Genomic DNA, 202889 nt, shown 5'->3' with positions numbered 1-202889 from the left:
TCATAAGAAGAAAAGGTTTCTCGTTAGGCTAGCGCCTGCGGGAAACCTTTTTTTATTTCTTTTTTATGTGACCAAAACCACGATACACACATCGTTACTTAAACAACGTCCTCTGAATCGATCTGATGGCAGCAATTCACTTGCAAAATCTCCGGTGTAAGGGGAGAAATGCCTGTTCTATGGTTGTTGTACCCCTGCTTTCATGGTGAAATGTACGCAAAATTCCGAATTGTACCTATCCTGAGCATAATACATCCACTATTCTTTTCACGTAAGGAAAGCGCTATCATTATGGATTTGAATTCACTATTTCAGAGGGGGTAGGGATGATTTGAAGCGAATGGGTAAACGGATGGCGATGGTTTTTGTGGTGTTCATCTTTGCAGCAGTTCAGTTTGGTTTTACAGGGACCAAAGGTCGTGTGGTTGAAGCTGCTGCAGAGACAAAATTAGCTGAGAAACCTTACATGGGCTGGAGCAGTTACAGTATGCAGGTGTATGACCCTTCCGTAAAATGGACATCAGCGGAGAGCATCAAGAAGCAATCTGATGCCATGCGCGAGAAGTTACAGGCTCATGGCTATGAATATATCAATATTGATGCGGGATGGAACGGAGATAATGATGAATACGGAAGACCGATTCCTAACCAAGAGCTGTATCCGAACGGATTCCAGGAGGTGATCGACTATGTTCATAACAATGGTCAGAAGATCGGGATCTATCTGATTCCCGGATTGTCCATAGATGCATACAATAAAAACCTTGAAATCTATGGGACGGGCGGAGCTTGCCGGATGCAGGATATTGCTTATCAGCCGCTTACCGTGATGGATGCTTGGAATGCGTATACCTACAAGATTGATTTTTCGAATCCATGTGCTCAGAAATACATCGATTCTATCGCAGATCTACTGGGCGAGTGGGGCATTAACTTTGTCAAATTCGACAGCGTGACTCCAGGATCAGGCATTAACAATCTGAGCCGGGATGCACGAGGAGATGTGGAGGCCTGGTCCAAAGCTTTGGCAAGGCATAATATCTGGTTCGAGCTTTCATGGGCACTGGACCATAACTACGTGGATTTCTGGAAAAAACACGCTAATGGCTGGCGTATCGATTGGGATGTGGAAGCATACGACAGCAATGTGGGATTAACGCAGTGGGCTAATATTGCACGATTGTTTCCAATCGCTGCGCTTTGGTGGCGTGATGCAGGCCCTGGCGGGTGGAATGATTTTGACTCCTTAAACGTGGGCAATGGATCCATGGATGGGCTCACCAAGGATGAACGGAAGACAGCCATGACATTCTGGGCGATCTCGTCTGCACCGTTGTATACAGGGAATGACATGACCAGGCTGGACAGCTATGGACTTGAACTTCTTACCAATGATGAAGTGATCGCTGTCAATCAGGCTGGACGTCCGGCTCATCCGGTATCGATGGATACCCAGCAGCAGGTATGGTATGCCAATAACGGAGACGGAACATACAGTGTGGCTCTGTTTAATCTGGGGAACCGGAGCGCTGAGGTTAAGGTCAATTGGAGTGATATTGGTCTGGAAGGACCTGCATCGGTCCGTGACCTGTGGAGCCATTCCGAACTGGGTACCTTTAACGAGGGATTTAACAGCGGTTTATTGGAGCCACATGCTTCACGAATGCTGAAAGTCAAGGCACTGAGCGGAACATCGACGGTGAATGACGATGATACAGGCATGCGTTATACCGGAGATTGGAAGCGAAATGGAGGCAAGGAACAATTAGAGGGTTCACAGGATCTGACTATAGCGATTCAGGATTCCACAGGCAATAAGAGAACGAATGCGGGTACAGCAGGAGACTCCAATGTAGCAGATGAACCTGCTGCTGAACCATCCGTTGTGGGAGACGATACCACGGTTACCGAGGTGGTCTACGTTAACGATGACGATAGTGAGATACATTACACAGGTTCATGGAATACGAATACCGGCAGAGGTTTCGGGGACTTCAATGACGATGTGCATTATACGGAAAAAGACGGAGATTATTTTGAATACACGTTCACAGGTACAGGCATCGAGCTGTTGACAGAGAAGCATCAAGAGCAAGGGGACATGAGTATTATTCTTGATAATGGAGAGGCAGAAAAGGTAAGCGCCTATACCGATGGAGAAAGGGAAGCCCAGCAGGTCCTGTTCAGCAAAACAGATCTGCCAAGTGGAACACATACCCTGAAGGTCGTTAAGGCATCGGGCCAATACATGCTTCTGGATGCGCTCAAGGTAATCAGGGAAAAAGAGTCTGGTGGGCAGAACAGTGCAATAAGCCCAACCGCTGCAGACTTTGATAAGGCAGTGGATCAGCAGGCGGATGTGAAAATTACGTTAAACCTGAACGGTAATACGTTAACTGGTGTGAAATACGACGGGGGCGATCTCGGCGAAGATGACTATGATGTCATTGACAATACGTTAACGATCAAGAAACAATACCTCACCCAGCTGCCCGTCGGCACAACGAAGTTTAACGTGTTATTTAGCGCGGGGGATCCGCAGACGCTGACGATTAAGGTTATTGACACCTCAGGAATCCGATTCGCGATGATTAACAATGACGATCCCGCAATTAAGTATAGCGGCAACTGGTCACGCAGCACGGGAAGAGCATTTGGCGACTATAAGGATGATGTGCATTACGCCGAGCAGAACGGCGATTATTTTGAGTATGAATTCAGGGGAACGGGTATTCAGTTTTTTACGGAAGTGGATCCGTCCCAGGGCGACATGGATATTTACGTGGATGGCGAGTTTAAGGAAACGGTAAGTGCTTACCGTGACGGACGTTTGGCGCAGCAAAAGGTCTATAGTGTCTCAGGGCTGCCAGATGGGCTGCACACACTTAAAGCCGTGAAAAAGTCGGGACGGTTCATGCTGCTTGACTTCCTCAAGGTGGAAATCCCCAATATCATTCAGCCGGTGAGTGCTGTTTTTGACAAAGCTGAATCTGCGCAAGCCGATATTGAAGTGACACTTCTGCAGGAATCGGAAAGTTTCAAGAAGATTATGAATGGCTCACTTGAGCTGGTAAAGGGAACTGATTATGAGATAACTGGGGATAAGGTGACGCTTAGAAAATCCTACCTTGCTGCGCAGCCTCTCGGCACGTTGAACCTCCGTTTTGTTTTTGGCGGCGATTATCTCAACGATGTTCATTATTCGGCGGTAAATGGTGATTCCTTTGAGTATGTCTTCAAAGGTACCGGCATCCGTATGATTACTCCGACTGGGCCTCAGCAGGGTGAGGTGGAGATCTACATCGACGGAAATCTGGTGCAAACCGTAGATACGTATAGTGATGGACGTAAAAATAGGCAGGAGATCTACAGCATAACAAACCTGACAAGTGGAGTGCATACGCTGAAGGCTGTCAAAAAGTCGGGTGAGCTCATGCTCACGGATCAATTGAAATTTACGATATCTGCTGGGGACAGCGGGCCAACAAACCCAACAAACCCAACAAACCCAACAAATCCGAGCAATCCATCAGGACCTTCCAATCCGAGTGGACCTTCAACCCCTGTTGTACAGCCTCCAGTTACTCCGGTTCCGGAAACAGAAGCGGGAGAGGAATCTTCCGGGAATACTCAGACGACTCGGCATGAGGCGTATATTAACGGTTATAAGGATGGACTGTTTAGACCGAATAACAAAATCACTCGCGCAGAGATGGCAACCATGCTCGCCAAAGTCGTTGAAAAAGACGCAGCATCATCAGATTTGACGTTCAGTGATGTGAGTTCTTCCCATTGGGCAGCAGCAGCTATAGAGAAAGTTGCAAAAATGGGACTGATGCAAGGCTACAAGGATGGCACATTTAAACCGAATCAGTCCTTGACCCGTGCAGAGATGGCAAGTTTGGCTGAGAGTCTGGCTCCGGATACGACCAAACCAGGCAGTGGGTTCTCTGATATTGGCAGTCATTGGGCTAAGGAAGCAATTCAAAAAGCCCAAGGCCTGGGAATCCTGACAGGTTACAAGGACGGCACCTTCCGGCCGAATGCTGAGCTGACAAGAGCAGAAGCCGTTGTTATCATTAACCGGTCGCTGGGAAGAGGACCACTTAAGGGAGTTTCACAGCCTCAGTGGAAGGATGTATCACCTTCCCATTGGGCTTTTGGAGATATTGAAGAAGCGTCGGTTAATCATGGTTCGAAGCCTGCTGCAAGTGGCGGAGAGCAATGGGTGGAATAGATCTGAAAATAGTGTGACTGAGAAGGGGACCGTATAGGTCCCCTTCTTTCTGAATCATTTTAATAAAGAGTGGGCTGCATCAGTAAAGTGTAATGAATGAGCTGCTGCACAAGCAAGAAAACAATTGACTAAGCCAAAAAATGATATAATCTTTGATTATGATAGCGCTACCAACAACTCGGAGATGGAGGGGCTGCCCATTCGAAATTCCAGTGTTTTTCGGAAATTTCTCATTTCGTATGTCATCATTTTGGTCATACCCAGCATAGGTGGCTACATGTCTTATCTGACTTCGATTTCCGTAACGCAGTCCATTTCCATTGAGACTGGGGTTACTCAGCTTGAGAAGGGCCAAGAAATATTGGAACGGCGCATGGCTGAAGTTGAAGGCTTTACCAGACAGCTTGCCGTGAATCAGGAACTGAACGTCCTAATGAATGAAAGGGATAACGAAACGAATGTATATGGCATATGGCGAGCCATGGAGAATGTGCTGACGTTTGGACAGACGAATGATTTCCTGCAGAATTATTATATTTATTTAGCCAATTATAATCTAATTCTTACCCCGGGTTCCTCCTACAGGCCGAATCATTATTATGCCGATTTTCATTATACAGATCTATCCCTGGAGGAATGGATGAATCAAGTATTAAAACAAACGCATCGTAGTGAAATTAAGCCGCTCAGTTCCTATGTCAGCAGAGGCCAGCAAACTTCGGTCATTACATATATGCAATCTCTGCCTTTGGACAGCTTCAACGATTCCTCGCCAGCGGTAGCTGTCGTCGTCATTGATGAGAAGATGATCGTAGGACTGCTGTCCAGTATGACGGACCGATATGGCGGCTGGGTTCACATTAGCGATGCGGAAGGGAGAACCATTGCGCTGAAGGGCAGCGGAGAACCTGAGATGGCCAAGATGATCGATGATCCGAAATTCGATCCGAACAAGGTTAGTCAGTTCTATGAGGATGATCTGGTAATCACTACGCAATCGGATTCTAACGGCTGGGTATATCAGGCCGGGATTCCGCGTGACCTCCTTCTGGAAAATGCAAACAAGATCAAGAAGATGAGCATGCTCATTACAGGTGGAACACTACTGATTGGACTGCTCGTAGGGCTGGTGCTTGCTTATCGTCATAGCGCTCCAATTAATCGACTGCTAAGTGTGATGAAGGAACAATTCGGACGAGATGACGGGACTTCCAGGAATGAGTTTGATTTTCTAAGCGGAAACATCTCGGATATGATCACCAAGAACAAGCTGCTCGAGACAGAATTGAATCGCCAGCTGCCACTCGTAAGAGATGCTTTTTTGAAGCGCCTGATCTCCGGTGAATTCAAATCACGGGACGAGATTTGGTCTGCTGCCGAGCAGGCGGATATTCATTTGCATCAGGGAGCAGGATATGCGGGTCTCGTTCAAATCAAAGGTTATGGCAGCATGGATAACGTGGATATCCTGAATGAGCTAAATGCTTCTCGGCTGCTGTTGAAGCAGGCGCTGAGCGAGCTTGGCGCTAATGTACAGATGACCGATTGGGGATCGGATAAGGTGGCCACGTTGTTTTTCTCCAAGGATGAGGAAGCTGATACACAACGCACTGTAGAAGATATTACGCAGATCATGGATGATTTGGCACAGGTTGTGTTTAATGATTACCGGATCACCATCCAGTCGGGATTCGGCAACCATTTCTCGTCCGTGACGGAGGTCAGTGATTCCTTCGACCAAGCCAATCAAGCTCTTGAATATGCCATCTACATGAACGAAAGGGGCATGGTGTGGAGCAGTGAAACACAGACCGAAAATACGACCTATTATTATCCGCTCGACTCCGAGCAGCGACTGATTACAACAATCCGGGCCGGAGAACTTGAGGAAGCCAAGCGGATTGTCGAAGCCATCATGGTACAGAACATGGAGCAGCGTGAGCTATCCATGGAAATGAAGCATCAACTGATTGGCGAGATGAAGGGAACCTTTATCAAGCTGCTTGATCAAAAGGCATTTACGGAATACGATTCCATCGAAAACGTCAAAAGGCGAGTCATCGATATTGGGTCCGCGGAGCCACTGGAGACCGTTAAGTCTGAATTGTACGAAATCATGGAAGAGCTGTGCGGACTGATTGCAAACAAGAAGAAGGATACTCATAGTCAAATCGTTAAACAGATCAAAGCGTATACCGCAGAGATGTATTCGGATGCCGAGCTAACCCTATATCGCGTTGCTGAACATGTTGAGCGGCCTGAAAAATACATTTCCCAACTGTTCAAGGAGTATACGGGGGTTAATTTTTCTGATCATCTGATCAAAGTGCGAATGGATCAGGCGATGATCCTGTTAAGGGACAGTAATTATACCGTGGACGAAATAGCAGCAAGAGTGGGGTACAACAGTTCACATTCCTTCCGGCGTGCCTTTAAACGATTGAATGGTATTTCTCCAAGCGTGTATAGACAGACTCCCTACGAATGAATTCAATCAGGTCTTATGGCCGTGTTGTCCCAAGAGGACGATGCGGTCTTTTTGGTGCAATCTAGCGGTTTATATGGAGAAATGGCCGTTCTGTTGCAGGTTTGTGCCCTCGAAAAGGGATAACTGTACGCTCTACATCTCAATTGTACCTGTTAAGAATACATCCCAATCCACTATGATCAACGTGTAGTAAGCGCTATCACCATTGAACATCACAGGCTGAAGTCAGGGGGGGTTGTTCTGGAAAAGGAAGTCGTTGTGAATCACAGGTCATTGCCACAGAGAAATGAAACGAGCTTATGGAGCAATGCCCGCAGGAAAATGAGGAAGCACTGGCAATTGCATCTGCTGGTGATTCCACCCTTGCTGTTTTTTCTTATTTTCAAGTATTACCCAATGATTAATGCAGTCCTTGCCTTTAAGGACTATAACGTCATTAAAGGCATTTGGGGAAGTCCCTGGGTGGGGATGCAAAACTTCCGTCTGTTCTTCGAAAATCCGTTATTTTGGACACTGGTGAAGAACACGATCATATTGAGTGGATATTTGCTGCTGGCGGGATTCCCGATTCCAATTATCTTAGCCCTTATGATTAATGAGGTGCGGAGCACGAAGTTTAAAAAGTTCGTACAGCTCGTATCGTTTGCGCCCTATTTCATCTCAACCGTCGTAATGGTATCCATTATCATGCTGTTTCTGGCACCGCGGCTTGGCTTTGCCAACATTGCCCTGAATTTTTTCGGGCTTGAATCGGTCAATTTTCTCGGTGAACCCGGGATGTTCCGATCCATCTATGTCTGGTCGGATATATGGCAAACAGCAGGATACAGTGCAGTGATCTATTTGGCAGCTCTCGCCGGAATTGATCCGACGCTTTATGAAGCGGCCAAAGTCGATGGAGCTTCACGGTTCCAAAAGATCAGACACGTCGACCTCCCAGGTCTTGTGCCGACCATCGTCATTATTTTGATTCTCAATGTTGGGAATGTCATGGCCATTGGCTTCGAAAAGGTCTACCTGCTGCAGAATCCGCTTAACCTAGCCAACTCTGAAATTATTGCAACCTACGTTTACAGCATTGGCCTGTTGAATGCCAACTATAGCTTTGCGACCGCGGTCGGACTTTTCAACTCGCTGATTAATCTCGTTTTGCTGGTTACCGTGAACGGTTTGGCGAAACGAGTGACCAACAATAGTATCTGGTAGGAAAGGAGGGTCCTCAAGTGGCAGCAACGGTACCAAAAAAGATTAGGGAATCTGCCGCCGACAGAGCGTTTCTGATTACGATCTATATTGTGCTCAGTCTTGTTGTACTGGCGGTGATCTATCCTCTGATTTTTATTATCAGCAGCTCGTTAAGCAGTCCGGCAGCCGTCACTTCTGGCCGTGTATGGCTCTGGCCTGTAGATATTTCATTCAGTGGTTACAAGGCACTATTCAACACACCCGAGATTTTAAAAGGGTACGGTAATTCCATCTTCTATACGGTGGTAGGTACGCTTATTAGTGTGGTCCTGACCATCATGATTGCCTATCCGCTATCACGCAGAAGCTTTTTTGGCCGAAATGCCTTAATGATGATCATCACCTTTACGATGATTTTCAGCGGCGGATTAATTCCGACGTATATGGTTGTGAAGCAGCTTCATCTGATCGACACACGCTGGGCGCTGCTGATTCCGAATGCCATTTGGGTATGGCAAGTCATCATTGCCCGTTCTTTCTTCAAATCCTCCATTCCCGAGGAATTGCTGGAAGCCAGCGAGATGGACGGCTGCAGTGACATGCGCTTCATCTGGAGTATCGTTCTCCCTCTATCCAAGCCCATTATCGCTGTGCTGGTGCTCATGTATGCGGTTGGGCAATGGAATGCTTATTTTGATGCTCTTATTTATCTTAAATCGGCTGATCTGTTCCCGTTACAGCTCATTCTACGCAGCATCATTATTCAGAACAACAGTGCAGGAGCGATGGATGCGGCGAAAATGGTGGAGAGACAGCAGCTTGCCGAGCTGTTAAAATATTCCTTGATTGTGGTGGCTACGTTGCCTGTGCTGGTGATCTATCCGTTTGTACAGCGTCATTTTGTACAGGGAATGCTGGTTGGTTCCATTAAGGGTTAACTCACAGCTTGAGTTAGGGAATCATTTTCTTCACCGGTAAATTACTATAGGGAGTGATCCATTTTGAAGAAAAGTCTGACAATCATACTCATGCTGCTCATGGCGTTCACGATTGTAATGAGCGGATGCTCGAGTGACAACTCGTCAAGCCCTGAATCAGGAGAGCCGGCTGCAGGAGACGGTCCGGTGAACATCAGTGTATTTTCCGTACAGGAATCGGGGATCGATATCCCGACCAACCAATTCACCAAATTCGTGGAAGACAAGTTCAACATCAAATTCAACTGGCAGATCAATCCGTCGGACGGAGCCAAGGAGAAGCGCCAGATCTCACTGGCAAGTGGCGACTATCCCGATGCCTACCTGCTTACTCATTACATTGACCAATTCTCCCAAGCCGATCTTTTGAAATATGGCAAACAGGGCGTTCTCGTTCCACTCAACGATCTGATTGATCAATATGCTCCCAACATCAAAGCAGCGATGGAAAGCAACTCAAATTTGAAAACGCTTAACACAGCACCGGATGGCAACATTTATGGCCTTGTTGCCTATACGGAATGTTTCCACTGCTCCTATCCGAGCAAGATGTGGATGAATACGGAGTGGCTCAAAAAGCTCAATCTGGAGATGCCAACCACGACGGAGGAATTCAAAAATGTGCTGCAGGCGTTCAAAACGCAGGACCCGAATGGAAATGGCAAAGCGGATGAAGTACCTCTTAGCGGTTCCATCGAGGAATTTGGTGTGCGCATCATTCCATTCCTCATGAATGCCTTTGTGTACGATGATGACCGCAACTACCTGCAAATGGACGGAGGAAAGGTTCAATCCGCAGCCATTACGCCGGAGTGGAAGGAAGGATTGACCTATATCAAATCGTTGTACGATGCAGGTCTCATTGATCCAGGAGCTTTTACACAGAACGCTGAAGCCTTTAAGAAAATTGGGGAAAATGCAGATGCGGAAATTCTCGGCGTCGGGGCAGGAATGCATCCCGCAATCTTCGTAAACATTGATCCTGGCAATACACGCTCGGCACACTATAACCCTGTACCTCCGATTTCCGGACCGGGAGGCGTGTCGTACGCAACGCATGATGGGGGCGGCGTATCTCCGGGAGCCAAATTTGTCATCACCAACAAGGCAAGCGAAGAAGCGCAGATTGCTCTAATTAAAATGGTGGACTATATGTTCACTGCCGAAGGTCAAACGAACGGGGCGAGTGGTCTGAAAGGAATCGATTGGACCGATCCGGGAGAAGGCGACGTGGCACTCGGCAAGGATTCCAAGCCGATGGTTAAACAGATTCCGATGGCTGAGGGAGAGGCGCCGCGCAATGCGGGCTGGAGCGGAATGGCTCATTTTTATATGCCTAAGGAGTATCGGGATACCTTTGTTCAAGGCACGGATATCTATGCTTCCGACGGTTATGAGCGCAGACTGTATGATGCTACGCTGCTGTATGAAGGACACGAGCCAGAAGAGCTGTTCCCGATCTGGTCTGTATGGATTGATCCTTCCGAAATTGATGAAGCAAGCTTGCTGCAAACCAATATCCGAAACTACATTGAGCAGAACCAGCTTCAATTCATTACGGGCAACAAGGATCTGAACAAGGATTGGGATGCGTATGTTAAAGGTCTGGAAAACCTGAAGCTGGACCGTTATCTCGAAATTTTGCAAAAGGCCTACGAGGCGTCCAAATAGCAGGTGAAGATTCGAACATCAGGGCCTGAGTTGGACTAGGCACCTGATGTTTGTTGCATTCACAGCATAAGGATGATGAGAGTAGTCTTCGTTCAATGACTAACAAGAAAGGGTGGATAATCATTCATCGGTCGAAACAAGCTGCAGAGGCTGCACCTGTGATTATTCGATTAACGGATTATGGGGCTCAGCCGGATTCGGAGCAGGATACTCAACCTGCCATGACTCGTGCCATTCGGGCAGCCTCTCAAATCTCCGGACCAGTGGTTCTGGACTGTGCTCATGGGAGGTATCATTTTTATCCGCATGAAGCCATTCAGGCTCCTTATTACATTTCAAATACGGCCAGTGAGGAAGAGAACCCGGATATCACCAAGACGATTGGCTTGCTGTTGAAAGGTCTGAATGGACTGAAACTGGAAGGCAACGACTCATTGTTTATTTTCCACGGGAAGCAGACGATGCTGGTTCTGGACGGTTGCACCAATGTGGAGATATGCAATCTGCGTACTGACTATGACCGGCCAACGGTGACCGAGATGACGATTGTAGACAGGGGAAGCAGCTATTTCGATGCCAGGGTTCATCCGGATTCCCGGTATGAGATCCTTAACGGACAACTGGCCTGGGTCGGAGAGGATTGGAGCTTTATGAACGGGCCGATGCAGACCTATGATCCCCTGCACAATACAACATGGAGAATGGACAACTGGCTGGAGCAGGCAATAAAAGTTGAGGAGATCGAGCCGAGGCTGCTTCGTTTTCATTTTGATTTCTCCCCTAATGTTGGCCTTGGTCATGTCCTGCAAAACCGGGATGGGCTTCGTGACCAGGTGGGTGTATTTATCACCGAATGCTCAGACGTCACCTTTGCAAATGTCAGTCTGCATTTCATGCATGGACTTGGTGTTGTGGGCCAATTCAGTCGTAATCTTACTTTTCGCCTAATGAATATGACTCCTCGTATCGAAACCCGAAGAACGGTTGCCGGCTTCGCCGATTTTCTTCATCTGTCCAGCTGTGGAGACAAGGTCGTGGTGGAGGGCAGCCGTTTTATAGGTTCACACGATGATTCCATTAATGTGCATGGGACCTATCTTCGTATCATCGAGCGAATGGGGGAGAATTTTGTAAAAGTCCGTTTCATGCATCCCCAGACGTATGGTCTTCCTGCGTTTTACCCAGGGGACGAGATCGAGTTTGTTCGTGCTGGCTCTCTTACCACCTATGCAGCGAACCAAGTGATGGGAGTCCAACGTCTGACTGCACGTGAGTTCATTTTGACCTTGGCCCATGGTCTCCCGGAAGATATAGGCAGCGAGGATGTGATTGAGAACATCACCTGGACACCTGAGGTAGAGATTGTGAATAACTATTTTGCCAGGGTCCCGACTCGGGGCATTCTGGTAACCACCCGGCGTAAAGTATGGATTGCTAACAATGTGTTCGAACGGATGCATATGAGTGCTATTTTAGTAGCGGCGGATGCCAAGTCATGGTATGAGTCAGGGAGGGTAGAAGATGTGACCATTACAGGCAATCATTTCATTGAATGCGGGAGCGAGAAATACCCGGTTATCTCCATTGTGCCGGAAAACGAAGAGATGGATGAGGGTTTACCCGTTCACAAGCAGGTGATTATTCAGAACAATCAATTCGAGACGTGCAGCAACGTTATGCTCTTATGTGCCAAGAATACCTCCGGATTAGTCTTCAGATCGAATGAAATCGTTCGTGCTGGCGGAGTGGATCTGCGGTCCTGCATTGAAGACTTCGTCCATATCACCGCTTGCACTGAAGTTGATATTCAAGGCAATACAGTCAGTAGCAATGCCAAAACGCAATGAGGGAGAGAACCTATGAAACTTCAATATGACAAACCTGCCAGTGTATGGACCGAGGGGCTTCCCATTGGTAATGGTCGTGTCGGTGGCATGATTTTTGGAGGAGTAGAGCAGGAGAAAATCAGTCTGAACGAGGACACTTTATGGTCGGGCTATCCTACGGACGGTAATAATCCGGGCGCGAAGGAGGTTTTGCCGAAGGTTCGCAAGCTGATACAGGAGAGACGCTACCAGGAGGCAGATACGCTGACGAGAGAGATGCAGGGACCCTATACGCAATCCTACTTGCCCTTCGGAGATTTGCTTCTTCGTTTTGAGCATGGGGGCATTCATCATTCCTACAAACGGACGCTGGATATAGAACAGGCACTGCACAGCGTTGAATACCAGGTTGGGAACGTTACCTACAAGCGTGAGATGTTTGCTTCGAATCCCCATCAGGTGATTGTGCTGCGTCTAACCACAAGTGTACAGGGGAAACTCCATGTGCATGCCGCTCTGGACAGCCCGCTTCGGCACACACTTCAAGTAAAGGAAGATCGCTTCGTATTATCAGGTACCGCTCCGGAACATGTGGATCCCAGCTATGTTTCAAGCGATAATCCCATAAGATACGGTGAACCGGGAGCCGGGAAGGGCATGGTTTTCGAAGGACAGCTGGCGGTGACAGCAGAGGATGGACAGGTGATTGTGGATAGTCAAGGAATACATCTATTGGGGGCAACGGCTGCCACCTTCTATTTCAGTGCAGCTACAAGTTTTAATGGCTATGCCAACATGCCGGAAGGGGAGAAAAGAGATGTCACAGCGATAAATGGGTCACGACTGAACATGGCAATAGCCCAGCCATATACAAGTCTGCGTGACGACCATATCTCGGATTATCGCTCCCTGTTTGACAGAGTGAAACTGCATCTAGGTACGCCGCTCGCTCCGGAAGACATGTCTACAAGCCAACGGATTACGACCTATGCGGCAGAAGATCCAGAACTTGTGGAGCTGCTCTTTCATTATGGACGCTACTTGCTGATCTCAAGTTCTCGCCCTGGTACACAGGCCGCCAATCTTCAGGGAATATGGAATGCACTTACCCGCCCGCCATGGAGCAGCAATTATACCTTGAACATTAACACGGAGATGAACTATTGGCCGGCTGAGGTCTGTAATTTGGCGGAGTGCCATATGCCTCTGCTGGATCTGATCGGTAATCTGGCAGAGAAAGGTACTGAGACTGCACAGGTTAACTATGGTACCCGTGGCTGGACGGCTCATCATAACTCGGATCTATGGGCGCATACAGCCCCGGTTGGAAATTACGGAGGTGGAGATCCAAGCTGGGCGTATTGGCCAATGGGGGGCGTATGGCTGACCCAGCATTTATGGGAGCATTATGCTTTTAGCGGAAATGAAACATATTTGAGGACAACCGCCTATCCTCTCATGAAGGAGGCGGCACTCTTTGTACTTGATTGGCTTATTGAAGATGGAAGCGGAAATTTGACTACAGCCCCATCCACTTCTCCAGAGCATAAATTTCGCACAGCAGAAGGTGTAGCAGCGGTCAGCTCGGGTTCAACGATGGATATTTCCTTGATCTGGGAGTTGTTCACCAATTGCATGGAAGCCGCGGAACGACTAGGAACAGACATGGAATTCAGGAAGGAGCTGGAGAGCGCCAGGGAACGCCTGCAACCGCTGCAAGTCGGTAAGTATGGTCAACTTCAGGAATGGTCGGAGGATTTCGAAGATGAGGATACATACCACCGGCATACTTCGCACCTTGTAGGTGTATATCCTGGACGGCAGTTGTCCGAGGAGGAAACGCCGGGATGGTTTGCCGCGGCAAGAACTTCACTGGAGCGACGCGGAGACGAAAGTACAGGCTGGAGCCTGGGCTGGCGTGTTGCGCTCTGGAGTCGGTTTCGGGATGGTAACCGTTCTTTGCGACTGCTCTCTAACATGCTCCGTCTGGTTCAGGACGGGGACACGGAGCAGTACAACCACGGCGGAGTATACGCCAATCTGCTTGGCGCGCATCCACCATTTCAGATTGACGGTAATTTCGCCGCATCCGCCGGCATCGCCGAGATGCTGGTGCAGTCTCACTTTTCGTATCTTGAATTGCTTCCGGCCCTACCGGATTCGTGGCAGAAGGGCTACGTATCCGGGCTGCGTGCCCGAGGCGGTTTTGAAGTTAGCATCTGGTGGGATAGGGGACAGCTCGCCGAAGCGCAGATCACCTCCATGCTGGGTACGGATTGTGTACTTCGTAGTGATGTCCCGCTCATCGTAATTTCGAATGGCACCCGGTTGGACGCGATCCGCATCAATCCCTCGACACTGAAATTTCCAACAGCAGCTGGTCAAACGTACAGTATTGCAGTGGAGGGTGACCAGTAAACATTTTGCCAGGAAGTGTGTTAAATCGCGATATGGATCGGAAGATCGGTGCATGGATTACGGTCTGTCCTGTCTTTATAATGAGGGCAGACTTGGGGGAGGGGATGACCGCTCCTGCCAACCAACCATGCAACATCGAGGAGGCATATGATGCTAACAAACGATACAGCCGTTGAAGTGCAGCAGAATGACACACGGATCCAAGTGAGCAACGGCCATGTAAATCTGGAGATTCATCTTGAGAATGGTGAGGCTTCGTGCTATGACAACCGCTCTTGTTTTGTTAACCATTTCCGCAGCGCTTTTCGCTGGCAAGGTCGGGAATATAGCACGGCACACTATGAGAGACATGAGCTGAAAAGCAAGGAAGCCATTGTCCGGGAAGGATTCGGCAAAGGAGTGCACTTGGTGATCCTGCACCAGTCGTCCAAGCTTCCCCAACTAGAACAGCATTTCTATGTATACGAGTCTGTACCGTTTGTGTTGGTACAGAGCACAATCCAAAGTGATAAAGAGATCAAGGTCAATCGCATCGCGGTCGTTCAATCCAAACAGGTAACGCTTAACGCAGGAAATCAACAGGAAGAGCTCAGCATCCTGCGGATTCCTTTTGATAACGACAAATGGGTTCGATACACGGTTGTCAAACCTCCAGTGGATGTCGAAAGCTATGAAGCTGCAGCCGTGTTCGAGCCGGATAGCCGCCGGGGGTTGATTCTGGGTTCACTCACGCATGAGGTATGGAAAACGGGCATCCGGTTTAAAAGCGAGAAGAGCGGCCACGTTGAAGAACTGGATCTCTATGGCGGAGCTGTCAGTGAGCTGACCCGCGATTCCCTGCCGCATGGATATGTGACTGGGAAAATCATTGAATCACCACTCGCATTCATCGGATTTTACGAAGATTATAGAGATGGACTCGAAGCTTATGGCCGTGCCAACACCTGGATGGAGGCCCCACTGCCATGGAAGGGCGGTGTTCCGGTCGGTTGGAACAGCTGGTCTGCAGCGATGAGTAAACTCGATTATGACTTGTATACGTCGACCAGTGATTTTTTGAAGAAGGAAGTGCAGCCTCTGGGTTTCCAGAACGAAGAGACCTTATACGTTAACTTTGATGCCTTCTGGGACAACTTTACACCTGAACAGATGAAAGATGCGCTGGACCGGGTACGGCAAAATGGACACAGGGCGGGTACCTACTGGACGCCATTTACATTCTGGGGGAGCCCCGAACAGTTCACCCAAGTCGTGGAAGGGACAGATGGCCAGTATACCTACGGGGATATTCTGCTTAGAGACATGGAGGGCGAGGTTTTGCCCGATGTAGATGGCGGTTTGGCTATAGACCCGACGCATCCCGGAAATCTGCTGAGAATGGACTGGTTTGCGAACAAATTCATCTCGGAAGGATTCGAGTATATTAAGCTGGACTTCCTTGCACATGGTGCCCTTGAAGGGCAGCATTACGACTCCGAGATCACAACAGGGATTGCAGCGTATCGCCACGGCATGTTTTATTTACAGCAAAAGCTCTCACCGGAGGCTACTGGCCGCCCGTTCTTCATCAACCTGTCCATTGCGCCGATCTTTCCGTATGCCTTCGCTCACAGTCGCCGCATTTCCTGCGATGTCTTCGGTACGCTTCAGGATACGGAATACCTGTTAAACTCATTGACCCATGGCTGGTGGATGAACAATACGCTGTACCGCTACAATGATCCGGACCATTCCGTGCTGTATAAGAGCTTCAACCAGGAAGCAACTGGCTGGCACGAAGGAAGAAGCCGCCTTACCGCCTCGGTGATTGCAGGTACGGTATTGCTGCTCGGAGATGATTTCCGTCAGGCAGAAGCTGCGGAGCGGGCAAAAGACTGGCTTGCCAACAAGGAAATCATGAACATTGCCCGGCTCGGCCGAACGTTCCGTCCGCTGGAAGGAGATTGTGGGAAGCAGGCATCAGACGTATTTGTACTGGAATCGGCTGACGAAAAGAGCTTTTATTTGGCCGTTTTTAATTTTGATGCTGCGAATGCCGCACATAGAACGGTTTCCCTGGAGAGAGCCGGACTGGATGCAAGTACGGTGTACAGTTATCAGGATTTATGGGAAGGGGGACAAGGGGAAGCCAGCGGCCATATGAGCGTAATGCTGGAACCAGCTGAGTCCAAAATTTTCAGATTAACAGTTTGAAGAAGCTGACAATCTGCATCAACCTAATAATAGGCGCGCTTTTGTTGGACACAGACAGCGCGCTTTATTTGGTTTTCGTCATTATAGATTCAGATAATCCATTTGAACAGGAGGACGTGAAATGGACGATTTTACATTGTGGTACTCCACCCCAGCAGTGAATTGGAATCAAGGATTGCCCCTAGGGAACGGAAGAATGGGAGCTGTGGTCATGGCTGCACCGAATCGTGAAGTGTGGAGCATGAGTGAGGTGACTTACTGGTCCGGTCAAGCAGATCCAGAGCCGGCTCTTACAGGAGGGAAGAGGGCACTGGAGGAGATGCGGCGTCAGTTCTATTCCGGCAATTATGATGAGGGAGATCGTCTTGCGAAGCAATATTTGCAGCCCGACAAGCAGAATTTCGGCACCAATTTGGGGTTGTGCAAGGTTGTCATACAATTTGCCGAGCAGGCCCCTGAAAGAACGCTAGAGGAAAGCTTCCGCCGTGAGCTGGACTTAAACCTTGCGCTGGCCAGGGCTGCCTGGAGGAACAAGGATGCAACTGTGTATCGTGAGGTTTTTGCATCACATGCTGGCGACCTAATTGTTTCCAGAGTTTGGAGTGATCGCTCTGGGGGCGTGTCCTTTTCGCTCCGTCTGGAGGGAGACACGGGATCGTTCCGCAGCACAATAATGGATGACTGTACATTGAAGTTTGAGGGCCAGGCTACCGAGAATGTTCATAGCAACGGCAACTGTGGTGTATCGGCCGAAGGGTATGTGAAGGTTGTTGTCGCTGGCGGTAAGGTTACCGGGAGTGACGGAATATTGACCGTCCAGGGAGCGGATGAGGCCTCCATTTACTTTGCTGTCAGTACCGATTATCGCAAAACGCGACCGGAGTGGAAACAGGAGAGCCGCGTAATACTCGATAAGGCAGTAGGCAAAGGATATTCCCTTCTGCGAACGGATCACATCGAGGATTACGCAGAGCAGTATAACAAGGTCGACATTCAGATTGGGACTGCAAGCAAAAGTAATCTGACGACAGATCAGCGCATCCGGCTGCTGGCTGGAGGTGGGGATGATGATCCCCAGCTTTTTGCGCTATTTCTGCAATATGGCCGGTATCTGACCATTGCTGGTTCGCGTGCCAATTCTCCGCTTCCCCTTCATCTTCAGGGAATATGGAATGACGGAGAAGCATGCCGTATGGGCTGGAGCTGTGATTATCACCTGGATATCAATACCCAGATGAATTATTATCCGGCAGAGATTACGAATTTGGGAGACAGCCATCTTCCGCTCATGAGGTATGTTGAAGACCTGGCAGCAGCCGGAAAGTCAACGGCACGTAACTTATATGGCAGTGAAGGCTGGGTTGCGCATGTCTTCTCTAACGTCTGGGGATTTACACTTCCCGGCTGGGATACATCGTGGGGGCTGAATGTTACCGGAGGACTGTGGCTCGCCACTCACTTAATGGAGCATTATGAATATAGCCAGGACCGTGCTTTTCTGGAAAATACGGCTTATCCTGTGCTCAAAGAAGCCGCAGTATTCTATCTCGACTATATGGACATTCATCCCGAATATGGTTGGCTGGTGACTGGGCCATCCAATTCTCCGGAGAATCATTTCTATCCGGGTACAGCTGGCGGTGCTGTGCACCAGCTCTCGATGGGAACGACATTAGACCAGATTCTGGTGCGTGAGCTGTTTGAATTTTGCCTGAAGTCGGTTGAACTACTGGATAGGGATGCGGAGTTCGGTGAACAACTGAGAGAAGCTGTTGATATGCTGCCACCGCTGCAGATTGGGGAAAAAGGACAGCTGCAGGAATGGCTGGAGGACTATGAGGAAGCACAGCCGGAGCATCGGCATCTGTCACATTTATTCGCACTGTATCCAGGGCATCAGGTCACGCCTGAGCGGACACCTGAGCTTAGTGCGGCAGCAAGAGTGACGATGCAAAACCGGATGCTGCAAGAGGAACTGGAGGATGTAGAATTTACGGCTGCCCTGTTTGGACTCGGTTTTGCGAGGCTGCATGATGGAGAAATGGCCTACAAACATGTCTCGCACCTGATTAGTGGACTGTGCTTCGATAATCTGTTTACGTATTCCAAATCAGGCATTGCCGGTGCTGAAACCAATATTTTCGTCATTGACGGAAATTTCGGAGGAACAGCGGTTATTGCGGAGATGCTGCTGCAAAGTTACGCAGGCGAAATTCATCTCTTGCCAGCACTGCCGCAGGCTTGGAGTAAGGGGAAGGTAACCGGGCTAAGAGCCAAAGGCAATGCCGAAGTAGATGCAGTTTGGGAGGATGGAGAGCTGACGTCCGCCACAATCCGTGCATTTACGTCTGGAACGTACACCGTATGCAGAGGAGAGCGGAGAACGACTTTTCATGCCGAAGCAGGAGGAAGTTACACATTTAATCGTGAGCTGGACTTGATTGACCGATGAATCATGCCAATAAGCAATTGTATCATAACCGATCTGGTCGAATGGGAGAGAAAACATATAATAGAGACAGAGATAGCTTAAATGGAGGGGACTTCAATGTACAGTATTTTTCTCGTAGACGACGAAGAGCTCGGGCTTGGGATGATGAGAGATTATATTCGCTGGGAAGAGATGGGGATCTACATTATTGGGACAGCGAGCAACGGCAGAGAGGCTTTGGAGAAGATTGAGGCCCTTCAGCCTGATATTGTACTTACCGATGTGCAGATGCCCATTATGAACGGAATTGACCTGGCTCGAAAAATACATGAGTTGTATGATTCCATTCAAGTGATGTTCCTGACGGGACATGATGAATTCCATTATGTGAAATCAGCGCTTCATGTCGGAGCGGTCGGATATTTGCTTAAACCCCTTGATTTGAATGAAATTGAAGGCGTTATTTCGAAAGTGAAACAGCGCTGTGAAGAAGTTGCAATCAAGAAACGTTCCACGGAGGCTGCTAAAGCCACGATTCTAAAGGAACTGTCCTATGAAAAAGACACGACTCGTGCTGTGGAGCTGGCATCCGATTATAGCAGGTTGACCCGTCTGCCCGTGACATCACGGTATGCCTTGGCCTTGTTCAGCATCGATCCCATTGAAGCCGAAGAAGAGCAGCAGAGTCTGGAAGAATGCACCACCAGGCTGGTGGCTTATCTGAATTACTATTTCCAGGCGAAGAATCTGAAGGCTACCTTTGTTGATTACAAGGAAGGTGAGACAGGACTGTTTATAGAAGCAGACCAACAGCCAGGGTATTACGCCTGGGAGGACTTGGCTGTGGCAATGCGAAGTGCACTCGATTTTACGGTGACTGCAGCGGTCGGAGCCGAAGCTGCCGAATTGTCCAATCTCCACTATTTATACGAGCAAATGCGTGTGATCCTGAATGAGCGTTTCTACGAAGGAACCGGAACGATGATCCATGCAGAAGCCGTAACGAATCAATTGTACAGCGAACATATGCCGCCTTTTGAGAAGAAAGAATGGTTTGAAGCGATACATCAACTGGATTTTGAGTGGGCAGCACAGAAGCTGCATCAATATATTGAAGCCCTGGCTGCCATGCGAATCAAGAAGAAGATGATATGTGACTGGTCCATCGATCTCGTCGATGAACTGCTGGAACAGGTGCAGGAGCATTTATCGAAGGGGGTTCAACGAGCCGAGCTGTATCACTCCATTTATAATGCATCGACGTTGCATGAGATAGAGGGGCTGATTCTGGATGCGGCAGGTCACGCCGTGAATCTGCTGGGAGAGCGATTTATGGATAAAAATGAAAAACTGATTCATAAGGTACGCACCCTCATTGATCAAAATTACAATCACCCGGTTACGATTAACAGCCTGTCTGAACAGGTTTATCTGTCACCTAACTATTTGCGGTCCATTTTCAAGGAAAAGACAGGAATGACCATCCATGATTATTTGACGCGTATCCGGCTTGGCAAAGCAAGGGAGATGCTGGCAGATGGCTCGCTCAAGATTCATGATATTGCTCAGAGAGTAGGCTACGAGAGCACGTCCTACTTCATTTCTCTTTTTCTTAAGAATGAAGGAGTAACGCCGAATGAATACAGGAAAACGATCTGAACGTTTATAAATCGCCCGATTGTTTTGTAAAAGAGAGAAATTCAAATATGAATCGTAACATTGCGATATGGATCATTCCTGTCGCTCTTTTTACAATTAGGCATGTAACCAATATGCAGCGCTTATCCCTTATTACAACGAAAGAATAAAGGAGGATGAGAAACCAGATAATGAATTGAAAGCGATTACAACTGTGGTTCATTGCTTAATGATCCATGTGAAACGAACGTTTGCCTAATCATTGAAGTTGGAGGGATGTTATGTTAGAACGAGTCCTGCAAAAATCCTTTATATTCCTTTTGATCTTCTGTCTGGTGACAGGTATCGGTCCAACGGCAGCCATGGTAAGTGCCAGTGAACCTAACAGCTATGAAGCCGAAGCGGATGGGAATACGCTGAGCGGAAATGCGAGTGTATCAGATAGTCCATCTGCATCGGGGGGCAAAAAGGTCGGAGGTATGTACCAAGGCAGTTCGCTGCAATTCAATAACGTGATCGTAAACGAGTCGGGAAACTATAAAGTTGTCGTTTATTACATTTCGGGTGATCCCCGGCCGTTCAACATAAGTGCCAACGGCGGGGCAAAACAATTCGAAGAACCACCGAAGACTGCGGATTGGGATACCGTAGGCACATATGATGTAACGTTGCCCTTGAACGCAGGGAGCAACTCGATCCTGATCGATGACAACAACTGGTATTCACCTGATATCGACAAAATTGTCATTGCCGGATTGGATGATAGTGAGACAGAGCCCGGGAATCCCGGTGAAGAAGAAGACCTGGGCACACCAGGGGATACACACCAATATGGAACAATCTCGGTAACGGATTATACGTACGGATTTCTCGTGGCAAACGAACATTATGAAGTAACTTATAATACCCAGTCAGGATTGGTTGGTTACAGCTGGGCTAACGGGCAGAAGCTACGGGGCGTATACAGCAGCATGAAACTCGGTGATGAGTCTCTCGTGCAGAGCAAAGATTATGAGGAACATACCACTGCTGGCGCACCACTGGAATTGGAAGACGGATTCGGCAAAGGAATCGAGCTTTCATTTGTCCACACATCTGCTGGTAAACCGACGTTGAAGCAGGTGTATCGTTTCTATGAAGATAAGGCGTATTTTCTGACCGGTTTAAATGCTATTGGGGAAACGGAGATCCATACGAATTACATGTCCCCGATTACGGTGACCAATACAGGCGGGGTGGACATCGGTGATAGCTCGGACAATCGTGTACTCTCCGTGCCTTTTGACAATGATGCCTGGATTAGGTATAAATCTCAAACCGTGAATCGGACAGATACAAGTTATGAAATGACGGCCATCTTCAATAACGCAACACGTAACGGATTGGTGATTGGTTCGGTAACACATGATACTTGGAAAACAGGTATTGATTGGCAAGGATCTGTCAACCGAATTCATGAACTTTCCGTATATGGCGGAGCTGCCACTGATGTGACAAGAGACACCCAGCCGCATGGCAGTCTGACGGGAACGGAGCTGTCCTCGCCGTTGATTATGGTGGGAGGGTTCAGTGATTACCGGACAGGTCTTGAAGAATACGGTAAGGCCAATGCAGTCATCACGCCACCACTGGTTTTAAATCCGGAGCTTCCGCAAGGCGTTCCCTTTGGCTGGAATAGCTGGGGAGCGTATGGCAGTACACTGTCTTATCAGAACGTTGAGGATGTCTCCAACTATTTTAAGAACAACTTAGAGAATTTTAACAACGAGGGCAATGTATTTATCAACATGGATTCCTATTGGGATAACCTGAGCGATGAAGAACTTGCACAGGCTGTATCCGTTATAAAGGGCAACGGTCAGCATGCGGGTATCTATTGGGCACCATTCGTGTATTGGGGAAACAATATGAGCCAGTCGGTTGAAGGCACCAACAACCAATATACCTATGGTGATATCGTTCTTAAGGATTCTACCGGCAAACCGCTGCCTACCCTAGACGGGGCGTATCCCCTGGACGTGACACATCCCGGAGCCAAGATGCGGATGGATTATTTTCTGGATAAGTTCAAGAATCTTGGTTTTACCTACATCAAACTGGATTTTCTGACTCACGGTTCTCTGGAAGGGGAGCATTATGACCAGGAAGTAACCACCGGCATCCAGGCTTACAATCAAGGTATGCGTTATGTGGAAGAACGATTGGACGGAAAAATGTTCATTAGTGCATCCATTGCACCGATCTTTCCAAGCCAATATGCGCACAGCAGACGTATCTCATGTGATTCGTACGGCAGCATTAACGAGACAGAATACATGTTAAATTCGCTGACCTACGGCTTCTGGCAAAATGGAACCATATATTCCTATACCGACCCTGACCATCTGGTACTGGCCAAAGCATCAAGTCTGGCCGAAGCTCGCAGTCGGGTGAACTCGGGTGTCATTGCGGGAACGGTCATGATGGCTTCCGATGATGTGAATAATTCCAAGGCTCAGGAGTACATGACTGCACTGTACAACAATAGGGATGTTCTAAATGTTGCGAGGAAAGGAAAAGTATTCAGGCCTCTTGAAGGCAACACCAACGCCAATGCTGCGGATACGTTTGTGTTGAAGGATGGGGATGATTATTATCTTGCCTTATTTAACTACAGCGCGACCAGTTCCGCTGAGCGGATGATCGACTTGGAACGTGCCGGATTGAATGCTGCCCAAACGTATTCGCTAAAAGACCTCTGGACAGGCGAAGTTTCGTCCGTATCGGGTTCATGGTCGGTTACGCTGGAAGCAGCTGAATCAAGACTGGTGAAATTGACGGAAATGAAAGATACTCCCGGCAATCCGAGCAACCCAGGTAATCCAGGGAACCCTGGCGTGCCAGGAAACTCAGGAAGTACTGACAATACTCATGGCAGCAGCCTAAATGAGAACAACGGGAGTCAAGAGAGTGTGACTACAATCCTGTCCATCACAGCAGATATGCTGAAAATGAACAAAGAGTCAGGTCAAGCCGTCGTGGAAATCAAGGCTGATACGCAGGAAGTGCAGTTATCCTCAGCTGTTGTCAAGCAGCTTGGAAACGACGCACTGGTGTTGAAATCGGGCAAGCTAAGCCTTCACATTCCTGCAGAAGTGCTTCAGCAGCTTATGAATAAGCTGCCAGAACAGCAGCAGGAAGGAAGCATCATCTCACTCAAGATGGTTCCACTTGGCAGTGAAGGGAACGAGATCATTGCCGCAGCACAGGTTATGACGCAAGCCAAGGTTTCATTGAAGAGTGAAATCTACGGAATCAGTATATCCATTGAGAGCAAATCAGGGTTAAACGAAACACTCTCCAAGTTTGATAAGCCCGTCGTGTTGAGTCTGCATGCGGTTGAAGGTTTCATTTCTTCTAAGGGTGGTATGTATGCGATTGGAGATAAAGGTAAGCTTGAATTTGTCCGAGGTGAATATGCAGCGAATGTGTTAACAGGGGAAATCAGTGAATTCGGCACATATGCTGTATTGGAGCTGGAGCGCTCTTTCACAGATGTCCCTGCTTACCACTGGGCGAGCCCTGTTATTCATGAGTTGGCGGCCAAGCTGATTGTCCAAGGTACACATGAAGGCCTGTTTGAACCAGGCCGTGAGGTCACAAGGGCAGAGTTCGCTTCAATGCTCGTACATTCTCTGGGACTGACCACAGCCGGGGAAATGGAGTTTCGCGATGTAGCTGCAGATCGCTGGTATGCTGCGCCTATCTCCATCGCGTACAAGGCCGGGATTGTTAGCGGCAAAAGTCGGGATGCCTTCGGACCAGATCTGCCGATTACTCGCGAGGAAATGGCAGTCATGGTAATGAAGGGCTATTCCTTGGGGAAGGATCAGGAGCCTGTTGATACCAACGATACCATATTCGGCGATATGAATCTGGTGTCACCATGGGCAGCTGATTCAGTAACTGAAGCAGCCAATCTGGGCCTGATTCAAGGAAACAGACATGCCAAGTTTGAGCCCAAAGGGATCGCATCCCGGGCAGAAGCGGCACAGGTCATCTACAATTTGATTCTGAAGTAGAACATCAAAGGGCTGCGGAGCAATTCCGCAGCCCTATTTCCGTATTTTTGTATAGAATAGTACGATGGCATTCATGAGTGTTATAAAAGGGCTTTTTGTGGAAGGATGATCTGCACAGTCGTCCCCGCACCCAATCTGCTGTATACGTGAACACCGTAATTCTCTCCGAACTTCAGCTTAATCCGCCGGTCCACATTGGAAATACCATATCCCCGTCCTGGTTTGTCTTCAAGTAGAGATAGAAGGGTTTCACGCGACATGCCCATCCCGTCATCCATGACGGATAGGATAATCGAGTCATTTTCGAAGACCCCTTTGATATGAATATTAAGCGGCCTCTCTTGATTCCAAACGGCATGAATAATCGCATTTTCAACAAATGGCTGGAGAGCAAGCTTAACCGTGGAGTAGGGTAAAATCGCCTGATCAATGGTATAAATGAAATTTAACTGCCCCTTGAATCGGATCAGCTGAATGGCGTTATAGCTTTGGGTTAATTTCAACTCCTCATTGATAGTCAGAACACTTTTTCCTTTGTTCAGCGATATCCGATAAAACTTGGCAAGATTTAATACCATCTCCTGAATTTGCGGATCCTGATGTTTAATCGCGAGAGAAGAGATCGAGCCCAGTGTGTTATACAGAAAATGAGGGTTAATCTGGGCCTGCAAAAGATCGAGCTCGGCTTCCTTGCTCTGCAGTTCTTTTTGATATACCTCGGTGATGAGACTTCTCAAACGGATCGTCATTTGCTGGAACGCGAAGTGAAGCTGTCCAATCTCATCACTGCCCAATTGTTCCTCATGTGTTGGTGTGAAGTCTCCGCGCTCAATCCGGCGAATCATACGGATTAAGGTCCGGATGCGTTTGCTGAACAGTGAAGCCGTAATATAAATGAGCAGCAGAGCCACACCTATAAAGGCAAGTGAAACTTTAATCATAAGCTGCGACAGTGATTTGGCATCTTTAATAATACTTTCATAAGGGAAGATGGAGACGGTCTTCCAGCCATTTTTGAGTGTGTTATAGACGGCTAGTGCTTTAACGCCATGATAGGTCGTGTCGAATCTGCCGGAAAGAGAGTCATCAAACTGCTCGTCAAGCAGTTCCGGCAACCGTGTATTGATTAATTTTTTGTCCGCAGAAGATAGAATAACACCTTGGTCATTCATGATAAAAATGTCTTTGCCTCCGGCTTCCTTCTCCATTAACGAATAGATAACCGACTCGGAAATTTGGAATACCAGCATCCCATACGGATATTGATTGCTATTATTATTCAGCAGTCTCGCAAGGGTAAACATGGCAGGTCCATCCGCCGTTTGCGGGGAGGAGAGGTGAATGATATTACCATACGACTGTTTCAGCTTCTGGACCAGCTCGGTCTCCTCAACTTCGGGTGTAATGGGCTTGATATAGTAGTTATCCTTAGGCAGAGACGGATTGTCCGAATAAATGAATGCGCTATCAAAATCAGGGTAGGCAGCCATAATGGTATCGATGCGATTGCCAATGTAATTATAAACATCCAGATAGGAAGGATCATCCTGATACTCTGTCGTCAGGTAATTGGCAAGTCGATTATCCAGATAAATGGAGGCTGAAATATGTTCATAGCTATCGAGTTTATTCTCCAGGTTTTTGGTGATCTGGGCGGTTGAATTCATCATGTTGATGTACAGCTGTTCCGTCAGCTTGGATTTGGTAAGTTCGAACGAGAAATAAACCAGCAGCATCATCGGGATAATGGTGACCAGGACAAAAACAAGAAAGAGTTTGGATCTGAAGCTTAAATCAACAAAAGGCATGTAAATGTATTTTCTGTAAAATGGACGCATCGAGCAGCCCTCTCTCAATTGAAAGTGATTTCATAGAGTTCATCATAGCAGACGAAATATGGAAAACCAATAACGCTTTTCACCGAAAACATCTTTAAAAAGCGGCATTTATCGGAGAATTGAAGTATGGAAAGCAAGCGCTATCAAAATTAAGATAAAAAGGTAATCAGCTGAATCTGAATCAGGCCAATCATGATGGTATAAAGAAAGGGGAGGGCATCTGATGCATAAGGTAAGCGCTATCAAAACAGTCAGGAGCAATAATCTGATCAGCAGACTAAAAGAACAAAAATGGTTATTCGTGCTTATGCTGCCTGCCTTCGTTGCAACTTTGCTGTTTTCCTATGGTCCCATGTTCGGACTGTATATGGCATTTACGAATTATCAGCCGGGAGGGGAGTCTTTTTTTAGGCAGTTTTTTCATGCAGAGTTTGTAGGCTTCCGGTGGTTCGAATATTTCTTCACAACAGGTGATTTCTATCGGGTTATGCGCAATACACTCGCAACGAGCTTGCTCACACTGTTGTTCGGGTTTCCTGCGCCAATCATCCTTGCGCTTGTCCTGAATGAAGCCAGACAGGGATTTTTCAAGCGCTTTGTACAGACGGTATCATATTTGCCCCACTTCATCTCGTGGGTTATTGCGGCCAATATTGTCATTACACTCCTGGCTTCAGACGGTATGCTCAATAATATTCTGGTGCTGCTGGGTATTGTGGATGATCCGATCGCGTTCCTGCAAAATGGACCTTTGTTTTGGTGGATTATTGCCTTGTCCAACATGTGGAAAGAGATGGGCTTCAGCGCAATTATGTATCTTGCGGCCATTTCCTCCATTAACCCTGAACTTTATGAAGCTGCGAGGGTAGATGGGGCGAGCAGATTTAAGCAAATGTGGCATATTACTCTGCCGGCTTTGCGTCCAACCATTGTCATACTGGCTATTCTTGCAGTCGGCGGAATTCTGAATGCAGGCTTTGAACAGCAGTATCTCCTGCAAAACAATACGGTACTTGAGTATTCGGAAGTCATCGATATTTATGCCTACAAATACGGCTTGCAGAACAGCATGTTTTCATACGGAGCTGCCGTTGGAATGTTCAAATCTGTCGTTGCTTTCATACTCGTTGTTATTGTGAACCGGATCTCAAGAAAGGTGAATGATCAGGCGTTGTTCTAACCAAGAAGGAAAGGAGTGCTCATCATGTTATTAAACCGATTCGGTGATCGGATATTTAAGTTCTTTGTATATCTCATTCTGGTCCTGGTTTTACTGGTTACATTTCTGCCTTTCTGGAATATACTTGTCCTTTCCTTGAATAGCGCGGAGGATACGGTTCGGGGCGGTGTCTACTTGTGGCCACGCGTGCCAACCTTGGAAAGCTACAGCCAGATTTTGAAAGACAGTGAAATTTTGAATGGGCTGTGGGTCACGGTCAAACGAACACTGATTGGTGCACCGCTCTCGGTGCTGGTTATCACGATGCTGGCGTATCCGCTGAGCCGGCGGAATTTGGTGGGGCGCAAGGGTTGGAATTTGTACTTCATATTCACGATGTATTTTGGCGGCGGATTAATTCCCTATTACATGGTACTCAAAGCGCTGAACATGATTGATACGTTCTCCGTCTTCATTCTGCCCAGTCTGATGAATGTGTTTTACATGATTATAGTACGAACGTTCATGGAGCAGCTTCCTCATGAGATTGAGGAATCAGCCAAGGTGGACGGAGCTAATGATCTTACGATTTTTTTCAGAATTGTCATGCCGCTGACCACGCCTGTACTCGCGACAGTTGGATTATTCCAAGCTATTGGACACTGGAACTCCTGGTTTGACTCTTATGCATTCACGTACAGCTCAGACTTGAAAACCCTGCAAGCCGTACTTGTCAAAATCCTGAGTCAGTTTCAGACCGGTGGAATGGTCTCGCAAACGCAGATGCTGGCCAATTCAGCCAAGCGGAATGCTGTTTCGAGTGACACCATACGAATGGCTGCGACGATGGTTGCTACGTTGCCGATCATTCTCGTCTATCCGTTTTTGCAGAAGTATTTTGTCAAAGGCATGACGCTCGGAGCAGTAAAAAGTTAATTATTGCTGGTCTGGCTGCCAGAGGAAGGCTTCTCGGCAGGCACTCCTTCACTCCTGAAAGGGGGTGGTACAGATTCGTTGGTTTGCTCCATAATACACGCAAGTCACTTCATTCATTGGGAGGAATTAGGGTGTCAATGAAAAAGACAAAAAAATGGATGGTTATGGGTATTACTGCTGCATTAGTCGTAGGTTTGCTTGCGGGATGTTCTTCGAGCGAGGGGACAGATAGTGCAGGTACAGGTGAAAAAGGAGCTGAACAAGGCCCGATCACGCTGACCTGGTTTGATGGCAATACCAAAGGTGAGCCATTCACTGATGCGGTTGCCCAGAAAATCACCGAAAAAACCGGAATAGAGATCTCCATACAGCAGCCGACGGGAAATCCGACGGAGAAGCTGAGCTTGATGCTGGCGAGTGGAGATTACCCCGATGTCGTGGTCATGAGCCGGGGAGATGCCTCACTGGACAAATATATTTCTAGCGGAGCCTTCATTCCGCTTGATGAGTTAATCGAGAAATATGGAGCAGATTTAAAGGAAATGTACGGGGACACCTTGACCAAGACACGTTATACGGACGGCAAAAACTATTATCTGGCAAACTGGTATGGACTCGACAGTGATCCAGTCTTCGGTATGCTGATGAGGCAAAGCCTGCTGGAAGAGCTTGCTCCTGAGAAAGCGGATGGCTCCGAGCCGCTCACGACAGACGAGTTTGAAGCACTGCTTAAACAGTTTAAACAGAAATACAGTACAATTGATGGTAAAGAATCGGTTCCCATGACGATGAATGGAGAGAATATGGGAGCGAATCTGGGTACCTTCAAGGGCATGTGGGGGTTAAAAACCTACTACGATAATAATGGCAGATTGCAATATGATGTCAAAGATCCGAAGTATCGTGAAATGCTTTTATATATGAACCGTCTATATCGAGAAGGATTGATCGAGAAGGAATTCGCCATTAGCAAAACACAAACATGGATACAGAAGCTCACAACAGGTGCGGTATTCTCCACACCAGGCGCGTACTGGGATCCTGGCAACGGCAATGCCGCATTGAAAAAGGATGGCGGTGAGAAGAATCAATTATTCGCATATAAAGTCGTAGCCCCTGGTGTGGACCCGGCCCAAACGACTTTTGGACCGAGAAGCTCGCTCGGATGGGATGCCATTGCCATAACCAAAAATAATAAACACCCGGAAGAAACGATGAAGCTGTTCAACTATTTGGCGAGTGATGAAGGACAGCACTTGCTCCTATGGGGTAAGGAAGGCGAACAATACACCATGGTGGATGGCAAACGTCAACCTGATCCTGCATTCCTGCAGAGCTTCAAGGATAACTGGGATGAAACGGTGAAAACAAGCGGGGTTCGTAAATGGCTGTGGTTTATCAAAAATGGGTTGGATCCAAACGGACAGCCGTACGACATGGCCGTCAAATATCAGCGCAGCGAAGTGGATGAACTGGCCATCAAAAGTCTTGGTGATTCGGTATGGGATACTGCTGAATATGATAACCTCAATCCGGATGGGGGAACACCCGAAGCTCTGACGGCACAAAAGGTCAAGGATATTATGGACCAAAGCATTACCAGAGCCATTATTGCCCCGACTGAAGCAGAAGCCAATGCGATATTTGACAAAATGCTAGAGGATATGAAAAAGGCAGGGGATGAGAAAGTGGAGGATATTATCAACCAGAAATACGCGCAGCGTATGGAGGTATGGGAAACCAAGTAAGCTGGACGGAATGGATTATATAGTGGAAGGCTCTCCTAAAAGGAGGGCTTTTTCATGTGCATGGAGCAGGCTTTTTTTGTCTAACATATTCCTTCTTCATTGTTCAAATAATGAGGGGAACGAACAAAGGAGGGAACGATGGATGAAAAAGGCCGAACGTAAAGTACGGTCCAGTACATGGACGGATCGAACTGTATGGTTGATGGTGAGTATGCTGTTTATTACTTATGGAGTGAACTCGTTTACCTGTAGTGCAGAATCACTGGTCACAGAACCTGCTCAGGCAGCGGTAATGAATCAACCCCAATCACAGCCCAAACGAATGGCGATCATTATTGATGATGCGGGCAACGATATGAAAGGCACGGCAGAAATTTTGGACATGCCAGTCAAGCTGACGCTTGCGGTCATGCCGTTTTTGTCCACCACCAAAAAAGACGCTATGGCTGCACATGAAAAAGGGATGGATGTAATCGTACACATGCCCATGGAACCCAAATCAGGAAGACCTGAATGGCTCGGTCCCGGTGCGATTACATCCAGTCTCACAGACGATGAAGTCCGCGAACGAGTGGAGAAAGCCATTGATGATGTTCCCTACGCCATCGGCATGAACAATCATATGGGCTCCAAAGTTACTTCAGACAAACGAATCATGTCAATTGTGCTTGATGTTTGCCGGGAACGAGGGCTGTTTTTTGTAGACAGTCGAACCAATTTCCGTTCGGTTGTGGGTGAAATCGCCGTTTCCAAAAACATGCCTCCGGTCGGCAACGATATTTTCCTGGACGACCAGAACTCTAAGCCGCATATTCGCCATCAGATGGAATTGGCAGCCAAGCGAGCTGTCGAAAAGAATATGTGCGTTGTCATTGGACATGTGGGTCAGACGGGACTAAACACATCCAGCGTTGTTCACGAATCCGTCACCAGGCTGAAGGGTGAGATCGAGTTTGTTGGCATCGGTGATCTGGTGCGTGAAGTTTGGCACTGGCATGCTGCCCCTACACTACCGACAAATAATAAATAATGCCGTCTGCAATGGACTGGGCAATGCGTTTCTGCTCTGCAGGATCATTCATCATGGCCCGGTCCTCTGCATTGCTCAGAAATCCGGTTTCAACGATAACGGCCGGCTGTTTAATCTGATTCAGCAGGTAGAAAGGCTTACCCCACACAACACCGCGCCGAGTGCCAAACAGGTGGTTTAGCTCGGTCTGGATGGAGTCTGCCAGAAGGTAGCTCCTGCCTTCATTCTGGTAAAGAACAACTGGCCCCCTTGTAGACGATTTGGGACTCCAGTTCCCATGGATGCTGACCACAATATCCGTGCTTACTTCTTCACTGAGACTCTTGCGCTGTGCCAGATCCCTGCGATGACGGGATCTGCTGTTCAGCCAGCGGTTTTCGTCACTAAGGGCGTAGTCTCCAAGCCGGTTGATGATGACAGCATATCCTTTGCTGCGAAGCAGGAGGTACACCTTTTGACTGATCGCCAGATTGATGTCTTTTTCAAGCACCCCATCTTCTGACGTACCCCCATCAATACCCCCGTGTCCCACATCCAGCAGGATGACAGGAGCTGCAAAAGCATGGTGCGTGGAACGATAACTGTCACCATCCGTTACAGGCAGCAGGGTAGGACTTACTGATTTTTGGTTGGGGTAGGATGACTCGATAACCGCGAAGGTTGCTTGCGCAGGTAACATTAGTATTGAATTGAACCCGATTAGCCATGCCACTAACGCAGATAGCAGCTTAACCATGTGTATGCACGCTCCTTTTTCTCATAGGAATCTCTTGCAATGGCGTATTAGGATGGATACCTTTGGCATTAGACTGTGCATTCTTGGTTATTTCATACTCTCAGCAGCAAAAAAAATGTTTATGCATGGACTGTTCTGCACACAATAGATGTATCGTAAGCTTGCGAATTACAATTGAGCATCTCGAATCATGCTCAGGTAAAGAAGGAGGCAGAGATGGATGGCCAAAAGTGATGAGCTGGTGAAGTATATTACACAGCGTGTTGTTCATTTTATGGATACACCGAAGGAAGAGCGGAAAGGTCGTTCCAAGGTAAAAGAGCCTTGGGCGATGAAATGGTTTGGCATGCTCCCCTTTGCCGTATCATTGTGGGTAGGGAAAAAGGAAAAAGCATTAGATCCTCGTGGGGAAATGCAGAAACGAAGCTCTTCTGGAAAGGGATAAATGGCTGTTAGACTCAACATAAAAAGACGCGTTCCTGATTATGAAATCAGAGGAAGGCGTCTTATTTGTGTTTGCTTGAGACTATACAAAACTCACGGCTTCACGGCTTGAAAGTATAAAAATGACCGTCGTTCATCAGCGTGTCGATCGGAACGAAACGTTTTACGGAAAAGTGTCCCCCAATCGCTACATATTCCATTTTCTCCGAACCGTCATTCATTCTCCAGACCTGATATCCGGTAACAGGAACAGGGCCTCCATATAATACATTGCGCTCATCTGCCGAAAAGACGATGGCCTGATGGTTTTTCCACTGCTGTATTAACGGCTGCAAGCTTGTTACAGGGACGGCTTCCGAAGTAATCCACAAGAGATTTTCGGCAGGATCAAAATCCGGTTGCACGTTGATCGGATCCGCTGAAAAGGATGAAACCTCGGGTAGTTCATCTGTTCCGGATTGAAGTTGTACAGACACGGATAGCGTTGGAGAAGGAGAGCGAGTATATTCAACCCGAGATTCACGCTCCATGGCCTTTACAGCACCATTCGGTAAAGTGTCACCGTTGGTTGCATCGATGTAGATGGTGCCAGCACCTGATTGCTCTACTTTCCAGTAGGCAAGAAGAGGGGAGGCATAACGTAACTGGATGTCCTCTGCATGTGACAATTCTTTCAGACTCAGATTATGTCGTTGAAGAGACTGCTTCAGCAGAGAGAGGTCATACGGATTGTGTTCTCCCTGTCCGTACTCGCTTAGCTGCAGTTTCCCTATGCGGTTAGCTGTGATAATCATATATCCAACAGGTGTTCCATCGATATGAGCGTTTACAAGCCAGCTGTGCGTTCCGGGACCAAGAGGCGTAAAGTCTAGCTGTGCCCGGTTCCAGCCCTGGTCCAACTGTTGGAAGGAGCCCAAGGCCTTGACCTGTTGAAGAGCAAACTGCTGAACAGCAGCAGGAGCAAACTTGTCAGATGCATGGGAAGCATCGCTTTTTGCCGTCGTTAACTGGTAGGAAAGTTCTGTGGTGGCTGCCTGCAAACCTAAGGCATCTTCTGCCTGCAATGTTGTGGACAAGGTAGTTAAACCCAAAAGACACATGACACCCACGCCTGCTGCCCGGCGGATGACAAGCCATGGCCTATGAAAGATTCGGTTCATAATTAACACCTTCTTTTTCTGGAGTACATTATGACGAACAGGGACGATTATTCGCTGCACGATCACTTCTAGGTTCATTCTAGTGGACAAGCGATGCAAAGGTTGCTGCAACCTGTCGGGTGGCTGCTCATGAATAAACACTACTTTTGCCGTCATTTGCTGGAAAAGTAGTGTCTGCGTCTATCTTAAATGAAACATGCCGCTGCTTATGGCCGTGACCTTCACTTTGGGCTCATACTGCCAGATCATTTCTGTCCGGCGGGTTTCGTATTGCAGTTTCATCGCCTCACGGTCCAGAACCGCCTGGCGTGCCTTCTCCTGCTCGGTATCCGTTTCCTCATCTAAGGGGACAGCCTGTTCAGCAGCAAGTTCGACATCCGAGTGTGTCTCCAATCCAGCCCTGCCTGCGGATATTCGATTCACAGGGGGGACATGGGAGTGATCCCCTTCAACAGTCTGAATTTTCATGGAATTAGTCCCGAGCTCTTGCCCGGTGGAAGCAGAATCACGACCAGCTCCTGTGGAATTGTCGTCTAACTCAACCTCAGGCGTATCCTCCCTAAGTACGGCTTCGTAATACGCATCAACCACAGCAAGTTCCAGGTCCAGTCGTGCCTTGGCTTGTTCAGCCCAACCATAATCCAGTTCCAGCAGACGCCTGGTAAGGTGTTTCTCGAGTGCTGCTCCAGCATCCGACAGCGATACCTTAGCTGTCTGGACATGCATGTTCTCAGCCAGCCTTGGGCTGAGGTCTCGCCGGTTCAGCTTGGAACCGAATTGTTCGATAATTTCACCTGTGCGAAGGGAGATGCCAAGAAAATGGAGCTCCTCCCGTTTCAAATCACAGGCGAATTCCACTTTGAAACATACACCAAGCCATGGTTCATATACAGCTGGGGCAGCAGCGCGCAGCTGACGTTTGGGTGCCTGCTCAAACAGGTTCACGAATGCGCCGCCTTCACGGGCTGCCTCGAAGATCTGCTGCAGTCTGCGACTGCCATAGACGACGTCTTCACGCAGGATGCGGCCGGGCCCGAGCTGCGGCAGAGCTGGAGTAATGCCAAAATAGCGGCCAAGAATGGTTTCTTTAGGTGCATCTGGTCCGGAGCCAGACCCTGCGCTGCCTGGGCCGACAGGTCCGCTCTGACTTGCAGAGAGCGAGGGAGATGCCTGAGCGGCTCTGGCTTCTGCTGCCTCGATGGCTTGCTGATGCGCTGCCGGATCAAATACGAACGTAAAGGACATCGTCTCCGCCGGAGCTCCAGTGCGCTCAACAAATCCCCAATAGTACGGACGGTTGGTTAGAGCCTTGTCGGCCTCTGGCGATAGTTTAACAGTTAGATGTGCAGGAGAACGCTCCATGATTTGGCATTCCATGGCTTCGAGATAGGTTGTTACATAGGCTTGAACTTCTTGGGGTGACATGGTCATGGTCAGTGTCCTCCTTTGCCCAGATCTAGAAGGGAGACGGATGGCACTTCATCGGCGACTTCACGCTGAATGGAATTAAGTGATTGTCCAAGCGAATCCACTTTCCGGCGAATGTCATCTTCGTTCTGGGATTCGAGCATGATCTTATAGAGACTCTTTTCGATGGATTCCTTTTTCTCCAGGCGTTCCAGAATAACGTCCAGTCCGCCGATGACCATCTCGAACATATTGATCTTTTCATGCAGCAGATTCAGGATGTGTTCCTCAATCGTGCCTGTCGTCGACAGATTGTAGATGTTGACGTCATTTTGTTGTCCGAGCCGATGTACCCTACCAATTCGCTGCTCTACGCGCATCGGATTCCAGGGCAAGTCGAAATTAATCATGTGATGGCAAAATTGAAGGTTAATGCCTTCGCCACCAGCTTCGGTTGCGATCATGGCCTGAACACGGCCTCGGAAAAGGTCCATCATCCAGTCCTTTTTCCCCCGGTTCATACCGCCACGATATGGAACAGCTGTGAGTCCGTTGTTGCGAAAATAATTCAGCAGATACTCCTGCGTGGCCCGGTATTCAGTGAAAATGATGACTTTCTCATTCATGTTTCGAATCAGTTCCATCGTTTTCTCGGCCTTCGTATTTTCCTTAATGGCCTTGATATGGGCAACCAGATCCCAAATTTTGTCCCGGAGCGGGGAGTCCAGCGGGAGCTTCTTGGACAGATTGACCAGCGTAACAAACACTGCATCCCGGCTGCTGCACACCTCCCGCTGCAGCGTAACAAGGGAGAGCATGCTGCTCAGGTTTCCACCAGCCTCCTGATATTGATCTTTAACAAAGGAAGTTACCCCATCATAGAGTGCCTGTTCTTCAGGAGATAGCTGCAAATTCACATTGGAAACATTCCGCTTGGTGAACTGTACTGGCCCTTCACCGCGGCGGTTCCGGATCATGACTTTGGACAATTCGTCCTTAAGCTGTTCCTGGTTTTTGGGGATTCGTTTATCCACGACAAAGTTCGCACTAAAGTCACCTTGACGACCGAGCTGGCCCGGCTTCAGCAAGTTTATTAGATTGAACAGCTCGCTCATGTCATTTTGTACAGGTGTCGCCGTCAGCAGCAGACAATATTTTTTTCGCAGTTTCAGCATGAATTGATAGTTGGTCGTTTTTTTATTTTTGAGTTTGTGCGCTTCGTCAATAATGATCATGTCATAGTCCGTACTCAGCAAGATGTCCTTATGCGGATCTCGCTTAGCCGTATCCATGGAAGCCACCACCACTTCATTTTGCCAGGAATAGACTTTTTTCTGTGCAACTGCGGGAATGCCAAACTTTGAATTCAGCTCTCGTACCCATTGAAGTACAAGGGATGCAGGCACGAGAATGAGGACCTTCGATACAAGACCACGGACCATATATTCTTTCAATATCAGACCGGCTTCTATGGTTTTTCCCAGACCCACCTCGTCGGCAAGAATGGCACGGCCTGACATTTCAAATAATACTTTGCGTGCAGTGTCCATCTGGTGCGGAAGCGGGGTCAGTCCCTGCAAATGCTTAAGACACTGTATTTCATCAAAATTGGGAATCAGATTGGTCTCTTCCGCTTGAATACCAAGCTGAAAGAGTCTGTAATCTCCCCAAGGACCGCCTTTATCGAGCCGTGACTCCAATTGGGTCAGCCAGCTGCGATCAAATTCGAGCGGAACGGGCAGTTCTGCTGCAGGTTGATTCATGTGAAGCGGATGTTTCCGGTTCATGGTGATGCCTCCCCTGCCATACATGATGACGTTTTATTCGTAGCTCATAGTATGGACGAATGAGAGGCAGTTCATAACCACCCTCCAAATAAGGTGCGAAATCGAACCTTTACGTCTAAAAAAATTCACAAATTTTGAATGAGAGAGTCTGATGGCGTAAGAGTGAGCTAGTCCAAGTACAGGGCGAATAGAAAGGCTGGCTGTGACTTAAGTCACATGGAAAATCAATATATGGTGTACTATACTGAATATGAATCACTATATGTGGTGTTTCGGCATATTTTAAACACATAATAGAAATGTAATGGGATTTTTGGGGAGGCTGTCAAACATAATGAATTCGAACAAACTGTCGCACAAGTTGGAAGGATTAAGTGAAAAAATATTTTTGGACCGTTATGCCTGGAAGGATGCTGATCCAAACCATGCCAAGGTAGGAGATGTTGTACTTGTTCTGACGAAAGATGACCCGAAGTTTCCGACAAAGGAAGTGGGGGAAATCGTGGAACGGCAGGGTCAGACGGTGAAAGTGAAAACTCGTAGTGGAGAAACGATCCAGACGGAAGTGGAGAAGCTGACACTTAATATAGAAAAAACACCGGAGGAGATGTGGGACCGGCTCGCGAGAGCGATGGCTTCTGTAGAATCCACTCCGGAAGAACAGCAAAAGTGGCAATCCAAGTTCCGGGCTGTCCTGGACGATTGGAAGCTGGTTCCGGGAGGCCGAATTGCTGCTGGTGCGGGTGCTAGCGATGAGCTGACCCTCTTTAACTGTTATGTCATTCCTTCTCCGCAGGACAGTCGGGGTGGCATCATGAAAACGTTGACTGAAATGACAGAGATTATGGCTCGCGGTGGCGGGGTTGGCATCAACCTGTCGTCACTCCGTCCACGTCGTGCAGTAGTTAAAGGGGTCAATGGATCTTCCAGCGGTTCGGTATCCTGGGGAGGATTGTTCAGTTATACCACTGGACTGATTGAACAGGGAGGCAGCCGCCGGGGAGCACTTATGCTGATGATGAACGACTGGCATCCGGATGTGATGGATTTTATTACCGTCAAACAAACGATGGGTCAGGTTACCAATGCCAATCTATCCGTATGCGTGAGCAACGCATTTATGGAAGCTGTCAAACAGGACGGGGACTGGGAACTTGTTTTTCCGGATACGAACGACCCCGAGTATGACAACGAGTGGAACGGGGATCTGCAGCAATGGAAGGAAGCCGGGCACCAGGTTATCCATTACCGTACAGTAAAGGCCCGGGATATATGGCGTACAATTATCGAATCGGCCTGGAAATCAGCAGAGCCGGGTGTTGTCTTTATGGAGTATTACAATCAGATGTCCAACAGCTGGTACTTTAATCCGATTATATGTACCAATCCATGCGGTGAACAAGGCCTGCCAGGATGGGGCGTCTGCAATCTATCGGCTATCAACTTATCCAAATTTTACGATGAAACCAGTCATGATGTAGCATGGCAGGAGCTGGCGGAGACGACACGAATTTCGGCGAGATTTTTGGACAATGTGATTGATGCAACACCTTATCATTTTGAGGAAAATCAGAAGAATCAGCAGCGGGAGCGCCGGGTTGGACTTGGCACGATGGGTCTCGCAGAGCTGATGATTAAGCTGCGCATCCGGTACGGCAGTCCGGAATCGCTTGAATTTCTGGATAAACTGTATGGCTTTATCGCAAAAGAAGCATACCTCGCATCAGCAGAGATTGCGGCCGAGAAGGGAGCGTTCCCTGCCTTTGAAGTGGAGCCGTACTTACAGAGTGGATTCATGAAAAATCTGGTCGGGACTTATCCGGAAGTGGGAGAGGCCATCCGGAAGCAAGGCATTCGTAATGTAACGCTTATCACGCAGGCCCCAACAGGAAGTACGGGAACGATGGTGGGTACGTCGACAGGAATCGAACCCTACTTTGCGTTTAAATATTTCCGTCAAAGCCGGCTCGGTTACGATGAGCAGTTTGTCCCCATTGCTCAGGAGTGGCTGGATGAACACCCCGGCGAGGAACTTCCTGACTATTATGTAACGGCGATGGATCTGTCCGCAGAAAATCATATTCGGGTACAGGCAGCGATTCAACAGTGGGTGGACAGCTCCATCTCGAAGACGGCCAACTGTCCGGCTGATTTTACGGTTGAAGATACGGCACAGTTGTATGAGCTTGCTTTTGATCTCGGTTGTAAGGGAGTAACGATCTACCGGGACGGCAGCCGCGATGTACAGGTCCTATCCACGACGAAGAAGGAAGAGGCGAAGAGCGAAGTAAGTGAACAAACAAGTGTGACAGATCCGGTAAAAGAAACAAGTGCTGTAAACGAAACGACAGCTTTCACGTCAGAACCTTCGGAGACAGAGAACGAGGGCAAAACAAGTGTGGCGGCTTCGCCTGCAGCCAAAGTACTGGATAAACAGTACAAGAGTCGTCCGCAGGTACTGCGGGGAGCAACGTACAAAATAAATACTCCGTTTGGCATGGCTTACATTACGATCAACGACCTGGGCGGCATTCCGGCGGAGATCTTCCTGAACGTGGGTAAAGCCGGTTCCGATGTATTCGCCATGGCAGAAGCGCTAGGAAGAGTGTGCTCCCTGTTCCTGCGATATGGTGACCACGGACATAAAGTCGAACTTCTTATCAAACATCTGAAAGGCATCGGTGGTTCGGGAGCGATTGGCTTTGGTGTAAACCGGGTAGAGTCCATTGCAGACGCAGTAGCGAAGGCGCTCGAAAGTCATGTACAGAGCACAGCTGAGGAGAATGCATCCTCTACTAATGAAGAGGCAGACCAGAGTGTGAATCGAATTTCTGAATCGGCGATTGTGGACGAACCATTAGCAACCTATACTGCATCGAGAGATTTGTGTCCTTCCTGTGGTTCAGCTTCATTGATCAATATTGAAGGCTGCAAGACTTGCAGCCAATGTGGATACAGCAAATGTAATTAGAGGATAGACATCATCCAGGTTCATGTGATGAGAAGAATACCGTTAAGGGTGACCAGCACTTTGGTCGCCCTTTTTGGACCTGACGTTGAATCAGCGGGCTTCAAAGGATGATTTCAACTAGAAGATTCCCGGAATAAAAGAGGATTCGTCCTTTTCACCTCCAGAGTCCTAGGCATCTAGAAGCATTTATGGGCAAAACTTTCAATCCGGCTGGGGATAGGTTTATAATGAATTGTGGCTGCTGAGGAAGTGGGCGGTCTTTTTGTATTGATATGGTAGTGAGGTAATATTACCCAGCCCAAGAAAAAGACTGTATTAAACGACAATTTTGGAGTATGATTTTACAGCTATATTAGCTGGCAGGAAAGGTTACATCGTTTCACCACTTTGTAACTACTGCTGTAATTTATCTCACTGCGCTTGAGCGTATAATGCTAAACGTGAGTGTTGATCGATATATTGGAAATGAATGACGAAAGGTGCAATACGTATGTTAATGACAACCAGAATCACGATGCGAAGCCAAGCTGATTTGCAACTGCCCCAGACATCCACGATGTGGGCCCGAAGCAACAAGGGGGGGCGCGAATGTCACAAACGTTGAACAACAGGCGGCATATGAACGGACTGGATGGTCTGCGGGCCATTGCCGTGCTTGCTGTGATTGGATATCATCTTAATCTGGGTTTTATTCCCGGTGGTTTGCTCGGTGTAGGCATTTTCTTTGTTTTATCAGGTTATCTGATTACAGATATTCTTGTGTCCCAATGGCAGGAACATGGACGCATATCACTCGGTGATTTTTGGGTGAGACGAATCAGACGTCTCGTGCCTGGCATGCTTACCATGACTGCAGTGGTCATGATTTGGCTTCTCTTCACAGATCCTTCCCGGCTTGCTTCCCTGCGTGGGGACGTTATATCGGGTGTATTATACATAAGCAATTGGTGGTATATCTTCCACCATGTATCCTATTTCGAGAGTTTCGGTCCTCCATCACCGTTCGGACATTTCTGGTCGCTTGCCGTGGAAGAGCAGTTTTACCTTGTGTGGCCGCTGCTCCTTATCCTTTCAATTAAGCTGTTCAAAAGAAAGGGATGGCTCGTTGTTTTTATTGTCGTTGCCGCTGAGTTATCTGCTGGAGCAATGGCTATTCTATACAATCCGAATCTGGATCCGAGCCGTGTATACTATGGTACGGACACGCGTGCTTTTGCCTTGCTAGCCGGGGCTGCACTGGCTGTTGTGTGGCCAAGCCGCAAACTGTCCTCCTCCCTTGCGAGCCTTAATCGAGCCGTGCTCGATGTATCGGGCTTGGCAGCGCTGGCCCTGCTGGTCTACATGATGCTGAACAGCAGTGAATATGAACCATCGCTCTACCAAGGGGGTATGGTACTTCAAGCCATAGCTACTACGCTTCTGGTCGCTGTGTTGGCTCATCCCTCTTCGATGCTGGGACGCCTGATTGGTGCAAAACCGCTGAGATGGATTGGGGAGCGTTCCTATGGGCTCTATCTCTGGCATTATCCTGTAATCATCCTGACAAGTCCTGTGGTTGATACTGGAGGTTTACATCCGGTTCGAATGATTTTGCAGGTGGCAGCAACGGTAGTGCTGGCTTCACTATCATTGAAGTTTATCGAAAATCCAATCCGTTATAACGGATTCCGTGATACCTGTTCCCGGCTATGGAGTAGAGGGCGAAACGGTATTAGTACGCATCAGATATGGTTGAAGCGGGGCGGAGTGGTGATGTCAGTTCTGTTTATGTGCTTCACCGTGTCACAGATGATGATTTCCTCTGCGGCGAACTCCGATTCACATTCTGTATCGATGTCTACCACATTGAACGGAGAACATGCTGTGCATGAAGAGATAGGACAGGATGTTCTTCCGGCTCCTGTTGATACTGCAGGTTCCGGCCAGAAGCCGGCACCGCAGAAGAATGACAAGCCTGCAGATGATGGTGGCAATCAGCAAGACAAGCCAGCAGAGCAGACGTCGAAGCCAGATACGCCTTCCAAAACGGAAGAACCGGCATCCGATGAAGGAGATGGAACGGCTGCTAACGAGCCGAACCAGACTGCTGCAGACGATGCTGGAAATAAGGATCATGCCGATGATAACGGGGCTGATACTGCGGGGAACCCGGATCAGCCAGGTGATGCTTTGCAAGAGGGTGGAGAAAAAGCTCCCCCTGCTGAAGACGGCAAGATCCACTATACCGTGATAGGGGATTCGGTCATTCTGGATGCCAAGCCTTATTTGGAACAACATATGTCCGGGGTACACGTGGACGGTCATGTTGGCCGTCAAATGTGGGAGGCAGCCGATGTCCTGGATGGGCTCAAACGAAACGACCAACTTGGCAATCAGGTTGTCCTGGAATTGGGAACCAACGGTTCATTCAATTCCAAAAGCCTGGATTCTGTTTTGGATTACCTCAAGGATGAGAATCATGTATATCTGGTTACTGTCCGGGTCCCGCGTCCTTGGGAACGAACGGTTAACAGAGCATTGAACGAAGCAGCCTCATCCTACAGTAACGTTTCCCTCATTGATTGGAACAGTGCAAGCGAAGGGCACGATGAGTACTTTGAAAAAGATGGCGTACATTTAACAAAGGAAGGCTCGGAAGCTTTTGCAGCACTTATCAAAAGCAGCATGAAATAAATTGAACTTATTCTTTTTCATACGAAATAGATTGTTTGTTTAAAGAGCTCTCACATCGAGAGCTCTTTTTGTTCTAATTACAAGTAACACGCTATTGGGTGTGGCATCCGATATTTTTCACCCCACCATCCGTGGATCGTCACCTTACGTTATGATAGCGTTACCATTTACAATGAGGGTATTCAAACAGCCAAGGGGGAGTATAGAGATGTTAAAAAGATGGCTTTCGGGTTTTGTGGCAATTGCCTTGTTTTCGATGGTACTCGCTGCCTGCAGTGGTGGTGATGCTTCGGAGGGAACGGGCAGCAGCGATAAAGTCACGGTTACGCTGTGGCATAACTGGACCGGACAGGATGCCAAGGCAGTAGCCATGCGTAAAATTATTGAGGATTTCCGGGCAGCACATCCAGATATTGAAGTGGTGGATGAGGGCTTGCCGACAGACGGCCTGAAAACAAGACTCCGTACTGTAGCTGCTGCAAACGAAATGCCGGATTTGTTTGTGATGTGGCCGGATGCCATGACGAAAGAGTTTGTAAAAGGCGACCTGCTTCAGCCCATTAACACAGAGCTGGATGCGAAGCCGGAGTGGAAGGACAACTTTATCCCGAACGCACTGGATGGATATACGGTTGACGGAAACATCTACTCCGTGCCGATGAATCTGGCGCCAAGTTCCTTCATTTATTACAACGAAGCACTGTTTAAACAGTATAACGTCAAAGTTCCTGAAACGTGGGCTGAATTGGAACAGGCCATTGCAACGTTTAATGAGAACAAGGTTATTCCAATGGCCCTGGGGAACAAGGCAAACTGGGTTGCACAATCAACGATCTTCAGTACATTGGCAGACCGGATTACGGGTACAGATTGGTTTCTGAAAGCAGCAGCCCAGGAGGGTGCCAGCTTTACGGATCCGCAGTTTATCGAGGCGTTAAACAAAATGCAGGAGCTTGGTAACAGCAAGGCATTTCAGGATGGGTTCAACAGCATTGACGAAACCCAGATGATGCAGCTGTATTTTCAGGGGAAAGCAGCCATGGTCATGAATGGTGGATGGGCCCTGGCGAACCTGGTGAACAACGCACCTGCGGAGGTATTGGACAACACGCATATTACTATTCTTCCCCCGGTAGATGGTGGTGAAGGAGAGCCAAGAACGACATCAGGCGTGGTAGGTACCGGTTTGGGTGTAAGCAAAAAGCTGAGCGGTGCCCAAAAAGAGGCAGCCATGGAGCTGTTCTATGCCCTGGCAGGACCTGACGGTCAAAAGGCTACGCTGGACAGCAGTACACTCGTTAGCTACAACATTGAGCTGGACAAATCCAAGGCACATCCTTTGTTCATTGAATTGTACGACTTGATGCAGGAAGTGAAGATTAATCCGGTTTACGATTCCAAGCTGGGGTCTGCAACGGTTGAAGTTATTAATAATGGATTGCAGGAACTGTTGATGGGCGGCAAAGCGGAAGATATCGCTGCCAAAATTCAGGCTGCACAGGCCAATGCCGCTAGCAACTAACAGAATGGATAAGGAATAGGTTGTAGATTGAAAACGCTCGGTGATTCGTACTTCATGAGATTAACTGAGCAGTATAGCCCCTTCCCGGCAGGGGAGGGGTTTTCCGTTTTATTTGCAGGCTTCAATGTGTGAAGGAGATATGTAAGGTATTAAAGAAGGGAAGTGAAGGAATGAATGCACTGCGCAGTCGTCGCTTTATTATGCTGGGGCTTGCTCCGGCAGTCATCATATATGCATTGTTTGTATTTGTTCCGGTTGTATGGTCAGCCTATTACGGCTTCTTCAACTGGTCCGGCATCGGGGAGTCCAAATATATCGGTCTGAATAACTATGTCGAGATCTGGCATGACCCGGTATTCTGGCGGGCACTGAAAAATAACGTCATTTTTGTACTTGCCTCCGTGTTCGGTCAGATTCCGTTAGCACTGATGCTCGCGGTCATTTTACACAAAAGCAATCCGCTGCAGCGCTTCCTGCGCTCTGCTGTCTTCCTGCCCATGGTCTTGTCTACCGTCGTTATCGGCATGATCTGGCAGTATATCTATCATCCGCAGATCGGGATCCTGAACTTCCTGCTGGATGCGCTCGGTCTGGAGAGCTGGAAGCTGCAATGGCTGTCTGACGACAAAATTGCCATCTTCTCTCTCGTACCGCCACTGCTGTGGAGCTTCGTTGGTTTGTACCTGATTATTTTCATCTCTGCGCTGCAAAACATTCCTGGTGAAATTCATGATGCTGCCAAAATTGACGGCGCTTCGGGCATACGTAAGCTGGTATCGATCTCACTGCCCATGATCTGGGGAACCGTGCAGGTTGCGATCATTCTGTGTATTTCGGGTAGTCTGAAATCGTTTGATCTGGTGTACATCATGACCAAAGGTGGTCCGGCTCATGCAACCGAGCTGCTCGCTACGTATATGTATAATTCAACCTTTACAACCTACCGTTATGGTTTCGGTAGTGCAATCTCGACAACCATCGTATTGATCTCCTTGCTGCTTATCGGAACAAGCCAGTGGGTGACCAGTCGCAAAAGAAAAGAGAATTAGAAGAGAGGGGGAACTGCAATGAGTACGACACCTGTAACGATGCCATCACCAGGAAGAGCTTCAGGTCATCCGGTTCGCCGGCTGCGCAGCGGAATTGTTTGGACGCTGCTGACGGTGTATGGTATTTTAACATTGTATCCGTTTTACTGGCTTGTGATCAGTGCGTTCAAAACGAATGAAGATTTCTACAGCAGGCCATTTGGTTTGCCGGCCCAATGGAATGTAGCCAATTTCAGCAATGCGTGGGAAAGTTCCAAATTGGGTACGGCATTTGGCAACTCACTGGTGGTATCATTAGGATCATTGATTTTGACTTTGTTTATTGCAGCTCTAGCTTCATTCATACTGGCACGATTCCAGTTCCGCTGGAAAGGGCTGGTCATGACCTTTTTCGTTGTAGGCATGCTGATTCCCATTCATAGTACACTGGTTCCTTTGTTCATTCTGATGAAGCAGATGTCTCTATTGAATACGTATTGGGCATTAATCCTGCCGTATACGGCCTTTGCATTGCCAACTGCTATCTTTGTACTGACGGCATATCTTACAAGTGTACCACGTGATATTGAAGAGGCAGCGTTTATCGATGGAACAGGTCTGTGGGGACTGTTTACCCGGATCATGCTGCCGATGTCAGTGCCTGCCTTGTCCACCGTTACAATTCTGAGTTTTTTGCATGCTTGGAATGACTTTTCGTTCGCACTTGTATTCATTAACAAGACAGGATTGAAAACGTTACCGCTTGCGATTGCGAACTTCGCAGACGGATACCAGACGGATTATGGATTAACGCTGGCCGCCATGACATTGTCGGTTATCCCGACCATTATTCTATATCTTGTTTTTCAGGAACAGGTTATGAAAGGCATGACGGCTGGAGCGGTTAAGGGTTAAACGAAGGCGCATCCAGAGGAGGAAAAGCATTGGGAAGCTGGCTCACATCATCGCTGCAGAGGAAGCTCTCGGTTGTCGTAACTGCCTCCATGATCGTGCCGCTGCTGGCGCTGGGTCTGTTCGCATTTCTGATCTCTTCCCGCATTACCGAGCAGAAGACGAAGTTGTCCGGTATGGACACGTTGAAACAAGTGGAAGCCAATCTTCGCTATATGCTGCAGGATGCCGAGAATATTTCGATTTTCCTGATTGGAGAGCGCGATGTTCAGCAGTATCTGAGCCGAAATGAAGATCACGAGCTGGACCGCGTGGATATTGTCGGCAGGATGACCAATCTGGCGGCGTCTAAAAAGTATATTGCGAATATAGCGATATATCCGGATCGGTTTGATGCTGTCCTGACAACGGCTACCTGGTATGAACCGGGTACTTCCGATCCTCCAGCTCCTGCTGGCGATGCGGTTAAAATGTGGACCGGCGTCTACCCGGTTCGCAACTATGCAGGCATACAAAATGTGATTACGTTGGTGCGTCCCATCCGCAGCATTCATGATTATCGACCCATCGGATGGCTCGCGATCAGCCTGGATGAAAAGGCCATTTCCAAAGACTGGGCTGCGCTCGGACTTGGCAGAGGTGAAGGGCGTCTGGAGCTGGTCGGACAATCCGGAGAGATCCTGTCCTCCATGGATAAATCTCGGCTTGGGCAGACTCTGGAGCAGGTCGAACCTGAATTGCAGACGCTGATTCGGCAGAGTGAGAGCGGGACGACTACGTATGGCAGTGGAGAAAACAAACGGACGCTGCTCTATTACCCGGAACAGCTGACTGGATGGACGTTGACTGGAACAGTTCCTTACGACCAATACAAGTCGGAGAATGGTTATATTCTGATTCTTACGGCTGTAGCCGTGGTCGCTTCTGCGGTAATCTGTGCAGGGCTGGTCTGGTTTACCGTCCGCCGCGTAACAAGGCCGCTCCGTGTGCTTACCAGGCACCTGTCCCGAATTGACCCGGACCGGCCGCTGCCCTTGTTTCGATCTGAGAGTGATGATGAGATCGGCAGACTGGGAGAGAGCTACAATCTGCTCGGAGCACATATCGAGAGCCTGAAGGAAGAGGTTATACAAGGTGAAGCCCGTAAGAAAGAAGCTGATCTCAGGGCACTTCAGGCACAGATCAATCCCCACTTTCTGTATAATACCCTTTCGTCCATTCACTGGATTGCCCTGATGTCAAAAGAGAGCCGGATTGCGGATATGGTCGAAGGTTTAAGTGATTTCCTGCGCATCAGCCTGAATAACGGCAAGGATTTCTGTCCTGTTGGGCAGGAGATTGCCCATATCCAGCATTATGTACGGGTGCAGTCCATCCGCTTCCCTGATAAATTTTCGGTGCACTATATTGTGGATCCTGCCTTGGAGCAGCGGATGATGCTGAAGCTTCTGCTACAGCCGCTCGTTGAGAATGCCATGGTACATGGTATTCAGCCCAAGAATGGTCCGGGAACGATCACCATCATGATTCGTCAAGATCCGGATGAAGCACGAATGAACGTACTGGTGCTGGATGATGGTGTCGGCATGGAGCAGGAGAGGCTGGAACAGCTGAAGGAAAGACTGCCGGAAGTGAATCCCACTGCTGGTGGCTACGGGATCCACAACGTTAATGAGAGATTGCTGCTCCATTATGGGGCTGCTTCTCAACTTGAGATGGACAGCCGTGTCGGTGGAGGGACCCGTATTTCATTTTCCATACCCTTTCTGGAGGAATCGCCATGAGACTACTGATTGTCGATGATGAAGTGATCATTCGTACCGGACTTGCCAGTGTTATTGCCTGGGGCGAGCTGGGGATCGATCTCCTTACACCAGCAGCCTCGGCTGAAGAAGCGTTGTCCCGGTTGGCTGAGGAGCGTCCGCACATTCTGATGACTGACATCCGCATGACTGGCAAGACAGGGCTTGAACTTGCAAATGAAGGACTGCAATTGCTGCCTGAGATGGAAGTCATTATTTTGTCAGGCTACGATGACTTCTCTTATGCTCAGCAGGCGATTCGGCAGGGTGTGACGGATTATCTGTTAAAAACGAGCAAACCGGAAGAAATTATCAAAACGGTTCTCCAGGCCAAGCAAAGAGTTATGGACCGCTGGACAGAAAAGTCCAAGGAAGGGCGACTTTTACAGGAGAATAAACAGCGGTTATTTGAACGATGGGTTATTGAAGGTGATGTGATCACAGGTTCGTGTCCAGCATTTTTGAAGCCGGGCGCGGCGGAGTATGCTGGTGTATCATTGGACGGCCGTCAGGTCTACAAGCAGATTGTATTCGTTATTCGTGCGCAAGGATGGAGCCGCTCTTCTGCTGCACTTCTGAGATTTGCCGTGCAAAATATGCTGGAGGATATGCTGCCTGGCGCAGCTACTCATATTCACAAGGAACAGATTATTGGTGTAATGCAGGTAACGAGCAGGCAGCAGGAATTACTGAACACGCTGGGAACGGTAGTTAATCATATGGAGCAGCTCCTGAAATGTACGCTGCGTGCAGCTGTAGGCCATCCGGTTTGTGGCGAGGTACATCTTCACGAAAGCTATTTAACGGCATCCCAAGCGTATCAATACATGAGTCTGCTTGACGATAAAATTTGGAGCATCGAGCATGTAAAACACCGCAAGGGTGGTAAAACATTACTTACGCATGAAGAGGAAACCGTGCTGGGGACCCTTTTGCTCGATAATGACCCTGTCACGCTCACCACATGGACACGGGAGCTTGTAAAAGAACTCATGTTGGACCCGGAGGTAACGCCAGAATCGTTCAACGCCTGTTTGCATTCTGCGGTCATTGCAGGACAACGCTGGCTGGTTCGCACGATGCGTGCAATAGGAAGAGAAGAGCCTGTACGATATGATCCATGGGTGCCGGAACCTGAAGCAGATGCTGCGGACCTTCAGGATATGCTGTTTCACCATTTATATGGTCTGATGCATACATATTACAGCCAAATGGGCCAAGGGCAGGCTTCGCATGTGCAAAAGGCCATTGCCTACATGGAATCCGGATTGGCACAAGAAATCAGTCTACAGCAGGTGGCTGGCCAAATCCATTTGCACCCTGGACATCTCAGCGAACTGTTCAAGAAAGAGACAGGTACAACGTTTGGGGATTTTGTAACGAATATGCGTATTCGGCGGGCGATGGAGATGCTGGCAGTCTCTCCTGCAAAAGTCAGTGAAGTGGCTGCCATGAGTGGGTATGAAGACGTAAAATACTTTAGCAGGCTGTTCAAAAAACATACAGGCAAGACCCCGAGTGAATTTCGCGAAGAGGCGTATGCATTCAAGCCTTCAGGAAGTTAGCAGACACGATCGGTTGTACTTGTTTCTGCAAACGTTTTCGATAATGTGGAATGATTCAGGGATCTGGGAAGCGAGGCATATGATGAAGAAGAGTGATTCAATTCAGGATCTGTCAGGTCAATGGAAGATCCAGCATTTTGAAGTCGGGGAAAAACGGACGATGGACATCGCAGCTGCTGCACTGGATGACCGTTTCTGGATCGGGGCGGAAGTGCCAGGGGATGTTCATTCGGCCTTGGTGGCGAGGAGCATAATTGATCCACCATACTACGGGCATAACGATACCAAGAGCCGTTGGATCGAGCAAAAGGAATGGTGGTATCGTACCAACTTTAACCTGGTGAAGGCGGAAGAGGATCAGGAACATTTTGAACTTGTCTTCGAAGGTTTGGATACGTTTGCATCGGTCTATGTGAACGGACATGAGGTGGGGAAAACAGCCAATATGCTCATGTCCCATACCTTCGATGTTACGACACTGGTCCGCCATGGGTGGAACGCCATTGCAGTTCGATTCGATCCGCTGTCTCTGCACAACCGGGACAAAGAGACATTCGACTGGTCATCCTATACGAAGGAACGGCCTTGGCTGCGCAAGGCAGCGATGAACTTCGGCTGGGACTGGGGACCGCGCATGGTTACTGTCGGCATCTGGGGTGCAGTCCGGTTAGAGAGACACAAGATAGCGAAGCTGGATAGTGTGTTTGCACGGACCAAGTCTGTCAGCCAAGAACAGGCGGTGATCGATGTTACGGCAAAAGTGAAATCGGTGATGTCCTTCCGAAGCAGACAGCAGCTGAAGCAAGCTGTAGTCACGACATGTGATATCCGCTTGTTGGATGCGAGCGGTGAGGAAGTGACTCAAGCTGCTGCGCTGACTGTCCAAGATGGACAGGCGGATACAACACTGGCTGTGCCTTCACCGCGATTGTGGTGGACGCATGATCTGGGTGAACCATATCTGTATACACTGGAGGTAGTCCTGTACGCCGATGGAATTGAAGTAGACCGTTATCGCGAGACCTATGGGATACGAACCATTGAACTTGCCCTCCACAATGAACAGGGAGAAGACGCATTTACTTTTATACTGAACGGAACCAAAATGTATGCCAAGGGGGCCAACTGGATACCCGCTGATCACCTAATTGGTGCTATTCCCGACTCGAGATATCGGGAGCTCATTGAGCTGGCTGTCGAAGGAAACATGAATATGCTGCGAGTGTGGGCAGGCGGCATCTATGAGAAGAATGTCTTTTATGATGAGTGCGATCGGCTAGGGGTGTTGGTGTGGCAGGATTTTGCCTTTGCTAATGCATTATTTCCTGACTTCAATCAAGATTTTATGGAGAATGTCAGATGCGAAGTGGAAAATAATGTGATCAGGCTGCGGAACCGGGCATCACTTGCCCTCTGGTGCGGCAATAACGAGATTGACTGGCTTTACGATATGAAATCTGCCAGCGGAGACATCACTAGTCCGTTCTATGGGGAGCTGATCTATCATGAGCTGATTCCTGAGGCTCTGGAACGTCTGGATCCGTCCCGTCCGTATTGGCCGTCTTCACCGTTTGGAGACAAGGATGGCAATGATGCCAATGATCCGGATGTTGGTGACCGTCACAACTGGCAGGTTTGGCATGGGTCTGTTTATCCAAGAAAACACGGTGAACCGCCGCTGCTTGACTACAGCATTGAGGGCGTAACATTTAAAAATTTTAAAAAGGATTATGCCTTGTTCAGCAGTGAATTCGGCATGCATGCTTCGGCCAACCGTTATACGCTGGAGAAAAATATGCCTGAAGGGCAGTTCTACTGGGGAAGTCCTGAGATGGCCTATCGCAACAAGGATACCAATCACCAAAAGGGCATTCTTCTGATGGAAGGCTACACCGGCATTCCACAAACGATTGAAGAATACATGAATTATTCGATGCTGACTCAAGCGGAAGGCTTACGGTACGGAATCGAGCATTTCCGGAGGATCAATCATCGGAATAGTGGTGCGCTTGTGTGGCAGCTGAACGACAGCTGGCCGGGAACGAGCTGGTCCATGATCGATTATGAGCTGCTGCCCAAGGCATCCTTTTATTATGGGAAGACCTTCTTCCATCCGGTTCTACTGTCACTAGAGCATGAGCCAGGCGATCCGCTTGCTTTGTGGGTCGTGAACGATAAACTTGAGGGGTTACAGGGACATCTTCGAATTAATGTATATCAATTGAATGGGGAGAAAGTATACTCGGATACACTGCAGGTGGAGGTTGAAGCCCAATCTTCTTCAAAGGTTGGAGTATTAAGTGAAGCAGCAGTGCTGCAGGGCAGACGTCCCGAAGAAGTCATGATTGAACTTGTATCGGAAGGATTTGCTGCCCCGCTTAACCGATATTTCCTGCGTGATCCGAAGGACATCGCGCTGCCGTTGTCTCAGCTGAGTGTGCATGTGAATGAGGAGGAGCAGTCTGTTACCGTTACAGCTAGCGGTGCCATCGCAAGAATGGTTAAAATGGAGCTTCCGCTGGGACGTGTGCGGTTCAGTGACAACTATTTCGACTTGCTTCCAGGGGAAAGTCGAACGGTGTATTTGCGCCATCCAGAGATGGAGTCGCTGCCCCTGAATGAGCTTCGGGTAAGTGCAATGAACGGTCGCGAAATATAATTGCAAAATGAAGCAAAACATGCCGATGGCCTCTGAACAGAAGCCATCGGCATGTTTAATTTGAATTAAATACGATTGATTTCGAGCGGTTGCTAGCGCAGGGATTCGTAACGCTGTTGAAAGGAGGATTCCATCTCCACCTGACGAGCAAGCTGTTGTTTCACTTTGCTGCTGCGAATCACCTGAAGCTGCTTCAATAGATCCACCGATTGAAATTGATCAGAGGCCATCCGAATGATGATCTCGGCAAGTGCATCGGCATCTTCCAGCGCTGCATTGAGCCCAAAGGCTCCTGTAGGCGTCATGGTATGTGCCGCATCGCCGAGCAGAACCACATTGTCTTGAGTCCATGACTCGCTGTAACTGCTCTCTACGGATAACAGTACAAAATCGCTCCAGGTCTGAATATGTGCAGCGACCGATTCCGCGAGACACGGGAAGGCTTCCACGAGTTTCTCCACAAAAGGGGCAAAGGGCTGCTCACGCAGCTTGGAGAAGGAACCCTGCGGGATATTCCAGCCAATCTGTACATACCCGCCGTATTGGGAGAACAGCGCCAGCTGCTGACCGTTCATGCTCGCCATACGAACGGCTGGTTCCCAGCCTACAGGCGCGGGAATTCGGGCCCATAACAGATCATACCCATGCTTGCGTATATCCGGGGTGAGGCCAGCGTATTTTCGTACCGCAGAAAATCTCCCGTCCGCTCCGACAATAATGGCTGCTTCTATAGAAGCGGGAACACCATTATGCCGAACATTGATGCCTACTGTTTTTCCTGTCTTATCTCTAAGCAGTCCGGTCATCACCGTATTAAATAGTACCGTCTCGTGATTGTGCGGCAGGGCCTGTGATTGTGACACGATAAAATCCAGCAGGTGATCCTGCGGAACATGTATGCCCACATGCGATTCTCCCTCACCAGGGTAAATCGTGTGGATAATCTGTCCGTTCTCCCAATATTGAATCTGTTCTAAAGGCATGGCTCCGAGCTGTGCTACACCCGAATAGAGTCCATGCTTGCTCAGCACAGCTTCACCGTCCTGGTTAAGCAGTTCACCGCGAAATGATTTGTGCAGATGAGGCTGACGCTCAATTAGTGCTGTTGATATTCCTTGGCGGTTCAACAAGTAAGACAGGAGGGCACCGCCTGGTCCGGCTCCCACAATACAGACATCTACTTGTAATGGATTATTGTCATTCATATATAAAATTCCCTTGCTATGTTATTATATTACTTTCTGACAACAAATTTCTAAAAATTATTAAGTAACTAAAAGTAACTTTAAGATACTAGTTATTATAAACAAACACGCTTCAATTTTGCAATAGGTAGTTGCGACTTTACTTAGAAGTGGACTCAAGCCTGCGCTGTCTTCCCGCTTCTTGAAGGGAGGGCAGGCTTGAGAACAAAATGTAAAAAACATCTGCCCGAATGATACACGGTCTAGCTGATCAGACGATTGGTGATCCGGGCGACACGTTCTCCAAGGGCTTTGCCAAGAGCAATTCCTTGATCGCTTAACAGAACGTCACTATCCACTGGACAGGTAACCCCGACACCATAATAGGAACCGTATAATGCGTTGTCAGCAAAGTTTCCTGGCAGCCCGGTAATAATCATTCCCTGATGCAGCATCGGGGTCAGCAGATGAAGTAATGCTGACTCGAGTCCTCCGTGTTCTGTGGCAATCGTACAGAAGACAGCACCTACTTTATCCACGAGTTTTCCTTCAGCCCATAGGTAACCCAGCTTGTCGATCCATTTTTTCAGACCGGAGCTGATGGAGCCGAAGTGACCTGGACATCCCCATATAATGGCATCCATTTCCACCAGTTTGTATACATCAGCTTCTTCGGTGGAGTGCAGATGAACGGTGGCCCCGTGCACACTGGCAGCCCCGGCGGCAATCGCCTCAGCCAGCGCCTGTGTATGACCGCCCTCGCTATCGAAAACAATATAAATATTCAAGTTTCATTACCTCCTCAAAATGCATCATTTATCATGCTATGAGGTAGCTTGTCACATGTATCGCAAAAATAAGCATGAACTTTACAAACAACAATGGATCCAAGGAGCAAGCGTATTTTTCACAAACAAAAAAGTACAAATATGTTACAATGTTAGGAAGGTTATGATGAAAGGCAGGAGGAACGTTTATGAGCCTGGATACGGAGCAAAACTCTCAATTGGCAAACATTGATCAATTGTTGGAGGCCTTCTTCAGATATAAAAATAAGGTATTGGACCAGCAGCAGAAAACAGAAACAAACTGCAAACTGAATCCGACTAAGAGTCATATATTGGGCATGCTTTTAAGGGAACAGCGCTGTATGGCTGTCGATGTGGCGAGGCAGCTCAGCTTATCATCCGGCGCTACCACCATTGTATTGAATCAGCTGGAGAGTGAAGGGTTGATTCAGCGGGTACGCAGTGAAGAGGATCGAAGAATTGTGTGGTTATCCCTGACGGAAGATGGAGAGCAGCTGGCCAAATCCCTGACTGCAAACCGTGGACGTATGACATGGGAACTGTTACAAGCGCTTACGGAAGAAGAACAGCAGCAGATGATAGGCATGCTTAAGAAAATTGAACTGAAGCTGCTCGAAAAAATGAAGGTTTTGGAACAAACACATCGTTAAAATGGAATTGAAGCGTCAGTCTTCAAGGTTCGCCCCGGGTTGGGACGAATGTTGAAGGCTGACGTTTTTTCATGTTTTAAGCTGATTATTACAGATGGAATCGTTCAATGTGGTCTATTAGGCCAATTTCAATCAGAACTTCTTTTTGCTTCTGTCCAAGCAGGTCAAAATGGGGAAAAGGCTGACGTCGATGGATATAGCGCGGATCAAGACCATGTTCCAGACACCATTGTTCAAGGCGTTCCAGATTCGAGCAGCCTACTTTGGTTACGCTTGTAATGCCCGGAAAACGCGGGTCTATCCAAAAATGAGTAAGATAAGCAAGTTCGCCGCGTGATACACGGTCTTTCCATTCTGACAACTCCTGCCGATTAATTCCAAATGCCATAGATACCAAGTTCCTTTCCAAACGGGTATTGTCCTGAGCATATTGTAACATCTTATAAACAAATCCAAACTGAATTGTTACTCTGAGCTACCTATCTTCGCTATCGGGGGAATGGATATGACAACATTTTTATAACAAAAACGGATATATGTTAAAATAAGACTACTCCAATTGGATTTATTACTTCATTTAGGGAAAGGGATTACCATCATGGAATTGTTTATTGCGGTACTTGTATTGCTGGTACTCATCGGTTTATCGAACATCCTGAACCGGTTTGTACCTTTTATCCCGGTTCCGCTCATTCAGATTGTCCTCGGGGTAGCCATTGCGCTTCTTCCTGCAGGGGTACATCTGCCATTGAATCCGGAACTGTTTTTTGTACTTTTTATCGCGCCATTGTTATACAACGATGGGAAACGAACACCAAGGCATGAACTGTGGAATTTAAGGGCTCCCATTCTGCTGCTGGCACTCGGTTTGGTCTTTGTTACCGTAGTTGTGGCTGGTTATGCCATTCACTGGCTGATTCCAACTATCCCGCTGCCTGCTGCTTTTGCTCTTGCGGCCATCCTGTCCCCGACCGATGCGGTTGCCGTTGGCGCCATGGCAGGGCGTGTACATCTGCCCAAAAGCATACATAGACTCCTCGAAGGCGAAGCATTGATGAATGATGCATCCGGCCTGGTTGCATTTAAATTTGCCATAGCAGCAACGGTTACAGGCGTTTTCTCGTTAGCGGAGGCTTCATTCAGCTTTCTCATCATTGCCATTGGTGGTCTGCTGGTAGGTGCGCTATTATCCTTCCTGCTCATTCGGCTCGGTGTATGGATCCGGCGTTTGGGTATGGAGGACGTCACTGTGCATATGCTGCTGCAGATCCTTACGCCATTCGTTATTTATCTGGTGAGTGAAGAAATTGGGGTCTCAGGCATTTTGGCCGTTGTGGCGGGAGGTATTATCCATGCCATTGAACGTGACCGAACGGAATCGGTTCAGTTGAAGATGCAGGTGGTCTCTGCAAGCACATGGTCCGTTATTTTATTTATTTTGAATGGTTTGGTGTTTGTGATTCTGGGTGTCCAGATTCCGGATGTGCTGAATACAATCTTTAAGAATGTAACCTTTAACAATTTGCAAGTTCTGGGGTATGTAGGATTAATATCCGTGTTGTTGTTACTGCTTCGTTTTGTCTGGATCTATCTGTTCTGGCAGGGGAATGAGTGGTTCCGCAAGAAGTCCCCGATTGGAAAACCAAGGTTAAAAGAGATGACCATTATCTCTCTGTCGGGTGTGAGAGGCGCGGTAACCCTTGCGGGTGCATTCTCCATCCCGTATGTGCTTCAGGACGGTTCCCCTTTCCCGGAACGGGATTTGATCATATTTCTGGCAGCCGGAGTTATTCTGTTTACGTTAATCGCTGCAAGCGTGTTTCTGCCAGTACTCGCCAAGAATGATGAAAAGGCTGCTGCTGGCTCTCAGCAAACGACAGAACGAAAGGCACAGGACATCATGCTTAATGCGGCCATTCGGGCAGTCAAGTCCGAGATGACCGACGAGAACAAAGCTGCTGCACTTGCTGTAGTCTCTGATTTATCGAAATACATCAGGCAGGCTGCAGGACAGATGACAGCGGGCAAACGCAAGGACATCATGAAGCAGGAAACGGCCATTAACCTGATTGGCACGCGTGCGGAGCGCAAGGAAATTGAAAGTATGATGGATGAGAACGTCATTGCATCCGAAGCGGCGTTTAAATGTAACAGCTGGCTGGACCGTAAGGAAATGATGCTGGCTAACCGCACCAACACGCAGATGATGTTCTCCATTAGTGAGATCGGACGCGTGCTCGGTCATCTGTTTACGAATCGTTCGGAGAAGCCCGAGCAGCCGTTCATGTTAGAAAATGCAGATCAGTTTCGTCAGGTTAAGCTTCGTACTTCGGAAGCGGCTATCAAAGCCATACGGGCTCATATGAACGATGGCAATCGGCCTGTGGCTCTGTCCGTGATTGCCAAGTATGAGCGAGTGATCGCCAGACTCAGAAGCTGGAATCAGGGGAAGACCGAAGATCCGTTCAATCAGGAGAAGCTTGAGCTGCAAATGGTAGCCATTCAAGAGCAGCGGAACACGGTACAACAGTTGTATGAGAATGGAGAGATCAATCGAGACGTGGCTGCGAAGCTGCGCCGATTTATCAATGATGTTGAAGCGACCGTACTGAAAAATAGCTAATCCGATAAATCCGATATTTTAAATGTAAATATGACTCTGATATAATGGATTCACCGCAGGAAGAACTACTTATGATAACCATTTAGCCAACGCTCAGGAAAAGGAGATGGATGAATTATGGCACAGCAACAGACTCGCTTGGGGAAAACCGAATTGCTCGTTAACCCGATTGGACTCGGGGCAAATGCAGTAGGGGGACATAATATCTACCCGGATATGCTGAACGATGAGACGGGCAAGGAAGTGGTTCGTACAGCGCTGAAACAGGGGATTAACTTTGTGGATACGGCTTTCATCTATGGACCTGAACATTCAGAGCGTTTAATTGGAGAGGTGCTTAAGGAAACGGGGCAGCGTCAAGAAACCATTATCGCCACCAAGGCAGCCCACAAATTCGTGGATGGCAACGTGGTGATGGATAACTCTCCTGCTTTTCTGAAAGCCTCGGTGGATGAAGCCTTGAAACGTCTTCAGACAGATTACATTGACTTGTTCTATATCCATTTTCCGGACGAGCAGACACCAAAGGATGAAGCAGTAGGTGCATTAAAACAACTGAAAGACGATGGCAAAATCCGCGCGATCGGTGTATCCAACTTCTCCATCGAACAGCTGCGTGAAGCGAACCGGGATGGTTATGTGGATGTGCTGCAATCCGAATACAATTTGTTCAAACGAGAGGCTGAGAAAGATCTGCTTCCGTACACGGCTGAGCATGAAATTTCTTTTGTTCCGTACTTTCCGCTGGCAGCCGGACTGCTGGGTGGTAAATATAATCGGGATACGACATTCCAGGATGGCCGGGCCAAAAATCCGCTGTTCACGGGTGAAAACTTTATCCGCAATTTGGACAAAGTGGAACAGCTCCGCAGCATTGCCGAATCCAAAAATGCCGAAGTTGCACATCTCGTGCTGGCCTGGTATCTGACTCAGCCTTCGATTGATGTACTTATTCCAGGGGCGAAGAAACCAGAGCAGGTCATCAACAATCTGAAAACCTTGGATGTAACGTTGTCTGCCGAGGAGATCGCAGTGATTGACCAGATTTTCCGTTAAATAGTTCCGGCATTTCGGGAAATGCTAACAGGGAGTTTACGTTTGACGATAAAGAGAGGACTTAAACATGAACCTGAAGGCAGCCCGAACGATCGGATTGTTCACCCTGATTCTCATGCTAGGCACCAGTTCTGCCTATGAGAAGCCGGTACAGAAGAATCGTCAATATTACGAGGAACGAGGAGAGATTGTCTGGGAGGTCCCTACCCATGACAAGCTCATTGCGTTGACCTTTGATGATGGTCCTGACCCGGTACAGACCCCGCAGATTCTGGCCTTGCTTAAGCAGTACCAAGCTAAAGGCACTTTTTTCGTACTGGGTAAATGGGCGGAAAAGTATCCTGAGCTGGTCATGCAGGAACAGCATGAAGGACATGAAGTGGCCAATCATACTTATGCACACACTTATGCGGTTAAATCCACTGCTAAGGACAAGTTTACGCAGGATATGGTGGCTGCCGAGCAATCCATTATGGATGCTGGTGTCCCACGTCCGCTGCTGTTCCGACCACCCGGAGGATTTTACAATGACATGGTCATTGATGTTGCAAAACAAAAAGGTTATACCATTGTGTTATGGTCATGGCATCAGGACACCCGGGATTGGGCTTCTCCTGGGGTAGCGGCCATTACGAACAAGGTGCTGAAAAACGCACGCAATGGGGATATTGTTCTGTTTCATGACAAGGTGGATGGAAGGAATCAGACCGTTGCTGCGCTCAAAACAATTCTTCCCAAGCTTCAGCAAGAGGGATACCGTTTCGTCACTGTATCGGAACTGCTTGCGATGAAGGCAAAAGAAGCAGGCAAGGATGGCGTTTCCTTTAAATAGTGCTCCTAATACAATAGTAAAAGCCGCCGGTTTTCTCTTAGGAGAGACCGGCGGCATTTGTTATGTTTCCGAATAAGATTATTGTTCTGTCTTCACCGCACGAGGGCGGGCTCTTGCCCGCCGCAGAAACAGCGACAGGAGCAAACCAATAATGGAAATCCAGGTGGCAACAATAAAGGCATCGTTAATGCCTTCAATCGTCGAGGTCTGAACTGCGATACCGTATAGCTGCTGTAACGCCAGTGTAGAACCCTGTTCAGCCGGCACGCCTGTTACGGCAGCCATCTGCGAACCCAGGAGCCCGACTTGTTCAGTCAGGGGCACATTGGTTGTCGTGACCGTATTGCTGTAGTCAGCCAAATGAATGCCTGAACGTGTAGCCATAACGGTAATCAGCAGGGCTGTTCCAATCGAGCCAGCTACCTGCCTTATCGTGTTGGACATGGCTGTACCGTGACTGGTCAGATGAGGGGGTAACTGGTTTAGGCCTTCGGTCTGTACGGACATCATCAGCATGGACATGCCGAAGCTCCGAAGAGTATACAGCATCATAATGTGACCATAAGGCGTTTCCCCGGTCAATTTGCTGAATTCATAGGTAGAGAATGCCGTGATCAGCAAGCCTACAATGGCTAGTGGGCGGGAGCCGATCCGGTCGAATAGCGCTCCTGATATGGGTGACATAACCCCCATCAGCAGTGCACCTGGCAGCAGCAAGAGTCCCGATTGCAGAGGGGAAAATCCTCTTATATTTTGCAGATAGATGGGTAACAGAAGCATCCCCCCGAAAAGTGCCATGTTGATGGTAGCACTGACCAGTGTGGAGATGGTGAAAATATCGTATTTAAACACACGAAACTCCAGCAGGGGATGTTTCATTGCTGTTTCCCTGAGAACAAAGAACGTGATGAACAGAATACCGATGATCAAGGTCAACAGTACAATTGCACTGCTCCATCCCTTGTCGCCGGCAGAGCTGAATCCATACAGCAGAAATCCGAATCCGATCGTTGAAAAGAGCGCGCCATACGCATCGAATTTGGGAGAACTGAGCTTGGAAACATTTCGCAGCCAGAGAAAAGCAAACAGGATATCGAGCAAAGCCAGCGGGATAACCATGTAGAACAGAATGCGCCATGTGTAGTGCTCCACGATCCAGCCTGACAAGGTAGGACCAATAGCTGGAGCAAACATCATGGCGATCCCCATGGTTCCCATCGCTGTTCCCCGTTTTTCGGGAGGAAATACGGTTAAAAATACGTTCATGACCAGCGGCATGATAATGCCGGCACCACTGGCCTGTACAATACGTCCAATCAGCATGACCGTAAATCCCGGACTGATTGCGCAGATGGCAGAGCCAACGGTGAACAGCAGCATCGCTGTGGTGAACAGTTTACGTGTCCCGAATGACTCAATCAGATAGGCTGTTATGGGGATGAGCACCCCATTCACGAGCAAATAGGCAGTCGATAGCCATTGCACTGTTGTTGCCGAGACGTTGAAATCATTCATCAGATGGGGGATCGCCACATTAAGCAGAGTCTGATTCAGAATGGCGATAAAGGCGCCGAGCAGCAGGACGGCAATGGTTCTTCCGAGCGGCAATTGATTATCCATCGGCAGACCTTATATATGAACGCGCACAGTGGCGCTCATGCCTGGGACAACACCCAAACCTTTGTAACCCTCAATCGTAATGGTAATCGGGATAACCTGCGTAACTTTGGTGTAATTGGCATTGGTATTGGACGACGGCAGTAGGGAAAAAGAGGAAGCCGTAGCAAGCCCAATCTGATCTACTTTACCTGTTAGTGTGGTATCTGGAAATGCATCAATGTATACGTCAACGATTTGTCCGCTTTTGATTTTGTCGATGACGGTTTCTTCCACATTCGCGGTCACATACAAGTTATTAAAATCATAGGCTCTAGCCAGTGGATTACCGGCAGAAACCAATGAGTTCTCCACTGCGGTCGCCTGGACAACGGTGCCGGCAACAGGCATGGTAATTGGAGTTGATTTACCGCCTGCAGAGACGGTCCCGATCGTATCCCCTTGATTGTACGAGGTACCTACTTTGCCTTTCCACGTTTGGAGTTCGCCGCTAACGGTGGAAGCAATGGATATGGGCTGACCCGTGACTAACGCATTATCCGTCTTGACGTAGCTGGTGGATTGGTTGTAGTAGTATATGCCTGCGGCACCTGCCCCCAAAATCACCAGAATGACAATGATATTGATCAATATGGCACGAGAGTTCATGTGGATCATTCCTCCTAATATGTTCTTCTGCTGACAATCCTGTTTGGAGCATTCCCGGTACTCTGCTGCTCTATACGAAACAACATGAAATATAATTCGCAGATTGGGGAACCAATATATTGATAAGTTGCCACAGGCGATGACAAGGAGGATGCTCAGATGTTGATTATATTGGCCGTAATTGTTGTACTAGGGATTATTTTTCTCATGATCTTTAACTCAAGATCGACCCGCAGAGCTGCAGAAGCCAGGGCTGCCCAAACGGCTGAGACAGAACGAGAGCCTGTCCTTCTGCAGGGGGACGATCAGACAGAGGAAAAATTGCTGGATTCGTCAGACCCGGTGGATTATACGGAAACGGATGGACCAAGAGAGACGAAGACGGAAACGGAATTACGGGAAAACAAGATTGAAGTGAGCCACCAAGCCAAGAAGCAGGAAACTCAAACAAAAGGAATCGATAGTGAGTACCGTCAAGCTCTGCTTCATTTTCGCAAACCAACTGAACCCCAAGAGGAACCAGTCGAGTCCACCTCTAATGAAATAGAAAAGAGTGCGGATGAGGTCTACCGGTCCGCTCTGCGGGACATGAAGAGCAAATCCTCCCCTCCGGACTCAGATCCGAAATAAGGATCTGCACGTTTCCATGCAGCGGGCATGGCTTTTGTTTTAAATCCAAAAGATTTACAATAGATGAAGCTTTGCTCTAACATAGCTGAATGGATTGACGTTGCAAGAGGAAGGAGAGGAATGAATTATGAACGGACAACAACGAGTGAACATTAAACCTGGGCTGGAAGTGGATATCGTACTGAAGCAAGATCAGCCTACAGGTAAACTGACAAGGGGAATCGTCAAGGATTTGCTGACCAAATCACCCACGCATCCCCATGGCATCAAGGTTCGTCTGACAAGTGGGCAAGTTGGTCGTGTAAAACAGGTGATTACAGGAGCAGCAGAATGATTTCGGCTGCCTCAGAATTCATGAAGACAACTGCTGAGGTTTTGGCACATCTGGCATCCGGGAACGAACGGCAGCGGGATGCTTACCGGGTGCTTCTTCAAAGTGATTTGTTCTCCATTTTGGAGACATATACCCCTTATCCGGCAGGAACCGTACCCATTGATATAGACATTCCTGGCAGTGATCTTGATATATTGTGTGAAGCTCCTGATCTGAACGCGTTCGAGATGGTAGTGACTCAGCATTTTAGCGGAATGGGGCGTTTTTCGTGTGAACGCGGAACGGGGCTAGGTATGGATATACCTAGTGCCTACCTGACTTGTTCTTTTCAGATTGAGGGTTGGCCATTGGAGATTTACGCCCAATCGTTGCCGGTCAATAAACAAAATGCCTACCTTCATATGTTAGTCGAATGGGAGCTGCTGCAGCTCTGGGGTGCCGAAGGTCATGCCGAGATCCGCAGACTGAAATCGGTTGGATTGAAGACAGAGCCAGCCTTTGCCGCAGTGCTCGGATTACAGGGTGACCCTTATGTGGAGCTGCTGCATCTAGCCGATTGGAGCAGGCACAAGCTATGGCTCTGGGCAAGGCAGCGTACTTCTTTTCAAAATACGTAAAAAGATTACACGAATTATAGTAAGAAGATGGCGACGATCGTCGTGGCCGTTAAACCAAGCAGTACCGGCTTCAGGTTGCGACGCGCCAGTTCAAATGGACTGACTCCGCAGATAGCAGCAGCTGGAATCAAAGCCCAAGGGATTAAGGTGCCACCGCCAACCCAGATGGCAGCAACCTGACCGAGTGCTGTTAATACGGGGGCTGAATCTGCTGTGCCGGCAAACATCGAAGCGATGGACCCCACCAGGGATATCCCTGAAAACCCCGAACCATCCATTCCCGTAACGGCTCCAATCAAGGTCATTGTGATCGCACCTACCGTATCATTCAAGGGAACCAGCCCCACAAGAGCAACACCAAGATCATTGACTATACCATGTGATCCATCGGGTAGAGGGTTACTAAACAATTCGGTGATGGCTGCGTCCCCCAGATAAAAGAAAGCTGCGATAGGGATAACGGGACCGAATACTTTGAAGCCGAACTGAAAGCCTTCAATTAAATAATTTGTTGTCTCTTCAGGGCCTTCATGCCGATGTGCTGCGAGAGTGACCGTGATGAGGATAAGTACGGCGGTACCTCCGATTAAGGCTGTAGCGTCCCCGCCCTGAAGCTTAAGAACAAACATCAGAATCACATCCACTGTGAATAACAATGGAATAAGTATGGCGAATGCCTTTTGTAATCGGATCGGTATCGATTGACGTTGTTGTTCAGGTACGACCCCGGCACCCGGTAAGGTTTCGGAAGGAGAAGAAGCCTCAATTAGAGGTTCACCTGGGACAGGAGAATGCATCTGAGTGCTGACGCCACTTTTCATCTCATTTCGTAACATCCAAAAGGCCGTTAGTGTGGATACTGCGCCCATCACGAGGACCAGCGGTATGCTTGCCGTCATGACGGAAGTAACCGGAAGGCCAGCTGCATCTGCCGTAAGTTTGGGAGCTCCTTGAATGATATAGTCCCCCGAGAGGGCGATTCCATGTCCGAAAAGATTCATTGCGATGGCAGCACCAATGGGTGGAAGTCCTACACGAACGGCGACGGGAAGCAAAACTGCCCCGACCAGGGCTACCGCTGGCGAAGGCCAGAAAAACAGGGAGACCGTCATCATGATCAGCCCAATTCCCCAATAGGCCACCTGAGGAGAACGAATGAACCTGGTTAGTGGAGCAACCATGACTTCATTAATACCTGTGCGAATCAGTACCCGGCTCATGGCGACAATGATCGAGATGATAAAGATCGTGCTGAGCAGCTCTTTGGCAGCATATACAAAACTATTAAAGATTCCTGACACCGCACCGCTTAACGTCTCTGTTGCCAGTAATCCAATCGTCATAATCCCGGCAACACAGATAATCATCGTATCCCGGCGCCGTATCATGACAGCCACAATGAGCACGATAAAAGCCAGATATACATAATGTAACGGTACCAATTGAATATTCACACCGCATACCTCCTTCCACCTTAGTCCTAAGGCGTGATATATCGTATGCATGTCAGGACCGGGCGTTCATGGAGAAGAGGAGGGCAGGAAGGCTTTATTTTTTGTGTAAAACGTGTGAGTGTGACAACCAGCAGGAATTTTTTTGAAAATGGAGAATTGATTAGACGGTACATATCGAATGACGACGTGATCAGGTCACCAGAGCTGACAGAGAAAAGTCACTTCATCATATATACAACACGTAATAAGCATGATTACAATGAACATGCCGCCGTTAAGGAAGAAATATGGAAATTTAACAGCAGATCGGAATAGAAACAGAATAGTAAGTTGTTTATTTTTGATAACGTTTACAGTGTGAATGGTCATATAAAAACATTGAGAATAAGAGGGCGGGAATCCATGAACTTTATCCGTTCACTGCGCTTCAAATTCATGGTTGGCTTGACGCTGATCATGCTGCCGCTGTTTCTGCTGTTGTATTACAACAATATCTATGCAATTCGAGTCGTCAGGGACAAAGTATCCCTAACCAACATGAATCATCTGGCGAAGAGTGTGGAGCAGAATGAGCGAGTGCTGCAGGAGACTAATCGGTACTTATACAGTCTGGGCGAGCGGGACCCGGATATTATTTCGCTTTTTTTCCTGAAATACGGCAGCGGGGACTATATCATTGCGAAACAGCGAATCATGAACAAATTCATGACTGATATCGGATTCTACAATCTGATTGATTCCTTCTTTCTGTATGATGCGGTAAATGATGATCTGCTGCTGGCGACTTCGGGCAGTTATGACGTCAAAATGTCACTCGTCCGGGAGAGCATGCCTGCACAGATGACGCAATTGAATGATGAGACTCAGCGGCCAGAATGGAGCATTGTTCACGGTGGTGGATGGAATGCACTGGTCAAAACGGTCCGAATTAATCAGCAGTTCTACGCTGGTGCGCTTGTGGATATGAATGCACTGAACCATCCCGAACAATTCACTGAATCCGGTGAACGGGGAGGTGCCGTTATCGTGGATGACAATGGGGGAGCGCTGTCCGGTTCGGCCCTCAGCTCGGCGCAGATCAAGCTGGCTGCAGCACATCTCTCCGGCCTGGAGAATCCCTACCAGGTCATATCGGAGGTTACATCCAAGGGGGATGAACAGCAGTACCTGATGCTCGGCTTGCCTTCGGCAATGTCCGACATGAACTATATTGTCCTGTTGCCGGAAGAGGATATGCTGCGCAACCTGCCGTTCTTTCAACAGATTATCCGCCTGCTGCCTATTGGTGCAGCGGTCATTTTGATCACGGCCCTGATTTTCCTGCGTCAGTTGCTGTTTCGACCTATGAATACTTTAATCAAAGGGATGAGACGGGTCAGTCGTGGAGAGCTCGACGTGAGACTTGATCCGCCGACTTCATCGGAATTAGAGTTCGTCACTCACAGCTTCAATCAGATGACCAGCCAGATTCAGCATCTGAAAATCGATGTCTATGAAGAACAGCTGCGTACCAGAGAGGCCGAATTCAAGCAGCTTCAGATGCAGATCAACCCTCACTTTTATCTGAATTCCCTGAACATTATTCATAGCCTGGCTTCACTGCAAAAACATGAACTAGTCCAGCAGATGGCCGGACATCTGGCCGATTATTTCCGGTTTAGTCTCCGGGCAGGCAAACGCGTTATCCGGCTGGATGAAGAACTCGAGCACATTCATCACTATCTGGAGATTCAAAAGCTCAGATTCCCGAACAAATTGGATTTTTCTCTGGACGTGGATGAAGGTCTTGGTCATTTTGTACTGCCGCCTTTAACCCTCCAGCCTTTTGTGGAAAATGCCATTATTCATGGATTTAGGCGGCGTACGGAACCATTTGTCATACGCATCTCAGCCAACTTAACGAAAACGTTATCCAGTCCACATTCTGAGGTTGAAGATATACAGCACAACACTATATTAAGGGTTTCGGTAGAGGATAACGGTGTCGGCTTCGAACAAGACATGCTTGCGCGTCTCCAGCGGGGGAAGTATGCCGAAGACCCAAGTGGACAGCACATCGGGATTTGGAACGTTGCTCACCGTTTGCTAGTGAAATATGATGAATCAGCCAAATTGGAGTTCCAAAACCTGAATGCTGGCGGAGCGGCAGTGATCCTGTATCTGCCCGCCCAAACGGAAGAGGAAGAAGGGGGAGCTTGAACTGATGCGAAATCTATTAATCGTGGACGATGAGGTTTATGCTCTTCAGGCCATGGTAGAAGGGATTGATTGGCGTTTGGCCGGCATCGATCGGGTATTTAGTGCGGGTGATGCGGAAGAGGCACGAATGGTGCTTCAGAGCCAGTCTATCTCGATCATGATCTCTGATATTGAAATGCCGGGAGAGACGGGTCTGGATCTGCAGAGCTGGGTATTGAAGCATGCTCCGGGCATCCTGACGATCTTTCTGACAGGTCATGCCCTGTTTGACTACGCCCAAACAGCGCTCAAGTTAAACAGCTTCGATTATGTGCTAAAACCTGCCCAGGCTGATCAACTTCTTAAGGTGGTTACGCAGGCCGTAGATAAACTCAAGGCTGGAGAGCAGCGTTCGCGTACCAATGAAATATATGAGTCGGTATACAAGCGCTGGCAAACCCACAAACCACTGCTGACGGAGCGGTTCTGGAAAGATGCCATTTCCCAGCGCGTCACTCTAACCAGGCCACGACTGAAAGAGCTGGCCGAAGTCTATGGTGCGGAGATCGACCCGCACGCCCGCATTCTGCCGATTGTCATTTCGGTAGAGGAGTGGGTCAGGGAATTCGATCTGCGTGATGAGGAGGTACTGGAATATGCTCTTCGGAATGCAGCGAGGGAGATGATCCTTGGGGATCGGCCAGGAGAAGTATTTCAGGACCATAGCGGTCTGAATATTGTACTTGCGTATGAAAAGGATGGGGTCGTACCTGCTGCTAGCCAGGTGGCACAGAATTGTCAGCTTTATATTCGGGAATGTGGGACTTATTTCTACTGCCGCTTGTCCTGTTACGTAGGTGCACCCGTGGCTATAACCGAATTGCAGGGTTTGCTGAATGAACTGATGGATATGGAGCGACGCAATATCAGGGAGCTTGAGGGAGTATTCGTATATGATGAGCAGGGAAAGAAACCGGAGGACCGATTTCTGCCAATTCCCTGGTTTTCGGAGTTGTCAATTTTGTTTGAAACCGGCAAAGTGGATGATCTTCGTGAACGCGTTGAAGAAATATTTGAGCTGCTGGCTGCCCAGGAACAGTTATCTCCTGAGATTCTGCGCCTGTTCTATCATGCCATGCTGCATGTGGTCTATCCCCTGCTTCATCAGAAAAATGTATCCGTACGCAGTCTGTATCCTGGTGAACGTGAGCCTGAAGAAAGTATGGTTACACGCTCCTTGCCGCAATTAAAACTTTGGTCCCTAGATCTGATTGACCGTGTCATTCCGATCCTGTATCCGGATGATCACAGTCCGATGACGATTGTGGACCAACTATGCATTTATATCGAGAATCATATTGGTGAAGATCTGATGCGTGAGGAACTGGCATCGTTTGCCGGCTTCAATCCAGCATATCTGTCCCGGCTGTTTCGGAAGGAGAAGGGAATGTCTCTCTCTGAATTTATCCTGCAGCGGCGGGTAGACAAAGCCAAAACCTTGTTGTCTGAATCCACCGTAAAGGTCACCGATATTGCCGGCAAAGTAGGTTACTATAACTACTCCCATTTCACGAAAATGTTCAAAAAGTGCACGGGCATTACGCCGCAGGAGTTCCGTAAACAGTCCAGAACGGTCTAGCGTTGACGCAGCATGCTGCGTCTTTTATTTTGTTTTTATTTTATTTGGTATCATGCCAATGTCATCATTTGATAAGTGAAAAGGTCACCACAGCCGATATTGGGCCAGAGTTCCCCGCGGTTATACTTGAACCACAGGATACACAGCGGTGCTTCATCCTGAGGAAGGAAATCAAGAGGAGTGAGGGAGAAGAGGTTATGAAGACACAACCCCAGGCGGGCAAGGGTGTACGGGTAGCGGATATACCGGATAGATCAGTCCGCAAGCGAAAGTCTGTTTTGTACAATCTTGGTAAGTTCAAAGTCTTGTATCTCATGTTTTTGCCAGGGATTCTGTTTCTGCTGGTGAACAACTATATGCCGATGTTCGGCGTCCTGATTGCATTCAAAAATGTGAATTACGCCGACGGAATTTGGGGCAGTCCCTGGAGCGGTTGGGATAACTTCAAGTACCTGTTTTCCACGAGTGATGCTTGGGAGATCACACGCAACACACTTGCGTATAACACGGTATTTATTGCGCTGAATCTGTTTGTGGGGGTAGGGCTTGCGATCCTGCTGAATGAAGTAAAGAACAAAGCGATGTCCAAGCTATATCAATCCTTGATGCTCCTGCCTTACTTCTTGTCCATGATCGTGGTTAGCTATCTGGTTCTGGCGTTTCTCGGCAAGGATTCGGGTTTTATGAACTCGACGATCCTGCAGCTCTTTGGCGGGCAGCCCATTGACTGGTACTCGGAGCCGAAGTATTGGCCGTACATTTTGCCAATTGTGAACACCTGGAAAAACATCGGATACTATGCCGTCATTTATCTCGCAGCTGTCGTAGGTATTGATGAGGAGTACTACGAAGCCGCCGTGCTGGACGGAGCAAGCAAGTGGCATCAGATCCGGTTTATCACGGTTCCGTTTCTCGTTCCGCTCATTGTCATCATGACCTTGCTCCAGATCGGCCGAATCTTCTATGCGGACTTTAGTCTGTTCTATCAGGTTCCATTGGAATCGGGGGCATTGTTCCCTGTAACGAACGTTTTGGATACCTATGTCTATCGCACATTCCTCATTGGCGGCGACATTGGGATGTCTTCTGCGGCTGGACTGTATCAAGCTGTTGTCGGATTTGTACTTGTGCTTGTATCCAATACGATCGTCCGAAGAATGGATAAAGATAATGCATTATTTTAGAAAGGAGGCAAGTCTGCTGTGAAATCTCGTGACCCACTTGCTGTATCGCGGCGTTCCGCGTCCATTATACACGCAATGTTTATTTTCTATGCCATAGCCTGCATCGTTCCGATTTTGCTTGTCTTCGCCATTTCCTTCTCGGACGAGACAACCGTCATTGCGAACGGATACAAGCTGATCCCCGAGAAGTTTAGCCTCACCGCCTATGAGTTTCTGTTCAAGGATATGGATCAGATTATCCATTCCTACGGCATTTCCATCATCGTGACGGTGGTAGGTACCATTACCAGCGTGGCGTTGACTGCACTGTATGCCTACCCGCTTTCCAGAAGGGATTTGCCCTACCGCGGATGGTTTGCCTTCTTTATTTTCTTCACAATGCTGTTCAACGGGGGGCTCGTTCCCTGGTATCTCGTATACGTCAATGTCCTGGATCTGAAAAATTCCATTCTGGCCTTGATATTGCCGTTATTGTTATCACCGTTCTTCGTTCTGGTGATGCGGACATTTTTCGCCAATTCCATTCCGGTATCCATTCTTGAATCGGCTCGGATTGATGGCGCAGGTGAGCTCCGAACGTTTACACGGATCGTTCTACCGCTCTCCTTACCGGTTATGGCCACCGTGGCATTGTTCAGCACACTGAACTACTGGAATGATTGGTACCTCAGTATGATTTTTATCTCTGATAACCGGACGATCAGTCTTCAGTACCTCATGTACCGAACACTGCTCGATATTCAATATTTAACATCCAACTCCAATGTTTCTTCACAGATTTCATCACAGGGCGGATTGTTGAATCTTCCTAACAAAACGCTGCAAATGGCGATGGCTGTCGTGGGCATCGGTCCGATTGTGCTGGCCTATCCGTTCTTCCAAAGGTACTTCATTAAAGGTCTGACGGTGGGTGCTGTGAAGGGTTAACTCCGTCCCGGTCAGCGGGGTAGTGGATGATCCCAAGATAGAATGAAAGGGCATATATACAATGCAGTGAAGGATCTGAGTTAGATCCGGGTTACATGCGAATTGGGGAAATCGTGTGCGCAAAAGTTCAACATTATTGGGAGGGGTTCAGTTGATCAAATCAATGAAGGTATGGACGCGACTTACGGCAGCCGTGATGGCATTCAGCCTGGTGATTGCCGGATGTTCATCAGACCAAGGCGGAACAACGCAAGGGGCACAAAACGGAGGTTCAGGGGAAAATGCAGCCAAACCATATGAGGTAACGCTGTACTACCCGGGGACACCACAGAAAGACGTGGCACTGGTGGAAGCTGAGATTAATAAAAAAATGGAGCCCAAGATCGGAGCTACGCTCAAGATTAACGCAATCGACTGGGGACAGTGGGATAACAAGCTCAACCTGATGATCTCTTCCGGAGAAAAATCGGATATTATTTTCACGGCGGCATGGCAGAACTATACCGTCAACGTGGCCAAAGGTGCATTCTTGCCCCTGAATGACCTGCTTGATCAATATGGGCAGGATATCAAAAAAAATCTGGACCCTGCTTTCCTGGAAGGTTCCCAGGTTGATGGTGTAAACTACGGCGTTCCGACAAACAAGGAATTGGCAGCAACACGTGGTGTTCTGGTGCGCCAGGATCTCGCAGATAAATACAAACTTGACCTGACCACGGTAAAAACGTGGACCGATCTGGAGCCTCTGCTGAAAACAATCAAGGAAAACGAACCAGCCGTTACTCCATTCTATATGTCGAACACCAATGGTAACGGACTGCTGGAGAATCTGGATTGGGATTACCTCGGTGATGCATCCGTACCTGGAGTCATCTCCAAGACAGCTGGCACAACAACCGTGCTGAACGAAGTGGAGACACCTGAATTCAAGGAGGCTGCTGCACTGGCACGCAAATGGTATCAAGCGGGATACATCAATAGCGATGCGGCAACTTCCAACGTCTTCCCGAAAGATCAGGCGAAGGCAGGCAAGGCGTTTATGTGGACGGACGGCATGAAACCGGGGAAGGACAAGGAAGAAGAAGGGTACGTCGGATACCCGCTGACTCAGATTGAAATGACAGAGCCGACCATCACAACCGGTGATGCTTCCGGTGCCATGCTGGCAATCTCACGTTCTTCCGAGCAGCCGGAAAAAGCGATGCAGGTCATCAACTTGCTCCACTCGGATAAGGAAATCAATAATCTGTTGAATTTCGGAATCGAAGGCAAGCATTATGTGAAAAAGGATGGTCAGGACAATATTATCACGCTGCCTGAAGGCGTGGATGCGAACAGCCGCACGTATAATCCTGGTGCCCAATGGCAGCTTGGTAACCAGTTCCTGAACTTCCTCTGGGATAATGAAGATCCTCAGAAGTGGGAGAAGTTCAAGGAGTTTAATGCCAAGGGAGTCAAGTCTCCTGCACTTGGTTTTACCTTCAACAGCCAGTCCGTCAAAAACGAAATAGCAGCGGTTAATAACGTAAACAAACAGTTCAAACCAGGCATGACATCCGGAGCAGTGGATCCAAACGAAATGATTCCCAAGTATCTGGAGAAGCTGAAGGCCGCAGGTATCGATAAAATCATTGCAGCCAAACAGGAACAGCTCGACGCATTCCTGGCCAAGTAACGATACTTCTTTTATGTCAAGGTGTTTTCGGCAATAGTCGAAGATGCCTTGATTTATTTTTTTGATATGGATTGTACACCATAATTAGGAAAATTATGATATAATCAGGTGGCTAAATAGGGGGTGTTCCTGTGTCGAGGACGAAATTAGCGTTCTCTGCGATTTTGCTGCTTTTTGCAATCATTTTTACGTTTAATCACCACCTCGGTTACTCGGTAGGAGATCGGATGTTATCCAAAATAGGATTATCCCCCTATACCACGGCGTACATGAGCGGTGTACATATTACGTTATTTATAGGACTAGGTATATTAGGATGCAGTTTTTATCTAACCCGCAAAGAAATAAAGTCTTCGTATCCTCGGCTCGCAAGGCAGCTCTGGCTGATCGTTGTGGTCATTATTTTAAGTTATTCCTACATAACAGATAAGGTGATGTATGTCGCCAAATGGGGTTCCACAGGCATCCATAGTTTATCTTATCTTCAGAATGGTAGCTCCTGCATGTACGAAGTGGCTCTGAATGGAAATACAAGAGTAAGCTGTGATCTCACACTTAAAAATTATAGCAGGCAGCCCGTCGCAGCTGTACTTTTACCCGACTTGGCGAGAAGTTACAGACAGAAGGATGATCCTTTATACGAAGCTCTGAAGTCCGTTGAACTCCAGCCGGTCCATCTCGAGATCATGCCTCATGGCACGTTCACCGGCAAAATTGCATTTTCAGGTTCTGCACAGTCACCGCTTCAAGTAAGGGGAAAACTTAGGGATATTGTGCTGGATGTAGAGGTAGAAGGTCAGAACATTGTATTTGATTATGCCATACCATAAGTTTCAGCAAGGAACACATACATATAGAATCAGATTCCAAGAAGCATGCAATAGCGATGTTATCCGCGAAGAGCTGGCCAATAGGCTGGCTTTTTTGTGTTGTGGAAGTTGCAATTAGTGCAGAAATATTGGTTTTATGACCTTTATCCTCAATATGGTAACGCTTACGCTATAAATGAGCCGGTTTGATTGAGTCTGGTGAATGGGCAAAGGCAGAGAACTGCGTGGATAAAAAAAGTGATTGTTTTTACCGTTTACATCATTACAATTAATGTCACGACAATTTTAGACAAGGTGAGATGAATAATGTCATACCGGACCAATCTGTTTTCCAAAATGGTGATCTTGATCCTGATTATGCTGATCCCCGTTGTATTGCTCTATTGGTATTCGAATCACAAAACGACGGCTGTACTCAGGGATGAATTGAATCGTTCGAATAGCAACCAGCTTGAGTTTTTTCAAAATCAGGTGAATACGCACATTGAGCTGTTATCGTCCTGGCCTAATCTTCTTATCCATGATCCGGATATTGCGAGCTTCCGCCGGATTTATACCGATAGTCGGTATTTTGACCTTGATGCAATCAATCTGGTCAAGCGGATCCAGAACAAGCTGAGTATTCAGGAAAGTTCGTCGAACTGGACAACGAAATTATATTTATATTCCCCTTCCATGGGCAGGGTTGTCTCCGAACGGGATGCCCGTTTTTATGACAAGCAGGCACTTAGGGAAAGTATGGTTTCGGGCTGGGATGTCCGCAAGATTGTGGACGGGAAAGATGAGAAATTCATGTTCAGCTGGATTACTGCTTCTCCGTATGGGATTAAGGACCCCGCTGTGAATGCAGAGACCATTATCAAGTTGGAATTCGACAGTGATAACATTCGGGATATGTTGGACAAGTTCAAGGACGATGGAAGACATGATCCCTTCTATTATCGAGAGGAATCCGGTGTCATCTATAACCGAACCTCGGATCGTGAGCTGACCAATCGGCTGATGGACCAGCTGGCGATTCATACACTTCAGGATGTGGACAATCGAACGGTGGTCATTGACAACGAACCTTACATGGTGAATACGGTCAAATCCAGCACGACAGGCTGGTATCTGGTGGATTATATGCCGTTATCCGATATATTGAAACCCATTCATCAATCGAATGTGCTTTTTTATTCCTCAATGATATGTTTGCTCGGCATGAGTTTCCTGGCCGCCTATCTGTTGTACGTTCAGGTACAGGTACCTGTGAAGCAGCTTATTCGCGGATTCCAGCGATTGAAGCAGGAAGATTATTCGGTACGAATTAAGCCCAAGGGCCGGAATGAATTCAGCTTTTTGTCCGAGCGATTCAACTCCATGGTGGAACAGATTCAGCAGCTGTTTGAGCATGTGTATCTGGAACAGATTCACGTACGTGAAGCCAGGTTGAAGCAATTGCAATCCCAGATTAACCCGCACTTTTTCTATAACTGTTTCTCTTTTATCACAAGTATGGCGAAATTGAAACGTGTGGATGCCGTAGTAGCCATGTCACACAATTTATCCAGATACTATCGCTATACAACCAGACAGGAACGTGATGTTGTGCCGCTGAACGAGGAAATCGAATTCGTGAACTGTTACCTCGAAATCCAGCAGATGCGCATGAATCGGATTCGTTATCGCATTGATCTGCCAGACAGCATGATGAGGCAGGAGGTTCCACCCCTTATCGTGCAGCCTTTGGTTGAAAATGCGGTCATTCACGGCATTGAAGCTGATGCAGATGCTGGAGAGATCAGGGTATCCGGAGAAAAGCAGAATGGTGTCATGATTCTAAAGGTCGAAGATGACGGACAGGGCATGGCCAGCGAGGAGCGGGATAAGCTGCTGGACAAGCTCAGGGGCACGATGGATCAGGATATGGGTTGTGGTCTGTGGAATGTGAATCAACGATTGCAGCTGCGGTATGGAGAACAGGCAGGCATTCACATAACCGAATCTCCACTGGGGGGTCTCTGTGTCGCCTTGTCATGGCCAGCAGAAGATGAAATAGATGAGGAAGAAGTAAGTGCCGATGCAGAGTGATTAACAACCATTGATTGCTTTTTGAGAGTGAAAATATATTGCACATGTAGCAGACAGGGAGTGACGAACGTTGATTGATATACTGCTGGTGGATGACGAAACGTATGTAACGGAGAGTCTGGAAATGACCATTCCGTGGGGAGAACTCGGAGTAACGACGGTGCTTCGTGCAGCGTCCGGTAAGGAAGCGCTCGAGGTCATGGAGGAAAATGCGGTAGATATCGTCGTTACCGATATTCGTATGCCCGGTATGAGCGGATTGGACCTGATTGAAGAGGTGAGCAGCAGATGGTCTCATATCCGCTGTATTCTGCTGACCGGGCATAGTGATTTTGATTATGCCAAAAAGGCAATTCAACTGCAGGCATCCGATTATATTCTGAAACCCGTGAATGATGAGGAATTTATGGCTTCGGTCTCTGCTGCGATCACGTCTCTTCGCGGGGAGTGGGATGAGTTTGATAAATATCATAGGCTCCTGTACAGCCGGAAATCGGATTATAAAATTTTGCGTGAAAATCTGATGCATGATCTGCTGCTTGGTCGTGAAATTACAACGCGTGCGCTTCGCGAACAGCTGCAGCAATATGAGATTGGACTTGAGCCCGAAGAACCGGTGGTCATGCTCCTTATTCGTCTTACAGGTCGATTCTCTTCCATGGATCAGCAATCGCTGGACCTGATGGACTTCGCGGTAGGCAACATAGCAGAGGAAGTTCTCGGAGACCAATTCAGAGTCTGGTTTGGACGAGGGCCGCATGAATGTCTGGTCATGTTTCTACAGCATCAGGTTCGGGTGGAGGAAGCATCCATGAGCCAGGAGACATTGACCGGACCCGTGAATACTTTCCGGGAGCATGTCATTCGTTACCTGCAGGGCGATCTGTCCATGGTGGTTACACCGCCATTCCCGTTTAAAGAAATGACCGCGGCCTACCGCCGAAGTCTGGGATCACTTGTCCTTTCTGGACCGGAAGAGAACAAGATCATTTTCATGGATAATGATAGGTCCCAACGGATGGAAAACGATGCAGCCCAAGCGCTGGAAGAACTCTATAAACCTCCTGTTTTGCCCCAGTTGCTCGAAACGAAGCAGTGGGAAGCTGCAGCGAGCAAGCTTAATGCTGTATTTGACGCGGCAGAGCGGGTGTGTTTGTCCAGAGAGCACGTGTATGAAATGTATTTGTCTGTGACCAATGCGTTCATGTATATCGCACACAAGCAGGGTCATCTGGTGCACGAGATCGATCACGCAGGCTTTGACCTGCTGCTGGCACATCAGTTGATCCAATCTCCCGAACGGCTGCGACGCTGGGCTACGGAAATGCTTGCGAAGCTGCAGGAAGAGCTATCTGATCAGGCGGGAACCCAGAGCCGCAGACATGTCATCAAGCAGGTTCAGGAGATGGTTACCCGAGATACGGGTCAGGATCTGTCCGTGAAGATGATTGCCGACAAGGTATACCTGCATCCCGTGTATCTGTCGAAGATTTACAAAGCCGAAACCGGCGAAGGACTTGGGGACTACATGATTCGCATGCGAATGGAACGCGCGCTGTATCTGCTGAAGAACAGCAACAAGAAGATTTACGAGATTACGAGTGAACTTGGATATCAAAATCCGCAATATTTCAGCAAAATGTTCAAAAAGCACTACGGCATGACGCCGAATGAATTCCGTGACCAGGCATAATTTCATCCTCCATTCCAATATATAGGTTGTCAAAGGTGCAGAAATCTTGTTTTCGTGACATAGGCTGAAAGGCCTGGCAGGCCTATAATGAAAGGGTAACCAAAACGATTGATTGAGGGGGAACAACAATGAGAGCGAAATCTACAAAAAAGAGATGGCTGCCGCTCCTGGCTACGACAACGTGTTTGGCTGTCATTCTTGCTGCATGCGGTGGAGGCAGTGGCGGTGAGAGTGCGAGCTCCAGCTCGTCTGCCATTGAAAACGAATACAAAGAAAAATATGATCCGGAAGTGACCATTACGACAGCATGGGGGATTGACCCGGAACTGAAGTTCAAAAATGGAGAATCGATGGAAAACAACGTGGCAACCAAGTGGGCCAAAGAGAAGTTTGGTATTAATATCAAATCCCTGTGGTCCGTTACGGACACAAATGGTGCGTTTGCAACGAAGCTTCGTCTGGCGATGTCTTCCGGTCAAGAGATGCCTGACGTGGTAACGGTAGGGGATAACCTGCTGGCTCAGGATTTGATTGATTCCGGCATGTATCAGGAAGTCGGTCCACTTTTCGATAAATACGCATCCGATACTTGGAAGAAAGCAATGGAGCAGGACCCGAACGTATGGAACCAGTACAGCCGTGATGGCAAAAGAATGGGTATACCGGTGCTCGACTATGCCTACAACAATGACTACCTGCTCTGGATTCGTCAGGACTGGCTGGACAAGCTGAACATGAAAGCGCCAAAAACGATTGACGAACTGGAAACCGTAATGGAGGCGTTCAAAAACAAAAACCCGGATGGTTTGGCCCCCGACAAGGTCACTCCACTGAGCATCGGTTTCAAAACATCCATGAACACTTGGATGGGTGATCCCTCCTGGATCTTCGGTGCATACGGTACATTGCCGTTCCAATGGAATCTGGGTGCAGATGGCAAGCTGGAGTATGGCTCCATCAACCCTGGCATGAAACAAGGTTTGGCCAAATTGAGTGAGTGGCTCAAAAAGGGATATATTCCACAGGAAGCAGCTTTGTGGGATGAGAACAAAACGGCAGAGCCTGCTGTGGCAGGAACGGCCGGTATTATTCCAGGCCCTTACTGGATGAGCGGATGGCCGCTGCTGGATACAGTGAAAAATGTGCCAAGTGCCGTTTGGAAGCCAATCGAAATCCCAGTAGGACCTGAAGGTAAAGCCATGCGTCATGGTACACAATTTGTAAATGGTGTCATCCTGATTAAGAAAGACATGGAGCATCCTGAAGCCTTCTTTACTTATGAAAACTACCTGTTCGACAACTATGCAGATCCTGCACCAGGAAGCCCGTATGATAATGGTCTGTTTGAAAAGTATGACTATCAATTGGATGCCAATGGCAAACAAATGCCGATAGATGATATCGAGGGCGGTTATGTCAACGTTGTCCGTTACCTGCTTGTGCGTGATGGTGCCCGTATTCCAGATGCACAGATGAAAGCACTCTTGAACCTGGCAGACGGCAAAGAGCCTGAAACGAAGCTGGAGAAGGATGTTGCCGTCAACTACGGTAAGGAAACGCCAGCTGCAGCGAAAGTACTGCTTGGTCAGGAAGAGATCTCGTTCAAGAACATGTTCACAGGTCCGACGACGACAACGATGAAGTCCAAGCTCGACTATCTGAACAAAATCGAGAATCAGGCATTTAATGAAATCATTTATGGCAAAAATCCTGTAGATGCGTTTGATACCTTCGTTCAAACGTGGAAATCAGGCGGTGGCGATCAGATCACACAAGAGGTCAATGAATGGTATGACAGTGTGAAAAAATAATGATTTTTGGCGCACAGACAGTATAAGTCTGTGCGCTTTTTTGTCGTTGTGACTATCCATTTTGCTTGATAGGGGTGCTGGTCCAAGAGGGAGGAATGGCTGTAAATGCAGCTGGTCCAAAGTGGTTGCTTTTGTGCCATTTATATTGCTTTTATGTGCTGTTTGACCTATGCAAACGGTTGATATAATCGCAGTATAAGCCACTCAGGAAGCCTTGAGTAGGAAGAATTACAGGGGGAGCAATCATGAGAACTTTGAAACGAACTTGGCCATTTCACGTAATGCTGCTGCCAGCCATCATCTTTCTGATCATATTCAGTTATATTCCTATGGGCGGCATTGTCATGGCATTTCAGAACTATAAGCCTTGGCTTGGCATAAGCGGCTCGGAATGGGTCGGGCTGGATAACTTTCGATTCTTGTTTGAACGTCAAGACAGCCTGCAGGTGATATGGAATACATTGATCATTGCTGTACTTAAACTGATATTTAATTTATTTGTACCCTTTGTTTTTGCCATTTTGCTGAATGAGATTCGTAAGATGGCTATACAACGAACCATACAGACACTGGTGTATCTGCCTCACTTTTTGTCCTGGGTTATCCTGGGTGGGATTTTGATCGATCTGCTGTCAACAGGAGGCTTGGTAAACCGGGTTTTGGGAAGCTTCGGACTCGGTCCATACTTTTTCCTTGGTGATAACAGCTGGTTCCGTACGACGGTCATTCTGACGGATGTGTGGAAGGAATTTGGCTATAACATGATCGTGTTTCTGGCTGCTCTTGCCGGGATTAATCCCGCGCTCTACGAAGCAGCAGAAATTGATGGAGCTGGAAGATGGAAACAAACGCTGCATATCACGGTGCCTTCACTCGTGCCGATGCTGATGGTCGTTGGAACACTGGCACTCGGAAATGTACTTAATGCCGGATTTGACCAAATTTTCAACCTGTATAATCCGCTCGTCTATCAAACAGGTGACATCATTGATACATTCGTATATCGTTCAGCCATGCAAAATGGCGAGATGGGCTTCGCTACGGCAATCGGATTGTTCAAGTCGGTAATCAGCATGATACTAATCCTTGTATCCTACAGCTTAGCCAAAAAATACGCCGGATATCGCATATTCTAATCGAATGAACAAAAGAAAGAAGGGACCACGATGTATCACAAATCAATGCCTTATCGCGTGTTCAATATAATCAATACCTGCTTTCTGATTCTGGTTGCCATCATGTGTATTGTACCGATGATTCATGTTCTGGCGGTGTCCTTCAGCTCGAAGGCAGCCGCCGATGCCAATCTGGTCAATCTCTGGCCAGTCGGCTTCTCGCTTGAGGCCTACAAAAAAACGATGAATAACCCCATCTTCCTAAACTCACTTTGGATCTCCCTGCTTCGTACCGTCATTGGTACAGCGATTACCCTGCTGATTACCTTTTTGGCAGCATATCCGTTATCCAAAGAAAATAGTGAATTTAAAGGAAGAACGATATATTCATGGATTTTCGTTTTTAGTATGATCTTTAATGGGGGACTGGTGCCGTTCTATATGGTTATCCAGAAGATCGGCTTGATGGATTCCTTCTGGGTACTGGTACTCCCGGGAGCAGTAAACACCTTCCTGGTCATTCTCATGTTGAACTTCTTCCGCGGTATTCCAAAAGAGCTGGAAGAAGCAGCACTGATGGATGGAGCCAACCATTTCAGAACTCTGTTCACGATCTTCCTGCCCATTTCAATGCCGTCCATTGCTACCATTGCCTTGTTTAGCATGGTGTTTCACTGGAATTCCTGGTTTGACGGTCTGTTATACATGAATAACGCCAAGGATTATCCACTGGCTACTTTTATGCAAACGGTCATTATCGGACGGGATATGAGCAGTATGAGCATGAATCCCAAAGAAATGGAGGCTCTCTCGCAAACCACGGTAAGAGCTGCACAGATCTTTATCGGAAGCGCCCCAATTTTGATTGTGTATCCGTTCCTGCAGCGTTTCTTTGTTAAAGGCATGACACTGGGTTCAGTTAAAGGCTGAGCCTGGTTGCTAAATTTAATCCAATGGAGGTTGAACAAGTGAGCAACTTGGAGAATAAGCCATTCATTCTTGGGATGGATGTGTCTTTTATGGATGAAATTGAACAGCATGGAGGGAGCTACAGCGACACGGACGGCAAGGAACAGGACCTGCTGTCCATCCTGAAGCTGAACGGTGCCAATGCGATTCGGCTGCGGATCTGGAACGATCCTGTCGGAGGATTCTGCAATCTGGAGCGAACCGTTACGATTGCCAAGCGGATCAAAGAACAAGGGCTGCAATTTCTGCTCGACTTCCATTACTCGGATCGCTGGGCTGATCCCGCCAACCAGTGGAAGCCCAAAGCGTGGGAGAATCTGTCTTATGAGGAGCTTCAGCGGGCGGTGTGCACGTACACAGCAGATGTGCTTCACACGTTAAAAGAACATGACGCGCTGCCTGACATGGTACAGGTCGGGAATGAAATTACCCCTGGCATGCTGTGGGACGAAGGAAGAGTGAGCGGTGAAGAGCACGACACCGACGAACAGTGGGAACGTTTTGCAGGCCTGGTGAAGTACGGTATTGCTGCTGTTAAATCCGTTGATTCCAATATCAACATCATGATCCATATCGATCGTGGCGGGGATAACGTGGAAAGCCGAAAGTTTTACGATCGTTTTGAAGCACTTGGCGTGGAGTTCGATACGATTGGACTCTCGTATTATCCGTGGTGGCATGGGACGTTGGACGCGCTGCGTGACAATTTGCATGACCTGGCCGCCAGATACGGCAAGCCCATTAACGTGGTTGAAACCGCTTATCCCTGGACACTGGAACAGCCTGAAGATCACGAGTGGATTCTGAATCAGGAAGATCTGCTGCTGCCAGGTTATCCGGCAAGTGTGGAAGGCCAAGCGCGCTACCTGCAGGACTTACTCCAGATTATTCGTGAGGTACCGGGAGGATTGGGTCAAGGTTTTTACTACTGGGAGCCTGCATGGATCCCGAGTAAGCCGGAATGGTCTGTTGGACATCCGAACAACTGGGGAAATTTGACGATGTTTGATTTTAAAGGCCGCAAATTGGAATCGTTTACAGCTTTGAAGGCTGATGCAATTTCGGAAGAATCCAAAACGGATACGCCGAAGGGCTCGGCATTGATCAGATAGAGCTATTCAATATAAGGATAAGGAGACTCGAAATATGACATTTAAATATCCACCTGTAAGTACGAAGGTGCCGCACATGCTGCATGGTGCAGATTATAACCCGGAGCAATGGCTCAAATATCCTGAGGTGCTGGAAGAAGATATCCGTCTGATGAAGCTTGCCAAGTGCAACGTGATGTCCATTGGCATCTTCTCGTGGGTATCCCTTGAACCGGAGGAAGGTGTATACACCTTTGAATGGCTGGATCGTGTTTTGGATACGTTTGCAGCGAATGGAATTTACGCTTTTCTCGCGACGCCGAGCGGTGCAAGACCTGCCTGGATGTCCGCCAAGTACCCAGAAGTATTGCGTGTAGGAGCCAATCGGGTTCGCAATCTGCACGGTTTCCGTCATAATCACTGTTATACATCTCCTGTGTACCGGGAAAAGGTAACAGCTATCAATACCAAACTCGCCGAACGTTATTCGCAACATCCTGCGATTATCGGCTGGCATATTTCCAATGAATTTGGCGGCGACTGCCATTGTGACTATTGTCAGGAGGCTTTTCGCGGCTGGGTGAAAAATAAATACGGCACGCTGGATGAATTGAATCATTCCTGGTGGACTACGTTCTGGAGCCATACGGTTACAGACTGGAGTCAGGTGGAATCCCCTTCGCCGCATGGTGAGACACAGGTGCATGCCATGAATCTGGACTGGCGCCGGTTCGTTACGGATCAGACAGCAGACTTCATCGTGCATGAAACCAAGCCGCTCAAAGCAAGTAATCCAGATCTGCCCGTCACCACAAATTTGATGGAATTCTATGAAGGGTTGAACTACTGGAAGTTTGCCGATATTCTGGACTTCCTGTCCTGGGACAGCTACCCGACATGGCATGATGCGGATGAGGAAGATAAACAGGCCTCCAGAATAGCAATGATGCATGACATCGTTCGTTCGATCAAAGGCGGGCAGCCGTTCCTGCTGATGGAGAGTACGCCAAGTTCTACGAACTGGCAGGAGACCAGCAAGCTGAAACGTCCAGGCATGCATCTACTGTCTTCTCTTCAAGCGGTAGCGCATGGTTCGGATAGTGTGCAGTATTTCCAATGGAGAAAGAGCAGAGGCTCCAGCGAGAAACTGCATGGCGCTGTCGTGGATCATGTTGGACATGAAAACACACGTGTGTTCAAGGATGTGACGGACGTAGGCACGGCTCTTGAAGGAATGGAAGCGGTTGTAGGCACGTCTGTACCGGCAGAAGTGGCCATCATTTTCGATTGGGAGAACCGCTGGGCAGTGAAGGATTCCCAAGGACCACGTAATATTGGCGTGAAGTATGAGCAGACGGTAGAGTGGCATTATGATGCATTTTGGAAAAAAGGAGTACCTGTGGACGTGATCGATATGGAAGCGGATCTCTCCAAGTACAAATTGCTGATCGCCCCGATGCTCTACCTTGTGCGGGAAGGTGTAGGCGAACGGATTGAGCGATTTGTCGAAAATGGCGGTACATTCGTTGGAACCTATTGGTCAGGAATCGTCAATGAGAATGACCTATGCTTCCTGGGAGGTTTCCCCGGCCCGCTTCGCAAAACGCTTGGAATCTGGTCCGAAGAGATCGATGGGTTGCATGACCGGGATCAGAATGGGGCGATTCCTGTGAGTGGAAACGAGCTCGGTCTGCAAGCTGAATACGATGCCATCGAATTATGTGATCTCATCCATCTGGAAGGGGCGGAGACGCTGGCAACCTATCGTTCAGACTTTTATGCCGGCCGACCTGCATTGACTGTTAACCGATTGGGGTCCGGTAAAGCGTATTATATCGCAACGCGTTTCACTGCACCGTTCTATGATGATTTCTATGGCAAGCTCATTGCCGATCTGGGAATTGAACGTGCACTCGATACCAAACTTCCGGCAGGAGTCACTGCGCATCTGCGGACTGATGGTACATCCGATTATGTATTTGTGCAGAACTATACGCCGGAAACCAAGCAGCTTGAACTGGACAAGCAAACTTATACGGATCTGCTTTGTGGCGATGAAGTTCATGCCCATTTGGATCTGCAGCCGTATGACATTCGTGTCTTGAGAAGACCAGCTGCACGAAAATAGCATCAATGAGAAAGGCTGTCCTATACGTCAGATAGACGTAAGGGCGGTCTTTTTTTGTATAAAGTCATGTAGCAGTTGTCACTTTTTCTGGACAAGATAAAGGAAAAGAGTGCATGTACAGCGAAGAGAAACAGGTAACGTGCAACTCAAGACTTTCAGTCTGGGAGGAATTGGAATGAATCAGAGAAATCTGGACGGCAACAGCATTATTATTCGGCTGGAAATGACAACGAAAGATATCAAGTTTGGCGAAGTGGCCTCGGCCATCTCGGAAGCTGGGGGAGACATCATTGCCATCGACGTGATTTCGACCAATCAGGATGTGAGTGTGCGTGACTTGACAGTTGCGGTAACGGATGCGCAGGATAACAGCAAAATTATAGAAGCGGTACGCCAGCTCAAAGGTGTGTCCATTATTAACGTGTCTGACCGCACGTTTCTCCTGCACCTTGGCGGCAAAATCGAAGTCACTCCCAAAACGCCGATTCATAACCGGGAAGACTTGTCACGTGTTTATACACCCGATGTTGCTCGTGTATGTTCGGCGATTGCCGATGAACCGGGCAAGGCATTTTCGCTCACCATCAAGCGGAACACGGTTGCCGTTGTATCTGATGGCAGTGCCGTGCTCGGACTGGGGAACATTGGGCCTCGCGCAGCGATGCCGGTCATGGAAGGAAAGGCTATGCTGTTTAAGCAGTTTGCAGGTGTGGATGCATTCCCGATCTGCCTGGATACACAGGATACCGAGGAGATCATTCGTACGGTGAAAGCGATTTCACCCGCTTTTGGCGGTATTAATCTGGAGGATATCTCATCTCCGCGGTGCTTTGAAATCGAACGAAGGCTGAATGAGGAACTGGACATCCCCGTGTTTCATGATGACCAGCATGGTACGGCTGTAGTGTTATATGCAGGTCTGATTAATGCGCTCAAACTTGTCGGCAAATCCATTAACGATGTGAAGATCGTCGTCTGTGGTATTGGCGCCGCAGGGGTGGCCTGCAGCAATATTCTCCTGTCCGCTGGAGCAAGCCGGTTAATCGGTGTTGACCGCGAGGGAGCTATTGTACGGACACAAACCTATGAAAATGAGGTATGGAGTGATTATGCTTCACGAACCAATCCGGAGCTGGAGTCGGGTTCTTTGCGGGATGTCATTCGCGGAGCAGACGTGTTTATCGGATTATCCCGTGGCAATCTGTTAACTCGTGAAGATGTACAATCCATGGCGGAGGACCCTATCGTATTTGCGATGGCAAACCCGGTACCGGAGATTATGCCGGCTGTAGTGGAGGATATCGTGGCCGTCATGGCTACAGGCCGTTCGGATTATCCGAATCAGATTAATAACGTGCTTTGTTTCCCGGGGATGTTCAGAGCAGTTCTGGACTGCCGTGCGACAGAGATTAATGAAGAAATGAAACTCGCAGCCGCGAAGGCTATTGCTTCTGCCATCTCGGATGAGGAACGTACACGTTATTATATTATTCCAAGTGTATTCAACGAGAAGGTGGTCAAGTCCATCCGTAAGCGTGTAGTTGAAGCAGCAGTGAGAACTGGTGTTGCGCGGCGTGTGCCGCGTGAACAGGCCCGAGAAAGCGGGGAAGAGTAATCGTGGACGACAATTCCAGTCTGACAATGAATATATCCGGACATCCTGAGCATGTAGATGGTACATCTGCCCGAGAGGCCATCCTTGGCGCCGCCCGAGCCTTTGTCCAGGGGGATGCCGGGAAGCATACGGACGGTCATGATTGGCCGCATATTGAACGAGTTACTGCGCTTGCTGTTGAGCTAGCCCATCGAATGGGAGCAGACCCTTTTGTCTGTGAGCTGGCTGCACTGCTGCACGATGTGCCGGATGAGAAGCTGAACGAAAGCCTGGAAGCAGGGATGAAAAAGCTGAACGAATGGCTGGATCAGCAGCAGCTTGAGCCAGGCACCCGGGAAGCTGTGGTTAACATCATCAGTACAATCTCGTATGCGGGAGGACAGCGCCCTGCTGTATCTTCGCTGGAAGCGCAAGTTGTGCAGGATGCCGACCGATTGGATGCAATGGGGGCCATAGGTATCGCACGCACGTTTGCTTTTGCAGGTGCGCGAGGCCGTGAAATGTATGATCCATCCCTTCCGCCGCGGGAACAGATGACCCGGGAGGAATATCGGAATGGACGGAGCACGACAATTAATCACTTTTACGAGAAGCTGTTTAAACTGAAGGATCTCATGAATACATCCTATGGCAAGGAACTGGCCGAGCAGCGCCATGCGTTTATGGCAGAGTTTGTGGAGCAGTTCAAGCGGGAGTGGGAAGGGACAGATCGTTAAGCAACCTTGTACATGGTGAGCGATAACCAAAGCAACATACTAGCAAACTTTTGATGGTGGTAATACCACATTTCAAAAGTTTGCTTTTTATTTGCAAGAAAACAGGTTATCTAATCTTGTGAAATAAACATTATGAGGAATCACATGGTAACCACAGAGCGTCCGTGGTAAAATAAGTCGTTCTGATAAAATTAATGTTGAAGTTACATGGCTATGGAACATTAAAAGGGGCTGCTGTTATCGTTAATGGATGAAAAAGTGAAGTATTGGATCAAAATAATTCAACAAAAAAAGAAATACGGGGTAATAATGATTATTAATGGTTTCGTTCAAAATGAGAGTACAGGTAAGGAGGGGTTACCGTGTCGTTTGGAGCACGCGTGCTTAAGACAGGAATTGCGGTAACGCTTGCTCTGTACCTGAGCATGTTCTTGAATCCGCAGTCACCGGTACCGGCTGCCATAGCTGCCATCTTCGCGATGCAGCCATCAATCTATCGTTCCTGGAAGTATTTCCTGGATCAATTGCAGACAACTACGCTTGGAGCCATTGTTGCCCTCTTGGGCGGTATGGTATTGTCCAATGAGCCAATCGCAGTGGGATTGATCATTGTGCTTGTTATTATGATCTGTCTTAAACTGAATATGGGTGAGACCGTAGGGCTGACTCTGGTTACCGTCGTTTCCATTATGGAAGCTTCAGGTGACTGGCACTTTGCATTGAACCGGTTCCTGCTGACACTTGTTGGTATTGTATCCGCGTTTCTCATTAATATCACGGTATTCCCGCCTAAGCCCAAGGTGCAGTTTGTGAAGCAGATCCAGAATGTGTTCAACAGCATGTCCCTGCTGTTACGCACGTCCATCTCGGATGAGATCAAGGAAGTCGTTTTCAGAGATGAGAAGGGCAGTCTGGGTGGTTCCATCAAATCGCTCTCGGATAAGTACAATTTGTTTGAGGAAGAACAGAAGAAAATGAAGCGTTCCAAATTCAGCGAGACCAGGCAGATGGTTGTATATAAACAAATGCTGCTGAGCCTGCAAAAAGGGTATGACGTGCTGGATTCCGTGGAGCGGCATTATTTTCAGGCACAGCGTACGCCGGAGATGGATCAGTTTTTTGATACACATCTCGAATTGGTCATTAAATTCCACGAGCACGCCCTGCTCAAATTTGAAGATAAGTTGAAGCCAAACGGAGAAGAGGCAGCACAGTTTATATTGGATAATGATCGGTTCATGGAACAAGCCATTTCCCAGTTTGATATCGATCAGGAAGGCATGCTTAGACTATCTATCGTTGCTGCAGCCATATATGATTACGGATATCAGCTGGAACGGCTCAACAGGCTCGCCGAACATGTGCATAGCTCCACGGAAGACAACGAGTCACAGGATAAGATCCTGAACTGGCTTAAGTGGCCTTAACAGCAATTGCACACAGGCTTCCCAATCAGATACAATAGAAATACAACGTGCAGCCCGGACAACTGTGTCCGGGTTGTTTTGTATACATAACTGATGGATAAAGATCATCTTAGTGAACCGAGGGAGAATAATATGAACGATAAACATCTTAATCCAGAATTTGTTGAATGGCTGAGTGGTGATCAATTGGAGGAGAAACAGCATGAGGCCATGCAGCTGCTAACCGTAGCAGAGGATGGGTGGCCTCATCAGGCCATGATTAGTGTGGGTGAGATTATTGCTATGGATCCGGAAACACTTAGACTCGCATTATGGCCAGGGACACAAACAAGTATGAATATGAACAGAACAGGCAAGGCTACCTTGATTGCCGTACATGAGCATAAATTGCTGTATGTGCGCTTGGAGATCAGAGCACTTCCTCCGTTAAAGGAAGCCATTCATCCAAGAGACCGGTATGAGGCTCAAGTAGCGGACGTACGCGTAGATCATGCTCCATATGCCGAAATCACGACAGGAATCACGTTTCAACTAAAAGACAAAGCAGCATCCATATCAAGATGGAAAGAGACGATTGCAGAATTGCGTCAATAGAAGACAAACCATATATTCATCCATTTCGAGGGTAATAATAAAGAGGACTATTGGAACGATGTCCTTGTTATAAAGGTTAGTATTTAAGGGTAGAAACAACAAAAAACGCCTCCGCTTGCATCGGGACGCTGTCACTGGTACAATAAAAAATGGTTTTCAGAAAATTAGAACTAATTAACATAAAATTAAAATGTTTACTTTCTAATTAATTATACCATAGCCTTTTCGGGCTTGTCAAATGGACTTTTGAGGACACAATCCGGGGAAAGAGGGGCGTATTAACATATGAGTACTGACCAGCAATGGAGCGAGGAGCAGCGGCGAGTAGACATCGTAACCGATCAGATCGAGCGGAAAATAACCGACCTTGAAAAGGAGGTAGGTTCCTTCCGGGATGAAGTTGTGGAGATGAGAAAGGACTTCTGGGATGAAGTCACCATGAACTTCAGTGAGGCGGATGATGTTGGGGAAACATCCACCAGCATGCGGCAGCAATCGCAGGTCCTGTCTGATCGGGAGCGCAGTCATCTGAATACGGCAGCAGCGCTGGACAAAATGAAACGACTGCATCACTCGCCCTATTTTGGACGTATCGATTTTAAGGAAGACGGTTATCCGCATGCAGAGCGGATTTATCTGGGTATTGCCTCACTGCTGGATGAGAAGGAAGAATCCTTCCTGGTCTACGACTGGCGAGCGCCGATATCCAATCTGTACTACGATGGTGCCCCCGGACCAATTACTTACCATACACCAAGCGGGGAAATCAGTGGCGATATCGAAATGAAACGACAGTTTGTCATTCGGGATGGGCGTATCCGTTTTATGTTCGATACCGGGGTTACCATTGGTGATGAGCTTCTTCAGGCGGTGCTGAGCCGGACATCGGATGCACAGATGAAAAGCATTGTGGCGACCATTCAAAAGGAACAAAACCGAATTATCCGCAATGACCGTACACGCATGCTGATTGTACAGGGAGCAGCCGGCAGTGGCAAAACATCAGCTGCACTGCAGCGTGTAGCCTATCTTCTATACAAGTATCGCGAGCATTTGCAGGCCGATCAGATGGTACTTTTTTCGCCGAACCCGATGTTCAACAGTTACGTATCCACAGTACTGCCTGAGCTTGGGGAAGAAAACATGCTGCAAACGACGTTTCAGGAGTACCTGGAACGTAGGCTTGGCCGTGAATATCAGCTGGAAGATCCATTCATTCAGCTTGAATACGTCCTCTCCAATATGGAGGATCCAGGATACACGGCACGCATGTCAGGCATCCGCTTCAAGTCTTCCGAATCCTTCCTGAAAGTGATTACGCGATTCAAGGACAGCCTGATGTCGGAAGGCATGAAATTCAAACCGGTGCGGTTCCAGGGACAGGCGGTTGTAACAGCGGAGGCGATGGCTGAGAAATTCTACAGCTTCGGGTCATCCGTGAAGCTGGTGAATCGTCTGGAAATGCTGCGGGACTGGATGCTGAAGGAGTTGTCGGCCTTTGGCAAAAGTGAATTGGAAGCACCATGGGTTGATCAGCAGCTGGATCTGATGGAACCGGAAGATCTGCAGCGTGCTTATCAACGGCTGAAGCGCAAACAAAAGGGGAAAGTGGATACATTCGATGATTTTGCACAGGAACGGGAGATCCTGGCCCGCATGGTGGTTAGTGATCGGCTCAAGCCATTGCGAAAGTGGATCAAATCGCTGCGATTCGTGGATATTCGCCAGTTGTATGCACACCTGTTCCAGGACCAGGCACAGATGATTCGACTGCTGGAAGGCGAGGCACTGCCCGCCCACTGGGATGAAATCTGCAGCATGACCCTTCGCCGAATGAAAGTACAGGAACTGGCGTATGAGGATATTACCCCTTATCTGTATTTGCGGGAGCTGCTGCTTGGATTCCATATCAACTCGAATATAAGACATGTGATTATTGACGAGGCCCAGGATTATTCTGCGTTTCAGCTGGCTTTCATGAAAAGACTGTTTCCACGAGCGAAAATAACGGCCTTGGGTGATTTTAATCAGGCGATCTATGCCCATTCTTCAGTACTTCGTGGTACTGGACCACTTACAAACCTGTATGGACCAGAGAATACGGAAGTGATCGAACTCACGCGGAGCTACCGTTCAACACAGGAGATTGTGGAGTTTACAAGAGGGATGGTTCCCGGTGGGGAAGAGATCATTCCGTTCAATCGCAGCGGCGAGAAGCCGGCAGTCATTGTGTCATCCAATACGGAGGAGCATATGAAGAAGATTGCAGCGGATCTTAGCCATCTCATTCAGGAAGAGTATGAATCGGTTGCGGTAATCTGTAAGACGGCGGAAGAGAGCAAGGAAGTGCATGAGGCGTTAAGCCGCGTACTGCCTGCTGCACCGAAATTGATTAAGAAGACGACACTTGCCTTCGAACGGGGTGTGCATGTCATACCGGCATACCTTGCAAAAGGGGTGGAGTTTGATGCGGTGCTCATCTATGACGGTTCAGCAGAACAATATGTGCAGGAGCACGAACGCAAACTGTTCTATACGGCGTGTACCCGAGCGATGCACCTGCTTCATGTGTACAGCCTTGGTAAACCAAGTCCGTTCATAACCTCGCAGCCGCAGCAATTATATGCTATTGACCATGTATCTGCGGCTCAAACAGATTAAACAAGGTGATCCTCTTATATGAGAAGACTTCCGTTCCCTCGAACGGGAGTCTTTCTATGTAGTGTAAGGTTTCGACTATAATAAACGGAATGGAAGAGCTGGGCTGGATAACTATTCCTGACATAAGAATGAATGGGTTTAGTTCGGTGGATAATTATCGAGCTTGAATTTGTACTCATGCACAATTGGTGGGAATTTTCTTTACACATGCCGTGCGGACTCATATAATCGTAACAATATATTTTTTGGATCGTTAATGAATGAAGGAGGCAGTGGCATGAACAAATCATCTTTTGAACGGCCATTAATGGCAGATTGTGTACCTGATCTGGTAGCAACCGCGCGAGGAGATATGAAGGCAACATTAGTCATTCGGGGAGGGACGCTGGTAAATGTCATCTCGGGTGAAATTTTGCCGGATATGTCCGTTGCGGTGCAGGGAGCTCGGATTGCCTATGTTGGCAAAGATGTGAGTCATACCATCGGAGAACATACACGCATTATTGAAGCAGAAGGGAAATACATTGCTCCAGGATTACTGGACGGACATTGCCACATTGAGAGCACGCAGATGAAGGTGACGGAGTTTGCGAGAGCGGTACTGCCTTCCGGTACAACCGGTGGTTTTTTTGACCCGCATGAGATTTCCAACGTACTTGGTCTCAAGGGTCTGCGGCTTATGCTGGATGAAGCGAGAACCACGCCGCTCGCAGCCTATATGCAGGTGGCTTCCTGTGTGCCTTCAACACATCCTGGTTTGGAGACGACAGGAGCTTACATCGGACCTGAGGAAGTGGCTGAGGCTCTCTCCTGGGGCCCTGACATGATTGGGCTTGGTGAGGTCATGAACTTCCCGGGTGTCGTATACGGGGATGAAACGATGATTGGAGAAATCCAGGCTACGCTGCGGGCCGGCAAGGTGGCGGACGGTCACTTTACCTGGGAAGCGGATGACTGGCGTTTACCTGTTTATGCGGCAAGCGGTGTGACTGGAGATCATGAATGTGTGACGAAGGAAGATGTCGTGGAGCGTCTGAGACTTGGCATGTATGCCAAAATGCGTCAGGGATCAGCCTGGCATGACGTGGCCGAAACCATCAAAGCCTGTACCGAACTCGGGCTGGATACCCGCCGAATGATGCTGGTGACCGATGACCGAAGTTCCGAATCGCTGCTCAAAGAAGGACACATGGACTTCGTCGTCCGACTGGCCATCTCGCAGGGGGTCAAACCCGTAACTGCCTTCCAAATGGCAACGATAAACACAGCTGAACGTTTCGGTGTGGCACGTGATATTGGGGCTGTTATCCCTGGTAATATAGCTGATATTATCTTACTGGATGGCCGACTGGCAGATGTGCGTGTTGGCATGACGATTGCTGCCGGGCATGTTGTCGCAGAGAAGGGGAAAATGACGGCTGTCTGGGATAGCTTCACTTATCCGGAAGAAGCGTTGAATACGGTGAAGCTGGAAGCCAATATTCAGCCAAAAGATATGGAACTGCCAGCACCGATTGCCGAGGGAGCCATTGGGGCCAAAATCATTCATGTGACCGAAAACCATGTGGATACCAAAGAGAAGCATGTTCCTGTAACTGTGCAAAACGGTAAGGTAGCTGTGTCCACGACGGGGGATATCTGCAAAATTGCGGTGCTGGAACGGCATAAGCAAACCGGAAACAAGGCAGTTGCACTTGTCGGCGGCATTGGATTCACACGCCCTGCAGCCATTGCCATGACCGTAGCTCATGACAGTCACAATCTTCTCATTATCGGTAACGATGATACCTTGATGGCGGAGGCAGGTAATCGGGTAATCCGCATGCAAGGTGGGGTTGCCGTGATTACGGATGAAGGTGTAACCGAGTTTCCGCTTCGGATCGCAGGATTAATGTCCACCGAGCCCTTTGAAGAAGTTGCTGCACAATCTGCTGTAATCAGTGAAGCACTGCAATCGGCAGGCTGTACTCTGAATAATGCCTTTATGACACTTTCCCTGCTTGCTCTGGTCGTTATTCCCGAGCTGCGTTTGTCCGATAAGGGGTTAGTACGGATCTCGGCAGAGGGAATTGAGCTGGTGTCGCTATTCGACGAGACAACGGAAAGCAGTCCGATTCCCCCTGCTGGAACATAACATGAGAGCGTGTTTTCTCATGCTAGCTGGTTTGTAAGAACGTGATGATCAGAAATGACCACATATAGATGGATGAATATTTCTGTGTAAGACGGAAGTCGCCTTTATGGCGGCTTTTTTTGTTTCTTTTATAGAAAACGCTTCCTAGGTCTTCTGTTGGTCATTCATATATGGCAATAACGACAGAAGTTGTAGAAATTTTCTGCGTAAATTAAAAATTTTTTAATAAATGAGACTTTAGAACTATGAATACAGAAGTGTGAATTCCCGAAATAATCTTATATGATCCTTTCGTCGTAAGTCTAGAAGATGATATTGCATATGAAAGCAAATGCATAAACGAATTGTTTATCAGATTCATAAAATGAAGGGTAAAACGACAAACATTCTTCCGGATTACGACGATGGAACGGTAAATTACAAGGGGAGTGTACAAATATGCAAAACAAGCGGGGGTTTCATTTTATTAAGATCATCAGCTGTTTGGTCCTAATTGCGGGTGTCACGTTCTCATCCAAGACTATTGCACAGGGTTCTGTAGAAAGTTATGAATCGATCCATGGAAACGTGGAAGGGCCGATTAGAGCGACCTGGGTATGGGATACCACTCAGATTGAAAAGAATCCGCAAGAGGTGCTGAAATTTGCCGTAGACCACGATATCAACACGATCTATCTGCAGATCAATCGCGATGTGAAGATACCTTACTATACAGATTTCATTCGTAAGGCCAGAGCTTACAATATCGCTGTCGATGTGATGGATGGAAGAGCGGCTTGGGGGCTAACCGAAAGCAGAGAGCAAATTGCAAGTTTCCTCGACTGGATTGAAGCCTATCAGGATTCCGTAGAACCTGACGAGAAATTTGCTGGGATTCATCTTGATATTGAACCGCATGTGCATCCGGAGTGGAAAACCAATCAGGCCAGCGTCATTACCCAGTGGCAAGGGAATGTTCAATACATCGTTGACCGCGCTGCCCTGATGAATATGCCTGTGGGAGCAGATTTGCCTTTCTGGCTGGATAACTACAAGATTCCGGGTTCAACAATGGCTGTGAGCAGCTGGATGATTCGCAAATTTGATTCGATCACGATTATGGCATACCGCGATACGGCTGCAGCAATCTATAACGTGGCCAAAGACGAGCTTGCAGAGGCTTCCCAGCTGGGCAAAACGATCTCAATTGCCGTAGAGACGAAGCAGAGCAAAGAAGGCGATTTCATTACATTTTATGAAGAAGGTTCAGTGTACATGGAATCTCAACTGAAGCAGGTGGAGAAATTGGCGGCAGAGCACTCCTCATTTAAGGGATTCTCTATTCATGAATACACTTCCTGGAAAACGTTGAAAGAATAATGCGCTACTAGGCATAGCAAAAAATTAAAAGGTGCTTGCAGCATAACCGCTGTAGGCACCTTTTATTGCTTCATATAAGAGCAGGCTCCATGGCCACCTTTTCATAAAACATTTTCCGATACTGCGAGGGGGTTGTATTTTTGTGTTTTTTGAATGTGGTGATGAAATAGCTCAGATGTTCAAAGCCAACATCCATGGCAATATCCACGATTTTGTGATCCGTGTTCTCGAGCTGGTAACAGGCTTGCTGCACACGGTAGTAGTTAATATAGTCGACAGGACTTTTCTGTACCATCTGCTTGAAAAAACGACAAAAGTGTCCTTCACTCATATTGGCCTCGTCGGCCAGCTCTTTCAGCTTCAACGGCTCAGGGTAGCGTTTGTGAATGTAGCCAAGGACGGATTTGAGCCGCTCCACTTTGTCATGGCTGCCTGTCGGGACGGTACCTTTCACAGGGGCAGGGCGCATGTGTTCGAACATACGAGCGAAAATGAGATACAGGTAGGCTTTGGTTGTCATCTCACAGGTTTCAGAACCGTTAGCATGATCCGCAAAAATATGCTGGAGATACAGCAGGATCTCACGGCCCCAGTCATCCTCCGGCTTTATGTGAAATGGAGGGATAAGTGTCTTATGAACGAGCGGTCTGATGAACTTCTCCTGCACGGCATCGAAGGTGCGGCTGCCCAGCAGCTCCGGACTGAACACGATAGAGGAAAAAACGCAGGGAAGGTCGCTTTTCAAATAGCCTGCATGAATTTCGCCCCGGTTCACAAAAATCGCCTCGCCCGCTTTCACCTCTACGGTATTCATGTCAATCTGGAACACGGCACTGCCTTGAGTAACCATCGTAAATTCCATCTCATCATGCCAGTGGCAATCCAGAATGCTGTCTCCATTAAGCTGTTCAATATCCGGATAAACACTGACGGGATACATAGCATTACCGTGTATTCGGTCCTCCCGTAATCGTTCGCGTTCCATAGAAGGTCCTCCTTTATGGTATCATTATTAATGTAATCGTTTCCATAGATTGGTGATCTTGCTTGAGAATCGGATATAAAATATCAAAATCGTGATATATTTGGTCAAAATATCGGAAGAAAACCATGTTTAATATCAATATTATTATAGTATAACCGAAGGGGGAAAGAAAACATGAAATTTACTGATGGATTCTGGATGACTCGTGAAGGATACCACATTCAAAACCCGACTGACATTCGTGATATTGTGCAAAAAGGGGATTCGTTGACCGTATATGCGGCAACTAAATATATTCGTACCAAAGGTGATACGCTGAACGGTACCTTGCTGAAAGCAACGTACAGCTCACCTATGCCTAACGTTATTCGTGTAACCTTGAATCACCATAAAGGAAGAGTGAAAAAGAGTCCTGAATTTGAACTCAACTATCAAGATGTGAATGTTGACATCACGCAAGATGAACAAGGCGCTGTTTTGAAAAGCGGCAATCTTGAAGTTCAAATCGACAAAACCAAAGGTTGGGACGTCAGCTTCCTGTATGAAGGAAAACGGATTACAGGCAGTGGTCAGAGAGCGGCTGGTTATATTACAGGTCCGAGTAAAGAAGCATACTTCCGCGAGCAGCTTGATCTTGGCGTTGGTGAATACGTTTACGGTCTGGGCGAGCGCTTCACACCATTTGTTAAGAATGGTCAAGTCGTTGACACATGGAATGAGGACGGCGGTACAAGCAGCGAGCAGTCCTACAAGAACATTCCTTTCTATTTGTCCAGCAAAGGTTATGGTGTATTCGTAAACCATCCTGAACGCGTATCATATGAAATTGCATCTGAAAATGTATCTAAAGTGCAGTTCAGCGTAGAAGGCGAGACTTTGGAATACTTCATTATCGGCGGTGACAATCCGAAGGATGTACTTGATAACTATACGAAATTAACAGGTAAACCAGCGCTTCCACCGGCATGGACGTTTGGTCTGTGGCTGACAACATCATTTACAACCGATTATGATGAAGCAACCGTTAACCATTTCGTGGACGGCATGGCTGAACGTGATCTTCCACTTTCCGTATTCCACTTTGACTGCTTCTGGATGAAGGAATATCAATGGTCTGATTTCGTATGGGATGAAGCGATGTTCCCGGATCCGGAAGGCATGATTCGCCGTTTGAAAGACAAAGGTCTTAAAATATGTGCTTGGATTAACCCATATATTGCAGAAAAATCCTACTTGTTTGATGAAGGTATGGAGAACGGTTATCTGGTAAAAACAGCTGATGGCAGCGTGTGGCAGTGGGATATGTGGCAAGCAGGTATGGCTCTGGTTGATTTCACGAATCCGGATGCTGTTAAATGGTATAAGAGTAAGCTGGAAGTACTGCTTGATCAAGGTGTAGATTCATTCAAGACGGACTTCGGCGAAAGAATTCCGACGGATGTTGTATACTTTGACGGCTCTGATCCGGTTAAAATGCATAACTACTATACACATCTCTATAACAAAGCTGTATTTGAATTGCTTGAAGAGAAAATTGGCAAGAACGAAGCTGCCCTGTTTGCCCGTTCGGCAACAGCAGGTGGTCAACAGTTCCCGGTTCACTGGGGCGGAGACTGCTCTTCTACTTATGAATCGATGGCTGAATCGCTTCGCGGCGGCCTGTCACTCGGACTTTCCGGTTTCGGCTTCTGGAGTCATGATATCAGTGGATTTGAAAATACAGCGACACCTGACGTATACAAACGCTGGGTACAATTCGGTCTGTTGTCTTCCCACAGCCGTCTTCACGGAAGTACCTCGTATCGTGTGCCTTGGCTGTTTGACGAAGAATCCGTGGACGTTGTTCGTGACTTCACCAAACTTAAAAACAGCCTGATGCCGTACCTCTATAATTCTGCTCAGGAATCGACTGTGAAAGGTATCCCGATGATGCGCGCCATGGTGCTGGACTTCCCAGAGGATCCTGCAACATACAGCCTGGATACGCAGTACATGTTCGGGGATTCGATTCTTGTAGCGCCGATCTTTAATAAGGAAGGCGATGTAACTTACTACTTGCCAGAAGGAACATGGACAAACTTCCTGACAGGCAGTAAAGTACAAGGCGGCCGTTTTGTACGTGAGAATCACAACTTCCGCACATTGCCAATGATGATCAAACCAAACAGTTTGATTGCAGTGGGTGCAACCAATAGCAAACCGGATTATGATTTTGCAAATGAAGTTTCCCTGCACTTGTTCGAGCTCGCTGATGGCAACACGGCGCAAGCGGTTGTTGTGAACCAACAGGCTGAGCAGGAACTGGTTGTAAACGTAACGCGTAATGGATCTGTTCTGGAGGTACGCGCTGAAGGTGCAGGCAAGCCATGGAATATGGTGCTTCGCGGCATCGAAAGTGTATCCAGTGTCGAGGGTGGATCCCAGGCAGCTGGTGAACAAGGAATCGTAGTAACTGCAGCAGCAGGCGTAAGCTCGCTCAAAATTCAATTGTAATTAGCAAGCATGACTTAAAGGACGGTACCGCAAGGTGCCGTTCTGTTTGTCTAGGGCGGAGACAGACAGAAGTAGCTGCAGCCAGCAAGTCATCGTATGATTGAGCTTACACCGGGCTATTCCAACCGAGATATTATACCAATTGGTGGAGAAGAATTTTGGAACCGCTACCAAAGTGGAAGAGTACTCCCTCTTGCAGGGCGGACTTTTCAATACAACTTACCGGGTAATGCTGGAGTATGCGCCGGCTGGCCTATAGAATATTGTCCTCTTATTTCAATGCTTACGTTCATGAATTTCAGGTCGATCAGCCGCATGACGGACAAAAGTTTCGTCAACGTACGTTGGACCTTATGGAACAATGGAAGATGATGATTGAACCATACCAATAACTAGGAGGAGTAAATATGAAGGAATATGAACAATACCCCATGTGGGATGCAGCTTTGCCACTCGAACAGAGACTCGATGATCTGATTAAACGTTTGACGATAGAAGAGAAGATTAGTCTGATTCCTACACGCGAAGCAGCAGTCCCGCGGCTGGGGATTCCTGCATACAACGTTGGAGGAGAAGCGGCCCATGGGGTGGCTTGGAAAGGGGAAGCAACTGTTTTTCCGCAGCCTCTCGGACTCTCAAGCACATGGAATACGGCACTCATGCGTGAAATTGGTTCAGTCATTGGGGATGAGGCGAGAGCCTACCACCATCGCGAACCTGAACGCCACGGCTTGACCCTGTGGGCACCAACCGTTGATCTGGAACGTGACCCGCGTTGGGGAAGAACCGAAGAAGGCTACGGTGAAGACCCTGTGCTCACAGGGGAGATGTCAGCAGCTCTCGTGCAAGGCATGCAGGGGAATCATTCATTTTATTTGAAAATGGTAGCTACGTTGAAACACTTTTTCGCCAACAATAACGAGAAGGACCGGCTGAATTGTTCATCCAGCATTGATCCGCGAAATTTGCGCGAGTACTATCTTAAGGCATTCGAGATACCGTTTGTTGAAGGTGGTGCCTTGTCCATGATGACAGCCTATAATTCCATCAACGGCACGCCTGCAATAGAAAGTCCTTATGTGAACGACGTGGTTAAGGGTGAGTGGGCTATGCCTGGTTTTATCGTCTGTGACGGGGGGGACCTCTCGCAAACCGTGAACTATCATGGATACCATGCGACGCATGCCGAATCTGCGGCAGGTGCCTTGAAGGCAGGCGTGGATTGTCTGACCGATGAAGTGGATCTGGTGGTAGCTGCATTGCAAGAAGCCCTTGATCGAGATTTTCTGAAGGAAGAGGATCTGGACCGGGCTATTCGCAATATTTTTGGTGTTCGCATGCGTCTTGGACAACTGGACCGCTCGGGTCTTAATCCATACGCGTCTATACCGGAGTCTGTCCTGTGTGCGCCGGAGCATGCCAAATTAAGTTATCGAGCTGCGGTAGAATCTATTGTATTGCTAAAAAATGACGGGTTGCTCCCATTAAAGTCGGATGCACTTCGCAAGGTGAGCGTCATTGGACCTCTCGCGGATGCAGTGTTCACCGATTGGTATAGCGGTACGCTGCCATATCGAATTACCGTATTAGATGGTTTACGGAACAGATTGACAGATGCAGAGATTCTCTATGAAGACGGGAATGACCGTATTAGCCTCCAGACACAGGAAGGGCAGGTATTATCGCTCGGAGATGAAGGCACCGTTGTAGCCGTTCCGGAAGGCAGTGCGGAGAAGGCTGTGTTCGTTCATCAGGATTGGGGATGGGGAAGTCACACGCTGAGAAGCGTAAACAATAATCGCTATATTACGTTAACCGAACAAGGAAAATATCAGGCGATCGCACCAGAGATCGGGGGATGGTTTGTTAAGGAAGTTGTGCAATTTGATCCCGAGATCGATAACAGCCACTTATTGCGGACGTGGAATGGTCTTCCTTTAGGACTTGCTGAACATCAGGGCAAACATGTTTTGGCACCCATTGCTGCAGATTCATTAGAAGATGGAGCGACAGCGTCGAAAGCAAATGACCTGGTGATTGGAGCGAAGGAGCCAGTACGACTGGTGAAGCATGTCGAGATGGATGGTATCAAGCGAGCAGCAGCTTCTGCAAAAGCCAGTGATCTAACTGTAGTCGTTGTTGGCAACAGTCCCTATATTAACGGCAAGGAAGAAATTGATCGGCCTGGTCTTACGCTCCCGTCTGAGCAGGTCCGTCTGGTCAAGGAGGTTTGCAAGGCAAATCCGAATACCGTAGTCGTCATTGTGGGGAGTTATCCATTTGCACTTCAGGAATTGAAGGACACAGCTCCAGCCATTGTATATTTGACCCATGCAGGACAAGAACTTGGTCATGCGGTTGCGGATGTGCTGCTTGGCACATATGCTCCGGCAGGCAGACTGAATATGACCTGGTATGAGGATGAGTCACAGCTTCCCGATATCATGGACTACGATATTATTAATAACGGTACGACATATATGTACCATGAAGGTCCCGTCCTATATCCATTTGGACATGGTTTGACTTATTCTCCATTCGAATACAATGCAATGGACGCTCAGCGGATTAATGGAGTATCCGGAGCTGATGTATTGAAAGTTGAAGTACAGGTTCGAAATGCGGGAGACGTTGCAAGTGATGAAGTAGTGCAGATCTATGGGCGTCCGCAGATATCCCGAGTGAAGCGGCCTTTGAAGCAATTAATTGGCTTTAAGCGGATCCATCTTACACCTGGCGAAGTGCAGACCATATCTTTTGAAATTCCTGTTCAAAAGCTTGCCTTCTGGGATGTCACACGTGACCGATATTGCCTAGAGACAGCGACCTGGTCCATCATGGCTGGACGCTCCTCGGAAGACATTCGCCAGACAGTCGATATGGAGATTGAAGGGGAGGTTATACCTGCCCGTCAATTGGACCTGCCAACATTTGCAGAGAATTTTGATGAGTATGCAGGTGTGCTCCTGGACGAGTGCTTGGAAGGACGATCAGCAGTTCGGGCGGTTGTTCCTGGAGAACCACTGTATAAGGTCGATCAGCTGTCCTGGGTTGCTTTCCTGAATAACGGAACACAAGGAGCACATACATTTGAAGCAAGGGTAGCTGCTTTTGGAAAAGGTGGCGAGCTGCAGATACGTTCTGGAGGGCCAGATGGGGCGCTTCTTGGAACATGTCCCGTGCCCATGAATGGTTCTGAATCCACACTGGGCCAAGATCGCTCTGACATCCAGTGGACAACAGTCCAATGTCCACTTCAACCAGAGCAGGAACTTGAACGTTTATATATTGTGTTCCAAGGTGGCGCTGCCATTCAGCAGTTCAGATTAAAATGTTAATCATTGCTGCGGAGTGAAAAAGATCTGTTCAACACAATGAATGATACATATGACCGTTCCGATTGCACAAACCGGAACGGTTTTTTATCATGCTGTAACTGAACTTTTTTACATATCCCGTATAATCAATTGGCGAACGAACCACACTAACATTGTTGTTTTCCGATCTTGTAAAGGTGGTTAAGGCATGAAAGATAAAAAGTGGGACCTCGTCGCACTTGCTTCCATCCCGGTGATTATGACGTTGGGTAACTCCATGCTGATTCCGATCCTTCCGCAAATTGAGCGTGAGCTGAAAGTTTCGTCCTTCAAGGTCAGCATGCTTATTACGGTATACGCAGTGGTTGCCATACTGCTTATCCCGATTGCAGGGTATCTGTCTGATCGGTTTGGACGTAAAGCGGTCATCATCCCCAGCCTTATCATTGCAGCAGCAGGGGGTGCGGTAGCAGGCGGAGCTGCGTTAATGCTAAACGGAAGCATAGCGTATTGGACCATCCTTGGCGGAAGGCTTCTGCAAGGAATAGGCGCTGCTGGAGCTTTTCCCATCGTCATACCCCTTGTTGGTGACATGTTTGACGACGAAAAGCAGGTCAGCAAAAGTTTGGGTATTATCGAAACATCCAATACGTTCGGTAAAGTCATAAGTCCCATCTTGGGTGCTGCGCTGGCCGTTTGGCTGTGGTACCTCCCGTTTATGGCCATACCGGTGCTCTGTTTGCTATCCCTGGTACTCGTTATTTTTCTGGTGAAAACGCCGAAGAAAAAAGAGAAGCCACCGACCTTCTCCGAGTTTGTCTCATCCGTTCGCTCAGTGCTAAAAGAAAAAGGCCGCTGGTTATATTCACTTTTTGCCATCGGTGGAATTTGCATGTTTGTTATTTTTGGCGTGCTGTTTTATTTGTCGGAGACGCTGGAGTCTGAGTATCAGCTTAAAGGTGTTCTTAAAGGTCTGGTGCTTGCGATTCCGCTGGCGGCTCTATGCTTGTCATCTTTCCTCGCAGGTAAATGGATTGGAAAGAGCAAGGTTCGCATGAAGTGGGTGGGTTTTACGGGACTTGTGATTCTGACCGGATCTTTGATCATTATGGGGCTCTGGGATAACATCTATCTGGTGGTGGGATTGTTCACTCTGGGTAGTGTAGGGATTGGTGCCACGCTTCCCTGTCTTGATGCACTCATTACTGAAGGCGTTGACAAAGCGCAGCGCGGTACGATTACAGCCTTGTTCAGCAGTATGCGTTTTATTGGCGTTTCTTTGGGGCCACCGGTAGTATCCCTTCTCATTGGTACATCGCATTTTATTCTTTTTATTGTAATCGCAGCTACCGGAGCGGTAGGTGGCCTGCTCACATTATTTGCTGTTAAGCCTGAAAAAGGAAAACAGCCCAGCTCGGGGGGAGCCCCTGACAAGTTGGAGCAGAATGCGGAGACGAATCATGTACCTAGAAGGGTACCCGTTAGGCGAAAGAAAAGTCCATTTTAAATGAACTGCGTTAATGCGTAGACACAAAAACGCGCTTGCTGGCGAGAACATCATTCTCAACCGGCAAACGCGTTTTTTATTTGACGAGAGTTTTTTATTTTTCAGCGGTTGTGGTTGAACTTGACTCTTTGGAGTCAGAATTCGTGCCGGATATATGTGTATGGGCAAGTAACGGATGGACGGTGACTGCGAAAGTTCCACTTCGTTTACCTTGGATAAGATAGATTAGCAAGAACACAATCATGAAGATGACAGAATACCGGTACATGTCCGTGTAGCTTGTCATGGAGGCGATCGCACCAAGCAGCAGAGCACCCGTAGCAATCCCCAAATCAAGTGTATTCAAGAACATGCCATTCGCCATCCCGCGCTGGGTTGGAGCTACAATCTGAATCATCCAGGTCTGCAGTGACGATTGCATGGAACCATACCCAATGCCGTATATAAATGCTGCGACAAATAAAATCGGCATGGACGTTGCAAAAGAAAGGATAGTCAGTCCGATCGCCACAAAAATCGCTCCAGGAATAAGCAGCGCTTTGGGTCCTTTGCTGTCATACAATCTGCCTGCAAATGGTCTGACTAACAGTACAGCTAACGCGTTAAACAAGAAAAATAAAGCAGGGTTGGCCAGATTGGCCTCTTTGCCATATAACACAATGAATCCGACAAGTCCACCATAGGTGATGGATAACAAGCAATTCAGCACACTGGGCAAGATCAATTTGCGATTAAAAGGAATTTTCTCTTTCGTTCCGGAAACGTTCGCTACCGGCCCAGCTGAAGTTTGAGGTGAACCAGCATGTGAACGTGATGCTTTCTTACGTGTTAACGAATAACTGAGTGGATAGATGACCACGATCACGGCCGCTGTACACAGCATAAGTGTTACAAATCCCGAACCCTGCAGCAGCGTAACCCCGATGATGGGACCCATGGACATGGCAAGACTGGTAGATAACCCGAAGTAGCCCATACCTTCTCCCATACGTTTAACCGGAATGATGTCAGAGGCCATGGTTGGGAAGGCGGTACTGCTCATTCCGAAACCAACACCAAAAATCATTCGCAGCAGCAGCAGAACAGCTATGCCGGCAGCAAAATAATACCCGAGTGTAGCAAGAAGGGCTACAGACAGGCCGATGTAGATCATGGCATTGCGGAGGCCTTTTTCGAGTGCTTTGGCTGAGTATAGGCGTGCTGCAATTGCACTAAGCGCAAACAGACAGGTGAATAAGCTGACTTCAAATGCATTCGCGTGGAATCGTTCCTGTACGTAGGAAGGAAGAGGAGAAACAATCATATGCAGCTGTAGGAAAAGCAGGAAGTTACAGAGCATGAGCAAAATAAAGTCGGTGGTCCAAAGTTTAACCTGTGTAGAACGGTCTTTCATATGAATTCATTCCCCCTTGAGATGTTCAGTTCTTTACAAGTTGCGATTGATGAGGGAAAGAGTATGTTTAAATGCTTCCATCTGGTCTTCGGGTATACCTTCAGCAAGTTCTTTATTCATTTCTCTTTCAATGGGAACCAGAATATCGATCAACGCTTTTCCTTCCGCAGTCAGATAGAGGAGATAAGCTCTGCGATCCTGTTCACTGGTCCGACGTTCAACCCATCCCTTTTTCTCGAGTAGATCAATAATGCGTGCAGTGGTGGGTTGATCCTTCAGAACGCGACTCGCAACTTCCTTTTGGTTCACGCCTTCTCCCTTATCGATATTGAATAGAACAGAGAATTGCTCTGTTGTAATATCGTAAGGTTTAAAACGGGTCGCAAGTAAAGCAGCGGCTTTGCGATATGTGAAGCCCAGCATAAATCCGACAGATTGCTCTAGCGAATAGTCCATACGAACGTCGTTCCTCACTTTCCTATAAATCATCTTCAAACGAATTACTTGTTATAACAACTATATGTGATGCAACTAATTTTGTCAAAGTAAATTAGATATAAACTACGTTCAAAATGGATTATGCGAAGTTAGAAAATCCTGATAGAATGGAAGTGAACTGCATAGGTGGAAAGTTAAGGATGTCATCTTGGAATACCGAAGGTTATTCTGCTCCATTCGATGTGGAGCTAACAAGGAGAGCTGAGTATGCTGAAAAACATTCCTGCAATAATTTCTCCAGAACTGCTTAAGATTATGTCCGAGATGGGGCACGGGGACGAATTGGTGCTCGCTGATGGCAATTTCCCTGCAGCCAGCCATGCCAGGCATCTCATCCGTTGTGATGCGCTGGGAACCGTAGAGTTACTGGAGGCCATTTTGAGTTTGTATCCACTTGATACGTATGCAGAACGGCCTGCAGCCGTCATGCAGGTTGTAGAGGGAGATCAGGTTGTTCCGATCATATGGGAGGATTACCGCAGGCTGATCTTGGAGCATGAAGGCATCACAGACGCCTTCGATCAAGAAGAACGATTTTCTTTCTATGAGAGGGCTTCTCGTGCCTATGCCATCGTTGCTACCGGTGAACGTGCCCAGTATGCCAATCTCATCTTGAAAAAAGGGGTCATTTTCCCTGATGTAAGTCCTGATCCACAAAGTCAACGTATGGAATTAAAGTGATTTCCAATAAAGTATTTAGTCCATGGCGACGGAGGCACTTACGCTCCTGTTCGCCTTTTTGTGTTATATCGGATTGTTCTCAGACAAGGGAAATCTGTACGTGTGAACTTATTTTGTTCCAAGGAACGAAATATATTGCAAACTTTGATGCAGATGATGAATGGTAGATGGTTGTAATTGCCTTAAAATAAATAGAGTATATGAAAAAAAACATTCGGGGTTAAGGGGGGAAGGAATAAATGGTGTACCGGGTTAGACGGGCAGGGCTTGTTGATGCGCAGCAGATAGGTGAATTATTCAACCAGTACAGAATGTTTTACAACCAGGTTTCTGATACGGAGAGGGCCGTAAAGTACATTCAGGAGCGTTTGAGCAAGGATGAATCTGTGATATGGATGGCAGAATCGGATTCCAAAACGGAGCCTGGACTTGGGAATATAGCCGGGTTTGTTCAGTTATATCCAAGCTTCAGTTCAGTGTCCATGGGGTCCATATGGGTCCTAAACGATTTATATGTACATAAGGATCACCGCAAGAAAGGTATAGCACGCAAGTTGATGCATGCTGCACAAACCTTCGCCAGCGAGACAGGGGCAATTCGAATAACCTTATCCACAGCGATTAACAATACAAAGGCACAGGCATTATATGAATCAGAGGGGTATGCGAAAGATGACCACTTCCTGTATTATGAACGTAATGTTGATTAACCTGGAATAGGTGTATTGGAAGTAGAGATAGATAGGGGAGGGATTAACGCAAAATGATGCAGTGGATCGCCATGATCACGATGTTGATTGATCACATAGGGGCTGTCTTTTATCCGCAGGTCGAGGAACTGAGGATCATTGGGCGGATTGCTTTTCCCATATATGCATTTGCTGTCTATATCGGATATAAGCATACACGTAATGTACAAAAATACATCTGGCGTCTTTTTTGGATCGCTGTGCTCTCCCAAGTCCCTTTCATGGCGGCATTTAATCACTTGTCATTAAACGTCGTATGGACCCTATGGTCGTCCCTGCTGGTTTTGCTGGTACTGGACAAACAGCCGAACCGATTACTGGGTATCCCGATTGTTATCGGGGCAGGTATAATTATGGAAGTAACGGCCATGGATTATGGCATGTATGGACTGCTGCTGGTACTGTTATTCCGGTACTTCCAGGGCCCCATACTTGTGCTGGGGCATGTTTTGTTAACGGCTCTTTATATCCAGCTGCACAGCAGTTCGGTGCAAATGTACAGCGTAGTGGCTACGTTAGGCATTGCGATTGCGCAGTATTATGGGGCAGGTTTTCGTCTGAAAGGGCCAAGGTGGATCTGGCGTTATTTTTACCCGGCTCATCTTGCGATTATTGCTATTATTCGCTGGACATAAAAACAAACAAGCCACCTTGCTGTCAGAAGTGACGGCCAGGTGGCTTGTTTGTTTTAAGATAAATGAATGGTCCTACTCCACAATATGAGGCGTGGAAGAGTCAAGCTGCGGCTGATTAGCAGCAGGGAAGTACCCAATGTTAACTGCATACTGCAGCATGCTGGAGATGAATGAGTCATCTGCTTTTGCACAGTGAATTCCGGCTGGCTCAACATACGCTGTTGTTACCGGGCAGGCATATACGTAAGCTGAATCCTTTGCACCGTCACCTTCCAATTGGGCAATGGCGAGCTGCAGGGCCTCTGGATCCTTGCTGATGGATGAATCGAATAACCAACTGGTATATTCATCAAAAGGCAGCGTTTCGACTTCATATCCCGCACGATTGATGGAAGCAATCAAACTATCGTAACGGATCGACTCGGGATTACAAATGTGGAATACCCGTCCAGCCGTGTCATCACGTAGAGCCAGATGCACGATAGCCTGGCTTGCATAATCGATCGGTGTGAAATCAACCAACCATTCGGCAGCTGGAGCTTTGCCGAGAAGGAGCATCGCTTTGATCATCCGGTAGAAGGCATTGCTGTCGATGTTGGACTGGAAGCGTCCTGTTTCCGAATGACATGTCAGGTTACCCGCACGGTAGATGCTAACTGGTACACCTTCCTCTGCTGCAAGCATCAATACTTTCTCCGCTTCAAGTTTGCTGTCAGAGTAGAGGTTCTCTACATGCAGATCTGCCGGGAAACGGTCATACTGAAGGGATGATTCCCATTGTCCGCTGAGTGCCAAATCTTCCGGTATGCCCATGGTCGAGACATGATGGAAGGAAGCACCGGGTTTGCTGCGAACCAGATTCAGCAGGGCTACCGTACCCTCAACATTGGTTTTGGCAAACTGTTCTGCATCTCCAAAGTGTCTTACGTCTGCCGCACAGTGAATTACACGATCAATCCGGGCTTGTACCTTACTGGTTTGTTCAGCGGTTAAACCGAGGTTAGGCTTCTCCAGATCTCCCTCGATAATCTCCACACGTGAAGCGAGAAGTCCACTGATCTCAGGGCCGAAATATCCCTCCATAACCTTGCTTAAACGCTGCATGGCTGTATTACCGTCAGACGGACGACGAACAAGCGTATGGATTGTCACATCCGAATGAAGAAGGAGCTGCTGCAGCACATGTGAACCAAGGTAACCTGTAGCGCCTGTTAGCAGAACATGCTCCGGATTAAGAATCTCGGGGTAGCCTAGTTGGGAAGCCAATTCGACCGGATGCTCTGCCAGTAGAGTCATTACGCCAGTTTGCTCACCGGATGGGGCAGTTTGCTCGGTAATCTCCGCAAGTGACTGTACCCGAAGTGCCAGGGAACGAATGGTTTTTTCTGCAAAGAAGTCAGCAATCTTCAGCTGCGGATAGTGCGGCTTCAGAATAACCAGGACATGGATTACTCGCAAGGAGTCGCCACCAATCGTAAAGAAGCTGTCTTCAATTCCAAAGTCGCTGTGTCCGAGAATTTCTTTCCATGCATTGAATATGATCGCCTCGGTCTCTGTCTCAGGCATGACCCGATCCGGCCGATTTTCATGTCTTTCCTCGTTTGGAAAGGATACCATCGCTTTGCGGTGAATTTTGCCGGTAGGTGCGATAGGCATTTCATCAAGCTGACAGATCCATTTCGGTACAAAATAGGATGGAAGCTTGTCTGCCAATTCAGCTTTAATCTGATCTACGGATAGAGTGGTGCCATCCTTGGAAGTGAAATATCCCACAAGCATGTTCTGACCGTCCGATTCCTTCTTGGGAATGACCACAACATCCTGAATCCCTTCAAGGCGAGCAAAATGATCCTCAATCTCACCAATTTCAATCCGATGACCACGGATCTTCAGCTGTGAATCACTACGTCCGACATATTCCAGCAAACCGGTATCAAGCAGCTTGGCAATATCACCGGATTTATAGATTTTCTCATCAATTGCAAAAGGGTTATCAATAAAGGCTTGCTCTGTACGTTCTGGTTGATTCAAGTACCCTTTCGCCAGTGCTGGGGTAGCAATATATACTTCACCAGGCACGCCTACAGGGCAGAGCTGCTGCTCTTCATTGACGATATACACTTTGTAGTTATGAATCGGTTTACCAATCGGAATGTTAGCCACATGATCCGGGACCTGTTCACTGATCCGGTGTGTCGTTGTCGCCACAGTACATTCGGTAGGCCCATACACATTGACGATGTCGATCTGGTTACCAAATTTGCGCTGGAAGGCGCGAACCTGTTCTCCGTAGAGGGCTTCGCCCGCAACGGTAATAATTTTAACCTTGGCCAGCTTGTGGAACCCTTCGTCTGACAGATAGGATGCAAGCTGGTTAAAGAAGATCGTAGGCAGGATCGTAATAATCGTTGTGCCTGTGCGCTCAATTGCCGTGGCGAACTCCTCTACAGATACACGTTCCTCGGCAGATAACAGATACAATTCTGCACCATAGAACAGTGCACCGATCGTATCCCAGACGGAAGCATCGAAGCTGTATGTAGCAAACTGAGTCAAAACGTCCCCGGCTTGAATGTCACAATCGCGCTGCACGACACTTCCAAGGTTGACAACCCCGCGATGGGCAACGAGTGCGCCTTTGGGTTTGCCAGTGGATCCGGAGGTGTAGATGATGTATGCGAGATCGTCTGCCTGAATATCCAGATTAGGATTACTTGCTGCAAACCCGGCCAGGCGTCCATCCACAGCCAGAATTTGACGTACGGTAGGAATACCCGAGAACAACCGTGAAGCTTCTGCTAGAGAGGACTCCTTGGTTAAAACAAAAGAAGAAGCCGTATCTTCCACGATATAACTATTGCGTTCCTGCGGATGTTCAGGATCAATCGGAACGTATACACCGCCTGCCTTCAAAATGCCGAGCAGGGAAATGATCGTTTCCAGACTGCGTTCCATGAAGATGCTGACGAACTCACCCTTTTGCAGTCCGTTGGATAACAGTACGCGTGCGACTTGATTGGCACGTTCGTTCAATTCTCTGTAGCTATACCGGCCAAATGGGGACGTGATAGCGGGCGAATCGGGATACTCGGCAGCCGTAGCTTCGAACCAGCCATGGATGGTCTGATGCTCAGGCTCAGACACACAGGTATCATTCATCTCGCGGTACAGCGTCCGGTCAGAGGCGGACAAAATATCCACGGAGCCAATGGTCACGTCTTCATCCCGAATCATCGAGAGAAGCAGAGTTTGATAGTACTCAGCATATCTCATCACGGTTGCTTCTTTCAGGAGGGATGCATCAAAGAACAAATCGAGTGTATATACATTCTGCTCCTCACGGATACTCCAATTGAGCACCTGCGGAGCCTGAGGAAGCTGAACACTATTAAACATAAACAAGGTTTCCGGGTAAGCACCCGGCTGCATCGAATCTTCATTTTCTTGCAAAAGGGTAACTTGACGAATTAGCTCACGGAAGCTCATCTTGCCATGTACCTGCAGCAGCAGAACTGATGCAGAACGATCCGGATCAAGCGTGCCAATGCCTAATTCCTGTTCTCCAGACAACCGGAACAACAAGGCAGCATATGCCGACAGGAGCGCGTTATAAATCGACGTTGAGCCATACTTCTGAGTGAGTTCACGGCTCTGTGTTGGCTGCAGCTGTATATGAGCTGATTCATACGAAAATGATTGTTGACGGCGCCCAAAATCCAGTGGAATCTGGAGAACTGGCAACTCAGATTCCACTGTCTGGGAAGATGAAGAGTGATGATCGATCACGTCTATTTTCCTCCTTAATTATAACGTTCGTTTTATTGTTTTTTAGGACTTGCTTACATTAAAGTGAGAGATCAATTCCTGTAATTCCTCGGACATGCTGGTCAAACGGGTGGAAGAATCAACAAGGGTCGACAGAGAAGCCTTCTGGTCATCGACGGAAGCGGCAATACGCTCACTGCTTTCTGCTGTTTTGCTAACGCTGGCAGACAAATCATCTGCGGTAGCAGTCATTTCCTCTGTACTTGCAGAGATTTCTTCTGTAGCACTGGAAACTTCCTGAATCTGATTCGATACTTTCTTCGCAGCTTCCAGAATATCTTCAAACAACTTTCCTGTCTGATCTGCAACGTCAAGTCCGGTATCGACTTCTGCCGTACCTTTTTCCATTGCGCGGACAGCTTGTTTGATCTCGGTTTGAATCTCGTCAATCAATACGGCGATCTGGCTTGTAGATTGTTCGGATTGTTCGGCGAGCTTACGAACTTCACCAGCAACAACTGCAAATCCTCGGCCCTCTTCACCAACACGAGCTGCCTCAATGGATGCGTTCAATGCAAGCAGGTTGGTTTGGCTGGAAATGCCGGTGATGATGTTCAGGATATCTCCGATTTCCTGTGAACGGCTCTCCAGAACCTGAATTGCTGAAGCCGTATTTTTCACGGATTCCGTAATTAGTGTCATTTGCTGAGACACTTGGCGTACAACCGTATTACCTTGCTGGGAACGGCGCTCCATTTCGTAAGCTTCATCAGCTACATTAGCGGAACTGCTGGCAATCGTTTGAATCACAGTCGCCATTTCGGCCATGGCACGGGCACTATCGATACTTGCCTGTTCCTGTCCACGGATGTTGGAGGTAATTTGCGTTACATTGCTGTTGATGGAATCTGCGTTCTCGCTATTTTTCTCAGATACCTCATACAGCTCTTTGGCTGATTGGTTAACCTCTTGAGAAGTGACTTGCACTTTAACGATTGTGTCATTGATTTTGCGAACCATCGTGTTGAACTTCTCGTTTACAAGTCCGAGGTCGTCTTTTCCTGTCGGAATGTTGACATTCAAATTACCCCGGCTAACGTCATCGATCCCTTTGATCAGGTGACGAATTGGGGATAGAGTATTTTTAACTACCAGGTATTGGATAATCAGGAACAACAGAAGGAAAGCAACCAGAATGATGATACCGTTTTTAAGCAGTGATTTCAGTCCGGCAGGTACTGCTGTTGCATCTGCATCGACTGCAAAATAAGAGAAGATTTTGCCGTTGCTGTCCTTGATCGGATAAGCGATGGTTGTCCATGTGCCAAAATCATCTGAATAGAAAGTCGTGAAGGTTGGACGGTCCGTATTCAGCATTTCTTTGAGGGCATTCGCCACAACAACAGGTTGTTCATACATGTCGCCAATATTAACATTATCGCTCTGGAATGCTTCTCTCAGATTGGTCGGCATAGCAACGAGAGAAGTTTCTCTTTTCGTATCTCCGCCTAGCTCTACACCGAAGATATAAGCTTGGGCGATATTCGGATAATATTCTTGCATTTCATCGAAATAAGCACGCAGCTGGGTTTGTACTTTTCCATCATAACTGCCTTCTGCAATAGCTGCCTCTACGTCGGCAGGTTTGATTCCCTCTGCCCACTTTTTAGTGATTTGTTCTACTTGTCCATGCAGCTGGTCTACGAGAACCGTCTTTTGGAAGTAATAGCTGCTCGCAATAAGTGCAACCCCGATAATAATGATGTTGGTGAATGAAAGTAATAAGTTTTTTGAGAAAAAGGACATGCTTTTCCAACTAAATGATTTCACTAAATTCCACTCCTGATCTTCTTGTAATTAACAAACCTTTATTTGCTTGCATGAATGCAGCCAATCAAGTCATTTGTTGATCCCCCTCCAGAGCTTATGTATGCGACCATGGTCTTGGGTTCGCAGTCTTAATGCAGAGACTTTTGTACCTCATAATCCATAGGTGTCTAATTATTAAAACACATCTATACTTAATATGTCGTATGAAATGTTGTTAAATTGAATAGTTTCGTTAAAACTTTTTTAATAATTTACATATTTGCGGACATAACACTTATTACATAGGTATTTAGAACTGTTTATTTGGAGAAATTTCCATTTTCTAGTCTCCATCTTTATTTTATAACAGGATGATACAAAAAACATCCTTAAACCTTAGAAATAAACCCAGGCTTGAAAGTTAATGTAATGAGGAGGAACGGCCTATTGTCTGAAAAGGAGAAGGTAGTATTCCAGATTTCTTATACCAATTTAACTAACGATAAACTTACATAGCAGGAAATGGCGAAAACCGGGATTTGTCGTTAGATCAAATTTCCTGCTGCATGGCATTCGGCATGGATATACATCGGAAGCGGTTTTATCTATAATAAAGACAGTGTGCATTTTTCAAATCATAAGCAGGCGGGGGTTTATTTTAGATGAATCTGAAAAAAATTGCAGCAGAGCGGGCGGCAGAATACATTCAGGATGGCATGAAGGTTGGACTCGGAACAGGCTCGACGGCATATTTTGCGATATGCAGACTGGGGGAGCGTGTGCGCGAGGGGCTGCAAATCCAGGCTGTGGCGACTTCGGAAGCTTCGGACAAGCTGGCTCGCGAGTGGGGAATTCCGATCATCCCGTTTGACCAGATTGGAAGGCTGGATATTACGATCGATGGTGCAGATGAGGTCGATCCTGATTTCAATCTGATCAAGGGCGGCGGCGGAGCTCTTTTGCGTGAAAAAATCGTGGCGGCTAACAGTGATAAACTCATCATAGTTGCTGATGGCAGCAAGGCGGTTCAACAATTGGGTCAGTTTCCACTGCCAGTGGAAGTGGTTCCTTTTGCATCGGAATGGACCTTCCAGGCGCTGGAGAAGCTGGGCTGTCGACCAGAATGGCGTATGAATGAAGATGAGCGCTACCTTACGGATAACGGAAACTTGATTGCCGATTGCCGGATGGAATCCATCGTCAACGTGGCTGAGCTCAATGTACAACTCAACATGCTGCCAGGCGTAGTCGATAACGGTTTGTTCGTTGACATGGCCGATACGGTGATTCTGGCTAAAGATGACGGTAGTATTGATGAGCGCCATCGTTCCTAAAATCGATCAGATGATCGAAGGATACATGTGCTTGGTTTATTGATTGTAATAACTTGTTTTGAGAAGTGCTGTGTGAGGGATGAAAACGCTGCTTGGCATCGAAACGCAGCCTGAATTTGCAAACAATTGACGGAGGATTATGGAAATGCCGAATACGGAGGACAATCGGGAACTATCGTTGCAATTATTCGTGGTTCTCGCCAGAGCTTACAATTCCGTTACATCAAGGTCCAATCGTGACATCCAGAGTCATGGACTGAATACGACAGAATTCGGGGTACTGGATTTGTTATATCATAAGGGCCCACAAGCCTTGCAAAAAATCGGAGAGAAAGTGCTAATGTCCAGCGGGAACATAACCTATGTAGTGGATAAGCTGCAAAACAAGGATTTGCTGTTTAGACGTGCATCCAAGGAAGACCGTCGTGTTATTTATGCGGAATTGACGGAAAAGGGAAGAAATCTATTCGCCCAAATATTCCCTGGACATCATCAGGTTATCATTGATGCAATGGAAGGTTTAGAGCCTTCGGAAAAAGCGGATGCCATTCGCCTACTGAAGAAACTAGGACTTGCTGCTGAAGGGAAAACCGACTTGCGTCCATAACGCAGGCCGGTTTTTTTGTGTGGAAAAAAGGGGCATGTACTAGCTATATGACTTGCAGGAATGCTCATAATGTAGGAAAATCGTTCTAATATGCAGCTCCATATGAAACGTTTCTCCTTGGGGTTCATGTATAATAATAAAAGCATTTCCCGATCAATAGCTGATTGAAATCGAATCGACTCTTATCGTGGATATTCCATCATGGTTGATACGATTGCACAGCAAGAGGAGGGATAACATAATGACCCATCAGGAAGCTGGGGAACGCTTGCTGAAAGCAGCAGGTGGGCTGGCTGATAAAATAACGGAGAAGCAGTATACGCTGCAACCTGATTTACTTGAACGTTTTGGTGAAAATGGCAGAATGCGCACTCAACAGGATTCGCAATATAGTTTGAATTATCTGGCTGAGAGCGTTCTAGTTAAGAGTCCTAACCTGTTTACTCATTATATATCTTGGCTCAAAACACTATTGGCAGGTTATCACGTTTCGGCGGATGATCTCGCCATTAATTTAAATCTAATCAAAGAGACGTTAGAAGAAGAGTTTGATGATGCATCCAAGTCACTTGTTCTAGATTATCTGGAAATGGGAATCTATCAAATCCAGCATCATGACGTAGCACAAGGATTCATCAACGAATCTTTGCCATACGGCCATGCTGCCAAATCTTATTTGCAGGCGCTTCTGGATAGCAGACGCCAAGAAGCGTTTGGCATTATTGAAGCCGAGCTGGAAAGCGGAGCAAGCATTCGTGATATTTATCGTTATATTTTTCAACCCACTCAATATGAAATAGGCCGCTTGTGGCAGCTTAGCCAGATTAGTGTCGCTCAGGAGCACTTTTGTACGGCAGCCACACAGGCTATTATCTCGCGGCTGTATCCCCGCTGGTTGATCCATGAGCCACAGCAGAAAAAGCTGGTTGCAGCCTGTGTAGGCAGTGAGCAGCATGAGATCGGTTTACGTATGCTTGCTGACGTGTTTGAGATGGAAGGTTGGGATACGTATTATTTGGGGGCAAATGTTCCGAATGGCAGCCTGCTTGAGGCGATCGAACGCCATCAGGGAGATGTGGTGGCTATTTCAGTAACGATGACATTTCATCTTCATCTTGCCAAAGAACTTATCCAAATGATTCGTAATCACCCGGCTACCTCGCATGTGAAAATCATGGTAGGAGGTTATCCATTCAACATTGATCCGGATTTATGGAGGACCGTTGGGGCAGATGGTTATGCTCCCGGAGCTGATGAGGCTGTTGCCGTTGCAGAAAGCCTGCTGGCTCAGCAATCTGCCAACTGCAACGTTGGTATGATTCGCGAATAGAGAGGAATGACGCAATGTCTAATGAAGCTGGCGAGATCGAAAAGCTGCGTAAAACGATTGAACATTTATCTGATCAGATTATTCGCAGTAAGGAACAGGAAGAGCGAATTCTTAGTGAATTCTCCGAAATGAACAATGAACTGGTGACGCTTCAGCGTCTGCTTGCTAAAAATAACGCAAGTCTGGATGCCGCTCGAAAAGAAGCAGTATCAGCAGGAGAATCCAAGAGTTCATTTATAGCTGTAATCAGCCATGATTTCCGTACACCCTTAAATGGAATATTAGGCATGGCTGAACTTTTGCAGCATTCTTCCTTGTCCGAAGAACAGCAGCATTCGGTTCAAGTGATTCAAGAAGCAGCGAGACTTCTGCTGAAGCTGATTCAGGACCTGCTGGACTTTTCCAAACTGGAAGCAGGTCAGATGCGTCTTGAAATGGGAGATGTCGAACTGAAGCCTACGTTTAACTACATCATTCGTTTGCTGGAGCCCAAAGTGATCCAAAATGGGAACAAACTGGACGTGGAATGTGATCCCCGAATCTCGGGGGTTCTTGAGGGAGACTCCACACGAATTACACAGGTTTTGATGAACCTGATTCAAAATGCCAACAAATTTACAAAAGAAGGGTCAATACGTATTCAAGTTGTCCTGGTTCGGGAAGATGAGAACTCACAATGGATCCGGTTTGAGGTAAAGGATACGGGAATTGGAATCGCCGAAGAAGATCAGGAAATCTTGTTCCAACCCTACGTTCAAACGGAAAAAGGCCGTTCCAAGGAATATGAAGGAACAGGCCTGGGGTTATCCATATGCCAGTCTCTTGTGAAGTTAATGGGCGGTCAGATTGGAGTCATTAGTCAAGAGGGCCAGGGCTCGACATTCTGGTTTGAAATTCCAATGGGACGCAAGACAGAACCGGTGAAGGCCATAGCCCCAACGGGACAAGATACATTGCATGACTCTGGCGCCTTACTACAGCAACCCTATTTTCGGCCAATCCTGCTGGCAGATGATAATCTGATTAACCGTCAGGTTGTTTTGATGCAGCTTAAGAAACTTGGGATCACCGAGGTCGATTCGGTTTCCAACGGAGAAGAGGCTGTTGCGGCCTTTCTTAGCAAGAGGTATGGAATCATTCTAATGGATAACATGATGCCGGTTATGGATGGACTCGAGGCAACACGCAAAATAAGAGCCATGGAGCAGGATGAAATGCGTCATGCCATTCCGATTATTGCGATGACAGGCAACGTCATGGATGGAGAGAAAGAAAAATGTCTTGAAGCTGGAATGAATGATTTCATTGGCAAGCCGTTCACACTGGAATCCTTAAAAAACATGATTCAAAAATGGCAGCATCCCTCTGAACCTCGGGAAGTGCTGAATATGAGCATAGTCAAAGAGATTGGCGAATTGAACAGCGACGGTGAACAATCGATACTTGAAATGCTGCTAGATATGTATCGTAACGAAACACCTGGCAAAATTGAAGTGCTTCGGAGATACGTTGTTTCCGGAGACCATATTGCAGCTGCGGAATGTGCCCATGATCTGAAATCCGGCAGCTTGAGTCTCGGAATAGAATATTGTTCGACGCTTTTTGCGAGGATTGAACAGCTTGCTAAAACAGGTCAGGTGAGGAAGGCTGAGCCATTGCTGGGTGAATTGATACCCGCATACCAGGAAGCCTGTGAAGCTTTGGAGAAGGTAATCATTTAAAGGGTTTGCTGTCTTAACGAAATAGGTTAGGGCAGCAAGCCTGTTTTTTCGCCTGAAAACGAGTGTACATAAGAACATGTATCCTTAAATGTGTTAGGGGTAGAAGATCTTGAGAGGGAGAGAGAAGCATACATGTTAATATACGGGATTACCGCACTTATTCTGGTCATTCTTATTTTGACTTGGTTCGGAGGACTATACTTTTTCAAAACAGCTATTCGCCGAGCGCCAAAACCATTTCTAATCGACAATCCGAATTTAATGCCTGAACCGGATAATGAATTGATCAGCAGTGCTTCAGACCTGGAGTGGTTGGACATGCAGGATGGCGAAAAGGTAAGCATCACGTCTCACGATGGGTTGAAATTGCAGGGAATATGGTTGGCTTCAACTGGGAAGTCGAGTCAGACGGTAATTCTGGCGCACGGGTATTCCGGGAGAGGCAGAGAAATGGCTGGTTTTGCAAGGTACTATGTAGAGAAAAGAGGCTATAACGTACTCATGCCTGATGATCGCGCTCATGGTCACAGTGAAGGAGACATCATCGGATTCGGCTGGCTGGATCGGAAGGATTATGTCGATTGGGTCCACTGGGTGATCAACAAGGTAGGCAACCAGACAGACATTGTGCTTCATGGCATCTCCATGGGCGGTGCAACGGTTCTTATGACAGGAGGGGAGTCTCTGCCGGAGCAGGTAAAAGCCATCGTGTCAGACTGCTCCTATACATCGGTGAAGGATGAGCTTACGTTTCAGCTTAAACAATTGTACAAATTACCGCCCTTTCCATTTATCCCTGTGACAAGTCTGATCTCCAGATGGAAAGCAGGGTATTCCTTCGGGGAGGCATCGGCTCTCAAACAGCTCGCCAAGGTGCAGGTTCCCGTTCTGTTTATTCATGGAGAGGCGGATACCTTTGTCCCAACAGAGATGGTGTATCGGCTTTATGAAGCTTGTCCTACGGAAAAAGAGCTGCTGACCATTCCCCGTGCAGGTCACGGTACAGCTTTTCAGGTGGATCGATTGCGTTATGTGGAAGTCCTTGATGCCTTCCTTAACAAGGTAATGATGCAGCGCGCGAAATAGATTTTAATATCGTGGATAGTTAAAAGTAGGTGCTTATAACAGGGAGGTGCAGCATGCCGCGTTCACGAAGAGTTTGTTCTTACTGTCAACAGGAAATGGGTGTAGACGAGTTCAAATGCAAAGCATGTGGCAATCTGGTTGAAATGAAGACCGTTCCTGCGGAGACAACACAAATGGGAGAATACGAGGAGGATGTATTGGATCGTTACTCCATAGGTCTGCTAATTCTAATTGCGATTTTTCTTCCACCGATAGCGATTGTTATTGGCGGGGTAATGTTATTTAATGACGATCCTTACAAAAGGGACACCGGGAAAATGCTTGTCACAGGTGCCCTGCTAGCGTTAGTTATTTGGGCCATCATTCTAATTTCCATCTCAGGAACGCTGACAATTCAATTCTAGATTATTACGGGGGTGCCATTCATGGGAAATGAACAATTCGAAGCAGCACGCAAAGCGGAGGCAGGTTACCATTCGAACTTTTATCAGAATAATGAGCTATTTGAAGCCGGAACGTGGATGGCGAGACCGATGCCAATGGTGATGGAGATGCTGGAGCGTTTGCTCGCACACCAATCGGAACTGCGAGTGCTTGATCTGGGATGCGGAGTAGGGCGACACACCATTCCAATTGCACAGCGTCTGCAGCAAACGAACAGTGAGGTTATCGGTGTGGATCTGCTGGACGAAGCAGTAGAAGGACTTCGGAAATATGCGAAGAAGTATCAGGTTGATCATATGGTAAAAGCCGTGAAAGCAGACGTGGAGCATTATGATATCAGGCCGAATAGTTTTGATTTTATTGCAGCTTGCTCCTGCTTGGAGCACGTATCGGGTGAAAATGCTTTTCTGGAAGCGCTAAGTCGTCTCCAGGCAGGGACACGCACAGGTGGAATTCATTGCATCACAATGAGTACAAGTGTAGAGGAGCAGGAGATTAGCACTGGACGGCGAATTGAGCCTTTGATCGAACTAAATCTGTCAACAGCCAAGGCCACCGAATTGCTTGAAGAGGCATATGCAGGATGGAATATCCTGCTTCAGGAACACGTAACTCAGACCATTGAAGAAGAAAAGTACGATGAACCAACACAGTTCCGCTGCGAATTGCTTCGTTTTGCCGTACAGAAGCAATAGCAGAACCTGCCGGGAAGTATGAAGTTATGCAGCCCGGCAGTTCTGTTTTCTATGACATAAGGAAACGTCGTTAATACAGTCTATTATCAGAGTATGGGGGATACAGATGAATACATATGTGATAGGCATAGATGGTGGGGGAAGTCATACAAGAGTGGCCGTAGCCGATGGATATGGACAGCTGTTGTCCTATGTGGAAAAGGGAGGTTGTAATCGTTATCACGATTCCAATGCTGAGCAGCATGTGCTCGGTGGCATAGCAGAAGCGCTGGAGCAGGCTGGCATTAAGGGAGAACAGGTGGCTGCGATTCAAGCCGGTATGGCAGGTCTGGACCGGGAAGAAGAATTCGCCTGGGCCGAGGGTGTTCTTGCCAAAACGGGCATCCTTGGGAGGAGAAGTGCGGTAAACGATACACATATTGCTCATACAGCTGCCTTTAATGGTAGGCCTGGAATCGTAGCAATTGGGGGCACCGGGTCTTTGATCCTTGGCAGGACGGAGCAGGAAATCTGGCTCCGAAACGACCAATTTGGGCACTATGCTCCGACGGCAGCGCGTTTTCTGTCATACGATACCGTGCATTCCGTTCTGGCAGGCCGATATGAGCCAGAGGATCATTCCTTAATCGAGCAGATTCTTGCATATTGGGATGTGCGTTCAGTGCCGGAGCTCGCAGCGCTTGGAGCGGCAGGGTTTGCTGATGATAAACAGGCGATGAACCGCAAATTCAGCCAAATGGCACCCTTGGTAACGGAAGCTGCCACTCAGCAAATTCCACTTGCGATGAGGGTATGTGACTCGGCAGCAGATACAGCTGTTGTGGGTATTCTTATCTTGGCAAGCTGTTTTCAATCTAAACAGGTCTCTTATACACTGACTGGAAGCTGCCTGACCTCATCTTATATGAAGGCTGCTGTTCAGAAAGGGTTAGGTCAAAACAATCCATCTACAGGAAAAGAGTTCGATTACATATCCAGCGAATTACCAGCCGTTGGCGGCGCAATATTGGATGCTTTTCAATTGGCTGGTATTCAGGTGAATCAGAGTACTCCCGCAGCGCTTCAGATTCAGTTGCAAGGGTATGGGACTTGAACTTTGACAGGCTAACGACTACAATACGATAACGGAATTAAGCAAGTCATAGGGGGAATATAAGAGTGTTGATTAATCTAAAATCACGCATACAGGAGCCGGAAGTGCAGGAATTGCTGTCCTACTCGGTTTTTCCGGACCCGGAGCAAGTTGGTCATGCGCTGCAACAATATGTGAATAAGGACGAGCTTCTGCTGGATGGATATGAGGATGAGGGACAGTTAGTCGGCTTGGTTGGGTATGAGAAAACGGGGACCAGCGAGATTACCATCCAACATATTGCGGTATTACCGGAGAACCGTTTCAAAAACTATGGCCGTGGCATGATTGCACAGCTGCTGGAGAAGTATAATCCGGACAAGCTCATCGCGGAAACGGACCAGGAAGCTGTGGAATTTTATCGTAATACTGGCTTTGTCGTATACAGCCTGGGTGAGTTATATCCAGGTGTCGAACGATTCCGTTGTGTACTGGAAAAAGACGAGGATGCAATCGAAGAATAGATGATGAATCACCTTAATCATGGTGACCTTCGTAATGTAACAAAACAAGAAACAGGGCGTGTGACTTGGCCGGGAGCTAAGCCTTACGCCCTGTTTTTTTGTCGTGAAAACACAAAATAACAGGAATAAAGTATTGCTTTGCATTATAGTTTCAATATAGAATAGTTTCATTGAAGAATAGTTCGGTAAGTGAACTATATGGACAAAAAGGTCAGAAAGGAGAATAAACATGAATACACCGGATGCCAAAAGTTTGGTGAACCGTTATCTGGATGCATCCTTCCTGGTATCCAAACAGTTTGATACGCGAATACGTGAAAAGGTGGGGCAGACCATGACAACAGACCAGTTCTGTGCTCTTCGTTTGATTGAGGAGAAACCGTCCTGCACACCATCCGATCTGTCAGAGCTCCTCTGCGTCGGGAAAAGCAGCATCACGGCATTGGTTAACAAGCTGGTTGATCGTGATCTGGTCCATCGGGCCGGAGATGAGCGGGATCGCAGAGTGGTCTATCTGACTTTGACAGATACCGGCCGTCAGGTATATCGCGAGACAGAACGGGAAATACAGCAGCTTCTTGAGCCGTACCTGGTCCACTTTAAGCCGGAAGAAGTACAGAATTTTATTGAATCCTTTGAGAAGTTGGCGACCTTGCTTACGAATGAGGGAGGACAGGAGAGCAAATGAGAACGATTCTGAAAGCAAGAAGGTGGTTGATGGGGTTATGGGTTGTTGTAGCCGCCGTATTGATGTTCACGGCCCCCAACATGAGTGAACTGATTCGGGAAAAAGGACAGTTTTCGGTCCCGGAAGGGTACTCATCCACCCAGGCAGCTGCCATCCTCGATGAAGCTGCTGCACAAAAAGGCGAACAGCAGGGCAGTCAGCTGGCACTTGTATTTTATAACCCCGATGGTTTGGGTACAACGGGCAAACAAGAGGCGGAAAAGGCTGTAAAGCAGCTGGAGTCGAAGAAAGAAGAACTCGGCATTTTGTCCATCTTGGAGCCCTTCTCCCAGCCAGAACTGTCAGACAAAATGATCTCTGCTGATGGAAAGACGATCCTGACGTCCCTTTCTATTGATCAGGGAGATCGTACCGTCAAGGAAATGCGTGAGGATCTGAATGAAACGCTGGACTCGGTCAATGTGGAACACTACATAACCGGTAAAGGATTAATCGATGAAGATACGGTAGAGAGTTCCCAGGAGGGACTCAAGAAATCGGAGTACATTACGGTTGTATTTATTTTGCTCATATTGTTCCTTGTATTCCGTTCATTTGTAGCTCCATTTGTCCCTCTGCTTACCGTGGGTATCAGTTATATTGTATCGCAGCAGATTGTTGCATTCCTGGTCGATGGGGTGGATTTCCCGATCTCGACCTTTACGCAGATTTTCATGGTTGCAGTCATGTTCGGGATTGGTACCGATTACTGTATCCTGCTCATCAGCCGATTCAAGGAAGAATTGGCCCATCATGAAACGACGTGGGAAGCGATTATTGCAACCTATCGGACAGCAGGCAAAACGGTATTCTTCTCTGCGCTTGCCGTGCTGGTTGGTTTTGTCGCCATCGGTTTTGCGCAGTTTATGCTGTACCGTTCCGCAGTGGCAGTCGCAGTCGGCATTGCCGTAATGATGCTCGCGCTGGTTACCATTGTTCCGTTCTTCATGGCGGTGCTGGGCAAGAAGCTGTTCTGGCCTTCCAAAGGTTCACTTGAACATGCGGAGAGCAAGATCTATGGAGCAGCGGGCCGCTTCTCTCTAAAACGTCCATGGGCTGCGCTGCTTATCGTTGCAGCTGTCTGTGTGCCGCTTCTGGCTACTTACGATGGTAAACTGTCGTTTAACAGCTTGGATGAGATTGGTGAGAAGTATGATTCGGTAAAAGCGTTCAACATTATCTCCGACAGCTTCGGTCCAGGGGAATCCCTGCCGGGTCAGATTGTTATTCAGAACGACGAAGCCATGGACAATGCCAAATATATGGCTGTAGCCGAGAAAATCAGTCGTGAAGTGGAGAAGGTTCCAGGAATCTCCGGGGTACGCAGCATGACAAGGCCGACTGGTGACGAGATCAAGGATTTCGAAGTGACCCAACAAGTGGGAACATTGTCGGACGGACTCGGGGAAGGGAAGACGGGTCTGGATAAAATTCGTGATGGTCTGAGCGAGGCGAGCAGTCAATTAAGCAAAAATGAACCCCAGCTCAAAGAAGCTGCAAATGGTGCGGGAGAACTGAGCAAAGGTACATCCCAGCTGCAATCGGGAATTAGCCAGTTGTCCGAAGGCCTTCAGCAGATTGAGCAAGGAATTCGTGACGGCTCGGCCGGTGCTGGTGATTTGCAAGCAGGGCTGCAGCAGGCGAAAACAAGTGCTGACCAGCTGGCTCAGGCGAGTAATCAATTGCTTGAAGCTTACCGGCAGGCTGGTGCAGGCGTCGCTGCGCTTGGTGAGGGTACCGGCGAAATTCAGCAGCAGCTGACAGGCATATCGACTGCGCTGACCAGTCTGAATGAATCATTTGCAGCGCTTGAAGAAAGATACCCTGAGCTGCTCCAGGACGCAGACTATCTGCGGGTCAAAGGTACACTTGGTGAAACGGGAACAGGCACAGCCCAGCTTGCCCAGGCACTGGGACAGATTCAAAGCAATCTGAGTCAAGCTGCTGCAGGGATCAACCAGGCTAACGAAGGCTTCGCTTCCGCTGCATCTGGACAACAGGCTCTAGCTAGTGGGCTGGGTCAGATTGTAACCGGAATAGGACAGCTTGAAGCTGGGCTCAAGCAGGCGGCGGATGGTCAAGGTAAAGTGATCAGCGAGATTCCTTCCATCCAGGATGGACTCAGCCAGCTTCAGGGTGGTCAGGAGAAAATGAGGCAAGGCTTCTCGGACCTGAGTGGTCAGCTGAACCAATTAACGGATGGTTTAAATCAGAGTGTGGATGGAATCGCGCAGGTGTCTGGAGGTCTCGACTCCGCACAGGATTATTTGACACAGCTGCAGGACTCACCGGATTCCGATCTGGCCGGCTGGTATGTACCTGAAGAAGCATTGAGCAACAAAGACTTCGCACAGGTATTCGATACGTATCTGTCCCAGGATCGGAAGACCATGACGATAGATGTTATTTTCGCTGAAAATCCGTATGGTATTGAAGCGATTGATCGCGTACCGGATATCGAAGCTGCGGTTCACCGTGCTGTACAGGGTAGTGCGCTGGAAAAAGCAGACATTGCTGTCGGCGGGGTAACCAGCACGTTCGCCGATTTACAGGAGATCTCCAACAACGACTACACACGCACGGTGATGCTCATGCTTGCAGGCACATTTATCGTTCTTGTCCTGCTTCTGAGATCCGTGATCATGCCGATATATTTGATCGTGTCCCTGTTGCTGGCCTATTTCACATCCATGGCTCTAACCGAGGCGATATTCGTGAATATCCTTGGTTTTGCGGGCATCAGCTGGGTTACGCCTTTCTTCGGATTCGTAATGCTGATTGCGCTTGGTGTGGATTACAGTATCTTCCTGATGGATCGATTCAATGAAAATAAAGGCATGAGAGTTCAGGATGCGATGCTGTATGCCATGAAAAACATGGGTACGGTCATTCTGTCGGCAGCCGTTATTCTGAGCGGAACTTTTGCTGCCATGTATCCATCCGGAGTTCTCTCCATGATGCAGATTGCTACCGTTGTTCTTAGTGGTTTGGTTCTGTATTCATTGTTGTTCCTGCCGTTCTTCGTGCCTGTCATGGTGAAGATGTTCGGCCGGGCCAACTGGTGGCCTTTCCCTAATAAGGATCAGAAGGATGCGGCGGATTCGGACCGTACGTTGAGCATGTAGTTGAAATCTTATAATGCCCCTACGAAATATGAATATTTTCGTAGGGGCTTTTCATTTTGAGGAAATATGTGCATGTCGTAAAAAATAAAGGTAAGCGCCTACGGACACCATCCCGCGCCTTGTCTTCGGTTCTTTCATATAGATATAGCAGTCAGTCATAAGTTAGCAGAGAGGGGCGACGGTGATGGTATATCGATATGCGGCCATTGGAGACTCGTTAACGGTAGGCACAGGCGCGCTGCTGGGCACCGGCTTTGTTCCTTTGTATCGCAGAATGGCAGAAATGAATGTTCGCACATTTGTCTCGATGGATAATATGGGGGTCAACGGATTAACTTCAGGTGAACTGATGCAAATGGTATCCTCCAACACGAGGGTAAGACAGTCTCTGCGCGAAGCAGACATCATTACAATATCCATTGGCGGAAATGATCTCATTCGCACATTCAAGGCGAGCGGAGCTATGCCAAGCGCAAGTAAAATGACACAGGTGCTTGGAGATACCCGCAGTAACGTTTCACAGATCATGAGACATATTCGTCAGTTAAAAGGTAACAGTGCCTATTTGGTCCGAACGATCGGATTGTACAACCCGTATCCTCAAGCCGCAGAGGCAGCGTATTGGGTTCGTCAGTATAATTCCTTTCTGAATGGTGCAGGGTCGGGGAACTACGCCTGTGCTCAAGTATACGACCGTTTTGAAGGGCATGAACGGGAATTGTTATTCTGGGATCGTGTTCATCCCAATGCAAGAGGGTATCGTGTTATTGCGGACCAACTGAATCGTATGGGGTATAGACCTTTTAACTGAAGAACTCATTAGGACATTACGATATGGCTGTGGGTATACCTGATTCGGACTGGACCCGCATATGGGCATACGTTAAGATGGGGAGAATAAGGGATTATATCTTGTCGATCCATATAGATATTACAGTTGAAGGAGTATTAATCGGTGCACAACATTCATTTACGTCCTCATGAGGATCTGGAACAGCAGCTGATAAAGGAAGTGATATCCGCAATTCTGCCTCAATCCTGCTGGGAAGCGGTACGCGGATACGGCGGGATGAACAACACAACGTATATGCTTAAACTGGATGGTGAGCGTTATGTTCTCAGAGTGTACGAAACACATACGGATCTTGTGAAAGTTGCTTTTGAGCACCATGTGTTATCGGCACTGAGAGAATCGGACTTCGGACTTATGGTACCAGCTCCAGTCAAAGCCATAAAGGGGGATGGGCACACGTTCCATTCCATTTACGATCCGAGGAATGAACAGTACAAAATCGCAGCCCTCTTTACGTATAATACGGGCAAGAATCCGGTGTGGAATAGGCCAGATCAGCTTGTTGAACTGGGACATGCGGCGGGTTTGCTGTCTGGTGCTATGTCAAGACTGGAAATATCACTTGAACCTGTATACCCGCCTTATTATCAAATTCAACTGGCGTATCCACTCTGTCCGCCGGAAAAATTAATACAGCTATGTATGTCTCCACCTAGCGAGCTCCAGGCGTGCGCAGAAGAAATGCAGGATCTGCTTCCTGTGCTTCCAGCTTTGTTCGAGGCTCTAAACGGGATGGAACGTCTGCCTCATCAACTGGTTCACGGAGATGTGAACGCATCAAACGTCTTGTCGGATGACGATGGCCGAATCTGTGCCATTCTGGATTTTGAATTTGCCACATGGGATCTGCGGGTCATGGAGCTGGCTGTTCCCATGTCGGACCTGCTAACTATGGACAAGAGTGATGAATGGATGTGGGAAGCGCTTGAAGGACTGATCCGAGGATTTCGGAAACAGGTGATTCTGGAGCCGGATGAACTGCTGGCTATTCCGCAGCTTATTCTGCTGCGCAGTCTCGATGTGGTTATGCATTTTATCAGCCGCATGTTCGAAGGAACGGATGAACCTGAAGTTGCCGTTAACCAGATCATTAAGCTACGCGAGCGGATCCTCTGGATGAATCACAATGAAGAGCGTTTACGCAAATTATTAATGTGAACGAGCGTCTTCCAGTCTTTGGCATCAAAAACAAAAGAACGCCGATTTCTGTTTTGAAACAGATCGGCGTTCTTTTAGTTATGGCATTTGACTCTACCTGAGCGTATGCCGAACACTTGTCGACATACCGGGTTGCCTACAATCCGCGCTTGCGGAACCAACTGCGGACAGCCCACCGGCGTTCCTGACGCTTCTTGTATTTTGGCAGGGAGCGGTAGACGTTCAGGGATTGCTCATAGGCATGCTTGGCATCTGCGGTACGTTCCAGCGAACGGTAGACGGAACCCAGCAAATAATAGGCTTCACTCGAGGATGAGTGGATATCCTGAAATTGATGTACATATGTCAATGCCTTGTCTCGATCTGACTCCTTAAAGGCATTGGCTAAGGTTAGATAGGGCTGACCATACTTAACTCTTGGATTGATGTCGAGAGCCTGCAGGATATGCCGCTCACCTGCTTCCATGTGACCAAGGTGAAGTTCTGTCGTTCCCAATGCCTCCCAGTATTCGGCAGATTGCTCATAGGGACGTTCAAGCTCCAAAAGCAATTCATAAGCTTCGTTATAACGTTTACGTTCGATCAGAAGTCTGGCCAGGTCAAGCTTGGAAGAGACTTCATTGGGACTCATCGCAATCTGCTGACGCAGCCGTGAGATCGTACGCATACGTTTGATCGGTTTCATGAAACTGGGGAACACCCCGACATAGCGACGATCCAGGAAATACAGAATAATGAGAAGAATCAGAACAGCCAAAAACGGATTGCCAACAATCCGCCATAGAAGGCCGAATATCAAAAATTTAATCAGCACAACAAGTTCAACTCCGTTTATGATGTTATCGCATTTCGAACACTCAAAATATATTTGGATTGATCCAGCGGATTCACACCCCTGCGCTTGCGCATCGGCTTCACATCCGGAGGGCAATCCTGATATCCGGCAAAAGAGGTGACAAGTACACCCCGTCCCCCGGTTTCAGAGCGGAGCTTCACCGGATAATCCATGGAAGAGGCTAGCGGAATCTGCCCTTCCACAATACATCTCCCGCCGCCAATAACAGGCGCTTCGAACGTTGCGCGCATATGCACAAGATCGCTTAGAGCCTTGCCTCCGTATTCTTCCGGTACCGTCAAGCGGAATTGCAGAAGCGGCTCCAGCAGTTTCGTTCCTGTACGAGCCAGCCCATCCATGATTCCCATCGGTGTAGCAACGACAAAGTCCAGCGGATGCGTATGCCAGACATGATGCTCTCCTTCGACAAGTGTTACTTTCAGATCGGTGACTTCCCAGCCGAACATGCCTTGAGACAGGGCCTCTGGTATACGGCGCTGTACTTCATTTTGATACCGCAGCAGCAGTTGGTCTGTTCGAACGGTGGATTCATAGATCAGACCGCTTCCGCGAGGCAGCGGCTCCATTTGGAAGCGAAGAATGGCCCAGCAGGGTTTAGGCATCGTATAAGCGATGAACCCTTCACCTGGAGCGTTTAACGTTTCTTTGTAAATGACAGAAGGCGGGTCAAAAACAACTTCCAGTCCAAAACGACTGCTTAACAAGCTCGACAGGATCTCAAGCTGAATGGTTCCCATGACTTTGAGGTGCAATTCCCGATCTTCTGGAAGCCATTGCAGGTCAAGCAGCGGGTCTTCATCGGTTAATTCTTGCAATGCAGCAACAAGGTCGGGGTAGCGTGCCGGATCCTGGCCGTGTACCTGTACTGTCAGCAAAGGGACCGCCATATGGGGCATGGGAGGAACGGCGTCTGGACTTCCTATAATGTCACCTACATGCGTCTCGCTCAGACCGTAAAGAGCGGCGATCTGCCCGCTGTGTACTGCTCCGGTATCTGACCATTTGCGACCATCCATCTGGCGGATTTGAGTCACTTTTTCTTCCAATCCCCTGGTCGTGTTATAGATCGTGTCCCGGTTGTGAATGCTGCCTCCGTACATGCGTACGTAAGCTGTTCGTCCCATTGTTTTGTTTCGTTCAATTTTGAATACAACCCCCGAGACCGCAGAATCTACTGTGATTGCAGGAGGTGGGAGGAACCAGGTAACCGAATCAAGCAGTTCGGATACCCCAATACCTTTCCCCGACGCACCAAAACAAACCGGGAATATCTCGCCTTGATGCACCAGCTTGCGGAATGTTGAATCAATCTGCTCTGATGGCAGAGGGACTTCATTAATGTAGGATTCCATGATCGCTTCATCCAGCTCTGCAATCATCTCGAAGAGTCCGGGAATCGTTTGCTGATGCGCCTGATCACGCCATAAGGAATGAACTCCGATGAATGAATCCTCATCCATGACGCAGGATTGTACCGGGCATGCGAATGGTGAGAACGTGGAGTGAATCTGTTCCATAATGGCTGCTGCTGATGCGCCAATCCGGTCCATTTTATTGATATAAATAATCGTGGGGATGCGAAGGGATCTCAGAGCGTGCCAGATGGTCTCACTCTGGGACTGAATCCCTTCCACAGCTGACAAAATGAGAATGGCACCGTCCATTACACGCAGGGAACGTTCCACTTCCGAGCTAAAATCGATATGTCCCGGCGTATCGACGAGGTCGATCACGGTATTGTTCCATGTAAGGGAGGTCATGGCTGCCTGTACGGAAATTCCGCGTTCTCTCTCAATGTCCAGGGAGTCCGTAGCTGCCGTACCGTCATCTACCCGGCCGGGGCTGCGAACAATGCCGCCATGATATAACATATGTTCTGTTGTGGTTGTTTTGCCTGCATCTACGTGAGCAAAGATACCGATATTTCGGCGATTGAATTCGTTATGCATGGGATCTAAAGCTCCTCTGACCGAAGAAACGTATCGTTTCTGACATTGTTATTCCGTATTATCATACCACAAGGGCCGTATGGAAGAATATGTTACACTTTTGCAAATCAACCATTCATCGTTCTGCGGTAAGCCGCAGGCGTGGTGCCTGTAATTTTTTTGAATTGCCGATAAAAATGGGGTAGGCTCTCAAAGCCGCAGGCATCCGCTACAGATGCCATGGTGTCATCGCTCCGAAGCAGATGCTCCTTCGCCATGATCACCCGGCGGGCTAGAGCGTAGTCGGTTAGGGTCATGCCAGTATACTTTTTGAACGCTCTGCTGAAATGAGCAGGAGAAACTGCAGCCTGCAGAGCGAGCTCGGACAGGGAAAGTCCGCTGCGCAATTTATCGTCAATATTGGACAGCGTGGCTGACAGCCAGCTCGGACCGGAATTGGAATGAACAGAGCGCGCAGGGCCGGCGTCCTCGAGACGCTCAAGAAATATGAGCAGCAATTGAAGCCGAAGCAGGGCTGCATGGGCGCTCAGCTGATTTTCCATCTGGAATTCGGCATGGATTTCTTCAATAAACGCAGTCACTTTGGCTTGTTCCTCCGGCGTCAGGTGTCTTTTATAAACCCTGCGTCTGCGGCATCGTTCGAACAGGGAGAGCAGGGCTGAAGCACTGCCTCCTGCAGCCGCAGTCAGTAATCCGGGACTGAAAAACAGAGCTGAAGAGGTTACAGGATTAATCTCGTCCGGCAAAGCCCGGTGTACTGTACTGCCAGGAATGATGAATAAATCCCCGGTCTGCATGTCTTCAAGACCCGTATCGATAAAAATGGTCCCTTGACCGCGATATACGTAAATGATTTCATGCCAATCATGCAGATGATCCGGCAGTTCATTGTGGGGAGCTTTCGTATCTGCATAGACCAGTCGAAAGGGAATGCCTGATTCTGACTGGATGGTTGTGCGAACGGGCGAGCGTGCCATAAGGACTCCTTTCTAAAGCTAATTCATACACGGGGGAACACGCCTGGTCATGAAAGAGTATATTTAACGCAATATAAGCAATTTAATTTCCTTTTTTTGATGATACAATGAATTTAAAGCGTTTTCAATTGATGAGTATAACAGATGAAATCGGATTCGGATGATCACAAATAAATGATGAGGTGAGTGTGCATGTCGGCGAGCACCAAACGACCAAGACTGAAGCTGAATCTGTTGGGAAACGACGGGCAGCGAAAGTGCAAGGAAATTATGGATCGTCCCGTAAAGGTTCTGCAGATTGGAGAAGGTAACTTTTTGCGGGGATTTGTGGACTGGATGCTTCATGAGAGTGCTAGACAAGGCAAATTCCATGGCAGTGTGGTGGTTACCCAGCCAAGGCCAGGGGGCAAGGCGAAGCTGGAGCAGATCCGGGATCAGGATGGATTGTATACCATGATTACCCGAGGTCTTTCTCAAGGTAAAGCCGTGGAGCGCACCGAGATGATTTCGATCTTTTCCCAGTGCATGAATCCTTATGAAGAATGGCAGGCCTTTTTGGAACTGGCCGAGCTTCCTTCACTGGAGTTTGTTATCTCCAATACGACGGAGTCGGGATTAAAATATATTCAGTCGGATTACGTGGAAGGAGAGCCTGTTTCTTCATTTCCAGGCAAGCTGACCGTGTTTCTCCATCAGCGTTATGTACGGTTTGAGGGTGATCCTTCGAGAGGATTGATTCATCTGCCATGTGAACTGCTCGAAGGGAATGGTGATGTACTGCGCAGCTGCGTATTGCGTCACAGTGAGGACTTTGGCTATTCGGATGCATTCCGTGATTGGATTAGAGACCATAACCTGTTCCTGAACAATTTGGTTGACCGGATTGTAACGGGTGCGCCAGCTGAGGAAGAAGCCGACACATTGGCAGGGCGCTGGGGTTATGAGGATCAACTGATTAACACGGCAGAGCCCTATCATTTCTGGGCCATCCAGGCTGATGAGGGACTGGACAAGAAACTGCCGCTGAAGCAGGCTGGACTCAATGTTCACTGGGTCAAAGATCTGAAGCCTTATCAGGTGCGAAAAGTTCGTATTTTGAATGGCGCACATACCTTGATGTCCTCTCTTGGCATTCTTCAAGGCAAGCAGTATGTGAGGGAAACGATGGAGGATCCCGAATTTGGACCATGGATCAGGGAAGCCGTGCATCAGGAAATTGTGCCTGCGCTGGATATGCCGGATCATCAACTTGACCAGTACGCTGAAGAGGTATTCGAACGATTCCTGAATCCCTATATCAATCATAAGCTTCAAGATATTGCGTTAAATACCATTGGCAAATTCAAGGTGCGTGTTCTGCCTACCTTATTGTCTTATGAACAAACTCAGAACAGCTGGCCGACACGCCTGGTTCGGGGATTTGCCGGACTGTTGTTATTGTACCGCCCGGTGAATACGTTAGACGGATACCATGGGCATCGTTTCAACGGTGAATCTGTTGTGCTGAAGGACGACCCGGATGTTCTTGCAGCCTTAACTGCACATTGGGAGAGCTATGATTCACTCCGTAGGGACCCGCAGCAGTTGAACGACAGGCTGGCTGCCGTATTGTCGGATTCAACCATTTGGGGAGAGAATCTGAATGAGCGAAGAGGACTGCGCGAAGCGCTTCTTGATGAGATCGTTCTACTGGAAGGTGAGACGGAATGAATATAACAAGTACAACGCATGACTGGATTGCCATACAGCCGCAGGATGATGTGATCATAGCTCTTCGTGATTACACAAAGGGAGAAACGGTCAACCTCCCTGACGGGGTTACATTTACACTGCTTGATGATGTTCCCAAAGGGCATAAGATCGCTGTACATGGAATTGAACCAGGTGATGATGTCCTGAAATATGGTTTCTCCATCGGTATTGCCAAGGAACGGATTGAACAAGGGAACTGGATTCATAGCCATAATCTGAAAACAGGGCTGCATGGCTTGCTGGAATATGAATATCAGCCTGGTGCATCCGTTCAAGCCGATATGCCCCCGGAACATTTACGGACATTTGAAGGCTATTTGCGCCCTAATGGAGAGGCAGGCATACGCAATGAAATATGGATCGTTAATACGGTAGGATGCATCAATAAGGTATGCGAGGCACTGGCACGTATGGGGCAATCACAGTTCGGCAGCAGGGTGGACGGCGTGTACCATTTCCCTCATCCATTCGGCTGCTCGCAGCTTGGCGATGATCTGAAGTATACCCAGCAGTTGCTGGCTTCCCTCGTCGAACATCCGAACGCAGGCGGTGTATTGGTTATCGGATTGGGCTGTGAAAATAATCAGGTCGACCAGTTCCGCGAATGCATCGCACCAGAGTATCAGGGGAAGGTCCGTTTTCTCAAGGCACAGGAAGCAGATGATGAACTTGAAGAGGGTTTGCGCTTGATGGAAGAGCTGGTGGAGATTGCCGAGCTGGAACAGCGCCAGCCGCTTCCGCTTAGCAAGCTCAAAATCGGATTGAAGTGTGGCGGTTCAGATGGTTTATCCGGCATCACTGCCAATCCGCTAGTGGGCTCCGTTGCCGATATGCTGGTAGCTGCAGGAGGGACGGCCATTCTGACCGAAGTGCCAGAGATGTTCGGGGCAGAAACCATTCTAATGAATCGGGCTGCAAATGAACAGGTTTTCGGTGATTTGGTGGATTTGATTAACGGATTCAAGCAGTACTTTGTAAACCATGGTCAGAACATATATGAGAATCCTTCCCCAGGTAACAAAGCTGGTGGCATAACGACACTTGAAGAGAAATCATTGGGTTGTACTCAAAAAGGCGGTCGTTCTTCCGTCGTTGATGTGCTTCGTTATGGAAAACGTGTAACCCAAACCGGCTTGAACATTGTAGAAGCGCCTGGTAATGACTTGGTGTCGGTCACGGCATTGTCAGCTGCGGGTGCTCACATTGTACTGTTTACTACAGGAAGGGGGACCCCATTCGGAGGTCCGGTACCTACGGTCAAGATTGCAACGCAATCGGATCTGGCGAATCGAAAAAAACACTGGATCGACTTCAACGCAGGTCAACTGCTCGAAGGACGTACTATGGATGACGTGAAAGTTCAGCTCTTCAGCCAGTTGATTGACATTGCCTCAGGACGTACTCAGACACTCAGTGAGCAGCATGGGTTTAGGGAAATTGCCATATTCAAAGATGGTGTAATCCTATAAGTTATACATTCCTTGATTTCCTCGGTATAGCATATCTAAATTAACTTATTAAAAATCCCGGTAGCCAATGGTGATTTGGCCTCCGGGGTTTTCGTTGTGTCCAGTTATGAATAATCGAAATTTTAAACGGCCTGTTTCTATTGTCGAAGTGTATCTTAAGTGCAAGATGTCGGTTTAAACGATGCCAAACGCCTTTTTGATTTTTACCAGTCCAGCCTCAGACGTGTGTTCAACGAGTTTGTCCAGTAAAAGGTCACGTGCTTCTGTGATGCTGCCGTTAAAAGGTTCGATACCCTGACGGCTCATCCAGTGACCTGCCGTCTCATAAGAAGAACTGTTCCAGGCCACCTTGCCGTCTGCGAGACCTTCCTTTTCCTTGGTCCCGCTAATGACAATGGCTGTACGGCTCTGAAGATCCAATAGCCCTTGATCGAATGCCTTCTTATCTTCTTTGGCGCCAAATCCAGCCTGTGCACGTAATGCCCGTCCATCAATGCCTTCCTGATCCTCGATTCGCTCATAGAGCTTGAATGCGTCACGTGAGAGCAGGCCGGCATCATATTGCTCCTGGATGGTTCTGCTGTCAGATAGCAACCTGTGCACCCAAGGGAAACATTCACGGGAGATGAGGATGGCTTTCTTTTTGACAAATTTGCCGTATGCAGCAGCGCCTTCTTCAGCCAGGCGTGAACGCCACAGCCATGGATCGAGAGGAGAATCGGTATGCCAATTTTCCGATGGCGTTAACGAAGACAGCGAAGGAAAGTCCGGAAATAACGGTGCGAGTGGAAGCAATCCCGCAGTGTGTATACGCTGGACAGCTTCCTCATAGGTTACAATCGGCTCGGTAATCATGGTTAAGGCATCTCCTTTTATGTAGTTGTACAGGAATTAGGGTTAGCACTCACATACAATCGGTACACGTCCTGGGCATGCTGCCTGATCTCGCTGCGGAGTTCCTCGGGTTCAATGACTTCGGCTTCACGGCCCAGACGATAAAAGAAACGAACAGCCCAATCCCATTGGTCTGCTGGACAGAGGAAAGAAAGTTCCCAGAGATCTGGGGCAATCTCTGTCAATTTCTCACCAATGTGCCTGTCTTGTTCTGCCTCGACCATGGCACTGTAATTTAAACGTGCTCTGATACGAACGGCAGGTTTTTCCAAAGGGCGAGGCTGGCTCAATTCGCGCTCGGCATCTATCGTTAACTGTTCGGTTTTGGAGGAGTCAATAGACTCAGCTTCCAGAATCCGGTCCACTCGAAACACACGCTGTTCCCCATGTTCCTCTGAATATGCATCACAGTACCAGAATCCTGCAGAAGCATAAATGCGAATCGGACGGATCTGGATCCAGCGCTGGCGTGCAGCCGAACGATACAGGATACGCAACCAACCGTGTTCAGGAATGCATGCAAGGAGCGGTTCCAGATGATGAAGAATATAGTTGCGCTCCGGGATACAGTGATTCAGCTGTTTGAGCATGGGATCAATTCGAGCCATGACGTCATCCGGAATAATGCCTTTGATTTTATCCATAACCGTCCAGCGTTTCTCTTGAAAAGGTGTATCTGCATATTGGCTAATTCCCTCAAGAGCGAATATGAGAGTTGCTGCTTCCACCGGATCCAGCTGCAGTGGAGGCAGCACATAACCCTCCATAAGCCGAAAGCCGCCGCCAGGGCCGGAAATAGCAATAATCGGCACGTTCATCTCGGAGAGGGACTGGATATCTCGCAAAATGGTACGACGGGACACTTCAAACTTGTCTGCCAGTGAATGTGCTGTTTCGAGTCCGTGCTGTAATGCCATGACGATGGCAGCAAGCCGATTTATTTTGTTCATGTCAGCCACTCCGTTTCGAGAGTTAGGCCGCCGGAAAGGTTGCCGGAGTGCTAAAGCCATTGTAACAGCCGATTAGTGACATCTTGGGTGTCACCAATCATATGTATGCCTTTAATTTTGCTGAGTAATGGTGAATGAGGGAGCGCTTTTCCGGCAGGGGCCCTTATAATATGTGTCTCGTCCAAATTCGCCCTATGGAGTAATATTTCCTTCTCACCAAAAATCCACAAATGTTGCCAAAAAACCGTATCCGGTTATACGGATACGGTTAGTAGCAGCTAGTATGATGAAAAGAAGATCACATCTAGCTTAATTGATTGAGAATTACGTAATTTTTAAGAAAAAGCATGAGTGTTAAGATTAATTCGTAACAAGTTGTATCGAATGGTTACCAATCGTTCTGTTTTTTGTCTTTTTCAACACGGATAGGATCACTGCATCTCGAACTCACTTCATCTCAAGCAGCTGAACACCGCGGCCCTCAATCTCCACACTACCCGAAAGTTCGCGATCCGTTAAGAGGTCCTGTGCCTTGCCATTTCCAAGTTCATACGACTGAGTGGTCGCATTGTGGTTCATGACGAAGAGGTACTGCTTGCCGTCTTTTGTACGTGCGCTTACTTCCACACCATCTGGTGTTTCGAGCAAAGGGTGGATGTTTTTGGCTGCCGCAAGCTGTCCCAGCAGGCCATCCAGGAAGCGTTCTTCCGGATCGGAAGCCACATACCATGCTTCACCCTGACCGAACGTGTTGCGGGTTACGACAGGCATGCCTTGATAGAAATCATCTCCATACTCGGCGATCACTTCAGCACCTTCACTGTGCAGCAGGTCACACAGCATGCCGCATTCATATTTGCCTTGAAGATCACCATACGTGTCTTTCAGCACGATGCTGTTCTTCTGTTCAGGAAGCAGAGCGTCAATCTCTTCGACCCAGATCCCAAGCAGCTTACGAAGTTCACCTGGGTAACCACCTGTAGTGACGAGGTCACTCTCATTGACAATGCCGCTGAAGAATGTGGTCAGGAACGTACCGCCGGCTTCAACAAACTTCTCCAGTTTGGCTGCAAATCCGGGTTTGACCATATAAAGTACCGGAGCAAGAACGATATCATACTTGCTAAGATCGGTATCCACGCTGACAATATCCACTTGGATATTGCGGCGGAAAAAGGCAGCGTAATATTTGTGAATCTGATCCACATAATTCAGGGCAACGGTAGGACCGCTGGATTTCTCAATGGCCCACCAGTTATCCCAGTCAAACACAATCGCCACTTTGGATTCCACCGTAGCATCCAGTGTTTTGTCACCGAGCAATTGCAGCTCCTTGCCAAGCTGGGCGACTTCTCGGAATACACGTGTATTCTCGTGTCCAACGTGCTCGATGACCGCGCCATGATACTTCTCGCATGCACCGATGGAGCGGCGAAGCTGGAAGAACATAACGGTGTCTGCGCCATGTGCGATCGTCTGATAGCTCCACAGTCGCATAACCCCAGGACGCTTCAGCGAGTTATACGGCTGCCAGTTTTGCTGGCTTGGTGTCTGTTCCATAAGCATGAATGGCTGACCATCTTTCAGCCCGCGCATCAGATCATGTGCCATGGCGGTGAAGCTGAATGGTGTGGCAAGGCCCGGATAGCTGTCCCAAGAGATGATATCCATATATTTGGCCCATTTGAAATAATCAAGCTGTTTGAAGAATCCCATCAGGTTAGTTGTTACGACCGAATCAGGGACATGCTTCTTAATCGCATCATATTCCAAACGGTAACAATCAAGCATGCTGTCGGAGTTGAAGCGGGAGTAATCAAGGGAAATACCTTGGAACGTTGAGTTGTTGTTACCCCAGTGCTCACTCAGATTGCTTGGCAGAACGATTTCGTCCCAGTCATAGAAGGTGTGGCCCCAGAAGTTGGTGTTCCATGCTTGATTGAGCTGATCGAGAGTCTTGTAACGCTCTTTCAGATACACACGGAAGGCTTTCTCGCAGTTGTCGCAATAGCAGTCTCCGCCATATTCGTTGGAGATGTGCCATACCAGGACAGCAGGATGATCTTTGTAGCGTTCCGCCAGTTTATCGGCAATTTTCTCCGAATATTTGCGATAGGTTGGGCTGTTTGGACAGGAATTATGGCGTCCGCCGAATTTGCGTTTGCGTCCATCAGCATCCACACGCAGTACATCCGGATATTTTTTGGCCATCCACGCAGGATGAGCAGCCGTGCTGGTAGCCAGACAAACGTAGACACCGTTTTCATAGAGACTGTTAATTAATTGATCCAATTCTTCAAATCTATAGGTTACCTCATCAGGCTGAATCAGAGCCCAGGAGAAAACGTTAATTGTGGCAATATCAATCCCTGCCAGTTTAAACATGCGCAGGTCTTCAAGATGGGTCTCGTGATCCCATTGTTCAGGGTTGTAGTCACCGCCATAGAACATTTTGGGTAATTTGCTGCTAATCAATATATTCACCTCTTGTATAAGAATAATTGTATATTATATGATTCAAATAGCTTTTAAAATATAAGAAAAGTAATGATTCATATAAGAATATGGAAATGAGAGAAGCAGCTGTGCATTGGCTGAACGCTTACACATCGAGAGGAGAACACCATGTTAATCTCACCAACACATCGAAGATATTTCATGACTCCGCGCGAAGAGCCGCTCCCGCTGTATATCGAAAGCATCGGTTATAACGGCAATCAGGAGAACGTCCTCCGACCTGCAGGCTATCCTTGTTATCACTGGCTTCAGACGGTGAAGGGAGCAGGGGAGTTCCATTTTGCTGGTTCAACTGTAGTCCTTGGTGAAGGCTCCGGAATTCTCCTGCCTCCGAATGAGCCGCATGAATATGTACCTTCATTAGGGGAATGGGAGACGCTCTATATTACGTTTGGCGGATCCCAGTGTCCGGCCATTACCGAGGCACTTGGACTTGGGGAGGCGGCACTTCATCAATGGGAAGCAGGAAGCCCGCTGGAGAACTACGGCAGGGAGGTGCTGGGTTCCATCGACAGTGACCAGGACTTGTCCGGACTGGAAGCTTCCGCCGATATGTACCGCTTTTTGATCCTGCTCAAAAAACACGGCATGACTGGCAGCCGGTCATCCATCTCGCATGCCGTGGAACGGCTAGCACCGCTCATTGCATTCATGGACCAGCATTATGCGGATCCCGATATCGGGCTTGAACAGATGGCTGCCGTGCCAGGAATTACACCAAGACATTTGAATACGTTGTTTAAACAATCATTCGGCATGACGGCCTACAGCTATTTTATTCTTCTGCGGATTCGCAAATCCAAGGAATGGATGACAGGGAACAGCAAATTGACTGTGAAGGAAACGGCTGCGCGCGTCGGTTTTCGCGATGCGAGCCATTTTGTAGCGACATTCCGGCGAATTGAAGGTGTAACACCTGAGCAGTTTCGAACGTTATATTTATAGCGAAGTAGGGAGGAGTACTGCTCTTAGATTACGGTATCTAACCGTGTTTTTCCGCCCGCGATGTGCCTATGAACTAAAGTGATGCCAGGAAGGTATTGATGCATGGGGGCAGTTGCCGTATGATGATATCGATTCCTTCAATTGGAAAACGAAAGCGGATGATCGTATCCGTTCTACTAAGAGAGGATGATAGAAGTTGACAACAACAACCATTCCATTATGGGATCACGCAGCACCTCATGCGGCTAAAGGGCATGAAGAAGAAATGCCACATCTCATACCTTTTATTCAGCCTGGTTCCGAGAGCGCTGTCATTGTATGTCCCGGCGGCGGTTACGGGTTTCTCGCAGATCACGAAGGAGCCCCAATTGCCGAATTGCTCAACCGTGCTGGTATTAGTGCATTTGTGCTGAAATACCGCGTAGCCCCGCATCAGCATCCGGCACCACTATCCGATGGTCAGCGTGCCATCCGATATGTACGCGCCCATGCCCATGAATTTGGTATCAATCCTTCCAAAATCGCTGTACTCGGCTTTTCTGCAGGCGGTCATCTTACAGCTACACTGGGTACCCTGTATGATAAGGGACAGCCGAATCACGAAGATCCGATTGAGCGTGAAAGCTCACGCCCGGATCGGGTTATTCTCTGTTATCCGGTTATAACGATGGAATCATACGGACATGCTGGTTCGCGCGAAAATCTGCTGGGCCCGAATGCCTCGCCTGAACAGATTAGAGCATTTAGCGCAGAGCAGCAGGTTAAAGCTGACGCACCTGAAGCATTTATCTGGCATACGAGCGATGATCAGGCGGTGCCTGTTGAAAATAGCCTGCGTTATGCACTTGCATTGGGTGCTCAAGGTATTCCTTATGATCTGCATGTATTCGAAAAAGGATCGCATGGTCTGGGCCTTGCTGAAGATGATCATGCCGTTCGGGCGTGGTCGGATCTGTTGCTGACTTGGCTCAAAAATCAAGGATGGTAACCGTTTACCCCTCATTTTAATGCGCTATAGGGCGAAGGAGATACGACTATGAAATTTCAAAAGAATGACAAGCTGCTCTTTATTGGCGATTCCATCACGGACTGTGGTCGTGAACATCCTGTAGGTGAAGGCAGTTCAGGACTTGGACATGGTTACGTTGCACAGGTATACGCACTTTTGCGTTCCATTTATCCGGAGTTGATGCTGCGTATTCAGAATGTGGGTAATAGTGGGAATACCATTCGCGATTTGAAGCAGCGCTGGGACCGTGATGTTATTGATCTGAAGCCCGATTGGTTGACGATCATGATTGGCATTAACGATGTATGGCGTCAGTTCGACCGTCCACTTTCGGCAGATTCGCATGTGTTTTTGAAAGAGTATGAATCCACTTTGAGAGAACTTGTGGCTTCTGTTCGCCCCAATCTAAAAGGACTTGTCTTGATGACCCCATATTACCTGGAGGCCAATCCAGAAGATCCTATGCGCGCGACAATGGATATCTATGGCGAAGCTGTGCGTAGGGTAGCGAATGAGTTTGATGCCATTTTGGTGGATACACAGGCAGCCTTTGTTCCGTTCTGGGATCATTTCTATACGTCAGTTCTGACTTATGACCGTGTTCATCCAGATGCAACAGGCCATATGATTTTGTCCAAAGCATTTTTGGATGCCATCGGTTTTGAATGGTCAGGCGGCGCCAAATCATAAAAGGATGTGATTGCTTGAGCAAGCTTAACATTGCAGTACATACCCCGGCACGGCTGGGGGAAGGTCCAAGCTGGGATGCAGAAAACAATCGTTTGTTATGGGTGGATATCGAAAGTTACAAGGTGCATGTCTATGATCCTCAAACAGGGCAGGATCAGGCTTACGACGTAGGTGAACATGTGGGTGCTGTTGTTCCCTATCGCGGCGATGAAGTTGTTGTGGCACTCCGAAGCGGGTTCCATACCTACCATCTGAGCACGGGAGAATTGAAGGCAATCGAGGATCCCGAGAGCGACAAAGCCACCAATCGATTCAATGATGGGAAATGTGATTCCCTTGGTCGGTTCTGGGCGGGTACAATGAGTTTGCATGATGAAAGTAAAGCAGGCTCACTGTATTGTCTCGAGGAAGGCAAACCGGTTCGAACCATGGTTCGAGATGTGTCTACCTCCAATGGACTTGGCTGGAGTCCGGATGAGCAAACGATGTACTATATCGATACCCCTACACGTTCCATTGACCGATTTGATTTTGATCTCGCAGCAGGTGAAATCACGAATCGGACAAGTGTTATTTCGGTACCGGAGGACTTTGGTTTCCCTGACGGAATGACGGTGGATAGCGAGGGCATGTTGTGGGTTGCTCATTGGGGCGGCGCAAGAGTGACACGGTGGAACCCGCACAACGGAGAATTACTGGAGCAGATTGAAGTGCCTGCAGACCAGGTAACCTCCTGTTGTTTCGGCGGACCTGACTTGGAGGATCTCTATATCACAACCGCTCGAATAGGCATCAGTGAGGAACGTTTGGTGGAAACGCCTGATGCCGGTTCTGTCTTTGTGGTTAGGCCCGGTGTTAGAGGGCAGAAGACCCATGCGTATGGCAGAGTGCATCAGGCTGACTAAATCACAGCAGGAATTTCAATGTACATGAAGAGTTTTGGTTTGTTCAAGTAATCATTGAACTTTAAGTAGATCGTAAGATATGATAAGAAGTCCTGGAACACCCATTGTCTTTAGGTGAACCATGGCTTCTTTTTTTGTCGAAAAATAGTGTAAAATGAATGAGTGGATTTTCTTTCAGGAATACGTCTGGCTTTCAATTTCCATTGATTTAACAACGATTTTGGGATATAAAGAGAGAACCAAACTTTAAAATTGTTGTAACCGCTAACACTGGGGACCCGTTATATCCGATATAAAAAAGGTATAACCTGTAGAGACATAGAGGAAAGATTAGACAAGGGGGTCGCGATCATGAACCGGTTGTGTAAGGTGCTGATTGTTGACGATGAGTTTCTGGTACGCCAGGGGATCAAGCATCATATGAATTGGGAATCGGAAGGATTCCAGATTGTTGGGGAAGCGTCCAATGGCGAAGAAGGCCTGGAACAGGTGCGTTTGCTGAAGCCTGACATCGTCATAACCGACATTGTGATGCCACTAATGGACGGTGAAGCGTTTGTACGAACGCTTAAAGCGAGCCAGCCGCAGATTGAAGTCATTGTGCTCAGCAGCTTCAGTGAATTCGAATATGTGCGTTCGACACTTCAGCACGGAGCTGCAGATTACATTTTGAAACCAAAGCTGGACACCGACGAGCTGCTGCAGGTACTTCAGCGAACGGCCGGGAAAATTCCTGAACTGCAGTATGAGCCTTCAAATGAAGGGTGGAAGCTGGGACAGTTTATGGAGAAGATGATATCCGGTTTTGCATTGGAAGATGAAAAAGATATGGCTATGGTCAGGGACACGTTTCCACATCATTGTTTTCGCCTCCTTGTTTCCGGGAAGCATTCGCACTTGAGTCAGAAGGATACCGAAAGCAAGCTGCTAAATTACCTTGCCGATGTGGAATGTGCCATGGTACCGGTGGAGAGTGAAATGCCTATATTCCTTTTGAATGTAGACCCTGCCAAAGAGGAGTGGATGGTCGGGCGGATCAAAGAGATGGCCATTGAAAATGGAGCAGGCATTAATGGTCCCAGCTGGGTCTTAAGTGACAGCTTTACATCATTTGATCAGATGGGTGAAGTGTACCGTAATCAACTTATTAAACTCATGGAATATCGTTTTTATTATGAGGACCGTTCAATTCTTGTCTTCAGCGAACTTCCACCACTGCATACGGCAGGTTACCAGTTTAATGTGAATATGTTTTTGCAGCACGTAAAGCGGAATCGTACCGAGTCAGCCAGGGAGTATTTGAAAGAGCATGCCCTTACCCTGGGACGTGACTACATTGCGGATGTGTTCGAAATCAAATCCTTTTTGGGCAATCTGATTTTCAACGTAACGATTACCCTTGCGGATTTGGACGTACAATCTTCGGCTCTGGAAGAGAGCAAGTATTCTTATTTCAAAAACGTGGACGGAGCTTCAAGCCTGAATGAAGCCATGCAGGTGCTTGATCAGTTCATGCTTGAAGTGCAGGAATGCACGGCAGGTGATGGAGGAAAACGCAGTGACCCCAATATGAAGATGCTGCTTGAATATATGCATGAGCATTTCGATCAACCGCTCGGTCTCGCTGAAGTCGCGAAGCATTTTCATTTTAATCCATCGTATCTATCGAGTTATTTTTCGTCACATAAAAAAGAAGGATTCAACGAATATCTGAACAAAATTCGCATTGAGAAGGCAGAAGAACTATTGCGATCGGATGATGTTACCATTTCCGAAATCAGCAGCATGGTAGGCTATTCGGATCACAGCTATTTCTGCAAAGTGTTCAAAAAATTTACCGGACTGTCACCAAGCCGATATCGTCGGAAATTCTGGGCATAAAGTCAGAAGGAATAGATCATGAAGAAATGGATGAACGGATTATCACGTCTCGGATTGTTTCCTAAGCTGTTTCTCGTCATGGTGATTAGCATCATTCTCGTTTCCGTACTTATTTTATGGACTACCGTCCATATGTCGACGAAGCTGTTTACCGAGACATTTAGCATCACTAACTCCAAGGTGCTTAGTCAGATTAAGACCACCTTCGAATCCTTTAATGATGCGATTGCGGCCGTCTCCAACAACGTAAGCCAAAGCGGGGCCATTCGCGGCTATCTGTCGGAGGGAGAAGGGGATTCTCTCACGATGGCCAAGTCCTATTATAATATGAGGGAATCGATGGACCGTATCCAGTCCATTATGGAATCCTATGAGGTTGGCATTACGATTAGCGGAATTAATGGGCGTACCTATTCTACGGACCGGTCCCACCTGAGGATGTCGCTGGAGGAGTTGAGAGAACTGCCGATTACGATCGACGCGGTGGAGACACCGAATCGGTTGATTTTTGACGATTACCGAACGGACACCGACGTTGGCACAGAGCAGATGATCTCCGCTACCAAAGCACTGGCGGATCGAACCCAGAGCCGGATTTACGGAACGCTTTATGTAACCATCAAAGAGAATGTGTTCCGTCAGTTCTACAGCAGTTTCACGAGCAGAGGCAACGATGTAGTCATCCTCAATGAAAATGGGGAAATTGTATCTTCCAACCGGGAGGAATGGATTGGTACGAAGCAGCTGGAGCTTTTATCTTACGCCAGACAAATGGCCACGAAAAGCGAAAATAATGGTATAAACGCAAAGGTAATGGAGCAGGACAGCGTAGTATTATCCGAATATCTGCCGTTTTACCGTTTCTATATTATTAATGTCGTTGATAAGAATCAGGCTGTGGGACAATTGCTTGATCTCAAAACCATTGCCTTGATTTGTGCAGCCATTGTGGCTGGGGCGCTTGTACTGGTGTTTCTAATCACCAACCAGATTACAAAGTCGCTGCGCAGGCTTGTGAAGCAAATGTCCAATATTACAAAAAGCGATCTCGATAACTACATTCCGGTTAGTGGAAGTTATGAGAGCAGGCAGCTTGGTCATGCGTACAATTACATGCTTGATGAGCTTCATGACTATGTGGATCAGCTCGTATTGACCCAGCGGGAACAGCGCAATGCAGAACTTGCGGCATTGCAAAGCCAGATTAATCCTCATTTTCTGTATAACACCCTGGCTTCGGTGAAGGTACTCGTGCAGCAGGGGAACAAGGATCGGGCAGCAGAGACGATTAATGCATTGATTGCCTTACTGCAAAATACGATCAGCGACGTAAGTGAAACGGTTATGGTAGAGCAGGAAGTGGAGAACCTGAAGAACTATGTCTTCATCAATCATGTCCGTTATGGTGGACGAATCAAAGCGGCCTTCTATGTAGCTCCCGACTGTAATCACTACCATGTACCCAAACTTGTCATTCAACCGTTTATTGAAAATGCCTTCTTCCACGCCTTTAACCGCAAAGAGACCGGAACCATTCATGTTCTTGTTTCTCGGGCAGGAGAAACACTGATATGTGAGATCATGGATAACGGAGATGGTATTGAAGGGTTCTCAATGGGCGAATCATTGCCTAATCCCAAAAATAATCGGCAGCTGTTTAGCGGCATTGGTATTCGTAATGTGCATGACCGGATTGAACTGCTGTATGGTGCCCCTTACGGTGTGACCATTATGAGTACGCCAGGCGAGGGAACAAGAGTAACGGTTACACTTCCGCTGATTACTAGCTGAAGAGTGGCACAGGTGAAAAATGAGTTTACATGCTAACCGGATCAAAAGTCTTTCTGTGGAGTGGTCTCCACACGAAGGGCTTTTTTTATTTTGATAAATGAAAGCGATGTTTTGCTTGAATGGTAAAATTTTTGGCTCGATCTACTCCAAAATCAAAAGGAATTACCAAAAGCCAAATTTAATGCAAACGGTTTCTGTAAAGGTTTTCATTGTGGCAATAAGATGACAAATCCGTACAAAATTATTACTAACGAATGCCGATTTGGGAATGATAAGATGAATACATCGAAAGCAACCGCTTTCAGAAAACGCAAACAAATTACACACAAAGAGGTTGAAGGGGAGTTGAATGATTTGAAAAAAATGTGGGTATTGATGCTCGTTACTGTCCTGCTGTTGTCCGCATGTTCTTCCGGAGGAGGAGGCAACACGGCTAGCGAGGGTGAAAAAGAATCCAATGAGATTACGATCTGGGCATGGGACCCGTCGTTCAACATTGCTGCATTGAATACAGCAAAAGAAGCTTACGCTAAAGATCATCCTGATGTAAAAATCAACGTTGTTGAATACGCACAAAATGATATTATCCAAAAACTTAACACAGGTCTGAACTCGGGAACAAGCAACGGTCTTCCAAACATCGTACTAATTGAAGACTACCGTGCACAAAGCTTCCTGAATGCTTACCCTGATGCCTTCAAGGATCTGTCTTCCAATTTCACGGCTTCTGACTTTGCCGATTACAAATTGGGACCGACAGCTTATGACGGCAAACAATATGGTGTTCCATTTGACTCCGGTGTAACAGGTCTCTACTACAGAACCGACCTGCTGGAGCAAGCTGGTTACAAAGCTGAAGATCTGCAAGATATTACGTGGGATGATTACATCCAAATTGGTAAAGATGTAAAAGCAAAAACAGGTAAAGATCTGATCACTCTGGATCCGAATGACCTGGGTCTGATTCGTATGATGATTCAATCCGCAGGTTCATGGTACTCCAAAGAAGATGGCAAAACACCAAACTTGGCTGGCAATGAAGCACTGAAAGAAGCATTTGTCACTTACAAAGCAATGATGGACGCCAATGTGGTTAAACTGAACTCCGACTGGAGCCAGTTCGTAGCAGCATTCAACAATGGTGACGTATCCACTATCCCAACAGGTAACTGGATTACACCATCCGTTCGTCAAGAAGCATCCCAATCCGGACAATGGGCGGTAGCTCCGCTTCCTAAAATGGCTGGTCAACCAAACTCTGTACATGCATCCAACCTTGGAGGAAGCTCCTGGTATGTCATGAACAATGTTCCTGGTGCAGATCAAGCTGCAGATTTCCTCGGCAGTACGTTTGGTTCTGACAAACAATTGTATCAAGACCTTCTGAACGGTATTGGCGCAATCGGAACATACAAACCGGCAACTGAAGGTGAAGCGTTTAACAAAGAAGATGAGTTCTTCGGTGGACAAAAAGTGTTTGCAGACTTCGCAAAATGGACTGAAGAAATCCCTAGCGTAAACTACGGTATCAACACATATGCAATTGAGGACATTCTGGTTGTTGAAATGCAAAACTTCCTGAACGGCAAAGCAATCGACGACGTTCTGGCTGATGCACAAAAACAAGCTGAAGCTCAACTAAACTAAGATGATCCACGGTAACTTATAGAACCCAAGGAAGCATCGGAGCCGTTCCACCGTCTGGCGAAGCACACTGCCGACCGGACATGGTGGAAGGCTCCATGGGTTCTATCCATGTTGCATGGAGAGAGAGGAGCCATACTGTGAAAGCCATGAATACAGGAGACAGTCTCCAAAAGAAAAATAATTTGACTGGATGGGCTTTTATTTCACTCGCTGTCATCGGGATTGTTGCATTTTACTTCTATCCGATGCTGCAGGCACTGCTCTTATCTTTCAAGTCTGGCGTGGGTGCCAATCTTGAATTTACGGGGCTCGATAACTATAAAAGGTTGTTTATTGATACAACATTCCGTACAGCCGTATCGAATACATTTTTGTATCTGATCATTCAAGTCCCTGTCATGATCATTCTCGGATTGTTCATTTCCGTTCTGTTGAATGACAGCACACTGCGCTTCCGCAGCTTTTTCCGTACTGCAATCTTTTTGCCTTGTGTAACCTCACTGGTTGCTTACTCTGTTGTATTTAAGTATTTGTTCTCTGCAGACGGAATGGTCAATCAATTCCTGATGAATCTGCATGTCATTGCTGAACCGATTCAATGGATCACCGACCCCTTCTGGGCTAAAATTACGATCATAATCGCTGTTACTTGGCGTTGGACCGGATATAACATGATTTTCTATCTGTCTTCCCTGCAAAATATTGATCAATCCATTTATGAAGCAGCACGTATTGATGGTGCAAATGCATTTACTCAATTTTTCAAAATTACAGTACCATTGCTCAAACCGATTATCCTGTTCACGTCCATTACATCAACGATTGGTACCTTGCAAATCTTTGATGAAATCATGAATATCACCAAGGGTGGACCGGGTAATGCAACGATGTCCATCTCGCAATACATCTATAACCTTTCGTTCAAATATTCACCGGACTTCGGTTATGCGGCAACCGTTTCGTATTCCATCGTGCTGATGATTATTGTATTGTCCATCATCCAGTTTAAAGTGGCAGGTGATAAAAATGGCTAAGAACAAAGTGAAACGCATTTTCACCTACGTATTCCTGTCCCTTGTGGCCTTCATATCGATCTTTCCATTTTTCTGGATGCTCGTCAGCTCCACGAATGCTTCGGTAGATGTCACCAAAGGCAGATTGTTACCCGGCTCGGCTTTCATAGATAACTTCACGAAGCTGCTGGATACGACCAATCTGGTACAGGCACTGGGCAACTCGGCCATTGTGTCCATTATTTCCACAGTGCTTGCATTGTTGATTGGTTCCATGGCTGGTTACGGTTTTGAAGTATACCGGACGAAATCACGTGACATCGTCTTCAACATCCTGCTCCTTTCCATGATGATTCCGTTCGCAGCCTTGATGGTACCGCTCTATCGGATGTTTGCAACCATCTCGGGAATTGCACCGTTTATGGGTATCAATACAATGGCGGCAGTCATTCTGCCAACGATCACAACGGCCTTCCTGATCTTCTTCTTCCGTCAGAACACCAAAATGTTCCCGAAAGAGATGCTTGAAGCAGGGCGGATCGATGGTCTTAGCGAACTGGGTATCTTCCTGAAGATCTACATGCCTACAATGAAAACAACATATGCGGCAGCTGCGATCATTACATTCATGAGCAGCTGGAATAACTACCTGTGGCCACTCGTTGTGCTGCAGACACCAGATCAACAAACGATCCCATTGCTGATCTCTAATCTCGGCTCCAGTTACTCGCCGGATTATGGGGTGATCATGACAGCGATTGTCATCGCCACGCTGCCTACAGCATTAGTGTTCTTCATTATGCAGAAACACTTTGTCGCTGGTATGGTTGGTTCTGTGAAATAAAGGAATAGTGGATGTCATCTGAAAAGACTGATGTAGAAAAAAACGCAGAGGACACCAGCAATGGTGTACCTCTGTCTTTCTGTTTGTTATTGGAAGAGGAAATACAGGTTTGAATCTTGAATAATTCATATTATACAATTCGCACTAGAGGGAGAGAGAGCCGATGAAAGCAACACAAGCAGATATCAACTGGCTGGGAAATGTAAGCGTTTTTGAGGTCAACCGTCTAAACGCTTACTCGGATCATCGTTATTACAGCACCATGGAGGAAGCTCAGGCTGCAGGAACCATGAAAATGCGTTATGACCTGAACGGAACCTGGAAATTCAATTATGCCATTCGTCCGGATTGTCGGCCGGAGCTGTTCTACCAATCGGATTACTCCAGTGAAGGCTGGGATGATATCGAAGTGCCTGGTCACATTCAGCTTCAAGGATATGGCCAAATTCAATATGTAAATACACAATACCCTTGGGATGGATTGAACGAACTGCGTCCGCCAGCACTGCCACAGGACAAAAATGCAGTTGGAAGCTACATTCGGACGTTCCACCTGCCATCAGGATGGCAGAACAATCCGGTATTTATTTCCTTTCAGGGAGTCGAATCAGCATTCTATGTGTGGCTTAATGGACAGTTCGTGGGATACGGTGAAGATAGCTTCACCCCATCGGATTTCGATCTGACACCGTTCCTTCAGGATGGAGAGAACAAACTGGCTGTGGAAGTTTATCAACGCAGCACGGGCAGCTGGCTGGAAGACCAGGATTTCTGGCGCTTTTCCGGCATTTTCAGAGACGTATATCTCTATACGGTACCGGCAGCGCATATCCGGGACCTGCGTGTGGTAACAGATCTGGACCCATCTTATACCAACGGTACGCTGAACCTCGATCTGAAGCTGGAAGGTAAAGCTGCTGCGGGAGCACGAGTTGAAGCTGAGCTGCGTGATGCTGAAGGGAACGCTTTGAGAACATTTGGTGGTGTGGAAGTTACGAATGGTCTGGTTAGTCTTCGGGAAGAGTTCGGCAAGGTAAACTTGTGGAGTGCGGAGATACCGTATTTGTATCGTTTATACATCCGTGTATATGATGCTGCAGGGCAGCTGGTTGAAGTGGTTCCTCAGTCCGTTGGTTTCCGCAAGTTCGAAATGATCGATAAAGTGATGCATATCAACGGTAAACGCATTGTATTCAAAGGAGTAAACCGTCACGAGTTCAACCCGCGTCGTGGCCGTGCCATTACCAAAGAGGACATGCTCTGGGATGTGCGTACCATCAAACAGAACAATATGAATGCGGTTCGTACATCACATTATCCGAATCAAAGCTTGTGGTATGAATTGTGTGATGAATACGGGTTGTATGTTATTGATGAGATGAACCTGGAGACACATGGTTCCTGGCAAAAGCTTGGCGCCGTTGAGCCTTCCTGGGTCATTCCTGGAGATAAACCAGAGTGGCATGACATTGTCATGGACCGGGCTGTATCCATGGTGGAGCGTGACAAAAACCATCCGTCCATTCTGATCTGGTCCTGTGGTAACGAGTCACACGGCGGCGAAGTCATCTACAAAGTATCCCAATACTTCAAATCAGCTGACCCAACTCGTCTGGTGCATTATGAGGGAGTCTTCCATGATCGTCGTTTCGATGAGACAAGTGATATGGAGAGTCGCATGTATGCCAAGCCAGCAGACATTGAGGAATTCCTGAATGCGAATCCAACCAAGCCTTACATCAGCTGTGAGTACATGCACGCCATGGGTAACTCCATCGGTGGCATGCACAAATATACGGAATTGGAAGACAAATACCCGATGTATCAGGGTGGATTCATCTGGGATTATATCGATCAATCCATTTACAAGAAAGACCGTTACGGCAAGGAATACCTCGCATACGGCGGCGATTTCGGCGATCGTCCTTCGGACTACTCGTTCTGTGGGAACGGCATCGTGCATGCGGATCGCAAAGTAACGGCCAAAATGCAGGAAGTGAAGTTCCTTTATCAAAATATCAAGTTGTTCCCGGATCGTGAAGGGGTCAAAATCGTTAATGGCAACCTGTTCGCAGATACATCAGCATTGGAACTGGTGTACAGTTTGGAACGTGAGGGACATGAAGTGCTGCGCGGAACGTTGGAAGTCAATGTACCTGCACAAAGCGAGAAAACAGTAAGTCTTCCGCTGGATGCAGATACTCTGGCTGGTGGCGAATATGCGGTTAATGCTGCGTTTGTTCTCAAAGAGGCTACCCTCTGGGCGGATAAAGGGGACGAAGTCGCGTTTGGTCAATTTATCTTCACACAAGATTCGGCTGCAACAGCTGCAGAGGATCTGAATCTGACAAATGATATTCAGGTGGTTGAAGGGGATGTGAATATTGGTGTCCGTGTAGGTCAAACTCACGTACTGTTCTCCAAAGCCTTCGGAACTTTGGTATCCCTCAAACTGTCAGGCCGTGAGACGATTGCTCAGCCTCCTGCGCCATTGTTCTGGCGGGCAACGACGGATAATGATAAAGGGACTGCCATGGGCTTTGAACTTGGTGCGTGGTATGCCGCTAGTCTGCTGCCAAGATGTGCCGAGTGGAAGGCAGAACAGAAACCGGATCAATATCGCATTGAATTCACGTACAAGCTCAACATTTCTGCAGATGTGCAGGTAAAAGTGACTTATACTGTGCGTGCAGATGGAAGCGTGCATGTTCATAACGCCTACAAAGGTACAGCAGGTTTGCCTGACCTTCCGATTCATGCCTTGTCTTTCAAAACGTCACCGGAATATGGCAACGTGGAATGGCTGGCCATGGGTCCGGAAGAAAACTATGCGGACCGTGCATTTGGAGCACGCTTAGGCATTCATGGCAGTAAAGTGGCGGATACGGTTGCGCCATACCTGGTACCACAGGAATCGGGCAACCGCACAGGAGTACGCTGGGCGAAACTAATGGATGATGCAGGACGCGGCTTCAAAATTGAAGCTTCTGCAGCTCCCGTTGAGCTAAATGTATCGCCGTATACGGCATTCGAACTGGAAAACGCGCAGCATGTATACGAGCTGCCGCCAGTGCACTATACAGTGGTTACTGTAGCTGGCAAACAGATGGGTGTTGGCGGTGATGATAGCTGGGGTGCGCCGGTTCATCCGGAATATCGCATTGCCTCGGACGGCGAACTGGAATTTGAATTTGTCATTCGTTCACTGTAAGAGTCATTTCAAATAAATACAGAACAGGGGTCCCCGTATATCGGAGGCCTCTGTTTTTTGTTGTTGGAAGAAAAGTGGAAAATTGCATTTCGTGAAACCGCTATCGAAGCTGTTTCGTACTGTACGAGACATGGATTGAAGGGGGGCAACATTATGAGTAGAAAGGCAAAAACGGGCGTATGGGTTACCGTCCTGGCTGTACTCGGTATCATTGTGGGGTGTTTCATCTGGTATTTCAATACGGCTTCGGGTGAACGGGCGCTGAAAACGATGAGATCCAACAACTCCGGGGGTCTGGAGCGGATTGTTAAGGTGTACAGTGACTCTGGTGAGTTGATTCAGACCTATGAAGGGAAAATCGATGTGCAGGATACGGAATATGGCAATAAAGTGTTATTTGATCTGAATGGAAAACGTGTTGTGATCTACAACGCAACGGTTATTACAGAAGAGAAGTAACATGGAAACGCAAAATATTTCTTGGAGTTTAACTTGAGACACACATTTTCTTATATGGTAAAATAAAGGAACTTAAGGTAAACAAATTTGGAGGTGAGAGGGGCATGTTCATGGAAATGTTAATTGCTCTAGTCGCAATCCTAGGTATGGGTGTGTTCTATGCTGTGCTTGTGTATTACCTCGTTCGTCTCATCTCCAAAAAAGCATTTAAGCATACGCTAACCAAGGTTGAGGCTATTGAAATACTGGTCTGGCTCGCGATTGTGTTCTTCGGTATTGTGATGATTATTAAGCAGAATTGGAATCTATTTTTACCGGTAGTTCTTCTGTTGTTCTCCATGGTTAACTTGCGGCGCTCCAATCGGAAATACCGGGAGATGGAGAACAATGAATAACTGGTAAATCAAGGAGGTGGGTTACTGTGAAAATGGGCAAAACATCCGATACGTCCGGGTTAACATACATCGCCTCCCTATCTGACGAGTTAGAGCCTGTTTTCGAACAAGCTGAAATGAAGTATCCGGCATGTGATATCGAGCTGTTCTTTGTTTTTCGCTGCCTGCCGGAAGAATATGAACGAAAGTCTACGGTCAGATATGCCAAAAAAGAGCAAGTGATTTATTTTGACATGACGGTAAGTGAGGACTGTTACAAAGAGTCCAGTAAACGAAGACAACGGGTTGAGTTAGGTCATTCCTTTTATGCTTTTTTAAGTGAGAAGATAAAGAAATACAAAATAGCGAATTTGGATCATGCAGCGTTTCTGAATGACATGGAAGTTTGGCTCAAAGAAATCGGTTGGTTGGAGCCGGAAGTAGATGTTGAAGTGGAAGAAGCCGTAACACCTTATTGAAGAAGGCATACAGTCTTAGCTAATCGTTTCCATACATATTTGAAAGCAAATAAAAACAGGCCCTCTTTCGAGGGCCTATTTTTCATGGGAGAGGAGAAACCGGACGAAGAGCTTATGGGGAAACGTAAGTCTTCTCCGCGGTTGTCTACGACACTTGTGATGTCGATAATTATAGAATGGCCGAAATGTTTCCTTTTTATACATATGCGTCAAAAACGGGTCAACAATTTTTTAAAATGAATGGAGACAGACTATTTTTCAAACTGAACCCGAGTGTGGTACGATAGCTGTATCAATAAACTTACATAGAGAGAAAAGGTGACTCATCAGTGAGAGTGGTATCCGGGAGTGCGAAAGGCAGACCGCTGAAGGCTGTTCCTGGCAATGGAACACGTCCGACCACCGACAAGGTGAAGGAAGCGCTGTTTAGCATGATTGGCCCTTATTTTGAGGGCGGTACAGCATTGGATTTGTTTGCGGGTAGTGGTGGTCTCGGAATTGAGGCGCTGAGCCGCGGCATGGACAAGGCTGTTTTTGTTGATTTGGAATCCAAAAGTATTGAAGTGATCCGCGCCAATCTGAAGGCAACCAAGCTGGAGGATCAGGCAGCTATATACCGAAATGATGCAGGTCGTGCGTTAAAGGCGCTTGCCAAGCGAACGACACAATTTGATCTGGTGTTTCTCGATCCGCCTTACCGGATGAAAAACGGGGATGAGCTGATGCTTACGATGCATGAACTTGAACTGCTTAAACCGGAAGCGACGATCGTGCTTGAATATGAATCCAAATATAGTTACCCTGAGCAATTCGGCCCGTTTGAACAAACGCGCAAGGCTGTGTATGGGGAGACAGCTGTGTCCATCTATGATTATGCACCTGAGGCATCGAATGATGGAGAAAACAGCATAGCAGAAGAGGAGGCTCCTCATGACTGAAATGATACACAGGCAGGAACGGATTGCCGTATATCCCGGGAGTTTTGATCCTGTAACGATGGGCCATCTGGACATTATCGCCAGGGCTTCCAAACAATTTGACCGCGTCATCGTGGCTGTACTGAATAACATGAGCAAAAATCCACTGTTCACGGTGGAAGAGCGTAAAGCGCTCATTACAGAAGTTACAGGCCATCTGTCTAATGTGGAGGTGGATAGCTTCCGTGATCTGACAGCCAATTATGTTCGGCAAAAAGAAGCTCAGGTCATCGTTCGTGGTATACGCTCCGTGACTGATTTTGAATACGAGCTGCAGCTTGCTTCCACCAACAGCAAGCTGAACCCGGATGCGGAAACCATCTTTATGATGACCAATCCGAAATATTCGTATTTGAGCTCCAGTATCGTCAAGGAAATTGCTCATTACCATGGAGATGTAACCGATCTGGTGTCCCCGGAAGTGGAAACTGCACTTCGCCGGAAAATCAGCGAGAAAAACGGCGGTTAAACCAGTGGGTCAAGCCTGACAGGCTGATCATAACGGCAAGAATGATCGCAAGTCCGATACAGACTGCTGGGAAGCTGCTCCATAAAATTTCTGCCGCAGCGGTGCTGCCTTCAAGCTGGGATTGCATCGGCAGCAGAGTCGTCTCATCCGCGCCTGCAAAAGGCCAGAACGGAGTCCATACCTCTGCACTGTAGCGGCTAAAGGGTATCCAAAGGAAGACACTTAATGAAAAGGCAATCAGTGCATGAAGCAAACGTACAGCAGCAAAATAGATCATGCTTTTGCCTGCCATTCCGGCGGATTTCATCACAGCTGAGACTTGTAAATGGGAGCACAGCCCACCCCAACCAAGAACCGCAGCAATCAGGGGAATCGTAAGCAAGGGAGCCCATGGCGTTTGACTTAAATGGTATGTGCCCAAATGCACTTCCAATACAGAAGGCCAGAGGGCAGCTGAACTGCCGGGCGTGATGTACAGGCCCAGAAGTCGTATGAACACGGCAAAACCGATGATGTAACCACCAGTCATCATTAGCGTCTGAACCGCATGAGACACGGTGTCACCCAGCAGTTTGCCGAACCCGCGGCCATCTCGGGCCTGGGCTTCACGGGCTGCGTTCATCATTTGAAACCAAAGCCCCTGGTGCTGACTGCGCTTGGGGGGACTGACTGTAGTGGACTGTTTTTGAACACTGCGATTGAGATGAATGGCAATGATTGCGGCAATCCATCCACTGAGCCAATGAATCATAAGCAAAAAGTATCCGGCAGCAGGCTGGTGAAGAAAAGCGGCACCTATGACCAAAATGATCATCATCGGATTGGTGAAATGAGCTGCAGCGACCAGAATAATGGCCTGTTTGCCGGTTATTTGCTGATCCCGAACCAAACGGGACGCTGTGTCCGCCCCAGCAGGAAATCCTCCACACATGCCGACGGCAAGGGCTAGTCCAGCTTCGCCGGGGAGGCGAAACCAACGCTGCATCAGTGGTCCCAGCAAGACGCCAAGAGCGTCTGTAAAACCAAATGCAGTGAGCATTTGCGACAGCATCAGAAACGGAAGCATTGCCGGGAAGATAATTTTCCACCAGATGTCCAATCCTTGAATGGAGGCATCGAAGGCATCTTTCGGAGATACAACTACAGCGACGACCAGTAACAAAGCGCCGGTACTAAGGAGTATTGACCTGATCGGGTTGGATCCTGTAACCTCAGTCTGCATTGTCATCGTTTCACCTCATATGAAATAGCGCCGATTCATTCGGCTGCAGTAATCGGATTGGACGGGCGAATGACGTCCTGGGAACGGTTCGGCCTTGACCGGACAAGCGACAGAATACTGCGGCCTATCCGGCCTGTACCATTGTATGCGTGAGATTGAGGATGTTAGACTTATAATTATAGAAGAAACGCAAAGAACGGGGGCTCATGCGATGAATCGGATTCGAAAATCTGGCGGCTTCAGAGCTTCGATCTTTGTGATCGTGGTGGCTCTGGTTGTCTATGTTGCAGTGTACATGCCAACGCCATATATCATCTATATGCCTGGCAGCGCGGATGAAGTAAAACCGATGGTTACGGTTAAGGATGGGGACCAGGAAGAACGTGGTGTATTCATGATGACGACGGTGTCAGCAACGTATGCCAATGTGTTCTTGCTGGGTACGTCCTTGTTTAACCGAAATATGCAAATTGACAAAAAGGAAGACCGCCTGCAAGGAAAAACGGAAGCAGAGTACTCTGCCGAACAAGTGTGGTTCATGAGCGATTCCCAATCTTCCGCCATGGAAGCGGCTTATGAGCAAGCGGGTGTTAAGTATTCCATCGTTCCTGAACATATCTTCGTGTTTGGTTTATCGGAGGATCCGAAACCACAAGGAGATATTGCTCCTGGCGACATTATCCTCGGCGTGAATGGCACAGCTACACCGGATAACACCGTATTATCTGCCCAGTTGAAGGATAAAAAAGTGGGAGATACGGTAGAAATGCAATTGGAACGCGAAGGCGAGACGATTAGCCGTGATGTGAAGCTGATTGAAGTAAAAGACAGCAAAACGGGTGCTACCCGGCCTGGATTGGGCGTAATGATCGGAACCGTACAGAAAGTAAAACCCGAAGATTCGAATAAACAAATTACGTTTACGGATACTCAGGTTGGCGGTCCTTCGGCCGGATTGATGTTTACCCTGGAAATTTATAATCAGCTTACTCCCGGGGACCTTACCCAAGGTCACCGAATTGCCGGCACGGGCACGATTACCAAGGAAGGCGTGGTCGGTCCCATTGGTGGTGTGGTGCATAAAATCGTTGCTGCGGATCGAAAAGAGGCGGAGATTTTCTTCGTTCCGAAACAGAATTATCAGGAAGCCGAAGCCAAAGCCGAACAGATTGGCACTAAAATGAAACTGGTTCCTGTGAATACGGTAGATGATGCCCTGGCTTATCTGAAAACATTGTCTGCCAAATCATAAAAGGTTGATAGTGATTGATGCGATTTGAAACAACTGCGCTATCAAGGAAGAGTAAGAGTAAACAAACGGAAATCCCCTATGCATCGTTTGAATAAACGATATGACATAGGGGATTTTTTTGATAGAACACCTAGAACAATTTATTTGTGCATCGTTTAGCATCGAACTGGTGGCTCATAATAGTCGCTGTACATGGCACGTGTGTCCGTCTGCTCATAAGAGAGGGCATACGCTGCTTGTGCCTGCAAATCAAGCTCCAGCTGGTTGTGAGTAAAGGCAGACGGTTTCAGCACAACAGGCAGGGACGAAGTCGTTTTCATCTGCTTCAAGAGACTTTGGCCCAGTGAATTGAATCCAAGGACACGAAGATAACCAGGTCCTTCGGCTAGCTTGTCCGGGGTAAATTCAGCCTTGGCATGATTCAACAGTACATGGGTCAACATTCGCTGCAGCTTGGTGCGTGTGTACCGCTTGGTTTTAAGTGCATCCAGCAGCGATTCGACCGATGGCTCCGGAAGCTGAGCCAGTGTGCGGAGCAGCCTGTGCTCCAATCCTTCCGTGACTTCGGCGATCATTGCCAGCTCGGAGGCACGGCGGGTCGCCGCGGTGTGCAGCAGCGGCTGGGCGAAGCGCTCCCAGTGCACGGGAGCGCGTCCTGCTTGCCATTCGCGCTGCAGAATGGCAAGTGTTGCCGCCGGCACATACGGCGCGGCGGCCTGGGGTCCGTCCGCCATCAGTAGGCGGCGGACGGCTGTTGCACTGGCGATCGCCCCCGGTCCGGGCGTCGCCTCATGATACGCGGCACCGGTGCGTGCCGTCGTCAAAGGCTGGATCGCGCTGCCGAGTCGTTCCAGCGCGATCAGGTAGTGCAGCCCAAGCGAATTGTTGGGCTGCCCGAGCAGTGCGGCGGCGGCGTCCTCGCTCACGCCGCCGGGCGCCAGCGCTGCCGCCGCGCTTGCGTAAGCGACGGGGTAGCTGGCGCCTTCCCGCAGGCGGCGCGCGATGTCCTCGCGCAGCCCTGCGGGCTCCACGGCCAGCACGCGCGCAAAGCGCTGCAGGCTGTCCAGGTCGCCGGACTCGCTGCCGAAGCAGAGCGAGTCCACAACCCCGGTGCGGTGCAGCAGCGAGACCGCACCGAAGGCAAACCATTCCGCCGGTTGTACCGCATAGGCAACCGGCAGCTCAATCACCAGATCGGCGCCTGCCTGCAGCGCCATCTCGGTCCGAGCCCTTTTGCCCACAATGGCAGGTTCGCCGCGCTGGAGAAAAGGGCCACTCATGACGGCCACAAGGGCATCTGCACCGCTTAGACGTCTGGCCTCATTCAAGTGATAGACATGTCCGTTATGCAGCGGATTATATTCAACAATCACACCTACAGCTTTCATCAGCGTGCACTCCTTTCAATAACAAAGTTATATATCTTCAATACCTGACTGGAATTTTGTTCGCATTGGTCGATTAATGTGATTGCTGCTTCGCCGAGCAGAAACGTCTTGTTTAATAATAGGGGATACGAGTGTCGTTATTCAAATAAAAGCGTTAAGAAAACGCCAAAAAAAGCACGGTGTCGCATTCAGATGAATACGGCCCGTGCTCTCAGGGGAGTCATGGATGATCCTTTATTATTTCTTCTGGAGATAAATTAAATGGCTTCCGATGCAGGAATCAGGTTTGTTTTGGGTCCAAAGAACTCATAATGAATATTCTCAGGTGAAACGCCAATCTCGCCTAGTGCCGCATACATCGTCTGCATAAAGGAGACAGAACCGGTCAAATAGTAATCAGATTCCAGGGGCTCGCGAATCATCTGTGACAGCCAGGCTGCATCAATATAACCCTCTCTGTGAAAACGCGATTGCTCGCGGTCATCTGGTGTCGGCTGTGCATAACAATAAAATGCCTGTATGTTTTCATGCTGTTCTGCCAATGTGTTTACATGATCCTTGAAAGCGTGAACTTCCCCATTTAGGGCAGCATGGACAAAAGTGACTGAACGCTGGACATTTCTGTCAACCAGGGTGTTCAACATGCTGATCATCGGAGTAAGCCCAACGCCACCGCTCAATAATACGACATCGCGTGGATCCTCCGTGTTCAGTGTGAAATCGCCTGCAGGAGCAGACAATTCGACCAAGCTTCCTTCTGTGATATGATCATGCAGATAGGTCGATATAACACCATCTGGTCGTTCCATCCGAGCACTCTCACGTTTAACAGAAATACGGTAATATGGTTTTCCTGGAGCGTCCGAAAGACTGTACTGTCTAATTTGGGCATACGCATTTCCCTCAGGTTTCATCCGGAGGCTGATATACTGTCCAGGTTGAAATGTGGCTATGGGATTGCCGTCCGTTGGCACTAGATAAAAGGAAGTAATCAGGTCGCTTTCTTTTACCTTTTTGGCAACCCGGAATGACCGGAAACCTTCCCAGCCACCGTTTTGGTTTTCGCTTGCTGTGTACAGCTCCTTCTCTAAACCGATAAAGACACCGGCAATAACATTGTAAGCGTCTGCCCACGCAGCAATAATCTCCTCGGTCGCAGCATCACCCAGCACATCCTTGATCGCTTTTAGCAAATAGGTGCCCACGATTTCGTATTGTTCCGGGGCAATGCCAAGACTGCGGTGTTTGTGCGCAACCTGACGCACGGCTGGCAGGACTGCGGCGAGATTATCAATATGCAGGGCAGCAGCGTATACCATATTGGCAAGAGCGGCCTGCTGCCGCCCCTGTTTTTGGTTAGCATGATTGAAAATATTCAGTAGTTCGGGATGATGTGCAAACATTGTTTTATAGAAATGGCTGGTAATGGCCTCTCCGTGAACTTCAAGTACAGGTACGGTGGATTTGATCACTCGAATTGTATTTTCACTTAACATGGATTTTTCCTCCTATGAAATGGATTGACAATTTAGATGGATAACCTTGCGCCATGGATCTATTATGCGTGGCATATAGCAAGTATAGATAGGGTCTAAAGGGGGACATGTGATCTACATCACACGAATAATTAAAGAAATGTGTCCGTCATGCAAGCAAAAGGATTAGCTTGTAGTATGGCGGAGAGAAAGTTTATAATGCGGAAGAGTGTTTTTATCGGTCGGGTATCTTTCTTTTCCAAAAGGGTGTAAAGTTAAAAGTGTTGACAAACGTCTTGGAAAATCGGTATAATGATTTTTGTTTGTTAAGTCAATTTCATAATACTTTTAACGATGAATCGTCAGAATACATACAGTCAAGACATGAAGCGTATAACGATTAGACTTGATCTGTATAACTGCGGTAAAGCATTTAACATGAATTATGAAATTGGTTTCGTTTGGAGTGATGGGAAATGTTATTGCCATTTCGCAAAGTGGCTATCAGTGACCGGCCCCTGCAGTTCAATGAACAGTGGGATATTAAGGAACTGATTTCTAACCGACAAGATATCACAGCCGTTACCCCGCTGACTGCGGATTTATCTGCAGAACAAGCAACGGGGGGCGTGGTGGATGTTCATGGCAAAGTGTCAGCTGGAGTGGACATGTTGTGCTCACGTTGTCTCAAGCCGATTAGTGAACATCTTCATATTGATTTTCATGAGCAATTCAAGCAGGGAGAACAGCCGGAGGACTTGTCTGAAGATGATGATACTGTCTATGTGGATGGAGAGGACATCGATCTGAAGCTATATGCCGAGGAAGCTTTTCTGCTGCACCTACCGTTTATACCGCTATGCAGCGATACATGCAAAGGGCTATGTCCAAAGTGTGGCCATGAGCTGAACGAGGGTGACTGCGGTTGCGATAACGAAGTTATCGACCCGCGGCTTGCAGGGCTCAAGGATTTTTTTAAATGAGCAAATGAAAATCTAGTGTAACAACTACCTGCAAAGGTTGATTTTGATAAGGAGGTGGGAATAATGGCAGTACCTCAACGGAGAACGTCCAAGACGCGTCGCGACAAACGTCGCACTCACTTTAAATTGGCTGTACCGGGCATGGTGAAATGTGAACAATGCGGCGAATTGAAGCTTGCTCACCACGTGTGCAAAGTGTGCGGAACGTACAAAGCAAGAGAGATCATCTCTCAATAATAGTTAGACATCAAGTAGTACTTCATTTCGATGAGGTACTACTTTTTTTGAATGTTTAAATTTATGTTCCTGTTAAGGGCTGGGCTGACTTTGGTTGATTGTTTCAAGAAGAAAGATTCGTAGAATGCAGGAGAGCGGCTGTTTAGCAGCGAGTGGTTTTTGCCCGCCCAGTCTTTCTTTTTGACACAGGATGAGATATACTATGCTTTAGTACCAGGTTCTAAGATTTGGGGTTACATAGAGAAGAACCATAAATTCGTGTGTTGAATAACCTCTGAAGATTAGAGGCTCAATTATAGAGAACGAAGTGAAATGATAGAACGGACCTGCATGGGACGCTTTCTTATACGATACAGCGGGGGGTGTCAGGCATCGAACGTGTACCGAAGAGACAGAGGCAGCAGCAATTGACCAAAATGATCGAAGACAATCCGTTTGTGACAGATCAGGAACTTACTCGCCAATTGAAGGTGAGTATTCAAACGATTCGCCTCGACCGTCTGGAGCTGGGGATTCCTGAGCTTCGTGAACGAATGAAACTGATGGCAGAGCGTTCGTATGACCAGGTACGCTCGCTGCCTCTGCATGAGATTATCGGTGATATTGTAGATTTGCAGCTGGACAAAAGTGGGATTTCCTTGTTTGAGATCAAGGAAGAGCATGTATTTTCAAGGACGGGAATTGCTCGTGGTCACTATGTATTTGCCCAGGCTAACTCCCTGGCAGTCGCTGTCATTAATGATGAGATTGCATTGACGGCTTCGGCTGATATTCGATTTGTTCGTTCGGTTCATCTGGCCGAGAAATGTATTGCGAAAGCGTATGTGAGATCGATCTCGGGTCAAAAGGGGAAAGCAAAAGTTGAAGTGTTCACCTATGTAGGTGAGGAAATGGTGTTTCAAGGCAACTTTGTCATCTACCGTTCGGGTGGAGACGACAGCCTAGAGGGAGGTCATCTGGAATGAAAATCGTCATAGATGCCATGGGAGGCGATCATGCACCCCAGGCAACGGTAGAAGGTGCAATAGCTGCCGCCACGGAATGGGCAGATACACAGATCGTGCTTGTTGGTGATGAAGCCAAGCTGGAACCGCTTTTGAATCAGTCAGCGATCAAACCGGCTAACCTGTCAGTCCGTCATGCTTCGGAAGTGATCGGTTCGGATGACGAACCTGTTAAGGCCGTTCGTCGCAAAAAGGATGCTTCCATGGTGGTCGCGGGCCGCATGCTTAAGGAAGGCGAAGCAGATGCCATGATCTCTGCAGGTAATACTGGAGCGCTCATGACAACCGGCCTGCTCGTGGTGGGCCGCATGGAAGGTATTGAACGACCAGCACTTGCACCTATGATTCCAACAATAGATGATGTTGGCGTGCTTGCGCTTGACCTGGGTGCCAACATGGATGCCAAGCCCGAACATTTGGCACAATATGGTCTTATGGGTAGCTTATATCGGCAGAAAGTACAAGGAGTCGACTCACCCCGAGTGGGATTGCTCAATGTCGGAACGGAGCCGGGCAAAGGGAACGAACTAACGAAGCACGCATATCCGCTACTGGAGCAGCTTCCGATTCGATTTGTCGGTAATGTGGAAGCTCGCGATGTCCTTACCGGTGCATGTGACGTGCTTGTCTGTGACGGATTTGCTGGTAACATTTTGCTGAAATCGCTGGAAGGCACAGCAGGTGCCATCTTTGCATTGCTTAAGGAACAGTTCTCATCTTCACTCAAAAGCAAACTGGCTGCAGCGGTGCTGATGCCTGAGCTGCGCGGGCTGAAACGGAAACTGGATTATACCGAGCATGGCGGTGCGCCGCTTCTCGGGTTGAGCAGACTTGTAGTGAAGAGCCATGGATCAGCGGATGGCAATGCGATCAAAAACGCTGTTCGCCAAGCTAGAATTGCAGTGCAGAACCAATTGGTGGAAAGCATATCTAAGGAAATTAGCGGGAAGTGAGTGACGACATGAATAATTTGCGCCCGGTAGGGGTTATCGGTACAGGGAAATATGTACCGGAGAAAATTTTGACCAACAGTGACCTTGAGAAAATGGTAGATACCAATGACGAGTGGATCGTAAGCCGCACTGGAATTAAGGAACGTCATATCGCAGCGCCGGATCAGGCGACTTCGGACCTGGCATATGAAGCAGCTATGAAGGCGCTGGAGTCTGCTGGAATGACAGGCAGTGATCTGGATCTGATCATCGTAGCAACAATAACGCCGGACTCGGCATTTCCGTCTACGGCCTGCATTTTGCAGGATAAGCTCGGCGCCAAAGGCGCTGCGGCGTTTGATTTGTCCGCTGCATGTTCAGGATTTGTATATGGCCTGGCAACAGCAACTAGCTTTATCCAAAGCGGCATGTACAACAACGCGCTTGTTATTGGTGCGGATTGTCTATCCCGGATCACGGACTATACAGACCGTAACACATGCGTATTGTTCGGTGACGGAGCGGGCGCGGTCGTTATTGGCGAAGTTCCTGAAGGTCGCGGGTTCAAATCGTTTGACCTTGGAGCGGAAGGTGCTGGAGGCGGCCTGCTTCAACTGGAGGGCGGCGGTTCCCGTCTGCCTGCTTCCGCAGAGACGGTTGAGAATAAAAAACACTACATTTACATGAATGGCCGTGAAGTGTTCAAATTTGCCGTGCGTGTAATGGGTACAGCAACGGATGAAGTTCTGCGTAAAGCAGGGTTGGAGCGCACCGACGTGGATCTGTTTGTTCCTCATCAGGCCAATATTCGTATCATTCAATCCGCCATGCAGCGACTTGAGCTTCCGGAAGAAAAAGTGGTTGTCAACGTAGACAAATACGCCAATACTTCGGCAGCATCCATTCCGCTTGCATTGGTGGAAGCAGCTGAAGAAGGTCGCATGAAAGCCGGCGACACCATCTTGATGGTTGGGTTCGGGGGCGGACTGACTTGGGGTGCATCTGTACTCGTTTGGTAAATTAGATAGCTGGGAGAGATAAATCTAATGAGCAAAATCGCATTTGTATTTCCCGGACAGGGATCACAGGCTGTAGGCATGGCCAAGGACGCGTATGAGTCCGTGCCTGCGGCAGCAGAAATTTTCCGTACAGCCGATGATGTGCTGGGCTTCTCGCTGAGCAATCTCGTGTTTGAAGGACCAGAGACCGAGTTGAAACAGACATCAAATACGCAACCGGCTCTGCTCACTGCGAGTATTGCATTGCTTGAGGCTTTTAAAGAAAAAGGGATTGAGCCTGACTATACGGCTGGACACAGTCTGGGTGAATACAGTGCTCTCGTTGCAGCGGGCGTTCTGACATTCGCTGACGCCGTGAGCGTTGTACGGGCACGTGGTCAGTATATGGAACAAGCAGTACCAGGCGGGCAGGGAGCAATGGCTGCTGTTCTGGGTGCGGATCGGGAAGCGCTGGGGGTGCTTTGCCGGGACGTATCCGAAACAGGTCACGTTGTTGAACTTGCTAATATGAACTGTCCGGGTCAAATTGTTATTTCCGGTGTCAAGGAAGGTGTGGCTGCTGTAGCGGAACGGGTGAAGGAAGCTGGCGGTAAGCGTGCTATTCCACTGGAAGTTAGCGGTCCTTTTCATTCCTCATTGATGAAGGAAGCTGCTGGGAAACTGGCAGAGAAACTGGAGACCGTAACATTTTCGCCAGCCAAGGTTCCTGTAGTCGCTAACGTGACAGCAAGACCTGTGGAAAATGGACAGGTTCAACAATTGTTGACGGAACAGGTCTATTCTCCGGTTTTATGGGAAGACATTGTGACATGGCTTATTGAGCAAGGTGTAGATACCTTTGTTGAGATTGGTTCTGGAAGTGTATTGACCGGATTGATTAAAAAAACAGATAAATCCGTAAAATTGTACAATGTGAACAGTCTTGAAACGCTTGAAGCTACTGCAGCTGCATTAAAGTGATTAAAAGACAGGTTATTTGGGGAAAGGAGGAATTAGGTTGTCTAAACCGTTAGAAGGTAAAAACGCACTGGTTACAGGGGCATCCCGCGGGATTGGCCGCAGTATTGCACTTGCTCTGGCTGAAGCAGGTGCCAATGTAGCCGTAAACTATGCAGGCAGTCAGGCTGCTGCTGAAGAAGTGGCGGAAGAGATTCGTGCCAAGGGAGTTCAGGCCATCACCATTCAGGCGAATGTTGGAGTAATGGATGAAGCTGAACAAATGGTTAAGGCTACTCTTGAAGCCTGGGGCAATGTTGACATTCTGATTAACAATGCAGGAATTACACGTGATAATTTGATCATGCGCATGAAAGAGGAAGAGTTTGATCAGGTTATTGAGACCAATCTCAAAGGGGTATTTAACTGCCTTAAAGCCGTTACTCGTCCAATGATGAAACAACGCTCGGGCAGAATTATCAATATCTCTTCTGTTGTTGGTGTTCTGGGTAATGCCGGACAAGCCAACTATGTTGCTGCGAAAGCGGGAGTCATCGGTCTGACCAAGGCGTCCGCTCGTGAGCTGGCTTCCCGTGGCATCACGGTTAACTGTGTAGCACCTGGGTTCATTGAGACGGATATGACCAAGGAATTGTCACAGGAACTTGTAGATGGTATGCTGAGTGGCATTCCGCTGTCCCGACTGGGGCAGCCGGATGAAATTGCCGGAGTTGTTACATTCCTGGCATCGGGAGCTTCATCGTATATGACAGGGCAGACATTACACGTCGATGGCGGCATGTACATGTAAAACATCCCGTACTTAAATTAATAGTCGGGGAACAGGCGCTGGACGATCCGAAATGCCGGAAAAAGGCCGGATTCCCCGGCCGGGAGCCGCATATGTCTTCTATGGCATTTTGCCTGCGATTCTCGTATAATACCAAGGAGGAGGTGAACCGGATGTCCGATGTATTGGAGCGTGTAAAACGCATCGTCGTCGACCGCTTGGGCGCAGACGAAGCTGAAGTTACACTTGAAGCATCTTTCAAAGAAGATTTGGGTGCTGATTCTTTGGATGTAGTAGAATTGGTCATGGAATTGGAAGATGAATTCGATTTGGAAATCTCTGATGAAGATGCAGAAAAAATCACGACCGTAGGTGAAGTTGTAAACTACATACAATCTCATACCTAAAGTCAATTCAGTCCCGCACCTGTTTTCGAACAGGCGGGACTTCTCATCATTCATTGGTTTTTCTCATTCCGCAGCGATGCTGATCCAGCTTGATTTTCGGATCGGGATGGGTGAGCATCCGCTTGCGGATATTCCCACAAAATAATTGCGCAAGCAGTCGATATAGAGGTGAGTCGGTTTGAAACAAAGAGTAGTAATTACCGGAATGGGCGTAATGACATCGCTCGGAAAAGATTTGGAAACGTTCTGGGGAAGTTTAATGGCAGGCAAGTCCGGAATCTCTCAGATTGAGGCCTTTGATGTGAGTGAATACACGACACAAATTGCTGCCGAAATTAAGGATTTCAATCCGGATGAATATATGGATCGCAAGGATGCTCGCAAAATGGACCGTTTTGTTCAATTTGCTGTAGCAGCTGGTTTCAAAGCTGTTGAAGACAGTGGTTTGAAAATTAATGAGAACATTGAAGCCGAGCGCTTTGGCGTATCTATCGGTTCAGGTATTGGCGGATTGGGAACTTGGGAGGACCAGCACAATGCATTGCTGCAAAAAGGTCCAAAACGGGTTAGCCCATTCTTCATCCCTATGATGATCTCTAACATGGCTTCTGGCCAAATGTCGATTTCTCTCGGAGCTAAAGGTCCGAACACCAACGTAGTAACAGCCTGCGCTACAGGAACGCATTCCATCGGGGACTCTTTCAAGATGATTGCAAATGGAGATGCAGACGCGATGATCTGCGGTGGTGCGGAAGCGACAATCCGCCCAACGGGTCTGGCGGGTTTCTGTGCAATGCGCGCGATGTCTACACGCAATGACGAGCCGGCTAAGGCAAGCCGTCCTTTCGATACAGGACGTGACGGATTCGTTATGGGTGAAGGAGCAGGCATTCTGATTCTGGAATCCTTGGAACATGCTCAAAAACGTGGTGCACGTATCTATGGTGAAGTGATCGGTTACGGTTTGACTGGCGATGCGCATCATATGACTGAGCCGGATCCTGATGGAGCAGCACGCTGCATGAAGATGGCTCTTCGCAATGCCGGAATTGAACCGGAAGAAGTGGACTACATCAATGCACACGGTACATCAACTCCTGTGGGTGACCGATCCGAAACGCTCGCGATCAAAAAGGCGTTTGGTGATCACGCGTACAAGCTTGCAGTAAGTTCCACTAAATCCATGACTGGTCACATGCTGGGTGCAGCTGGTGGCGTGGAAGCCGTAATCTGCGGATTGTCTCTGACTCATCAGACACTCGCACCTACAATCAATTTGGAAAATCAGGATCCGGAATGTGATCTGGATTATGTTCCGAATGTTCCGCGTGAAACCAACGTGAACGTAGTCATGTCCAACTCGTTTGGATTCGGCGGTCACAACGCTACCATTATCCTCAAAAAATTTGAAGCATAAGGGGCTAGTTCGTTTGAGTGAAGATCTGAAGCAGTTACAACACAAACTTCAAATCAAATTTGACAACAGGCAGCTTCTAAAACAAGCGTTTACCCATGCTTCCTATGTAAACGAACACCGATTCAGTCAGCACCAGGATAACGAACGTCTGGAGTTCTTGGGCGATGCGGTGCTTGAGTTGACTGTATCGGAATACTTGTATCATTTGTATCCTAACCGTCCGGAAGGTGAACTAACGAAGCTGCGGGCATCTATTGTCTGCGAGCCTTCCCTCGTCAAATTTGCAGAAGCACTTGGTTTTGGGCAGTATGTACTTCTTGGTAAAGGTGAGGAACTGACTGGAGGACGAACACGGCCGGCTCTGCTGGCTGATGTGTTTGAATCTTTCATCGGTGCATTGTATCTGGATCAGGGATTGGAGCCAGTCAGAACGTTTCTGGACCAGCATGTTTTTCCGTTGATCGTTCTGGGCGGCAAGCTTCAGATGAGCGATTACAAGACGGAACTGCAGGAACTCACTCAGCATCACAATATGGGAGCTCTTGAGTATCGGATCGTCGAAGAACGGGGCCCTGCCCATGAACGTGAGTTTGTCTCGGAGGTCCATATGGGTCAAGAACGGCTTGGCAGAGGTACAGGACGTTCCAAAAAGGAAGCCGAGCAGCAGGCTGCATCCGCAGCGCTTGATCGATTGAAGCTTCCGGAAGCCTGAGCTTTACCGGGTAGCGCATAGACAAACGAAGAGCAAAGAGCAGCCCCTCGGGTCCGCCCCGGCGGAAATTATCGGCCGGACTGCTTTTTGCTCTTTTTTTTGTAAAGAGAGGATGGGGAAGAAAGATTCATTCCTAATCCAAGATCAGCGCTGAAGGAGCACATGAAATAAGCAAGAGGAGGTGACGGGATACCCTATGTTTCTGAAACGAATTGAACTGGGTGGATTCAAGTCATTCGCCGACAAAACAGAGATGGAATTCGTTCGCGGCATTACGGCTGTAGTGGGTCCGAACGGAAGTGGCAAGAGTAATATTTCAGACGGGATTCGCTGGGTGCTTGGAGAACAAAGTGCCAAATCACTACGGGGCGGCAAAATGGAAGACATCATTTTTGCTGGCAGCGATGCAAGAAAAGCCGTCAATTACGGTGAAGTGTCGTTAACGCTGGATAATGAGGATCACGCGCTTGCCCTTGATTTTGGTGAAGTGACAGTGACACGTCGTGTACATCGCAGCGGGGACAGTGAATATTTTATTAACAAACAGTCCTGTCGGCTGAAAGATATAACGGAATTGTTTATGGATACCGGGATCGGCAAGGAAGCTTACTCCATTATAGGACAGGGGCGTATCGAGGAGATTTTGAGTACTCGTTCTGAAGATCGGAGGGGTATCTTTGAAGAGGCATCCGGTATTGTGAAGTATAAATCCCGCAAGCGGGATGCCACACGCAAGCTGGATGAGACGGAGCAGAACTTGCTGCGTATTCACGATTTGGTTACAGAGCTGGAGGACCAGATTGGCCCGCTGAGAGAGCAGTCGGAAAAAGCGATTCACTACAAGGAATTGCGTGGACAGCTCAAATCGAAGGAAATCTCTATGTATGTCTACCAGATCGAACAGATTCATGCGTCCTGGAGCAAGGCGAATGAACGGTTACAGTCGCTAAAAGAAGAGGAAGTTGGTCTTGCCGCCATTGTTTCCACACATGATGCCAAGCTGGAAAGCGACCGGAATGCACTGCGAATTCTGGAATCGGAGACGGAAGAGCTGCAATCTGCCTTGCTGCAGTTCAGTGAAGCAACAGAGAAAAGTGAAGGTCTTGGAGAATTACTCAAAGAACGTTCTCGTCATTTGCAAACCAATCATGAGCAGCTCACGGTTACACTTGCTGCGAGTGAAGAACGACATCGGGAACGTGAGGCTGAGCTGCTTGCATTACGCGAGAAGTTTGGCAAGCTAGAGCAGGAACTGGGTGACGTGCGAAACCGTCTGTCTGAAGAAGAGGCGAAGCTCATTGGCGTTACAGGCGGAATCAGTCAGCAGCAGGAAGAAAGCCTTAAGGGGAATTTGCTGGAACTGATGAACCAGATGGCTCAGACGCGCAACGAGATCCGGTACGCCGATCAGCAGAAAGAGTCGCTTGAACGTCGAATGAACCGTGCATCCGAGGAGTCTGGCAAATGGGAAGAGCAGAAGGAAACGCTCGAAGCCCGAAAAGCCGAGATTGAGAAAAAAGTAGTCCGCTTGGGTAAAGAGATCAGTGACTTGCGCGGCGGATATATAACTGAAAGTGAACGACTGCAATCTTTGCAAAAGCTGCTGGAAGAGAGTCGCAGCACGGTTCGAAAATGGGAACAGAAGCGCGAAGCTCAGGTATCCCGCCGGGATACGATGAAAGAGATGCAGGATGATTTTGACGGGTTTATGCTTGGAGTCAAAGAAGTCCTCAAAGCTTCTCGCAAAGGTACTCTTAGTGGTGTACATGGAGCCGTGGCGGAACTGGTTAAAGTTCCTGAAAAAATCGAATTGGCTGTGGAAACTGCAATGGGTGCTGCACTTCAGCATGTCGTTATGGAAAACGAGTCGGTCTCCAGACAGGCCATTGCATTCCTGAAGCAGCGTCAGCTCGGTAGGGCCACATTCCTGCCGCTTGATGTCATTCGTCCACGTACCGTTGGTTCCAGTGAGCGTTCCATGATCGAAGGTATGGATGGTTTCGTGGGGATTGGTGCGGATCTCGTACACTACGATTCCCGTTATGCGAATATCATTGGAAGCCTGCTCGGGAATGTCATCATTGCCGAGACGCTGGAATACGCCAATAAAATTGCGGCACGCTGTCAGTACCGTTTCCGCGTCGTGACCCTTGAAGGGGATGTGGTTAATGCAGGCGGTTCCATGACAGGGGGAAGCCAGCACAAGAAAAATGTAAGTCTGCTCAGCCGGAAACGGCAGCTGGATCAACTGGATCAGGATATTTTGGATACCGAAAACCAGATTGTGAAGCTGCACCGCAGCGTTGACGATGTGAAAACCCAGTTGGAACAATGTCAGGACAAGCTGGATGAGCTGCGTCAATCGGGTGATGATACACGAAATGCCGAACAGCAGGCGTCGATGGAAATGAAACAGGTCGAGCACGAGCTGCGCCATGTGTTGGAACAGGTTGCGGTAGCTGGCCAGGAGAAAAATGGATTTACCGAAGAAATCAAAGAGATGGATACGGCACGCGAAGCAGCTGTGCAGAAGCTGGAGAAGCTTGAAGAAGAAGAGAAGGCAACTCACCGTGCCATTCATGCTGCAGAGTTTGCCCGCAAAGCGAATGAGTCTGCGAAGGAAGAGCTGCAAAGCCAGTTGACCGAACTGAAAGTCAGAGAGGGTAAGCTGGATCAGGAACGGTTCTCTAATGAGGAGCAGCTGCGCCGATTGGAGCGGGAAGTGGAGTCGCTGGTCAAAGATCTACGTCAAAACCGGACACTGCTGGCTTCCATGGAAGCAGACCTGAAAAAAACGCAGGTGGAGAGCGTTAAACAGATTGAAGATCTGAACCAGTTCAAGCTGAAGAAAACGGAAGCTTCCGAGCAGCTGGATTTCAAGCGTGCTGCACGAAGTGAGCTGTCGAAGAAGCTTGAACTTGCTGAGAGTGAAACGAAGGAACAGCGTACACAGTTAAAAGCGGTAGAAGAACAGATGCGTCAGACGGAAATTTCCGTGAACAGGCTCGATGTCGAACTCGAAAACATACTGCGTAAACTGATGGACGACTATGAACTTGGTTATGAGCTCGCGAAAGAGAGATATCCAGTACCGGAAGATGTAGAGAGCACTCAGGCTGAAGTGCAAAAGCTTAAGCGCAGCATCTCAGCTCTGGGTGAAGTCAATCTTGGGGCGATTGAGGAATTCCAGCGGGTTAATGAACGTTACGAGTTCCTGAATGAGCAGAAAAATGATCTGGTGGAAGCTAAAACGACGTTGTATCAAGTCATCCGTGAGATGGAAGATGAGATGGCTAAACGTTTCAAGACAACGTTTGATGCAATCCGCCGTGAGTTCGGTACGGTATTTACCAAGCTATTTGGCGGTGGGCGTGCGGATCTGGTTCTGATGGACCCGGAACGGCTTCTGGAAACCGGAATTGATATCGTTGCCCAGCCACCAGGCAAGAAACTGCAAAACCTGCAGCTCTTATCTGGCGGAGAACGCGCATTAACCGCAATGGCGCTGCTGTTCGCCATTTTGCACGTGAAGCCAGTACCGTTCTGTGTGCTGGATGAAGTCGAGGCAGCGCTGGATGAGGCCAATGTGGTACGTTTCGCCCATTATTTGCGGGAATTCTCCGAACAGACACAGTTTATCGTTGTTACTCACCGGAAGGGCACAATGGAAGAAGCAGATGTACTATATGGTGTCACCATGGAAGAGGGCGGAGTATCGAAGCTCGTTTCGGTTAGACTGGAAGATGAGGAAGCCGAAATAGCCAGTGCTTAAAGAATTCTATATGCATCAGGAACTTGTTAATTAAATAAACAGCACTAAGATTACGTACACGATGGAGGGGCTTTATGAGTTTCTTTAAGAAGCTGAGAGACAGCATTGCAAGCAAAACGGAGTCGGTAACAAAACAGTTCAAGGATGGACTGGAGAAGACTCGTAAAGGGCTTGTGGAGAAAGTATCCGATCTCGTTATTCGCCGCAAAAAGATCGATGAGGAATTCTATGAGGAACTGGAAGAAATCCTGATTGGAGCGGATGTTGGGGTCAATACCGTCATGAACCTGATTGAAGACCTGCGTGTCGAGGTCAAAAAACGCAAAATTGAAGACGCGGCTGAATTGCAGCCTGTGTTGTCCGAGAAATTGACAGACCTCCTGCGCGGTGAACAAAATAACGAACTGAAGATGAACCCGGATGGCATTACCGTCATTCTGTTTGTCGGTGTCAACGGCGTAGGTAAAACAACAACGATCGGCAAGCTGGCACATCGTTTCAAACAGCAGGGCAAAAAAGTCATTATGGCTGCTGGTGATACCTTCCGTGCCGGTGCAATTGAGCAGCTTGAGGTATGGGGACAACGTGCCGGCGTTGAAGTCATCAAGCAGCAGGCGGGATCAGATCCGGCTGCGGTTATGTATGATGCTGTGCAAGCAGCCAAACAGCGTGGAGCAGATGTTTTGCTTTGCGATACGGCAGGTCGTCTGCAGAACAAATCCAATCTCATGGAGGAGCTTAACAAGATCTATCGTGTCATTCAGCGTGAAATCCCGGAAGCTCCACACGAAGTATTGATGGTTCTCGACGCGACAACTGGACAGAATGCATTGAATCAGGCCAAACTGTTTGGGGAGAAAAGCGGCGTGACTGGACTCGTACTGACGAAGCTGGATGGTACGGCGAAAGGCGGTATTGTCGTTGCCATTCGTCAGGAACTGGATCTGCCAGTGAAGATGGTAGGTCTTGGTGAGAAAATTGACGATCTGCAGCCATTCGACTCCGAGCAATTCGTGCATGCGTTGTTTGCCGGACTGATCCAAGAGCAACCGGATCAGGACGCAGAAGATGAGGAAGCCAGTTCTTAGAACCATTCATAAATAGGATGATTTAATAGCGTTAACCGTATTGCCAGTGATATACGTGATAAGTGTCACGTGTAATGTCACTGGCAATACGTGTATAATGGGAATAAAGAAGGCAAGGCTAAAGGGCTAGAAAGGACGGTTGATATGGCCAATACCTATACCTATTCCCGTCGTGAGGAAGTTGCCAATGCGGTGACTCATGGAATCGGCGCTGCGCTCAGTGTAGCTGCACTGGTGCTGTTGATTGTATTTTCGAGTATGAAAGGCACGGCTTGGCATGTGGTCAGTTTCACGATCTACGGGATCACCATGTTGCTGCTCTATACGAGCTCTACACTCGTGCATGCATGGAAAGATGGGAAAATGAAAGATTTATTTGAGATTTTCGACCATTCTTCCATTTATTTGTTTATTGCGGGATCGTACACTCCGCTTCTGTTTATTGCTGTTCGCGGCACACTTGGTTGGACCCTGTTCGGTGTAATCTGGGGAATCGCTTTATTCGGCGTGATCTTTAAGGCGTTTTTTACGAAAAGGTTTCTATTCATGTCCACGATTTTCTATATTGCGATGGGCTGGCTCATCGTTATTGCCTGGCAACCGCTTATGGCTGTCATTCCTACAGGCGGAATCGTGCTGCTGGTTGCTGGAGGTCTGATGTATACACTGGGTACGCTTTTTTATGTGTGGCGTGGATTTCCGTATCACCATGCGATCTGGCATCTCTTTGTGTTGGCAGGCAGTATTCTTCATTTCTTCATGGTACTGCTGTACCTAACACCACTTCGCTAGAACACGGTAGATAGTGTAAAAACGAATCGGCTCCATCTGTGGAGACCCATTCGTTTTTTTGTTCTATATTAAGGATGCAGCAGGTCGTATTCTGCTGTATAGGAATGGCTAAGATCAACCGTATAGTCACGAAAAATGAGTGCAAAATGAACGTTTTTATTGTGACAAGTATTTTTGCTTGACATCCTGAATTGTTTTCGGTATTATTAGGAACGTTGCAAGAGTGTAAAGTGTTTTTCCTTGACGAAGGGAGTGCCCCGATATGAGTCAAGAAAACCGGCTTGAGAAGACAAACCGGATTAACTTGCTGTTTGCTTTCTATGAACGTTTGCTTACTGAGAAACAGCAAACATTTCTGAAATATTACTTTCATGATGATTTCTCGCTTGGTGAAATTGCAGCCGAGTTCGAGATCAGCCGCCAGGCGGTATATGAGCATATCAAGCGTGCTGAGCAGGTGCTGGAAAATTACGAAAGCAAGCTTGGCTTGCTGGAGAAGCACGAACGACGCAGCCGCAATCTTGAAGATTTGCAAAATGCACTGGAACGCGCAGGCGTCTCCATTGATAACAACAAACAAATAAGCGATATTGTTCACCAGCTCCGGGAATGAGGAAATGGGACGGAACGTATCGGTAATAAAAACAGTATTACAGCTTAAGGAGGTGGGATCATGGCATTTGAAGGATTAACGACCCGATTGCAGAATGTGTTCAGCAAGCTGCGCGGCAAGGGCAAGGTGTCGGATGAAGATGTTGCCGAAGCTATGCGTGAGGTACGTCTGGCATTGCTCGAAGCGGATGTAAACTTCAAAGTGGTCAAGGAATTCATCGCCAAGGTGAAAGAGAAAGCTGTCGGCAAGGAAGTTATGGAAAGCTTCACGCCAGGCATGGTAATCATCGACATCGTTAACAAGGAACTGACGGACTTGATGGGTGGAAGCCAGTCAAAACTGGCTAAAGCGAACAAGCCGCCTACGGTGTTGATGATGGTAGGTTTGCAGGGTGCAGGTAAAACGACGACATCCGGTAAGCTGGCTAAAATGCTGCAGAAGCAAAACAGCCGACCATTGCTGGTCGCGGGGGATATTTATCGTCCGGCAGCGATCAAGCAATTGCAAGTACTGGGTGAGCAGATCAAGGCTCCGGTGTTTACATTGGGAGATCAGACAAGCCCGGTGGAGATCGCACGTCAGGGTCTGCAGCATGCCAAGGATAACGGCAATGACTATGTCATTATCGATACCGCGGGACGTTTGCACGTTGATGAGGAACTGATGGAAGAACTGCGCCAGATTCACAGCGTAGTGAATCCGGACGAAGTCCTGCTTGTGGTGGATAGCATGACAGGTCAGGATGCTGTTAATGTGGCGGAACACTTTAACCAGCAGCTGGATTTGACCGGGGTTGTCCTGACTAAGCTTGATGGCGATACACGTGGTGGTGCGGCACTTTCTGTTAAAGCAGTTACTGGCTGCCCGATCAAGTTTGCGTCACTCGGCGAGAAGCTTGATGCTCTTGAACCTTTCCATCCGGAACGGATGGCTTCACGGATCCTCGGCATGGGGGATATGCTTTCCCTGATTGAGAAAGCACAATCCAACATAGATACTGAGAAAGCCAAGGAAATGGAACGGAAGATGCGTAATGCAGAATTTACGTTTGAGGATTTCCTGGAGCAAATGGATCAGGTGAAGAAGCTGGGACCTATCGATCAGATCATGGATATGATTCCCGGCATGGGCAAGATGAAGCAAGCCAAGGACCTGAAAGTGGACGACAAGCAAATGGGCCGGATTGAAGCGATTGTGTACTCCATGACTACTGAGGAGAAGCGCAACCCCGACATGATCAATCATAGTCGCCGGAAACGTATTGCTACAGGTAGTGGTACATCTCTGGCTGAGGTTAACCGCCTAATCAAGCAGTTTGATGAAATGCGCCGCATGATGAAACAGTTCTCGGATATGATGGGACCTAAAGGCGGCAAGAACAAGGCAATGAAGCAGCTGAAGGGTCTTGGCAAAGGAATGAAGTTTCCTTTCCGTTGATTACATGGGTTGCTGAGGAATATACAGATTTCATTGAAGGAGGTGAATTTTCAAATGGCAGTTCGTATTCGTCTGAAACGTATGGGTGCTCACAAAGCTCCTTTCTACCGCGTAGTGGTATCGGATTCCCGTTCCCCACGTGACGGTCGTTTTATCGAGGAGATCGGTTACTACAACCCGGTTGAACAACCGGCTGTTGTTAAGATCGATGAAGATAAAGCATTGCAATGGCTTCAAAACGGTGCGCAAGCATCCGACACTGTCCGCAACTTGCTGAGCAAAGCGGGCGTGATGAAGAAGTTCCACGAGTCTAAATTGACTAAATAAGGTGCTGATTCGGAGGGTCATCTATGGAAGAATTAGTAAGCATAATTGCTAAGGCTTTGGTCGATCATCCGGAAGATGTGGCGGTTCGGACGGTTGAGAAAGACCGGCTTGTCGTTTACGAGTTAACTGTTCATCCTGACGATGTCGGGAAGGTTATTGGTAAACAAGGGCGAATCGCAAAATCTCTTCGTACGGTCGTCACATCAGCAGCAGTTAAGATGGATAAACGGGTTACCGTCGATATCATATCTTAAAGATATACGAAAGGGGGTTAGGATGCATGTCCTAGCCCCTTTTCGTGCATGCTGAAACTTAAATACTATGATTAACTAGCTCGTCAAACATGAATAACGCTTGCGGTTGCCTTTATCACTGAATTTTAACCTTTGAATAATGAAATTTAAAATTAGAGGATAACAGCGATCGGATAACGATCTATAACTGGAACGACCTTAAGAAAATCATGACTTTGAATAATATTGAACGAATGCAGGAGGAACGTATGGCAGAGTTTATGAATGTAGGTAAAATCGTCAATACACACGGAATTCGTGGTGAGTTGAAAATCATGCCTTTAACCGATTTCCCGGAAGTGCGTTTTGCGAAAAATGCGGAGCTGTATTTGTTTACACCCGATAACCACCCTGTGCTGGTTCATGTGGAATCGGCACGATTGCATAAAAATATGTATATCGTACGATTGAAGGAATACGGAAACATTAATGAAGTGGAAAAGTTCAAAGGCGGCATAGCCAAAGTCTCCAAAGAGAACTTGGCTGAGCTGGAGGAGAATGAGTATTACTTCCACCAAATCGTTGGATGTACTGTTGTGACAGAAGAAGGTGAGAACCTGGGAACCATCTCTGAGATTCTGACGCCTGGAGCCAACGACGTATGGGTTGTTAAAACGGCGGCAGGCAAGGAAATTCTGTTACCCGTTATTGACGATGTGGTACTTGATGTCGATGTGAATGAGAAACTGGTTAAGGTTCATCTGATGGAAGGATTGCTGTAACATGAGAGTAGATGTACTAACGTTATTTCCAGAAATGTTCGAAGGTGTATTCGGGACAAGCATTCTTGGCAAAGCTCAGACGAAGGGGCTCGTGTCACTGAATGCAGTAAACTTCCGGAATTATGCTACGAATAAACATAATACGGTTGATGATACACCTTATGGCGGAGGCGGAGGAATGGTATTAAAGCCTGATCCGATCTTTGCTGCTGTGGAGGATGTCCTTGAAAAACGCAGCAAAGAGTCAGCAGCAGCATCGGCCAAACCTCCTCGCATCATTCTAATGTGTCCGCAAGGTGAGACGTTTACACAGAAAAAAGCAGAAGAACTGGTACAAGAAGATCATCTGATTTTTATCTGTGGACATTATGAAGGCTATGATGAGCGTATTCGCGAATTTCTCGTCACCGACGAAATATCCATTGGGGACTATGTATTAACCGGAGGTGAGCTGCCTGCAATGGTTGCCATCGACAGTATTGCTCGTCTGATCCCTGGTGTCCTCGGAAACGAGACGAGTGCTGTCACGGATTCATTCAGCACAGGGCTGCTCGAATATCCGCATTATACACGACCGCCTGAATTCAGAGGCATGAAGGTACCGGATGTGCTGTTATCTGGACATCATCTGAATATTGATGCATGGCGCAGAGAACAATCTCTAATTCGTACGTTGGAGCGCAGACCGGATATGCTGGATACTGCTGAATTGACGGAAAAAGAACGGATTTGGCTCGATAAACTTCGTTCTGAGATGGAACGGACTTCCGAGTAGCTGCAAATATTTTAAGATCGCATGGTAAGTAGCATAGCTATGATTACAAGATATACAGACCACCCTTGGTTAACAAGGTTGGTCTTTTTTTGTTGTTGTGGGAGTATACGAAGGAAATTTCAAGATGATTGAAATGTAAAAAGATGGATTAAATAAGCAAACTATTATAAAATATAATTATGAAACGTTGTTTCACTTAATGAAACGAGGAGGGGTTACTGAAATGAATTATAACTTTTATGGTCTTGATCATGTCCAACTTGCGGCACCAGAAGGATGCGAAGCGGAAGCACGGAGATTTTTTCATAACCTTATGGGATGGACCGAAATTCCGAAACCTGAAGTTCTAAAAAAACGTGGTGGTGTATGGTTTCTATGTGGAACTCATCAGGTTCATATTGGAGTACAAAAGGATTTTGTGCCTGCTACCAAAGCTCATCCAGCATTTCACGTTCAGAACCTAGACTTACTTAAGGAACATTTGAGCGGCAAACAGGTTCATATCATAGATGACGATGCGAGAACGGATGAAGGAGTAAAACGCTTCTATGTTCACGATCCTTTTGGCAATAGGCTGGAGTTTTTAGAATGGATTAAATAGGATGAGGCAGCAATCCTGCAGGAGTAAAGAATGTGAATGTTTATTTTTTCAGGAATTCAGAACAAGAGCTGTCAAAAACAGATGAGATCTTTATGTTAAATTTAGGGTGAGCAATCTATAACGATAAAACGGAGGACGAAGATAATGTATCATCAGCCTTACGAGATCGGCAGAATAGATATAAGTAAAGCCGGGGAACGATGCAAAATGCTTCTCGGGGATCTGAATGGAGATGGACGATTAGAGATGCTCCTGGTTCAAGCTGACGGCGGAATCGATGACCGTTATGTTCCGCATCAGGTATCTTGTCTGACGGCATATGATCTGGATGGAGAGCTCCTCTGGCAAGTGGGAAAGCCTGATCCGGATGCTGGTGGTCCTGGATCGGATTACCCCGCTCAAATTGCGGATTGGGATGGAGACGGGAACAATGAAGTTATTTGTATCATGGGTAAGCAGTTTCTGATTTTGGACGGAAAAACCGGAGATATTAAAAGCACACATTCTTTACCGGGTGAAGAGGCACATGACTGCATTATTCTTGCGAATCTGACCGGGGATGAGCAGAAGCTGGATGTCATACTCAAAGATCGCTATAAAACCTTATGGGCACTTGATCATGATTTCAATCTTCTATGGAAGCACGAAGGCAATGTAGGACATTTCCCATGGGTATACGATATCGATGGAGATGGGAAGGATGAGGTTATGGCAGGCTATGACATGCTTGATCATGACGGAACCTTACTATGGTCTTGCACTGATCTGGACGATCATGCAGATTGTATCTGGTTTGGAGATGTGAACGGAGATGGTCATATTGAAATCGTTATCGGCGGCAGTGTAACGGTAATGATGGACCGTTACGGCCATGAGATATGGCGCTATGCCGATTCTATTGAATCGCAGCACATCGCTTTAGGGAAATTTTGCGACGGGCTGCCCGGTTTGCAGATCGCTGGTCTTGATCGTATCATCCGCGGTGATCTGCATGGAAAAGACGGAATGTTTTTGTTGGATTGCGAGGGAAAAGAACTCTGGAAGGAAGATCGGACTACACGTGGCTGGCTAACGATTATAGAGCCTGTACGGGACTGGGATGACAGTGGACTGGATTATATATTGGCTTATCGCCGAGGCGGAGGGGTACGGCCTTCTTTGGTAGATGGACAGATGCAATCGGTTGCAGTATTCGGAAAAGAAGGATATGCCGTACATGCTGATCTCTGTCAGACCGGTAAAGAACAGATCATAATCTACGACGCGACTGAAGCTGTCCTGTATTCCAGCTCCAAGATTGAACTGACCCCATGGACCTCCAAAAAAGCCGAGCCACAGTCCAAAAGACTGTACAGCTCGACTCTATATCCAGGCGGAGAAGTGTTGATTTAACTTCTATTGACTGATGTCGACCAAAGGGAGTATTTCCGACTAATCTGCCTCTGGGTTAAGCAATTTGGCTAAATCCGTTCCGGTCGTCACTGTTAGTCTTGGGAGCTTCATCGGGTTATCTCCCGGATGAACAAAACCCGAGCGAACCGAAAAAGCCATGCGGTAGCCATTTTGCTGCAGCTGATAAATCATCTGTGTGCTGGTGTAACCGAAAGGATATGCCAAATAGGGCGTGTCGATTCCCTTTTCCTTCATCATCTTGATATCATCGCTCAGCAGGCTTGTATCAAGTCCTGCAGGCACGCTCTCACCGCAGCGCATAAACCCCTTGTGATGCAAGTTATAGGTGTGGCTGTTAAACTCAAATACATCTGCTGCTGCCTTCATCTCCGGTTCGGAGATAAATGTTTTTTTGGCGGGATCAAAATCAGCTGGCTGATCCTGAATCTTGCTGCCGATGACAAAGAGAGAAGCATGAAAATTATATTTTTTGAGTACGGGATAGGCAAGTGTATAATTGTTCTGATATCCATCATCAAAAGTGATCACAATGGACTTCTTAGGTAGTGAGATCAGACCATTTACGTAGTCTTCTAACTGCTCCAATGTAATCGTAGTGTATCCTTCATCATGCAAGTACTTCATATTGTCCTCGAAATCCTCAAGGTTAATGATGGACTTGTTTCCTGTTTCGTGATTATTCACTTTGGGCTGTATGTAGTGATACATGAGTACAGGAACTTCCGTAGCAGTACCAGGCGCAACTTGAAAGGTAGCCAGATTCAGCCCGGTCTTGCTAGAGTAGTCCGTGTGTGACATCAGGAATGCTTTACGCTTGACCATGTCCCAGGATGTGCATGCTTTGTGCGATAGTGCATTTGTCGGATGATTAACAGCGTAGGCATATAGCGTAATGATGCAAGTAATTGCGGCTAGTGACGCAAGGGTAAACCTTTTCCAATATTTCATAGTTCGGTTGTTTCTCCTTATACAATTTCATTTCTTAGTGCAATGCAGACAGACCTTCAGTAATCTACCAAGCTATATCATAGACGAACATTCTTGACAGAAAGTTACATTATTTTTTCCGTAATGTGGTTGACTTCGGGTGAAAGAGTTGTTTGTGATATTATGTTTATTTTTCCTTGTGTTTTGATATATGGCATGGTACAATAATTCTGTTATGTGGAATACGGCGGTCCTCTATGGATAATGAAGGAGACAGGGTGTTCTCCGGAAGAAGTATGAACGCCTGTACGGAAGGAGGGAGTCATAGATGAATATCGTTCAAGCGATTACTCAAGAACAACTTCGCAAAGATATTCCGAGTTTTCGTCCTGGTGACACTTTGAAAGTGCACGTTAAGGTTATCGAGGGAACTCGTGAGCGTATCCAATTGTTCGAAGGTGTTGTGATCAAGCGCCGTGGTGGTGGAATCAGTGAGACTTTTACAGTTCGTAAAATTTCTTACGGTGTAGGTGTGGAAAGAACTTTCCCGCTTCATTCCCCTAAAATCGATAAAATCGATGTGGCTCGCCGTGGTAAAGTGCGTCGTGCGAAGCTTTATTATCTTCGTGAACTACGCGGTAAAGCAGCGAGAATTAAAGAAATTCGTTAATATAACGGATACCGGAGAGGGCTTGGAGACAAGCCCTTTTCGTTTTTGTCCGGGAAAAGTTGAACCGGAGGTACACTTCCGAGTAAAATGGTATGGCGGCACACGCGTGAGAGTCCGGGAGGCTTGTGTAATCAGTTAGAGCATATGTAATATGCGGATCATTTGTATTAAAATGAAATGCTCGTGTAGAAGTACATAACTGATTTGAGAATTTTCATGAATTCAATGAAATGAATGATGTGAAAAGCTGGATGTGTAAACTGCTATAACATGTACCGTGAAGAGAGGAAGATCAATAATGGAACAGGAAGTTCAACACCAGGACAATTCTGCCGAAGAGAAGGGCAGTCGATCCAAAAAAGCCAAAAATGAGATTGTCGAATGGCTCAAAGCGATTGTGATCGCATTGGTGCTCGTTATTTTAATTCGATGGTTATTGTTCAAACCGTTTGTCGTGGACGGACCTTCCATGCAGCCGAATTTCCATACAGGTGAACGTGTCATCGTGAATGAAATCCTGTACGATATCCGGGAACCACAGCGCGGAGAGGTTATCGTATTCCATGTCCCTTCTGAAGGACGTGATTTCATCAAGCGTGTCATTGCTGTAGCGGGTGATACTGTGCAGGTGAGTGGGGATACGGTTATGGTAAACGGAGAGAAAGTGAATGAGACTTACATTCAGGGAGCGATTGACGCAGCCGAAGCGAATGGCGGAACCTATAATGTGAAGGACTTCCCGAATGAGCAATTCCCGGATGGCAAGGTACCGGAAGGCCATGTGTTTGTAATGGGCGACAATCGTCCGAACAGTACGGATAGCCGAATGATTGGATACGTGTCTCTAGAAGATATCGTAGGACGTGCAGATGTTATTTTCTGGCCGATCGGTGATATCAAGTGGATTAACCACTAATCAAGTTCAGGATATATAAGCTAAATATATCGTTTACTCCATACCAGAGAGGGCAAAATAAGAATGGGGATACCCTTGACCGGAAACGTGTTTGCCAATGAAGGGATCAAGTGAATTGTAGCTTTAGCTTATATATCATTAAATAATGAGGTGAAGACAAGGTGACGATACAATGGTTTCCAGGTCACATGACCCGGGCCAGACGCCAGATTCAGGATAAGTTAAAGCTGATTGACGTGGTCATCGAACTGCTGGATGCCCGTCTGCCTGTCTCCAGCCGAAATCCGATGATTGATGAAATTTTACAGGGTAAGCCTCGCATGATTTTATTAAACAAATCTGATCTTGCGGATGCCAAGGTGACACAGGAATGGATTGCCCATTTCAAAAATGAAGGAATTACTGCGTTCCCTGTGGATGCATCCACAGGTACCAATGTAAAAGACATTCCGGCACAGGCTCGCTTGCTGCTCAAAGAGAAAATTGACCGTCAGCTTGCGAAGGGTATTAACCCGCGTGCCGTTCGTGCACTCATTGTAGGTATTCCCAACGTAGGGAAATCCACATTGATTAACCGGCTTGCTGGACGAAATATTGCAGCGACGGGAGATCGTCCTGGTGTAACGAAGGGTCAGCAATGGATTAAAGTAGGCAAAGAGATGGAACTGCTCGATACGCCAGGTATTTTGTGGCCCAAATTCGAGGACCAGAACGTAGGTTATCGGCTTGCGGTCACAGGAGCCATCAAGGAGGAGATCCTCAATGCCGAGGATATCGCCTTCTTTGCAATTAGCTACCTGATGCGCTACTACTGGGATGCTCTGGAAGAACGCTATGAGCTTCAGGAGTTCTCCAAGGATGCAGATGATTCGGATAGCGTTATAGCCATCATGGAACAGGTTGGTCGTAAACGGGGCTGTATTGTTAGCGGTGGACGTGTGGACCTGGAAAAAGCATCGCGTGCTTTTCTGCGTGAATTGCGAGCGGGTAAGATGGGACGCTTCTCTATGGAAGCCCCATATTAAAACGGATTTGCATATGCAATATTGAGCCGAAAGAAGCGGCCGTTACCGGATTACCGGGAGCGGTCGCTTTTTTCATTTATACAAAAAATATGATAGAGCAGCGAATATAAAGCAGGGATGAGAGATGACCACAAATAGGAAAGGATGAGATTGTCTTGTGTATATATCTGAGGTATAAAAATCGTGCTATGATGAGAGTTCAAGCTATTGGCCTAGTTGATCACAGGATATCTTCAATTTAAATCTTCAGATACCGATAAATGAAGAAACAAACTCTTATTATTATATATGCATATCAAGGTGCTAATGAAGACGAAGTAATTTTTGCTAATCTGAAAAACAAAGAGCTGGAATCTGCGTCTATAACAGAGTACCACGTTCAGGGTATGGTCAAGAGAGTAATTGATTTACTTGGACTGAACATATTAGCGTGTCAAAAAAAAGGGTGCTTCCCGAGCCGTGCACAGGGACTCGAGACGTTGATGACTTATAGAGAAACATGTTAAAGCTTGCGAGGGTAGAGGAGATGAAAGCAATGACTGAACATAATGAAATGAATGAACTGATACCAATGGAACCTTCTGAATCCAAGAAGAAAAAAGCAGAGATTGAACCTCGTGATCTGCTGATTCATGAGAGGGAGTATTGGGAGAGTGGTTTTGAGCGAATTGCTGGAATTGATGAGGTGGGCAGGGGATGTCTATTCGGAGATGTGGTGGCCGCTGCTGTCATATTGCCTCGTGATCTGATACTGGAAGGTGTTAATGATTCCAAAAAACTAACAGAGAAGAAGCGTGAAGCTCTGTATGACGTTATTATGGAAAAGGCTTTGTCCGTAGGTATTGGTTTTGCGGATGCAGAAACGATTGATCGGCTCAATATTAAACAGGCCACTAGACTGGCAATGAAGCGTGCTGTGGAGGCCTTGGACGGAGTGCCTGACTATCTATTGGTTGATGCCGAAAAAGTGGACGTAAATGTACCTCAGATCTCCATTATCAAAGGGGATGCCAACAGCCAGTCCATCGCAGCAGCATCCATAATCGCGAAGGTAACACGCGATCGGCTCTGCAAGGAGGAATGGGAGACATTATATCCAGAGTATGGTCTGTCGATACATAAGGGATATGCAACAAAGTTTCATCGCGAACAGATCATGGCTCTTGGAGCCACGCCGATGCACAGGCGGAGCTTTCTCGGCAATTTGCTCGGCGAGCAGCATACTTTATTTTAACCAAGACGTAAAGGAAGGAGGGAGAGAACTGTGAATATTAGCTCCATGATTCGTGGTCTCCTGGGAGACAGCAAGCCGGGGAATGCCAAGCCGCTAGAGCTTAAGGAGGGTCAGGTTGTACGTGGATCTGTCGTAAGTGTCTCAGAGGATGGTGGAGAAGCTGTTCTGCAAATTCAGGGCGTACAGGTACGTGCGAAGCTCGAGACACCACTTCGCCCAGGGGAAACCACACTACTTCAAGTGCAGCCGCCTGGAGAGAATGGCGTGACCGTTATGAAGCCGCTGGCTGGCACGTTGTCTGAACTGCCGCAAGCATCCTTGAACAATCTGCTTCAAGAGGTAGGTTTACCGGATACCAAGGGAAATCGGGAACTGCTGCTCGCCATGCAGCGCAGCGGGTTACCGCTTACGAAGGATAATGTGGCCATGGTTCAAAATATGATGACTGTCAAACCAGCTCAGGTACCTGTGGAAGAGTGGGTGCAGGCAACGGGTATTGCTTTTCAGCGTGGTCTGCCGATTACGGCGGAAACGGTAAAAGGATTGCATCAGACGGTATTTGGTCCACCCCTTCATCAGCTGCTAAATGGGTTAACAGAGCAACTGGAAACGTTTCTTACTCAGAATGCGGGAAAAACCATGGTCATGGGCGAACATGCAGCCACACCAAAGCTGCCAGCGTCGGGTGGTTTGCCTATAACAGCAGCCGGAGGGCAGCAAACGGATGATTCTGGAATGTCTCCGGCTGGAGGACGTCAGGCGGGAACCTCTGGCCAAACGGCACCACTGCCGCAGGGTGCTACAACGGCGCCGGCAGGAGCTGGGACCGTTCCGTTGTCCAACAAAGGCACAGCGGAAGCCGCGGCAGACCTGCGGGGACCTATACAGACTAACCAGGGCTCGGGGAATGCTGAGACTGCAATAAAATCTGGAGCCGGACAAGCGGAAACGGCCGGAAAATCTGGGCCAGGCATTCAGGCAGGGACGGGAATCCCTGGAGAGAGCCAGCGTGCAGTGGAAGCTGGCCGCCCGGGTATACCTGGGGCGGCAGCGGATGTGGCAGCTGGACGAGGGATTGCCGGCCAGCAGGAAGGTAGCGCGGCTGGGCGACCAGATGGCCGCGCGGAGACGCCAGCAGCTGCGAGTGCTTCGCCGGCTGCAGCGCAGACCGGGGCAGCAGCACCAACAGCGGCGCAACTGGCGCCGAAGCTGCTGGCCCTGCTGGACGCGCTGCGCAGCGCGTCCACTGCCGCACCGGCACAGCCTGGTGCGGCAGTACAGGCCGCCCCTGCACCTGCGGGCGGCCAGGCGGCTGCGGCTGCCGGAGGCGTGCCGCAGCCTGTACCAGCCGGCGCTGATGCGCAGCCGGCTGGGGGGAATGCGGCAGCACCTGCGGGAGCTGCCGCACAGCACGCGCCTATCACCCACGAGGGAGACCCGTGGGTGGGGCGCGTGCTGAAGCTGCTCGGTGCAGAGCACGAGCAGCAGGCAGTGCACGGCGCGGCTGCGCAGGCGCGCGTGGGTGAAGCGGCGAGTCCGGGCACCGCGGACTCGCTGAAGGGCTTGCTGCTGCAGCTTGCCAGCAGCGACAGTGCCCCGGCGGCCCTGAAGGAAGCCGCCGGGCAGGCTGTGCAATACCTGACGGGTCAGCAGTTGCTGCTGACAACCGACCGAGGCTCTACCTTTGCCCAGATGCACTGGTTCATCCCGATTACCGGACCCAACGGAGAAGAGACCGCGTCTGTACAGATACAATCCCGGCGGGGCCAGCGCGGTGAACTGGATGCATCCAATTGCAGGTTGTGGTTTGATCTGGACATGAAGAGTCTCGGGCCAACACTGGTCGATGTGCATGTCGTCAACAATATTGTCAGCCTTCGGGTTCTCAACGATCGGGAGGGCATGGGTCCGCTTCTGGATAGCGGGCGGGAAGTGATTCAAGAGGCGCTGGACAAGCTGGGCTATCAATTACTAACCTTTAAGACAGAGCCCTGGCCAGTTGGCCAGGAACCGGGTGCTGAGCGTAAAATAAATGCGTCCGACTACAGCCCTGATCGCTACAAAGGGGTGGATATGCGAGTATGAAAGATGAGCCGCAGCCAGATCTTCTTTCCAAAAAGGCTGTTGCCTTAAAATATGTACCGGGAGAAAGTGAAGCACCGGTCGTTGTAGCCAAAGGCCGCGGCAAAGTCGCGGAAGCAATCCTTGATAAAGCTAAGGAAAACGGAGTTCCTGTTCAGGAGGACGCAGCACTGGTGGAAGTCTTGTCCAAGCTTGACTTGGACGAGCAAATTCCAGCAGAGCTCTATCAACTGGTGGCTGAGGTGTTAACCTATATTTACCGAGCAGACCGCCTCGCTTCCGGACATGAGGGAGAGGATACATGGTGAGCCATTCACCTGGACCTGGACATAACTCTACTCCCAAACTTACGCGTCAGCAAAAAGGCAAGTTGGGTGAAGAAGCGGCCTGCAGGTGGCTGCGTGAGCAAGGTTATCAAATTATGGAACAAAACTGGCGTTGTCGCCGTGGTGAGATTGATATTATCGCTTCACATGGTGATCTGCTTGTCTTTATTGAGGTACGAAGCCGTAGTGGAGCAGGGAAGTATGGTACACCGCAGGAATCGGTAGATCTCCGCAAGATGCAGCAGGTTCGTTCCACGGCTGCCGTATACCTTCAACAATCAAGAGGGAGAGAATTACAAATTCGTTTTGATGTGGTTGCTGTGATGCTTGATCCGGCAGGTCTGATTGTAACTGTTGAGCACATTGAAAATGCGTTCTGAATTAATAAACTGAATCAGTTTAACATGGTGTTGTCTAAAATGAATGGATTCTCTCGTGAATTCAAATTTTAGAAACACCTTTTTTGTGTGAAACATAGCCAAAACTCATTCCATGGGCATTCTTTGAATCTGAAGAACGGTTCGTTGTATAATCAAGAATGTAACCAAGCGTATTGCATTTTATCTATTATAAAAGTCCGTTAGCAGCGCTATTGGAATTTGCTGTGATGGAGAATTTTCCATAGGGAGGTAAGTTCAGTGACCAAATCTACAAATATTGATACAGTTAATGATGTAAGAAGTGCCATTCAAAACCGGCGTACCGTTAAAAAGTTTAAAAAAGATGCTGTGCCTACAGAACAAATTATCGAGCTGTTAGATACGGCAGTCTGGGCACCAAACCATAAATTGCGTGAACCGTGGAGATTTTTGTTATTTACTGGAGATGGGCGGAAGAAGCTTGCAGAAGCGATTGAAGCAGAGATGGGCGAAGATAACAAATTTTCAGCCAATGTTATGCAGGTACCATCGATCATGCTTGTGGTTCTGGAAGAGGATCCAAGACAAAATATATGGGATGAGGATTTTGCTGCAGTAAGTGCACTGGTGCAAAACTTTATGCTAGCTGCATGGAGTGAAGATATTGGAACCTTTTGGGTAACCAAGCCTTTCCTGTATGCACCGAAATTCCGCAAACCACTGGGGATTGAGGCTGGCGAAAAAATTGTCGGTATGGTCTACATGGGTTATCCGGAGGTCATCCCTTCTGCGAAAGAACGCACACCGGCCAAAGACAAACTTACCCTTTTTGATTGAGTAAATAGAATGCCTGTCCGTGTCTTAACCAATAAACCGTTCAAGGTCTCCTTTTCAGTGAAATGAAGGAGATAACCTGAACGGTTTTTTTAGTGGCGTCATTGAAGTGACTTTACATGTTATGAGCTGGAGCTGCTAAGGGTCTAAAACAAATTCAGATCCAACTGCCGATACTGAATCGCCTCAGCCACATGAGCAGTTAAAATTTCGCCGTCATGATCCAGATCGGCAATTGTCTGTGCCATTTTGATAATGCGATCATGAGCACGCATACTTAAGTTAAGAGCCTGCAGTGTTTGCTGGAGCAGATGGTCGGCTTCTGCGGGAAGACGTGCTGTTCGACGGAGCAGTCTTCCAGATAACTGACTATTCCAACGCACAGAGCTGCTCGCATAGCGCTTTGCCTGGATATGATGAGCGTGGACAACCTTGGCTTGCATCTCGGCAGAAGTGGGGGAAGGTGCTGCCTTCCGCCATTCGCCAGGTGGAGGAACCTCGACCTGCAGATCTATCCGATCCAGCAAAGGGCCCGATATTTTGGCCCGATATGCTGCAACGCGTGAAGGGCTGCATATACAGCGCTGATCCTCGGATTGAGCGGACAAATACCCGCACGGGCAGGGATTCATGGAGCATGCAAGCATAAACTGTGCGGGAAACGTAAAAGCAGCTCTTGCTCGGCTTATGGTGACCGTATGATCCTCCAGTGGCTGCCGTAAAACTTCAAGAACTTGACGATGAAACTCAGGAAGTTCATCAAGAAACAGAATACCGCGGTGTGCAAGGCTGACTTCACCCGGCTTCGGAATACCGCTTCCACCGATGAGGCCGGAAGTGGATATCGTATGATGTGGTGACCGGAAGGGTCGTTCCGTAACCAAACCGGTTGACGTTTCTTTCAGTTTCCCAGCAGCACTTAGCACTTTGGTGACTTCCAGTGCTTCTTCCTCTGATAACGGAGGGAGAATAGTGGGCAGACGTTTGATCAGCATCGTTTTGCCAGTCCCTGGTGGTCCCACTAGCAGTATATTATGCATCCCGGCTGCGGCAATCATCAGCGCACGCTTCACATGATGTTGTCCGAGGACATCACTATAGTCATCGTTTAACGAAGCCGGAATCTGAGTCTTGGCGTTGGGATTGGAGATACCCTGTTCATATGCTGCAGGTTTAATAAGGTGAGCGAAGTTATTCAAAACGACCGTTCCCGCTTTGGACAAGACACCATCTTTTGTCTGGGAATCAGGCTTATCTGGCGCAATGTCTCTTAAATGTCCGATTCCATATACGTTGATACCGCTAATTAACGAAGCTTCTGCCAGATTATCAACGGGGAGGAGAACGGAAGTGAAGCCTTGACGCTTAGCCAGATCCACCATGGCAAGTACACCTGGTACGGATCGAACCGAGCCATCCAATGCGAGTTCGCCGAGTAAAAGTGTTCTTTCCTGGGACGGCAGCACGAGCTGCCCACTTGTCATTAGCAAAGCTACGGCAATAGCAAGATCAAATGAAGAGCCTTCTTTGCGAAGGTCAGCTGGGGCAAGATTGATCGTAATCCGTTGTAATGGATATTGATATCCGCAATTTTTGACAGCAGCACGAACACGCTCTACCGCTTCACGAATCGCCGAGTCCGGCAGGCCGATAATGGAAGTCTGGGGCAGTCCGTTGGACAAATCTGTTTCCACTTCAATTAATACCCCGTCAATTCCATATAAACATGCACTATACAATTTTCCGTACATAATAAAAAAGAAACACCTCACTTCGTCCTTGGCTGCGCATAATGCGGGCCAGTGTGCGAATTAAGGTGCTTCCTCAGCTTCTAATAAGCATTGTATATAAAAGAAATCAGGGCGTCAACCTGTCTTCATCATCGCTGTAATTCTAACCCTGAATTCTGAAATTTTATCAATCCACTCTCGTGAATATCATCAGAAAATCATTGTCTGAATAGGTTATATCGTTAATAATACTAACCATCTCAAAGTAGAGGGAATGAAACTGTTTTACGAATTTAATTAAAGTACGTTTAGTTCGACATCAATGTTGCCGCGTGTTGCACGGGAGTAAGGGCAGGCTTGATGAGCCGCTTCTACCAGCTTCTCTGCTGTAGCCTTGTCTACGCCTTTTGCAAGAACGTCGAGTGTTGCCGCGATGCCGAAGCCGCCGTCCTCCACTTTTCCGAAATGAACTGTAGCTGTGACTTCAGTACCTTCTAACTTGATTTTTTGCATGCGAGCAACCATATTTAGTGCACTATCAAAACAAGCTGCATAACCTGCTGCAAACAATTGCTCCGGGTTGGTACCTTCTCCACCTGCACCGCCCATTTCTTTCGGTGTGCGTACATCTAAACGAAGTTCCGGACTGGAGGATTCTACATAACCGTTACGTCCGCCAACTGCTTTTACCGTAGTTTCATACATTTTTTGTTGAATAGTCATCATGTCAATTCGCTCCTTTATGTTAACAATTATATTTTATACAATTTAATTTAACACAATAAAATAGAAAAGTAAAATCCCTTGTGCTCAATTATTCTGTTTTTTTTCTAATTTGTGATAATATATATAGAGAGAGTTTTTAGGTTGTGCAGATAAGCATGCAAAAGACAGGCTTAACACAGAGCTTTCTACAAGAAATTAAATGTACAATAGGCAGGTGGGATTAATATTATGCAAACGGATGCTTTGAAGTTGGATAACCAATTATGCTTTGCTATATATGCTTGTTCACGTGAAATCACAAAGATGTACCAGCCATATCTCGAAGTACTGGGTGTCACCTACTCGCAGTATTTGGTCATGATGGTATTGTGGGAGCGAGAGGAATGCACGGTTAAAGAAATCGGAGAGGCACTCTACTTGGATTCGGGAACGTTGACACCGCTATTAAAACGCCTGCAATCTGCTGGACTCATTCATCGTGAACGTTCAGCACAGGATGAGCGCAAAGTGCTTATTACGTTAACTGATTCAGGTAAGGAGCTTCGCAATAAGGCTCTGTCCATTCCGGATTCTATTCAGGGGGATGCTTGCCTGAGCAGTACGGAATTTGAATCGTTGCTTGGTCAGTTTAAAGGGCTTCTTCAGAAGGTACATGAAACGAATATGAAAGAAGCTAGAAAATAACCTGGAAATAATCTTGATATAACGAAAAGGGGAAACCTTAGACATATTAGTCTGAGGTTTTTTCCATTAATATCCAAGCATTCACAATATGGGATGATATCCATATCAAAAAGCTGTCTATTAATCATTACTTTTTTAAGGAAAGCGTTTTAAAAACGTGTTACAATGAATTGGGTTTAAGTGAAAATAGTCAACATTTGTCTTTTGGTAGTCAACCAACCCGCCTTGTTGCAGTCATGTTGATAGGAGGATTCGAGAATGAATATCCATGAATATCAAGGAAAAGAAGTACTGAAACAGTATGGAGTTGCCGTTCCTAATGGGAAGGTTGCTTATACAGTCGATGAAGCGGTTGCGGCCGCAGAGGCACTGGGCAGTCCGGTGACTGTAGTCAAAGCGCAAATTCACGCAGGTGGCCGGGGAAAAGCCGGCGGCGTAAAGGTAGCGAAGAGCGCAGACGAAGTTAGAGCGTATGCTTCCGAAATTTTGGGAAAAGTACTGGTGACACACCAGACCGGACCGGAAGGCAAGGAAGTAAAACGTCTTTTGATCGAAGAGGGCTGCGATATCCGCAAAGAGTACTACGTGGGTGTTGTTGTTGACCGTGCAACGGGCCGTGTCGTGATGATGGCATCCGAAGAAGGCGGTACGGAGATCGAAGAAGTGGCTGAAGCTACTCCTGAGAAAATCTTCAAAGAAGTTATTGACCCTGCTATTGGATTACAAGTGTTCCAAGCACGTAAATTGGCCTACAGCATTAATATCCCGAATGAATTGGTGAACAAAGCGGTCAAATTCATGCTTGCATTGTACACTGCATTTGTGGAAAAAGATTGCTCCATTGCTGAGATCAACCCTCTTGTTGTTACTGGAGATGGAAACGTTATCGCGCTGGATGCGAAACTGAATTTTGATTCCAACGCATTGTTCCGTCATAAGGATATTTTGGAACTGCGCGACTTGGATGAAGAAGACGAAAAAGAAATCGAGGCTTCCAAATACGACCTCAGCTACATAGCACTTGATGGCAACATCGGCTGTATGGTTAACGGTGCGGGACTTGCGATGGCTACGATGGATATCATCAAATACTACGGCGGAGACCCGGCCAACTTCCTTGATGTTGGGGGCGGTGCAACAACGGAGAAAGTAACAGAAGCTTTTAAAATCATTCTGTCTGACGCCAAAGTGGCGGGCATCTTCGTTAACATTTTTGGCGGAATCATGCGCTGTGATGTCATTGCAAACGGTGTGGTTGAAGCAGCGAAGCAGCTTGGCCTCACAAAACCGCTGGTTGTTCGTCTTGAAGGAACGAATGTGGAGCTTGGCAAACAGATTTTGGGTGAATCCGGCCTGAACATTGTACCTGCTGATTCCATGGCCGACGGTGCACAAAAAATCGTTGCCCTCGTAAAATAAGTTCATTCCTGGGCCATTTATATCAATCCAAAGAGCGGTTTGCAATCTTCATGAATTGGATCGGAATGCTTCAGTCCGTCTAATTCATGTTCCCGCTAGCGATGGAATCGAATGATATAAATTGCTTTCTTAGTGCCGGAGCTATCCGGAACTTGAAAAATAACCGTAAGGATGTGAAGCAACGTGAGTATTTTGATCGATAAAAATACAAAAGTCATTACGCAAGGCATTACGGGTTCAACGGGAATGTTCCACACGAAGGGCGCATTGGATTACGGAACCCAGATGGTAGGCGGTGTAACACCAGGCAAAGGCGGGACCAATGTTGATATCACGCTGGAAGATGGCACAGTCGTTAGTCTTCCGGTATTCAATACGGTACAAGAAGCGAAGGAAGCTACAGGTGCAACAGCGAGTGTTATCTATGTGCCACCAGCATTCGCAGCGGATTCCATCATGGAGGCTGTTGACGCAGAGCTTGATCTTGTAATCTGTATTACAGAAGGTATCCCTGTCCTTGATATGGTGAAGGTAGACCGTTTCATGGAAGGCAAAAAGACGGTATTGATCGGACCGAACTGTCCTGGTGTTATTACACCGGGTGAATGTAAAATAGGGATCATGCCTGGTTATATCCATATGGCTGGACATGTTGGCGTCGTTTCCCGTAGCGGAACGCTCACCTATGAAGCTGTTCATCAATTGACTACACGTGGAATTGGACAGTCTTCAGCGGTGGGAATCGGGGGAGACCCGGTTAAAGGTTCCGAATTCATTGATATCCTCAAACGATTCAATGAAGATCCTCAAACTCATGCTGTCATCATGATCGGGGAGATCGGTGGTACAGCAGAGGAAGACGCTGCAGAGTGGGTACGCGACAATATGACCAAACCGGTTGTTGGATTTATCGGTGGTGTTACTGCGCCTCCAGGCAAACGGATGGGTCATGCTGGTGCCATTATCTCAGGAGGTAAAGGTACAGCCAAGGAAAAAATCGCGAAGCTTGAATCCTGCGGTATCAAAGTTGCGCCAACGCCTGCCGAGATGGGCTCTACACTGGTAAGCGTACTAGAAGAGCGTGGTATTTTAAATTTGTGCACGACACATTAATTCTTTTCCATTATAATAGTAGAAACGGTGCGGAGATGTTATCTCTCATAACCGACTATTGTGATACGGAAAAGGTAAGCAACCTTTTGTCCTTAAACGGGGCGAAGGGTTGCTTTTTTGCGTTGAATTACTTGCCAAATGAGTGAGCTGAAATGCTCTCTTTAAAGTAAACGCTTGCATTCTGTCGTCACAACCTACACAATATGAGGGAAGTGTTCTTCCCGCTTGGGAGGCTTATAGAATGGAGAAAAGCTTGATTCTGTTTGGTTTGCATGAGATGGATGGTGTTGGGAAGAAAACGATCTCGAAATTAATGACAGGGGGACATAACCTTCCGGATTTGCTTCATTATGACGAAGGAGATTGGGTTCAAGCCGGGTTGCGTAAAGATCAGGCCGCCAGGCTTGTGAATACTTTCGATGCAGACTGGATTGAGCATAGGCGTGAAGCGGTTTATAAACAAGGAATTCAGGTTATTACCTATCTGGATGAAGAATACCCCATATTAATGAAGGAAACCGTTCAGGCACCTTGGGTTATGTATGGCCGTGGGGACATGAATTTGTTACATACAAAGGCAATTGCCATGGTAGGAACTCGAATGCCAACTGTATACGGTCGCAAAGTAGGCGAGAAACTGACGACAGAATTCTGTCATGCAGGGTTGACCATAGTAAGTGGTCTTGCCCGTGGTATTGATAGCACCTGTCATGAGGCAGCTCTTCGCGCAAAAGGTAAAACCATTGCTGTTTTTGGCACAGGAATTGATAAGATCTATCCACCTGAGAACAAAAAACTAGCTGAGCAAATTGCTGAAACAGGTCTATTACTGTCGGAATATCCACCAGGCACACGTGCTCATCAAGGACTATTTCCGGAACGTAATCGAATTATTGCTGGTTTGACACTTGGAACGCTGGTTGTAGAAGCAGATATCCGAAGCGGCTCCCTTATTACTGCAGATGCTGCGCTTGAAGCAGGGAGAGATGTATTTGCTGTTCCGGGCCCCATTACATCACCCAAGAGTCGAGGGTCACATAATCTGATTCGTCAGGGGGCAAAATTGGTCACTTGTGCGGACGATCTGCTTGAAGAGTACCGAATGGACTTGCCAAATCCCGAACAACTTCCTTACAATAGAGGACGTTCCCCAGAAAAGGGAGAAGGTAATCATACGGATATGTTTCCTAAGGTGAGTCTCTCATCTGATGAGAGAAGGATCATCTCTCTGCTGGAGCAGGACGAAAGATCTTTGGATCAACTTGTAGAGCAGCTCGGTTGGGATTTTGGACATTTGCATTCAGTTCTGTTATCTTTAATCATAAAAAAACAGATTAGCCAATTACCTGGAACCAAATATGCAAGGGTATGACAATGCTGTGACCACGCGGCATGTGAAAATAGATTATTAACGGAAGTTATTTAATTGCTGACAAGGATGAAAAGGAACAAGCAGTTTCATGACTGAGAGGAGGATGAACCTATGGCGGATTCACTCGTAATCGTGGAGTCGCCCTCAAAGGCGAAGACAATCGGCAAATATTTAGGCAGCAAGTTCATCGTGAAGGCTTCGATGGGACATGTGCGCGATTTGCCGAAAAGTCAGATCGGCGTTGAGGTGGAGAATGATTTTAATCCGAAATATATTACGATCCGCGGCAAAGGTTCGATTTTGAAAGAACTGAAGGATGCACGAAAGAAAGTAAAAAAAGTGTACCTCGCAGCTGACCCGGATCGCGAAGGCGAGGCTATTGCATGGCACTTGGCTCATGCACTTGAACTGGATGACACGGAGGATTGCCGAGTTGTCTTCAACGAAATTACGAAGCAGGCAGTTAAGGATGCGTTCAAAACACCACGCAAGATTAACATGGACTTGGTTAATGCACAGCAGGCCAGACGAATTCTGGATCGGCTTGTCGGATATAAAATCAGTCCTCTATTATGGAAGAAAGTCAAAAAAGGATTGTCCGCTGGACGTGTGCAGTCGGTGGCAGTCAAAATCATTTTGGATCGCGAAAATGAGATCGATGACTTTGTTCCAGAAGAGTACTGGAGCATTACGGCGAAGCTGACTGCAGACGGCAATCCGTTTGAAGCGAAGTTCCATCAATTGAACGGGGCAAAAACCGAACTGGGAAGCGAAGCCGAAGTACAAGCTATCTTGAAACAAATTGAGAATGCGGATTTTACCGTCAAAGAAGTGAAAGAGAAAGAACGCAGCCGGAATCCATCCGCTCCGTTTACGACAAGTTCTTTGCAGCAGGAGGCTGCACGGAAGTTGAATTTCAGGGCTTCCAAAACGATGTCGGTTGCTCAACAGCTCTATGAGGGCGTAGACCTCGGAAAAGAAGGCACAGTGGGTCTCATTACGTATATGCGTACAGACTCCACCCGGATTGCGGCATCAGCTCAGGAAGAAGCCAAAGAATATATTGTTGGCAAGTATGGTGAAGCTTTTGCACCTGAAACGCCAAGAAACTATTCCAAGAAGGCTGCCAATGCGCAGGATGCTCACGAAGCTATTCGTCCTACATCCATTTTGCGTGATCCGGATTCCATCAAATCATTTATGAGCCGTGATCAGTTCAGACTGTATAAACTGGTATGGGAGCGCTTCGTGGCTAGCCAGATGTCTTCCGCTGTCCTCGATACACTCTCTGTGGATATCGCAGCTGGAGATACCATTTTCCGTGCAGCAGGCTCCAAGGTTCGCTTTCAGGGCTTCATGAAGGTTTATGTGGAAGGAAACGATGATGGTACTACGGAAGAAGATCGTTTGCTGCCTCCACTAAAAAATGGAGATCGGTTAGAGAAGCAGGAGATTGAACCGAAACAGCACTTCACTCAACCGCCGCCCCGATATACGGAAGCAAGACTTGTGCGTACGCTGGAAGAGCTGGGCATAGGGCGTCCAAGTACATATGCACCAACCCTGGAAACCATTCAGAAGCGTGGATATGTGGCAATCGAAGAGAAAAAATTCATGCCGACCGAGCTTGGAGAACTGGTCATCGAGCAGATGGAGGAGTTTTTCCCTGAAATTCTGAATGTAGAGTTCACTGCCAATATGGAAGGTGATCTTGACCATGTGGAAGAAGGCTCGGAAGACTGGGTCAAGGTTCTTGCTGAATTTTACGAATCATTTGAGAAAAGACTCGAATTCGCAGAAGAAGAAATGAAAGAGATTGAGATTGAAGATGAGGTCTCGGACGAAATCTGCGAAAAATGCGGCAAGCCACTTGTCTACAAACTGGGTCGCTTCGGCAAGTTTCTTGCGTGCTCCGGATTTCCGGACTGCCGGAACACCAAACCGATTATTAAGGATATTGGCGTAACTTGTCCGAAATGTAAGGAAGGACATGTGGTTGAACGACGTAGTAAAAAAGGACGTATCTTCTATGGCTGCGACAAGTATCCAGAGTGTGATTTCGTATCGTGGGATAAACCGTCGGCCAAACCTTGTCCAAGTTGTGGTTCTCTCATGGTTGAGAAACGAAACAAGCAGGGGACGCGTTTGCAATGTACATCCTGTGACCATCAGGAACCGGTGGAGGAACCGGAAGAAGAAACAGCGGATTAGCATATATGGGGGTAAATGATTTTGACGAATGAACAAGTAGTAACGGTAATTGGTGCCGGGCTGGCAGGAACGGAAGCAGCTTGGCAAATTGCAAGTCGCGGTGTACGTGTGAAGCTATATGAGATGAGACCGGTTGTAAAAACACCGGCTCATCATACCGATAAATTTGCAGAACTGGTGTGCAGCAATTCGCTGCGTGCCAACGGTTTGACTAATGCAGTTGGTGTGCTGAAAGAAGAAATGAGAATGCTGAACTCCCTGGTACTGGGTGCAGCTGATCGAAATGCAGTTCCAGCGGGAGGAGCACTTGCTGTTGACCGCGATGGATTCTCGGGAGAGATCACTTCCACGCTTCATCAGCATCCACTCATCGAGGTGGTCAACGAAGAATTGACCTCCTTGCCAGAGGACGGTATCGTTGTTGTTGCAACCGGTCCACTGACTTCGCCAGCATTATCCGAACAAATCAAGGCACTGATGGGCGAGGAATACTTCTATTTCTACGACGCAGCTGCTCCAATCATTGAGAAAGACTCCATTGACATGAACAAGGTGTACCTTGCATCACGTTATGATAAAGGGGAGGCAGCCTACCTAAACTGTCCGATGACAGAAGAAGAGTTTGATATTTTCTATGATGCTCTGATTACGGCAGAGGTTGCCCAATTAAAAGAGTTTGAAAAGGAAATTTACTTCGAAGGCTGCATGCCGATTGAAGTCATGATGAAGCGAGGAAAACAAACGGCTCTGTTTGGTCCGATGAAACCTGTTGGTCTCATTAACCCGCATACAGGGGAGCTGCCACATGCTGTGGTACAGCTCAGACAGGATAATGCAGCAGGAACCCTGTATAACCTGGTTGGATTCCAGACACATCTGAAATGGGGAGAGCAGAAGCGGGTATTCTCGCTAATCCCTGGCCTGGAAAATGCGGAGTTTGTACGTTATGGTGTTATGCACCGTAATACGTTCATTAACTCTCCCAAACTGCTGCGTCCGACGTATCAGTTCAAGGAACGTCCAAATCTGTTCTTTGCAGGGCAAATGACAGGTGTTGAAGGGTATGTTGAATCTGCTGCTTCAGGTCTGATTGCGGGTATGAATGCAGCCAAAGCGGCACTTGGACAGGAACTTGTAGTGTTGCCGGTAGAGACAACGCTGGGCAGTATGGCACAGTATATTACTACGGCTGACTTCAAACACTTCCAACCGATGAATGCAAACTTTGGTTTGCTGCCAAAACTGGAAACGAAGATCCGTAACAAAAAAGAAAAAAATGAAGCTCTTGCACAGCGTGCATTGGATGGAATTGCCCGTTTTGCTGCTGCAGAAGGTCTAACCGTTCCGGGACACGTATAAATTAGTTTCGTGGGAGGAGGCTGAATCATGGATATGTCATTTCATGCTACAACGATCTGTGCAGTTCGTCATAATGGCAAGGCAGCGATTGCCGGAGATGGTCAGGTGACCATGGGGCAAAGCGTTGTGATGAAAAATACGGCCAAAAAGGTAAGACGTCTATACCGCGGACAGGTTGTAGCTGGTTTTGCCGGTTCGGTAGCGGATGCCATTACACTATTCGAAAAGTTTGAGGGTAAGCTGGAAGAGCATCATGGCAATCTGCAGCGTGCCGCGGTGGAGCTTGCCAAAGACTGGCGTCAGGATCGCATTCTGCGTAAGCTTGAAGCACTTCTTATCGTTATGGATAAGACAGGAATGCTGCTCATCTCTGGCGGAGGCGAAATCATTGAGCCGGATGACGATGTCATTGCGATCGGTTCTGGTGGGAACTTTGCCCTGTCTGCTGCACGTGCATTAAAACGTCATGCAACAAACCTGGAAGCCAAGGACATTGCCCGTGAGTCGCTGCAGGTTGCAGCAGAGTTATGTGTGTATACCAACAATAATATCATTGTAGAAGAACTGTAAGATAACCCCGCAAACTGAAACATAGAGCATGGCCGTTAGGGCTATTCCTATCAATTTGCGGGGTTATCCCTAATTTTGATAACATATTTCTATGCAGGATTTTAAGTAGACTGGTAGGAGGGAAGCGAAATGCAAACACAAGCGTTAACACCAAGACAAATCGTTGCAGAGCTTGATAAGTATATTGTCGGTCAGAAACAGGCCAAAAAATCGGTGGCTGTTGCCTTGCGCAATCGATATCGCCGCAGCCTTTTGCCAGAACATACGCAGGATGATATTGTACCTAAAAACATATTGATGATTGGACCGACAGGTGTTGGTAAAACGGAAATTGCCCGCCGTCTGGCTAAACTGGTGGGAGCCCCTTTTGTAAAAGTGGAGGCAACGAAATTCACGGAAGTGGGTTATGTTGGTCGTGATGTTGAATCCATGATCCGTGACCTGATTGAAACGTCCATGCGCATGGTCAAGCTGGAACGGACCGAAAAGGTAAAAGACAAGGCTGAAGAAGCTGCCAATGAACGCATCGTACATATTCTGGCTCCTTCCCAATCCAAGTCCAAAAATCAACGTAACCCGTTTGAAATGATATTTGGCAATAACGGAAACAATACGCCCGAGCAGGAAGAACCAGAGCCGGACACCAATGTCGCAGAGCGGCGTCGCAAGATCAAATTCGACTTGTTATCTGGTAAGTTGGAAGAAGATATTATTGAGATTGATGTCGAGGATACCGCCCCGAATATGATGGATATGTTTGCAGGGCAGGGAAATGACCAGATGGGCATGAATATGCAGGAGATGTTTGGAAGCCTGCTGCCACGACGCACCAAAAAACGCAAGCTGGCGATCAAAGAGGCTCGTAAAGTTCTGATCCAGGAAGAAGCAAGCAAGCTGATCGATATGGATGACGTTACGCAAGAGTCCATTCGCAGAGCTGAACAGACGGGTATCATATTTATTGATGAAATCGACAAGGTGGCCAGTCAGGGACGCGGCAGCGGCCCGGATGTTTCTCGTGAAGGGGTGCAGCGGGACATTTTGCCTATCGTGGAAGGTTCTACTGTGATGACCAAGTACGGACCTGTCAAAACCGATTATATTCTGTTTATGGCGGCTGGAGCGTTCCATGTGGCCAAACCTTCGGATCTGATCCCGGAACTTCAAGGACGTTTCCCAATTCGGGTTGAGTTAAATAGCCTATCCCTGGAGGAATTCGTATCTATCTTGACGGAACCTCAAAATGCGTTGACTAAACAATATGTCGACTTGCTGCGGACTGAAAATATTGAAATTGAATTCTCGGATGAGGCCATTCGTGAGATTGCCAAGCTTGCTGAATCCGTAAACCAAAATACGGAGAATATTGGCGCTAGGCGTCTGCATACTATTCTTGAGAAACTCCTTGAGGATTTATCCTATGAGGCACCTGAGCTCACACTGGAGAGAATGGTGATTACTCCGGAGTATGTGCGAGAGAAGCTGAACGATATTGCACAGGATCGTGACCTGAGTCAATATATCCTGTAACAACTTTTCACAGTAATCAGAAGAACTTTATGATATTGAAGTTTAAAGGTGGTATTCACTGTTTAATAGAAATAAGCGAGCTGCTGTTGAAGGAATAATCCTGATCAGTTAGCGATTGCTTATCTTTCTGACAGATGAATGCTGCCTTTTTTTGTTCCCGACTAATGGATTTCTATAGAAAAGCCGATAAAAAGATTGAAGTTACATTTTAAGGTAGGGAAAAAGTAGGACTTGTGCCGCAGTTGTCAGGATTCAAGGTCGTAAGATTCCGAAAAAGACAATGTTTGCGAGTGGAACAGTTTCCAAAATAAGGTTGTCTGTTTTATCCAAGTCTGGTTATCGGTTTAATTACCTTGCCGACAAAACTTGCGCAAATGCGCAAAAACTCGATTGGAGTAATACGCTGATGTAGTAAAATATTTTCGTTGACTTCCAAGTGTAACAGAGTTTTTAATTGTTAAGAAAGTGTTGTGTTATATCTGGGTAAACAAGTAAAGCAAGAAGGTTAGCTTGTCAATTATTTAATGTATTGAATGTTTCCTTCTAAAATTCTGATGAATAAAAACCTTGTTGCAACGGCAAATATTGCTAACACAATTAAGAGAAATTTTCCCAATTGCAGATGAAGTTGATGAAGTGACGGTAGGAATAAGATGGAAGAGCCTGCTATAAATTTTAAGAATGTTTAAGTGTGTGTTTTGTAGATGTGAACTCCAATTTGTTTTGGGACTCAACATTTGCGAAAAAATTCATAATTTGCAGAAAATACACAAAAAGCCCTCTCTTTCAGAAAAGATAGGGCTTTTTTCTTATTGTAATAAATGCCAATCTCGAAGAAACTTATGTTATACGAC

154 protein-coding genes are annotated in these 202889 nt (G+C 47.7%); 126 read left to right on the top strand and 28 right to left on the bottom strand.

The annotated features are described in order from the left end of the window. Nucleotides 1-340: 340 nt before the first annotated feature. The 11 genes from CHH60_RS08455 (at nucleotide 341) to CHH60_RS08405 (ending at nucleotide 25125) form a co-directional block, all read left to right on the top strand. A complete protein-coding gene (locus tag CHH60_RS08455) occupies nucleotides 341-4237 on the top strand; it encodes a X2-like carbohydrate binding domain-containing protein (protein ID WP_255247872.1) in 3897 nt (1298 codons plus the stop codon). Nucleotides 4238-4361: 124 nt separating this feature from the next. Further along, nucleotides 4362-6725: a helix-turn-helix domain-containing protein gene (locus CHH60_RS08450; RefSeq protein ID WP_255247868.1), complete on the top strand. Its 2364-nt coding sequence runs from the start codon at nucleotides 4362-4364 to the stop codon at nucleotides 6723-6725. A 321-nt stretch (nucleotides 6726-7046) separates the two neighbouring features. Continuing rightward, nucleotides 7047-7931, top strand: a complete 885-nt coding sequence (locus CHH60_RS08445) for an ABC transporter permease (RefSeq protein WP_255247871.1) — start codon at nucleotides 7047-7049, stop codon at nucleotides 7929-7931. 17 nt (nucleotides 7932-7948) lie between these two features. Further along, nucleotides 7949-8848 (top strand): carbohydrate ABC transporter permease, encoded by a 900-nt coding sequence (locus CHH60_RS08440; protein ID WP_176476013.1) that lies wholly within the window; start codon nucleotides 7949-7951, stop codon nucleotides 8846-8848. A 63-nt stretch (nucleotides 8849-8911) separates the two neighbouring features. Continuing rightward, on the top strand, nucleotides 8912-10558 hold the full coding sequence (locus CHH60_RS08435; RefSeq protein WP_095358814.1) for an extracellular solute-binding protein: 1647 nt from the start codon (nucleotides 8912-8914) through the stop codon (nucleotides 10556-10558). Between the two features lie 95 nt (nucleotides 10559-10653). Then, nucleotides 10654-12405 carry a right-handed parallel beta-helix repeat-containing protein gene (locus tag CHH60_RS08430; RefSeq protein WP_095358813.1) on the top strand — a complete coding sequence of 584 codons (1752 nt, stop codon included), beginning with the start codon at nucleotides 10654-10656 and terminating at the stop codon, nucleotides 12403-12405. Nucleotides 12406-12417: 12 nt separating this feature from the next. Next, on the top strand, nucleotides 12418-14802 hold the full coding sequence (locus tag CHH60_RS08425) for a glycoside hydrolase family 95 protein (RefSeq protein ID WP_095358812.1): 2385 nt from the start codon (nucleotides 12418-12420) through the stop codon (nucleotides 14800-14802). A 150-nt stretch (nucleotides 14803-14952) separates the two neighbouring features. Further along, nucleotides 14953-16995 (top strand): alpha-galactosidase, encoded by a 2043-nt coding sequence (locus CHH60_RS08420; protein WP_369680178.1) that lies wholly within the window; start codon nucleotides 14953-14955, stop codon nucleotides 16993-16995. Nucleotides 16996-17116: 121 nt separating this feature from the next. After that, the gene (locus CHH60_RS08415) at nucleotides 17117-19447 is read left to right on the top strand and encodes a glycoside hydrolase family 95 protein (protein ID WP_095358810.1); all 2331 of its coding nucleotides are present in this window, start codon (nucleotides 17117-17119) and stop codon (nucleotides 19445-19447) included. A gap of 96 nt (nucleotides 19448-19543) precedes the next feature. Then, nucleotides 19544-21085 (top strand): response regulator, encoded by a 1542-nt coding sequence (locus tag CHH60_RS08410; protein ID WP_095358809.1) that lies wholly within the window; start codon nucleotides 19544-19546, stop codon nucleotides 21083-21085. A gap of 260 nt (nucleotides 21086-21345) precedes the next feature. Further along, complete coding sequence (locus CHH60_RS08405) at nucleotides 21346-25125, top strand: S-layer homology domain-containing protein (protein WP_095358808.1); 3780 nt, start codon at nucleotides 21346-21348, stop codon at nucleotides 25123-25125. Between the two features lie 80 nt (nucleotides 25126-25205). Here the strand turns inward: CHH60_RS08405 and CHH60_RS08400 are convergent, their stop codons facing one another. After that, nucleotides 25206-26933 carry a cache domain-containing sensor histidine kinase gene (locus CHH60_RS08400; protein WP_176476012.1) on the bottom strand — a complete coding sequence of 576 codons (1728 nt, stop codon included), beginning with the start codon at nucleotides 26931-26933 and terminating at the stop codon, nucleotides 25206-25208. A 253-nt stretch (nucleotides 26934-27186) separates the two neighbouring features. Between CHH60_RS08400 and CHH60_RS08395 the strand changes: the two genes are divergently transcribed. The 4 genes from CHH60_RS08395 to CHH60_RS08380 all read left to right on the top strand — a co-directional run bounded on the left by CHH60_RS08395 (nucleotide 27187) and on the right by CHH60_RS08380 (nucleotide 31836). After that, nucleotides 27187-28143 (top strand): ABC transporter permease, encoded by a 957-nt coding sequence (locus CHH60_RS08395; RefSeq protein WP_095358806.1) that lies wholly within the window; start codon nucleotides 27187-27189, stop codon nucleotides 28141-28143. Between the two features lie 24 nt (nucleotides 28144-28167). After that, a complete protein-coding gene (locus CHH60_RS08390; protein ID WP_095358805.1) occupies nucleotides 28168-29058 on the top strand; it encodes a carbohydrate ABC transporter permease in 891 nt (296 codons plus the stop codon). Between the two features lie 137 nt (nucleotides 29059-29195). Further along, complete coding sequence (locus CHH60_RS08385; protein WP_095358804.1) at nucleotides 29196-30806, top strand: extracellular solute-binding protein; 1611 nt, start codon at nucleotides 29196-29198, stop codon at nucleotides 30804-30806. Between the two features lie 142 nt (nucleotides 30807-30948). Then, nucleotides 30949-31836: a divergent polysaccharide deacetylase family protein gene (locus tag CHH60_RS08380; protein ID WP_095358803.1), complete on the top strand. Its 888-nt coding sequence runs from the start codon at nucleotides 30949-30951 to the stop codon at nucleotides 31834-31836. Here the strand turns inward: CHH60_RS08380 and CHH60_RS08375 are convergent. Beyond that, nucleotides 31811-32572, bottom strand: a complete 762-nt coding sequence (locus CHH60_RS08375) for an N-acetylmuramoyl-L-alanine amidase (protein WP_095358802.1) — start codon at nucleotides 32570-32572, stop codon at nucleotides 31811-31813. The two genes, CHH60_RS08380 and CHH60_RS08375, sit on opposite strands and share 26 nt — an antisense overlap. 220 nt (nucleotides 32573-32792) lie before the next feature. Between CHH60_RS08375 and CHH60_RS08370 the strand changes: the two genes are divergently transcribed. Continuing rightward, complete coding sequence (locus CHH60_RS08370) at nucleotides 32793-33017, top strand: YqzE family protein (protein WP_095358801.1); 225 nt, start codon at nucleotides 32793-32795, stop codon at nucleotides 33015-33017. Nucleotides 33018-33117: 100 nt separating this feature from the next. On the opposite strand, the gene CHH60_RS08365 is transcribed toward CHH60_RS08370, so the two are convergent. The 3 genes from CHH60_RS08365 to CHH60_RS08355 form a co-directional block, all read right to left on the bottom strand. Further along, complete coding sequence (locus tag CHH60_RS08365; RefSeq protein WP_095358800.1) at nucleotides 33118-34176, bottom strand: hypothetical protein; 1059 nt, start codon at nucleotides 34174-34176, stop codon at nucleotides 33118-33120. A 180-nt stretch (nucleotides 34177-34356) separates the two neighbouring features. Next, on the bottom strand, nucleotides 34357-35607 hold the full coding sequence (locus CHH60_RS08360) for a YqhG family protein (protein ID WP_095358799.1): 1251 nt from the start codon (nucleotides 35605-35607) through the stop codon (nucleotides 34357-34359). A 2-nt stretch (nucleotides 35608-35609) separates the two neighbouring features. Further along, nucleotides 35610-37370 (bottom strand): DEAD/DEAH box helicase, encoded by a 1761-nt coding sequence (locus CHH60_RS08355; RefSeq protein ID WP_095358798.1) that lies wholly within the window; start codon nucleotides 37368-37370, stop codon nucleotides 35610-35612. A gap of 334 nt (nucleotides 37371-37704) precedes the next feature. Here CHH60_RS08355 and CHH60_RS08350 point away from each other — a divergent pair, with 334 nt between their 5' ends. The 8 genes from CHH60_RS08350 (at nucleotide 37705) to CHH60_RS08315 (ending at nucleotide 52502) form a co-directional block, all read left to right on the top strand. Further along, entirely contained in the window at nucleotides 37705-40341 is a 2637-nt protein-coding gene (locus tag CHH60_RS08350) for an adenosylcobalamin-dependent ribonucleoside-diphosphate reductase (protein ID WP_095358797.1), read from the top strand. Nucleotides 40342-40929: 588 nt separating this feature from the next. Then, nucleotides 40930-43014, top strand: coding sequence for an acyltransferase family protein (locus CHH60_RS08345; protein WP_095358796.1), 2085 nt, complete (start codon nucleotides 40930-40932; stop codon nucleotides 43012-43014). 208 nt (nucleotides 43015-43222) lie between these two features. Continuing rightward, entirely contained in the window at nucleotides 43223-44536 is a 1314-nt protein-coding gene (locus CHH60_RS08340; protein ID WP_095358795.1) for an extracellular solute-binding protein, read from the top strand. Nucleotides 44537-44706: 170 nt separating this feature from the next. After that, complete coding sequence (locus CHH60_RS08335) at nucleotides 44707-45585, top strand: carbohydrate ABC transporter permease (RefSeq protein WP_095287994.1); 879 nt, start codon at nucleotides 44707-44709, stop codon at nucleotides 45583-45585. Between the two features lie 39 nt (nucleotides 45586-45624). Further along, nucleotides 45625-46479 (top strand): carbohydrate ABC transporter permease, encoded by an 855-nt coding sequence (locus CHH60_RS08330; protein ID WP_255247870.1) that lies wholly within the window; start codon nucleotides 45625-45627, stop codon nucleotides 46477-46479. A gap of 29 nt (nucleotides 46480-46508) precedes the next feature. After that, a complete protein-coding gene (locus CHH60_RS08325) occupies nucleotides 46509-48260 on the top strand; it encodes a sensor histidine kinase (protein ID WP_095358793.1) in 1752 nt (583 codons plus the stop codon). After that, the gene (locus tag CHH60_RS08320; RefSeq protein ID WP_095358792.1) at nucleotides 48257-49843 is read left to right on the top strand and encodes a helix-turn-helix domain-containing protein; all 1587 of its coding nucleotides are present in this window, start codon (nucleotides 48257-48259) and stop codon (nucleotides 49841-49843) included. The genes CHH60_RS08325 and CHH60_RS08320 overlap by 4 nt, the downstream gene beginning before the upstream one ends. A gap of 82 nt (nucleotides 49844-49925) precedes the next feature. Next, a complete protein-coding gene (locus CHH60_RS08315) occupies nucleotides 49926-52502 on the top strand; it encodes a beta-mannosidase (protein ID WP_441339383.1) in 2577 nt (858 codons plus the stop codon). A gap of 92 nt (nucleotides 52503-52594) precedes the next feature. On the opposite strand, the gene CHH60_RS08310 is transcribed toward CHH60_RS08315, so the two are convergent. Continuing rightward, a complete protein-coding gene (locus tag CHH60_RS08310) occupies nucleotides 52595-53707 on the bottom strand; it encodes an FAD-dependent monooxygenase (RefSeq protein WP_095358790.1) in 1113 nt (370 codons plus the stop codon). Between the two features lie 242 nt (nucleotides 53708-53949). Next, nucleotides 53950-54474, bottom strand: coding sequence for an NAD(P)H-dependent oxidoreductase (locus CHH60_RS08305; RefSeq protein ID WP_095358789.1), 525 nt, complete (start codon nucleotides 54472-54474; stop codon nucleotides 53950-53952). A 188-nt stretch (nucleotides 54475-54662) separates the two neighbouring features. Here CHH60_RS08305 and CHH60_RS08300 point away from each other — a divergent pair, with 188 nt between their 5' ends. Then, on the top strand, nucleotides 54663-55145 hold the full coding sequence (locus tag CHH60_RS08300) for a MarR family winged helix-turn-helix transcriptional regulator (protein WP_095358788.1): 483 nt from the start codon (nucleotides 54663-54665) through the stop codon (nucleotides 55143-55145). A gap of 88 nt (nucleotides 55146-55233) precedes the next feature. Here the strand turns inward: CHH60_RS08300 and CHH60_RS08295 are convergent, their stop codons facing one another. Further along, on the bottom strand, nucleotides 55234-55533 hold the full coding sequence (locus CHH60_RS08295) for a hypothetical protein (RefSeq protein ID WP_095358826.1): 300 nt from the start codon (nucleotides 55531-55533) through the stop codon (nucleotides 55234-55236). Nucleotides 55534-55743: 210 nt separating this feature from the next. Here CHH60_RS08295 and CHH60_RS08290 point away from each other — a divergent pair, with 210 nt between their 5' ends. The 3 genes from CHH60_RS08290 to CHH60_RS08280 all read left to right on the top strand — a co-directional run bounded on the left by CHH60_RS08290 (nucleotide 55744) and on the right by CHH60_RS08280 (nucleotide 59656). Next, on the top strand, nucleotides 55744-57768 hold the full coding sequence (locus CHH60_RS08290) for a Na+/H+ antiporter (protein WP_095358787.1): 2025 nt from the start codon (nucleotides 55744-55746) through the stop codon (nucleotides 57766-57768). 117 nt (nucleotides 57769-57885) lie between these two features. Continuing rightward, entirely contained in the window at nucleotides 57886-58824 is a 939-nt protein-coding gene (locus CHH60_RS08285; protein WP_095358786.1) for an aldo/keto reductase, read from the top strand. A 67-nt stretch (nucleotides 58825-58891) separates the two neighbouring features. Continuing rightward, nucleotides 58892-59656: a polysaccharide deacetylase family protein gene (locus CHH60_RS08280; RefSeq protein WP_095358785.1), complete on the top strand. Its 765-nt coding sequence runs from the start codon at nucleotides 58892-58894 to the stop codon at nucleotides 59654-59656. A 78-nt stretch (nucleotides 59657-59734) separates the two neighbouring features. Here CHH60_RS08280 and CHH60_RS08275 read toward each other — a convergent pair whose 3' ends face one another. Next, nucleotides 59735-61276 carry a DHA2 family efflux MFS transporter permease subunit gene (locus CHH60_RS08275; protein ID WP_095358784.1) on the bottom strand — a complete coding sequence of 514 codons (1542 nt, stop codon included), beginning with the start codon at nucleotides 61274-61276 and terminating at the stop codon, nucleotides 59735-59737. A gap of 9 nt (nucleotides 61277-61285) precedes the next feature. Next, nucleotides 61286-61921, bottom strand: a complete 636-nt coding sequence (locus CHH60_RS08270; protein ID WP_095287931.1) for an efflux RND transporter periplasmic adaptor subunit — start codon at nucleotides 61919-61921, stop codon at nucleotides 61286-61288. A 159-nt stretch (nucleotides 61922-62080) separates the two neighbouring features. Between CHH60_RS08270 and CHH60_RS08265 the strand changes: the two genes are divergently transcribed. From CHH60_RS08265 to CHH60_RS08255, 3 genes are all read left to right on the top strand, one after another. Next, entirely contained in the window at nucleotides 62081-62551 is a 471-nt protein-coding gene (locus CHH60_RS08265; protein ID WP_095358783.1) for a hypothetical protein, read from the top strand. Between the two features lie 127 nt (nucleotides 62552-62678). Further along, a complete protein-coding gene (locus CHH60_RS08260; RefSeq protein ID WP_095287993.1) occupies nucleotides 62679-62885 on the top strand; it encodes a YwbE family protein in 207 nt (68 codons plus the stop codon). Between the two features lie 20 nt (nucleotides 62886-62905). Continuing rightward, the gene (locus CHH60_RS08255; RefSeq protein WP_176476011.1) at nucleotides 62906-63502 is read left to right on the top strand and encodes a DUF4269 domain-containing protein; all 597 of its coding nucleotides are present in this window, start codon (nucleotides 62906-62908) and stop codon (nucleotides 63500-63502) included. Between the two features lie 14 nt (nucleotides 63503-63516). Here CHH60_RS08255 and CHH60_RS08250 read toward each other — a convergent pair whose 3' ends face one another. Beyond that, entirely contained in the window at nucleotides 63517-64956 is a 1440-nt protein-coding gene (locus CHH60_RS08250) for a hypothetical protein (protein WP_095358781.1), read from the bottom strand. Nucleotides 64957-65358: 402 nt separating this feature from the next. Here CHH60_RS08250 and CHH60_RS08240 point away from each other — a divergent pair, with 402 nt between their 5' ends. From CHH60_RS08240 to CHH60_RS08145, 20 genes are all read left to right on the top strand, one after another. Beyond that, complete coding sequence (locus CHH60_RS08240; RefSeq protein WP_095358779.1) at nucleotides 65359-67155, top strand: sensor histidine kinase; 1797 nt, start codon at nucleotides 65359-65361, stop codon at nucleotides 67153-67155. A 4-nt stretch (nucleotides 67156-67159) separates the two neighbouring features. Further along, nucleotides 67160-68773, top strand: coding sequence for a response regulator transcription factor (locus tag CHH60_RS08235; RefSeq protein ID WP_095358778.1), 1614 nt, complete (start codon nucleotides 67160-67162; stop codon nucleotides 68771-68773). Between the two features lie 197 nt (nucleotides 68774-68970). Further along, nucleotides 68971-69957 (top strand): ABC transporter permease, encoded by a 987-nt coding sequence (locus CHH60_RS08230; RefSeq protein ID WP_176476010.1) that lies wholly within the window; start codon nucleotides 68971-68973, stop codon nucleotides 69955-69957. Nucleotides 69958-69975: 18 nt separating this feature from the next. Further along, nucleotides 69976-70884, top strand: a complete 909-nt coding sequence (locus CHH60_RS08225) for a carbohydrate ABC transporter permease (RefSeq protein ID WP_095358777.1) — start codon at nucleotides 69976-69978, stop codon at nucleotides 70882-70884. A gap of 151 nt (nucleotides 70885-71035) precedes the next feature. Then, nucleotides 71036-72559, top strand: a complete 1524-nt coding sequence (locus CHH60_RS08220; RefSeq protein WP_095358776.1) for an ABC transporter substrate-binding protein — start codon at nucleotides 71036-71038, stop codon at nucleotides 72557-72559. Nucleotides 72560-72690: 131 nt separating this feature from the next. After that, nucleotides 72691-73389 (top strand): hypothetical protein, encoded by a 699-nt coding sequence (locus CHH60_RS08215; RefSeq protein ID WP_095358775.1) that lies wholly within the window; start codon nucleotides 72691-72693, stop codon nucleotides 73387-73389. A gap of 306 nt (nucleotides 73390-73695) precedes the next feature. Then, nucleotides 73696-75462 carry a sensor histidine kinase gene (locus CHH60_RS08210; RefSeq protein WP_095358774.1) on the top strand — a complete coding sequence of 589 codons (1767 nt, stop codon included), beginning with the start codon at nucleotides 73696-73698 and terminating at the stop codon, nucleotides 75460-75462. A gap of 70 nt (nucleotides 75463-75532) precedes the next feature. Then, nucleotides 75533-77155, top strand: coding sequence for a response regulator (locus CHH60_RS08205; protein WP_095358773.1), 1623 nt, complete (start codon nucleotides 75533-75535; stop codon nucleotides 77153-77155). Between the two features lie 128 nt (nucleotides 77156-77283). Then, complete coding sequence (locus tag CHH60_RS08200; protein ID WP_095358772.1) at nucleotides 77284-78966, top strand: extracellular solute-binding protein; 1683 nt, start codon at nucleotides 77284-77286, stop codon at nucleotides 78964-78966. Between the two features lie 245 nt (nucleotides 78967-79211). Further along, nucleotides 79212-80102, top strand: a complete 891-nt coding sequence (locus CHH60_RS08195) for an ABC transporter permease (protein WP_095358771.1) — start codon at nucleotides 79212-79214, stop codon at nucleotides 80100-80102. A gap of 30 nt (nucleotides 80103-80132) precedes the next feature. After that, nucleotides 80133-81011 (top strand): carbohydrate ABC transporter permease, encoded by an 879-nt coding sequence (locus tag CHH60_RS08190; protein WP_095287918.1) that lies wholly within the window; start codon nucleotides 80133-80135, stop codon nucleotides 81009-81011. 38 nt (nucleotides 81012-81049) lie between these two features. Beyond that, nucleotides 81050-82162 carry a glycoside hydrolase family 53 protein gene (locus CHH60_RS08185; RefSeq protein ID WP_255247867.1) on the top strand — a complete coding sequence of 371 codons (1113 nt, stop codon included), beginning with the start codon at nucleotides 81050-81052 and terminating at the stop codon, nucleotides 82160-82162. A 34-nt stretch (nucleotides 82163-82196) separates the two neighbouring features. After that, complete coding sequence (locus CHH60_RS08180; protein ID WP_095358769.1) at nucleotides 82197-84269, top strand: beta-galactosidase; 2073 nt, start codon at nucleotides 82197-82199, stop codon at nucleotides 84267-84269. Between the two features lie 175 nt (nucleotides 84270-84444). Then, nucleotides 84445-85884: an NAD-dependent malic enzyme gene (locus CHH60_RS08175; RefSeq protein WP_095358768.1), complete on the top strand. Its 1440-nt coding sequence runs from the start codon at nucleotides 84445-84447 to the stop codon at nucleotides 85882-85884. Between the two features lie 2 nt (nucleotides 85885-85886). After that, a complete protein-coding gene (locus CHH60_RS08170; RefSeq protein ID WP_255247866.1) occupies nucleotides 85887-86600 on the top strand; it encodes an HD domain-containing protein in 714 nt (237 codons plus the stop codon). 362 nt (nucleotides 86601-86962) lie between these two features. Further along, nucleotides 86963-88027, top strand: a complete 1065-nt coding sequence (locus CHH60_RS08165; protein ID WP_095358767.1) for an FUSC family protein — start codon at nucleotides 86963-86965, stop codon at nucleotides 88025-88027. A gap of 132 nt (nucleotides 88028-88159) precedes the next feature. Beyond that, entirely contained in the window at nucleotides 88160-88621 is a 462-nt protein-coding gene (locus CHH60_RS08160) for a hypothetical protein (RefSeq protein WP_095358766.1), read from the top strand. A gap of 285 nt (nucleotides 88622-88906) precedes the next feature. Further along, nucleotides 88907-91282 (top strand): RNA polymerase recycling motor HelD, encoded by a 2376-nt coding sequence (gene helD / locus CHH60_RS08155; RefSeq protein ID WP_095358765.1) that lies wholly within the window; start codon nucleotides 88907-88909, stop codon nucleotides 91280-91282. Nucleotides 91283-91559: 277 nt separating this feature from the next. Continuing rightward, the gene (locus CHH60_RS08150; protein WP_095358764.1) at nucleotides 91560-93416 is read left to right on the top strand and encodes an adenine deaminase; all 1857 of its coding nucleotides are present in this window, start codon (nucleotides 91560-91562) and stop codon (nucleotides 93414-93416) included. 438 nt (nucleotides 93417-93854) lie between these two features. After that, nucleotides 93855-94775, top strand: a complete 921-nt coding sequence (locus CHH60_RS08145) for a hypothetical protein (RefSeq protein WP_095358763.1) — start codon at nucleotides 93855-93857, stop codon at nucleotides 94773-94775. Nucleotides 94776-94845: 70 nt separating this feature from the next. Here CHH60_RS08145 and CHH60_RS08140 read toward each other — a convergent pair whose 3' ends face one another. Next, nucleotides 94846-95760: a helix-turn-helix domain-containing protein gene (locus CHH60_RS08140; RefSeq protein WP_095358762.1), complete on the bottom strand. Its 915-nt coding sequence runs from the start codon at nucleotides 95758-95760 to the stop codon at nucleotides 94846-94848. 174 nt (nucleotides 95761-95934) lie between these two features. Between CHH60_RS08140 and yicI the strand changes: the two genes are divergently transcribed. The 4 genes from yicI (at nucleotide 95935) to CHH60_RS08125 (ending at nucleotide 103077) form a co-directional block, all read left to right on the top strand. After that, nucleotides 95935-98253 carry an alpha-xylosidase gene (yicI, locus tag CHH60_RS08135; protein ID WP_095358761.1) on the top strand — a complete coding sequence of 773 codons (2319 nt, stop codon included), beginning with the start codon at nucleotides 95935-95937 and terminating at the stop codon, nucleotides 98251-98253. A 100-nt stretch (nucleotides 98254-98353) separates the two neighbouring features. Beyond that, nucleotides 98354-98512 carry a hypothetical protein gene (locus CHH60_RS29730; protein WP_176476009.1) on the top strand — a complete coding sequence of 53 codons (159 nt, stop codon included), beginning with the start codon at nucleotides 98354-98356 and terminating at the stop codon, nucleotides 98510-98512. Nucleotides 98513-98660: 148 nt separating this feature from the next. Further along, nucleotides 98661-101591 (top strand): glycoside hydrolase family 3 protein, encoded by a 2931-nt coding sequence (locus tag CHH60_RS08130; protein ID WP_095358760.1) that lies wholly within the window; start codon nucleotides 98661-98663, stop codon nucleotides 101589-101591. Between the two features lie 187 nt (nucleotides 101592-101778). Next, nucleotides 101779-103077 carry an MFS transporter gene (locus CHH60_RS08125; protein ID WP_095358759.1) on the top strand — a complete coding sequence of 433 codons (1299 nt, stop codon included), beginning with the start codon at nucleotides 101779-101781 and terminating at the stop codon, nucleotides 103075-103077. Between the two features lie 94 nt (nucleotides 103078-103171). On the opposite strand, the gene CHH60_RS08120 is transcribed toward CHH60_RS08125, so the two are convergent. Beyond that, nucleotides 103172-104470 (bottom strand): MFS transporter, encoded by a 1299-nt coding sequence (locus CHH60_RS08120; protein ID WP_095358758.1) that lies wholly within the window; start codon nucleotides 104468-104470, stop codon nucleotides 103172-103174. Nucleotides 104471-104503: 33 nt separating this feature from the next. Then, entirely contained in the window at nucleotides 104504-104926 is a 423-nt protein-coding gene (locus tag CHH60_RS08115; protein ID WP_095358757.1) for a MarR family winged helix-turn-helix transcriptional regulator, read from the bottom strand. A 249-nt stretch (nucleotides 104927-105175) separates the two neighbouring features. Here CHH60_RS08115 and fucU point away from each other — a divergent pair, with 249 nt between their 5' ends. The 3 genes from fucU to CHH60_RS08100 all read left to right on the top strand — a co-directional run bounded on the left by fucU (nucleotide 105176) and on the right by CHH60_RS08100 (nucleotide 107033). Beyond that, on the top strand, nucleotides 105176-105649 hold the full coding sequence (fucU, locus tag CHH60_RS08110; protein ID WP_095358756.1) for an L-fucose mutarotase: 474 nt from the start codon (nucleotides 105176-105178) through the stop codon (nucleotides 105647-105649). A gap of 239 nt (nucleotides 105650-105888) precedes the next feature. Continuing rightward, nucleotides 105889-106359, top strand: a complete 471-nt coding sequence (locus CHH60_RS08105) for a GNAT family N-acetyltransferase (RefSeq protein WP_095358755.1) — start codon at nucleotides 105889-105891, stop codon at nucleotides 106357-106359. A 53-nt stretch (nucleotides 106360-106412) separates the two neighbouring features. Next, nucleotides 106413-107033, top strand: coding sequence for a TraX family protein (locus CHH60_RS08100; protein ID WP_255247865.1), 621 nt, complete (start codon nucleotides 106413-106415; stop codon nucleotides 107031-107033). A gap of 72 nt (nucleotides 107034-107105) precedes the next feature. On the opposite strand, the gene CHH60_RS08095 is transcribed toward CHH60_RS08100, so the two are convergent. Both CHH60_RS08095 and CHH60_RS08090 read right to left on the bottom strand, forming a co-directional pair. Continuing rightward, nucleotides 107106-110819: a non-ribosomal peptide synthetase family protein gene (locus CHH60_RS08095; RefSeq protein WP_095358754.1), complete on the bottom strand. Its 3714-nt coding sequence runs from the start codon at nucleotides 110817-110819 to the stop codon at nucleotides 107106-107108. Nucleotides 110820-110861: 42 nt separating this feature from the next. Further along, nucleotides 110862-112604 carry a methyl-accepting chemotaxis protein gene (locus CHH60_RS08090; RefSeq protein ID WP_095358822.1) on the bottom strand — a complete coding sequence of 581 codons (1743 nt, stop codon included), beginning with the start codon at nucleotides 112602-112604 and terminating at the stop codon, nucleotides 110862-110864. 665 nt (nucleotides 112605-113269) lie between these two features. On the opposite strand from CHH60_RS08090, the gene rpiA reads away from it, so the two are divergent. From rpiA to CHH60_RS08025, 13 genes are all read left to right on the top strand, one after another. Beyond that, nucleotides 113270-113941 carry a ribose-5-phosphate isomerase RpiA gene (gene rpiA, locus CHH60_RS08085; protein WP_095358753.1) on the top strand — a complete coding sequence of 224 codons (672 nt, stop codon included), beginning with the start codon at nucleotides 113270-113272 and terminating at the stop codon, nucleotides 113939-113941. Nucleotides 113942-114086: 145 nt separating this feature from the next. Next, the gene (locus CHH60_RS08080) at nucleotides 114087-114548 is read left to right on the top strand and encodes a MarR family winged helix-turn-helix transcriptional regulator (RefSeq protein ID WP_095358752.1); all 462 of its coding nucleotides are present in this window, start codon (nucleotides 114087-114089) and stop codon (nucleotides 114546-114548) included. A gap of 241 nt (nucleotides 114549-114789) precedes the next feature. Next, nucleotides 114790-115878, top strand: coding sequence for a cobalamin B12-binding domain-containing protein (locus CHH60_RS08075; RefSeq protein ID WP_095358751.1), 1089 nt, complete (start codon nucleotides 114790-114792; stop codon nucleotides 115876-115878). A 14-nt stretch (nucleotides 115879-115892) separates the two neighbouring features. Continuing rightward, nucleotides 115893-117599, top strand: a complete 1707-nt coding sequence (locus CHH60_RS08070; protein WP_095358750.1) for a hybrid sensor histidine kinase/response regulator — start codon at nucleotides 115893-115895, stop codon at nucleotides 117597-117599. 132 nt (nucleotides 117600-117731) lie between these two features. Further along, a complete protein-coding gene (locus CHH60_RS08065; RefSeq protein WP_095358749.1) occupies nucleotides 117732-118685 on the top strand; it encodes an alpha/beta hydrolase in 954 nt (317 codons plus the stop codon). Nucleotides 118686-118738: 53 nt separating this feature from the next. Further along, complete coding sequence (locus tag CHH60_RS08060) at nucleotides 118739-119089, top strand: hypothetical protein (protein WP_095358748.1); 351 nt, start codon at nucleotides 118739-118741, stop codon at nucleotides 119087-119089. A 21-nt stretch (nucleotides 119090-119110) separates the two neighbouring features. After that, nucleotides 119111-119824, top strand: a complete 714-nt coding sequence (locus CHH60_RS08055) for a class I SAM-dependent methyltransferase (RefSeq protein ID WP_095358747.1) — start codon at nucleotides 119111-119113, stop codon at nucleotides 119822-119824. Between the two features lie 106 nt (nucleotides 119825-119930). Beyond that, a complete protein-coding gene (locus CHH60_RS08050; RefSeq protein ID WP_095358746.1) occupies nucleotides 119931-120917 on the top strand; it encodes an N-acetylglucosamine kinase in 987 nt (328 codons plus the stop codon). Between the two features lie 65 nt (nucleotides 120918-120982). Continuing rightward, nucleotides 120983-121420, top strand: coding sequence for a GNAT family N-acetyltransferase (locus CHH60_RS08045; protein WP_095358745.1), 438 nt, complete (start codon nucleotides 120983-120985; stop codon nucleotides 121418-121420). Between the two features lie 229 nt (nucleotides 121421-121649). Continuing rightward, nucleotides 121650-122108, top strand: a complete 459-nt coding sequence (locus CHH60_RS08040) for a MarR family winged helix-turn-helix transcriptional regulator (protein WP_095358744.1) — start codon at nucleotides 121650-121652, stop codon at nucleotides 122106-122108. Then, nucleotides 122105-125272 carry an MMPL family transporter gene (locus tag CHH60_RS08035; protein WP_095358743.1) on the top strand — a complete coding sequence of 1056 codons (3168 nt, stop codon included), beginning with the start codon at nucleotides 122105-122107 and terminating at the stop codon, nucleotides 125270-125272. The genes CHH60_RS08040 and CHH60_RS08035 overlap by 4 nt, the downstream gene beginning before the upstream one ends. Before the next feature lie 184 nt (nucleotides 125273-125456). Beyond that, nucleotides 125457-126083 carry a GDSL-type esterase/lipase family protein gene (locus CHH60_RS08030; protein ID WP_095358742.1) on the top strand — a complete coding sequence of 209 codons (627 nt, stop codon included), beginning with the start codon at nucleotides 125457-125459 and terminating at the stop codon, nucleotides 126081-126083. A gap of 144 nt (nucleotides 126084-126227) precedes the next feature. After that, nucleotides 126228-127283: a phosphotransferase gene (locus CHH60_RS08025; RefSeq protein WP_095358741.1), complete on the top strand. Its 1056-nt coding sequence runs from the start codon at nucleotides 126228-126230 to the stop codon at nucleotides 127281-127283. Nucleotides 127284-127419: 136 nt separating this feature from the next. Here CHH60_RS08025 and CHH60_RS08020 read toward each other — a convergent pair whose 3' ends face one another. The 3 genes from CHH60_RS08020 to CHH60_RS08010 all read right to left on the bottom strand — a co-directional run bounded on the left by CHH60_RS08020 (nucleotide 127420) and on the right by CHH60_RS08010 (nucleotide 131065). After that, complete coding sequence (locus tag CHH60_RS08020) at nucleotides 127420-128097, bottom strand: tetratricopeptide repeat protein (RefSeq protein ID WP_176476008.1); 678 nt, start codon at nucleotides 128095-128097, stop codon at nucleotides 127420-127422. A 17-nt stretch (nucleotides 128098-128114) separates the two neighbouring features. Continuing rightward, the gene (locus CHH60_RS08015) at nucleotides 128115-130088 is read right to left on the bottom strand and encodes an elongation factor G (RefSeq protein WP_095358740.1); all 1974 of its coding nucleotides are present in this window, start codon (nucleotides 130086-130088) and stop codon (nucleotides 128115-128117) included. A gap of 107 nt (nucleotides 130089-130195) precedes the next feature. Beyond that, complete coding sequence (locus CHH60_RS08010) at nucleotides 130196-131065, bottom strand: AraC family transcriptional regulator (protein ID WP_095358739.1); 870 nt, start codon at nucleotides 131063-131065, stop codon at nucleotides 130196-130198. A gap of 192 nt (nucleotides 131066-131257) precedes the next feature. On the opposite strand from CHH60_RS08010, the gene CHH60_RS08005 reads away from it, so the two are divergent. Beyond that, nucleotides 131258-132775 carry a tagaturonate reductase gene (locus tag CHH60_RS08005; protein ID WP_095358738.1) on the top strand — a complete coding sequence of 506 codons (1518 nt, stop codon included), beginning with the start codon at nucleotides 131258-131260 and terminating at the stop codon, nucleotides 132773-132775. Continuing rightward, on the top strand, nucleotides 132772-134286 hold the full coding sequence (locus CHH60_RS08000; protein WP_095358737.1) for a UxaA family hydrolase: 1515 nt from the start codon (nucleotides 132772-132774) through the stop codon (nucleotides 134284-134286). The genes CHH60_RS08005 and CHH60_RS08000 overlap by 4 nt, the downstream gene beginning before the upstream one ends. Nucleotides 134287-134460: 174 nt before the next feature. On the opposite strand, the gene CHH60_RS07995 is transcribed toward CHH60_RS08000, so the two are convergent. The 3 genes from CHH60_RS07995 to CHH60_RS07985 form a co-directional block, all read right to left on the bottom strand. Next, nucleotides 134461-135141: an AlkZ-related protein gene (locus CHH60_RS07995; RefSeq protein WP_095358736.1), complete on the bottom strand. Its 681-nt coding sequence runs from the start codon at nucleotides 135139-135141 to the stop codon at nucleotides 134461-134463. 17 nt (nucleotides 135142-135158) lie between these two features. Next, entirely contained in the window at nucleotides 135159-136130 is a 972-nt protein-coding gene (locus CHH60_RS07990) for a helix-turn-helix transcriptional regulator (protein WP_095358735.1), read from the bottom strand. Nucleotides 136131-136577: 447 nt separating this feature from the next. Beyond that, the gene (locus CHH60_RS07985) at nucleotides 136578-138605 is read right to left on the bottom strand and encodes a beta-galactosidase (RefSeq protein ID WP_095358734.1); all 2028 of its coding nucleotides are present in this window, start codon (nucleotides 138603-138605) and stop codon (nucleotides 136578-136580) included. 150 nt (nucleotides 138606-138755) lie between these two features. On the opposite strand from CHH60_RS07985, the gene CHH60_RS07980 reads away from it, so the two are divergent. The 15 genes from CHH60_RS07980 (at nucleotide 138756) to coaD (ending at nucleotide 155341) form a co-directional block, all read left to right on the top strand. After that, the gene (locus CHH60_RS07980) at nucleotides 138756-139592 is read left to right on the top strand and encodes an AraC family transcriptional regulator (RefSeq protein WP_095358733.1); all 837 of its coding nucleotides are present in this window, start codon (nucleotides 138756-138758) and stop codon (nucleotides 139590-139592) included. 196 nt (nucleotides 139593-139788) lie between these two features. Then, nucleotides 139789-140580: an alpha/beta hydrolase gene (locus CHH60_RS07975; RefSeq protein ID WP_176476007.1), complete on the top strand. Its 792-nt coding sequence runs from the start codon at nucleotides 139789-139791 to the stop codon at nucleotides 140578-140580. 48 nt (nucleotides 140581-140628) lie between these two features. After that, on the top strand, nucleotides 140629-141291 hold the full coding sequence (locus tag CHH60_RS07970; protein WP_095358732.1) for an SGNH/GDSL hydrolase family protein: 663 nt from the start codon (nucleotides 140629-140631) through the stop codon (nucleotides 141289-141291). Between the two features lie 14 nt (nucleotides 141292-141305). Beyond that, the gene (locus CHH60_RS07965) at nucleotides 141306-142196 is read left to right on the top strand and encodes an SMP-30/gluconolactonase/LRE family protein (protein WP_255247864.1); all 891 of its coding nucleotides are present in this window, start codon (nucleotides 141306-141308) and stop codon (nucleotides 142194-142196) included. Between the two features lie 351 nt (nucleotides 142197-142547). Beyond that, nucleotides 142548-144077, top strand: a complete 1530-nt coding sequence (locus tag CHH60_RS07960) for a response regulator transcription factor (protein WP_095358730.1) — start codon at nucleotides 142548-142550, stop codon at nucleotides 144075-144077. A gap of 18 nt (nucleotides 144078-144095) precedes the next feature. Further along, a complete protein-coding gene (locus CHH60_RS07955) occupies nucleotides 144096-145868 on the top strand; it encodes a sensor histidine kinase (RefSeq protein WP_095358729.1) in 1773 nt (590 codons plus the stop codon). 354 nt (nucleotides 145869-146222) lie between these two features. Continuing rightward, nucleotides 146223-147515: an ABC transporter substrate-binding protein gene (locus CHH60_RS07950; RefSeq protein WP_095358819.1), complete on the top strand. Its 1293-nt coding sequence runs from the start codon at nucleotides 146223-146225 to the stop codon at nucleotides 147513-147515. A 146-nt stretch (nucleotides 147516-147661) separates the two neighbouring features. Beyond that, nucleotides 147662-148549 carry a carbohydrate ABC transporter permease gene (locus CHH60_RS07945; RefSeq protein ID WP_095287984.1) on the top strand — a complete coding sequence of 296 codons (888 nt, stop codon included), beginning with the start codon at nucleotides 147662-147664 and terminating at the stop codon, nucleotides 148547-148549. Then, nucleotides 148542-149372: a carbohydrate ABC transporter permease gene (locus CHH60_RS07940; RefSeq protein WP_095358728.1), complete on the top strand. Its 831-nt coding sequence runs from the start codon at nucleotides 148542-148544 to the stop codon at nucleotides 149370-149372. Before CHH60_RS07945 ends, CHH60_RS07940 begins: the two co-directional genes overlap by 8 nt. A gap of 163 nt (nucleotides 149373-149535) precedes the next feature. Beyond that, the gene (locus tag CHH60_RS07935; RefSeq protein ID WP_095358727.1) at nucleotides 149536-152583 is read left to right on the top strand and encodes a glycoside hydrolase family 2 TIM barrel-domain containing protein; all 3048 of its coding nucleotides are present in this window, start codon (nucleotides 149536-149538) and stop codon (nucleotides 152581-152583) included. A 153-nt stretch (nucleotides 152584-152736) separates the two neighbouring features. Then, on the top strand, nucleotides 152737-153042 hold the full coding sequence (locus CHH60_RS07930; RefSeq protein ID WP_095358818.1) for a hypothetical protein: 306 nt from the start codon (nucleotides 152737-152739) through the stop codon (nucleotides 153040-153042). Between the two features lie 110 nt (nucleotides 153043-153152). Next, nucleotides 153153-153437: a hypothetical protein gene (locus CHH60_RS07925; RefSeq protein WP_141236942.1), complete on the top strand. Its 285-nt coding sequence runs from the start codon at nucleotides 153153-153155 to the stop codon at nucleotides 153435-153437. A 26-nt stretch (nucleotides 153438-153463) separates the two neighbouring features. Continuing rightward, nucleotides 153464-153895, top strand: a complete 432-nt coding sequence (locus CHH60_RS07920) for a hypothetical protein (protein ID WP_095358725.1) — start codon at nucleotides 153464-153466, stop codon at nucleotides 153893-153895. A 329-nt stretch (nucleotides 153896-154224) separates the two neighbouring features. Beyond that, a complete protein-coding gene (gene rsmD, locus CHH60_RS07915; protein ID WP_095287869.1) occupies nucleotides 154225-154833 on the top strand; it encodes a 16S rRNA (guanine(966)-N(2))-methyltransferase RsmD in 609 nt (202 codons plus the stop codon). 1 nt (nucleotide 154834) lies between these two features. Then, the gene (coaD, locus tag CHH60_RS07910) at nucleotides 154835-155341 is read left to right on the top strand and encodes a pantetheine-phosphate adenylyltransferase (RefSeq protein ID WP_095358817.1); all 507 of its coding nucleotides are present in this window, start codon (nucleotides 154835-154837) and stop codon (nucleotides 155339-155341) included. Here coaD and CHH60_RS07905 read toward each other — a convergent pair. Beyond that, on the bottom strand, nucleotides 155319-156569 hold the full coding sequence (locus CHH60_RS07905; RefSeq protein WP_095358724.1) for a nucleoside recognition domain-containing protein: 1251 nt from the start codon (nucleotides 156567-156569) through the stop codon (nucleotides 155319-155321). The two genes, coaD and CHH60_RS07905, sit on opposite strands and share 23 nt — an antisense overlap. A 205-nt stretch (nucleotides 156570-156774) precedes the next feature. On the opposite strand from CHH60_RS07905, the gene CHH60_RS07900 reads away from it, so the two are divergent. Beyond that, complete coding sequence (locus CHH60_RS07900; protein WP_095358723.1) at nucleotides 156775-157815, top strand: SepM family pheromone-processing serine protease; 1041 nt, start codon at nucleotides 156775-156777, stop codon at nucleotides 157813-157815. 155 nt (nucleotides 157816-157970) lie between these two features. On the opposite strand, the gene CHH60_RS07895 is transcribed toward CHH60_RS07900, so the two are convergent. Both CHH60_RS07895 and hmpA read right to left on the bottom strand, forming a co-directional pair. Beyond that, the gene (locus CHH60_RS07895; RefSeq protein WP_095358722.1) at nucleotides 157971-159203 is read right to left on the bottom strand and encodes a nucleotidyltransferase; all 1233 of its coding nucleotides are present in this window, start codon (nucleotides 159201-159203) and stop codon (nucleotides 157971-157973) included. A 257-nt stretch (nucleotides 159204-159460) separates the two neighbouring features. After that, nucleotides 159461-160699: an NO-inducible flavohemoprotein gene (gene hmpA, locus CHH60_RS07890; RefSeq protein WP_095358721.1), complete on the bottom strand. Its 1239-nt coding sequence runs from the start codon at nucleotides 160697-160699 to the stop codon at nucleotides 159461-159463. 455 nt (nucleotides 160700-161154) lie between these two features. Here hmpA and CHH60_RS07885 point away from each other — a divergent pair, with 455 nt between their 5' ends. The 21 genes from CHH60_RS07885 to CHH60_RS07785 all read left to right on the top strand — a co-directional run bounded on the left by CHH60_RS07885 (nucleotide 161155) and on the right by CHH60_RS07785 (nucleotide 180927). Next, the gene (locus CHH60_RS07885) at nucleotides 161155-161661 is read left to right on the top strand and encodes a YceD family protein (protein ID WP_095358720.1); all 507 of its coding nucleotides are present in this window, start codon (nucleotides 161155-161157) and stop codon (nucleotides 161659-161661) included. Between the two features lie 63 nt (nucleotides 161662-161724). Then, entirely contained in the window at nucleotides 161725-161898 is a 174-nt protein-coding gene (gene rpmF / locus CHH60_RS07880; RefSeq protein WP_090923906.1) for a 50S ribosomal protein L32, read from the top strand. Nucleotides 161899-162314: 416 nt separating this feature from the next. After that, nucleotides 162315-162863 (top strand): transcription factor FapR, encoded by a 549-nt coding sequence (gene fapR / locus CHH60_RS07875; protein ID WP_221192561.1) that lies wholly within the window; start codon nucleotides 162315-162317, stop codon nucleotides 162861-162863. Continuing rightward, a complete protein-coding gene (gene plsX, locus CHH60_RS07870; protein WP_095358719.1) occupies nucleotides 162860-163855 on the top strand; it encodes a phosphate acyltransferase PlsX in 996 nt (331 codons plus the stop codon). Before fapR ends, plsX begins: the two co-directional genes overlap by 4 nt. 8 nt (nucleotides 163856-163863) lie before the next feature. Beyond that, a complete protein-coding gene (locus CHH60_RS07865) occupies nucleotides 163864-164853 on the top strand; it encodes a beta-ketoacyl-ACP synthase III (protein ID WP_095358718.1) in 990 nt (329 codons plus the stop codon). Between the two features lie 27 nt (nucleotides 164854-164880). Beyond that, complete coding sequence (gene fabD, locus CHH60_RS07860) at nucleotides 164881-165813, top strand: ACP S-malonyltransferase (protein WP_095358717.1); 933 nt, start codon at nucleotides 164881-164883, stop codon at nucleotides 165811-165813. Nucleotides 165814-165850: 37 nt separating this feature from the next. Next, a complete protein-coding gene (gene fabG, locus CHH60_RS07855; protein WP_095358716.1) occupies nucleotides 165851-166600 on the top strand; it encodes a 3-oxoacyl-[acyl-carrier-protein] reductase in 750 nt (249 codons plus the stop codon). Between the two features lie 152 nt (nucleotides 166601-166752). Then, nucleotides 166753-166986: an acyl carrier protein gene (acpP, locus tag CHH60_RS07850; protein WP_024630176.1), complete on the top strand. Its 234-nt coding sequence runs from the start codon at nucleotides 166753-166755 to the stop codon at nucleotides 166984-166986. A 178-nt stretch (nucleotides 166987-167164) separates the two neighbouring features. Next, nucleotides 167165-168403: a beta-ketoacyl-ACP synthase II gene (fabF, locus tag CHH60_RS07845; RefSeq protein WP_095287861.1), complete on the top strand. Its 1239-nt coding sequence runs from the start codon at nucleotides 167165-167167 to the stop codon at nucleotides 168401-168403. 13 nt (nucleotides 168404-168416) lie between these two features. Continuing rightward, nucleotides 168417-169115: a ribonuclease III gene (gene rnc, locus CHH60_RS07840; RefSeq protein ID WP_095287860.1), complete on the top strand. Its 699-nt coding sequence runs from the start codon at nucleotides 168417-168419 to the stop codon at nucleotides 169113-169115. Nucleotides 169116-169311: 196 nt separating this feature from the next. After that, complete coding sequence (smc, locus tag CHH60_RS07835; protein ID WP_095358715.1) at nucleotides 169312-172887, top strand: chromosome segregation protein SMC; 3576 nt, start codon at nucleotides 169312-169314, stop codon at nucleotides 172885-172887. Nucleotides 172888-172961: 74 nt separating this feature from the next. Next, the gene (gene ftsY / locus CHH60_RS07830) at nucleotides 172962-173975 is read left to right on the top strand and encodes a signal recognition particle-docking protein FtsY (RefSeq protein WP_095287858.1); all 1014 of its coding nucleotides are present in this window, start codon (nucleotides 172962-172964) and stop codon (nucleotides 173973-173975) included. 144 nt (nucleotides 173976-174119) lie between these two features. Then, entirely contained in the window at nucleotides 174120-174767 is a 648-nt protein-coding gene (gene trhA / locus CHH60_RS07825; RefSeq protein WP_095358714.1) for a PAQR family membrane homeostasis protein TrhA, read from the top strand. Between the two features lie 262 nt (nucleotides 174768-175029). Beyond that, nucleotides 175030-175380, top strand: coding sequence for a putative DNA-binding protein (locus CHH60_RS07820; RefSeq protein ID WP_095358713.1), 351 nt, complete (start codon nucleotides 175030-175032; stop codon nucleotides 175378-175380). Between the two features lie 60 nt (nucleotides 175381-175440). Beyond that, nucleotides 175441-176817: a signal recognition particle protein gene (gene ffh, locus CHH60_RS07815; RefSeq protein ID WP_024630183.1), complete on the top strand. Its 1377-nt coding sequence runs from the start codon at nucleotides 175441-175443 to the stop codon at nucleotides 176815-176817. A gap of 54 nt (nucleotides 176818-176871) precedes the next feature. Then, nucleotides 176872-177144, top strand: coding sequence for a 30S ribosomal protein S16 (rpsP, locus tag CHH60_RS07810; RefSeq protein WP_024630184.1), 273 nt, complete (start codon nucleotides 176872-176874; stop codon nucleotides 177142-177144). Nucleotides 177145-177167: 23 nt separating this feature from the next. Continuing rightward, nucleotides 177168-177398: a KH domain-containing protein gene (locus tag CHH60_RS07805; protein WP_024630185.1), complete on the top strand. Its 231-nt coding sequence runs from the start codon at nucleotides 177168-177170 to the stop codon at nucleotides 177396-177398. A gap of 248 nt (nucleotides 177399-177646) precedes the next feature. Further along, complete coding sequence (rimM, locus tag CHH60_RS07800; RefSeq protein ID WP_095358712.1) at nucleotides 177647-178159, top strand: ribosome maturation factor RimM; 513 nt, start codon at nucleotides 177647-177649, stop codon at nucleotides 178157-178159. 1 nt (nucleotide 178160) lies between these two features. Next, nucleotides 178161-178934: a tRNA (guanosine(37)-N1)-methyltransferase TrmD gene (gene trmD / locus CHH60_RS07795; RefSeq protein ID WP_095358711.1), complete on the top strand. Its 774-nt coding sequence runs from the start codon at nucleotides 178161-178163 to the stop codon at nucleotides 178932-178934. Nucleotides 178935-179157: 223 nt separating this feature from the next. Next, a complete protein-coding gene (locus CHH60_RS07790; RefSeq protein ID WP_095358710.1) occupies nucleotides 179158-179535 on the top strand; it encodes a VOC family protein in 378 nt (125 codons plus the stop codon). A 144-nt stretch (nucleotides 179536-179679) separates the two neighbouring features. Further along, nucleotides 179680-180927, top strand: coding sequence for a hypothetical protein (locus CHH60_RS07785; RefSeq protein ID WP_095358709.1), 1248 nt, complete (start codon nucleotides 179680-179682; stop codon nucleotides 180925-180927). A gap of 39 nt (nucleotides 180928-180966) precedes the next feature. Here CHH60_RS07785 and CHH60_RS07780 read toward each other — a convergent pair whose 3' ends face one another. Continuing rightward, on the bottom strand, nucleotides 180967-181896 hold the full coding sequence (locus CHH60_RS07780) for a polysaccharide deacetylase family protein (protein ID WP_095358708.1): 930 nt from the start codon (nucleotides 181894-181896) through the stop codon (nucleotides 180967-180969). Between the two features lie 307 nt (nucleotides 181897-182203). Here CHH60_RS07780 and rplS point away from each other — a divergent pair, with 307 nt between their 5' ends. The 8 genes from rplS (at nucleotide 182204) to CHH60_RS07735 (ending at nucleotide 189324) form a co-directional block, all read left to right on the top strand. Further along, the gene (gene rplS, locus CHH60_RS07775) at nucleotides 182204-182545 is read left to right on the top strand and encodes a 50S ribosomal protein L19 (RefSeq protein ID WP_018883527.1); all 342 of its coding nucleotides are present in this window, start codon (nucleotides 182204-182206) and stop codon (nucleotides 182543-182545) included. Between the two features lie 298 nt (nucleotides 182546-182843). Further along, nucleotides 182844-183461, top strand: a complete 618-nt coding sequence (gene lepB / locus CHH60_RS07770; RefSeq protein ID WP_095358707.1) for a signal peptidase I — start codon at nucleotides 182844-182846, stop codon at nucleotides 183459-183461. A gap of 161 nt (nucleotides 183462-183622) precedes the next feature. Beyond that, nucleotides 183623-184486 (top strand): ribosome biogenesis GTPase YlqF, encoded by an 864-nt coding sequence (ylqF, locus tag CHH60_RS07765; protein ID WP_095287850.1) that lies wholly within the window; start codon nucleotides 183623-183625, stop codon nucleotides 184484-184486. 535 nt (nucleotides 184487-185021) lie between these two features. Beyond that, a complete protein-coding gene (locus CHH60_RS07755) occupies nucleotides 185022-185720 on the top strand; it encodes a ribonuclease HII (protein WP_095358705.1) in 699 nt (232 codons plus the stop codon). Nucleotides 185721-185750: 30 nt separating this feature from the next. Next, the gene (locus tag CHH60_RS07750; RefSeq protein ID WP_095358704.1) at nucleotides 185751-187805 is read left to right on the top strand and encodes a DNA ligase; all 2055 of its coding nucleotides are present in this window, start codon (nucleotides 185751-185753) and stop codon (nucleotides 187803-187805) included. Beyond that, the gene (locus CHH60_RS07745; RefSeq protein ID WP_095358703.1) at nucleotides 187802-188110 is read left to right on the top strand and encodes an EscU/YscU/HrcU family type III secretion system export apparatus switch protein; all 309 of its coding nucleotides are present in this window, start codon (nucleotides 187802-187804) and stop codon (nucleotides 188108-188110) included. Before CHH60_RS07750 ends, CHH60_RS07745 begins: the two co-directional genes overlap by 4 nt. Continuing rightward, nucleotides 188107-188508 carry a YraN family protein gene (locus tag CHH60_RS07740; RefSeq protein WP_255247863.1) on the top strand — a complete coding sequence of 134 codons (402 nt, stop codon included), beginning with the start codon at nucleotides 188107-188109 and terminating at the stop codon, nucleotides 188506-188508. The genes CHH60_RS07745 and CHH60_RS07740 overlap by 4 nt, the downstream gene beginning before the upstream one ends. Before the next feature lie 258 nt (nucleotides 188509-188766). After that, nucleotides 188767-189324, top strand: coding sequence for a nitroreductase family protein (locus CHH60_RS07735; RefSeq protein ID WP_095358701.1), 558 nt, complete (start codon nucleotides 188767-188769; stop codon nucleotides 189322-189324). 143 nt (nucleotides 189325-189467) lie between these two features. Here CHH60_RS07735 and CHH60_RS07730 read toward each other — a convergent pair whose 3' ends face one another. Both CHH60_RS07730 and CHH60_RS07725 read right to left on the bottom strand, forming a co-directional pair. Continuing rightward, a complete protein-coding gene (locus CHH60_RS07730) occupies nucleotides 189468-191072 on the bottom strand; it encodes a YifB family Mg chelatase-like AAA ATPase (protein WP_095358700.1) in 1605 nt (534 codons plus the stop codon). 276 nt (nucleotides 191073-191348) lie between these two features. Next, nucleotides 191349-191777, bottom strand: a complete 429-nt coding sequence (locus CHH60_RS07725) for an organic hydroperoxide resistance protein (protein ID WP_095287845.1) — start codon at nucleotides 191775-191777, stop codon at nucleotides 191349-191351. A 228-nt stretch (nucleotides 191778-192005) separates the two neighbouring features. On the opposite strand from CHH60_RS07725, the gene CHH60_RS07720 reads away from it, so the two are divergent. The 8 genes from CHH60_RS07720 to hslU all read left to right on the top strand — a co-directional run bounded on the left by CHH60_RS07720 (nucleotide 192006) and on the right by hslU (nucleotide 202035). Next, the gene (locus CHH60_RS07720; protein ID WP_095287844.1) at nucleotides 192006-192461 is read left to right on the top strand and encodes a MarR family winged helix-turn-helix transcriptional regulator; all 456 of its coding nucleotides are present in this window, start codon (nucleotides 192006-192008) and stop codon (nucleotides 192459-192461) included. Nucleotides 192462-192719: 258 nt separating this feature from the next. Next, nucleotides 192720-193880, top strand: a complete 1161-nt coding sequence (gene sucC, locus CHH60_RS07715) for an ADP-forming succinate--CoA ligase subunit beta (RefSeq protein ID WP_095287843.1) — start codon at nucleotides 192720-192722, stop codon at nucleotides 193878-193880. A gap of 183 nt (nucleotides 193881-194063) precedes the next feature. Further along, nucleotides 194064-194993: a succinate--CoA ligase subunit alpha gene (gene sucD / locus CHH60_RS07710; RefSeq protein WP_095358699.1), complete on the top strand. Its 930-nt coding sequence runs from the start codon at nucleotides 194064-194066 to the stop codon at nucleotides 194991-194993. A gap of 241 nt (nucleotides 194994-195234) precedes the next feature. After that, nucleotides 195235-196365, top strand: coding sequence for a DNA-processing protein DprA (dprA, locus tag CHH60_RS07705; RefSeq protein ID WP_095358698.1), 1131 nt, complete (start codon nucleotides 195235-195237; stop codon nucleotides 196363-196365). Nucleotides 196366-196476: 111 nt separating this feature from the next. After that, nucleotides 196477-198576: a type I DNA topoisomerase gene (gene topA / locus CHH60_RS07700; protein ID WP_095287840.1), complete on the top strand. Its 2100-nt coding sequence runs from the start codon at nucleotides 196477-196479 to the stop codon at nucleotides 198574-198576. A gap of 15 nt (nucleotides 198577-198591) precedes the next feature. Then, nucleotides 198592-199935 carry an FADH(2)-oxidizing methylenetetrahydrofolate--tRNA-(uracil(54)-C(5))-methyltransferase TrmFO gene (trmFO, locus tag CHH60_RS07695; RefSeq protein WP_375335143.1) on the top strand — a complete coding sequence of 448 codons (1344 nt, stop codon included), beginning with the start codon at nucleotides 198592-198594 and terminating at the stop codon, nucleotides 199933-199935. Nucleotides 199936-199962: 27 nt separating this feature from the next. After that, complete coding sequence (gene hslV, locus CHH60_RS07690) at nucleotides 199963-200505, top strand: ATP-dependent protease subunit HslV (protein WP_095287838.1); 543 nt, start codon at nucleotides 199963-199965, stop codon at nucleotides 200503-200505. Nucleotides 200506-200634: 129 nt separating this feature from the next. Beyond that, nucleotides 200635-202035 (top strand): ATP-dependent protease ATPase subunit HslU, encoded by a 1401-nt coding sequence (gene hslU / locus CHH60_RS07685; RefSeq protein WP_095287837.1) that lies wholly within the window; start codon nucleotides 200635-200637, stop codon nucleotides 202033-202035. Nucleotides 202036-202889 lie beyond the last annotated feature (854 nt).

The organism is Paenibacillus sp. 7523-1 (assembly GCF_002276415.1).
Lineage (GTDB): Bacteria > Bacillota > Bacilli > Paenibacillales > Paenibacillaceae > Paenibacillus > Paenibacillus illinoisensis_A.
This window is presented reverse-complemented; position numbering and strand designations above follow the sequence as displayed.

Excerpts from the sequence above, each read along its gene's own strand:
- CHH60_RS08355 (WP_095358798.1), bottom strand. The coding sequence starts at position 37,370 with ATGAACCGGAAACATCCGCTTCACATGAATCAACCTGCAGCAGAACTG.
- CHH60_RS08270 (WP_095287931.1), bottom strand. The coding sequence starts at position 61,921 with ATGAACTCTCGTGCCATATTGATCAATATCATTGTCATTCTGGTGATT.
- CHH60_RS07940 (WP_095358728.1), top strand. The coding sequence starts at position 148,542 with ATGGCTAAGAACAAAGTGAAACGCATTTTCACCTACGTATTCCTGTCC.
- CHH60_RS08280 (WP_095358785.1), top strand. The coding sequence starts at position 58,892 with ATGAACCTGAAGGCAGCCCGAACGATCGGATTGTTCACCCTGATTCTC.
- CHH60_RS07935 (WP_095358727.1), top strand. The coding sequence starts at position 149,536 with ATGAAAGCAACACAAGCAGATATCAACTGGCTGGGAAATGTAAGCGTT.
- CHH60_RS08130 (WP_095358760.1), top strand. The coding sequence starts at position 98,661 with ATGAAGGAATATGAACAATACCCCATGTGGGATGCAGCTTTGCCACTC.
- CHH60_RS07820 (WP_095358713.1), top strand. The coding sequence starts at position 175,030 with ATGAGTCAAGAAAACCGGCTTGAGAAGACAAACCGGATTAACTTGCTG.
- CHH60_RS08385 (WP_095358804.1), top strand. The coding sequence starts at position 29,196 with ATGAAAAAGACAAAAAAATGGATGGTTATGGGTATTACTGCTGCATTA.
- CHH60_RS08415 (WP_095358810.1), top strand. The coding sequence starts at position 17,117 with ATGGACGATTTTACATTGTGGTACTCCACCCCAGCAGTGAATTGGAAT.
- CHH60_RS08240 (WP_095358779.1), top strand. The coding sequence starts at position 65,359 with ATGAACTTTATCCGTTCACTGCGCTTCAAATTCATGGTTGGCTTGACG.
- rpsP (WP_024630184.1), top strand. The coding sequence starts at position 176,872 with ATGGCAGTTCGTATTCGTCTGAAACGTATGGGTGCTCACAAAGCTCCT.
- CHH60_RS08075 (WP_095358751.1), top strand. The coding sequence starts at position 114,790 with ATGACCCATCAGGAAGCTGGGGAACGCTTGCTGAAAGCAGCAGGTGGG.
- CHH60_RS08320 (WP_095358792.1), top strand. The coding sequence starts at position 48,257 with ATGAGACTACTGATTGTCGATGATGAAGTGATCATTCGTACCGGACTT.
- trmD (WP_095358711.1), top strand. The coding sequence starts at position 178,161 with ATGAGAGTAGATGTACTAACGTTATTTCCAGAAATGTTCGAAGGTGTA.
- CHH60_RS08005 (WP_095358738.1), top strand. The coding sequence starts at position 131,258 with ATGTCGGCGAGCACCAAACGACCAAGACTGAAGCTGAATCTGTTGGGA.
- CHH60_RS08370 (WP_095358801.1), top strand. The coding sequence starts at position 32,793 with ATGGCCAAAAGTGATGAGCTGGTGAAGTATATTACACAGCGTGTTGTT.
- CHH60_RS08115 (WP_095358757.1), bottom strand. The coding sequence starts at position 104,926 with ATGGACTATTCGCTAGAGCAATCTGTCGGATTTATGCTGGGCTTCACA.
- CHH60_RS07885 (WP_095358720.1), top strand. The coding sequence starts at position 161,155 with ATGTTATTGCCATTTCGCAAAGTGGCTATCAGTGACCGGCCCCTGCAG.
- CHH60_RS08230 (WP_176476010.1), top strand. The coding sequence starts at position 68,971 with ATGAAGACACAACCCCAGGCGGGCAAGGGTGTACGGGTAGCGGATATA.
- CHH60_RS08060 (WP_095358748.1), top strand. The coding sequence starts at position 118,739 with ATGCCGCGTTCACGAAGAGTTTGTTCTTACTGTCAACAGGAAATGGGT.
- CHH60_RS08065 (WP_095358749.1), top strand. The coding sequence starts at position 117,732 with ATGTTAATATACGGGATTACCGCACTTATTCTGGTCATTCTTATTTTG.
- CHH60_RS07970 (WP_095358732.1), top strand. The coding sequence starts at position 140,629 with ATGAAATTTCAAAAGAATGACAAGCTGCTCTTTATTGGCGATTCCATC.
- CHH60_RS08360 (WP_095358799.1), bottom strand. The coding sequence starts at position 35,607 with ATGACCATGTCACCCCAAGAAGTTCAAGCCTATGTAACAACCTATCTC.
- CHH60_RS07895 (WP_095358722.1), bottom strand. The coding sequence starts at position 159,203 with ATGAAAGCTGTAGGTGTGATTGTTGAATATAATCCGCTGCATAACGGA.
- CHH60_RS08260 (WP_095287993.1), top strand. The coding sequence starts at position 62,679 with ATGAACGGACAACAACGAGTGAACATTAAACCTGGGCTGGAAGTGGAT.
- CHH60_RS08195 (WP_095358771.1), top strand. The coding sequence starts at position 79,212 with ATGAGAACTTTGAAACGAACTTGGCCATTTCACGTAATGCTGCTGCCA.
- CHH60_RS08150 (WP_095358764.1), top strand. The coding sequence starts at position 91,560 with ATGAACAAATCATCTTTTGAACGGCCATTAATGGCAGATTGTGTACCT.
- CHH60_RS08120 (WP_095358758.1), bottom strand. The coding sequence starts at position 104,470 with ATGAAAGACCGTTCTACACAGGTTAAACTTTGGACCACCGACTTTATT.
- CHH60_RS08105 (WP_095358755.1), top strand. The coding sequence starts at position 105,889 with ATGGTGTACCGGGTTAGACGGGCAGGGCTTGTTGATGCGCAGCAGATA.
- rpmF (WP_090923906.1), top strand. The coding sequence starts at position 161,725 with ATGGCAGTACCTCAACGGAGAACGTCCAAGACGCGTCGCGACAAACGT.
- CHH60_RS08310 (WP_095358790.1), bottom strand. The coding sequence starts at position 53,707 with ATGAATGACAATAATCCATTACAAGTAGATGTCTGTATTGTGGGAGCC.
- hslV (WP_095287838.1), top strand. The coding sequence starts at position 199,963 with ATGGATATGTCATTTCATGCTACAACGATCTGTGCAGTTCGTCATAAT.
- CHH60_RS08180 (WP_095358769.1), top strand. The coding sequence starts at position 82,197 with ATGACATTTAAATATCCACCTGTAAGTACGAAGGTGCCGCACATGCTG.
- CHH60_RS07905 (WP_095358724.1), bottom strand. The coding sequence starts at position 156,569 with ATGACAATGCAGACTGAGGTTACAGGATCCAACCCGATCAGGTCAATA.
- sucC (WP_095287843.1), top strand. The coding sequence starts at position 192,720 with ATGAATATCCATGAATATCAAGGAAAAGAAGTACTGAAACAGTATGGA.
- CHH60_RS08265 (WP_095358783.1), top strand. The coding sequence starts at position 62,081 with ATGTTGATTATATTGGCCGTAATTGTTGTACTAGGGATTATTTTTCTC.
- trhA (WP_095358714.1), top strand. The coding sequence starts at position 174,120 with ATGGCCAATACCTATACCTATTCCCGTCGTGAGGAAGTTGCCAATGCG.
- CHH60_RS07790 (WP_095358710.1), top strand. The coding sequence starts at position 179,158 with ATGAATTATAACTTTTATGGTCTTGATCATGTCCAACTTGCGGCACCA.
- lepB (WP_095358707.1), top strand. The coding sequence starts at position 182,844 with ATGGAACAGGAAGTTCAACACCAGGACAATTCTGCCGAAGAGAAGGGC.
- rimM (WP_095358712.1), top strand. The coding sequence starts at position 177,647 with ATGGCAGAGTTTATGAATGTAGGTAAAATCGTCAATACACACGGAATT.
- CHH60_RS08000 (WP_095358737.1), top strand. The coding sequence starts at position 132,772 with ATGAATATAACAAGTACAACGCATGACTGGATTGCCATACAGCCGCAG.
- yicI (WP_095358761.1), top strand. The coding sequence starts at position 95,935 with ATGAAATTTACTGATGGATTCTGGATGACTCGTGAAGGATACCACATT.
- CHH60_RS08190 (WP_095287918.1), top strand. The coding sequence starts at position 80,133 with ATGTATCACAAATCAATGCCTTATCGCGTGTTCAATATAATCAATACC.
- CHH60_RS07755 (WP_095358705.1), top strand. The coding sequence starts at position 185,022 with ATGACTGAACATAATGAAATGAATGAACTGATACCAATGGAACCTTCT.
- CHH60_RS07725 (WP_095287845.1), bottom strand. The coding sequence starts at position 191,777 with ATGATGACTATTCAACAAAAAATGTATGAAACTACGGTAAAAGCAGTT.
- fabD (WP_095358717.1), top strand. The coding sequence starts at position 164,881 with ATGAGCAAAATCGCATTTGTATTTCCCGGACAGGGATCACAGGCTGTA.
- hmpA (WP_095358721.1), bottom strand. The coding sequence starts at position 160,699 with ATGTTAAGTGAAAATACAATTCGAGTGATCAAATCCACCGTACCTGTA.
- CHH60_RS08255 (WP_176476011.1), top strand. The coding sequence starts at position 62,906 with ATGAAGACAACTGCTGAGGTTTTGGCACATCTGGCATCCGGGAACGAA.
- CHH60_RS08315 (WP_441339383.1), top strand. The coding sequence starts at position 49,926 with ATGAAGAAGAGTGATTCAATTCAGGATCTGTCAGGTCAATGGAAGATC.
- trmFO (WP_375335143.1), top strand. The coding sequence starts at position 198,592 with ATGATTTTGACGAATGAACAAGTAGTAACGGTAATTGGTGCCGGGCTG.
- CHH60_RS07780 (WP_095358708.1), bottom strand. The coding sequence starts at position 181,896 with ATGAAATATTGGAAAAGGTTTACCCTTGCGTCACTAGCCGCAATTACT.
- CHH60_RS08015 (WP_095358740.1), bottom strand. The coding sequence starts at position 130,088 with ATGCATAACGAATTCAATCGCCGAAATATCGGTATCTTTGCTCACGTA.
- CHH60_RS08285 (WP_095358786.1), top strand. The coding sequence starts at position 57,886 with ATGGCACAGCAACAGACTCGCTTGGGGAAAACCGAATTGCTCGTTAAC.
- CHH60_RS08445 (WP_255247871.1), top strand. The coding sequence starts at position 7,047 with ATGAGGAAGCACTGGCAATTGCATCTGCTGGTGATTCCACCCTTGCTG.
- CHH60_RS07945 (WP_095287984.1), top strand. The coding sequence starts at position 147,662 with ATGAATACAGGAGACAGTCTCCAAAAGAAAAATAATTTGACTGGATGG.
- CHH60_RS07930 (WP_095358818.1), top strand. The coding sequence starts at position 152,737 with ATGAGTAGAAAGGCAAAAACGGGCGTATGGGTTACCGTCCTGGCTGTA.
- CHH60_RS08350 (WP_095358797.1), top strand. The coding sequence starts at position 37,705 with ATGAATTCGAACAAACTGTCGCACAAGTTGGAAGGATTAAGTGAAAAA.
- CHH60_RS08455 (WP_255247872.1), top strand. The coding sequence starts at position 341 with ATGGGTAAACGGATGGCGATGGTTTTTGTGGTGTTCATCTTTGCAGCA.
- CHH60_RS07990 (WP_095358735.1), bottom strand. The coding sequence starts at position 136,130 with ATGAACAAAATAAATCGGCTTGCTGCCATCGTCATGGCATTACAGCAC.
- CHH60_RS07720 (WP_095287844.1), top strand. The coding sequence starts at position 192,006 with ATGCAAACGGATGCTTTGAAGTTGGATAACCAATTATGCTTTGCTATA.
- CHH60_RS07900 (WP_095358723.1), top strand. The coding sequence starts at position 156,775 with ATGAATCGGATTCGAAAATCTGGCGGCTTCAGAGCTTCGATCTTTGTG.
- CHH60_RS07995 (WP_095358736.1), bottom strand. The coding sequence starts at position 135,141 with ATGATTACCGAGCCGATTGTAACCTATGAGGAAGCTGTCCAGCGTATA.
- CHH60_RS08290 (WP_095358787.1), top strand. The coding sequence starts at position 55,744 with ATGGAATTGTTTATTGCGGTACTTGTATTGCTGGTACTCATCGGTTTA.
- CHH60_RS07805 (WP_024630185.1), top strand. The coding sequence starts at position 177,168 with ATGGAAGAATTAGTAAGCATAATTGCTAAGGCTTTGGTCGATCATCCG.
- CHH60_RS08055 (WP_095358747.1), top strand. The coding sequence starts at position 119,111 with ATGGGAAATGAACAATTCGAAGCAGCACGCAAAGCGGAGGCAGGTTAC.
- CHH60_RS08175 (WP_095358768.1), top strand. The coding sequence starts at position 84,445 with ATGAATCAGAGAAATCTGGACGGCAACAGCATTATTATTCGGCTGGAA.
- CHH60_RS08365 (WP_095358800.1), bottom strand. The coding sequence starts at position 34,176 with ATGAACCGAATCTTTCATAGGCCATGGCTTGTCATCCGCCGGGCAGCA.
- smc (WP_095358715.1), top strand. The coding sequence starts at position 169,312 with ATGTTTCTGAAACGAATTGAACTGGGTGGATTCAAGTCATTCGCCGAC.
- CHH60_RS08300 (WP_095358788.1), top strand. The coding sequence starts at position 54,663 with ATGAGCCTGGATACGGAGCAAAACTCTCAATTGGCAAACATTGATCAA.
- CHH60_RS08125 (WP_095358759.1), top strand. The coding sequence starts at position 101,779 with ATGAAAGATAAAAAGTGGGACCTCGTCGCACTTGCTTCCATCCCGGTG.
- CHH60_RS07865 (WP_095358718.1), top strand. The coding sequence starts at position 163,864 with ATGAATAATTTGCGCCCGGTAGGGGTTATCGGTACAGGGAAATATGTA.
- CHH60_RS08030 (WP_095358742.1), top strand. The coding sequence starts at position 125,457 with ATGGTATATCGATATGCGGCCATTGGAGACTCGTTAACGGTAGGCACA.
- CHH60_RS08275 (WP_095358784.1), bottom strand. The coding sequence starts at position 61,276 with ATGGATAATCAATTGCCGCTCGGAAGAACCATTGCCGTCCTGCTGCTC.
- CHH60_RS08395 (WP_095358806.1), top strand. The coding sequence starts at position 27,187 with ATGCATAAGGTAAGCGCTATCAAAACAGTCAGGAGCAATAATCTGATC.
- coaD (WP_095358817.1), top strand. The coding sequence starts at position 154,835 with ATGATACACAGGCAGGAACGGATTGCCGTATATCCCGGGAGTTTTGAT.
- topA (WP_095287840.1), top strand. The coding sequence starts at position 196,477 with ATGGCGGATTCACTCGTAATCGTGGAGTCGCCCTCAAAGGCGAAGACA.
- helD (WP_095358765.1), top strand. The coding sequence starts at position 88,907 with ATGAGTACTGACCAGCAATGGAGCGAGGAGCAGCGGCGAGTAGACATC.
- ftsY (WP_095287858.1), top strand. The coding sequence starts at position 172,962 with ATGAGTTTCTTTAAGAAGCTGAGAGACAGCATTGCAAGCAAAACGGAG.
- CHH60_RS07955 (WP_095358729.1), top strand. The coding sequence starts at position 144,096 with ATGAAGAAATGGATGAACGGATTATCACGTCTCGGATTGTTTCCTAAG.
- CHH60_RS08070 (WP_095358750.1), top strand. The coding sequence starts at position 115,893 with ATGTCTAATGAAGCTGGCGAGATCGAAAAGCTGCGTAAAACGATTGAA.
- CHH60_RS07960 (WP_095358730.1), top strand. The coding sequence starts at position 142,548 with ATGAACCGGTTGTGTAAGGTGCTGATTGTTGACGATGAGTTTCTGGTA.
- CHH60_RS08390 (WP_095358805.1), top strand. The coding sequence starts at position 28,168 with ATGTTATTAAACCGATTCGGTGATCGGATATTTAAGTTCTTTGTATAT.
- CHH60_RS08295 (WP_095358826.1), bottom strand. The coding sequence starts at position 55,533 with ATGGCATTTGGAATTAATCGGCAGGAGTTGTCAGAATGGAAAGACCGT.
- fucU (WP_095358756.1), top strand. The coding sequence starts at position 105,176 with ATGCTGAAAAACATTCCTGCAATAATTTCTCCAGAACTGCTTAAGATT.
- CHH60_RS08090 (WP_095358822.1), bottom strand. The coding sequence starts at position 112,604 with ATGTCCTTTTTCTCAAAAAACTTATTACTTTCATTCACCAACATCATT.
- CHH60_RS08210 (WP_095358774.1), top strand. The coding sequence starts at position 73,696 with ATGTCATACCGGACCAATCTGTTTTCCAAAATGGTGATCTTGATCCTG.
- CHH60_RS08345 (WP_095358796.1), top strand. The coding sequence starts at position 40,930 with ATGTCACAAACGTTGAACAACAGGCGGCATATGAACGGACTGGATGGT.
- CHH60_RS08380 (WP_095358803.1), top strand. The coding sequence starts at position 30,949 with ATGAAAAAGGCCGAACGTAAAGTACGGTCCAGTACATGGACGGATCGA.
- CHH60_RS08140 (WP_095358762.1), bottom strand. The coding sequence starts at position 95,760 with ATGGAACGCGAACGATTACGGGAGGACCGAATACACGGTAATGCTATG.
- CHH60_RS08330 (WP_255247870.1), top strand. The coding sequence starts at position 45,625 with ATGCCATCACCAGGAAGAGCTTCAGGTCATCCGGTTCGCCGGCTGCGC.
- CHH60_RS07730 (WP_095358700.1), bottom strand. The coding sequence starts at position 191,072 with ATGTACGGAAAATTGTATAGTGCATGTTTATATGGAATTGACGGGGTA.
- plsX (WP_095358719.1), top strand. The coding sequence starts at position 162,860 with ATGAAAATCGTCATAGATGCCATGGGAGGCGATCATGCACCCCAGGCA.
- CHH60_RS07925 (WP_141236942.1), top strand. The coding sequence starts at position 153,153 with ATGGAAATGTTAATTGCTCTAGTCGCAATCCTAGGTATGGGTGTGTTC.
- CHH60_RS08400 (WP_176476012.1), bottom strand. The coding sequence starts at position 26,933 with ATGCCTTTTGTTGATTTAAGCTTCAGATCCAAACTCTTTCTTGTTTTT.
- CHH60_RS07785 (WP_095358709.1), top strand. The coding sequence starts at position 179,680 with ATGTATCATCAGCCTTACGAGATCGGCAGAATAGATATAAGTAAAGCC.
- CHH60_RS08160 (WP_095358766.1), top strand. The coding sequence starts at position 88,160 with ATGAACGATAAACATCTTAATCCAGAATTTGTTGAATGGCTGAGTGGT.
- rpiA (WP_095358753.1), top strand. The coding sequence starts at position 113,270 with ATGAATCTGAAAAAAATTGCAGCAGAGCGGGCGGCAGAATACATTCAG.
- rplS (WP_018883527.1), top strand. The coding sequence starts at position 182,204 with ATGAATATCGTTCAAGCGATTACTCAAGAACAACTTCGCAAAGATATT.
- CHH60_RS08425 (WP_095358812.1), top strand. The coding sequence starts at position 12,418 with ATGAAACTTCAATATGACAAACCTGCCAGTGTATGGACCGAGGGGCTT.
- CHH60_RS08145 (WP_095358763.1), top strand. The coding sequence starts at position 93,855 with ATGCAAAACAAGCGGGGGTTTCATTTTATTAAGATCATCAGCTGTTTG.
- CHH60_RS08335 (WP_095287994.1), top strand. The coding sequence starts at position 44,707 with ATGAATGCACTGCGCAGTCGTCGCTTTATTATGCTGGGGCTTGCTCCG.
- CHH60_RS08035 (WP_095358743.1), top strand. The coding sequence starts at position 122,105 with ATGAGAACGATTCTGAAAGCAAGAAGGTGGTTGATGGGGTTATGGGTT.
- CHH60_RS07745 (WP_095358703.1), top strand. The coding sequence starts at position 187,802 with ATGAAAGATGAGCCGCAGCCAGATCTTCTTTCCAAAAAGGCTGTTGCC.
- CHH60_RS08100 (WP_255247865.1), top strand. The coding sequence starts at position 106,413 with ATGATGCAGTGGATCGCCATGATCACGATGTTGATTGATCACATAGGG.
- CHH60_RS08050 (WP_095358746.1), top strand. The coding sequence starts at position 119,931 with ATGAATACATATGTGATAGGCATAGATGGTGGGGGAAGTCATACAAGA.
- CHH60_RS07980 (WP_095358733.1), top strand. The coding sequence starts at position 138,756 with ATGTTAATCTCACCAACACATCGAAGATATTTCATGACTCCGCGCGAA.
- CHH60_RS08375 (WP_095358802.1), bottom strand. The coding sequence starts at position 32,572 with ATGGTTAAGCTGCTATCTGCGTTAGTGGCATGGCTAATCGGGTTCAAT.
- CHH60_RS08200 (WP_095358772.1), top strand. The coding sequence starts at position 77,284 with ATGAGAGCGAAATCTACAAAAAAGAGATGGCTGCCGCTCCTGGCTACG.
- hslU (WP_095287837.1), top strand. The coding sequence starts at position 200,635 with ATGCAAACACAAGCGTTAACACCAAGACAAATCGTTGCAGAGCTTGAT.
- ffh (WP_024630183.1), top strand. The coding sequence starts at position 175,441 with ATGGCATTTGAAGGATTAACGACCCGATTGCAGAATGTGTTCAGCAAG.
- CHH60_RS08235 (WP_095358778.1), top strand. The coding sequence starts at position 67,160 with ATGCGAAATCTATTAATCGTGGACGATGAGGTTTATGCTCTTCAGGCC.
- CHH60_RS08010 (WP_095358739.1), bottom strand. The coding sequence starts at position 131,065 with ATGGCACGCTCGCCCGTTCGCACAACCATCCAGTCAGAATCAGGCATT.
- dprA (WP_095358698.1), top strand. The coding sequence starts at position 195,235 with ATGGAGAAAAGCTTGATTCTGTTTGGTTTGCATGAGATGGATGGTGTT.
- acpP (WP_024630176.1), top strand. The coding sequence starts at position 166,753 with ATGTCCGATGTATTGGAGCGTGTAAAACGCATCGTCGTCGACCGCTTG.
- CHH60_RS08340 (WP_095358795.1), top strand. The coding sequence starts at position 43,223 with ATGTTAAAAAGATGGCTTTCGGGTTTTGTGGCAATTGCCTTGTTTTCG.
- CHH60_RS08080 (WP_095358752.1), top strand. The coding sequence starts at position 114,087 with ATGCCGAATACGGAGGACAATCGGGAACTATCGTTGCAATTATTCGTG.
- CHH60_RS08430 (WP_095358813.1), top strand. The coding sequence starts at position 10,654 with ATGACTAACAAGAAAGGGTGGATAATCATTCATCGGTCGAAACAAGCT.
- CHH60_RS08405 (WP_095358808.1), top strand. The coding sequence starts at position 21,346 with ATGTTAGAACGAGTCCTGCAAAAATCCTTTATATTCCTTTTGATCTTC.
- CHH60_RS08410 (WP_095358809.1), top strand. The coding sequence starts at position 19,544 with ATGTACAGTATTTTTCTCGTAGACGACGAAGAGCTCGGGCTTGGGATG.
- CHH60_RS08040 (WP_095358744.1), top strand. The coding sequence starts at position 121,650 with ATGAATACACCGGATGCCAAAAGTTTGGTGAACCGTTATCTGGATGCA.
- CHH60_RS08420 (WP_369680178.1), top strand. The coding sequence starts at position 14,953 with ATGCTAACAAACGATACAGCCGTTGAAGTGCAGCAGAATGACACACGG.
- fapR (WP_221192561.1), top strand. The coding sequence starts at position 162,315 with ATGATCGAAGACAATCCGTTTGTGACAGATCAGGAACTTACTCGCCAA.